At 71.1% G+C, this 180,418-nt stretch carries 159 protein-coding genes, 3 tRNA genes, 10 pseudogenes and 1 riboswitch; of the genes and pseudogenes, 107 read left to right on the plus strand and 65 right to left on the minus strand.

Translation table 11 applies throughout. The annotated features are described in order from the left end of the window. Positions 1 to 243: 243 nt before the first annotated feature. Positions 244 to 699 carry a hypothetical protein gene (locus ABZ396_RS25875; protein ID WP_358927052.1) on the minus strand — a complete coding sequence of 152 codons (456 nt, stop codon included), beginning with the start codon at positions 697 to 699 and terminating at the stop codon, positions 244 to 246. Positions 700 to 1,001: 302 nt separating this feature from the next. Between ABZ396_RS25875 and ABZ396_RS25880 the strand changes: the two are divergent. Further along, positions 1,002 to 1,259: pseudogene (locus tag ABZ396_RS25880) on the plus strand (hypothetical protein); the annotation flags it as partial. On the opposite strand, the pseudogene ABZ396_RS25885 reads toward ABZ396_RS25880, so the two are convergent. Further along, positions 1,216 to 1,332 (minus strand): annotated as a pseudogene (locus ABZ396_RS25885) (IS5/IS1182 family transposase); the annotation flags it as partial. The pseudogenes ABZ396_RS25880 and ABZ396_RS25885 sit on opposite strands and share 44 nt — an antisense overlap. 191 nt (positions 1,333 to 1,523) lie before the next feature. Here ABZ396_RS25885 and ABZ396_RS25890 point away from each other — a divergent pair. The 6 genes and pseudogenes from ABZ396_RS25890 to ABZ396_RS25915 all read left to right on the plus strand — a co-directional run. Then, positions 1,524 to 1,892 (plus strand): annotated as a pseudogene (locus ABZ396_RS25890) (MBL fold metallo-hydrolase); the annotation flags it as partial. 483 nt (positions 1,893 to 2,375) lie between these two features. After that, on the plus strand, positions 2,376 to 4,583 hold the full coding sequence (locus tag ABZ396_RS25895; RefSeq protein ID WP_359186031.1) for an ATP-binding protein: 2,208 nt from the start codon (positions 2,376 to 2,378) through the stop codon (positions 4,581 to 4,583). 68 nt (positions 4,584 to 4,651) lie between these two features. Then, complete coding sequence (locus tag ABZ396_RS25900; RefSeq protein ID WP_046728213.1) at positions 4,652 to 5,086, plus strand: roadblock/LC7 domain-containing protein; 435 nt, start codon at positions 4,652 to 4,654, stop codon at positions 5,084 to 5,086. Positions 5,087 to 5,088: 2 nt separating this feature from the next. Further along, positions 5,089 to 5,460, plus strand: a complete 372-nt coding sequence (locus ABZ396_RS25905; protein WP_358926480.1) for a DUF742 domain-containing protein — start codon at positions 5,089 to 5,091, stop codon at positions 5,458 to 5,460. Continuing rightward, on the plus strand, positions 5,438 to 6,037 hold the full coding sequence (locus tag ABZ396_RS25910) for an ATP/GTP-binding protein (protein WP_358926479.1): 600 nt from the start codon (positions 5,438 to 5,440) through the stop codon (positions 6,035 to 6,037). The genes ABZ396_RS25905 and ABZ396_RS25910 overlap by 23 nt, the downstream gene beginning before the upstream one ends. Positions 6,038 to 6,098: 61 nt before the next feature. Continuing rightward, complete coding sequence (locus ABZ396_RS25915) at positions 6,099 to 6,680, plus strand: GAF domain-containing protein (protein ID WP_358926478.1); 582 nt, start codon at positions 6,099 to 6,101, stop codon at positions 6,678 to 6,680. Positions 6,681 to 6,712: 32 nt separating this feature from the next. Here the strand turns inward: ABZ396_RS25915 and ABZ396_RS25920 are convergent. Beyond that, positions 6,713 to 6,850 (minus strand): annotated as a pseudogene (locus ABZ396_RS25920) (MFS transporter); the annotation flags it as partial. Here ABZ396_RS25920 and ABZ396_RS25925 point away from each other — a divergent pair. From ABZ396_RS25925 to ABZ396_RS25965, 9 genes are all read left to right on the plus strand, one after another. Further along, the gene (locus ABZ396_RS25925) at positions 6,794 to 7,129 is read left to right on the plus strand and encodes a hypothetical protein (RefSeq protein ID WP_358926482.1); all 336 of its coding nucleotides are present in this window, start codon (positions 6,794 to 6,796) and stop codon (positions 7,127 to 7,129) included. The pseudogene ABZ396_RS25920 and the gene ABZ396_RS25925 sit on opposite strands and share 57 nt — an antisense overlap. A 201-nt stretch (positions 7,130 to 7,330) precedes the next feature. Then, a complete protein-coding gene (tdh, locus tag ABZ396_RS25930; RefSeq protein ID WP_358926477.1) occupies positions 7,331 to 8,359 on the plus strand; it encodes an L-threonine 3-dehydrogenase in 1,029 nt (342 codons plus the stop codon). A 28-nt stretch (positions 8,360 to 8,387) separates the two neighbouring features. Next, on the plus strand, positions 8,388 to 9,581 hold the full coding sequence (locus ABZ396_RS25935) for a glycine C-acetyltransferase (RefSeq protein WP_358926476.1): 1,194 nt from the start codon (positions 8,388 to 8,390) through the stop codon (positions 9,579 to 9,581). 31 nt (positions 9,582 to 9,612) lie between these two features. After that, on the plus strand, positions 9,613 to 10,515 hold the full coding sequence (locus tag ABZ396_RS25940; RefSeq protein ID WP_358926475.1) for a LysR family transcriptional regulator: 903 nt from the start codon (positions 9,613 to 9,615) through the stop codon (positions 10,513 to 10,515). Positions 10,516 to 10,561: 46 nt separating this feature from the next. Next, positions 10,562 to 11,164 carry a helix-turn-helix domain-containing protein gene (locus tag ABZ396_RS25945; RefSeq protein WP_358926474.1) on the plus strand — a complete coding sequence of 201 codons (603 nt, stop codon included), beginning with the start codon at positions 10,562 to 10,564 and terminating at the stop codon, positions 11,162 to 11,164. Continuing rightward, positions 11,161 to 11,697: a GNAT family N-acetyltransferase gene (locus ABZ396_RS25950; protein WP_358926473.1), complete on the plus strand. Its 537-nt coding sequence runs from the start codon at positions 11,161 to 11,163 to the stop codon at positions 11,695 to 11,697. The genes ABZ396_RS25945 and ABZ396_RS25950 overlap by 4 nt, the downstream gene beginning before the upstream one ends. 30 nt (positions 11,698 to 11,727) lie before the next feature. Then, positions 11,728 to 12,087: an MmcQ/YjbR family DNA-binding protein gene (locus tag ABZ396_RS25955; RefSeq protein WP_358926472.1), complete on the plus strand. Its 360-nt coding sequence runs from the start codon at positions 11,728 to 11,730 to the stop codon at positions 12,085 to 12,087. A 144-nt stretch (positions 12,088 to 12,231) separates the two neighbouring features. Next, a tRNA-Pro gene (locus ABZ396_RS25960) sits at positions 12,232 to 12,305 on the plus strand. Positions 12,306 to 12,864: 559 nt separating this feature from the next. Continuing rightward, the gene (locus ABZ396_RS25965; RefSeq protein WP_358926471.1) at positions 12,865 to 14,640 is read left to right on the plus strand and encodes a tannase/feruloyl esterase family alpha/beta hydrolase; all 1,776 of its coding nucleotides are present in this window, start codon (positions 12,865 to 12,867) and stop codon (positions 14,638 to 14,640) included. A gap of 233 nt (positions 14,641 to 14,873) precedes the next feature. On the opposite strand, the gene ABZ396_RS25970 is transcribed toward ABZ396_RS25965, so the two are convergent. The 4 genes and pseudogenes from ABZ396_RS25970 to ABZ396_RS25985 form a co-directional block, all read right to left on the minus strand. Further along, positions 14,874 to 15,401 (minus strand): NUDIX hydrolase family protein, encoded by a 528-nt coding sequence (locus ABZ396_RS25970; RefSeq protein WP_358926481.1) that lies wholly within the window; start codon positions 15,399 to 15,401, stop codon positions 14,874 to 14,876. A 42-nt stretch (positions 15,402 to 15,443) separates the two neighbouring features. Continuing rightward, entirely contained in the window at positions 15,444 to 16,586 is a 1,143-nt protein-coding gene (locus tag ABZ396_RS25975; protein WP_358926470.1) for an amidohydrolase family protein, read from the minus strand. Further along, a complete protein-coding gene (locus tag ABZ396_RS25980) occupies positions 16,586 to 17,989 on the minus strand; it encodes a glutamine synthetase family protein (protein ID WP_358926469.1) in 1,404 nt (467 codons plus the stop codon). Before ABZ396_RS25980 ends, ABZ396_RS25975 begins: the two co-directional genes overlap by 1 nt. Positions 17,990 to 18,029: 40 nt before the next feature. Continuing rightward, positions 18,030 to 18,119 (minus strand): annotated as a pseudogene (locus tag ABZ396_RS25985) (SAM-dependent methyltransferase); the annotation flags it as partial. A gap of 199 nt (positions 18,120 to 18,318) precedes the next feature. Here ABZ396_RS25985 and ABZ396_RS25990 point away from each other — a divergent pair. After that, positions 18,319 to 19,173 carry a Cof-type HAD-IIB family hydrolase gene (locus ABZ396_RS25990; RefSeq protein ID WP_358926468.1) on the plus strand — a complete coding sequence of 285 codons (855 nt, stop codon included), beginning with the start codon at positions 18,319 to 18,321 and terminating at the stop codon, positions 19,171 to 19,173. Positions 19,174 to 19,179: 6 nt separating this feature from the next. Here the strand turns inward: ABZ396_RS25990 and ABZ396_RS25995 are convergent, their stop codons facing one another. Next, a complete protein-coding gene (locus ABZ396_RS25995; RefSeq protein ID WP_358926467.1) occupies positions 19,180 to 19,878 on the minus strand; it encodes a response regulator transcription factor in 699 nt (232 codons plus the stop codon). 212 nt (positions 19,879 to 20,090) lie between these two features. Next, positions 20,091 to 20,561: a DNA starvation/stationary phase protection protein gene (locus ABZ396_RS26000; RefSeq protein ID WP_358926466.1), complete on the minus strand. Its 471-nt coding sequence runs from the start codon at positions 20,559 to 20,561 to the stop codon at positions 20,091 to 20,093. A 243-nt stretch (positions 20,562 to 20,804) separates the two neighbouring features. Between ABZ396_RS26000 and ABZ396_RS26005 the strand changes: the two genes are divergently transcribed. The 5 genes from ABZ396_RS26005 to ABZ396_RS26025 all read left to right on the plus strand — a co-directional run bounded on the left by ABZ396_RS26005 (position 20,805) and on the right by ABZ396_RS26025 (position 23,184). Next, positions 20,805 to 21,578 (plus strand): sulfite exporter TauE/SafE family protein, encoded by a 774-nt coding sequence (locus tag ABZ396_RS26005; RefSeq protein WP_358926465.1) that lies wholly within the window; start codon positions 20,805 to 20,807, stop codon positions 21,576 to 21,578. Between the two features lie 115 nt (positions 21,579 to 21,693). After that, positions 21,694 to 21,858: a 50S ribosomal protein L33 gene (rpmG, locus tag ABZ396_RS26010; protein ID WP_358926464.1), complete on the plus strand. Its 165-nt coding sequence runs from the start codon at positions 21,694 to 21,696 to the stop codon at positions 21,856 to 21,858. Between the two features lie 70 nt (positions 21,859 to 21,928). Continuing rightward, positions 21,929 to 22,189 carry a type B 50S ribosomal protein L31 gene (locus ABZ396_RS26015; protein ID WP_358926463.1) on the plus strand — a complete coding sequence of 87 codons (261 nt, stop codon included), beginning with the start codon at positions 21,929 to 21,931 and terminating at the stop codon, positions 22,187 to 22,189. 35 nt (positions 22,190 to 22,224) lie between these two features. Then, positions 22,225 to 22,347, plus strand: a complete 123-nt coding sequence (gene ykgO / locus ABZ396_RS26020; RefSeq protein WP_358926462.1) for a type B 50S ribosomal protein L36 — start codon at positions 22,225 to 22,227, stop codon at positions 22,345 to 22,347. A gap of 90 nt (positions 22,348 to 22,437) precedes the next feature. Next, positions 22,438 to 23,184, plus strand: coding sequence for a cobalt-precorrin-6A reductase (locus ABZ396_RS26025; RefSeq protein WP_358926554.1), 747 nt, complete (start codon positions 22,438 to 22,440; stop codon positions 23,182 to 23,184). Between the two features lie 263 nt (positions 23,185 to 23,447). Here the strand turns inward: ABZ396_RS26025 and cobF are convergent, their stop codons facing one another. Together cobF and ABZ396_RS26035 are read right to left on the minus strand one after the other, a co-directional pair. Further along, positions 23,448 to 24,230: a precorrin-6A synthase (deacetylating) gene (cobF, locus tag ABZ396_RS26030; RefSeq protein ID WP_358926553.1), complete on the minus strand. Its 783-nt coding sequence runs from the start codon at positions 24,228 to 24,230 to the stop codon at positions 23,448 to 23,450. A gap of 45 nt (positions 24,231 to 24,275) precedes the next feature. Next, positions 24,276 to 24,785 carry a DUF309 domain-containing protein gene (locus tag ABZ396_RS26035; RefSeq protein ID WP_358926557.1) on the minus strand — a complete coding sequence of 170 codons (510 nt, stop codon included), beginning with the start codon at positions 24,783 to 24,785 and terminating at the stop codon, positions 24,276 to 24,278. Between the two features lie 112 nt (positions 24,786 to 24,897). On the opposite strand from ABZ396_RS26035, the gene ABZ396_RS26040 reads away from it, so the two are divergent. Beyond that, positions 24,898 to 24,971: transfer RNA gene (locus ABZ396_RS26040), tRNA-Pro, on the plus strand. A gap of 166 nt (positions 24,972 to 25,137) precedes the next feature. On the opposite strand, the gene ABZ396_RS26045 is transcribed toward ABZ396_RS26040, so the two are convergent. Next, on the minus strand, positions 25,138 to 25,725 hold the full coding sequence (locus tag ABZ396_RS26045; protein ID WP_358926552.1) for a TetR/AcrR family transcriptional regulator: 588 nt from the start codon (positions 25,723 to 25,725) through the stop codon (positions 25,138 to 25,140). A gap of 231 nt (positions 25,726 to 25,956) precedes the next feature. Here ABZ396_RS26045 and ABZ396_RS26050 point away from each other — a divergent pair, with 231 nt between their 5' ends. The 4 genes from ABZ396_RS26050 to ABZ396_RS26065 are packed head-to-tail and all read left to right on the plus strand — an operon-like array spanning position 25,957 to position 30,836. Further along, positions 25,957 to 26,520 (plus strand): 2Fe-2S iron-sulfur cluster-binding protein, encoded by a 564-nt coding sequence (locus ABZ396_RS26050; protein ID WP_358926551.1) that lies wholly within the window; start codon positions 25,957 to 25,959, stop codon positions 26,518 to 26,520. Next, positions 26,517 to 27,509 (plus strand): xanthine dehydrogenase family protein subunit M, encoded by a 993-nt coding sequence (locus ABZ396_RS26055; RefSeq protein WP_358926550.1) that lies wholly within the window; start codon positions 26,517 to 26,519, stop codon positions 27,507 to 27,509. The genes ABZ396_RS26050 and ABZ396_RS26055 overlap by 4 nt, the downstream gene beginning before the upstream one ends. Further along, positions 27,506 to 29,632, plus strand: a complete 2,127-nt coding sequence (locus tag ABZ396_RS26060; RefSeq protein WP_358926549.1) for a xanthine dehydrogenase family protein molybdopterin-binding subunit — start codon at positions 27,506 to 27,508, stop codon at positions 29,630 to 29,632. The genes ABZ396_RS26055 and ABZ396_RS26060 overlap by 4 nt, the downstream gene beginning before the upstream one ends. Then, a complete protein-coding gene (locus tag ABZ396_RS26065; RefSeq protein ID WP_358926556.1) occupies positions 29,625 to 30,836 on the plus strand; it encodes an XdhC/CoxI family protein in 1,212 nt (403 codons plus the stop codon). The genes ABZ396_RS26060 and ABZ396_RS26065 overlap by 8 nt, the downstream gene beginning before the upstream one ends. On the opposite strand, the gene ABZ396_RS26070 is transcribed toward ABZ396_RS26065, so the two are convergent. Further along, positions 30,770 to 31,234, minus strand: a complete 465-nt coding sequence (locus ABZ396_RS26070) for a hypothetical protein (protein ID WP_358926548.1) — start codon at positions 31,232 to 31,234, stop codon at positions 30,770 to 30,772. The genes ABZ396_RS26065 and ABZ396_RS26070 overlap by 67 nt on opposite strands. 34 nt (positions 31,235 to 31,268) lie before the next feature. Between ABZ396_RS26070 and ABZ396_RS26075 the strand changes: the two genes are divergently transcribed. Beyond that, the gene (locus ABZ396_RS26075; RefSeq protein WP_358926547.1) at positions 31,269 to 31,610 is read left to right on the plus strand and encodes an acetyl-CoA synthetase; all 342 of its coding nucleotides are present in this window, start codon (positions 31,269 to 31,271) and stop codon (positions 31,608 to 31,610) included. 43 nt (positions 31,611 to 31,653) lie between these two features. On the opposite strand, the gene ABZ396_RS26080 is transcribed toward ABZ396_RS26075, so the two are convergent. Then, positions 31,654 to 34,299 (minus strand): glycosyl hydrolase, encoded by a 2,646-nt coding sequence (locus ABZ396_RS26080; RefSeq protein ID WP_358926546.1) that lies wholly within the window; start codon positions 34,297 to 34,299, stop codon positions 31,654 to 31,656. Positions 34,300 to 34,756: 457 nt separating this feature from the next. Here ABZ396_RS26080 and ABZ396_RS26085 point away from each other — a divergent pair, with 457 nt between their 5' ends. The 13 genes and pseudogenes from ABZ396_RS26085 to ABZ396_RS26145 all read left to right on the plus strand — a co-directional run bounded on the left by ABZ396_RS26085 (position 34,757) and on the right by ABZ396_RS26145 (position 50,081). Continuing rightward, positions 34,757 to 36,871, plus strand: coding sequence for a glycoside hydrolase family 27 protein (locus ABZ396_RS26085; protein ID WP_358926555.1), 2,115 nt, complete (start codon positions 34,757 to 34,759; stop codon positions 36,869 to 36,871). A 14-nt stretch (positions 36,872 to 36,885) separates the two neighbouring features. Continuing rightward, a complete protein-coding gene (locus ABZ396_RS26090) occupies positions 36,886 to 38,175 on the plus strand; it encodes an extracellular solute-binding protein (RefSeq protein ID WP_358926545.1) in 1,290 nt (429 codons plus the stop codon). 1 nt (position 38,176) lies between these two features. Further along, on the plus strand, positions 38,177 to 39,115 hold the full coding sequence (locus ABZ396_RS26095; RefSeq protein ID WP_359186049.1) for a sugar ABC transporter permease: 939 nt from the start codon (positions 38,177 to 38,179) through the stop codon (positions 39,113 to 39,115). Beyond that, positions 39,115 to 39,963, plus strand: coding sequence for a carbohydrate ABC transporter permease (locus ABZ396_RS26100; RefSeq protein ID WP_358926543.1), 849 nt, complete (start codon positions 39,115 to 39,117; stop codon positions 39,961 to 39,963). The genes ABZ396_RS26095 and ABZ396_RS26100 overlap by 1 nt, the downstream gene beginning before the upstream one ends. Next, a complete protein-coding gene (locus ABZ396_RS26105; RefSeq protein ID WP_358926542.1) occupies positions 39,960 to 42,005 on the plus strand; it encodes an alpha-galactosidase in 2,046 nt (681 codons plus the stop codon). Before ABZ396_RS26100 ends, ABZ396_RS26105 begins: the two co-directional genes overlap by 4 nt. A 40-nt stretch (positions 42,006 to 42,045) precedes the next feature. Beyond that, positions 42,046 to 42,819: an SDR family oxidoreductase gene (locus ABZ396_RS26110; protein WP_358926541.1), complete on the plus strand. Its 774-nt coding sequence runs from the start codon at positions 42,046 to 42,048 to the stop codon at positions 42,817 to 42,819. 40 nt (positions 42,820 to 42,859) lie between these two features. After that, on the plus strand, positions 42,860 to 43,603 hold the full coding sequence (locus ABZ396_RS26115) for a FadR/GntR family transcriptional regulator (RefSeq protein ID WP_358926540.1): 744 nt from the start codon (positions 42,860 to 42,862) through the stop codon (positions 43,601 to 43,603). Continuing rightward, positions 43,600 to 44,745, plus strand: coding sequence for a galactonate dehydratase (gene dgoD / locus ABZ396_RS26120; protein ID WP_358926539.1), 1,146 nt, complete (start codon positions 43,600 to 43,602; stop codon positions 44,743 to 44,745). Before ABZ396_RS26115 ends, dgoD begins: the two co-directional genes overlap by 4 nt. Continuing rightward, positions 44,742 to 45,551 carry a hypothetical protein gene (locus ABZ396_RS26125; RefSeq protein ID WP_358926538.1) on the plus strand — a complete coding sequence of 270 codons (810 nt, stop codon included), beginning with the start codon at positions 44,742 to 44,744 and terminating at the stop codon, positions 45,549 to 45,551. The genes dgoD and ABZ396_RS26125 overlap by 4 nt, the downstream gene beginning before the upstream one ends. Positions 45,552 to 45,604: 53 nt before the next feature. Beyond that, complete coding sequence (locus tag ABZ396_RS26130; protein WP_359186056.1) at positions 45,605 to 46,240, plus strand: bifunctional 4-hydroxy-2-oxoglutarate aldolase/2-dehydro-3-deoxy-phosphogluconate aldolase; 636 nt, start codon at positions 45,605 to 45,607, stop codon at positions 46,238 to 46,240. Further along, positions 46,237 to 47,235 carry a sugar kinase gene (locus ABZ396_RS26135; protein ID WP_358924425.1) on the plus strand — a complete coding sequence of 333 codons (999 nt, stop codon included), beginning with the start codon at positions 46,237 to 46,239 and terminating at the stop codon, positions 47,233 to 47,235. Before ABZ396_RS26130 ends, ABZ396_RS26135 begins: the two co-directional genes overlap by 4 nt. Before the next feature lie 261 nt (positions 47,236 to 47,496). Further along, positions 47,497 to 49,314 (plus strand): ABC transporter ATP-binding protein, encoded by a 1,818-nt coding sequence (locus tag ABZ396_RS26140; RefSeq protein WP_358924423.1) that lies wholly within the window; start codon positions 47,497 to 47,499, stop codon positions 49,312 to 49,314. Positions 49,315 to 49,475: 161 nt separating this feature from the next. Next, positions 49,476 to 50,081, plus strand: a pseudogene (locus ABZ396_RS26145) (NUDIX domain-containing protein). 11 nt (positions 50,082 to 50,092) lie between these two features. On the opposite strand, the gene ABZ396_RS26150 reads toward ABZ396_RS26145, so the two are convergent. The 8 genes from ABZ396_RS26150 to ABZ396_RS26185 form a co-directional block, all read right to left on the minus strand. Continuing rightward, the gene (locus tag ABZ396_RS26150) at positions 50,093 to 52,105 is read right to left on the minus strand and encodes a beta-galactosidase (protein ID WP_358924422.1); all 2,013 of its coding nucleotides are present in this window, start codon (positions 52,103 to 52,105) and stop codon (positions 50,093 to 50,095) included. Further along, positions 52,102 to 53,424 (minus strand): glycoside hydrolase family 36 protein, encoded by a 1,323-nt coding sequence (locus ABZ396_RS26155; RefSeq protein WP_358924420.1) that lies wholly within the window; start codon positions 53,422 to 53,424, stop codon positions 52,102 to 52,104. The genes ABZ396_RS26150 and ABZ396_RS26155 overlap by 4 nt, the downstream gene beginning before the upstream one ends. A 26-nt stretch (positions 53,425 to 53,450) precedes the next feature. Next, positions 53,451 to 54,338, minus strand: a complete 888-nt coding sequence (locus ABZ396_RS26160) for a carbohydrate ABC transporter permease (RefSeq protein WP_358924419.1) — start codon at positions 54,336 to 54,338, stop codon at positions 53,451 to 53,453. Then, positions 54,335 to 55,315, minus strand: a complete 981-nt coding sequence (locus ABZ396_RS26165; protein WP_358924417.1) for a sugar ABC transporter permease — start codon at positions 55,313 to 55,315, stop codon at positions 54,335 to 54,337. The genes ABZ396_RS26160 and ABZ396_RS26165 overlap by 4 nt, the downstream gene beginning before the upstream one ends. Before the next feature lie 9 nt (positions 55,316 to 55,324). Beyond that, positions 55,325 to 56,638: an ABC transporter substrate-binding protein gene (locus ABZ396_RS26170; protein WP_358924415.1), complete on the minus strand. Its 1,314-nt coding sequence runs from the start codon at positions 56,636 to 56,638 to the stop codon at positions 55,325 to 55,327. A gap of 331 nt (positions 56,639 to 56,969) precedes the next feature. Next, positions 56,970 to 57,755 (minus strand): GntR family transcriptional regulator, encoded by a 786-nt coding sequence (locus ABZ396_RS26175; protein ID WP_358924413.1) that lies wholly within the window; start codon positions 57,753 to 57,755, stop codon positions 56,970 to 56,972. A gap of 29 nt (positions 57,756 to 57,784) precedes the next feature. Next, a complete protein-coding gene (iolD, locus tag ABZ396_RS26180; RefSeq protein WP_358924411.1) occupies positions 57,785 to 59,656 on the minus strand; it encodes a 3D-(3,5/4)-trihydroxycyclohexane-1,2-dione acylhydrolase (decyclizing) in 1,872 nt (623 codons plus the stop codon). Positions 59,657 to 59,663: 7 nt separating this feature from the next. Next, complete coding sequence (locus ABZ396_RS26185) at positions 59,664 to 59,831, minus strand: hypothetical protein (protein WP_358924409.1); 168 nt, start codon at positions 59,829 to 59,831, stop codon at positions 59,664 to 59,666. Between the two features lie 253 nt (positions 59,832 to 60,084). On the opposite strand from ABZ396_RS26185, the gene ABZ396_RS26190 reads away from it, so the two are divergent. The 6 genes from ABZ396_RS26190 (at position 60,085) to ABZ396_RS26215 (ending at position 64,812) form a co-directional block, all read left to right on the plus strand. Continuing rightward, positions 60,085 to 61,104 (plus strand): sugar ABC transporter substrate-binding protein, encoded by a 1,020-nt coding sequence (locus ABZ396_RS26190; protein ID WP_358924407.1) that lies wholly within the window; start codon positions 60,085 to 60,087, stop codon positions 61,102 to 61,104. Next, positions 61,104 to 62,180, plus strand: coding sequence for an ABC transporter permease (locus tag ABZ396_RS26195; RefSeq protein ID WP_358924429.1), 1,077 nt, complete (start codon positions 61,104 to 61,106; stop codon positions 62,178 to 62,180). The genes ABZ396_RS26190 and ABZ396_RS26195 overlap by 1 nt, the downstream gene beginning before the upstream one ends. Before the next feature lie 4 nt (positions 62,181 to 62,184). Next, a complete protein-coding gene (locus ABZ396_RS26200) occupies positions 62,185 to 63,096 on the plus strand; it encodes an ATP-binding cassette domain-containing protein (RefSeq protein WP_358924405.1) in 912 nt (303 codons plus the stop codon). A 3-nt stretch (positions 63,097 to 63,099) separates the two neighbouring features. Continuing rightward, positions 63,100 to 64,002 carry a sugar phosphate isomerase/epimerase gene (locus tag ABZ396_RS26205; protein WP_358924404.1) on the plus strand — a complete coding sequence of 301 codons (903 nt, stop codon included), beginning with the start codon at positions 63,100 to 63,102 and terminating at the stop codon, positions 64,000 to 64,002. Between the two features lie 161 nt (positions 64,003 to 64,163). Beyond that, entirely contained in the window at positions 64,164 to 64,352 is a 189-nt protein-coding gene (locus ABZ396_RS26210) for a hypothetical protein (protein ID WP_358924402.1), read from the plus strand. A gap of 226 nt (positions 64,353 to 64,578) precedes the next feature. Beyond that, on the plus strand, positions 64,579 to 64,812 hold the full coding sequence (locus ABZ396_RS26215) for a hypothetical protein (protein ID WP_358924400.1): 234 nt from the start codon (positions 64,579 to 64,581) through the stop codon (positions 64,810 to 64,812). Between the two features lie 70 nt (positions 64,813 to 64,882). Here ABZ396_RS26215 and ABZ396_RS26220 read toward each other — a convergent pair whose 3' ends face one another. The 3 genes from ABZ396_RS26220 to ABZ396_RS26230 form a co-directional block, all read right to left on the minus strand. Beyond that, positions 64,883 to 65,887 carry a Gfo/Idh/MocA family oxidoreductase gene (locus ABZ396_RS26220; protein ID WP_358924398.1) on the minus strand — a complete coding sequence of 335 codons (1,005 nt, stop codon included), beginning with the start codon at positions 65,885 to 65,887 and terminating at the stop codon, positions 64,883 to 64,885. Positions 65,888 to 66,017: 130 nt separating this feature from the next. Next, positions 66,018 to 66,794 carry an SDR family oxidoreductase gene (locus ABZ396_RS26225; RefSeq protein ID WP_358924396.1) on the minus strand — a complete coding sequence of 259 codons (777 nt, stop codon included), beginning with the start codon at positions 66,792 to 66,794 and terminating at the stop codon, positions 66,018 to 66,020. A gap of 15 nt (positions 66,795 to 66,809) precedes the next feature. Beyond that, positions 66,810 to 67,976, minus strand: coding sequence for a phytanoyl-CoA dioxygenase family protein (locus tag ABZ396_RS26230; RefSeq protein ID WP_358924395.1), 1,167 nt, complete (start codon positions 67,974 to 67,976; stop codon positions 66,810 to 66,812). A gap of 140 nt (positions 67,977 to 68,116) precedes the next feature. Here ABZ396_RS26230 and ABZ396_RS26235 point away from each other — a divergent pair, with 140 nt between their 5' ends. Beyond that, complete coding sequence (locus ABZ396_RS26235; RefSeq protein WP_358924393.1) at positions 68,117 to 69,148, plus strand: LacI family DNA-binding transcriptional regulator; 1,032 nt, start codon at positions 68,117 to 68,119, stop codon at positions 69,146 to 69,148. Positions 69,149 to 69,181: 33 nt separating this feature from the next. On the opposite strand, the gene ABZ396_RS26240 is transcribed toward ABZ396_RS26235, so the two are convergent. Then, positions 69,182 to 69,493, minus strand: a complete 312-nt coding sequence (locus ABZ396_RS26240; RefSeq protein WP_358924427.1) for a cupin domain-containing protein — start codon at positions 69,491 to 69,493, stop codon at positions 69,182 to 69,184. Between ABZ396_RS26240 and ABZ396_RS26245 the strand changes: the two genes are divergently transcribed. From ABZ396_RS26245 to ABZ396_RS26255, 3 genes are all read left to right on the plus strand, one after another. After that, entirely contained in the window at positions 69,438 to 69,947 is a 510-nt protein-coding gene (locus tag ABZ396_RS26245; RefSeq protein WP_358924392.1) for a hypothetical protein, read from the plus strand. The two genes, ABZ396_RS26240 and ABZ396_RS26245, sit on opposite strands and share 56 nt — an antisense overlap. A 71-nt stretch (positions 69,948 to 70,018) precedes the next feature. Continuing rightward, positions 70,019 to 70,876 (plus strand): intradiol ring-cleavage dioxygenase, encoded by an 858-nt coding sequence (locus ABZ396_RS26250; RefSeq protein ID WP_358924390.1) that lies wholly within the window; start codon positions 70,019 to 70,021, stop codon positions 70,874 to 70,876. After that, entirely contained in the window at positions 70,873 to 71,955 is a 1,083-nt protein-coding gene (locus ABZ396_RS26255) for a maleylacetate reductase (RefSeq protein WP_358924388.1), read from the plus strand. The genes ABZ396_RS26250 and ABZ396_RS26255 overlap by 4 nt, the downstream gene beginning before the upstream one ends. A 26-nt stretch (positions 71,956 to 71,981) precedes the next feature. Here the strand turns inward: ABZ396_RS26255 and ABZ396_RS26260 are convergent, their stop codons facing one another. Beyond that, positions 71,982 to 72,563: a helix-turn-helix domain-containing protein gene (locus ABZ396_RS26260; RefSeq protein WP_358924387.1), complete on the minus strand. Its 582-nt coding sequence runs from the start codon at positions 72,561 to 72,563 to the stop codon at positions 71,982 to 71,984. Positions 72,564 to 72,764: 201 nt separating this feature from the next. On the opposite strand from ABZ396_RS26260, the gene ABZ396_RS26265 reads away from it, so the two are divergent. Beyond that, positions 72,765 to 74,192 carry an MFS transporter gene (locus tag ABZ396_RS26265; protein ID WP_358924385.1) on the plus strand — a complete coding sequence of 476 codons (1,428 nt, stop codon included), beginning with the start codon at positions 72,765 to 72,767 and terminating at the stop codon, positions 74,190 to 74,192. 45 nt (positions 74,193 to 74,237) lie between these two features. Beyond that, positions 74,238 to 74,311, plus strand: a tRNA-Pro gene (locus tag ABZ396_RS26270). Here the strand turns inward: ABZ396_RS26270 and ABZ396_RS26275 are convergent. Then, positions 74,277 to 74,948: an FAD-dependent monooxygenase gene (locus tag ABZ396_RS26275; protein WP_358924384.1), complete on the minus strand. Its 672-nt coding sequence runs from the start codon at positions 74,946 to 74,948 to the stop codon at positions 74,277 to 74,279. The two genes, ABZ396_RS26270 and ABZ396_RS26275, sit on opposite strands and share 35 nt — an antisense overlap. A gap of 46 nt (positions 74,949 to 74,994) precedes the next feature. Beyond that, a pseudogene (locus tag ABZ396_RS26280) lies at positions 74,995 to 75,261 on the minus strand (cyclase family protein); the annotation flags it as partial. A gap of 196 nt (positions 75,262 to 75,457) precedes the next feature. On the opposite strand from ABZ396_RS26280, the gene ABZ396_RS26285 reads away from it, so the two are divergent. The 4 genes from ABZ396_RS26285 to ABZ396_RS26300 all read left to right on the plus strand — a co-directional run bounded on the left by ABZ396_RS26285 (position 75,458) and on the right by ABZ396_RS26300 (position 80,294). Then, positions 75,458 to 77,575, plus strand: a complete 2,118-nt coding sequence (locus ABZ396_RS26285; protein WP_358924382.1) for a SpoIIE family protein phosphatase — start codon at positions 75,458 to 75,460, stop codon at positions 77,573 to 77,575. A 235-nt stretch (positions 77,576 to 77,810) separates the two neighbouring features. Next, complete coding sequence (locus tag ABZ396_RS26290) at positions 77,811 to 78,545, plus strand: hypothetical protein (protein ID WP_358924380.1); 735 nt, start codon at positions 77,811 to 77,813, stop codon at positions 78,543 to 78,545. Between the two features lie 27 nt (positions 78,546 to 78,572). Beyond that, entirely contained in the window at positions 78,573 to 79,001 is a 429-nt protein-coding gene (locus ABZ396_RS26295) for an OsmC family protein (RefSeq protein WP_358924378.1), read from the plus strand. A 129-nt stretch (positions 79,002 to 79,130) separates the two neighbouring features. Beyond that, positions 79,131 to 80,294 carry a cytochrome P450 gene (locus ABZ396_RS26300; protein WP_358924376.1) on the plus strand — a complete coding sequence of 388 codons (1,164 nt, stop codon included), beginning with the start codon at positions 79,131 to 79,133 and terminating at the stop codon, positions 80,292 to 80,294. A gap of 37 nt (positions 80,295 to 80,331) precedes the next feature. On the opposite strand, the gene ABZ396_RS26305 is transcribed toward ABZ396_RS26300, so the two are convergent. From ABZ396_RS26305 to fae, 5 genes are read right to left on the minus strand one after another with little or no spacing between them, the layout of a single operon-like run. Beyond that, a complete protein-coding gene (locus tag ABZ396_RS26305) occupies positions 80,332 to 81,492 on the minus strand; it encodes an iron-containing alcohol dehydrogenase (protein WP_358924374.1) in 1,161 nt (386 codons plus the stop codon). Between the two features lie 44 nt (positions 81,493 to 81,536). Then, positions 81,537 to 82,463 (minus strand): NAD(P)-dependent oxidoreductase, encoded by a 927-nt coding sequence (locus ABZ396_RS26310; protein WP_358924372.1) that lies wholly within the window; start codon positions 82,461 to 82,463, stop codon positions 81,537 to 81,539. A 47-nt stretch (positions 82,464 to 82,510) separates the two neighbouring features. Further along, on the minus strand, positions 82,511 to 84,031 hold the full coding sequence (locus ABZ396_RS26315; protein ID WP_358924370.1) for an aldehyde dehydrogenase: 1,521 nt from the start codon (positions 84,029 to 84,031) through the stop codon (positions 82,511 to 82,513). Beyond that, the gene (locus ABZ396_RS26320) at positions 84,028 to 85,140 is read right to left on the minus strand and encodes a mandelate racemase/muconate lactonizing enzyme family protein (RefSeq protein WP_358924369.1); all 1,113 of its coding nucleotides are present in this window, start codon (positions 85,138 to 85,140) and stop codon (positions 84,028 to 84,030) included. The genes ABZ396_RS26315 and ABZ396_RS26320 overlap by 4 nt, the downstream gene beginning before the upstream one ends. Next, complete coding sequence (fae, locus tag ABZ396_RS26325; protein ID WP_358924367.1) at positions 85,137 to 85,700, minus strand: formaldehyde-activating enzyme; 564 nt, start codon at positions 85,698 to 85,700, stop codon at positions 85,137 to 85,139. The genes ABZ396_RS26320 and fae overlap by 4 nt, the downstream gene beginning before the upstream one ends. A gap of 205 nt (positions 85,701 to 85,905) precedes the next feature. On the opposite strand from fae, the gene ABZ396_RS26330 reads away from it, so the two are divergent. From ABZ396_RS26330 to ABZ396_RS26340, 3 genes are all read left to right on the plus strand, one after another. Next, the gene (locus ABZ396_RS26330) at positions 85,906 to 86,703 is read left to right on the plus strand and encodes an IclR family transcriptional regulator (protein WP_358924365.1); all 798 of its coding nucleotides are present in this window, start codon (positions 85,906 to 85,908) and stop codon (positions 86,701 to 86,703) included. Between the two features lie 147 nt (positions 86,704 to 86,850). Then, positions 86,851 to 88,326 (plus strand): NAD-dependent succinate-semialdehyde dehydrogenase, encoded by a 1,476-nt coding sequence (locus ABZ396_RS26335; protein ID WP_358924363.1) that lies wholly within the window; start codon positions 86,851 to 86,853, stop codon positions 88,324 to 88,326. Positions 88,327 to 88,382: 56 nt separating this feature from the next. Beyond that, positions 88,383 to 89,747 carry an MFS transporter gene (locus ABZ396_RS26340; protein WP_358924361.1) on the plus strand — a complete coding sequence of 455 codons (1,365 nt, stop codon included), beginning with the start codon at positions 88,383 to 88,385 and terminating at the stop codon, positions 89,745 to 89,747. 59 nt (positions 89,748 to 89,806) lie between these two features. On the opposite strand, the gene ABZ396_RS26345 is transcribed toward ABZ396_RS26340, so the two are convergent. The 3 genes from ABZ396_RS26345 to ABZ396_RS26355 form a co-directional block, all read right to left on the minus strand. Beyond that, positions 89,807 to 90,079, minus strand: a complete 273-nt coding sequence (locus tag ABZ396_RS26345; protein ID WP_358924359.1) for a hypothetical protein — start codon at positions 90,077 to 90,079, stop codon at positions 89,807 to 89,809. Between the two features lie 73 nt (positions 90,080 to 90,152). Beyond that, positions 90,153 to 90,962, minus strand: coding sequence for a hypothetical protein (locus ABZ396_RS26350; RefSeq protein WP_358924357.1), 810 nt, complete (start codon positions 90,960 to 90,962; stop codon positions 90,153 to 90,155). Positions 90,963 to 91,102: 140 nt separating this feature from the next. After that, entirely contained in the window at positions 91,103 to 91,360 is a 258-nt protein-coding gene (locus ABZ396_RS26355; RefSeq protein ID WP_358924355.1) for a hypothetical protein, read from the minus strand. 160 nt (positions 91,361 to 91,520) lie between these two features. On the opposite strand from ABZ396_RS26355, the gene ABZ396_RS26360 reads away from it, so the two are divergent. The 9 genes from ABZ396_RS26360 to ABZ396_RS26400 all read left to right on the plus strand — a co-directional run bounded on the left by ABZ396_RS26360 (position 91,521) and on the right by ABZ396_RS26400 (position 99,610). Next, on the plus strand, positions 91,521 to 91,652 hold the full coding sequence (locus ABZ396_RS26360; protein ID WP_358924354.1) for a putative leader peptide: 132 nt from the start codon (positions 91,521 to 91,523) through the stop codon (positions 91,650 to 91,652). 117 nt (positions 91,653 to 91,769) lie between these two features. After that, the gene (locus ABZ396_RS26365) at positions 91,770 to 92,633 is read left to right on the plus strand and encodes a glutathione S-transferase C-terminal domain-containing protein (RefSeq protein ID WP_358924352.1); all 864 of its coding nucleotides are present in this window, start codon (positions 91,770 to 91,772) and stop codon (positions 92,631 to 92,633) included. Positions 92,634 to 92,710: 77 nt separating this feature from the next. Then, positions 92,711 to 92,822: riboswitch (SAM riboswitch) on the plus strand. 402 nt (positions 92,823 to 93,224) lie between these two features. Then, positions 93,225 to 94,205: an amino acid ABC transporter permease gene (locus ABZ396_RS26370; protein WP_358924348.1), complete on the plus strand. Its 981-nt coding sequence runs from the start codon at positions 93,225 to 93,227 to the stop codon at positions 94,203 to 94,205. Next, the gene (locus ABZ396_RS26375) at positions 94,202 to 94,996 is read left to right on the plus strand and encodes an amino acid ABC transporter ATP-binding protein (RefSeq protein ID WP_358924347.1); all 795 of its coding nucleotides are present in this window, start codon (positions 94,202 to 94,204) and stop codon (positions 94,994 to 94,996) included. The genes ABZ396_RS26370 and ABZ396_RS26375 overlap by 4 nt, the downstream gene beginning before the upstream one ends. Before the next feature lie 46 nt (positions 94,997 to 95,042). Next, entirely contained in the window at positions 95,043 to 96,068 is a 1,026-nt protein-coding gene (locus tag ABZ396_RS26380; protein WP_358924345.1) for an ABC transporter substrate-binding protein, read from the plus strand. A 25-nt stretch (positions 96,069 to 96,093) separates the two neighbouring features. After that, complete coding sequence (locus ABZ396_RS26385) at positions 96,094 to 96,807, plus strand: GNAT family N-acetyltransferase (RefSeq protein WP_358924343.1); 714 nt, start codon at positions 96,094 to 96,096, stop codon at positions 96,805 to 96,807. A gap of 80 nt (positions 96,808 to 96,887) precedes the next feature. Beyond that, positions 96,888 to 96,953, plus strand: coding sequence for a putative leader peptide (locus ABZ396_RS26390; RefSeq protein WP_313663591.1), 66 nt, complete (start codon positions 96,888 to 96,890; stop codon positions 96,951 to 96,953). A 73-nt stretch (positions 96,954 to 97,026) separates the two neighbouring features. Further along, complete coding sequence (locus ABZ396_RS26395; RefSeq protein WP_358924339.1) at positions 97,027 to 98,217, plus strand: LLM class flavin-dependent oxidoreductase; 1,191 nt, start codon at positions 97,027 to 97,029, stop codon at positions 98,215 to 98,217. Positions 98,218 to 98,236: 19 nt separating this feature from the next. Then, positions 98,237 to 99,610, plus strand: coding sequence for an NtaA/DmoA family FMN-dependent monooxygenase (locus ABZ396_RS26400; protein ID WP_358924337.1), 1,374 nt, complete (start codon positions 98,237 to 98,239; stop codon positions 99,608 to 99,610). 114 nt (positions 99,611 to 99,724) lie between these two features. Here ABZ396_RS26400 and ABZ396_RS26405 read toward each other — a convergent pair whose 3' ends face one another. Further along, positions 99,725 to 100,804, minus strand: a complete 1,080-nt coding sequence (locus ABZ396_RS26405) for a M12 family metallopeptidase (RefSeq protein ID WP_358924335.1) — start codon at positions 100,802 to 100,804, stop codon at positions 99,725 to 99,727. Positions 100,805 to 100,898: 94 nt separating this feature from the next. On the opposite strand from ABZ396_RS26405, the gene ABZ396_RS26410 reads away from it, so the two are divergent. Beyond that, positions 100,899 to 102,626: a LuxR C-terminal-related transcriptional regulator gene (locus tag ABZ396_RS26410; RefSeq protein ID WP_359186092.1), complete on the plus strand. Its 1,728-nt coding sequence runs from the start codon at positions 100,899 to 100,901 to the stop codon at positions 102,624 to 102,626. 21 nt (positions 102,627 to 102,647) lie between these two features. Here ABZ396_RS26410 and ABZ396_RS26415 read toward each other — a convergent pair whose 3' ends face one another. Next, complete coding sequence (locus ABZ396_RS26415; RefSeq protein WP_359186095.1) at positions 102,648 to 105,251, minus strand: CHAT domain-containing tetratricopeptide repeat protein; 2,604 nt, start codon at positions 105,249 to 105,251, stop codon at positions 102,648 to 102,650. 110 nt (positions 105,252 to 105,361) lie between these two features. Between ABZ396_RS26415 and ABZ396_RS26420 the strand changes: the two genes are divergently transcribed. The 3 genes from ABZ396_RS26420 to ABZ396_RS26430 are packed head-to-tail and all read left to right on the plus strand — an operon-like array spanning position 105,362 to position 107,912. Then, on the plus strand, positions 105,362 to 106,801 hold the full coding sequence (locus tag ABZ396_RS26420) for a S8/S53 family peptidase (RefSeq protein ID WP_358922266.1): 1,440 nt from the start codon (positions 105,362 to 105,364) through the stop codon (positions 106,799 to 106,801). After that, entirely contained in the window at positions 106,798 to 107,436 is a 639-nt protein-coding gene (locus tag ABZ396_RS26425; protein ID WP_358922272.1) for a sigma-70 family RNA polymerase sigma factor, read from the plus strand. Before ABZ396_RS26420 ends, ABZ396_RS26425 begins: the two co-directional genes overlap by 4 nt. Next, positions 107,433 to 107,912 (plus strand): hypothetical protein, encoded by a 480-nt coding sequence (locus tag ABZ396_RS26430; RefSeq protein ID WP_358922264.1) that lies wholly within the window; start codon positions 107,433 to 107,435, stop codon positions 107,910 to 107,912. Before ABZ396_RS26425 ends, ABZ396_RS26430 begins: the two co-directional genes overlap by 4 nt. Before the next feature lie 213 nt (positions 107,913 to 108,125). Here ABZ396_RS26430 and ABZ396_RS26435 read toward each other — a convergent pair whose 3' ends face one another. Further along, on the minus strand, positions 108,126 to 108,917 hold the full coding sequence (locus tag ABZ396_RS26435; RefSeq protein ID WP_358922263.1) for an N-formylglutamate amidohydrolase: 792 nt from the start codon (positions 108,915 to 108,917) through the stop codon (positions 108,126 to 108,128). 81 nt (positions 108,918 to 108,998) lie between these two features. Here ABZ396_RS26435 and ABZ396_RS26440 point away from each other — a divergent pair, with 81 nt between their 5' ends. Next, positions 108,999 to 109,340 carry a DUF5713 family protein gene (locus ABZ396_RS26440; protein ID WP_358922261.1) on the plus strand — a complete coding sequence of 114 codons (342 nt, stop codon included), beginning with the start codon at positions 108,999 to 109,001 and terminating at the stop codon, positions 109,338 to 109,340. Between the two features lie 195 nt (positions 109,341 to 109,535). On the opposite strand, the gene ABZ396_RS26445 is transcribed toward ABZ396_RS26440, so the two are convergent. Together ABZ396_RS26445 and ABZ396_RS26450 are read right to left on the minus strand one after the other, a co-directional pair. Next, positions 109,536 to 111,752, minus strand: a complete 2,217-nt coding sequence (locus ABZ396_RS26445; protein ID WP_358922259.1) for an NADP-dependent isocitrate dehydrogenase — start codon at positions 111,750 to 111,752, stop codon at positions 109,536 to 109,538. A gap of 568 nt (positions 111,753 to 112,320) precedes the next feature. Then, positions 112,321 to 113,406 (minus strand): mechanosensitive ion channel family protein, encoded by a 1,086-nt coding sequence (locus tag ABZ396_RS26450; protein ID WP_358922257.1) that lies wholly within the window; start codon positions 113,404 to 113,406, stop codon positions 112,321 to 112,323. 196 nt (positions 113,407 to 113,602) lie between these two features. On the opposite strand from ABZ396_RS26450, the gene ABZ396_RS26455 reads away from it, so the two are divergent. From ABZ396_RS26455 to ABZ396_RS26465, 3 genes and pseudogenes are all read left to right on the plus strand, one after another. Continuing rightward, positions 113,603 to 115,120 carry an FGGY family carbohydrate kinase gene (locus tag ABZ396_RS26455; RefSeq protein ID WP_358922255.1) on the plus strand — a complete coding sequence of 506 codons (1,518 nt, stop codon included), beginning with the start codon at positions 113,603 to 113,605 and terminating at the stop codon, positions 115,118 to 115,120. After that, positions 115,117 to 116,502, plus strand: coding sequence for an NAD(P)/FAD-dependent oxidoreductase (locus ABZ396_RS26460; protein WP_358922253.1), 1,386 nt, complete (start codon positions 115,117 to 115,119; stop codon positions 116,500 to 116,502). The genes ABZ396_RS26455 and ABZ396_RS26460 overlap by 4 nt, the downstream gene beginning before the upstream one ends. Beyond that, positions 116,499 to 117,407: pseudogene (locus ABZ396_RS26465) on the plus strand (FAD-dependent oxidoreductase); the annotation flags it as partial. The gene ABZ396_RS26460 and the pseudogene ABZ396_RS26465, both read left to right, overlap by 4 nt. A 1-nt stretch (position 117,408) precedes the next feature. Here ABZ396_RS26465 and ABZ396_RS26470 read toward each other — a convergent pair. Continuing rightward, positions 117,409 to 118,173, minus strand: coding sequence for a crotonase/enoyl-CoA hydratase family protein (locus ABZ396_RS26470; protein ID WP_358922252.1), 765 nt, complete (start codon positions 118,171 to 118,173; stop codon positions 117,409 to 117,411). 31 nt (positions 118,174 to 118,204) lie between these two features. After that, complete coding sequence (locus ABZ396_RS26475) at positions 118,205 to 119,188, minus strand: lysylphosphatidylglycerol synthase transmembrane domain-containing protein (protein ID WP_358922250.1); 984 nt, start codon at positions 119,186 to 119,188, stop codon at positions 118,205 to 118,207. Between the two features lie 213 nt (positions 119,189 to 119,401). On the opposite strand from ABZ396_RS26475, the gene ABZ396_RS26480 reads away from it, so the two are divergent. The 6 genes from ABZ396_RS26480 to ABZ396_RS26505 all read left to right on the plus strand — a co-directional run bounded on the left by ABZ396_RS26480 (position 119,402) and on the right by ABZ396_RS26505 (position 128,796). Continuing rightward, positions 119,402 to 121,267: an ABC transporter ATP-binding protein gene (locus ABZ396_RS26480; RefSeq protein ID WP_358922270.1), complete on the plus strand. Its 1,866-nt coding sequence runs from the start codon at positions 119,402 to 119,404 to the stop codon at positions 121,265 to 121,267. Positions 121,268 to 121,460: 193 nt separating this feature from the next. Next, positions 121,461 to 122,822, plus strand: coding sequence for a lectin (locus tag ABZ396_RS26485; RefSeq protein WP_358922249.1), 1,362 nt, complete (start codon positions 121,461 to 121,463; stop codon positions 122,820 to 122,822). 20 nt (positions 122,823 to 122,842) lie between these two features. After that, the gene (locus tag ABZ396_RS26490) at positions 122,843 to 125,029 is read left to right on the plus strand and encodes an RICIN domain-containing protein (protein WP_358922247.1); all 2,187 of its coding nucleotides are present in this window, start codon (positions 122,843 to 122,845) and stop codon (positions 125,027 to 125,029) included. Positions 125,030 to 125,173: 144 nt separating this feature from the next. Continuing rightward, positions 125,174 to 125,704: a 2Fe-2S iron-sulfur cluster-binding protein gene (locus ABZ396_RS26495; RefSeq protein WP_358922245.1), complete on the plus strand. Its 531-nt coding sequence runs from the start codon at positions 125,174 to 125,176 to the stop codon at positions 125,702 to 125,704. Then, positions 125,701 to 126,696 (plus strand): xanthine dehydrogenase family protein subunit M, encoded by a 996-nt coding sequence (locus tag ABZ396_RS26500; protein WP_358922243.1) that lies wholly within the window; start codon positions 125,701 to 125,703, stop codon positions 126,694 to 126,696. The genes ABZ396_RS26495 and ABZ396_RS26500 overlap by 4 nt, the downstream gene beginning before the upstream one ends. A gap of 15 nt (positions 126,697 to 126,711) precedes the next feature. Beyond that, complete coding sequence (locus ABZ396_RS26505) at positions 126,712 to 128,796, plus strand: xanthine dehydrogenase family protein molybdopterin-binding subunit (RefSeq protein WP_358922241.1); 2,085 nt, start codon at positions 126,712 to 126,714, stop codon at positions 128,794 to 128,796. Here ABZ396_RS26505 and ABZ396_RS26510 read toward each other — a convergent pair. The 4 genes from ABZ396_RS26510 to ABZ396_RS26525 form a co-directional block, all read right to left on the minus strand. Beyond that, positions 128,774 to 130,531, minus strand: coding sequence for an MFS transporter (locus tag ABZ396_RS26510; RefSeq protein ID WP_358922239.1), 1,758 nt, complete (start codon positions 130,529 to 130,531; stop codon positions 128,774 to 128,776). The genes ABZ396_RS26505 and ABZ396_RS26510 overlap by 23 nt on opposite strands. Beyond that, entirely contained in the window at positions 130,528 to 130,995 is a 468-nt protein-coding gene (locus ABZ396_RS26515; RefSeq protein WP_358922237.1) for a MarR family transcriptional regulator, read from the minus strand. Before ABZ396_RS26515 ends, ABZ396_RS26510 begins: the two co-directional genes overlap by 4 nt. A 108-nt stretch (positions 130,996 to 131,103) precedes the next feature. Then, a complete protein-coding gene (locus ABZ396_RS26520; RefSeq protein WP_358922235.1) occupies positions 131,104 to 132,363 on the minus strand; it encodes a glycoside hydrolase family 3 N-terminal domain-containing protein in 1,260 nt (419 codons plus the stop codon). 154 nt (positions 132,364 to 132,517) lie between these two features. Then, a complete protein-coding gene (locus tag ABZ396_RS26525; protein ID WP_358922233.1) occupies positions 132,518 to 132,946 on the minus strand; it encodes an ATP-binding protein in 429 nt (142 codons plus the stop codon). A gap of 204 nt (positions 132,947 to 133,150) precedes the next feature. On the opposite strand from ABZ396_RS26525, the gene ABZ396_RS26530 reads away from it, so the two are divergent. From ABZ396_RS26530 to ABZ396_RS26540, 3 genes are all read left to right on the plus strand, one after another. Beyond that, positions 133,151 to 133,516 carry an STAS domain-containing protein gene (locus tag ABZ396_RS26530; RefSeq protein ID WP_358922231.1) on the plus strand — a complete coding sequence of 122 codons (366 nt, stop codon included), beginning with the start codon at positions 133,151 to 133,153 and terminating at the stop codon, positions 133,514 to 133,516. A gap of 287 nt (positions 133,517 to 133,803) precedes the next feature. After that, complete coding sequence (locus tag ABZ396_RS26535; protein WP_359186111.1) at positions 133,804 to 138,081, plus strand: HAMP domain-containing protein; 4,278 nt, start codon at positions 133,804 to 133,806, stop codon at positions 138,079 to 138,081. A 160-nt stretch (positions 138,082 to 138,241) separates the two neighbouring features. Continuing rightward, positions 138,242 to 140,686: a SpoIIE family protein phosphatase gene (locus ABZ396_RS26540; protein ID WP_358922225.1), complete on the plus strand. Its 2,445-nt coding sequence runs from the start codon at positions 138,242 to 138,244 to the stop codon at positions 140,684 to 140,686. Between the two features lie 24 nt (positions 140,687 to 140,710). Here ABZ396_RS26540 and ABZ396_RS26545 read toward each other — a convergent pair whose 3' ends face one another. Beyond that, positions 140,711 to 140,833 carry a hypothetical protein gene (locus ABZ396_RS26545; protein WP_358922223.1) on the minus strand — a complete coding sequence of 41 codons (123 nt, stop codon included), beginning with the start codon at positions 140,831 to 140,833 and terminating at the stop codon, positions 140,711 to 140,713. Between the two features lie 39 nt (positions 140,834 to 140,872). Between ABZ396_RS26545 and ABZ396_RS26550 the strand changes: the two genes are divergently transcribed. Both ABZ396_RS26550 and ABZ396_RS26555 read left to right on the plus strand, forming a co-directional pair. Beyond that, complete coding sequence (locus ABZ396_RS26550; RefSeq protein ID WP_358922221.1) at positions 140,873 to 141,229, plus strand: PRC-barrel domain-containing protein; 357 nt, start codon at positions 140,873 to 140,875, stop codon at positions 141,227 to 141,229. A 25-nt stretch (positions 141,230 to 141,254) separates the two neighbouring features. Continuing rightward, entirely contained in the window at positions 141,255 to 141,428 is a 174-nt protein-coding gene (locus ABZ396_RS26555; protein ID WP_358922219.1) for a hypothetical protein, read from the plus strand. 39 nt (positions 141,429 to 141,467) lie between these two features. Here the strand turns inward: ABZ396_RS26555 and ABZ396_RS26560 are convergent, their stop codons facing one another. Together ABZ396_RS26560 and ABZ396_RS26565 are read right to left on the minus strand one after the other, a co-directional pair. Further along, positions 141,468 to 141,827 carry an STAS domain-containing protein gene (locus ABZ396_RS26560; RefSeq protein WP_358922217.1) on the minus strand — a complete coding sequence of 120 codons (360 nt, stop codon included), beginning with the start codon at positions 141,825 to 141,827 and terminating at the stop codon, positions 141,468 to 141,470. 422 nt (positions 141,828 to 142,249) lie between these two features. After that, positions 142,250 to 142,684 (minus strand): MarR family transcriptional regulator, encoded by a 435-nt coding sequence (locus ABZ396_RS26565; RefSeq protein ID WP_358922215.1) that lies wholly within the window; start codon positions 142,682 to 142,684, stop codon positions 142,250 to 142,252. A gap of 203 nt (positions 142,685 to 142,887) precedes the next feature. Between ABZ396_RS26565 and ABZ396_RS26570 the strand changes: the two genes are divergently transcribed. Beyond that, the gene (locus ABZ396_RS26570) at positions 142,888 to 144,063 is read left to right on the plus strand and encodes a PP2C family protein-serine/threonine phosphatase (RefSeq protein ID WP_358922213.1); all 1,176 of its coding nucleotides are present in this window, start codon (positions 142,888 to 142,890) and stop codon (positions 144,061 to 144,063) included. Between the two features lie 215 nt (positions 144,064 to 144,278). Here ABZ396_RS26570 and ABZ396_RS26575 read toward each other — a convergent pair whose 3' ends face one another. Next, positions 144,279 to 144,782: a MarR family transcriptional regulator gene (locus ABZ396_RS26575; protein WP_358922211.1), complete on the minus strand. Its 504-nt coding sequence runs from the start codon at positions 144,780 to 144,782 to the stop codon at positions 144,279 to 144,281. 291 nt (positions 144,783 to 145,073) lie between these two features. Here ABZ396_RS26575 and ABZ396_RS26580 point away from each other — a divergent pair. Both ABZ396_RS26580 and ABZ396_RS26585 read left to right on the plus strand, forming a co-directional pair. Further along, a pseudogene (locus ABZ396_RS26580) lies at positions 145,074 to 145,337 on the plus strand (DEAD/DEAH box helicase); the annotation flags it as partial. Between the two features lie 103 nt (positions 145,338 to 145,440). Next, positions 145,441 to 147,081 carry a sugar porter family MFS transporter gene (locus ABZ396_RS26585; RefSeq protein ID WP_359186119.1) on the plus strand — a complete coding sequence of 547 codons (1,641 nt, stop codon included), beginning with the start codon at positions 145,441 to 145,443 and terminating at the stop codon, positions 147,079 to 147,081. Positions 147,082 to 147,211: 130 nt separating this feature from the next. Here ABZ396_RS26585 and ABZ396_RS26590 read toward each other — a convergent pair whose 3' ends face one another. Continuing rightward, complete coding sequence (locus ABZ396_RS26590) at positions 147,212 to 149,398, minus strand: FUSC family protein (RefSeq protein ID WP_358922207.1); 2,187 nt, start codon at positions 149,396 to 149,398, stop codon at positions 147,212 to 147,214. A gap of 376 nt (positions 149,399 to 149,774) precedes the next feature. Continuing rightward, positions 149,775 to 150,239: a hypothetical protein gene (locus tag ABZ396_RS26595; protein ID WP_358922205.1), complete on the minus strand. Its 465-nt coding sequence runs from the start codon at positions 150,237 to 150,239 to the stop codon at positions 149,775 to 149,777. Between the two features lie 286 nt (positions 150,240 to 150,525). On the opposite strand from ABZ396_RS26595, the gene ABZ396_RS26600 reads away from it, so the two are divergent. Both ABZ396_RS26600 and ABZ396_RS26605 read left to right on the plus strand, forming a co-directional pair. Further along, complete coding sequence (locus tag ABZ396_RS26600) at positions 150,526 to 151,842, plus strand: family 16 glycosylhydrolase (protein WP_358922203.1); 1,317 nt, start codon at positions 150,526 to 150,528, stop codon at positions 151,840 to 151,842. 83 nt (positions 151,843 to 151,925) lie between these two features. After that, positions 151,926 to 153,128 carry a glycoside hydrolase family 64 protein gene (locus ABZ396_RS26605; RefSeq protein WP_358922201.1) on the plus strand — a complete coding sequence of 401 codons (1,203 nt, stop codon included), beginning with the start codon at positions 151,926 to 151,928 and terminating at the stop codon, positions 153,126 to 153,128. 391 nt (positions 153,129 to 153,519) lie between these two features. On the opposite strand, the gene ABZ396_RS26610 is transcribed toward ABZ396_RS26605, so the two are convergent. Both ABZ396_RS26610 and ABZ396_RS26615 read right to left on the minus strand, forming a co-directional pair. Then, positions 153,520 to 154,434 (minus strand): RNA polymerase subunit sigma-70, encoded by a 915-nt coding sequence (locus ABZ396_RS26610; protein WP_358922199.1) that lies wholly within the window; start codon positions 154,432 to 154,434, stop codon positions 153,520 to 153,522. Between the two features lie 11 nt (positions 154,435 to 154,445). After that, entirely contained in the window at positions 154,446 to 155,000 is a 555-nt protein-coding gene (locus tag ABZ396_RS26615) for a dihydrofolate reductase family protein (RefSeq protein WP_358922198.1), read from the minus strand. 570 nt (positions 155,001 to 155,570) lie between these two features. Between ABZ396_RS26615 and ABZ396_RS26620 the strand changes: the two genes are divergently transcribed. The 9 genes from ABZ396_RS26620 (at position 155,571) to pqqE (ending at position 165,121) form a co-directional block, all read left to right on the plus strand. Next, positions 155,571 to 156,965, plus strand: a complete 1,395-nt coding sequence (locus ABZ396_RS26620; protein ID WP_358922196.1) for a LytTR family transcriptional regulator DNA-binding domain-containing protein — start codon at positions 155,571 to 155,573, stop codon at positions 156,963 to 156,965. Positions 156,966 to 157,004: 39 nt separating this feature from the next. Continuing rightward, on the plus strand, positions 157,005 to 159,242 hold the full coding sequence (gene katG, locus ABZ396_RS26625) for a catalase/peroxidase HPI (RefSeq protein ID WP_358922194.1): 2,238 nt from the start codon (positions 157,005 to 157,007) through the stop codon (positions 159,240 to 159,242). Between the two features lie 336 nt (positions 159,243 to 159,578). After that, complete coding sequence (locus tag ABZ396_RS26630) at positions 159,579 to 160,040, plus strand: MSMEG_3727 family PQQ-associated protein (RefSeq protein ID WP_358922192.1); 462 nt, start codon at positions 159,579 to 159,581, stop codon at positions 160,038 to 160,040. 22 nt (positions 160,041 to 160,062) lie between these two features. Beyond that, positions 160,063 to 161,772 (plus strand): PQQ-dependent dehydrogenase, methanol/ethanol family, encoded by a 1,710-nt coding sequence (locus ABZ396_RS26635; protein ID WP_358922190.1) that lies wholly within the window; start codon positions 160,063 to 160,065, stop codon positions 161,770 to 161,772. Between the two features lie 47 nt (positions 161,773 to 161,819). Then, entirely contained in the window at positions 161,820 to 161,951 is a 132-nt protein-coding gene (gene pqqA / locus ABZ396_RS26640) for a pyrroloquinoline quinone precursor peptide PqqA (RefSeq protein WP_358922189.1), read from the plus strand. Positions 161,952 to 162,060: 109 nt separating this feature from the next. Then, the gene (pqqB, locus tag ABZ396_RS26645) at positions 162,061 to 162,948 is read left to right on the plus strand and encodes a pyrroloquinoline quinone biosynthesis protein PqqB (protein WP_358922187.1); all 888 of its coding nucleotides are present in this window, start codon (positions 162,061 to 162,063) and stop codon (positions 162,946 to 162,948) included. Between the two features lie 4 nt (positions 162,949 to 162,952). After that, positions 162,953 to 163,651, plus strand: coding sequence for a pyrroloquinoline-quinone synthase PqqC (pqqC, locus tag ABZ396_RS26650; protein ID WP_358922185.1), 699 nt, complete (start codon positions 162,953 to 162,955; stop codon positions 163,649 to 163,651). A 5-nt stretch (positions 163,652 to 163,656) separates the two neighbouring features. Continuing rightward, positions 163,657 to 163,986 carry a pyrroloquinoline quinone biosynthesis peptide chaperone PqqD gene (gene pqqD, locus ABZ396_RS26655; protein ID WP_358922183.1) on the plus strand — a complete coding sequence of 110 codons (330 nt, stop codon included), beginning with the start codon at positions 163,657 to 163,659 and terminating at the stop codon, positions 163,984 to 163,986. Next, entirely contained in the window at positions 163,979 to 165,121 is a 1,143-nt protein-coding gene (gene pqqE, locus ABZ396_RS26660) for a pyrroloquinoline quinone biosynthesis protein PqqE (RefSeq protein ID WP_358922181.1), read from the plus strand. Before pqqD ends, pqqE begins: the two co-directional genes overlap by 8 nt. A gap of 55 nt (positions 165,122 to 165,176) precedes the next feature. Here the strand turns inward: pqqE and ABZ396_RS26665 are convergent, their stop codons facing one another. The 3 genes from ABZ396_RS26665 to ABZ396_RS26675 all read right to left on the minus strand — a co-directional run bounded on the left by ABZ396_RS26665 (position 165,177) and on the right by ABZ396_RS26675 (position 168,803). Beyond that, entirely contained in the window at positions 165,177 to 165,716 is a 540-nt protein-coding gene (locus ABZ396_RS26665) for a manganese efflux pump (protein WP_358922179.1), read from the minus strand. A gap of 470 nt (positions 165,717 to 166,186) precedes the next feature. Next, positions 166,187 to 167,611, minus strand: coding sequence for an NAD-dependent succinate-semialdehyde dehydrogenase (locus ABZ396_RS26670; protein ID WP_358922177.1), 1,425 nt, complete (start codon positions 167,609 to 167,611; stop codon positions 166,187 to 166,189). 301 nt (positions 167,612 to 167,912) lie between these two features. Then, entirely contained in the window at positions 167,913 to 168,803 is an 891-nt protein-coding gene (locus tag ABZ396_RS26675) for a LysR family transcriptional regulator (protein WP_358922176.1), read from the minus strand. Positions 168,804 to 168,982: 179 nt separating this feature from the next. Between ABZ396_RS26675 and ABZ396_RS26680 the strand changes: the two genes are divergently transcribed. The 5 genes from ABZ396_RS26680 (at position 168,983) to ABZ396_RS26700 (ending at position 173,274) form a co-directional block, all read left to right on the plus strand. Then, a complete protein-coding gene (locus tag ABZ396_RS26680; protein WP_358922174.1) occupies positions 168,983 to 170,257 on the plus strand; it encodes an MFS transporter in 1,275 nt (424 codons plus the stop codon). 102 nt (positions 170,258 to 170,359) lie between these two features. Beyond that, positions 170,360 to 171,205, plus strand: a complete 846-nt coding sequence (locus ABZ396_RS26685; RefSeq protein WP_358922172.1) for an aldo/keto reductase — start codon at positions 170,360 to 170,362, stop codon at positions 171,203 to 171,205. Positions 171,206 to 171,210: 5 nt separating this feature from the next. Further along, positions 171,211 to 171,366, plus strand: a complete 156-nt coding sequence (locus tag ABZ396_RS26690) for a hypothetical protein (protein ID WP_358922170.1) — start codon at positions 171,211 to 171,213, stop codon at positions 171,364 to 171,366. 177 nt (positions 171,367 to 171,543) lie between these two features. Beyond that, entirely contained in the window at positions 171,544 to 172,479 is a 936-nt protein-coding gene (locus ABZ396_RS26695; RefSeq protein WP_358922169.1) for an amidohydrolase family protein, read from the plus strand. 6 nt (positions 172,480 to 172,485) lie between these two features. Continuing rightward, entirely contained in the window at positions 172,486 to 173,274 is a 789-nt protein-coding gene (locus ABZ396_RS26700; protein ID WP_358922167.1) for an FkbM family methyltransferase, read from the plus strand. On the opposite strand, the gene ABZ396_RS26705 is transcribed toward ABZ396_RS26700, so the two are convergent. From ABZ396_RS26705 to ABZ396_RS26730, 6 genes and pseudogenes are all read right to left on the minus strand, one after another. After that, entirely contained in the window at positions 173,267 to 174,574 is a 1,308-nt protein-coding gene (locus tag ABZ396_RS26705; RefSeq protein ID WP_358922166.1) for an NtaA/DmoA family FMN-dependent monooxygenase, read from the minus strand. The genes ABZ396_RS26700 and ABZ396_RS26705 overlap by 8 nt on opposite strands. Further along, positions 174,564 to 175,808 (minus strand): hypothetical protein, encoded by a 1,245-nt coding sequence (locus tag ABZ396_RS26710; RefSeq protein WP_358922164.1) that lies wholly within the window; start codon positions 175,806 to 175,808, stop codon positions 174,564 to 174,566. The genes ABZ396_RS26705 and ABZ396_RS26710 overlap by 11 nt, the downstream gene beginning before the upstream one ends. Next, positions 175,805 to 177,022 (minus strand): hypothetical protein, encoded by a 1,218-nt coding sequence (locus tag ABZ396_RS26715; RefSeq protein ID WP_358922163.1) that lies wholly within the window; start codon positions 177,020 to 177,022, stop codon positions 175,805 to 175,807. Before ABZ396_RS26715 ends, ABZ396_RS26710 begins: the two co-directional genes overlap by 4 nt. After that, positions 177,019 to 178,608 (minus strand): AMP-binding protein, encoded by a 1,590-nt coding sequence (locus ABZ396_RS26720; RefSeq protein ID WP_358922161.1) that lies wholly within the window; start codon positions 178,606 to 178,608, stop codon positions 177,019 to 177,021. Before ABZ396_RS26720 ends, ABZ396_RS26715 begins: the two co-directional genes overlap by 4 nt. Positions 178,609 to 178,676: 68 nt before the next feature. Continuing rightward, positions 178,677 to 179,399: a hypothetical protein gene (locus ABZ396_RS26725; RefSeq protein WP_358922160.1), complete on the minus strand. Its 723-nt coding sequence runs from the start codon at positions 179,397 to 179,399 to the stop codon at positions 178,677 to 178,679. 561 nt (positions 179,400 to 179,960) lie between these two features. Beyond that, positions 179,961 to 180,323: pseudogene (locus ABZ396_RS26730) on the minus strand (transposase); the annotation flags it as partial. Positions 180,324 to 180,418 lie beyond the last annotated feature (95 nt).

A 180,418-nucleotide genomic window follows, 5' to 3' on the forward strand; every position in this document is an offset into this window, starting at 1 on the left:
AGCGGGGACAGGCCCGAAAAGACCGTCTGCACAAGCTCATTGACATCCCTCACACGAATGCCAACGACCTGTTACGACGCTCCGTCACCACCGAATGTGAGACAGGGCCGTTCGCTACACAGACCCCCACGTCGCACGAGACCCGACATTGGGGGTCAGGCTCGTACTGGCGGGGATTCGCCGGTGAGGCCGGCCGCACACGGTCGTCCGGCCAACCCCGGGTGAACGCGACGGACATGTGGGTCAGGGGCAGAAGGTCTCACCGTTGGCGTACCTGTGGCCGTCGTGTTCCACCCACCCGGAGAGGTAGGCGCAGCGTCCCTCCATGCCCCCAACGTAGATCGCTCCGGCGTACCTGTCGTAGAACCCATTGTCGTACCAGGAGGTCTGCCAATCTGTGCGTCGGATGCGGACCTCCATGTTGTGCCGTCCGTCTGCCACGTCGTAGGTCATCGCGCAGAGTTGGCCGCTGCCTGCGGAAGTCCAGTAGACGTCGATGTAGGCATGACCGTCTCCTAGCGGGACGGAGTCGTATCGGCTGCCCTGGCAGTAGGAGAACGGACCCGCGTAACCGGGGGGCGCGTCGTTGGGGTCGGTCGCCGACGCCACACCGTCCCCGCCCGTTACGATGCCGGCCGCCGCCACGACAACCGCGACCGCTGAGATGATCCGTCTCGCCCTAGTACCGAATCTGCTCATTGATCCCCCTTGGAGCGACAAATTCCCTGTACGGGTCAGGCTAACGTAGGCCGCATCCCCACCAAGTTGGTTTCACATCAACCGACGAAGTGAGGCAGGAGGCGAACACCTGCGCAGGCGCCACGGATGACGAACGCTGCCAACACCGCATCCAGTCCCCGCCCGATGCCTCCCTGGAGGCAGGAGGGGCCTCCCCCTCAGCCGAGCTGACGCATCACAGCTCCGAACCCACAAACCAGCCATGACCCATGAGACGCCCGATCCCCCAGACCCGAATCCCGACCTCAAGGCGGCCTGCTCTTGAGGGGCTGGCCTGGTCGGTGCTGTCGGTGGACTATCAGCGCATCCTTGAGGCCCTCAGGGACCGGCACCGGCTCCATCAAGGGCCGCTGACCTGCCGGGAGTTGGCCGTGATGTTCGGCCTGGACGCGGTGCCGGCGAAGGTGGAGGCGCTGCGGTCGAAGGCGAAACGCCTGGTCGCGCGGGACTGGCTGGCCGAACGGCAGCCGGGCCGGTTCACCGTCGCCCAAGGTGTGGCCGGGCAAGGCGGCGCGTCATAAGCAGGGTCATCGACCAGTAGACCATCGCCTCGGCGCTGGTGGTGCGGCGTTCGAAGTCGCGCACCAGACGGCGGGTGCCCATCAGGTGGGCGAAGAACCGCTCGACGATCCACTGCGGTCACCGCCGTCGCCCGGGAGCCGGGCCAGTCCGAGCTGTCGGGCCTGGGTGATGTGGGCGCAACTGCCCGGCCGGACAGGGTTGCAGAACAGCACGCGCCCTCGGCGTCCGTGAGGACCACGGACACGGCGTTCTGCTTGGTCTTGCCGGACATACACATCACGCCCGAGGAGGGCATGCGCGCACACCTCGACCTGCAGGGCGGTGGCCCGGACGGCGTGCTGGTGCCGATCCACTGGGGCACCTTCAACCTCGCTCCGCACGCCTGGGCCGAGCCGGGGGAGTGGACGAAGGACGCGGGGGACGAGGCGGATCAGGCGGTGGCGGTGCCGCGCCCCGGTGAGCCCTTCGAGCCGTCCGGGAAGCTGCCCGCCGACCCGTGGTGGCGCGAGGTGTCGGCCCCGATCGCCCGGCCGTGGCGCCCCGCCGTCCAGCCGCGCGGCGAGTCCGGGCAGCGAGACCTCGACCTGGCCGGCGAAGCGGTGACGCCGGACGCGGACGACCTTGTGAAGTGAGGCGCAGCACGACGCCCCCGGGTGAGAAGAGGCCTGGCGGCCGAGCAGAAAGTTGTCACTGTGGGTGATGTTTTGGGGGATGGTGGCCGGGGGTGGCGGGCCGTACGGCCGTCCTGGCGGGCCTGTCGAGGGTGTGCGGACCGAGGGCTGACACGGGGTGCGGTGTGTCGGTCACTCCGGGCTTCACCCTTTTCGTCTGACCGTTTTTGAGCAGGTCGGATCGGTCGGCGGCGGTTCGAGAGTGAGACGGCGAAGGGGTTATCGGTCTTTCGTACGACGGCTCATACCAGAGCGGGACCATCTCCGGGGGACTTTGTCAACTGCCCACCGCACATGATGCGTTGGCGACTACTGTGAGTGTCCGTCGGGCGGCGCGGGGCCGAATTCTTTTGCGGTCCCCTCGGCCGACAGCGCGATGGCGCATGCCCAACTCGGGCGGCACGCGCGAGCAATCAGGCCCGACGGACCAGTACGAGGACGCAGATGTCTCACCTCCGTGCACCGGCCTCCCGCGCCGACCGCCGTGAGGGCGGCCGGCACGGACGTCCGGTCGCCAGACCCGTTCCCGCGCTGCCCGAGACCCATATACGGCCTCAGCTCATGCGCCTCGCCGTGCTGCCGCCGGTCGCGGTGGCGCTCAGCGGCTGTGCGGCCGTCCTGTTCACCGTCCGCGCCACCGGGGCCCGGCCCAGCCTCACCCTGCTGGCCGTGCTCGCCGGGGCGGTCTCGGTGACGGTCACGGCCATCGTGATCGCCGCCGTGGCCGCGCGCCGGGCCGCCCGCTCGGTCAGCGACCGCGTCGGTATCCTGCGCCGCAACGCCGCCCGCGGCGAGGCGGATCTGCTGGCCCTCGTCGACGCGCTGCGCCGCGGCGAGACCCCGCCCCAGCGCAAGTCGCGCGGTGGGCCGCCCGAGGACGCCGACGAGTTCGAACTGCTCGCCGCCGACCTGTCCCGCGCGCACGACGGCGCCGTCACCGCCGTCGTGCAGGCGGCCCAGCTTTCCAGCCACGCCGGCAGCGAACAGAAGCTGGAGGTCTTCGTCAACCTGGCGCGGCGGCTTCAGTCCCTCGTGCACCGAGAGATCTCGATCCTCGACGAGCTGGAGAACGAGATCGAGGACCCGGACCTCCTCAAAGGCCTCTTCCACGTCGACCACCTGGCCACCCGCATCCGACGGCACGCCGAGAACCTCGCCGTGCTCGGCGGCGCCGTGTCCCGGCGGCAGTGGAGCAACCCCGTCTCCATGACCGAGGTGCTGCGCTCCGCCATCGCCGAGGTCGAGCAGTACTCCCGTGTCAAACTCGTCCCGCCGATCGACGGCGAACTGCGCGGGCACGCCGTCGCCGACGTCATCCACCTCCTCGCCGAACTGGTCGAGAACGCCACGGTGTTCTCCGCCCCGCAGACCCAGGTGCTGCTCCGCGCCAACCTCGTCACCTCCGGCCTCGCGGTCGAGGTCGAGGACCGCGGACTCGGCATGCCGGTCGGCGAACAGTCCAAGATGAACGCCCTGCTCGCCGACCCCGACCAGGTCAACGTCGCCAGCCTGCTGGCCGACGGCCGCATCGGCCTCTTCGTCGTCTCCCAGCTCGCCCGCCGCCACGGCATCAACGTCCGCCTTCAGACCAACATCTACGGAGGCGTCCAGGCTGTCCTCGTCGTCCCGCAGGTCCTGCTGGGTACGGCACCGGGCGCACCCGGGGCGGTACCGCAGCCGCGCGACGCGGGAGCCGGGGCCGCACGGCCGTCCGGCACCACCGGAACACCGGAGGGCAACCGCGGCGGCGCCGCGGGACCGAACGCGGGAGCCGGGGGGCGGGCGGCCGCCCCGGGCGGTGCGCCGGCGGACCGACGGGCCGCGCCGCAGCGGGGACCGGCCGCGGCCGCCGCCGGCGGGCGGCACCGGCACGCGCAGCACGGAGGCGCACCCGCGCCGCTGCCGGTACGGGGCACTCAGGAGACCCGGCCCAACCCCGCCGAGGCGCTGCCCGGCATCCGCCCCGAGGACCGGCCCGCTGTCGCCGATCACGCCGGCACCCCGCCCGTTCCGCGCGTCGGCGCCGTGCGCGGCACCATGGGCAAACCCCAACTGCCGCGCCGCCGGGCCCAGGAGCACATCGTCCCCCAACTCCGCGGCGGCCCGGCACCCCGCCAGGACAACGAGGCCCCGGCCTGCCACGACCCCGGCCTGATGGCCGCCTTCCAGCGGGGCATCGGCCTCGCCGAGACCCAGCAACATCTGGAGTCCGCTCAGGCGGAGCCGACAGCCGCCGAGCCTGTGGGCGGGCCACATGGAGAGACCCTCTATACCGGGCTGACCGGTATGGGGCTCGCCAACATGGGCGCCGACGACGGATCCGGCGTTACGAGGTCCGGCGAGGGGTCCGGGGACATGGCGAGCAGCACATCGCACGCCACACATGCGGACGCCACCCACATGGACGCCGAGCACATGGACGCCACCCACATGGAGGCCACACCCATGGACCCCGCCCATATCGAGGCGGCACACACGACCCCGGCACACACGACCCCGGCACACACGGCCCCGGCACACATGAGCCGGGCACACGGGGACCCGGCCGACCCTCGGCCCGCGTCCCGACCCCAGTCGCACTCCCCGGCCCTGCGCCCGGTGCACACTTCCGAATTCACCGCCCGGCCCGACGGGAGCGCACCGGCCGGATGACCAGCACCGTTTCCACCCCCACCCCCAGCGCTCCCGCAGACCTTCGTACCCCAAGGAGTCGATCCACCATGGCGAGCGATGCGCCGACCGCCCAGGTATCCGACCTCGACTGGCTGATGAGCGGCCTCGTCCAGCGCGTACCCCACACCACCAGCGCGGTGCTCCTGTCCTGCGACGGGCTGGTGAAGTCCGTCCACGGCCTCGACCCCGACAGCGCCGACCACATGGCGGCGCTCGCCTCCGGTCTGTACTCGCTCGGCCGCAGCGCGGGCGTCCGCTTCGGCGACGGCGGGGACGTCCGTCAGGTGGTCGTCGAACTCGACTCGACGCTGCTGTTCGTCACCACCGCCGGTTCCGGCACCTGCCTCGCCGTGCTGGCCGGCCGCGAGGCCGACGCCGCCGTCCTCGGCTACGAGATGGCGATGCTGGTCAAGAGCGTCCGGCCGTACCTCGTCACCGCGCCCCGGCAGCACGCCGTCGAACCCACGGCGATGAGGCCTTGAGGGTGGCGGCAGCCGGCGACGGGCCATGGCTGGACGATGCGGCCGGACGCCTGGTGCGCCCGTTCACGGTCAGCAACGGCCGCACCGAGCCCAGCATCGCCTTCGACCTGCTGTCGCAGGTGATGGCCACCGGGGCCACCCCCCTCGGCTACCTCGGCCCCGAGCATGCGCAGGCGCTCGACCTGTGCCGCGCACCCGTCTCGGTCGCCGAGATCGCCGCGCACCTCAAGCTGCCCGCCGTGGTCACCAAGGTGCTGCTCTCCGACCTCGTCGACTGCGGGGCGCTGACCGCACGGCCCCCCGTGTTCCACCACAACCCCACTGACCGGTCTCTTCTGGAGGCAGTGCTCGATGGACTACGACGACAGCTGTGACCCCTTCCCCACCGCGCTGAAAATCCTGGTGGCCGGTGGGTTCGGGGCCGGCAAGACCACCTTCGTGGGCGCGGTCAGCGAGATCGCGCCGCTGTCCACGGAGGAACTCCTCACCACGGTGAGCGCCGCGACCGACAACCTCGACGGTGTCGAGAACAAGGTCGAGACGACCGTGGCCATGGACTTCGGCCGCATCACCCTGGACCCCGAACATGTGCTCTATCTGTTCGGCACGCCCGGGCAGGAGCGGTTCTGGTTCATGTGGGACGAGCTGTCCGAGGGCGCGCTCGGCGCGGTCATCCTCGCCGACACCCGCCGTCTGGAGGACTGCTTCGCGGCTGTCGACTTCTTCGAGGAGCGCGGCCTCGGCTTCATCGTCGCCATCAACGAGTTCGACGGTTCCCACCGCTACGACCCCGAGGAGGTGCGCGCAGCCATCGACCTCGACCCCGAGGTCCCGGTCGTCCGCTGCGACGCCCGTATCTCCAGCTCCGGCGTCCAGACCCTGCTCACCCTCGTCCGTCATCTCATCGCCCACGCTCCGGTCTCCGCGCCGAGCCACGGCGCCCACATGTGAACCACACACACCCCTCACGGAGCCCATATATGACCCACGTCCACAGCGACGGATCCCGCCCATGAGGTACGACCCGTCGCGCCCGGCCGGTCGTCTGCTGCTCACGCCGGAGGACAAGGAGGCGCCCGTACGCACCCGGCGCCTCGGCCAACTGGGCCTCGGTGAACACCCCCACCCCGAGCTCGACGCCTATGCGGACCGGCTCGCCGAGGTCACCGGGACGCCGTACGCCATGGTCAACTTCATCGGCGAGAACCGGCAGTTCTTCGCCGGCCTGCACCTGCCGGCCGTGCCACCGCCGGTGGTGAAGCCCGACGGCAGTACGCCGGTGCTCGGCCGTGAGCTGGCCCGCGACCATGGTTTCTGCCCCCATGTGGTGGTCCGGCGCAAGGCGTTGGTCCTGGAGGACGTCGGCGACTACCCGCGGTTCGCGGGCAATCCGGTCGTCGACGAGTTCGGCATCCGTTCCTATCTGGGCGCCCCGCTCATCGACAGCACGGGGACGACACTCGGCACGGTGTGCGTGGTCGACGTGGAGCCGCGGGCCTGGGGCAGGGCCGGCCTGGAGGCCATCAAGTCGTCGGCGGCGGAGCTGGTGGCCCGCATCGAGCGACGCGAGGCGGACGGGCTCCCGCTGCTGTGACGACGGGAACGGTCGCCTGTGTGTTCCGCGCCCATGTGGTGCGGGAATCCGATGCGCAGCACGGCGGCGGCCGCGGCCGCGGCGAGGACCACCATGGCGGCCAGGAGCAGGGCCTGGTGGTAGCCGTGGCGCAGCAGCGGGGCGACGACCAGGGGGGCGATGACGTCGCCGCCCAGTTCACCGAGGATGCCGTCTTCCAGGGACTGCACCCCTACAGCGTCGGACGGCAGGGCGTCGCCGAGTACTACGACTCCCAGCCCCCCGGCCTGAAGGCCGCGTACCGCATCCTGGAGACCTGGCGGCCCGCCGAAGGCGTCGTCCTCGGCTACCTGGCAGTCGAGTTCTCGTTCACGGACCGGCCACCGCTGGACGTGAAGCTCTCGGTCCTCCTGACCCGCGAGGGGGACGACTGGTACATCAGCCACTACCAGGTCTCCCGCCTCGACTAGTGCCGCTGCCTGTTGCGGCACTGGAACCGCTGCCCGGGGCCGGTACGGGCGTGAAGGAGAGCTGTGGCGGCGGTTAAGAAATCCTCGATGGACCCGAGGCGCCCGGGTACGGCAGATTGCAGTGCGATTCCACCCCCCTCCCCGGCTGCGGGCCGCTTCGGCGTGCCCGCGGCCGGGACCTCACGCACAGGAGCCGTAGCGTTGAAGGCGCTGGTCAAGGAGAAAGCGGAGCCCGGGCTGTGGCTCGCGGACGTGCCGGAGCCCACGGTCGGACCCGGTGACGTACTGATCAAGGTGTTGCGGACCGGCATCTGCGGAACCGACCTGCACATCCGGGCCTGGGACGGCTGGGCCCGGCAGACGGTCACCACACCCCTGGTCGTCGGGCACGAGTTCGTCGGCGAGGTCGTCGGGACCGGCCGCGATGTCGTGGACGTCAAGTTCGGTGACCGCGTCAGCGGCGAGGGCCACCTCGTGTGTGGCAAATGCCGCAACTGCCTGGCCGGTCGGCGCCATCTGTGCCGGGCCACGGTCGGCCTCGGCGTCGGCCGCGACGGCGCGTTCGCCGAGTACGTCGTGCTGCCCGCCGGCAACGTCTGGGTACACCGCGTCCCCGTCGACCTGGACGTCGCCGCGATCTTCGACCCGTTCGGCAACGCCGTGCACACCGCGCTCTCCTTCCCGCTCGTCGGCGAGGACGTGCTGATCACCGGCGCCGGCCCCATCGGCCTGATGGCGGCCGCGGTGGCCCGGCACGCGGGGGCCCGCAACGTCGTGATCACCGACGTCAGCGAGGAGCGCCTCGACCTCGCCCGCAAGATCGGCGTGAACCTCGCCCTGAACGTGTCGCGGGCCCGGATCGCCGACGGGCAGCGGGAGTTGGGGCTGCGCGAAGGCTTCGACATCGGCCTGGAGATGTCCGGCCGGCCCGAGGCACTCCAGGACATGATCGCCAACATGACGCACGGCGGCCGTATCGCCATGCTCGGCCTGCCCGCCCAGGACTTCCCCGTCGACTGGGCCCGGATCGTCACGTCGATGATCACCATCAAGGGCATCTACGGCCGCGAGATGTTCGAGACGTGGTACGCGATGTCGGTCCTCCTGGAGGGCGGACTCGACCTCGCCCCCGTGATCACCGGCCGCTACGGCTACCGGGACTTCGAGGCGGCCTTCGCCGACGCCGCGAGCGGCAGTGGCGGCAAGGTCATCCTCGACTGGACCCTCTGACGACACTGACGACAATCAAGGATTGATGATGTTCGACTCCGTGCGCGACGACCTGCGCGCCACCCTCGACGAGATCCGCGCCGCCGGCCTGCACAAACCCGAGCGTGTCATCGGGACCCCGCAGTCCGCGACCGTCAACGTGACCGCGGGCGGCCGCCCCGGTGAGGTCCTCAACTTCTGCGCCAACAACTACCTCGGCCTCGCCGACCACCCCGAGGTGATCGCCGCCGCCCACGAGGCCCTGGACCGCTGGGGCTACGGCATGGCCTCCGTGCGCTTCATCTGCGGAACCCAGGAGGTCCACAAGGAGCTGGAGTCCCGGCTGTCCGCCTTCCTCGGGCAGGAGGACACGATCCTGTACTCCTCCTGCTTCGACGCCAACGGCGGTGTCTTCGAGACCCTCCTCGGGCCGGAGGACGCGGTGATCTCCGACGCCCTCAACCATGCCTCGATCATCGACGGCATCCGCCTCTCCAAGGCCCGCCGTCTCCGCTACGCCAACCGCGATCTCGTCGACCTGGAGCGCCAGTTGAAGGAGGCGCAGAACGCCCGGCGCAGGCTGGTGGTCACCGACGGCGTCTTCTCCATGGACGGCTATGTGGCGCCGCTGCGCGAGATCTGCGACCTCGCCGACCGTTACGACGCGATGGTCATGGTCGACGACTCGCACGCCGTCGGATTCGTCGGCCCGTCCGGCCGCGGCACCCCGGAGCTGCACGGCGTGATGGACCGCGTCGACATCATCACCGGCACCCTGGGCAAGGCGCTGGGCGGTGCCTCCGGCGGCTATGTGACGGCCCGCACCGAGATCGTCGCCCTGCTCCGCCAGCGCTCCCGCCCCTACCTCTTCTCGAACACCCTCGCCCCGGTGATCGCGGCGGCCTCGCTGAAGGTGCTCGACCTGCTGGAGTCGGCGGACGACCTCCGGGTCCACCTCGCCGAGAACACCGCCCTGTTCCGCCGCCGGATGACCGAGGAGGGCTTCGACATCCTCCCCGGCGACCACGCCATCGCCCCCGTGATGATCGGCGACGCGGCGCGGGCAGCCCGCATGGCCGAGCTGCTCCTGGAGCGGGGCGTGTACGTGATCGGCTTCTCGTACCCGGTGGTGCCGCAGGGCCAGGCCCGGATCCGGGTGCAGCTGTCCGCGGCCCACTCGACGGACGACGTCAACCGCGCGGTGGACGCCTTCGTCGCGGCCAGGGCCGAGCTGACGGCCTGAGCACCCCGGACATATTGCGATAATCGATCCCATGATCGAGGCGCGGCGGCTCCACATCCTCCGTGCGGTGGCCGACCACCGCACGGTGACGGCGGCTGCCGCCGCGCTGTATCTCACCCCCTCCGCTGTTTCGCAGCAGCTGGCCGCCCTTGAGCAGGAGACCGGCCACCGCCTGGTCGAGCGCAGTGCCAAGGGCGTACGGCTCACTCCGGCCGGCGAGATCCTGCTCACCCACACCAACGCGGTCCTCGCCCAACTGGAGCGCGCCGAGGCCGAACTGGCCGCGTACGGCTCCGGCGAGGCCGGCACGGTCACCGTCGCCGCCTTCGCCACCGGCATCGCACAGGTGGTCGCCCCCGCCGTGGCGCATCTCGCCCGCACCGCCCCCGGCATCCGTATCCGCGTCCAGGACGCCGAGGGTGACGCCAGCCTGCCGATGGTCCTGGACCGGCAGGTCGATGTCGCGGTCGCCGTCGAGTACCGAGGGGCCCCGCCCGCCGACGACCCCCGGCTCACCCATGTGGCCCTGTACGCCGAGCCCTTCGACGCGGTCGTCCCGCTCCACCACCGCCTGGCCGGGACCGGCGAGGTCCCCCTCGCCGAACTGGCCAAGGACGCCTGGATCGGCCCGTACCCCGGCAACCCCTGCCACGACGTGGTCGTCCTGGCCTGCGAGAACGCCGGCTTCCAGCCCCGCCTCGAACACTCCTCCGACGACTTCCGGGCCGTGGTGGCCCTGGCCTCGGCCGACGCGGGCGTGGCCCTCGTCCCCCGCTCGGCGCTGCGCGGCATGGACCTCACCGGCGTCGTCGTACGCCCCGTCGACGGCGACGCCCCGACCCGCCGGGTCTTCGCGGCCGTACGACGTGGAGCCGAGGGCCATCCGCTCATCCGCCCGGTGCTGGAGGCGCTGGGCGAGGCGGCACGGCCGTGAGCCCTCCTTAACACCGGCGTTTCGTATCAGGGATATCGTCCCGGATATGAAACGAGACGAGCCGGACGGGAAACGAGGCGAGGCGGTCGCCCCCGACCCCGTCGACGCCAGCCTCGGCAGCCGCCTCGCCGAACTGCGGGCCGAACACGGCTGGTCCCTGGGCGAGTTGGCGGAGCGCAGCGGAGTGAGCAAGTCCACCCTGTCCCGGGCCGAACGGGCCGAGACCAGTCCCACGGCCGCCCTCCTCAACCGGCTCTGCAACGTCTACGGACGGACCATGTCCCAGCTGCTCAGCGAGGTCGAGGCGGCGCCCGCGCCCGTGCTGCGGGCCGCCGAACAGCAGGTCTGGGAGGATCGCGCCTCCGGTTTCGTACGGCGGTCCGTGTCGCCGCCGCACCCCGGCCTGCGCGGCGAACTCGTCGAGGGCCGACTCACGGCGGGCGCGGACATCGCCTACGACCGCCCGCCGGTGCCCGGCCTGGAGCAGCACATCTGGGTGCTCGACGGGAGGCTCGCGGTGACCGTGCGGGAAGTCGAACTTCTCCTGGACGCCGGCGACTGTCTGCGGCTGCGGGTGTGGGGGCCGACGCGGTTCCGGTGCCCCGGGCCGGGGGAGACGCGTTACGTCCTGGCGGTGGTGCGGCCATGACGGCGCTGCGCCTCGGTGCGGAGCAATTGTCGGAACGCGTAGGGGAGTTGGCTGATCTACTGGCCGACACCGTGAACGGCGGAGCGTCCATCGGCTTCCTCGCGCCCTTCGAGCGGGAGCGGGCCGTCGCCTGGTGGCAGGGGCGGGTGGCGGCCGTGGCCGCCGGGCGGCTGGCCGTGTGGGCGGCGCTGGACCGCGCCGACCGGGTGGTCGGCACGGTCGGCCTGGCCTTTCCCTTCCCCGACAAACCGAACAGCCGGCACCGTGCCGAGCTGGTGAAGCTGATGGTCCACCGTGAGGCCCGCGGCCAGGGCATCGGGAGGCGGCTGCTGGCCGTCGCCGAAGAGTCGGCGATCACCGCCGGCATCACCCTGCTCCATCTCGACACCGAGACGGACAGCCCCGCCGAGCACCTCTACCGCTCGGCCGGCTGGACCCGCGCCGGAGTCATCCCCGACTACGCGGCCGACCCCGGCGGGGTGCTGCGGCCGACGACCCTCTACTACAAGCACGTCGGTGCTCTGACCAGCTGACTGTCAGTGGCAGGGGCTACGGTTCTGGGCATGCCGGAAGCCGAAGACGTACGCCGTGTCGCGCTGTCCCTGCCGGAGACGAGCGAGAAGATCGCCTGGAGCATGCCCACGTTCCGGGTCGCCGGCAAGATGTTCGCCACACTGCCCGAGAAGGAGACCTCCATCGCCGTGCGCTGCCCCAAGGGGGAGCGCGACGAACTGGTGCTCGCCGAGCCGGAGAAGTTCTGGATCGCCGATCACGAGGCTCAGTTCGCCTGGGTCCGGGCGCGGCTCGCCGCGCTGGAGGACGAGGCCGAGCTGCGCGACATCCTCGCCGACTCCTGGAGACAGGCGGCCCCACCCCGGCTCCTGGACTCCTACCCGGAGGTGGGGTTGCCGGGCACGGACTGAGACCCGCCGCACCGGACCGTACCGCCGCGGCCTCCAGGTCGAGCCGTCATCCCGCCCGGACAAAAGCGGTGCGCGACCACCGGTCCGAGTGCGGTATTGTTTCCTTGCGCGTTTCGCCTCGGGAAATCCCAGGTCAAACGGCACCGGGACGTGGCGCAGCTTGGTAGCGCACTTGACTGGGGGTCAAGGGGTCGCAGGTTCAAATCCTGTCGTCCCGACGGTGCGAAGGGTCATCGCAGGCGGAAGCCTGTGAGGGCCCTTTTTCGCGTGGGCATGCCCCCTCCCGGGCCGCCGGTCGGAGAGCCCGAGGGTGCCAGCGTCGTATCTGAGGGCCACCGCGGTGAGTTTCTGCCCGTCCCCGAAGACCTCGGTGATGGCGGTGGCCCACGACATGGCCGGTGTACGCGGCCAGCGGGGGCCCGCTCACCGAGGTGTCCGCGCGTGGGAGAGCACCCGGCGACGGCGGTCGCCGCGACGATTCCGGCAAGGACACTCCCGCGTTTCACTTGGTTCTTCTCCTTCGTCGACACTCGATCCGTCAGATCCCAGGATTGTCGACAATTTAGCCAACAGCAAAGATCGAGGGAGATTCACAGTCACCCGACAGCTTCACAGACAAAATCGTCAACAATCTCGTCGACAGGTATTGCGCCGAGTTTGCCGGAAGGCTACGTTCCTGCGCCGTACAGCCATTGCCGAGGTGGAGCGGCCCGCTGGTCCCCCACCGACGTCATGGCGCCGCACGCTTCCCGACGGCGATCGAACGGAGACCCGAGCATGCCCCAGCTGTTCAGATGGTGCAGGGGGAAGTCAGCGGCCCTTCTGGCCACCCTCGCCGCCACCGTGGCGCTCGTGACCGGTGCGAGCCTGGCGCTCGCCTACGGTGCGACCGGCAACGCGCAGGCCGCCGACCCGACCGTGGCCGACGCCGTGACGACCAGCAGCACGTCCTCCGGTATCGCGCCGGCCATGTCCTGTTCCGGCATCGCCCAGCTGGACCTGGCGAGCGCAGTCCCCGGTGTGCCCTTCGAGATCACCTCGGCCACCGAACTGGCCGCGAGCAGCAACACGCTCGGCAACTGGGCCGCCTGTGACGTCAAGGGCGTGATCGCCCCGCAGATCCACTTCGAGATCAAGCTGCCCCAGACCGGCTGGCAGGCCGACTACCTCCAGGTCGGCTGCGGCGGCCTGTGCGGCAACACGAACGTGACCAACGCGCCCGCCTCGACCGGCTGCGCCCCGCTGACCAGCGGCGCCTTCGCCGTCGCCTCCAGCGACGAGGGTCACTACCAGGGCGGCGGGCTCTTCTCCAGCGATCCGACGCTGCGCGCCGACTTCGGCTACATGTCCGACCACCTGCTGGTCCAGGCGTCCAAGGCCATCATCGAGAAGTACTACGGCCAAGCCGTCGCCCACTCCTACTTCGACGGCTGCTCGCAGGGCGGCCACCAGGCCCTCACCGAGGCCCAGCGCTACCCGACCGACTTCGACGGCATCATCGCCGGCGCCCCGGCCAACAACTTCACCGCGCTGAACACCTTCTCGCACGCCTGGACCGCCCAGTCCGTGTATCTCAACGGCGGCCCGGCCACGATCACCAACGCCGGCCTCGCGGACCTGCACAAGGCCGTGCTCAAGGGCTGCGGCGCCCCCGCGGACGGGATCATCGCGGACCCGCTGAGCTGCACCTGGGACCCGGGCACCATCCAGTGCAAGACCGGACAGACCTCGACGTCCGACGGCTACTGCCTGACCGCCGACCAGGTCACCACCCTGCGCCGGATCTACGCCGGACCCACCGACGAGCACGGCGAACTTCTCTACCCGGGCTACCAGTTGCGCGGCTCCGAGCTGAACTGGGCCGGGATCGTCACCCCGGCCACCGCCACCGGCGACTCCGGTGACATCAGCTTCGTCCGCGAGACCCTGCGCTACCAGATCTTCGACAGCCCGCAGCCGGTCCTGACGTACAAGGACATCAAGTTCACGGCCGCCTACTCCAAGAAGATCATGCAGCTGGGCGAGGGCATGTACGACGCCACCGACCCCGACCTCAGGGCGTTCAAGAAGTCCGGCGGCAAGCTGATCCTCTGGCACGGTCTGGGCGACCAGCACATCCCGGCGGTCGGAACGATGGCCTACTACAAGGCCGTTGAGAAGGTCATGGGCGGCGAGGCGGCCACCAAGAGCTTCACGCGGCTGTTCCTGCTCCCCGGGGTCGCTCACTGCGGCGGCGGCCAGGGTCCGGACACCTTCGACGCGCTGACCGCGATCACCGACTGGGTCACCAAGGGCGCCGCCCCCGACAGCCTGACGACCAAGTCGGTCGACAGCGGCGGGAACACCACCGCCTCCCGTCCGGTCTACCCCTTCCCGTACTACGCCAGGAACACCACGGGCGGCTCGGCCACCGACGCGAGCAGCTACACCCCCGTCAAGTCCACCGACGAGGCCGGCCTGAAGCTGGACTGGCTCGGTTCCTTCCGCTCCGGCTACGAGACGGTCGGCAACTGGGTCGGCGGCAAGTGGCTCGTCACCAAGGGCAAGTCGTGACACCGGTCCGCCCCGACCGGTGACACCGGCGGGGCGGACCGCCCGCGCGGATCACGTCATGGGCGCCGGGTCGCCGGGGTGGCGGGTCGGCGGCAGCGTGTTCGTCCTGAACCCGGCGACGGACGAACAGGCCCGCGCCCTCCTCGCCGTGCGGGCCATGGCCGGGTACGCGAGTGCACCGCCGGGCCGCCGAACAGCTCGGCTGAGCTCCGCCGGCGGCACCCCGGCCGTACTCAGGCCACGCACCCCACATGCGCGAGGGCCTGCTTCAGCAGCACCCCGTGACCGCCGGGCATCTCACTCTGCACGGCCTCGGACACCGCCTCCCGCGGGCTGAACCACACCAGGTCCAGGGCATCCTGCCGGGGCCGGCAGTCGCCTGTCACCGGCACGACGTAGGCCAGCGACACCGCGTGCTGACGCGGGTCGTGGTACGGCGTGACACCCAGCGTCGGGAAGTACTCGGCCACCGTGAACGGCTGCAGGGAGGCCGGCACCCGGGGCAGCGCCACCGGGCCGAGGTCCTTCTCCAGGTGGCGCAACAGGGCGTCGCGGACCCGCTCGTGGTGCAGGACACGGCCGGAGACGAGGGCCCGGCTGACCGTTCCGTCCGGGCCGATGCGCAGCAGCAGTCCGATACTTGTGACTTCGCCGCTGTCGTCCACCCGCACGGGCACGGCCTCCACATACAGGATCGGCATGTGGGCGCGAGCCATCTCCAGCTCGTCGGAGGACAGCCAACCGGGCGTGGTTTCGGTCATGTCAGACATTGCTTGATCATACTTTCCGGGTGCGGCGCGCGCTCAGTCGCGGCCGGGGTCCGATACGGGAAGTCCGTAGAGGCGACGGGCGTTGTCGCGTCCTGTCCAGGTGGCGATCCTCACTGCGTCGGCCGGGCTCAGTTCGTCGGCGTCCACCCGGTTCTGGAGCAGCCGGGTCAGCCCCTGCCGGAAGGACAGCGCGCCGAGATGGTGGAACTCGGCCACACCATAAGCGTCCGAGCTGTACAGCAGTTTGCGGAACGGGGTGATCTCCATCGCCTCCGCCAGGACCGCGCCCGCCCGGGCCGGGCCCACATAGTGCAGCGTGAGCCCGACGTCGAGGTGCACATGCTCGAACACCGTGGCCAGATAGGCGGCTTGGCGCTGGTACGGCCAGCAGTGCAGCAGGAGTACCGGGATGGTGCCGGCGGTCAGCCGCAGCCAGTCCGTGAGCAGGGCCGGGTCCGCCAGGTGCAGCCGCAGGTCAGAGTCCCCGAAACCGGCGTGGAGTTGGAGCGGCAGCCCGAGGGCGACGGCGGTCCACAGCAGGTGGCGCATCAGCACGGGGTCCGTGAGCTTGCCGCCCCGCGCGAACCACAGCGCGGCCGCCCGGGTCACCTCGGCGTACGTGGGCCGCGCCGGGTCCAGGTCGAAGCCGGTGCGGTAGGCGGCGACCGACTTGACCGCGATCACGCCCGGCCGGCGTACCGCCTCCTCGGCCGCCGCCCGGAAGGCGGCCGCGTACTCGCCGGCGTCGATGCCCCGCGTGGCCACCGCCTCCGCGATGCTCTCCAGCCGTACCACCTCGTAGGCGGCGGCGCCGGTCGTCTCCGCGAGGTCGCCGGGCGAGGTGACCGGGTGCGGGGCGTAGCCGGTGTCCACGCAGAACGCCTCCACGTGCGCGGCCGTGAGGAAGCGGCGGTTGACCTCCTGCCAGCCCAGTTCGGCGCGGCGCGCTGCATAGTCGGCGGCGGGTGCGTGCCGGTCCAGGTCGAGCAGGGGTGCGCAGTGCCGTCGTACGGCCACGCCGACCGGGCTGTCGAACGGCGACACGCCCGGCCAGACCGCACCTTCCGTCAGCAGCGACTCGAACTCCGTCTGGTCGAGGTCGGCGGTGACCGCGCCGTGGCAGTGGTGGTCGACGAGGGGGAGCGCGTCGAGGGCTTCCCGGATCGGTCCTGTCATCAGTACTTCCAGCGGTAGGCCGCAGCCACCCCGGCGTCGTCGAGCCCGGCCACCGCCGCGGTCTCGCCCTCGCGGACGGCGACCACCGCGTCCGCGAGGACCGGGCCGAGGGCCGTGCGCAGCACCTCGTCCTCGCGGAACGCGTCGACGGCCAGCGCCAGCGAGGTCGGCAGCCGCCGTACGCCCCGGGCCACCGCCTCGTCCGGGATCAGCCGGGCCGGGTCGTCGACGACCTCCTCGGGGAGTGCCGCGGCCGAGGCGAGCCCGGCGAGTCCCGCGACGATGACGCAGCCGAGGGCAAGGTACGGGTTGGCGGCCAGGTCGACCGGCTTGATCTCCAGATTGGCTTCCTGCCTCTGGTGGCCGGCCGTGCCGGTGATGACCCGGATGCCGGTCTCGCGGGTCTCCCGGCCCCAAGCGGTGAACACCCCCGCCCACTGGGAGGGTTTGAGCCGCAGATAGCTGGCCGGGCTCGGCGCGGTCACCGCCGTCAGCGCCGGCAGATGGGTCAGCAGCCCGGCCACGAAGGACTCGGCCTCACCCGTCATGCCGTACCGGCCGTCGCCCCCGGCGTGCAGATTGACCCCGTGGCGCCAGAGGGAGAGATGGAGGTGGCCGCCGTTGCCGACGCCCCGGTCGGTGACGGCCGGGGAGAAGGAGGCCCGCAGACCGTGCTTCTGGGAGACCGCACGGATGGTCTGCCGTACCAGCACGCTCTGGTCGGCCGCCGCCACCGGGTCCAGGGCGTCGGTGGACAGCTCGAACTGGCCGGGCGCGTACTCGGGGTGGAACTGGGCGACCGGCACCTCCTGCGCCTCGAAGGCCGCGAGCAGGTCGGCCGCGTAGTCGCTCAGCTCGATCTGCCGGGTGGCGCCGTACGCCGGACCCGAGGTCGCCGGGGCGAACTCGTCGGCCGGGGCGGCGGCCCGGCCGAGCGCCCACTCGATCTCCACGGCCGCCTTGAAGGTGACGCCGTGCCGGTCCTCGGCGTCGGCGACGGTCCGGCGCAGGAAGGTGCGGGTGCACCCCGGGTGCCGGTCGCCCTCCTGGGTGATCCGGTCGACGGGGGCCCAGGCCCAGCCCGGCTGCCCGGCCAGTACCACCAGCCGGTCCAGATCCGGGTAGAGGCGCAGATCGCCGTCGGGGGAGCCGAGGACGTCGGTGCGCACGATCGCGTCGTTCGCCAGGAAGGTGTCGAACACCGGGGACATGCCGACGCCCCACGCCACCGCCTGCTGGAGCCGCTGCCAGGGGACCGTCTTCACCCGGCAGATCCCGGCGGTGTCCACATAGGCCAGCACGATCGCGCGCACGCCCTGCGCGGACAGCTCGTGGGCGAGGGCATGTGCCCGGGCGAGATCACCGGGGTGCCCGCCGGGCACGGGGTCGACAAGGGGTGGCATACGACGTCCTCCTCGACGGGCTCGGGTGCGCACGTCCCGGTCAGCGTGTCACGGCGACCGCGCCGAACTGCGGCACCGTCGCCGGGGAGTCGGCCCCGGCGCGCCCCTGCGAGCACGGCACCAGGCCGGGGTGGCGACGCGGTCCTGGAACGACCACGACACCCCGCCGATCACCGCCCGGAGCCGTGCCAAGGTCGCACGCTGCCGTGTCCGCGCTCACCCGCCCGCGGCCGCACCGCCCGGCAAGGAAGCTCCATGGCCGTTTCCGGCTCCGCCGGCCGCATGAGGGACACTGGTGTGCGAATGCCGTTCCCGACCGAAAGCAGGACATGCCCGCCTCGCCCGCGTCCCTCCTCACCACGCCCGGCCTCCCCGCCGCCCCCGCCGACATCCGCCTCGTCGTCACCGACATGGACGGCACCCTCCTCGACGACGAGAAGCGCATCCCCGAGGGACTGTGGCCGATGCTGGCCGAACTGCGCCGCCGCGGTGTGCTGTTCAGCCCGGCGAGCGGCCGCCAGTACGCCACCCTGGCCCGGCAGTTCGCCGAGGTGGCCGACGGCATGGTGTTCATCGCGGAGAACGGCACGTACGTGGTGCGCGACGGCGTCGAGCTCAGCTCCGACGTTCTCGACCCGGCCGTCGCGGACGACCTCGCCCGGACCGTACGGCGGATGGTCGCGGACGGCGCCGACGTGGGCGCCGTGGTCTGCGGCAAGCGGTCCGCGTACGTAGAGCGCAAGGACGAGGCCTTCCTCGCCGAGGTCCGCCGCTACTACGTCGAGCACCGGATCGTCGACGACCTCACCGCCGTCGACGACGACGTGATCAAGGTCGCGCTCTTCGACTTCGGCACGGCCGAGCGCACCACGGCCCCGGGACTGGCCGCCTTCGCCGGGACCCACCAGGTCGTGGTCTCCGGCGAGCACTGGGTCGACGTGATGAACCGCACCGCCAACAAGGGCACCGCCCTGCGCGGCCTCCAGCGCGAGCTGGGCATCACCCCCGCCCAGACCATGGTCTTCGGCGACTACCTCAACGACCTGGAGATGCTCGACGCCGCCGAGTGGTCCTTCGCCATGGCCAACGCCCACCCGGACGTCATCCGCCGGGCCCGCCACCTGGCCCCGTCCAACAACGACAACGGGGTACTGCGCACCGTCGCCCGGATGCTGGGCCTCTGAGCGCGCTCAGGTGTGGCCGCTGCGCCAGGCCCAGGCGGCGATCTCGACCCGGTTCCGGGCCGACAGCTTGAGCAGGACGCTGGACAGACGCGCCCTGACCGTGGACAGGGAGACGTACAGCCCGGCGGCGATCTCCGCGTCGGTGCGGCCGGCCGCCACCAGCCGTACCACGTCCAGCTCCCGGTCGGTGAGCGGCTCGGCCGCTGACTCGGCGGGGGGCACGGGCACCCCGGCCGGCTCAGGGGCCGGCCCGGGCTGCTCGGTGAGGTGCTTGAGCAGACGGACCGTCACTGAGGGCGCGACCAGCGAGTCGCCGGCCGCGGCGGCGCGGACGGCCTCCGCGAGGAGGGTGGGTCCGGAGTCCTTGAGGAGGAACCCGCAGGCGCCGCCGCGCAGCGCACCGTAGATGTACTCGTCGAGGTCGAAGGTGGTGACCACGACCACCCGCAGCGGGTCGGGCACGTCCGGCCCGGCCAGCAGCCGGGTCGCCGCCAGACCGTCCAGCCTGGGCAACCGGATGGCCAGCAGACACACATCCGGGCGCAGCCGCCGGGCCAGCGCCACCGCCTCCTCGCCGTCGGCGGCCTCGGCGACGACCGTGATGTCCGGCTGGGCGTCCAGGAAGAACCTGAAACCGGTACGGACCATCGCCTGGCCGTCGGCGACGAGGACCCGGATGGATGGCGCGGACCTGGAGGCGGTCATAGCTCGATGATCTTTCCCTCGGCAGCCCGGGCGGGACCCTCGGCAGCCCGGGCCGGATCCGCCATGACCTTCGGAAGCAGCGGCCGGCTCCCGCCGATCCGCGACCAAAGTGGCCGACGCCCCGGGCTGGACGAGCGGCCGAGATCGGGTTGACCACCGTGCCGGGTGCCCTCGCCTGCGCCGCGCCACCGGGCCGTGGGCCTACCGGCAGGTCAGTTGTTCTCGGCCGCGAACATCCAGCGCTGCTTCTCCAGGTCGGCGGTGATGGAGATCAGCAGGTCCTGGGTGACCGGGTCGGGTTCGTCGGTCGCGGCGATCCGCTCGCGCAGCCGTCCGATCGCCGACTCAAGCGTCCGCACCATCAGCTCGACGACCTCGTCGTCCCGCAGCCAGCCGTCCTTGGCACTGGGCAGCGAGAAGGTCGCGGCGATCGTCTCCGGGCGGCCGTCCGGCGCGACGCCGAGCGCGGCGGCACGCTCCGCGACGGTGTCCGAGTAGGAACGTGCGGTGGCGACCACCTCGTCGAGCTGGAGATGGATCGAACGGAACCGGGGTCCCACGATGTTCCAGTGCGCCTGCTTCCCGATCAGGGACAGTCCGAGCAGATCCACCAGGGTTTCCTGCAGGGCGGTCCCGGTCACTCGGAGCGCTTCGTCGGGCAGCGTGCTCTTCACCACGGTCATGGCGCGCGTTTCCCTTCTTTTCTGTGCCGTCGTGGCTGCGGGTGCCCCTGCCGAACGCGTGCAAACGTGCCTGCTCAGGTATGGTTACCGCGGTTCGCCGGGCGTCCGAGGACGAGGCCGTCGAGGCCGGCGCGGGGGGCTGGGGGCGGCGGCCCCAGGAGGCGCGCCGAGACCGGTGCCGGGGCCAAACAGCGAGACGGTACTTACAACATCGGCTTGTCCGGACATAACATCGGTCCCCGCATGGACACCATCACGCTCTGGCACCTGTCCGGCTGGGAGTTCGCCGCCCTGGCCCTCGCCGCGCTGCTCGTCGGCTTCTCCAAGACGGCCGTCAGCGGGGCCAACACCGTCAGCCTCGCCGTCTTCGCCGCGATCCTCCCGGCCCGTGCCTCCACCGGCGTCCTGCTCCCGATCCTGATCGCGGGCGACGTACTGGCCGTCGCCACCTACCGCAGGCACGCCCACTGGCCCACGCTGTGGCGGCTGTTCCCCGCGGTCGCGGCCGGCGTGGTGGTCGGCACGCTGTTCCTGGTGTGGGCCGACGACAAGGTCGTACGAACCTCGATCGGCGCGATCCTCCTGCTGATGGCCGGTGTCACCCTGTGGCGGCGGCGCAGGGCCGACCGCCCCGACGCCCCGGACGCGGTCACCACCCCGGCGGGCCGGGTGAAGGCCCGTTCGTACGGCGTACTCGGCGGCTTCACCACGATGGTCGCCAACGCGGGCGGACCGGTGATGTCGATGTACCTGCTGTCGGCGGGTTTCCGGAAGCTCGGGTTCCTGGGCACCTCGGCGTTCTTCTTCCTGATCGTGAATCTCTCCAAGGTCCCCTTCAGCGCCGGCCTCGGTCTGATCGACGGCGACTCGCTGCTGCTCGACGCCGCGCTCGTGGCGTTCGTCGTGCCGGGCGCGTACCTCGGCAAGTGGGCGGTGGACCGGATCAATCAGCGGCTGTTCGAGCAGCTGGTCATCGCGGCGACGGTCGTCGGCGGTCTCCAGTTGCTCCTGCGCTGACCGGTTCGGCAACCCGGCGGGCTCCCGGGAATGCGAGCGGGGGAGCCGGTGTTACAGCCATCGTGATTGACATGCTCGGATCAGTGATCCCGGGTGTGGGCGAAGGGAGAACCTCATGGCACGCAGCACCGCGCGTCCCGTCGTCAGGCTGAAGTCGACGGTCGGGACCGGTGTCACCTATGTGACCCGCAAGAACCGCCGGAACAACCCCGACCGGCTGGTCCTGCGCAAGTACGACCCGGTGGCCGGCGCGCACGTCGATTTTCGCGAAGAGCGCTGAACCGCCGAGAACGACCGGGCCCGAACCCATCGCAAGCACCACCGGACCGAGGCCCCAGGAAGGGAACCCCATGAAGCCCCGCATCCACCCCGACTCCCGGCTCGTCGTCTTCCGCGACCGTGCCGCCGACGTCGCGTTCCTGACCCGCTCCACCGCCGACTCGTCCCGGACGATCGACTGGGAGGACGGCAACGCGTACCCGGTGATCGACGTCGAGATCTCGTCCGCGTCGCATCCCTTCCACACCGGCAGGTCGCGGGTCCTCGACAGCGCCGGCCGGGTGGAGCGTTTCGAGCGCCGCTACGGCCGTACCGCCGCCGCCCGCGGTTGACACGGCCCGGCGGCCGACACGAGGAGAACAGAACCATGAAGGTGCGCAAGTCCCTGCGCTCACTGAAGGCCAAGCCCGGCGCCCAGGTGGTCCGTCGACGCGGCATGGTCTACGTGATCAACAAGAAGGACCCCCGCTTCAAGGCCCGCCAGGGCTGACCGGGATCGCTTCCCACGACGGCCGCCCGGCCCCCGCCGGGCGGCCGTCCCGCGTCAGGGCCCCGCGTCAGGGCCCCGTACGCTCCCCCCATGTCCCCGCACGTCCTGATCCTCGGCGGCACCACCGAGGCCCGCGAACTTGCCGCCGCGCTCGCCGCGCGCCCCGGTGTCCGCGTCATGACCTCCCTGGCGGGGCGCGTCACCCGGCCCGGCGCGCTGGCCGGGGAGGTACGCGTCGGAGGCTTCGGAGGGGCGGAAGGCCTCGCCGGCCGGCTGCGCGAACAGCGCGTGGACGTCCTCGTCGACGCCACACACCCCTTCGCCGAGACGATCACCGCGAACGCGGCCCAGGCCGCGGCGCGCACCGGCGTACCGGTCCTGGTGCTGCGCCGCCCGGGCTGGCGGCGCCGCCCCGGGGACCGCTGGCACATGGTCGCGTCCCTGGCCGCCGCCGCGGACCTGCTGCCGCGCTTCGGCCCCCGGGTCCTCCTAACCACGGGACGCCTGGGCCTGTCCGCCTTCGCCCACCTGACGGACCGGCACTTCCTCGTCCGGTCGGTGGAACCTGCCGAGCCCCCCATGCCCCCGCACACCGAAGTGCTGCTGGCACGTGGACCGTTCACGGTGGCCGACGAGACCGCGTTGCTGCGCGAGAACCTGATCGACGTGCTGGTCACGAAGGACAGCGGGGGAGCGGCCACGGCCGCCAAGCTCACGGCCGCACGGGAACTGGGCCTGCCCGTGGTCGTCGTACGCCGTCCGCCGCTGCCGGCCGGGGTGACGGCGGTGCCCGATGTGGCGGGTGTACTGGAGCGGCTGGGGCTCGGCCCGGCGTGACCACCGGGGCCGGCAGCCGGTCGACGGCGCGCTGGGCGTCACCGTGGTCGGCGAGGTCCGCGTCCGGCCGTCGGGGGCGCCGAGCAATGACCGTGGCCGGCGAGGCCGGGCCCGGCCGTACGGGTGCTGAGCGCGATTGTGGTCGGCGAGGCCCGCACCGGGCCGTCGGGGCGCCGAGCGTCACCGCGGCGCCGAGGCCCGCACCCGGCCGTCGGGGGCGCCGCCGAGCGTGCCTGTGGCGGAATGGCTTACCCGGGTACCGCTCAGCCCTCCTTCGGAACCTCCGGGTGGCGGCGCAGCAGATACGTGTCCATGATCCAGCCCTTGCGCTCCCGTGCCTCGGCCCGCAGCCGCTCGATACGCGGACCGGCCTCGGCGATCGGACCGGAGACCAGGATCTCGTCGGGAGTACCGATGTAGGCACCCCAGTAGATGTCGATGTCCTGGTCCGCGTACTGCCGGAACGTCTGGTGCGCGTCCAGCATCACGACCACGTCGTCAACGCCGTCCGGAAGCCCCTCGGCGAGCCGCCGCCCGGTGGTGATCTGCACCGGCCGGGCCACCCGGTTCAGTCCCGTGCGGTGCCGGGCCACCAGCGCCGACACACTGCTGATCCCCGGCACCACGTCGTACTCGAACACCACCGCGCCGCGGGCCAGCACCTCCTCCAGGATCGCCAGCGTGCTGTCGTACAACGAGGGATCGCCCCACACCAGGAAGGCACCGGTGTGGTCCTCGCCGAGCTCCTCGCGGATCAGCCGCTCGTATATGTCCGCGCGGGCGCTGCGCCAGTCCCCGACGGCCGGCGAGTACGCCCCGCCGCCCGCGGTCCGGTCCCGCTCCGGGTCCCGTGCCTCGACCAACCGGTAGCCGCCGTCCGGTATGTGCGTGTCGAGCATGTCCCGGCGCAGTTCGGTCAGATCGCTCTTGACCTCGCCCTTGTCGAGGAGGAAGAACACGTCCGTGCTCTTCAGCGCCCGGACCGCCTGGAGGGTGAGCTGGTCTGGGTCGCCCGCGCCGATACCGATGACATGAATCTTTCGCACGTCCCCGAGTCTGCCGCATGCCACTGACAGCGGGGCACGCCGGTGCTACCGGGTGCCGCGCAGCCGGGGCGCCTCGCCGCTCGCCTCGACGCTCGCGGTGCCGCTCTCCACCCGCCCGGCCAGCTCCCGCGCCCACCGGGTGAGCCCGTCGAGCTCCATCCCGTGCGGCCGCCGTACCCCGCTGCCGGCCGCCCACTCCTCGACCGCGCCCGCGCCGCGCCGCAGCAGCCGCGCCCCGCCGGTCACGTTCCCCCGGGCCGCGTGCGTGAGCCCCACGGCCAGCTGGGCCAGCCCCCGCCACAGCGTCCGCTCCTCCACGGGCCCGGACTTCCAGGCGTCCTCGAACACCTCGTGCGCATGGAACGGTTTCCCCGCGTCCAGCAGCGCCTGCGCCTCGGTGACGGTCTCCTGCGGAGTACGCACGACCCCCTCGGCCTGCCGCTCGACGCCCGGCGCGCCGTACGGCAGCGGCCGCCCCAGCCCGTCCCGCGGCCGTGCGCTGCGCGCCCGCCCCTCGGCGTCCCGGTCCCGTGCCCCTGCTCCGGCGTTTCCCATACGGCCCATACGACCGATTGTCCCCCGGCCCCCCGCCCTCTTTCGGGCCGCCCAGGGACGTGGGGTAGAGTGCTGTTCGCGTGATCACACGGGTCACCGTGAGTGAGCGCACCGGGACGTGGCGCAGCTTGGTAGCGCACTTGACTGGGGGTCAAGGGGTCGCAGGTTCAAATCCTGTCGTCCCGACGGTGCGAAGGGTCTTCGCGGGCAGCTGCCTGCGGGGGCCCTTCTTCTGTGGGGCCTCCTCCCGGCTTCCGCTCCGAGGCCGGCGAGGATGCCGTTGCTTGACCTGCCCGGAACCACCCGGAGACCACTCGCCACAACCATCTGCTGTCGGCCGCAACCGACTTGTTCAGTCGGCCTTCGGTCCCGGCGCTCCCACCCGCAGTCCGTCCATGACCAGGTCGAAGAGGCGGGCGGCTCGTGCTTCCCAGTCGCCGTGCGGGTCGATTGTGAACAGGCCGTTGATGGCCAGGAAGAAGTCCGCCGCGGTGACACCGGGACGGATGGTGCCGGCCTTCTCGGCGGCGCGGAGCAGGAGTTCGGACGCGGAGGTCATCGGGGTGTGCTCGGGCTTCGCCGCCGCGCCCGGCGCGCTCGTGGCCTGGCGGATCGCGTCGGCCAGGCCGGCCTTGGTCATGGCGAACTGGGCGAGTCGGTCCATCCACTCGCGCAGGGCGCGGTCGGGTTCCCGGGTCTGGAGCAGATGGGCCGCCCAGTCGGCGACCTGCTGGATCTCGTGGCGGTAGATCTCCAGGACGAGCGCCTCGCGGTTGGGGAAGTTGCGGTAGAAGGTGCCCTGGCCGACGCACGCCTTCTTGGCGATCGCGCTCAGCGGGGCGTCGGCGCAGCGGGTCAGCTCGGCCAGCGCCACCTCCAGGATGCGTTCGCGGTTGCGCTGCGCGTCGGAGCGCAGCGGCGCGTCCTTCTTCTCCGGCACTCGTGCCCTCCTCGCGGGCTCGCGGAGGGGCCCAGCCTTGCTAAGCGGACAGCTGTCCGGTACGTTTCCTGGTAGTGGACAGTTGTCCGGTTGGACGCATCATAGCCCTGGCCGAGCTGATCCAGCTATGCACTGAGCTGCCTCTTTATCCCCGGTGCACCCGATTTCCAATACGCCTGCGTGCCGGACCGCCTTCTCGGCGAGTTCCGGATCTGCGAAAGAAGGCTGATCATGGCTCCAGCCAGTCCGTCGACGCACAGCGCCATCACCCTGAACATCAACGGCGAGAAGCACTCCCTGTCCGTCGACCATCGCACCACCCTCCTCGACGCCTTGCGTGAGCGGCTTGCCCTCACCGGTACCAAGAAAGGCTGCGACCAGGGACAATGCGGTGCCTGTACGGTCCTGGTCGACGGCCGCCGTGCCGTGGCCTGTCTGCAACTGGCGGTGGCCGTCGAAGGTCGTGAGGTCACCACCGTCGAAGGACTCGCCGACGGCGAGCGGCTGCACCCCGTGCAGCAGGCCTTCCTGGACCTCGACGGTTACCAGTGCGGTTACTGCACACCGGGCCAGATCTGTTCGGCCGTCGCGGTGATCGAGGAGCACGCGGCCGGCTGGCCGAGCGCCGTCACCGGCGACGTGCGGCCCGAGGCGGGACCGCCGCCGCTGAGCGCCGAGGAAATCCGCGAGCGGATGAGCGGCAACCTGTGCCGCTGCGGTGCGTATGTGTCGATCGTCCAGGCGGTCGCCCAGGCGGCCGCGGCCGACACCGAGACCGCGGAGGCGGTGGCATGAGGGAGTTCGGCTATCAGCGGGTGCTCGACGTCTCCGGCGCGGTCGGGTTGCTGGACGCCGATCCGGACGCGCGGTTCCTCGGCGGCGGCACCAACCTCGTCGACCTGATGAAAACCGGTGTGGAGCGGCCCGCCCGCCTTGTCGACATACGCGAACTGCCGCTGGACCGCATCGAGTCCACGGCCGACGGCAGCCTGCGGATCGGCGCCACCGTCACCAACAGCGACCTCGCCGCCCACCTCGAAGTGCGGCGCCGCTACCCGGCGTTGACGCAGGCGGTGCTGGCCGGCGCCTCCGGTCAGCTGCGCAACATGGCCACGGTCGGCGGCAATCTGCTCCAGCGCACCCGCTGCGGCTACTTCGCCGATGTGACCCAGCCGTGCAACAAGCGCAACCCCGGCAGCGGCTGCCCCGCCATCGCGGGCGAGCACCACAACGCCGCGATCCTCGGCGCCTCCGACCACTGCGTGGCCGTACACCCGTCCGACATGGGCGTAGCGCTCACCGCCTTCGACGCCGTCGTGTCGTACGAAACGGCCGACGGGCCCGGCGAGTTGCCGCTCGACGAGTTCTACCTGCCCGTCGGTGACACCCCGCACCGGGAGACCGCCCTGCCGCAGGGCGCGCTGATCACAGGCGTCACCCTGCCGCCCGCGCCGGTCGCCGCCACCTCGCGCTACCGCAAGGTGCGTGAGCGGGCCTCGTACGCGTTCGCGATCGGGTCCGTCGCCGCCGCGCTCGACGTCGAGGCAGGAGTCGTACGGGATGTGCGCCTCGCCCTCGGAGCGGTCGCGTCGCGGCCTTGGCGGGCACGCGAGGCCGAGCGGGTGCTCACGGGCGCACCGGCCGATGCTCGCACCTTCGCCGCCGCCGCGGACGCCGAACTGGCCGCGGCCCGGTCCCTGCCGCACAACGGATACAAGGTGACCCTCATGCGCAACCTCGTGGTGGCCGTGCTGACCGAACTCGCCCAGGAGGCCGCCCGATGACCACCGTCACCCCCCTGAAGGGCTCCGTCGGCGCGGCGCACACCCGGGTGGAGGGACGTGACAAGGTCACCGGCGCCGCCCGTTACGCGGGAGAGATCCCCTTCGCCGAACTCGCCCATGGCTGGCTGGTGTTGTCCACGGTCGCCCGCGGCCGCATCCGCGCCATGGAGACCGAAGCAGTCCTGGCCATGCCCGGTGTCCTCACCGTCCTGCACCACGGGAACGCCCCGCACCTCGACACCGACTACGACGGGCTCATGGGGAACAAGCCCGACCCGTCCATCGCGCTCTTCCAGCACGACCGGGTGCCGCACGCGGGCTGGCCCGTGGCACTGGTCGTCGCCGAGACCTCCGAGCAGGCCAGGGAGGCCGCGGAGGCGCTCGTGGTGCACTACGACCAGGAGCCGCACGACATCGCGTTCGCCGACGGACGCCCGGACGCGTACACGGCCGCGGACGTGCCCCACGCCGCGGCCGTCACCGCGAAGGGCGACCTGGAGGCCGAACTCGCCCGCTCCGCCGTCGTCGTGGACGCCGAGTACACCACGCCCGAGGAACACCACAACCCGATGGAGCCCCACGCGGCGACCGCCCACTGGGACGGCGGCCGCCTCGAAGTCGTCGACTCCAACCAGGGCGTCACCCGGGTGCAGGTCGAACTCGCCAACCTGTTCTCGCTCGACCCGGCATCCGTGCGCGTGCGTTCCGAGCACATCGGCGGCGGCTTCGGGTCCAAGGGCGTCCGCGCCCACCAGGTGGCCGCCGTCATGGCCGCGACCGCCCTCCAGCGCCCCGTCCGCGTTGTGCTGACCCGCCGTCAGATGTTCTCCCTGGTCGGCTACCGCAGCCCTACGGCACAGCGCGTCAGGCTCGGCGCCGACTCCGACGGACGGCTGCGCGCTCTGGAGCACCAGTCGCTGAACCTCTCCTCGACGCTGTACGAGTTCCTGGAGCCCAGCGCCATGCCGACCCGGGTGCTGTACGACGCCCCGGCCCACCACACGGCCCATCGGATCGTACGGCTCGACGTGCCGACCCCGACCTTCATGCGCGCGCCGGGCGAGGCACCGGGGTCGTTCGCGTTGGAGTCGGCGCTCGACGAACTGGCCGAGAAGTGCGGCGTCGACCCGATCGACCTGCGCGCCCGCAACGAGCCCGAGACGGGACCCGTGTCCGGGCTGCCCTTCGCAGGCCGCGATCTGATCGCCTGCTTCCGGGAAGGCGCCCGGCGGTTCGGCTGGGCGGACCGCGATCCGCGTCCCGGCCTGCGCCGCGAGGGCCGTTGGCTGCTCGGCACCGGAACGGCGGCGGCCACGTTCCACGCGGGAGCCGTTCCGTCCACGGCTGCGGTGACCGCGGAGGCCGACGGCGGCTTCACCGTCCGGATCTCCGCGGCGGACATCGGCACCGGCGCACGTACGGCCCTCACCCTGATCGCCGCCGACGCGCTGGAGGTGACGCCGGACCGCGTCCGTGTCCTGATCGGGGACAGCGACTTCGGGCCGGCGATGATCGCGGGCGGCTCGATGGGCACCAGCTCCTGGGCCTGGGCGGTCACCGCGGCGGCGGACGAACTGCGCGAGCGACTCGCCCTGGGCGGCGCCATCCCTCCGGAGGGCATCACCGTCCGCTCGAACACCGCGGCGGCCCTCGCCGCACTCCCGCAGAAGGAACGGCACTCCTACGGCGCCCACTTCGCCGAGGTCGCCGTCGACGTCATGACCGGCGAGGTGCGGGTCCGCCGGATGCTCGGCATTTTCGCGGCGGGCCGGATCGTCAACCCGCTGACCGCCCGCAACCAGTTCGTCGGCGGCATGATCTGGGGCATCTCCATGGCTCTGCACGAAGAGGCGGTGCGGGACGAGGCCTCGGGCGCCCACGTCGGCGCCGACCTCGCGGGCTACCACTTCGCGGCCAACGCCGACGTCCCGCTCATCGAGGCGGACTGGCTGGCCGAGGACCCGGACGAAGACGACCCCGTCGTCATCAAGGGCATCGGCGAGATCGGCATCGTGGGCGCCGCGGCGGCCATCGGCAACGCGGTCTGGCACGCGACCGGCGTACGCCATCGCAGCCTGCCCATCCGCCTCGACCGTGTCCTGCAGGCAGGCCGAGATGCTTGACCTCGCCGCCGAGCTGAGCAAGTGGGCCGAGGAGGGCCGCGAGTTCGCCGTCGCCACGGTGGTGTCCGTCGGCGGCAGCGCGCCGCGCCCTCCCGGCGCCGCCCTCGCGGTCGACAGCACGGGCACGGCGATCGGCTCGGTCTCCGGTGGCTGCGTGGAGGGGGCGGTGTACGACCTGTGCGTGCAGGCTCTCGAAAACGGCGAGGCGGTTGTTGAAAGCTTCGGCTACAGCGACGAGGACGCGTTCGCCGTGGGCCTGACGTGCGGCGGAGTGATCGAGGTCCTGGTCACTCCGGTGACACGGGACGCGGCCGGCCGGGACGTGTTCGTGTCGGCGTTGTCGGCCGCGGCGAAGGGAGAGCCGACGGCCCTGGCCAGGGTCATACGTGGACCGGCCGAACTTCTGGGCACGGCTGTGGCTGTGCCCGGTAAGGAGCGCGGGGCTGAGACATATGCGGCTCCGCCGCGTGGGCGCCACCAGACACATCCGGCCCGCAGGACCCCCACGGCCTTCCCCACGGAACGCGTCACCGCCGAGGCCCTCACCATCCTCACCACCGGAGGCACCCGCACCCTGGAGATCTCGGAAGACGGCTCCCACTGCCCCGGCGGCCTCACCCTGTTCATCGAGACCCGTGTCCCACCACCCCGCATGATCGTCTTCGGTGCGATCGACTTCGCCGCCGCACTCGTGCGCGCCGGAAAGCTCCTCGGCTATCACGTGACCGTGTGCGACGCCCGCCCCGTCTTCGCCACCCGGGCCCGTTTCCCCGAGGCGGACGAGGTCGTGGTCGACTGGCCGGACCGTTACCTCCGGAGTACGGAGACCGACGCGCGCACGGTCCTGTGCGTGCTGACCCACGACGCCAAGTTCGACGTACCCCTGCTGGAGGCGGCCCTACGGATGCCGGTCGCCTACGTGGGCGCGATGGGCTCCCGCCGTACGCACGACGACCGTGAGCAAAGGCTGCGGGAAGTCGGCCTGAGCGACGCGGAGTTGGCTCGGCTCCGGTCACCCATCGGCCTCGACCTCGGCGCCCGTACGCCCGAGGAGACGGCGTTGTCCATCGCGGCGGAGATCGTCGCGATCCGGCGGGGCGGGACGGGCGCGCCGCTGACCGGATCGAGGACGCCCATTCACCGGGCCACGGCGGAGTGGGCATCGGCACGGCGAGGTGTGCCGACCGCTGCGATCAAGGTGTAGCCGGACTCGGCCGGCCACACGGCGTGTTCGGGTGTGGCACCGGCGACCACCGCACCGGCTCGTCCACCGACGGGGTGGGGCACGGGTAGCCTCCCGTGCCCCGTACGGCCACGCAGTGCCGGCATGGCGAGGCATGCTGGTAGTCGTACGGGCGGTTCGGGCCGGGAGGCGTCGATGCGGTGGTGCGTCGGGTGGAGCGTGGTCGCCGGGGTGGCCGTGCTGGCCGCCTGCGGCTCGTCGGCGGGCGGCGGCGGGAGCCGCTCGACCGGGCCGTCGGCCGGTACGTCCGCGAGTGCGGGCGGGGGCTCGTCCGGGGTTCCGTCCGTGAGCGCGTCGGCACGTCCGTCCGAGAGCGACTCGGCGAGTACGACCGGCAGCGGATCGTCCGCGTCCCCCACTGGCTCCGCGTCCCCCACTGCCTCGGCTTCGCCGGTGGGCTGCGCCGCGGGCCGCACCGACGTCACCGTCGCCCCCGGTGGTGCGGTCGAGCAGCGGCTGTGCGTGCGGCCCGGGACGGTGCTCACCCTCGTCCTGCGACCCCGTGCTGACGACAAGCGGTGGACGGCGGTGCACAGTTCAGCGCCCGCCTTCGTGCTGCCGTCCGGATGGCACGTGGACGCGGACGGCACCGCCCGCGCCACCCTGCGGTGCGCGACAGTACGGCCAGGTGCGGCCGAGGTCAGTGTGACGGCGAAGGCTCCGGACGTGGGCGGTGCGGCCCGCCCGGTGTTCACTCTGCACGTGAGCGTGGTGCCGTATCCGGCGCAGGGGTGACCCCGAAGGACGGGGTCACCCCTGTATCACCCCTTTGGGAGGGTCAGTCGCAGTCGCGCACCTTGATGGTGTAGATGCCGCGGCCGTGGGTGGCCGCGTACAGCGTGCTGCCGTCGGGGCTCAGCTTCAGCTGGAGCACGGCGACGGCCGGGAGCGAGCCGACGCGCTGCCACGTGGTACGGCCCGGCGCCCGGTAGACGACGCCCAGATCGGTCGCGACGGCGAGGCCGCCGTTGGGCGTGACGACAGCGGAGTCGGTCGGCACGTCGGGGAGGTTCCCCGAGATGTCCTTCCAGGTGGTGCCGCCGTCCTTCGACTCGAAGACGTGGCCGACGCCGGCGCCGGGACCTTCGGTCCAGTGCCGGGAGAAGCCGTTGACCGCGAGGTAGACGTGGTCGGCGTTCTTCGGGTCGATGCCGAAGCCGCTGAGATAGCGGTTCGGCACGGTCCCGTCCACCGGCAGGGTGACGTCGTGCCAGCCGGTGCCGTCCGCGTTCCCGACGGAGATACCGCGGGCGAAGCCCTGGTTGTTGCAGGGGCCGCACCAGGCCGCGTAAACCTTGCCGCCCGAGGCCGCGACGGCGGTCGCCGTGCGGCCGGGGCCCAGGTCGTACACGCTCTTCCACTCGTCGCCACTGCGGATGGCGTAGCCGTGGGTCTGGACCCACACATGGCGGCCGCCCGCGACCCAGGTCGAGCTGCTCTTCAGGTCGGCCGCGAGCGGGGCGATGAAGCGGGCCTCGCCGGTGGCGTTGTCGGCCGGGGCCACGTTGTACGAGGTGATCTTGCTGGGGTCGGTGATCCAGGAGCCGTCGTTGACGGCGCAGTTCTGGGTCACCTGGATCGCCAGGTAGACGTACTCCTCGGCGATGTTGCAGCCGTTGGCCGGGTCCGTGAGCGTGTCGCCGCCGTCGCCGCCGAAGTTGGAGCCCATCACGGTGTCCTTGCCGCGCAGGATGGACTGGCCGTTGTCCTGGAGGCCGCCGGTGACGGAGACACCGCCGTAGGTGAGGTCCTTGCCGATGCCCACCGAGTAGTACTGGAGGGTGTCGATGGTGCCGTCGTTGAGGGACGTCCAGTCGGTGGCGTGGCCGGAGGAGTCCTGGGCGCCGCCGACCGGTCGCCTGTAGACGCCGCCGTCATTGCCGACGTACACGTAGCTCTTGCCGTGGTAGCTGCCGATCGCCACGCCGTGCTGGTCGGGGTGGGTGGTCTGGCTGCAGTCACCGCTCTGCTTGGCGGGGTCGATGCTCCAGCAGGGGAAGCCGAAGTTCCAGTACGGGCCGACGGCCGACCAGGTGCTGCCGCCGTCCTTCGTCTCGTGGACCTCTTCCAGGCCCGCGTACACGTGCTGCGGGTTGTTCGGGTCGACGGTGAGGAACTGGTTGTACCAGGCCTGCACGCCGGGCATGTAGCCGCTGGAGGTCAGCGCCGAGCCGTCGGCGGCCAGGCCCTTGTAGTCCGCGATCTGCGTCCAAGGCCCGGTGGGGGAACCGGACTTGGAGACGTAGACGCCCTCCAGGCCGCTGTCCGGGTTGGTGTTGAGCTGTTCCGGCGACTGGTCGATGGCGTAGTAGCGGGAGCCGTCGGCGGAGCGGGCGAAGGTGACGTTGCCGACGTTGGCCGCGTCGGCGGGCAGGTCGCCGAGGCCGCTGGTGATCCGGGTCCAGGTGCCGTCGGAGCCCTTGGAGAAGAAGCCGTTGTAGTCGTCACCGCTGCGCCAGCCGACCGCGAGCACGACCTTGCCCGGGTCCTTCGGGTCGATCGCGATGTCGTTGGCGATGTTCTTGTACGGCGCGCTGGGGTCGTTCGCCAGTGGGCCGCCCGGCAGGTAGTCCGGGTTGGGGGCGTACTCCAGCTTCCAGGCGCCTGTGAGGGTCTTCGTGGAGTGGCTCCACACGCCCTCGCTGGTCGCCGCCCACACCTTGCTGCCGCCGAAGCGCAGTGCGTGAATGGTGGTCGACTCCAGTTCGGCGCCGCCGACCCGGCTGCGGGCGGCGAAGGTGCCGTGGTGCGGGTCGGACAGGACGTAGACGCCGCTGCCGAGGTAGGCGTCCGCGTTGGTGGTCGCCTCGCCGGTGCCCAGCCACAGCCGTCCGGCCCCGTCGAGCGCGAGGGCACCGGTGGACTGCGAGGACAGCCGGTCGCTGATGGGCTGCCAGTGTCCGCCGCCGGTGCGCGAGCGCCACACGCCGCCGCCGGCACTGCCCGCGTACACGTACCCGGCGTCATCGGCGGCCATCGCGGCCATCCGGCCGGTGACGTTGCCCGAGCCGCCGCTGGAGTTGGAGTCGTAGTCGCGGTATCGCGGGTCGTCGGAGTTGTAGGGCAGGCCGGTGATGTGTTTCCAACTGCCGCCGGTGGAACGAAGCTTGGTGAGGTTGCTCCAGGCGGCACCGTACGCGCCCGGTGCCACGGCCCCCGGCGAGGTGCGGGCTTCCGCGTACTGGTCCGCGCCCTCCGCTATCTCGTCGGCCTCGTTGCCGCCGTCGCCGTTCTTTCCGGCCGCGTTGGGGCTGAGCGCCCCCACCGACTGCTGGCGTGCCTTCGCGACTTGCGCGAGTGCGCGGGCCCCGAAGGGGCTGCCGCTCCCTCCGGACGCGGCTCCCGCGGGTATCGCGACGAGAGCGGCGGACACTGTGATGGCGCAGATCGTGAACCATCGTCTCTTACGGGTTGGTGCTGACACCAAGACCTCCCACACGGGCAGTTCGTACAGCCGTCGCAGGAGACCCGATCACGGGCGCGGGCGAGGGGCCCGAGGCTTGGCCAAGTCTTTGTCAAGCACCTGCCACCTCAGGCGCCCCGCTCGTGTCTGTGCCCTTGCTGTGACGGGCACTTGCTGTGACGGCGGGCGTACGGCGAGAAACTGGCCTCGGGAGGGCTACGAGGCCGTGACCGGGGCACGTTGGGGCCCTCGACCTGCGCGGCCGGCCGAGGCTCCCGCCGGCCTGCGCGGCCGGCGGAGGCTCCTGCCGCCGGAGACGATCCCGGACGCCGAGGTGTTCTGATATTAAATTAGTAATTAATCTTGACGTGGTATCGGCCACGGGCCACAGTCTTCGCCGTGACGTCGTAGGCCTCTGCCGCGGAGCGGCCGGCGTCTCGTTCTCCTGCTTCCCACTCCCCGGGAGACGCACGTGACTTTGCACCCGCCCGTACACAGCACCCGGCACCGCCGGTTCACCCGGGCCGCCCTCGCGGCCGCGATCACGGCGGTCCTGGCCGTCACCGTGGCCCCCGACGCCGTCGCCGGGACAGCCGTCGACCAGGGCGCGCCCGACTACTACGACAGCGGCCTCGCGCCGACTCCCTACATGGGATGGAACACCTACTACGGCTTGGGCGCGCCCACCGAGAAGGAGGTGCGCTCCGTCGCCGACAGGCTGGTCAGCAGCGGTCTGCGCGACAGCGGATACGACATCGTGTGGCTGGACGGCGGCTGGCAGGCCGACACCCCCCGTGACACACAAGGGTGGTTGACGGCCAACCCGGACCGCTTCCCTTCCGGCATCCCGGCCCTCGTCACCTACCTGCACAAGCGCGGACTGCGGGCCGGCATCTACACCGACGCGGGCGCCTACGACGGCGGCAGGAGCTGCGGCCTGGGCAGCCGCGGCTACTACGACCAGGACGCACGGCAGTTCGCGAGCTGGAAGATCGACGCGATCAAGGTCGACTTCCTCTGCGGGATCGGCGCGAAGCTCGATCCGGGGCCCGCCTTCAAGGATTTCAGCGACGCGGTCGCCAAGTCCGGCCGCAGGATGCTGCTCAACCTCTGCAATCCGCTCACCGACGACTGGGGCCTGCAACACACCCCCGAGCAGGACGCCCACAACACCTACGTCCACGCCCCGACGATCGCCGACTCCTGGCGCACCGGCACCGACATCGCCTGGGGCACCCCGAGCCCCGGCCAGTGGCCCAACGTGCTGCGCAACATGGACGCCAACGCCTGGCACCCCGAGGCACAGGGCCCCGGCCACTACAACGACCCGGACTACCTCATCCCCATGCGCCGTATGGCCGAAGGGTCGTACGAGCTCACTCAGGAGGAGTCCACCAGCCAGTTCGTGATGTGGGCCGAGATGGGCTCGCCGCTGGTGCTCGGCTCAGACCCGCGTACGCTGTCCGACCCGATGATCACCACCCTGCGCAATCCGGAGATCATCGCCGTCGACCAGGACCCCCTCGCCGTCCAGGGCGTACGGGTGGCCACCGACTCGGTCGGTGACGTCTACAGCAAGGTACTGCGGGGGCACGGACAGCGCGCGGTCGTCCTGCTCAACCGGTCCGACCAACCTGCCCAGCGCACCGTGGAGTTCGCCGACACGGGCCTCGGTGGCCCGGTGCGCGTCCGTGACCTGCGCGCACGTGCCGATCGGGGCACGCACACCGGGTCGTACGCCGTCGAGGTCCCCGCGCACGGCACCGCGTTCCTGAGGCTCACCGGCGCCGACGCCCTGCCGGGCACCGACCTGGGTGTGACGGCCACGGCGAGCCCGACCGTGGTGAGCGGCGGCGCCACGTTCTTCCGGGGGCTGAACGGCTCTCTCGTCGAGAAGGCGGACGGGAGGGCGCGGGACCTCGGCGGCCCCGTACGGCGCGGGATCCTCGGCCAGCCCGCCGTACACGCCTCCGCCGACGGCCGAGTCGACGTCTTCGTACGCGGCGCCGACTCCCGGGCGTACCGGAGGGTCTACGCCGACGGCCGCTGGGGTCGCTGGCAGTCCCTGGGCGGGGAGTTGACCGACGCCCCGTCCGTCGCCTTCACCGACCCCGCGCACTGGACGCTGTTCGCACGCGGCACCGACGGCACGGTCGTACAGCGCGGGCCGGTGTCCGGCTGGTCCTCGCTCGGCGCGCCCGGTGACCGGCAGGTGTACGGCCGCCCGTCCGCCGTCGTCGATGCGCAGGGCCGCCTCCATGTCGCCGTACGCACCGCCGCGGACGACGTGTGGACGCGGACCCGGGACACCTCGGGGCAGTGGTCGGCGTGGACGTCCCTCGGCGGGACCGTCAGCGGCAGCCCGACCCTGGTCGCCGCCGGGGACACGGTGCTGCTGTACGCGCGTGCCGCCGACTACACGCTGTGGCAGCAGCGGTACGCCGACGGCGCCTGGCAGGGCTGGAGCAAACGGCAGGAGTTCCCGAGCGCGGCCTTCGACGGTGCGCTCGGCGCGGTCGCCGGCCCGGACGGAAGCGTCGACGCGGTGTTCCGCGGAGTCGACGGCCACGTGTACCGCACCCGACTCAAGTGACTGAGGAATCAACCATGGCCAACCAACAGCCCAGCCGACGCCGGTTCCTCGCCGGACTCGGGGCCGCCGGGACAGCGGCACTGCTCAGCGCCTGCGTCACCGACACATCCTCCAGCAAGGGCTCCTCCAAGGGTGCGGTCACCCTCCAGTCCAACCTGTCCGCCCCGCAGGCCAAGGCCGCGATGGAGGACCTGGTCGCGGCGTACGGGAAGAAGGGGTCCGGCGAGGCCGGTCTCAACACGGTCGCCGCCGAGACCTTCCGCACCCAGCTGCCGACCTACCTCACCTCGGCCAACCCGCCCGACGTGTACACCTGGTACCCCGGCTCGGTGGCGGACGCCTACGCGAAGAAGAACCTGCTGCTCGACCTCGACGAGGTGTGGAGCTCCTCGCCCGACCTCAAGCGCTACTCCAAGGCGCTGAACTCGCTGTGCACCGCGAGTTCCGGCAAGAAGGTCTTCGTGCCCAACACCTACTACTGGTGGGGCATGTTCTACCGGAAGTCCCAGTTCGCCAAGTGGGGCGTGAGCGAGCCCACCAGCTGGGACGGCTTCCTCGCCCTGTGCGACAAGCTCAAGAGCAAGGGCGTCGCCCCGATCGGACTCGGCGCGGGCGGCAACACCCCCTGGGTGGCCTCGGCCTGGTTCGACTACCTGGACATCCGGATCAACGGCGCCCAGTACCACCGTGAACTCCTCGCCGGGAAGCACCGGTTCGACGACCCCGAGGTGCGCAAGGTCTTCGACCGCTGGCAGGAGGTGCTGCCGTACTTCGACCCGAACGGCACCGCCCTCGCCTTCCAGGACGCGACGACCGCCCTGCTGAACGGCAAGACCGGCATGATGCTCATCGGAACCTTCTTCGCCGACTCGGCGCCCAAGAGCGCCCTGGACGACATCGACTTCTTCCGCTTCCCCGTCATCGACTCCAAGGTGCCGCTCGCCGAAGAGGCCCCGGTGGACGGCTACTTCGCCAGCGCCCGCACCGGCCGCCGGGACCAGGTCTTCGACCTGATGAAGTACCTCGCCACCGCCGAGGCCCAGGAGATCTACATCAAGGGCTCCTCCGGCACCGTCCTGCCCTGCAACCCGGACGCCAAGGACGCCGGGACCGCGTTGGTGAAGAAGGGGCGTGCGCACGTCGACGCGGCCGCCGAGATCACCCAGTTCTTCAACCGGGACTCCAGCGACGCCCTCCAGCCCACCGCGGACACCGCGCTCACCAAGTTCTTCGCCAAGCCCAAGTCGATCGGGAGCATCCTGACCGACTGGCAGCGGGACGCCGAGAAGATCTGGAACGCCTGAGATGGCCGTCCTGACCGCACCCGACCGGACATCCCCGGCCCGCCCGCCCGTAAAGGGCGGGCGGGCGGCCCGGGGACCCCGGCGCACCCCGCCCCTGGTCCTCGCCTTCGTCCTGGTCCCGCTCCTCGCCGAGGCCGTGTGGGTGTTCTGGCCCGCCCTGCAGGGCTTCTACCTCGCCCTCACCAAGTGGGACGGCGTCTCCCCGCCACGGTTCATCGGCCTGGGCAACTTCCGGGAGATGGCCCACGACGAGGTGTTCCGCAGCGCGGCCGGCCACACCGTGCTGTGGCTGGTCCTCTTCGGCGGCCTGTCCGCCGTGCTGGGCCTGGCCGCCGCGCTGCTGCTCCAGCAGGAGCGGCGCGCAGTCGGCTTCTACCGGGCCGCGCTGTTCCTGCCCGTGGTCTTCTCCCTGGTCGCCACCGCCCTCGTCTGGCAGGCGATCTACCAGCCCGACGGCGTCCTCAACCAGTTGTTGCAGGGCGTGGGCCTCGGCAGCCTCCGGCACGCCTGGCTCGCCGACCAGGACACCGCCCTGTACGCGGTGATCGTGCCCGCGCTGTGGCGGCAGATCGGCTACGTCATGGTCCTCTACCTCGCCGGCCTCAAGGGCATCGACCCGGCGCTCTACGAAGCCGCCAAGGTCGACGGCGCCGGCGCCCTGCAACGTTTCCGGCACGTGACACTGCCCCAACTGCGCAGTGTCAACGCGGTCGTGCTGTCGGTCATCGTCATCGACTCGCTGCGCTCCTTCGACGTCGTCTGGTCGCTCACCCGCGGCGGCCCCTACCACTCGTCCGAACTGCTGAGCACCTACATGTACTCGACCGCCTTCCAGTCGCTGCGACTCGGCTACGGCTCCGCCCTGGCCGTCGTCATCTTCGTCCTCGCCTTCGGGGTCATCGCCTCCTATCTCGTCCGCGCGTTCCGGGAGGCCGACTGATGTCCGCCGACTCGACGGCACTGCGCCGCAGGCGGGCCGCCACCGCCGGATTCCACCTGGGCGCCGGTGCGCTGTCCGTGCTGTGGCTGCTGCCGATCGCCCTGGTCCTGGTCACCAGCCTGCGCAGCTTCGACGACATCGCCGCCCATGGGCTGGGCAGTTGGCCGCACTCCTTCACCCTCGGCAACTTCGGGCAGGCCTGGACCGACGGCGGCCAGCAGCGCGCCCTGATCAACAGCCTGCTGGTGACGGTCCCCTGTGTCCTGGTGACCCTCGCCCTCGCCGCGATGGCCGCGTTCGCCCTCAGCCGCTACGAACTCCCCTTCCGGCGCTCCCTGTTGCTGCTCATGCTCGGCGGCAACCTGCTCCCGCCGCAGATCCTGCTCATCCCGGTGTCCAAGCTGAGCGAGCTGCTGGGCCTCTACGACACCCTTCCCGCGCTCATCGGCGTGCAGATCGGCTTCGGCGTCGGCTTCTACGTCTTCGTCCTGCACGGGTTCATGCGGTCGATCCCGGTCGAGATCCAGCAGGCGGCGGTCGTCGACGGCGCCGGGCCGTGGCAGATCTTCTGGCGGATCATCCTCCCGCTGACCCGCCCCGCCCTGGCCGCCCTCAGCGCCCTGTCCTTCACCTGGATCTTCAACGACCTGCTCTGGGCGATCACCGTCCTGCGCAGCGACACCAAGATGCCGATCACCGCCGCCCTCATCGGACTCCAGGGCCAGTACGTGTCGATGTGGAACGTGATCGCCGCCGGTTCGGTCATCGCCGCCGCGCCGACGGTCGCCGTGTTCCTGCGCTTCCAGCGGCACTTCGTGGCCGGACTCAACCTGGGAGCGGTCAAGTGACGTACAGGCGCTGGACCTTGCGCACGGAGAACGCCTCCTACACCGTCCGTCTCTCCCCGGACGGCCCGTGGGCCGAGCTCGACGCCTGGGGCCCGCTCGGCGTCGAGGACGGCCCGTCCGCCCTCGACTGGTCCCACCGCACCCACTTCATCACGCCCGCCGACGCGGCCCCGGCCGAGTACCTGCCGTACGGGCTGCGGCCGTTCACCGGATCCGAGCTGGTGGCCGGCGCGGGGCGGGGCGTGTGGTGGGAGTTCGACGGCGCGGAGGAGGCGCAGGGCGTGCTGCGGCTCGCCTTCACGGACGAGACGACCGGACTGCGGACGGTCCTCTGCTACGAGACCGTGCCGGGCACCGATGTGATCCTCCGCTGGGCCGAGTTCACCGCCACCGGGGAACTCCGCCTGGAGCGGCTCGACTCGGCCGCCGTGAACATCCCGGTGGCCGGCGCGGCCAGGCTGACGTACCTCTGCGGGCAGTGGTCGCAGGAGTTCCAGCTCACTCAACTCGACCTCAGCAGAGGCACCTTCAGCATCGGCAGCCTCCAGGGCGCCCCCGGACACGCGTACGCGCCCTGGCTGGCCGTGCAGAGTGAGGACGCGACGTACGGCATCGCCCTCGCATGGCCCGGCAACTGGCACATCACGGCCGAGGCCGAACCCGGCGGCGCCGTAAGGGTCCGCGCCGGACGGGTCCCGCACGAGGGCGCCGTCCACCTGGCCCCGGGGGAGACCCTCACGACCCCCCGTCTCGCCTGCGCGTTCAGCCCGGACGGACTCGACGGCCTGTCCCGGGTCTGGCACCGCTACGAGCGCCACCTCACCCCCGACCGGCTGCACCGCCCCCGCAAGGTGCTCTACAACTCCTGGGAGGCCACCGGCTTCCACGTCGACGCGGCCGGGCAGCTGGAGCTGGCGAAGGCCGCCGCGGACATCGGGGCCGAGCTGTTCGTCGTGGACGACGGCTGGTTCACCGGCCGTACCGACGACACCGGGGGACTGGGCGACTGGTATCCGGACCCGGAGGCGTTCCCGCAGGGCTTCGACCGGTTCGTGCGGGAGGTCCGCGCCCTCGGCCTGGACTTCGGGCTGTGGGTCGAGCCGGAGGCGGTCAGCCCCGGCAGCCGGCTCCACGCCGAACACCCCGAGTGGGTCTACCGCATCGACGGCCGCCCCTCCCGTCTGGTCCGCAACCAGCTGCTCCTCGACCTGGGCCGGGCCGACGTCCAGGAGTTCGTCATCGGCACCCTCGACCGGCTGCTCGGCGACTACGACATCGGCTATCTGAAGTGGGACATGAACCGCCCGCCCACCGAGCGCGGCCGCCCCGGTGCCGGCCCCGCCGACCTGGACGCCGAGCACGTCGCCGGATACCTGCGCGTCCTCGACCACCTGCGCGCCGCCCACCCGGACGTCACCGTCGAGGGCTGCGCCGGCGGCGGTGGGCGGATCGAGCACGCCACCCTCGCCCGCACCGACGTCGTCTGGCCCAGCGACAACACCGCGCCCCTGGACCGGCTGCGCATCCAGCACGGCTTTCTGCACGCGCACGCCCCGCACCTGATGAGCTCCTGGGTCACCGACGCCCCCGGAATCCTCGACCCGCGGCCGCGCAGCCTCGCCTTCCGCTTCGTCAACGCGATGTGCGGGGTCCTGGGGGTCGGCGCCGACCTGCGCGCCTGGACACCCGGGCAGCGGGCCGAGGCCGCCCGCTGGATCGCCCGCTACAAGGAGGTCCGGGACGTAGTCCACCACGGCGAGGCCCGGCTGCTCGGCACCCCGGACGACACCACCTGCGGCGTGCAGTACGACCGCGGTGACCGTACCGTCGTCGCCGCGCTCGGCACCGGCCGCCTCGACGGCGCACCGCTGCTGCCCGGCCGCCCCGACCGGCTCCGGCTGCGGGGCCTGGACCCGGCGGCGCGCTACCGGGACACGGCGATGGGAACGACGTACAGCGGAGCCCATCTGCTCCACTACGGCCTGCCGTTCACCTGGAGCGCCGACCACGATGCGGACCTGGTGGTGCTGACCCGCCGGTAGGACGCATATGTTTCCAGCAGCTCACCCTCTAAGGAGCCCGATGGACCAGTCCGTACGACGGTACGGTGCCCGCTTCACCGGCCGTACCGCCGTGGTGACCGGAGCCGCCTCCGGCATCGGAGCCGCCACCGCCGAACGCCTCGCCCGGGAGGAGGCCGCCGTCGTACTCGTCGACATCGCGGACGAACGCGGGCAGGCGGTGGTGGACGGGATCACCAAGGACGGCGGCCACGCCCGGTATGTGCACGCAGACGTCGCCGCCGAGGACGACTGGGCCCGCATCGTCACCGCCGCCCACGACTACGGCCCGGTCGACGTGCTCATCAGCAACGCCTACACCGTCGACGTCGCACCGGCGCACGAACTGTCGCCCGAGTCCTGGCAGCGGCAGCTCGCCGTCAACCTCACCGCGAGCTTCCTCGGCTTCAAGGCCGTCCTGCCCGACCTGCGCGCCCACCGAGGGGCCGTGGCGCTCACCTCGTCGGTGCACGCCCACGCGGGCATCCCCGGACACCCCGCCTACGCCGCGGCCAAGGGCGCACTGCTGTCCCTGTGCGGGCAGCTCGCCGTCGAGTACGGGCCCGAGGTGCGCGTCAACGCGGTGTTGCCCGGGCCGATCCTGACCGGCGCCTGGGACGGGGTGACGCCCGCGGAGCGGGAGCGCAGCATCGCCCAGACGGCCGTCCGCCGGTTCGGCACGCCCGAGGAGGTGGCCGCGGCGATCGCGTTCCTCTGCGCCGACGAAGCCTCCTACATCACCGGGTCCAGGCTGGTCGTGGACGGCGGCTGGAGTGTCGTGAAGGACTCCGTGTGAGGACCGCCGAACCACGTCGTGAACAGAAAGGCTGTACGACATGACGCCCTACGCCCGCCGCGGTGTGCACGGCCAGACCGTGGAGGCCCTGGCGCGCCGCATCCTGGGCGGCGAGATCCCGGAAGGGGCCACGCTCGACCTGGTGGCGCTGCAGAGCGAACTCGACGTCAGCCTCACCGCCCTGCGCGAGTCCCTCAAGGTGCTCGCCGCCAAGGGCATGGTCGACGCCCGCCAGAAACGCGGCACCTTCGTGCGGGCCCGCGCGGACTGGAACCTGCTCGACGCCGATGTGCTGCGCTGGCAGTTCGAGGGCGGCCGTACGGCCGGCGCCGACCGGTCGCTGCTGCACAACCTCGCCGAGGTCCGGGCGATCATCGAACCGGCCGCCGTCCGGCTCGCCGCCGAGCGCCGCACCGAGGCCGACCTCGTGGCTCTGGAGGACGCCCTGGACACCATGGGGCGGCACGACGCCGCCGACCCGGGCCACGCCGTGGACGCCGACCTCGCCTTCCACCGCGCCCTGCTGGCCGCCACCCACAACGAACTCCTCGAACGCATGGAGATGGTGATCGAGTCGGGGCTGGCCCACCGCGACCGCATCGTGCACAGCTCCCCGCACAGCGAGCCCCCCGTCCCCGCCCACCGCGCCGTCCTGGACGCCGTCCGCGACGGCGACCCGGAGGCGGCCGAGCGTGCCATGCGTGCCCTGCTCGACCAGGCGGGCCGCGACCTGGCCCGGCTCGACGGCACCGACGACGACCCGAAAGGCAGCGGCGGCCAGTGAAGATCGACCGAATAGAGACCTTCCTCGTCCCGCCACGCTGGCTGTTCTGCCGCGTCGAGACCGACGACGGGGTTGTGGGATGGGGGGAACCCGTCGTCGAGGGCCGCGCCGAGGTCGTGCGCGCGGCCATCGAGGTCCTCGCCGAGTACCTGGTGGGGCAGGACCCGCTGCGCATCCAGGACCACTGGCAGGTACTCACCAAGGGCGGCTTCTACCGGGGCGGTCCCGTCCTGTCCAGCGCCGTCGCCGGACTCGACCAGGCGCTGTGGGACATCGCGGGCAAGACCTACGGCGCGCCCGTCCACGCCCTGCTCGGCGGTCCGGTACGCGACCGGGTCCGGGTCTACGCCTGGGTCGGCGGCGACGAACCGGCCCAGCTCACCGAACAGGTCGCGGCCCAGGTGGAGGCGGGCTTCACCGCCGTGAAGATGAACGCGGCCGGGGCCACCTCGCCGATCACCACGGCGTCGGAGACTGCGGCAGTGGTAGCCCGGGTGACGGCCGCCCGGGACGCCCTCGGCCCCGACCGCGATGTCGCCGTCGACTTCCACGGCCGCTTCACCGCCGCGAGCGCCCGCCGCGTCCTGGCCGAACTCGCGCCCCTGCACCCGCTGTTCGTGGAGGAACCCGTCGTCCCCGAGCAGGGCCACCTGCTGCCAGGGCTGGTCACGGCGAGCCCGGTACCGCTGGCCACCGGTGAACGCCTGTACTCGCGGGCCGAGTTCCTGCCCGTCCTCGCCGCCGGCATCGCGGTGGCCCAGCCGGACCTCTCCCACGCGGGCGGCATCTCCGAGGTGCACCGCATCGCCTCGCTCGCGGAGACCTACGGCGCACAGCTCGCCCCGCACTGCCCGCTCGGGCCCATCGCGCTGGCCGCGAGCCTCCAAGTCGCCTTCGCCACACCGAACTTCCTCATCCAGGAGCAGAGCCGGGGAATCCACTACAACAAGGACGCCGACCTCCTCTCCTACCTCGTCGATCCCGAACCCTTCCGGTTCGTGGCCGGGCACGCGCAGCGCGGTGACGCCCCCGGGCTCGGCATCACCGTCGACGAGACGGCCGTACGCGCGGCCGACCGCGCGGGCCACAGCTGGCGCAACCCGGTGTGGCGGCATACCGACGGCTCCTTCGCGGAGTGGTGACGGACGTCGTGACCGACCTCGCACACGGCGGCCGCTGGACCTCGCTGCGACACGGCGGGCGCGAATGGCTGTGGCGGCGCGACAGCCCCGCACGCGACGGCGTGGCACCGGGCGACGCGTTCGTGGACGCGGGGGGACTGGAGGAGTGCGTCCCCACCGTGCGCGGCACCCCCGATCATGGGGACGCCTGGTCCCGGGCCTGGACCCGGGAGGGGGACGGCGAGAGCGTCCGCTGCGAACGCTTCGCCCTGACGCGCACGCTGAGCGGTACGGCCGACGGCGTCGAGGCCGACTACGTGCTGACGGCCGAGCCGGGCTTCCGCTTCCTCTGGGCCGCCCACGCGCTGCTGGACCTCTCGGAGGAGGCCGTGGTGAAGGCTCGGGACGGAGCGCCGACCCGGCTGTTCCCGGAGGCGGCGCCCCTGGTGAGCCGTCCCTGGCCGGACGGCGCCCGCTGGCTGGAAGGCGTCTGGCCCACGCCGCTGGGGCTGCGTCTCGACCGGTTCGGACCGGACGACGGGACGGCTGCCGGGGCCGTGGTGGCGGGCGGCCGGTGCTGTGTGCACGACGGCGGGGACCGGCTCGCCCTCGCCGTCGAGGCGGAGGGGCAGCCGCTGTCCGTCGCCCTGTGGCGCAACCTCGGCGGCTTCCCGGCCGGCCGGCCCTACCGCAGTACGGGCGTGGAGCCCATGCTCGGCCGTGTCTTCGACCTCGCCGACGCGGGCCCGGACGACGCGGCCCGCGTCGGCGCATCGGGCGAGGTCCGCTGGCGGCTCACCGTGACCGCCGCCTGCCACTGCCCCTGAGCCGGCGACCGACGCCGTCCTGAGACACCCGAACCGTAGAAGGAGCCCTTGCCGTGGATCTGCGAGCCGCCCTCACCTCCCGCCGTCTGCTCGCCATCGTGCGCGGTGCCGACCCGGACGCCGCCCTGCGCACCGTGCTGACCCTGGCCGAGGAGGGCATCGAACTGATCGAGGTGTCACTCAGCGGCACGGACGCGCTCACCGTCCTCGCCCGGGCCCGCAAGGAGCTGGGGCCCGACCGGCCGCTGGGCGCCGGCACGGTGCTGACCGCCGCCGACGCACGGGCCGCCCACCTGGCGGGTGCCACCTTCGCGGTCACCCCCGGCCTCGGCGCCGGCGTCGACACCGCGCTGCAGCTCGGCATGCCGGTCCTGGCGGGCGTGCTGACCCCGACCGACGTCATCGCCGCGCAGGCCCGAGGCGCGGCCGCGCTGAAGCTCTTTCCAGCCGCCGAGGCCGGGGGAGCGGCGTATCTGAAGGCGTTGCGCGGCCCGTTCCCCGACGCGGTGCTCGTCCCGGTGGGCGGTGTCGACGTCGCCGCCGCCCGGGCCTACCTGGCCGCCGGGGCGACCGCCGTCGGCGTCGGCTCACCCCTGGTCGGCGACGCGGCCGACGGCGGCGGCATCGCCGACCTGCGCGACCGGGCCCGGGAGTTCCTTGCCGCCGTAGAGGAGGACGGACGGGCATGACGGCTCCCTGGCGGCCGGCGCCGGGACGCGTCGTCTGCGTCGGCGAGACCATGGCGGCCCTGGCCCCCGACCCGCCCTGCCCGCTGGCGGAGGCCGAGCGGCTGCGTCTGTCCACAGCGGGCGCGGAGTCCAACGTGGCCATGTACCTCGCGGACCACGGCATCCCGGCCGTCTGGCTCTCGGCCGTCGGCGACGATCCGCTGGGACACCGGGTGCGCGCGGCGGTCGCCGCCGCCGGGGTCGACGTCACACATGTGCGCACCGACCCGCACCGGCCCACGGGCCTCCTCGTCAAGAACCCCGGCCCCACCGGAACCCGTGTCCACTACTACCGCACGGGTTCGGCGGCCTCGGCCCTGGGCCCCGGCCTGCTGGACGGCGAACCGCTGCGCTCCGCCGCCCTCCTGCACCTCACCGGCATCACCCCCGCCCTCTCCCCGTCGTGCCGCGACCTGGTGACCCGCGCCCTCGCCGCGCCCGGCACCGAACGGCCGTACGCCATCAGCTTCGACGTCAACCACCGCGCCGCCCTGTGGCCGGACGGCACCGCACCGGGGGCCCTGTGGGCCCTCGCCGACCGGGCCGACATCGTGCTCGTGGGCCTCGACGAGGCACAGCAGCTGTGGGGCGATGACCTGACCGTCACCGGCCTGCGCGACCTGTTGCCCGGTCCGCGGATCCTCGTCGTCAAGGACGGCGCCCGGGCCGCTACGGCCGTCACCGCGAACGGCGCCTGCACGGTACCCGCGCTGCGTACGACGGTGACGGAACCCGTCGGGGCGGGCGACGCGTTCGCGGCCGGCTTCCTGGCCGGGCTGCTGCGCGGCGAGACGACGGCTATGGCCCTGCGGCTCGGCCACATCACCGCGGTCTCCGCGCTCAAGGTGACGGGGGATCACGGCCCGTTGCCCGACGCGGCGGAGATCGAGCGGCTCCTCGGCCTCGCGGACGCGGACTGGGAGCGGTACGAGGACCGGGGTGCCGCGGGCGACTAGGCACCGGCCGTCGCGGCGAACCTGTCGGCGCTGTCGTCGCCCAGCGCAGCGGCGGCGCCCCTCCCGGACGTCGACAACCGGAGCATCCGGATACGGCCCCCGGTCGACCGTGTGTTCGCACAGTAGCCGCCGTCCGGAAAACACATGGACTCCGAGACCGCCGTCGCGTCACACTTCCCTTTCCTGACCTGCCGATTCCGGGCCACCGCGGACATGCGGCGGCCGACTCGGCATGCCGTGCGACGACTACACAGGGTCGAGATGACATCCTCAGTCGATTTACCGGCGACCGGACCGCGCAAGGGCGCGGTACTGCTCGCGCTTCGTTACTACGGACGGGAACTGGCCCGGCTCAAGTGGCTCACGCTGCCCGCGATGCTGCTGCCGGCACTCGGCAACATCGGAATCAACTACCTGGCACCGCTGGTCGTGGCCAAGCTGGTCGGCCGGATCGCCGACGGCCACGGTCTCGGCCTCGGTGCCACACTGCCGTACGTCCTCGGCTTCGCCGGTGTCCTGCTGCTGGCGGAGACGCTATGGAGGTTCGGTCTGCACGCCCTGAACCGCCTGGACGCCCTCGGTATCGAACAGCTGTACGTCGTCGGCATGGACGAACTGTTCGCGAAGGACGCCGCGTTCTTCCACGACAACTTCGCGGGCTCGCTCACCAAGCGGGTGCTGAGCTTCGCCACCCGCTTCGAGGAGTTCGGCGACACGCTCACCTTCAACATCGTGGGCAGCTTCGTGCCGCTGGCGTTCGGGTCGGTGGTGCTGTGGCGCTACCAGCCGCTGCTCGTCGTCGCGCTCCTGGCGATGATCGCGGTGACGGCGGTGTGCGTGCTGCCGCTGATCCGCCGCCGGCAGCGGCTGGTCGACCAGCGTGAGGAGGCGATCGCCCGGGTGTCGGGGCATGTCGCCGACAGCCTGATGAACATGGACACGGTCCGGGCGTTCGCCGCCGAGGGGCGGGAGGCCGCCGAACACCGGTCCCGGGTGGCCGAGTCCAGGCGGCGCACCCTGCGCTCCTGGGACTACGGCAACCTGCGCATCGACACGTTCGTCGCGCCGATGTCCGTCGCGACCAACGCGCTGGGTCTGCTGCTCGCGGTGGCGCTGGCCGGCGGCGGGCACAGTGTGGAGGCGGTCGTGGTCGCCTTCACCTACTACACCAACGCGACCCGGATCATGTTCGAGTTCAACCAGATCTACCGGCGCATCGAGAGCTCCATGACGGAGGCGGCCCAGTTCACCGAACTGCTCCTGGAACCGCCGACCGTGCTCGACCCGGTGACCCCGGAACCCCTCGCGCCCCGGGCCGCCGACGTCCGCTTCGAGAAGGTCTCCTTCACCCACTCGGGCGCCAAACCGCTGTTCGAAGGGCTTGAGCTGGACGTGCCCAGCGGTTCCAAGTTCGGGTTCGTCGGCCGGTCGGGTGGCGGCAAGACCACGCTCACCCGGCTGCTGCTGCGGATGACCGACATCGACGCCGGACGGATCACGATCGGCGGCCAGGACATCAGCCGGCTGCGCCAGTCCGACCTGCGCAGCCAGATCGCCTATGTGCCGCAGGACCCGGCGATGTTCCACCGCACCCTGCGGGACAACATCGCCTTCGCCCGGCCGGACGCCACCGACGCCGAGATCCGGCTCGCCGCCGAGGCGGCCCACGTCACGGAGTTCGCCGACGCGCTGCCGCACGGCTTCGCCACGATGGTCGGCGAGCGTGGCATCAAGCTCTCCGGCGGCCAGCGCCAGCGGGTCGCCCTCGCCCGGGCGATCCTGCGGGACGCCCCGATCCTGCTCCTGGACGAGGCGACCAGCGCGCTGGACTCCGAGAGCGAGATGCTCGTCCAGGAGGCGCTGTGGCGGCTCATGGAGGGTCGCACAGCCCTGGTGGTGGCGCACCGGCTGAGCACGGTCGCCTCCATGGACCGGCTCGTGGTCCTCGACCGCGGCCGGATCGTCGAGCAGGGCTCGCACCACGAACTGCTCGCCGCCGAAGGCGCCTACGCCAAGCTGTGGGAGCACCAGTCGGGCGGCTTCCTCGACGAGGGGCCGGCGCGGGCCGAAGTGCACTAGTGCCGCAACAGGCACTGGCGAGACGCCTGCCGGACACGGGCGGGTGGTAGACAGGTGATCATGAGTGACCTGAACGCCCCCCGTCCGCCCGGCCGGCGCCCGATGACCGCCGGGGCCGGACCCCCGACTGCCGGGGCCGCACCGGACTCGACCGCACGGGCCTGGACCTGACCGGCAACCCGCGCGTGAAGGTCCGCGAGGTCAAACTGCTGTCCAGCCACTGGTATGTCGAGCAGGCCACCACCTTCGACTACCAGCACGCCGACGGCACCTGACACAGCGAGGGAACGCGAGACCCACGACCGCGGCAACGGCGCCACCCTCCTCCTCTACGACGCCGCACGCGAAACCGTCCTGCTCACCGCCAGTTCCGGTTCCCTGTGTACGTCAACGGCCACTCCGACGGCATGCTGATCGAGACCCCGGCGGGCCTCCTGGACGCCGAGGACGAGCACCCGGAGCACGCGGTCCGCCGGGAGGCCGTCGAAGAGGCCGGCCACACGGTCGGCGACGTCCAGCACGTCTTCGACGTCTATATGAGCTCCGGCTCGGTGACCGAACGGATCTCCTTCTACGCGGCCGCCTACGGCCCCTCCACCCGCACCCACGAGGGCGGCGGCCTGGAGGAGGAGGGCGAGGACATCGAGATCCTCGAACTCCCCTTCCGCCGGGCCCTGCAGATGATCCGCACCGGCGAGATCGCCGACGCGAAGACCATCATGCTGCTCCAGTGGGCAGCGCTGGAGGGCCCGTTCGCGTCCAGTTGACGGTGACCGCGCTACGCGCGCCGCCGCGGCTCCCGTACGACCGCGATCTCGCCCGGCGCCACGACAACCGGCCCGTCGACCGCCTTCCCGGACAGCAACTCCACGGCTCCGGGGGTCACCGGAACCTCGGCCCCCTTCCCGGCATGGTCGATCACGAACACGTAGTCCGCATCATCACCCCGCCGCACCACCACCTCGACACCGGCCGGAGCAGTCCGTCCCGCCGCCACACCGGCCTCCGCCCGGATCCGCTCCAGCAGCCCCGCCAGCGTCTGCGCATCCGGCAGCGTCGCCACATACCAAGCCGTGCCCGAGCCGTACCCGTGCCGTGTCACCGCCGGCACCCCGGCCAACACCCCGTCGGCGTACGACGCGACGGCGCTCGCTCCCTCCAGCCGCACCCGCTCCGACCACAGCGCCCCGGAGCCGCCGTCGCTCAGCTGCACCCGCTGATCCGGCAGCAACGGGAACAGCTCGTCCGTGCGCACGCCCAGGGCCTCCCGGAACGCACCCGGGTAACCACCCAGCCGCACATGGCAGTTCTCGTCCACCGCGCCGCTTTGGAAGCCGACGGCGAGCGTGCCGCCGCCCTCCGCGAAGGCCGTCAGGTTCGCGGCGCCCGCGTCGTCCACGAGGTACAGGGTCGGGGCCAGTACCACCTTGTACGCCGACAGATCCGCGTCCGGCCGGACGAAGTCCACGGCCACACCCGCCCGCCACAGCGGCTCGTACCAGGACCGGACGACGTCCAGGTAGCGCAGCTCGCCGCTCGGCTGGGACGGCAGCTCCACCGCCCAGCGGGCGTCCCAGTCCCAGACGACGGCCACCTCGGCGGTGCCGGTGCTGCCCCGCACCTCGGCCAGCGCCCGCAGATCCGCACCCAGTCGCACCACGTCGCGCCAGATCTGGCTGTCGGTGCCCGCATGGGGCAGCATCGCCGAGTGCCACTGCTCGGCGCCGGCCTTCGCCGCCCGCCACTGGAAGTAGCAGATGCCGTCCGCGCCGTGCGCCACATGAGCGAGTGCGTTGCGGCGCAACTCCCCTGGATTCTTCGCCCGGTTGACGGGCTGCCAGTTCACCGCGCCCGTCGAGTGCTCCATCAGCAGCCACGGCCCGCCCGCCAGCGAACGCATCACGTCACCGCTCAGGGCGATGTCGATCTCCGACTCGGGATCGGCGGACATCAGATAGTGGTCGTTGGCCACCACGTCCAGCTCCGGTGCCCAGCGCCAGTAGTCGAGGGCGTCGAAGTTGTGCATCACCATGAAGTTGGTGGTGGCGGGGATCGAGGGGGCCGCCTCCCGGAGCACGTCACGCTCCGCCTTGTACAGCGACAGCAACTCGTCCGAACAGAAGCGCCGCCAGTCCAGCTGGTGCGTCGGGTTGGGTACGGCACCGGTCGCACGGGGCGGCAGGATCTCGTCCCAGTCGTAGTACCACTGGCTCCAGAAGGCGGTGCCCCAGGCGTGGTTGAGGGCGGCCAGGTCGTCGCCGTACCGGGCCCGCAGCCAGACGCGAAACGCGGCCGCACTGGTGTCGCAGTAGCAGGCCGCGTTGTGGCAGCCGTACTCGTTGTGGACGTGCCACATCTTCACGGCCGGGTGGCTCGCGTACCGCTCGGCGAGCGCGCCCGCGATCCTGAGCGCGGCCTCGCGGTAGGCGGGGCTGCTCGGGCAGAACGTCTGGCGGCTGCCGTACGACAGGGTGCGGCCGTCGTGGTCCTCCGGGAGCGCCTCCGGGTGGGCGCGGAAGAACCAGGCCGGCGGGGCGGCCGTGGGGGTGGCGAGGTCGGCGGCGATGCCGTTCGCGTGGAGGAGATCGAGGATCCTGTCCATGCGTGAGAAGTCGTAGACACCCTCGGACGGCTCCATCAGCGCCCACGAGAAGATGCCGACGCTGACCATGTTGACGCCCGCCTCGCGCATCAGACGGACGTCCTCGGCCCACACCTCCTCGGGCCACTGTTCGGGGTTGTAGTCGCCGCCGTAGGCGATGCCCGGGACGGAGAGGGTGCGGTCGGTCATCGGTTTACTCCGGTTGCTCCGGTGAGAAGGCGGCGGGTCGTCTCCACGCCCCACGGGTCGAGGGAGAGCAGCCGGTCGCTGGAGGCGACCAGACCGCCGACGCTCTCCACATGAGCCGCCCACCGCGCGCGGGTCTCCACGGCAGGGCGGGCCATCAGGCAGTCGGGGTCGTTGATCCAGAGCCGGCCGTGCTGCCACTGGCGGCCGACGCCAGTGAACTCGGCCGGGTCCTGGCCGGGTTGGCTGTAGTCACCGGCCGCGGGACGGCGGTGGGGGGCCGTGTCGGGGCTGACCCGCATCGCGTCGAACAGGCCGACGGAGGGGAGGACCGGCGCACCGCAGCCCAGCAGATAGGCGTCCGCGCCGATCGCCTCGCGGATCAGGGCGATGCCGAGCCGGTAAGCCGTCAGCGCGTCCGCGCCCGAGTGGCGTACGCCGTCCAGGGCGCCCGCGTAGAGGAAGTCGACCTTGAAGTAGTCGTAGCCCTCGGCGCGCAGTGTCGCGAAGACGTCGGTGAGGTAGGCCGCGGCGCCGGGGTGGGTGGTGTCCAGGACGTACAGGTCGTGACCCCAGTTGCGGCCCGCGTGCAGCGGGTTGCAGTCGGGGTCGCGGACCAGCCAGTCCGGGTACGTCTCTGCGAGGGCGCTCGCCGGGTCGACCAGGAAGGGCGCCGTCCAGATGCCCGCCCGGCGGCCCCGGGCGCGGATGGCGTCCGCGATGCCCCGCCGGGAGCGGAAGCGGCCGGAGAGGTTCAGCCAGTCGCCCAGGGCGCTCTGGTAGCCGTCGTCGATCTGCACCACGTCGATCGGCAGGTCGAGGGTGTCCATGGCGCGCAGGTTCTCGTGGATGTCGTCCTCGGTGACGGCCGTGAAGTACTCGTACCAGGAGCACCAGACGGTGGGCGCCGGGCGGGGCGTGGGCAGGGCCAGGGAGCCGGCCCAGTCGGCCAGCACGGACTGGATGTCCGCGCCGGTCCACTCCTTGACCGGGCCGTCGGCCTCGACCGACGCGACTCCGGTATCCACCGAAAGCCGGACCGACGGCACCTCGTGCAGCGGATCCGTCGCCGCCCAGAGCCGGACCGGGGAGCCGTCGCCCGGGTCGAGCGCCAGCAGGCCCTCGCCCTGGAAGGCCCCGGCGGGCACACCGCGGCCGGGGCGGTAACACACGGTCGCCCAGTTGTGGTTCGTGGGGCGGTGCGGGGCCGCGCCGAGGGCGTAGGAGCCGCTCGGCGACCAGGACTGCCAGCCCTCCTCGTGGACACGGGCGGTGCGCGTGTCCACGGGCAGGGAGGCGACCGGGGTGAACGGGTTGTGCACGGGGTTCTCTTTCAGAGGGGGCCGGATCAGCCCTTGGCGGAGCCCAGCGTCAGACCGCTGACGAACTGCTTCTGCAGCGCGAAGTACACGACCAGCGTCGGGATCGCGGTGAGCAGGGAACCGGCGGCGACCAGGTTCGGGTCGGTGAAGTACTGGCCGGAGAGGTTGTTCAGCGCCGAGGTGATCGGCATGTTCTCACCGGTCGAGATCAGCACCAGGGCCCAGAAGAAGTCGTTGTAGATCCAGATCGACAACAGGGTCGCCAGGGCCGCCATCGCCGGCCTGCACAGGGGCAGCGTGATCTGCCAGTACAGCCGCCACACCGACGCGCCGTCCACCAGCGCGGCCTCGGTGAGCTCGTGCGGCAGCGAGCGCATGTAGTTGCTGAGCACGAAGGCGCAGAACCCGGACTGGAACGCCACATGGATCAGCACCAGGCCGAGCGCCGAGTCGTACAGCTTGCCGCTCGCCGTGATCCCCGGCAGGTTCGTCAGCAGGTACATCCGGTACAGCGGGGTGATGATGACCTGCTGCGGCAGCAGGTTGCCCGCCGTGAACACCAGCAGCAGCGCCAGGTTGACCCGGAAGTCGAAGCGGCTGACGTAGAACGCGACCATCGACGACAGGAACAGCGTGAGCAGCACGGCCGGGACCGCGATGATCAACGTGTTCATGAAGTAGTGGGTCATGTCCGACTGCGTGAACGCGTTCTTGAAGTTGTCGAAGTTCAGCGTGTGCGGCCAGGACACATAACCGCGCTCGCTGGTCTCGCTGTACGGACGCAGCGCCGAGAAGATCGCCCACAGCAGCGGGGCCAGCCATGCCAGGGCCGTGCCCGCGAGGAAGACGTGCAGCAGGACGCGGGCCGGGCGGATCGGGTTGCGCTGCTTGGCCAGCGCGCTCACGGTGCTCATGCGCGCCGCTCCTTCCGGAAGGTCGCGATCAGATACGGGATGATCACGATCAGGGAGATGACCAGCAGGACCACCGCGATCGCCGAGCCGTAACCGATGCGGCTGGACTCGCCGATGATGTTGTTGGTCACCAGGATGGAGAGCAACTCGGTTCCCTGGGCGCCCTTGTTGAAGACGAAGACCAGGTCGAAGGCGCGCAGCGCCTCGATGATGGTGACGACCAGGACGACCGTGTTGGTCGGCCGCAGCGTCGGGAAGATGACGTTCTTGAACGTCTGCCACTCGTTGGCGCCGTCGAGGGCCGAGGCCTCGCGCAGCGACGGGTCGACGCTCTTCAGACCGGCCAGGTACAGGATCATCATGTAGCCGGCGTGCCGCCAGGACGCGGCGATCAGGACCGCCCACAGATTGAGCTTCGGGTCGCCGATCCAGTCGATGTAGTGGCCCGGCTTGTTGGCGCCGATGATGCTGTTGATCAGGCCCGTGTCCGGGTTGTAGATCAGCTGCCAGACGAACCCGATGCACGCCATGGAGATGACGACCGGCAGGAAGAACGCCGTCTGGTAGACGCGGGTGAACCGGATCCTCTTGTCCAACTGCACGGCCAGGAACAGGCCGAACGGGGTCGGGATCAGGATGAGTACGACGAACCAGATGACGTTGTGCTGGACCGCGGGCCAGAACTGCGGGTTGTCGGTGAAGAGTTGCTTGAAGTTGTCGAACCCGACCCACTTGATGGAGTCGAAGCCGATGCCGTCCCAGGTGGTGAAGGCCAGGAGGATCGAGGCGAGGGCGGTCACCCAGACGAGGACCACATGCAGGATTGTCGGCACGCCCGCCATGAAGGCGAGGGTGATCCGGTCACGGCGGGTCAGCAGGCGCTGATGGCCCTTCTGGACCCGCTTCTTTTCGGACGCGCGCCCAGGAGGCGGCACGGCGGCCGCCTCCTGGGACTTCGTGGTGGTGTCAGTCGTCATTCGGCCGGCTCACTCGGACGCGAAGATGGTCTTCTTCTGGCGCTCGATCGACGAGAGCAGACTGTCGACGCCCTTCGGGTTCTGCAGGAACTTCTGCAGGCCGGGCTGCATCACCGTGGAGGTGAAGTCCGGCCGGGAGTCGCGGTCCATGAACTGGGTGAGGGACTTGGCGTTGCTGATCATGTCGTACGCCTTCTTCTGCAGGGCGGTGTACGACGAAGTGTCCGCCTTGGAGGAAGCGGCGACCACGCTGGAGTCGGCCTTGAGGTAGATCTGCTCCGCCGCGGGCGTGCCGAGGTACTCCATCAGCTTGAAGGCGCCGGCCTTGTTCTTGGGGGACTTGCTGACCATGTAGCCGTCGGTGGGCGCCTCGACGGTGTCCTGGCCGTACGCGGAGTTGATCTCCGGGAAGGCGAAGAAATCGAGGTCGTCCAGGTCGGCCTGGTTGGTGAACTGCTGGGCCAGGAAGGAGCCCAGGAGGTACATGCCGGCCTTCTTGGAGACCAGGGTCTGCGCGGCGTCCTGCCAGGTGCGGCCCATGAAGCCGTCCTGGTGGTAGGGGAGGATCTCGGCCCAGTGGTCGAAGACGGCCTTGACCTTGGGGTCGGTCCACTCCGCCTTGCCCGCCATCAACTGGACGTGGAAGTCGTAGCCGTTGAGGCGGAAGTTGATCTGGTCGAAGGTGCCGAGCGCGGGCCAGGCGTCCTTGTCGGCGAAGGCGATCGGGACCAGGCCGTCCTTCTGCATCTGCTTGCACAGGGCCACGAAGTCGTCCCAGCTGGTGGGCACCTTGTAGCCGTGCTGCTGGAAGACGCTCTTGCGGTAGAAGATCGCCCAGGGGTAGGTGTCCAGCGGCACGAAGTAGTACTTGCCGTCCTCGCCCTTGCTGAGCTTCTTCATCGCGTCGGGGAAGTTGTCGCCGATCTTGTCCCAGACCTCGTCGATCGGGGTGGCGAGGCCCTTCTTCGCGAAGAACTGCATCCGGTACCCGGCGAACCAGTTGAACACGTCGTCCGGCGTGCCCTGCAGATAGGAGTTGATCTGCTCCTGGAAGGTGTTGTGGTCCTTCGTGTTGACATTGACCGTGATGCCCGACTGCTTCTTGAAGGTCGCGTACATCTCCGCGTAGGCCTTCTTCGGCACGGCGTCCGAGCCGTTGGAGCCGAGAGTGACGGTCTTCGGGTCGGAGGAGGACCCGCTGCCGCCGCAGGCGGACAGCAGGGGTATGCCGGCACCGGTGAGGAGGGCGGCCGAACCGGCGCCGCGCAGAACGGAACGGCGGCTCGGACCCGGCACGTGAAGACCGGACGGGGAGATGCGCATGGCGGCTCCTGAGTAACAGGGTTCGGCAAGGGGAAGAGTTGATCTTCGAAAGGTCCCGAAACCGATCAGAAACCAACTCGGCCGAACATCGTGGGCGCAATAACAGCCGGTTGTCCGCTCATGCGTCAATAGCCTGCGTCCCTCTCGCCCGTCTCTTGCCCGAAACGTAATCGACATGGTCGCCTGCCGGTTTGTTGAACACGGCGGTACGACAGAGCCCCCAGGGGGCAAACACAGTGGGGGCTCGTGTGCGGGCATGTTGGTTTCCCGTGGTGGGACCAGCGGTTAAACCCGCCGCGGCCGTACCGCCACGCGACGTTCCACGCCCGTCCTACGCCCGCACGAGCAACTGGAAGTCGAAGGCGTACCGGGACGCCCGGTAGACGTGGCTGCCGTACTCCACCGGCCGCCCGGTGTCGTCGTAGGCAGTGCGCCGCATGGTGAGCAGGGCGGCGCCCTCCTTCTCGTCCAGGCGGGCGGCCTCCTCGGCGGTGGCGCTGCGGGCGCCCACGGTCTGCCGGGCGCTGTGCAGGGTGATGCCCGCCGTGCGCATCATCCGGTACAGACCGGTCGACTCCAGGCGTTCCGTCTCGAGTTGGAGCAGGGTGGCGGGCAGGTAGTTGCAGAGGAACGCCACCGGCTGGCCGTGCGTGCAGCGCAGCCGCTCCAGCACGACCACCTCCGCGCCCTCCGCGATGCCGAGCGCGGCGGCCACCTCGGCGGTCGCCGGGATGTGTTCGTTGCGCAGCACCTGGGTGGTCGGGCCCTGCCCGGCCGACTCCAGGTCGTCGTAGAGGCTGCTCAGCTCCAGCGGTCGCTTGACCTGGCTGTGCACCACCTGGGTGCCCACGCCCCGGCGGCGCACCAACAGTCCCTTGTCGACGAGGGACTGGATGGCCTGGCGGACCGTGGGCCGGGACAGACCGAGCCGCACCGAGAGGTCGACCTCGTTGCCCAGGAGGTTCCCCGGGGCGAGGACGCCGTGCTCTATGGCCTCCTCCAGCTGCTGGGCGAGCTGGTAGTAGAGCGGTACCGGACTGCCGCGGTCCAGGGCGAAGTCCAGGGAGTCGAGTGCCGAGACGGTCGTGGCGCGGGCGGAACCACCGGTTCGGGCCACCGGGACACCTCCTTCCGGGGTTCGTGGGCTCACAGGTGCCGACGGCGCTCGGCGCGCTGCCGGTCGTAGTCCTCGCGGGCCCGTACGGCGGCCTGGCGGGCGGCGGTCTCGGCGACCGGTACGTCCCACCAGGCCTCGGCCGGGGGAGCGGTGGGCGCCGGGTCCGTCTCGACGTACACACACGTCGGCTGCTTGCTCGCCCGTGCGGTGGCGAGCGCCTCGCGCAGCTCGCGCACGGTCTTGGCGCGCAGCACCTCCATGCCGAGGCTGGCCGCGTTGGCGGCGAGGTCGACCGGCAGCGGGGCGCCGCCGAAGGTGCCGTCGGGGGAGCGGTAGCGGTAGGCGGTGCCGAACCGCTCGCCGCCGACCGACTCGGACAGGCCGCCGATGGAGGCGTAGCCGTGGTTCTGGATCAGCACCAGGTTGACGGGCAGGCCTTCCTGGACGGCGGTGACGATCTCGGTAGGCATCATCAGATAGGTGCCGTCGCCGACCAGAGACCAGACCACCGTGCCAGGGGCCGCCTGCTGGACGCCGATGCCGGCCGGGATCTCGTAGCCCATGCAGGAGTAGCCGTACTCCAGGTGGTACTGGCGCGGCGAGCGGGCCCGCCAGAGCTTGTGGAGGTCGCCCGGGAGCGAGCCCGCCGCGTTGATGACAACGTCGTCATCCCCGACGATCGCGTCCAGGGCGCCGAGCACCTGCGTCTGGGTCGGTACGGCGTCCTCGTCGTCGGCCCGGTAGGCGGCCTCGACGACCGCGTCCCAACGCTCCTTGCCCGCCCGGTACTCGGCCTCGTAGGCGCCGTCCACGCGGTGCCCGGACAGCGCCTCCGCGAGTGCCTCCAGAGCCACCAGCGCGTCGGCCACCACCGTCGTCGCGGACTGCTTGTGGGCGTCGAAGCCGGTGATGTTCAGGTTGAGGAAGCGCACGTCCGGGTTCTGGAAGAGGGTGCCGGAGGCCGTGGTGAAGTCCGTGTACCGGGTACCGACTCCGATGACCAGATCGGCGGTGCGGGCCAGGCCGTCGGCGACGGCGGTCCCGGTGTGGCCGACACCGCCCAGGTCGGCCGGGTGGTCGTGGCGCAGCGAGCCCTTGCCCGCCTGGGTCGAGGCGACGGGGATGCCCGTGGCCTCCACGAGGGCCCCCAGGGCGGCCTCGGCGCGGCTGTGGTGGACTCCGCCGCCCGCCACGATCAACGGCCGCCGAGCGGCCCGCACGGCGGCCACGGCGTCCGCCAGTTCCACCGGGTCGGGGGCCGGCCGGCGGACCCGCCAGACACGTTCGGCGAAGAACGCCTCGGGCCAGTCGTACGCCTCCGCCTGGACGTCCTGCGGCAGGGCGAGGGTGACCGCGCCGGTCTCGGCCGGGTCGGCGAGCACGCGCATGGCGTTCAGCGCGGAGGGGATCAGCGCCTCGGGGCGGGTGATCCGGTCGAAGTAGCGGGAGACCGGGCGCAGGGTGTCGTTGACGGAGACGTCGAACTCGACCGGGTGCTCCAGCTGTTGCAGCAGCGGGTCGGGGGCGTGGCTCGCGAAGTAGTCGCCTGGCAGCAGCAGCACCGGGAGGCGGTTGATGGTGGCGAGGGCGGCGCCGGTGACCAGGTTGGTGGCGCCCGGGCCGATGGACGTGGTCACCGCCTGCGCCGAGAGCCGGTCCAGCTGGCGGGCGTGTCCGACGGCCGCGTGCACCATCGCCTGCTCGTTGCGGCCCTGGTGGTACGGCATGACGTCGCCGTACTCCAGGAGCGCCTGGCCGATCCCGGCCACGTTGCCGTGGCCGAAGATGCCCCAGGTGCCGGCGATCAGCCGGTGCCGGACGCCGTCGCGCTCGGTGTACTGGGCGGACAGGAACCGCACCAGTGCCTGGGCGACGGTCAGGCGGGTGGTCGGCTGGCTCATCGGGACCTCATTCGGACGGGGTGGTGTACAGGGGCGGACGCGGGCCGGCCGGTGGACCGTACCCGCCGAAGGGTCCCCGCCGCTCCAGGGGTACGCCCGGCGGGAGCGGGTAGGAATCGCCTCCGGCACGGGCCGCGGTGACGACGCCGGAGGCCCGTGCTGCCGACTCGGTCATGACGAGGCTCCTCGGGACGGGCGGGATGCCTCTCAGGTGTAGATCGGGGCAGGCCGAACTGTCAATGGTTTGTACTTACATTCGGACCTGTGTGTGAAATGATGTCTTAACAAAGTATTGACAGCGGGCCTCGCAGGGACTTGTATCCCGTCCCAACGCACAGCACCGACGCGGACCGGCACTTTCCGGACCGGGTCACGGATCCTCAGGGATCCCCTTCTTTTCCCCCGTCGCACAGTGAGGTGCAGGAAAGATGGACCGCTCATCCCGTATCCGTCCGCGGAGACTGGCCCCCTTCGTGGCCGTAGCCGCGGCGGCCGCCCTGACCCTCGCCGGCTGCTCCAGCAGCTCCGGAGGAAAGAAGTCGGAGGAGGGCGGCGCGGCCGCCTCCGCCGGCAAGGCGAGCACCCCCCGTATGACGGTCGCGCTGGTCACCCACCAGTCGCCCGGCGACACCTTCTGGGACATCGTCCGCAAGGGTGCCGAGGCCGCCGCCGCCAAGGACAACGTCAAGCTCGTCTACTCCGCCGATCCGAACGCCGGCAACCAGGCCAACCTGGTGCAGAACGCGATCGACCAGAAGGTCGACGGGATCGCCCTCACCCTCGCCAAGCCGGACGCCCTCAAGGCCGTCATCGGCAAGGCGACCGCGGCGAACATCCCGGTCGTCGGGCTCAACTCCGGGGTGAGTGACTGGAAGAAGCTCGGCCTGCTGGAGTTCTTCGGCCAGGACGAGACGGTGGCGGGCGAGGCGCTCGGCAACCGGCTGAACACGGAAGGCGCCAAGAAGGTCGTCTGTGTCATACAGGAGCAGGGCAACGTCGGCCTCACCCAGCGGTGCGACGGCGTGAAGAAGACGTTCTCGGGGACGACGGAGACCCTGTACGTCGACGGCACGTCCCCGACCTCGGTCAAGTCGACGATCACCGCCAAGCTCAAGACGGACAGCTCCGTCGACCACGTGATCACGCTCGGCGCCCCCATCGCGCTGATCGCCGTGCAGTCGGTGTCGGACGCGGGCAGCAAGGCGCAGATCGCGACCTTCGACCTCAACAAGGACCTGACCGGCGCCATCAGCAAGGGAACCATCGAGTTCGCCGTGGACCAGCAGCCCTATCTGCAGGGCTACCTGGCGGTCGACTCGCTGTGGCTCTACAAGAACAACGGCAACTACATGGGCGGCGGTGAGCAGCCGGTGCTGACCGGCCCGGCCTTCGTCGACAAGTCCAACGTCGACAAGGTCGCCCAGTTCGCCGCGAAGGGCACTCGGTGATCGGCATGAGCCAGCAGGCACAGCCGGCGGTGGCGACACCGCCGGCCCCCGGCCCGAAGGAGAAGGACGGCCGTACCGCACAACGCCCCCTGGCGCTGCGGGTGCTGGCCCGTCCGGACGTGGGCGTGTTCCTCGGTGCCGTCGCGGTGTACGTCTTCTTCCTGATCGCGGCGCCGCCGGTGCGGGAAGCCAGCTCGATGGCGAACATCCTGTACCAGTCGTCCACCATCGGGATCATGGCGCTGCCGGTGGCCCTGCTGATGATCGGCGGCGAGTTCGACCTCTCGGCCGGTGTCGCGGTGGTCAGTTCGGCACTGACCGCGAGCATGCTCAGCTACCAGCTGACGCTCAACGTATGGGCGGGCGTGATCGCCGCCCTCGTCGTGTCGCTCGCCATCGGTGCCTTCAACGGCTGGATGGTGGTGCGCACCGGGCTGCCCAGCTTCCTGGTCACCCTGGGCACCTTCCTGATCCTCCAGGGCGTCAACCTCGCGGTCACGAAGCTGGTCACCGGCAACGTCGCCACCGACGACATCAGCAACATGGACGGCTTCGACCAGGTCAAGAGCATCTTCGCCTCGTCCTTCCGCATCGGCGGCGTCGACGTGAAGATCACCATCGTGTGGTGGCTGGTCTTCGCGGCCATCGCCACCTGGGTGCTGCTGCGCACCAAGTACGGCAACTGGATCTTCGCGGTGGGCGGCAACAAGGAGAGCGCCCGCGCCGTCGGTGTCCCGGTGACGTTCACCAAGATCTCGCTGTTCATGCTGGTCGGCTTCGGCGCCTGGTTCGTCGGTATGCACCAGCTGTTCTCCTTCAACACCGTGCAGTCCGGCGAGGGCGTCGGCCAGGAGCTGATCTACATCTCCGCCGCGGTCATCGGCGGCTGCCTCCTGACGGGTGGTGCGGGCTCGGCGATCGGCCCGGTCTTCGGCGCCTTCATGTTCGGCATGGTGCAGCAGGGCATCGTGTACGCGGGCTGGAACCCGGACTGGTTCAAGGCCTTCCTCGGCGTCATGCTGCTCGGCGCCGTCCTCATCAACCTGTGGGTCCAGCGCACCGCGACCAGGAGGTGACCCGATGACAGACAACGGAACCGGAATCCACGGAGCCATCCTCCCCGACGCGGCACCCACCGAGGGCGCCCCGATCGTCGAACTGCGCGGCGCGGGCAAGTCCTACGGCAACATCCGCGCCCTGCACGGAGTCGACCTCAAGGTCTTCCCCGACCAGGTCACCTGCGTCCTCGGCGACAACGGCGCCGGCAAGTCCACGCTCATCAAGATCGTCTCGGGGCTGCACCAGCACACCGAGGGCGACTTCCTCGTCGACGGCGAGGTGGTCCGCTTCAGCACCCCGCGCGAGGCCCTCGACAAGGGCATCGCCACCGTCTACCAGGACCTCGCCACCGTCCCCCTGATGCCGGTGTGGCGGAACTTCTTCCTCGGCTCCGAGATGACCAGGGGCCCCTGGCCCGTCCGCCGTCTCGACATCCAGAAGATGAAGGAGACCGCCGACCGCGAGCTGCGCAACATGGGCATCGTCCTGGACGACCTGGACCAGCCCATCGGCACCCTCTCCGGCGGCCAGCGCCAGTGCGTGGCCATCGCCCGCGCCGTCTACTTCGGCGCCCGGGTGCTGATCCTGGACGAGCCGACGGCGGCGCTCGGCGTCAAGCAGTCGGGCGTCGTGCTCAAGTACATCGCCGCCGCCCGTGAACGCGGACTCGGCGTCATCTTCATCACCCACAACCCCCACCACGCCTACATGGTCGGCGACCACTTCAGCGTCCTGCGCCTCGGCACCCTCGAGCTCTCCGCCCAACGCAGCGAGATCACCCTCGAAGAGCTCACCAACCACATGGCCGGCGGCGCCGAACTCGCCGCCCTCAAGCACGAACTGTCCCAGGTCCGCGGAGTCGACACCGAGGAACTCCCCGAAGGGGAGGACCTCAACGCCCCCGTGGCGACCGGTCCGGAAGGAAAGTCCTGACCCATGGCGAACGCCCTCGACCGCATCCGCGTCGGCTCGGCCCCCGACTCCTGGGGCGTCTGGTTCCCGGACGACCCCCAGCAGGTCCCCTGGGAACGCTTCCTCGACGAGGTCGCAGAGGCCGGCTACTCCTGGATCGAACTCGGCCCGTACGGCTACCTCCCCACCGACCCGGCCCGCCTCACCGACGAGATCGCCCGGCGTAACCTGACGGTCTCGGCCGGCACGGTCTTCACCGGCATGCACCGCGGCCCCGCCGTCTGGGAATCCACCTGGGAGCACGTCAGCCAGGTCGCCTCGCTCACCCAGGCGATGGGCGCGAAGCACCTGGTGGTCATCCCGTCCTTCTGGCGGGACGACAAGACCGCCGAGATCCTGGAGCCGCAGGAGCTGACCGGCGAGCAGTGGGCCCACCTCACCAAGGGCATGGAACGGCTCGGCCACGAGGTGAGGGAGACGTACGGTCTGGACATCGTCGTCCATCCGCACGCCGACACCCACATCGACACCGAGGAGCACGTGGAGCGCTTCCTCGACTCGACCGACTCGGACCTCGTCAACCTCTGCCTGGACACCGGCCACTACGCCTACTGCGGCGGCGACAGCGTCAAGCTGATCGAGACTTACGGCGAACGGATCGGCTACCTCCACCTCAAGCAGGTGGACCCGGCGATCCTGGCCGACGTCCAGGCCAAGGGCACCCCGTTCGGGCCGGCCGTGGCCCAGGGTGTGATGTGCGAACCGCCCGCCGGCGTGCCGGAGCTGGGTCCGGTGATGGAGGCGGCGCAGCGGCTGGGCGTCGATCTGTTCGCCATCGTCGAGCAGGACATGTACCCCTGCGAGCCGGACGAGCCGCTACCCATCGCCGTGCGCACCCGGAAGTTCCTGCGGTCCTGCGGCGCCTGAACCCGGGAACACGCTTCGGCACTCGCGCGTTCTTCCGTACGAGGGGACGAAAGCGAACTCCGCCGCCGCGGCGGGCCACCACGATGGCTCTTCGGCGGTGCCGGACCCACCGCCGTGGCGGAGCCCCGTCGCGGCGGAGAAGACTGGGAACAGGGGCGAGGATGACACACGAAGAGCACGCGGAGCCGGTCGTCGACGGCGCTGCCGCGGTGTTGCGGCAGCAGCGTTTCGGGGCGCTGCCGGAGCGGATCCGCCCGGAGGACATGGTCGAGACCAGGCCCGCGATCCAGCACGACCCGGACCGGGACGCCTACGACCCGGACGAGTTCGCGGTCCGCTACGGCCTCTGAGCCGCCGGACGCGGCTGCCGGCCCGGCAGCCGCGCCGCCTTCTCGGTGCTGCGCCGGTGGCGCCGGCCCAGCGCCGGGGTGATCTCCTGCGACGCGGGATCACGGAAACGGGCCGTGAGACGCACGGCGAAGTCCGGCAGCCGACGCGTCGACACCTGCCACCCGCGCTCGTCTGGGCCCTCCCGCAGGAACCGCGCCACGGCTCAAGTTCGGCGTCTCTGAGGTCGTGCACGCGGCGGCCGGCGGCGGCACCGACGACCCGATGTACGGGCCGTTCGTGCACGCCATCTCCACCCTGCTCGACCCCGGCGCGGCGGACGGCACGCTCAAGCGGACATCGACCTGGATGCCGTACTCCTGCCGCGCAGTGCCGTATGGCGGATCGGACCCGGCGCGGGGCGATGCGGAGGTACGGGCGGCGCGGATTCTGCGACTGGTCGTCGACGGACCGCGGGTCTGACGGGGGAATGGCGACGGGGCGGGCCGGGGACCGTTGCGTCCCGTGACCCGCCCCGCAGTCGCGCCCGGTGTCAGGCGCCGCGTACCTCCGCGATCGTCACCGGACGGTGCTCGTGCAGGGACAGCGTGCAGGCCTCCGCGATCCAGCCGGCCTCCAGGGCGTCCTCGACCGTGCAGGGGGAGGGCCGGGTGCCGGCCACGACCTCGGTGAACGCGGTGAGTTCGGCGCGGTAGGCCGCGGTGAAGCGGTCCATGAAGAAGTCGTGCGGGGTGCCCGCCGGGAAGGTCACGCCGGGCTCGACCGAACGCAGCGGGAGCCTGTCCTCCAGGCCGACCGCGATCGAGTCCGTGAAGCCGTGCAGCTCCATGCGGACGTCGTAACCCCGGGCGTTGTGGCGGGAGTTGGAGATCACGGCGATGGTGCCGTCGTCCAGGGTGAGGATCGCGCCGGTGGTGTCGGCGTCACCCGCCTCCTTGATGTAGTCGGCCCCCCGGTTGCCGCCGACCGCGTAGACCTCGGTGACCTCACGGCCGGTCACCCAGCGGATGATGTCGAAGTCGTGCACGGAACAGTCACGGAAGATGCCACCGGACGCGGCGACGTAGGCGGCGGGCGGCGGGGCCGGGTCCAGGGTGGTCGAGCGGACGGTGTGCAACTTGCCCAGCTCGCCGGCCTGGACGGCGGCCCGCGCGGCGACGAACCCGGCGTCGAAACGGCGGTTGTAGCCGATCTGGATCGGTACGTCCTTGCCCTGGACGGCCTGGAGGACCGCCACGCCGTCACTCATGTGCTTCGCGACGGGCTTCTCGCAGAAGACCGGGATGCCGGCTTCGACGGCGGCGAGGATCAGGGCCGGGTGGGCGTCGGTAGCGGCGGCGATCACCACGCCGTCGATTCCCGCGGCCAGCACGGCCTCCGGCGAGTCCGCGACCTCGCCGCCGAACTTCTCCGCGGCTGCCTTGGCGGCGTCCGCGAACGGATCGGCGAGAACGAGCGACTCGACCGCGTCGAGCCCCGAGAGGGTCTCGGCATGGAAGGCACCGATACGACCGAGACCTAGGATTCCCATACGCATGGGCGTGTTACTCCTTGAATTCGATGCGCCCCAACGGCGCGCGGGGCTGTGGCGATGTGCGGCTCCGCCGCGTGGGCTCGACCGGCCACGAAGGTGCCGCGGACGACCGGCGGCACAACGTGGCACATTCTTAGTCGAGTCCTCCCAGAACGTTCTGGTCCCAGTCGATCACCGACCCGGTCACCACCCCCGACCGCTCCGACAGCAGCAACACCACGAAGTCCGCGATCTCGTCAGGCTGGCCGAGCTTTCCCATCGGGAGCTTCGCGGCGGCCTCTTCCCGCCAGTCGTCCCCCGCCCCGTGGAACGCCCGCTGCGTCGCGTCCTCGCCCTCCGTCGCCGTCCAGCCGATGTTCAGGCCGTTGATCCGCACCCGGTCCCAGCGGTGCGCGTGCGCCGCGTTGCGGGTCAGGCCGATGAGGCCGGCCTTCGCGGCGACGTACGGGGCGAGGAACGGCTGCCCGCCGTGCGCGGACGACGTGATGATGTTGACCACCGTGCCGGGCGCCTTGCGCGCGACCATGTCGGCGACCGCCGCCTGCATCGCGAAGAACGGCCCCTTGAGGTTGATCGCGATGTGCTGGTCGAACAGCTCGGGTGTGGTGTCCAGCAGAGTGCCCCGGGAGGTGAGCCCCGCCGAGTTGACCAGGCAGTCGATCCGGCCGTACGCGTCGACCACCTCGGCCACCGAGGACCTGGCCTGCTCGGCGTCCGAGAGGTCGGCCCGCACATACATCGCCTTGCCGCCGACGGCGGACAGTTCGGCCACCAGGGCCTCGCCGGGCTCTGGGCGGCGGCCGGTGACGGCGACCGTGGCGCCCTCACGGACCGCGGCCCGGGCGATGGCCGCGCCGACGCCCTGGCTGCCGCCGTTGACGAGGACGATCCTGTCGTCGAGAAGTCCCATGGAATCCTTCGCCTTTCAGCTCTCACGCCGGGCCGAGGCGGCCCGCAGTTCGTCCTGCAGCACCCGCGGCGCCCATCCCTCGCGCAGCGCCCGCCGCACCAGGTCCGCCTGCGAGGGCGGGGCCATGCCGTCGACCGGCGGGTCGCTGTCGAGGTTGGTCGGGAACGGGTAGCCCTCGGCGCTCGCGGCGATGACGTGCTCCAGCCAGGCCTCCGCGGCCCCCTCCGCCCGGCGCCGGCGCAGCACCGGATAGACCGCGTTGGTCACCGCCTCCCGGTCCACCGTCTCCATGGCCCGCCCGAAGGCCGAGGACACCTGGAGCAGGTTGGCCATCCGCCGCACGTCGACCGTCCGGTTGGTGCCGGCCGCGTGGAACACCGCCGGGTTGAAGAACGCCGCATCGCCCTTCGCCAGGGGCAACTGCACGTGGTGGGCCTTGAAGTAGTCCTGGAACTCCGGCCGCCGCCAGGCCAGATAACCCGGCTCGTAGGTCTGGGAGTAGGGGAGGTACATCGTCGGCCCGGACTCCACGGGCATGTCGCAGTGCGCGACCGCGCCCTGGAGGGTGAGCACGGGGGAGAGGCGGTGCACGTGCGCCGGGTAGGCCTCGGCCTGCTCGTCGGAGAGGAAACCGAGGTGGTAGTCGCGGTGCGCGGTCTGTGCCACGCCGCCCGGGTTGACCACGTTGATCTGCGAGGTGACCTGGTAGCCGGGGCCCAGCCAGGCCCGGGAGACCAGGGCCACGATGTCGTTCGCGTAGTAGTCGGCGAACGCCTCCGGGTCGTACAGCGCCGCCTTCTCCAGCGCGTTCCAGACCCGTTCGTTGGCGCCCGGCTTCGCGAAGTGGTCACCCGCCCCGGAACCCGACTGGTTCTGCTCCGAGATCAGCGCGTCGAACATCGCCGTGGCCCGGTCGACGACCCCAGGGTCGGGGAACGCGCCCTTGAAGACGACGACGCCCGGGCCGTCGGTGAGGGCGCGCACGAGTTCGGTCCGCACCTCGTGGGGCGCGTCGGCGGTGCGCAGCCGCTCGCTGTCGTAGACGAGCACGTTGTGCTCGACGGCCGAGGCGTAGGGGTAGCCGGCCGGGTCGGTGGTCCGCTCGACCAGCGCGCGGAAGGTGTCGAGGTCGCAGTCGTGCTGGGAGAGCCAGGCACGGCCCTGTTCGGCGGCGAGGGACATCGGTGTCCTTCTTTCGGTCACGGCCACGGTCACGGCCGCGGTCAGGGCCATGGGAGCGGCGGGGCTCTGTCATTCTTGTCAGTACAAACCCCTCGAACAACCAGCAGCAGGCCATCAAAAACCCCTCAAGGAGCCAGGCCGTGGGCCACCCCTTCCCGATCCGTGAAATAGCACGTCAGGCAGGGCTCAGTGAGGCCACCGTGGACCGGGTGCTGAATGGCAGGGGCGGGGTGCGGGAGAGCACCGTGCGGGAGGTGCGGGAGGCGATCGCCGATCTGGACCGGCAGCGCACCCAGGTCCGGCTGGTGGGCCGTACCTTCATGGTCGACATCGTGATGCAGGCGCCCGAGCGGTTCACCACGGCCGTGCGCGGCGCGCTGGAGGCCGAGTTGCCCTCGCTGCACCCGGCGGTGGTGCGCTCCCGGTTCCACTTCCGGGAGACCGGGCCGGTGGCGGAGCTGGTGAAGACGCTCGACCGGATCGCCCGCCGGGGCTCGCAGGGCGTGATCCTCAAGGCGCCGGACGTCCCCGAGGTCACCGCCGCCGTGGGGCGTCTCAGGTCGGCGGAGATCCCGGTCGTCACCCTGGTCACCGACCTGCCCGCCAGCGGCCGGCTCGCCTACGTCGGCAGCGACAACCGCGCGGCCGGCGCCACCGCCGCGTATCTGATGGGCCAGTGGCTCGGCGACCGGCCCGGCAATGTCCTCACCAGCCTCAGCAGCGGTTTCTTCCGCAACGAGGAGGAGCGCGAGATGGGCTTCCGCAGCCTCATGCGGGCCACCCATCCCGAGCGAACCCTGGTGGAGATCGCCGAGGGGCAGGGGCTGGACGCCACCCAGTACGACCTGGTCCGCGCGGCACTGGAGCGCGACCCGGAGATCCGCGCCGTCTACTCGATCGGCGGCGGCAACAACGCGACCCTGCGCGCCTTCGCCGACCTGGACCGGGAGTGCGCCGTGTTCATCGCCCACGACCTCGACCACGACAACACCCGCCTGCTGCGCGAGCACCGCCTGTCCGCGGTCCTCCACCACGACCTGCGCCAGGACATGCGCGAGGCCTGCCACCTGGTGATGCGCGCCCAGGGCGCCCTGCCCCCGGCGGGCCCGAACCTGCCGTCGGCGATCCAGGTGGTCACGCCGTACAACATGCCGGCCTCGCCGGGGTGCTGAGCCGGGACCCTCTCGCAGACGGCCGGGCCCGTCTCACAGAGTGATCGCGTACGCCTTGCGCAGCGTCTCGTGCACCGTCCACGCCGTACGGTCGCCGTCGCCCTCGCGGAGCACGGCCATGTCCCCGGGGCCCACCGTGAACGTCGGCCCGCCCTCGACCTCGATCGTCGCCGAGCCGCCGACCACAACGAACAGCTCGTCCGCCTCGGTGTCGGTGACCACACCCGGGGTGATCTGCCGGATCCCGCGGATCTGCTTGCCGTCGGCGGACTCCCAGACCACCTTCCCGGTGACCTCGGGCGTGCCGGAGACGATCTGCGCCGGGTCGAGCGGGTCGGGTTCGATCCTGTTCGGCGGGGTCTACGGCGCCGTCCTGGCCTGCTCGCTGGTCGCCGCGCTCACCCAGTACGGCCACACCTCCGCCGCCAGCCGCCGCTACGACGCCCTCTGGCTCCTGGTCACCGCCTGCGCCTCCGCCCTGGCGCACGGCTACGCCCACTACATCGCCGAGCGCGCCCCGCACCAGCGCTGGGACGCGCTGCGCACCCTGGCCGACGAGTGGCCCCTGGTCGTGGCCGTCCTGCCGACGGTCTTCCTGCTCGCGGGCGCCGGTTGGGGCTGGTGGCCGCCCAAGGGCGTCGAGTATCCGGCGTTCATCCTGAACATCGTGATCCTGTTCGGTCTGGGACTCGTCACCGCCCGCTGGTCGGCGCGGAGTTGGCCCGCGGCCGTGCTCATCGGCATGCTGGACGCGTTGCTCGGGGTGTTCGTGGTGGTGGCCAACGCGCTCATCAAGTAGATCCGGTTCATTGAACAGTAAACTGGTTTACGATCACTGCAGGTCACTGTTCCTCTGGGCAAGGAGCCGGCATGACAACCGAAGACGCGGTCACCACGGAGGCCGTCGACAGCCTGCGGGACACGGACGACCCTCGGCTGCGCGAGCTGCTCGCCGCACTGATCCGCCATCTGCACGCCTTCGCGCGCGAGACCCGGCTGACCCAGCGCGAGTGGGAGACGGCGGTCGCGTTCCTCACCGCGACCGGCCAGACCTGCACGGACACCCGGCAGGAGTTCATCCTGCTCTCCGACGTGCTGGGCCTGTCGATGCTGGTCGAGACGATCAACGGGCACAGCGACCCCGGCAGCACCGAGTCGACCGTCCTCGGCCCCTTCCACATGACCGAGTCCCCGGTCCGGGAGCTGGGCGCGGACATCGACCTGGTGGGCACCGGGGAACCCTGCGTGGTCAGCGGTGTCGTCCGGTCCGCCGACGGCATCCCGCTGCCCGGTGCGGTCCTGGACGTCTGGCAGGCCGACCCGCAGGGCTTCTACGACGTGCAGCAGCCCGACGTCCAGCCGCCCGGCAACGGCCGAGGCCTGTTCACGGCCGACGGCGAGGGCCGCTTCTGGTTCCGGACCTGTGTGCCCAGCGCGTACCCGATCCCCACCGACGGCCCGGTGGGGGCCCTGCTGAAGGCCGCCGGACGGCACCCCTACCGTCCCGCCCACATCCACTTCATCGTCTCGGCCGAGGGACACGCACCGGTCACCACGCACATCTTCGTCGCCGGCGGTGAGTACCTGGACTCCGATGCGGTGTTCGCGGTCAAGGAAAGCCTGGTGCAGGACTTCACGCCGACCGACGACCCGGCCCTGGCGGCGGAGTTCGGCCTGCCGAACCCGTTCCGGCACGCCCGGTTCGACCTCGTACTGGAGCGCTCGTGAACCCCGGCCCCGGGAACCTGGACTTCGTCCACGAGACCCGGGCCGCCCGGGTGGTGTTCCGGCCCGGTGCCGCGCTCACCGCGACCGCCGAGGAGGCCCGGCATCTCGGTCTGCGGCGGCTGCTGGTGCTCAGCGGAGAGCGGGGCGCGCAGACCGCGCGGGCCGTCGCCGACTCGCTCGGGGCCGCCTGTGCCGGCCTGCACACCGGGGCCCGGATGCACGTCCCCGTGGAGGTCGCCGACCGGGGCGTCGAGGCGGCGCGGGCCGCGGGCGCCGACGGCTGCGTGGCCGTCGGCGGCGGCTCGGCCATCGGCCTCGGCAAGGCCATCGCCCTGCGCACCGGCCTCCCGCTGATCGCCGTGCCCTCGACCTACGCGGGCTCTGAGATGACCCCGGTCTGGGGCCTCACCGAGCACGGCGTCAAACGCACCGGCCGCGATCCCGTCGTCCTGCCACGCAGTGTCGTCTACGACCCCGAGCTCACCCTCTCCCTGCCCGTCCCGCTCTCGGTGACCAGCGGGATCAACGCCCTCGCCCACGCCGTGGAGGCGCTGTACGCGCCGGACGGCTCGCCGCTGGTGGCGCTGATGGCCGAGGAGGGCGTACGGGCGATGGCCGGGGCGCTGCCCGAGGTCGCCGCCGCCCCCGACTCCGTGCCGGCCCGCTCCCGCGCCCTGTACGGCGCCTGGCTGTCCGGGGCCTGTCTGGGCACCACCACCATGGGCCTGCACCACAAGCTGTGCCATGTCCTCGGCGGCACCTTCGGCCTCCCGCACGCCGAAACGCACACGGTCGTCCTGCCGTACGCCCTCGCCTTCAACGCGCCCGCCGTGCCGGAGGCGGCCGCCGCCGTGGCCCGGGCGCTGGGGGCGGAGGACGCCCCGGCCGCCCTGCGGGAGCTGGCGGGCCGGCTCGGCGCACCCCGTTCCCTCGCCGAACTCGGCCTGAAGGAAGCCGACTTGGCGGTGGCCGCCGGACAGGTCGCGGGGCAGCCCTACGCCAACCCGAGGCCGGTCACCGCCGACGACGCACTGGGCGTGCTGCGGGCGGCGTACGGGGGCCGGCCACCGCGAACGTGACGGCCTAGGACTGCGGGTCAATACACCTAGCGGCCCGTCCTTACCCCGTCCAGCGCGATGCCGAGAACACGGTCGCGCTGGGCGTCGTCCTCGAAGGACGTCGCCGTGATCCCGGAGACCAGCCGGAGCAGATCGCCGATCTCCATGTCGGCGCGGGCCACGCCCGCCTTCTGGGCCCGCTCCAGCAGCGGGCCGGCGGCCGTGAACATCGACTCGCGGCAGGTCTGGAAGATCTCCGACTCGCCGTCGAGGGCCTCACGCACCGCACGCTTGGTAGCCGCGTAGGCCACGAAGCGGTTCAGCCAGGACGCCAGCGCCTCCCACGGCTTCAGCTTCCCGGACAGTTCCACGGCGGCCTGGCACAGGGCGTTGACCTCGTCCGCGTAGACGCTCTCGAAGAGGTCGCGGCGGGTGGGGAAGTTCCGGTAGAGGGTGCCGATCCCGACCCCCGCGCGGCGGGCGACGTCCTCCAGGGAGACGTCCGCGCCCTTCTCGGCGAAGGCCTCGCGGGCGGCCGTGATGAGCGCGTCGTAGTTGCGGGCCGCGTCCTTCCGGTGCGGCCGCCGGGACGCGACGATCTCACTGACGGCGAACGGGCTGTCCGTCATTGCTGCCTCCCGTGGGACATGGGTGAACCGGAGGGGTTCCTCGACTTCGGTTGAAACGGAGGGTGGCCTCCATTAGAGTGGAGGAGTACCTCCACTTTAGCAGTGCGGAGCGGCATGGCCATGGCCGGACGCGGCCCAGTGCCCCCACCCCCGCACGCTCACAGACGTTTCCCGCCGTTCCGATGCCGGAGAGGCTCCTTCATGCCCCGAAAGTCCACCCGCCTCACCTTCGCGGTCCTCGCGACGGGTGCCGGCGTGTTCTCCATGCTCCAGTCGCTGGTCGCCCCGGCCCTGCCGACCGTCCAGCACGCCCTGCACACCTCGCAGTCCAACGCCACCTGGGTGATGACGGCCTATCTGCTGTCCGCCTCGGTCTTCACCCCGATACTCGGCCGCGTCGGCGACCTGGTCGGCAAGAAGCGCACCCTCGTCGCCGTCCTGCTGGCCGTCCTGGCCGGCTGTCTGCTCGCCGCCCTCGCGCCGAACATCGGCGTCCTGATCATCGCCCGGCTCGTCCAGGGCGTCGGCGGCGCCCTGTTCCCGCTCTCCTTCGGCATCATCCGGGACGAGTTCGCCCCGGCCGAGGTCACCGGCAGCATCAGCAACCTGTCCGCGGTGATCGCGGCCGGCGGCGGCGTCGGCATCGTGGCCGCCGGACCCATCGTCTCGGCGCTGGACTACCGCTGGCTGTTCTGGATCCCGGTCGCGGTGGTCGCCGTGACCGTCCTCATCGCCGCCCGCTATGTCCCCGAGTCGCCCAAGAGGGCTGAGGGCAGCGTCAGTTGGCTCGGTGCCGGGCTGCTCTCCACCTGGCTGGTGGCGCTGCTGCTGCCGCTGAGCCAGGCCGGGCAGTGGGGCTGGGGCTCGGCCAAGGTGCTCGGTCTGTTCGGCGCGGCCGTCGTGCTGTTCGCGGTGTGGCTGCTCGTCGAGGCCCGCTCCCGCACCCCGCTGGTCGACCTGCGCGTCATGCGGCTGCCGGTCGTGTGGACGACCAACGCCGCCGCGCTGCTGTTCGGCGCGGGCATGTACGCGCTCTGGTCCTTCCTGCCCGGCTTCGTCCAGACGCCGTCCGCCGCCGGATACGGCTTCGGCGCGAGCGTCACGGCCTCAGGGCTGCTGATGCTGCCGATGCTGATCGCGATGTTCCTCTCGGGCCTCCTCACCGGCCGGCTGGAGCCCGCGGTGGGCGCGAAGGCGCTCCTCGCCGCCGGTGCGGCCTTCGGCGCACTCGCCCTGGGGCTGCTCACCCTGTGGCACACCGCCCAGTGGCAGATCGCCGTCGTCTCCGGCCTGTTCGGCCTCGGCGTCGGCCTGGCCTTCGCCTCGATGGCCAACCTGGTCGTCGGCAGCGTGCCGCCCGAGCAGACCGGCGCCGCGACCGGTATGAACGCCAACATCCGCACCATCGGCGGCTCCATCGGCGCCGCGCTCACCAGCGTCCTGGTCACCGGCCGGCTCCAGCCCTCCGGACTGCCGTACGCCTCCGGCTACACCCACGCCTGGGCCCTGCTCACGCTGTTCTGCCTGACCGCCGCCGGGGCAGCGCTCCTCGTCCCGGTCCGTCGCGCACAACGCGTCACGGTGCCGGTCCCGGAGCGGGCGGCAGCAGCACCGGCACGCGTGCGGTAGTGTTGACCTGCGTGATCACGCGGTATCCACCGCGTGACTCCGCAGCGGGACGTGGCGCAGCTTGGTAGCGCACTTGACTGGGGGTCAAGGGGTCGCAGGTTCAAATCCTGTCGTCCCGACACTGCGAAGGGTCTTCGCAGGCGACAGCCTGCGGGGGCCCTTCTGCGTGGGAAGGTTTCCGGCTTTGGGGTGAGCATGCCGCTCATCGGCACCTTTACTCGAAGGCCGGCGAAGATGCGCTGCTGGACCGCACCACCTGGTAATGAGCGAGGCTTTCACGCGAGTTCGGCCATGCATGGCTATCTGCCTGCGTGCCCTGGGTATGTGGCCGACGATCGCGAACGCGGCGTTGCGGGCGAGTTGGCCGGGGCGGTTGCTGAGGACGGAGGCCCGCGTCATCAGGTTGGTGAAGGCGACCGTGGCGCGCGCGGGCGGTCGGCGCCGTTTCTCGTATCCGTCGAGGTCGGCGTGGGGCGCGCCCTTCACCGCTGCCGAGAGAGTGTGGGCGAGGTCGAGAGCGTCCTGGATTCCGAGGTTCATGCCCTGGCCGCCGGCCGGGCTGTGCACGTGGGCTGCGTCGCCCATGAGGAAGACGGGGCGTTTCCGGAAGGCGGAGGCGATGCGGTGGCGCAAGCGGCACTGTGAGGTCCAGGTGAGTTCCCTGACCCGTGCGTCAGTGGGCCCGCGCTGGTCGAGGATGTGCTGGACGAACTCTTCGGTGATCTTCTCCGGGGCCTTGTCGACGGTGGCGAGCACGCGGCGCCGGTTTTGGGGGAGCGGACGGGCTTCTCCACGTCACCGAGTCGGTCATGTGGTGCGGCGCGGGCCTGCGGTTGTCGGGGCCGGGCCGGGTGTTCCACGGCGGCGCCAGCGGGACGACCAACCCCGACCGCACTCCGGCCGTCGTCCGCCGCACCTGGTCCGCGGTCACCCGGTTCAAGGCACCGCGGTCGGCCGGGGCACAGCGCCCCCAGGTAGGGACCGCGTCGAACTCCCGCCGGGAGACGGCGGGCCCGTTGCCGGAGGCGGCTGATCCGGGATCGGGGGCATCGGCGGACTTCGACGTCATCTGTACTCACCCTGTACTCACCGGTCCCCGGCCGTGACGCGCAGGAGCGTGGCGCTTGTGATCAACTCCAGCTTGGCTCAGGGCTCGCGCAGCGGGCCCAGGTGTCTGCCGCCACGGTCTGGGGCGACCATGGATGAAGACAGAACTTCCGCCGATGTGGCACGAGCCAGGACACGAGCGGAAGGGGAGATGAGGGATGGGCACGACGGACTCCTCCCGAGCAGTCGCCGGCCGGTCGGTGGCCGGTCCCGCCGCGCCGCCCACCGGCCTGCTGGATCTGCTCAGCGTCGCCGCGGTGGTGCTCAACACCCAGGGCCAGGTGGTCTTCTGGAGCCCGAAGGCCGAGGAACTGTTCGGGCACAGCGCATCGGAGGCGCTCGGTCAGTACGCGGCTCGACTCATGGTCCACGAGGAGCACCGCGACGAAGTGATCAAGCTGTTCGCCAAGGTCATGGAATCCGGCCACGACTGGGCCGGGGCCTTTCCGGTCCGGCACAAGGACGGCAGCACCCGCCTGGTGGAGTTCCGCAACATGAGGCTGCTGGACGACCTCGGTGACGTCTACGCCCTGGGCCTTGCCGCCGACCAGGCCACGGTCGAGCGGGTCGAGCGAGATGCCGCCCTGGCCATGCGTCTGGTGTCCCAGTCCCCGGTCGGGCTGGCCATTCTGGACACGGACCTGCGGTACCTGGCCATGAATCCGGCCCTGGAACGCATCACGGGCCAGTCCGCCGCCGAGCGTCTCGGCCGGCCGGTCGGCGAGGTCCTGACCTACCTGAACACGGATCCCGAGACGCGTCTGCGCCGTGTCCTGGAGACGGGCGAGTCGGTCGTGGACCGGCACATCGTCTGCCGTCCGCCCGCCGACCCGGACCACGATCACGCCTGGTCCGTCTCGTACTACCGGCTGGAGGACTCCGGTGGCCGGGTGCTGGGCCTGGCCTATTCCGTCATCGACGTCACTGAGCGGTATCGGGCGGCCGCCGAGGCGGCACAGGCCCGGCAGCGGCTGGCATTGATCGCCCAGGCCTCCGCCTGCGTGGGTACCACCCTCGATCTGGAGACGACAGCCCGCGAGCTGGCCGACATCGTCGTACCGGCCCTGGCCGACGTGGCCGCCGTGGACGTACTGGACAGCGCGCTCGACGGCCGGACCGCGCCGCTCGAGGGGCCGGCACGCTTCCGCACCCTCGCCGTCAGCGCGGCCCACTCCACCGGGGCGGCCCGCGCGGCCGATCCGCCGGCGGGACTCGCCACCTACGACAGCGACCGCCTGATCACCCAGTGTGTGCGTAGCCGGCAGCCGGTTCTGTTGCCTCGCACCACGCGTCAGGACCTGGAGCGCATCGCCCGCCACGCACCGGCCGCCGCCCTTCTCGCGGCGGCCGGTGTGCACTCCTACCTGGTCGTACCGCTGATGGCCCGGGGTGAGGTCCTGGGCGCCCTGGACCTGACACGGACCCGGAACTCCGCGCCTTTCGACGACGACGACGTGTTCCTCGCCTGTGAGCTGGCCGCCCGGGCCGCGGTCTGTATCGACAACGCCCGCGGCTACCAGGCACAGCGCCATGCGGCCCTCACCCTCCAGCGCAGTCTGCTCCCCCAGCTCGCGACGCACCTGCCGGGCTTGGAGGTCGCCTGCCGCTACCAGCCCGCAGGCGCCACGAGCGAGATCGGCGGCGACTGGTACGACGCGATACCCCTGCGGGGGGACAAGACCGCCCTCGTCGTCGGGGACGTCATGGGCAGCGGTATCAACGCCGCCGCCACCATGGGCCAACTCCGCAGCGCCGCCCGGGCCTTCGCCGAACTCGATCTCGCCCCGGCCGAGGCCCTGTATCACCTCGATCATCTGACCGAAGGGGTCGAGCAGGCCATCACCACCTGCCTCTACTGCGTCAGCGACCCCCACCAGGGCCAGTGCCAGATGTGCCTCGCCGGCCACCTGCCCCCGGCCCTGCTGCGTGTCGGCCAGAAGGCACGGCTTCTCGACCTTCCCACCGGCGCACCGCTCGGCGTCGGCGGGGTGCCCTTCGAGGCCGCCACCATCGACTTCCGCCCCGGCGACGAGCTGGTCCTGTACACCGACGGCCTGGTCGAGACCCGAAGCGAGCCCATCGACGCCCGCCTGGACGCCCTGCTCGACGCCCTCACCGTGACACGTGGCAACGATCTGGAAGAGACCTGCGAACGCATCCTGGAGACTCTCCGGCCGCCCGGCGGTGAGGACGACGTCGCTCTGCTCGTCGCCCGGGCCCAGCCCCTGCTCCCCACGAGTCCGGGCCCGGGACAGACCCGCCGTCCGTCGCCGTGAGCGACGGTGGCCGGCCCCGAGCGGCACCCTCCCCGGACTCGGAGGGAACAGCTCGTGGGCCCGCCGGCGTCTCCGTCAGGCCCCGGCACTTCCGGAGGGCGTTCGCCACCGGCGTGCCCGGCTACCAGGCCACGGTTCCGGCGGCTGTCCAGCCGCCTCTGTTCCGCACCGCGGCGACGGGGACCTCTGATACCGTACGGCCGATCGGCAAGGGGTCTCGGGGACAATCGTCGCCATGAACGACCGCATGAGCGATGCCGAGAACCGGCTGGCCAGGATCGAGCGGCTGCTGGAGAGCGGCGAGCGCGAAGTGGTGCCCGCGTGGCGCAGAGCCACGCAGGGCGAGCCACGGTGGGCCGTGACCGCCGTGATCCTGGTGGCCGTCGCGATCCAGCTGATGCTGCCGCACCGGCTCGCCCTCCAGCCGTACTGGGCCTTGCCGGCCCTGGAACTGGTGCTGCTGGCCGGCCTGATCGCCGGCAACCCCCGGCGGGTCGAGCCCCGCACCCGGTGGCTGCGCCTGCTGGGCCTGGCCCTGATGTGCCTGATCAGCCTCGCCAACGGCTGGGCGGCGGTCCGGCTGGTGGCGGGCCTGGTGAACGGCACGGAGGGCAAGGACGCCGGACCGCTGCTGCTGACCGGTGGCGGCATCTGGCTGACGAACGTCATCGTGTTCGCCCTCTGGTACTGGGAGTTGGACCGCGGCGGACCGATGGCGCGCGTCCGCGGCCACCACCAGTTCGCGGACTTCCTCTTCGTGCAGATGCAGAGCCCCGAGACCGCGCCACGGGACTGGGAGCCGGCCTTCCTGGACTACCTGTACCTGTCCTTCACCAACTCCACCGCCTTCAGCCCGACCGACGTGATGCCGTTGTCGCGCTGGGCCAAGATGCTGATGATGCTGCAGTCCTCCGTCTCCCTGGTGACGGTGGTCCTGGTGGTGGCGCGGGCCGTGAACATCCTGCACTGACGGCCGGGCTGTCATAGGTTCGTCGGTATGAGCGAAGACTCCCTGCGCGTGGTGACGGTCGAGCGCACCGGCACCGGCCGCTTCACCGCGACGAACGCACGCGGCGGCACGATCAGCTTCGGTACCGGCGACGGCGCGGAATTCACCCCGGTGGAACTCCTGCTCGCCGCGATCGGGGGCTGCACCGCGGCCGACGTCGATGTCGCCACCAGCCGCCACGCGGAGCCCACCGCCTTCACCGTCACCGTCAGTGGCCACAAGGTCAACGACGAGGCCGGCAACCGGATGACGGACCTGGCGGTCGGCTTCTCCGTCACCTTCCCGGACGGTGCGCAGGGCGATCGCGCCCGCGCCATCCTGCCCCGGGCGGTCACCGTCTCCCACGACCGGCTGTGCACCGTCAGCCGCACGATCGAAGCCGGGACGCCGGTGGCCGTGTCGGTCGAGGACGTCTGACCTCAGCCGGCCGCCTGCCGGTACCGTCACTGACGGCTCGTCAGGTCCGGGCCGGCGGACCGGGCGGTTCGTGCCCCGTGCTTAGGTGGGGGACGTGAATCGTTTCTCTCTCCTCGGCCGGACCGCGCGATGAGCACCGCTGATTCGTTTCCGCTCGGTGCCTCGACCACGCTCGCCGAACTCGCCCGCGATCCGCACCCGCGCCTCGCGCTGCTGCGCGCCCACGAGCCGGTGTCCTGGCTGCCCGAGTTGAACGGCTGGCTGGTCACCCGCCGCGACCTCGCGCTCGACGTGATGCGGGACTCCGCAACCTTCACGGTCGACGACCCTCGCTTCTCCACCGCCCAGGTCGTCGGGCCCAGCATGCTGTCCCTGGACGGTGCCGCGCACAGCCGCCACCGCGAGCCCTTCGCCGCTCCCTTCCGGCCCCGCGCGGTGCACGACGGCTTCGCCCCGTTCATCGAGCGGGAGACCGACCGCCTCATCACCGCGCTGGAACCGTCGGGCGCGACCGAACTGCGCCGCGCCTTCGCCGGACCGCTCGCCGTCGCCGTCGTCACCGAGGCGCTCGGACTGGTCGGGGCGACCACGGAGACGGTGCTTTCCTGGTACGACGCCATCGTACGGTCCGTCTCGGACATCACCGAGGGACTGGAAGCGGGTCCGGCGGGCGCCGCCGCCTACGCAGAACTGCGAGCCGCTGTCGAGGCGACGGTCGCCGACCGGCACGCGACCTCGCTCCTCGTCTCCGCCGCCGGGCGGCTGGAGCCGACCGAAGTGGCGTCCAACGCGGCGGTCCTGATGTTCGGCGGTATCGAGACCACCGAGGCGATGATCACCAACGCGCTGCTCCACCTGCTCGGAGACACCGGCCAACTCGCCCTCGTCCGGGCCGATCCGAGTCTGCTGGACGGTGCGGTCGAGGAGTCGCTGCGCCTTGAGCCCGGCGCGGCGGTGGTGGACCGCTACGCCACCCGCGACATCGTCCTCGGGCCGGCCGCCATCCGCCGCGGCGACCTGGTCACCGTCTCCCTGACCGGCGCGAACCGTGACCCGGCCGTCTTCCCCGACCCGGACCGTTTCCACGTCCGCCGGGGCAACGCCCGCCTCCAACTCGCCTTCGCCCATGGACCGCACCACTGCCTCGCCGCCCACCTCGCCCGCCTGGAGACCCGCATCGCCCTCCAGCGCCTGCTCGAACGTCTCCCCGGGCTGCGCCTCGACCCGGAGCGGCCCGCCTCGCCGTACGGGTTGGTGTTCCGCAAGCCACTCCGCCTGCACGTGCTGTGGTGACGGTCCCGCCTGCCTTTCGCGGCCGCCGCGGTACCCCCTAGTACACAGCCTCCAGGATCCCGAGGATCTGCTCCTCGGTCGGCTGCCGGGGCGCGTTTTTGGTGACCGCGTCCGCGAGGGCGCCAGCGGCGATGGGGCGCAGCAGGTCCGGGCGGACGCCGAGGTCGCGCAGCGGCTGCTTGATGCCGAGCGCGCCGGAGATCTCACGGACGGCGTCGACCGCGGCGCGGGCCCAGTCGCCGTCGGCGGGTGGGGCGAGGCGCAGCGCGCGGGCCGTCTGCTCGTAGGCATCGCCGGCCGCCGGGGCGCTGAACTCCAGGACCTCCTCCAGGACGGCGGCGAGCGCGACGCCGTGCGGGGTACCGGTGTGGGCGGTCAGCGCGTGCCCGATGCCGTGTACGAGACCCAGCCCGGAGATGGTCAGCGCCTGACCCGCCAGGTGGGCGCCGAGCATCAGCTGGGCGCGGGCCTCCAGGTCGGAGCCGTCCCGGTGGGCGGCCGGCAGCCAGCGGCCGACCATGGCCACCGCCTGCGTCGCGTACGCCACCGAGACCGGGTTCGCGCCCCGCGAGGCCAGCGACTCGATGCCGTGCACCAGGGCGTCGATACCGGTGGCGGCCGTGATCCGGGCGGGCAGGCCGAGCGTCAGCTCCGGGTCGAGCAGCGCGATCCGCGGCTTGACCGAGGGGTGGCCGATGTACACCTTGCGGCGGGCGTCGGTGTCCTCGATGACACCGAAGCCGTTGGTCTCCGCGCCGGTGCCCGAGGTGGTCGGGATCGCGACCAGCGGCAGGCCGTCCAGCGCCTCCCACAGCGTGTCCGCGTCGGCCGCCGCCGCGTCCGCGTTGCCGACCAGGAGCGAGATGCCCTTGGCCGCGTCCAGGACCGAGCCCCCGCCGAGGGCGACGACCACGGCCGGGCCGAACTCCCGGGCCCGGGCCGCGCCCTCGTCGACATTGCCGGTGGACGGGTTGGCGCCGACCCCGTCGTACACCCCGTGCTCGACGCCCGCCGCGTCCAGCACCTTGAGCACCTGGCCGACGATCCCGGCGGCCCGCAGCCCGCGGTCGGTGACCACGAACGCGCGGCTCATGCCGAGTGAGGCGATCAGGTCGGGGAGGTGCGAGATACGGCCGGGGCCGAACTCGATACGGCAGGTGGGTTCGACGGTCAGCTGACTGGTGAAGGACTCGCCCATGGCGTACGGCTCCTGGAGAAAGGCGGGGGAAGGGGGGGATCGGCTCAGGCGGGGCTCAGCAGGGCCTCCTCCGGCTGCGGGAGACGGAACTCCCGTCCGGCCAAGGCCTCGTAGAGGCGTACCGGGCTCATCTCCCCGGCCAGGTCGCCGTGCTGTGCCTTGGAGCGGCGGTAGATCTGTTCCACGAGCGCGGACAGCTCCGTGGCGACGCCCAGGTCGCGGCCGAGGTCCACGGCCAGCCCGAGGTCCTTGCAGGCGAGGACCATGGCGAACGAGTCGTCGTAGTCGCCGTCGACCAGCACGGACAGCAGGTCCTTCTCCAGGAAGTGCGAGGCGGCCGGGCTGGCCAGCAGCGAGCTGCGCAGCACACCCAGGTCCACACCCGCCGTGGTGCCCATCGCCAGCACCTCGGACGTGGCCACGAGGTGGGTGAACCACAGCAGGTTGATCATCAGCTTGACCGTGTAGCCGGCGCCGAGCGGGCCCACGTGCAGCACCTTGTCGGGGTCGCCCATGGCCTCGAAGACGGGCAGGCACATCCGGAAGTCGTCCGCCTCGCCGCCGACGAATATCTGCAGCCGTCCGGTCTCGGCGCCGTGCGCCATGCCGCTGACCGGGGCGTCCAGCCGGCGCACCCCGCGCCGGTCCAGGACGTCGGCCGCGATCCGGTCCGCGACGGCCGGGGTGGAGGTCGACATATCGATCCACAGGGCGCCTTCGGGCAGCGCCTCGGCGGCCCCGCCGCGCAGCAGCACCTCTTCGACGATGCGCGGGTTGGGCAGCATGGTGATCAGCAGTTCGGCGTCGGCCACGCACTCCGCCGGGGTGTCGGCCCAGCGGGCGCCGAGCGCCAGATGTCCGACGGCGGCCTCGGGCCGGGCGTCGTGCACGGTGACCAGGTGTCCCGCGTGGATCAGGTGGCGGGCCATGTGGCGTCCCATGTTGCCCAGGCCGATGAAACCGATCCTCATCGATGTCCTCGCTGCAGTTCAGAGGGAAAGGGGAGGGGGCTCGCCGGTCAGGCGAGGTTGATCCAGGTGGTCTTCAGCGCCGTGTACGCGTCCAGCGCGTGCAGGGACTTGTCGCGTCCGGCGCCGGTGGCCTTGAAGCCGCCGAAGGGGGTGATGACATCACTGGCGTCGAAGGTGTTGATCCAGACCGTGCCGGCCCGCAGCCGCTTCGCGGTGCGGTGGGCGACGGTCACGTCCCGGGTCCAGACGGAGGCGACGAGCCCGAAGTCGCTCTCGTTCGCCAGCCGTACGCCCTCGTCGACGTCACCGTCGTACGACACGACAGCCAGCACCGGGCCGAAGATCTCCTCCTGGCCGACGACGGACGTGTTCGACACACCGTCGAGCACGGTCGGTTCGACGAAGGTGCCGCCGGTGTCGGTGAGCGTGCGCCCGCCGCCCAGCAGGACCCGGGCCCCGTCCTGCCTGCCGCGCTCGATGTAGCCCAGGATCTTGGCCAGTTGGCCTTCGTCCACGATGGGCCCCATGACCGTCGCGGGGTCGAGCGGGTCGCCGACGCGGAAGGTATCGGCGGTGATCTTCCCTACGGCGTCCAGGAGCCGGTCCTTGACCGAGGCGTGGACGACGACCCGGGAGCCCGCGTTGCAGGTCTGCCCCGCGTTGTAGAAGATCCCCCAGGCCACGGCGGACGCGGCGGCCTCGATGTCGGCGTCGGCCAGCACGAGTTGCGGAGACTTGCCGCCCGCCTCCACGGCGACCTGCTTGCCGTTGGACTCGCCCGCGTACACCTGGAAGAGCCGGGCCACCTCCGCCGAGCCGGTGAAGGCGATCTTGTCGACCTCGGGGTGACGGCCGAGGGCCTGCCCGGCGACCTCGCCCCGGCCCGGGATCACATTGAGCACACCGTCGGGCAGCCCCGCCTCGGTGGCCAGCGCCGCAAGCCGGAGGGCGGCGAGCGAGGTCTGCTCGGCGGGCTTGAGCACCACGCTGTTGCCGGTGGCGAGCGCCGGGCCGAGCTTCCAACTGGCGATCAGCAGCGCGTAGTTCCACGGCACGACCGCGCCGATGACACCCAGCGGCTCGCGGCTGATCAACGCCAGCGCGTCACCGGGGGTCGGGGCCACCTCGTCGTACGTCTTGTCGATCGTCTCGGCGTACCAGGTGATGGTCTCCGCCGTCTTGGCCACGTCGATCCGCACCGACTCGGTGATGGGCTTGCCCATCTCCAGGGTGTCGAGGAGGGCCAGTTCCCCGGCGTTCGCCAGGATCAGCTCGGCCCAGCGCAGCAGGATCCGCTTGCGCTCCCTCGGCGCGAGGTCGCGCCAGCGCCCGTCCTCGAAGGCGGCCCGTGCGGACCGTACCGCCCGGTCCACGTCCTCGGCCCCGGCCGCCTGCACCTCCGCCAGCACCGCGCCGTCGCGCGGCGAGACACTGGTGAAGCTGTCGCCGGAGGTGGCATCGGTGAAGGCGCCGTCGATGAACAGCCGTGTCTCGAAGCCGAGTTTGCCTGCCGCGGCCAGCCAGTCCTCGTACGAGCGCGCCAGCAACTCGTCGATCGTGTACGTCACTTGGTCCTCCAGCGGTCGATCGCGTCCTCGTCCAGCTCGACGCCGAGGCCGGGCAGGTCCGGGATCTCCAGATCGCCCTCGGCGTTGACCCGGACGGGCTCGGCGAGCATGAAGTCACGGCGCTCGGGGGTCCAGCCGGGCGGGTCGTAGGGGAACTCGAAGAACGGGCCGCCGCCGACACCCGCCGCGACATGGAGGTTGGCGAGTACGCCGATGCCGTTGGTCCAGCTGTGCGGGGTGAACTGACGGTGTTTCAGCTGGGCCAGCTCGGCCAGGGTGCGGGCGCGGTGCATGCCGATCGCGAGCACCACGTCCATCTGGTAGATGTCGAGGGCGTCCTCTTCGAGATAGCGCAGCAGTTCGGTGGGGGAGTGGTGCATCTCGCCGGCGGCGATCCGCACCCCCGGGTTCTCGGTGCGCAGCCGCTTGAAGCCGTTCAGGTCGGCGTACGGCAGCGGCTCCTCGACCCAGAACACGTCGAGCTCGGCGAGCCGGGCGACGGTCTTGCGGGTCTTGGCGAGGTCGGAGGCGTTTGCGGTGTCGCCGGCCATCCGCCAGGACTGGTTGAGGTCGACCATGATCTCGAAGCCGGCCCCGAGTTCCTCACGTACCGCGCGCACAGCCGCGATGCCCTCGTCGACCCGGTTGCGGTCGATGCGGATCTTCATGGCGCGGAAACCGGCCTCGCGCACCTTCAGGGCGGTCTCGACACGCTCCTCGGGGGACTTGAGCTCGCCAGAGGACGCGTACGCGGGCAGTTTCCGCGCCGCGTTGCCGAAGAGCTCCGACACCGGGCGGCCGTGCACCTTGCCGATGACGTCCCACAGCGCGGCCTCCAGGGGCCAGTAGCGGGCGCCGTGGAAGTTGGCGGTCTCGATCGCCCGGACGTGCCGGGTGATGTCGAGCGGGTCCTCGCCGACGAACAGGTGTTTGTACGTCTCGAAGCCGTCCATCAGGTCGCCGGAGCCGATGCCGGTGATCCCCTCGTCGGTGTGGACGCGGACGATCGTCGCGGCGAAGGCGCGGCGCGGCTCCGGGTCCCAGGCGGCACGGAACGGCGGGTCCAGCTCCAGCCGCAGCCGGTCCAGGGTGATGTCAGTGATCTTCATCGGGCGAGCACCTCGGCGGTCGGCGTGTAGAACGGGTTCGTGGGGCCCTGCTTGGCGGCCGCCAGTGCGTCGGAGACGGTCGGCGTGCCCGTCACGGCGGCCCGCACCGCGCCGTACGCGGCGGCGCGCTGGTTGCGGAAGGAGACGTCCAGGTCGTCGACCGCCGGGTTGACCCACACCGCGGCGATGATCAGCAGCTCGTCGGCCTCCTCTGCGGGGATCAGCCCCTCCTCGACCGCGTCCGCGACGCCCTGCGCGAGCCCGGCCTGGGCGGACCCCCACGTCGCGCGCTCGTGCAGCTCGCCCGCGGCGGCGGCCTTGGTCACGAACAGGGTCAACGGCTTCACCGGCACCGACGGCCGTACGACCGTGAGGAACGGGACGTGCCCGGCGCTCGGGGTGGCCAGCGCCGTCGCCCACGCGGTCTCGACCGGGCCGCCCTTGCGTCCGATCACGATGTTCGTGTGCGCGGCGTTGGCACCCTCGCCGACGAAGGACTCGCCGATGAGGGCGGCCGGGGCGAAGCCGGGCGGGCTGGCGGGGGAAACCGGCGTGGGCATCGGATCTCTCCTGGACCTGGGAAGCAAGACTCGACGGGCACAGAAGGACGAACCTCGTATTCGGTGCAGTTCATTCGGCCCGATGCGGCGAATCTAGGTCCGCCACCACCCCCTCGCAAGGCGGTCACAGGAATCGAAACGCCCGTTGCTCTGCTGACAACTTCCAGCCTGACCTGGGGTTCCTCAGCCTGTATGCGCGCATACGATGGCGACTGTGACCGACTCTTCCGCGGCCTCCCGCGGCCACGGCCTGCGCCGTGACATCGACCTGCTGGAGGCCCTCGCCTCCGACGAGGCCCAGAACGCCGGCGGCCTCGGCGTGGTCCGCCTCGCCCAGCTCGTGGGCAGGGAGAAGACCCAGATCTCCCGGGCCCTGAAGGCGCTGGCCGCCGAGGGCATCGTCGAGCGCGACCCCGACACCCTGGAGTACCGCCTCGGCTGGCGGCTGTTCTCCCTGGTCGCCCGCACCTCGGAGAGCCGTCTGGTGCGGGTGGCCGAGCCGGTCATGCGCGCTCTGTCGGCGGACCTGGAGGAGACCAGCCACCTGTGCGTGCTCAGCGACCGTGACGTCCTCACCCTGCTCTCGGTCTCCGGGCACTCCTTCCGCGTGCACGGCTGGGAGGGGCGCGGGGTGGCCGCCTGGCGGCTGTCCGCGGGGCGCGTGCTGCTCGCCGACGCGACCCCCGACGAGCTCTACGTCCGCTTCGGTACCAGCGGGCAGATGCCGGTGCAGGAGCTGTGGGCCCTGATCCAGGACGCGCGACGGCAGGGCTACGCGCGTGTCAGCGAGGAGTTCGAGGAGGGGCTGGTCGGTGTGTCGGCGCCGGTCAGGGACTTCCGGGGCCGGGTCGTCGCCGCCATCAACATCTCCGCCCCGAAGTCCCGCCTGGGCGACCGGCTCGACGATGCGGGGCGTACCACCGCGCGGGCGGCGGCGCGGGTGTCGTCGCTGCTGGGCTGGGAGCCCCGGCGCACCCCGTTGCAGCGGGCCCGGCTCACCTGACCGCCGTACTCCCGCCCAAGATCGGCGAGTTGCCCTCACAGCAACCCCCATTGCGATCCGCCGAGGTTGCCTTGTCCGCCCCATGACGCGCTCGTAAATTCACCGCGCATCGGACGAGCCCCGTCCGGAACGGAGAAAAGAGCAGTCATGAACCTCGCCGGCATCGACCTCCTGGCCAAGGCGCCGCTCGCGGAAGGCGATGTGTTCCTTGGCGGCCGCTGGCTCCCGGCCGCCGGCGGACGGACCTACCCCGTGTACGACCCGGCCACCGGCGACCTGGTCAGGGAGGTCTCCGCGGCGGGACCGGAGGACGCCCGCGCGGCGATCGAGGCCGCGGAGTCGGCCGCGGCCGGGTGGCGGGCGACACCGCCCCGGCGCCGTTCGGAGATCCTGCACACCACGTTCGCGCTGATGCGTGAGCACACCGACACCCTCGCCCGGCTCATCGTGCTGGAGAACGGCAAGGCCTACCGGGATGCGGTGGCCGAAGTCGGTTACGCCGCCGAGTTCTTCCGCTGGTTCGCCGAGGAGGCGGTCCGCATCGGCTCCTCCTTCGGGGACGCCCCGGCCGGCGGCTACCGGCACGTCGTACGCAAACACCCCGTCGGCGTCACGGCGTTCGTGACCCCCTGGAACTTCCCGGCCGCCATGGCCACCCGGAAGATCGCCCCGGCGCTCGCGGCCGGCTGCCCGGTGCTGCTCAAGCCCGCGCCGGAGACCCCCCTCACGGCCCTCGCGGTCGCCGCGCTGCTGACCGAGGCCGGCCTGCCCGAAGGCCTGCTGAACGTCCTGCCGACCGACCGCGCCCCCGAGGTGGTCTCGGCCTGGCTGGGCGACGAACGGGTCCGCAAGTTCTCCTTCACCGGCTCCACCGCCACCGGCAGGCTGCTCCTGGAGCAGGCCGCCGCGCACGTCGTCAACGTGACCATGGAACTGGGCGGCAACGCCCCCTTCGTGGTCTGCGCGGACGCCGACATCGACGCCGCCGTGCTCGGGGCGATGGACGCCAAGATGCGCGGCGGCGGCGAAGTCTGCATCGCCGCCAACCGGTTCTACGTCCACGCCGATGTCGCAGCGGAGTTCACCGAGAAGTTCGGCGCCGCCATGGCGGCCGTACGCACCGGGCCCGGCCTGGGCGACGGAGTCACCCTCGGTCCCATGATCAACCAGGCGGCCGTGGACAAGATCCGTGACCTGGTCGCGGACGCCGTGGCGCGCGGCGCGCGGATCGCCGCGCAGAGCGAAGTGCCCGACGGACCCGGTTACTTCCACCCCGCCACCGTCCTCGTCGACGTCCCCGACGACGCCCGCGTCCTGCACGAGGAGGTCTTCGGCCCCGTCGCGCCGCTGACCACCTTCACCGACGAGGACGAGATGCTGGCCCGCGCCAACGCCACCGTCCACGGCCTGGCCTCGTACGTCTACTCCCGTGACGTCGGCCGGGCGCTGCGTATCGCCGAACGTCTGGAGGCCGGCATGGTCGGCGTCAACCGCGGTCTGCTGTCCGACCCGGCCGCGCCCTTCGGCGGCGTCAAGCAGTCCGGCCTCGGCCGGGAGGGCGGCCGTGAGGGCATCGAGGCTTTTCTGGAGACGCAGTACATCGCCCTCGACTGGCCCCTCTGATCCCTCCGACCGCTGCCCGTCCCCGCCCGCTCACCCGCTCACCCCAAGGACCGCACATGGCAATGACGCCTGCGACCCAGCAACCGCCCGGCACCCCACGGGTCCCCGACCACACGCGCGAGCGCCGCCGTCTGCACACCAAGCTCAAGCTCGCCACCCAGATAGGCGAGGGCATCGACGGCTACATCATCGGCGGCATCGGCATGGCCATGACCGCCCTGACGGCCGATCTGCACCTCTCCACCCTCATGGAGGGCCTGGTCGGTGCCTCCCCGCTGATCGGCATCTTCGTCGGCGGCCCCCTCTTCGGCCGGCTCGCCGACCGCTTCGGACGCCGCCCGGTGTTCCTCGCCGACATGCTGATCTTCCTGGTCGGCTCGGTCCTCCAGTTCTTCGTCACCGACGGGCCGCAGCTCTTCCTCATCCGGCTGCTGATGGGCGTGGCGATCGGCGGCGAGTACGCCATCGGCGCCCCGCTGCTCTCCGAGTACGCCCCCAGGCAGGGCCGGGGCCGGCTGCTGGCCAGCCTGGAGATCAGCTGGTACGTCGGCTACGCGCTGGCCACGGTCGTCGGCGCCCTGTTCGCGAACGTCGACGGCGGCTGGCGCTGGTCCCTGTCCAGCAGCGCGGTCCTCGCGGTGGTGTGCGTGTCGCTGCGCGGCGGCATCCCGGAGTCGGCCCGCTGGCTGCTGAGCAAAGGGCGCCGGGAGGAGGCCGAGGCGCTGATCGAGCGGTACGGCATCGAGATCGACGTGGATGCCGAACTCGACGAGCGGAGCGCGACCGGACAGACCGGGTTCTGGGCCCTGTTCAGCAAGAAGCACATCCGCAGCACGGTGTTCGCGAGCGTCTTCTGGGCGGCGCTGGTGCTGCCGTACTTCGCCATCGGTACGTTCTGGACGCAGGTCTTCGACGCCCTCCACATGGGCGACAACGCGGTCGCGGCGCTGCTCGTCTACTCGTTCACCGCGGTCGCCGGTGTCACCGCCGGCTGTCTGGTCGTGGACCGCATCGGCCGCCGCAGGCTGCTGATCCCGCCGTTCTGGATCACCGCCGGCTGTCTGGCGCTGGTCGCGGTGTGGCCGCACTCGACGCCCGTCATCGTGGCCGGCTTCCTCTTCTTCATCTTCCTCAACGCGGCCTCCAGCGCGCTCACCGCGGTCTACCCGCTGGAGGTGTTCCCGACGTCCCTGCGCGCCACGGGCGTCGGCTTCGCCACCGCGATGAGCAGGGTCGGCGCGGCCGTCGGCACCTTCCTGCTGCCGATGGGCCTCGACCGCTTCGGCGTGGAGTTCGTGCTGCTCATCGGCGCGGGGGTGCTCGCGGTCGGCGGTCTGGTCTCCCAGTTCCTCGCCCCGGAGACCACGGACCTGGACCTCGCGACCGCGGCGCGCACGGCCCGCGGTCCGGTGAGCGGCTGAGCACTCCCGACGCCAGAAGGTCCCCGCGGGCGCTGACCCGCGGGGCGGCCTCAGCTGTCTCAGACCGTCGCCAGGTCGAACTGCTCCCAGGTCCCGATCGCCGTCCTGTTGGCGATCAGCGCGTCGGCGCCGCCGTTCTCGGCCGTCACGTGTTTGCCGTTGGCGGCGGCCAGCAGACTGACCGTGCCGTTGGAGTTCTTCACCAGCTGGAAGAGGGGGCCCTGCTGCTCACCGTGGAGGCGGACCCCGGGAACCTCGACCTCCTGGAGGGTGTCGTCGGCCGGCATCTGGTCCGCTTCGGCGCCCGCGACGAACTCCTCGTCGAGTGGCACCGCGACAACGGCCGGCCGGGCACCATCCAGCGCAACTCCGAGGACCCGGGCGCCCCACTGAGCGGTACCCGCTTCAGTCGAACTGGCTCGGCAGCGGTGCCGGGGTCTTGCCGGCCAGGACCTCCTTGAGGCGCTGGGCGCCGTGCCGCACGGCCAGCCAGGTGCTGTCGTGGTCGACGCCGGCAAGGCCGCCGTTGGTGACCGCCGCCCCGGAGGCGCCGATGCGCACGACCGCCACGTCCAGGGTGCAGGTGGCGGGCTGGCCCTCGGCGGTGCCCTTGACGGTCACCGTCAGGGCCTCGCGCGCGTCGCCTGCCTTCGGCACCTGCGCCGACACGACCTGCACGGTTCGCTTGCTGCCGTCCTTGCCGGTGGCCGTGAAATGGTTGCACTTCTGGGGCACGCTCTTCACCCAGGCCAGCGTGGCGTCCAGGCTGGCCGAGCCGTAGTCCCCGACCTGGTACAGCAGCCGGGAGTCGTCCGCGGTGAACCCGCGCAGCCCGGAGGCGCCGGTGGCGCGGCCGAGGAGGCTGGCGGAGTAGAGGCCGTCGAGGAGGCGCTGGCAGTCGGCGGCATGGGACTTGGCGGTGAGGAATTCGGCCACGTCGACCTTGCCGACCAGCATGGTGTTGCGCCAGGTCGCCGCGTCGGTGGCCGGCTCCCAGTTGTCCTCGATGTCGGCCGCCGTGATCAGCGCGGCCTGTGCGCCCGCCCCGGTGAGGGCGGGCGTCGCCGTCGGGGACGCGGGGGAGCGCTCGGCGGCCGGTGAGATGGACACGGCTTCGGGGTCGCCGCTCTCGTCCGTACAGGCCGCCGTGGCGAGCAGGGTCCCCGCCGCCAGGGCCGAGGCGAGAACACGCACGGGTCGGGACGGACGGATCATCGCGACTGCCTCCTCGGGAACGCGGTACGTCACTCCGCGGGCAGCGGTGCTGCGTCACCCCGCGGACAACGGCGGTACGTCCCCTTACGCCACCATCCGGCACGGTCGCCGACCACCCGCGCGCGCCATTCGGGTGAGCGTCATGATCCGGGAGCCGTGATCCGCACCCTCCGGCTGCCGCAGCGCGGGCACACCGCGTCGGCCAGCGGCGACCGCACGGCCCGGCCGGCCTCGTCGACGTACTCCTGGGTGCTCTGCAGGTCCGGGTCGGCGATCGGGTCGGTGAAGAACACCACCTGGAAGGTCGCCTCCCAGACCTCGCCGCACCGCCCGCAGACGAACGCGAAGGTCTCGGGTACGGCGCCGGGCAGGGGCCCGGGCCCCGGGGGCTCGCTCATCGCGTCCGGCTCCTGTCACTCGGCCTGCGACTCCAGCGGACAGCCCCTTCCGCCCGGCGGCAAGCCGGGGCCGGGTGTCCCAGGCGTGGACGCCCCCTTGACGTCAGGCGGAGGCCGATCGACACTCCAGTTGGGAATCCTAGTGAAAAGGTAGGGAAAGATGGGTCGCCTGCGCACGGTCACCGGCAGACAGCGCCGAGGGAGCCGTAAGCCCTGCCCCGTCCCGCTGCTCACCTCCCGCCGGCACATCGATCTGCTGCGCGTGTGCAGCGCCATCAGCCGCACGAGCTGAGCGCCCGCCGCCGGCCGCGTGCCGAGCGCCCGCCGTCGGCCGCATGTGCCGAGCGCCCACCCACCGACCAACGCTTCCGCCGCGCGTACGTCCGCGCGCCCGTACCCGGGGAGACGCATGTCCATCACTCCGCTCGCCGCCCTCCCGTCCGCCCGCACCGCTCCCGCCTTCCGGGGGCGCATCGGCCGGGACGCGCGCAGCGGCCACTACGCCGTGCCGCGCCGCTACCGGCTCCACCTCGCCACCGCCTGTCCCGACGGCCTCCGCATCGCCGTCGGCCACAGCCTCCTGGCCCTGGACGACTGTTGTCCGGTCACCTTCCTGCCCGCCGTCCCGGACTGTCCCGACGGCAGCCACGCCGCGCTGCGCCCGCTGTACGAGGCGAGCGCCCACCACTACTCGGGGCCGGCTCTCGCGCCCGTGCTCAGCGACGACTGGTCCGGCCGTATCGTCAGCACCCACAGCCGGGACATCCTGCGCGACCTGGACCGGCACTTCGGCGACGGTGTCGCCAGGCTGTACCCGTGCGGTGCCGAGACCGGGATCGAGGAGGTCGAGCGGCTGTGCGCGGAGGGCCTCGAACGGGCCGCGCAGCGCGCCGGCAGCGCGGGCGGTGACCCGGAGGCGCTGGAAACGCTGCTCGCCACCCTGGGCGAACTGGAGCGCCGGCTGACCGGGGTGGAGTTCCTGGTCGGCGACCGACTCACCGCGGCCGACGTCGAGTTGTGGGTCGCCCTGGTGCAGCTGGACACCGTGCACCGGACCCACCTGGACGCCTCCGCCGTGCACCGCATCGCCGGCCACCCGGTGCTGTGGGCCTATGCCCGACGGCTGGCCGCGCACCCGGCCTTCGGAGCCCACCTCGACCTCGACGGCATCGCCCGCCGCCACCACGGCCGTTGCCAGGGCCTGGAAGCCGCCGGCGCGGCCGTCCAGATCCTGGACTGGGCCGGCCATGCGGCGGACGCCTCCCGCAGGTGACAGCGGCCCGAACCGTTCCACCAACCGGACAGGCGTTGACATCCGTTCGGGCAACTGACTTACTTGCGGCACAGAACGGTCAAGAGCGTCAGCATCGAGCCCTGGCTTGCTGACCGGCAACCCTCGCATCGCGGTGGGGTGCCCCAGGTGACGACCCGACCGGATGACGACGTTCGGTAAGCGCGAGGCCCCCTCAGGGCCGCCACAACAGCGACAGGTGACGGACATGTACGCAGCTGCCAGGGCGGCCGAGGGCCGCACCCAGGGCTGCGTACAGCCGTATCCGAGCCCGCTCGTCGCCGACCGAGCCGTCGACCTGCTCCGTGTCAACAGCGCCCTGTGTAGCGCGTGTAGCGCACCGGGCTGTGCCTGCTGCCGGGTCTGACCAGGCCTTTTCGCCTCGCCCGCAGCGCGGCTCCCACAGCCTCGCATCCCAGCGTCCTCGACGGAACACCGGTCGCCCCGGTGTGACGACGTCCGCCCATCCCCGTGTCCCGCGCGCCCCCGCGCACCCGTGCCGTGCCCGAAGGCGGCGCGCTGCCGCGGCCCCGGCCGTGTGACCCGGGGTGTCCGACTCCGCCGGAGCCCGCCATGAGTGAACCCCCAGGCGCCCTGTCCCTAGCCGAGGCGCCGCCACCCACTGACAGCGCGTCAAAATCCCTTGAAAACCAGCGAGTTCAGCCACTGCGCCGCCCCGGCAGGTGGATCGCCACCGGCGTCGTCCTGGTGCTCGTCGCGCAGTTCGTACACGGACTGGCCACCAACCCCTTCTACCAGTGGGACCGCTTCCGCTACTGGTTCCTGCGCCCCACCATCCTCGACGGGCTTGTCATCACCCTCGAAGTCACCGTGCTCAGCGCCGTGCTTGGCCTGCTCGGCGGCATCGTGCTGGCCCTCGCCCGGCTCTCCGGCAGCCCTGTGCTGCGGGCGGTGAGCTGGACCTACACCTGGCTGTTCCGCTCGGTGCCGCTCATCGTCCTGCTGATCTTCCTCTACAACTTCTCCGCCCTGTACAAGACGCTGAGCCTGGGCGTGCCCTTCGGCCCGTCCTTCGTCACCTTCGACGAGTCGAAGCTGGCCACCGACACGGTGATCGCCGTGGTCGGACTCAGCCTCAACGAGGCGGCCTACGCGGCCGAGGTGGTGCGCGGCGGCATCCTCTCCGTCGACCAGGGCCAGCACGAGGCGGCCGCCGCGCTCGGCCTGCCCAGGGGCTACCAGTTCACCCGGATCGTCTTCCCGCAGGCCCTGCGCTCCATCGTCCCGAACTACGTCAACCAGCTCATCGGCCTGATCAAGAGCACGTCCCTGGTGTTCTACGTCTCGCTGCTCGACCTCTTCGGCTCGGTGCAGTCCATGGGCAGCACCTACCCCGGCGACATCGTGCCCCTGCTGCTCGTCGCCACCGTCTGGTACCTGATCCTGACCAGCGCCGTCTCCGTCGTCCAGTACTACGTCGAGCGGTACTTCGCCCGCGGCGCCACCCGCACGCTGCCGCCGACCCCCCTCCAGAGACTCCGCACCGGCCTGGCCGGCCTGCGGGAACGGGCACGCCGGGAGGCCGCCGTATGACCACCGCACCGGACATCGCCTCGGACACCGCCCCGGCCGCCCTGGAGATCCACGACCTCCACAAGTCATACGGCGCCCACCGCGTCCTCGACGGCATCGACCTGACGGTCCGCCCCGGCGAGGTCACCGTCGTCCTCGGCCCGTCCGGCTCCGGCAAGTCCACGCTGCTCCGGGTCGTCAACCACCTGGAGAAGCCCGAGTCCGGCCACGTCAGCGTCGGCGGAGAGTTGATCGGGGTCAAACGCCATGGCGACGGGCTCAAGGAGCTGAGCGAACGCGCCATCCTGGCCCAGCGCAGCCGGATCGGCTTCGTCTTCCAGAACTTCAACCTCTTCCCGCACCTGACGGTCCTCGACAATGTCGCGGCCGCCCCCGTCGCCACCGGAAAGCTGACCAGGCCCGAGGCGCAGCGGCTGGCCAAGGAACTCCTCGAACGCGTCGGCCTCGGCGAGCGCGTCGGCGCCTACCCACGGCAGCTGTCGGGCGGCCAGCAGCAGCGCGTCGCCATCGCCCGTGCCCTCGCGCTGCGCCCTGGCATCATCCTCTTCGACGAGCCGACCTCCGCGCTCGATCCCGAACTGGTCGGCGAAGTGCTCGCCGTCATCGAGGACCTGGCGTCCAGCGGCACCACCCTCGTGATCGTCACCCACGAGATCGGCTTCGCCCGTGAGGTCGCCGACCGGATCGTCTTCATCGACGCCGGAAAGATCGTCGAACAGGGACCGCCCGCCGAGATCCTCGACAATCCGCGGCACGAACGGACCCGGGACTTCCTGCGCAAGGTCCTGTGAACCACTCACCTTTGACTGAAATTCCACTGAAACTCGAAGGACAGCCATGCCCACGCTCCTCTCCCGACGCAGCCTGATCCGCGGCCTCACCACGGCGACCGCCGTCGCGACCCTCGCCACCGGGCTCGCCGCCTGCGGGGGCGACAGCGACGCCGCCACCACGACAGGCAGCGCCACGAACGGTGAGGTCGTCATCGGCCGGTCCGCCAACGGTGCCGCGAAGCAGACCACCCTCAAGGTGTCCGAGGTCAAGTCCATCAGCGCCGAACTGCCCGCCGCGATCCGCAAGAGCGGCAAACTGGAGATCGGCGTCGGCGCGCTGCCCGCGGGATCGCCGCCGCTGCAGTTCGTGGGCAGCGACCAGAAGACCCTCACCGGCATCGAGCCCGACTTCGGCCGGCTGGTGGCGGCGGTCCTCGGCCTCACCCCCGAGGTGAAGAACCTCACCTGGGAGAACCTGTTCGTCGGCATCGACAGCGGCAAGGTCGACGTGGCCTTCTCCAACGTCACCGACACCGAGGAGCGCAAGAAGAAGTACGAGTTCGCCTCCTACCGGCAGGACAACCTCGCCTTCGTGGTGCCGGAGAAGAACGCCTGGAACTTCGACGGCGACTACGAGAAACTCGCCGGCAAGACCGTCTCCGTCGGCGCCGGCACCAACCAGGAGAAGATCCTCCTGGAGTGGAAGGCCAAGCTCGCCAAGGAGGGAAAGCAGCTCACGGTCAAGTACTTCCAGGACAACAACAGCGTCTACCTGGCCCTGGCGAGCGGCAAGATCGACGCCTACTTCGGGCCCAACCCCAGCATCGCCTATCAGGTCACACAGACCGCGAACACGCCCCGGGCGGTCCGTAACGCCGGCACCTTCTCCGGCGCAGGCGAGACCCTTCAGGGCCTGATCGCGGCCACCGCGAAGAAGGACAGCGGCCTCGCCAAACCGCTCGCCGACGCGATCAACTTCCTGATCGAGAACGGGCAGTACGCCAAGTGGCTGACCGCCTACAACCTCTCCAACGAGGCCGTCGCCAAGTCCCAGGTCAACCCGGCCGGGTTGCCGCTGGACAACTCCTGATCGAGCGTCAGAAGAGATCGCCGTCATGACCGTCGCAGCACATCAGGACGTCCTCGACAACGCCGTCTGGTCCGCCCTCGCCGGCCCGCACGCCCACCTCGCCGAACGCGTCGGCCGGGCCGCCCGCTACCCCGACGACATCTACGCCTACGCCGCCCTGGCCGACCCCGCCGACCCGGACGCCTGGGCCGACCTGCACACGCTCGTCGGCCCCGGAACCACCGTACGGATCAAGCCCGCCGACGCGGCGCCGCCCGGCTGGGAGGTGGTCGGCGGCGGACCGGGCGTCCAGTTCGTCGACACCGCACTGCGGGCCGAGCCGGATCCGGAGGCGGTTCGGCTGGGCCCGGACGACGTACCCGCGATGCTGGGCCTGGTGGGCCGCACCGGGCCCGGCCCGTTCCGCGAGCGGACCGTCGAGATGGGCGCCTATCTCGGCATCCGGCACCGGAGCCGGCTGATCGCCATGGCGGGGGAGCGGCTGCGGCTGCCCGGCTGGACGGAGATCAGCGCCGTCTGCACCGACCCCGGGCACCGCGGCCGGGGCCTGGCCACCCGGCTGGTACGCGCGGTCGCCGCCGGCATCCGGGAGCGCGGTGACATCCCGTTCCTGCACGCGGCGCCCTGCAACGCGACCGCGATCCGGCTGTACGAGTCGATCGGCTTCACCGAGCGCCTGCGCACCCGCTCCCTGCTGGTACGCAGCCCGGGAACATCCCCGAAGGCCGGGGCGTTGTGACGGTTGACGAGGTGTGTGAGGCGCCGCCGCAGGGCGCCCTGAAGGGGGAGGTGACGGCAGTGACGCGGATATGCCACGCCGTGCATCTCCACTCCCGGCCCCACATCGACCTCCAGCGCGTGGCCGGCGCGCTCTGTTGCTCCTGACCCGTTTTCGCTGAAGCCGCACACGCTTCCCAGTGGCGTGCGCCCTCGTACGGATCTCCAGGAAGGCACCCTCGTGTCCTCAGCACCCCTTTCCCCCCTGCATCTCGCCGTCGCCCTCGACGGCACCGGCTGGCACCCCGCCTCCTGGCGGGAGCCGGTCGCCCGTCCCCGTGAGCTGCTCACCGCCGGATACTGGGCCGCTCTGGTCGCCGAGGCCGAGCGCGGTCTGCTCGACTTCGTCACCATCGAGGACGGCCTCGGCCCGCAGTCCTCCCGCCTCCTGGAGCCGGACGAGCGTACAGACCAGGTGCGCGGCCGTCTCGACGCCGTGCTCATCGCCTCCCGGATCGCGCCCCTCACCCACCACATAGGTCTGGTGCCGACGGCGGTGGCAACTCATACCGAGCCGTTCCACATCTCCAAGGCCATCGCCACCCTGGACTACGTCAGTACCGGCCGCGCCGGACTGCGGGTGCAGATCACCGCCCGGCCGAGCGAGGCCGCCCACTTCGGCCGCCGTACGATCCCGCCCGTCGATCACTTCGAGAACCCGGTCGTGACCGAACTCTTCGACGAGGCCGCCGACTACGTCGAGGTCGTGCGCCGCCTCTGGGACAGCTGGGAGGACGACGCCGAGATCCGCGACGCGGCCACCGGGCGCTTCATCGACCGCGACAAGCTGCACTACATCGACTTCGAGGGCCGCCACTTCAGTGTGAAGGGCCCCTCCATCACCCCGCGCCCGCCACAGGGCCAGCCGCCGGTCACCGCCCTCGCCCACGGCACCGTCCCCTACCGGCTGGTGGCCCGCCAGGCCGACGTCGGCTATGTCACCCCCCACGACAACGGCCAGGCCCGCGCGATCGTCGCCGAGATCCGCGCCGAGCAGGCGGCGGCCGGCCGGTCCGCCGAGCCGCTGCACGTCTTCGGTGACCTGGTGGTCTTCCTCGACGACACCGAGGACCGGGCGGTGGCACGCCGTGAGCGGCTGGACGAGCTCGCGGGCGAGCCGTACACCAGCGACGCCCGGATCTTCGCCGGTACGGCCGACCGGCTCGCCGATCTCCTCGAGGAGTTCGCGGGGGAGGGGCTGACCGGTTTCCGGCTGCGGCCCGCCGTCCTCGGCCACGACCTGCCGCGGATCACCGAGGGCCTGGTGCCCGAGCTGCAGCGCCGCGGCCGCTTCCGGACCGCCTACGAGGCCGGCACCCTGCGCGGACTGCTCGGGCTCGCCCGCCCCGCCAACCGCTACGCCGCCGCCTGAGCCGGAAGGACCGTACGACATGAGCAAGCCGCTGAAGCAGATCCATCTGGCCGCGCACTTCCCGGGCGTCAACAACACCACCGTGTGGAGCGACCCGGCGGCCGGCAGCCACATCGAGTTCAGCTCCTTCGTGCACTTCGCGAAGACCGCCGAGCGCGCCAAGTTCGACTTCCTGTTCCTCGCCGAGGGGCTGCGGCTGCGCGAACAGGGCGGAGAAATCTACGACCTGGACGTCGTCGGCCGCCCCGACACCTTCACGGTGCTGGCGGCGCTCGCCGCCGTCACCGACCGTCTCGGACTGACCGGCACCATCAATTCCACGTTCAACGAGCCCTACGAGGTGGCCCGCCAGTTCGCCAGCCTCGACCACCTCTCCGCAGGCCGGGCCGCCTGGAACGTGGTCACCTCCTGGGACGCCTTCACCGGCGAGAACTTCCGGCGCGGCGGCTTCCTGCCGCAGGACGAGCGCTACTCCCGCGCCAAGGAGTTCCTCGCCACCGCGCACGAGCTCCTCGACTCCTGGCACGGCGACGAGATACTCGCCGACCAGGCCACCGGCACCTTCCTGCGCGACGCCAGGGCCGGCTCCTTCGTCCACCAGGGCCCGCAGTTCGACATCCACGGGCAGTTCAACGTGCCGCGCTCCCCGCAGGGCCGCCCGGTGATCTTCCAGGCCGGCGACTCCGACGAGGGCCGCGAGTTCGCTGCCGCCGGTGCCGACGCGATCTTCAGCCGGTACGCCACCCTCGAAGGCGGCCAGGCCTTCTACACGGACGTGAAGTCCCGTCTCGCCAAGTACGGCCGCCGCCCAGACCAGCTGCTGATCCTGCCCGCCGCCAGCTTCGTCCTCGGCGACACCGACGAAGACGCGGCAGAGCTCGCCCGCGAGGTGCGCCGGCAGCAGGTCAGCGGGGCCACGGCCATCAAGCACCTGGAGTTCGTCTGGAACCGGGACCTGTCGTCGTACGACCCGGAGGGCCCGCTGCCCGAGATCGACCCGGACGTCAGTTCGGAGCACATCTCGCGTGGCCGGGCGCAGGTGCGGATGTACCGTGACCCGCTCGCCATCGCCCGGGAGTGGCGGGAGCTGGCCGCCGCCCACGACTGGTCGATCCGCGACCTGGTCATCGAGACCGGCAACCGGCAGAACTTCATCGGCACCCCGGCCACCGTCGCCCGCACCATCAACGAGTACGTCCAGGCGGACGCCGGCGACGGGTTCATCCTCGTCCCGCACATCACCCCGGGCGGCCTGGACGTCTTCGCCGACAAGGTCGTCCCGCTGCTCCAGGAACAGGGCGTCTTCCGCACCGACTACGAAGGCCCCACCCTGCGCGACCACCTCGGCCTCGCGCATCCGGACGAGAAGCGGAGCGAGCGCGTGGCGTCCTGACGGGCCACGGGTTGGGTCGAGGCACGTATCCCTCCCCCGAAGGTTACGTGCCCCGACCGCTTCCCCCGGTGCCGGACTGTCGTCCGACCTCCGCGTCGCGGCCGTGTGCCGGCGTCACCAGCACATGACCGCAGTCTCCCCCGACCCCCACGTGGAATGGAGACGTACGCGGACGTAGTAGCGGCGGCCCTTGACGAGCCGGACCCTGATCCCGGTGTTGTGCGGGGTGCCCCCGTCGTCGTGGCCGGCGAGATAGCGCGGTTCCCCGTCGCGCTCCTCGAAGATCACGACGACGGAGTCGCTCTCCCCGAAGGTGCCCACGCGGTACACGCGGGTCTCCGGTGGCTCCACGGCGAAGTCGGCCTGCTCGCCCGGCCCGAGGCCGAGCGGCGCCGAGCGGAACGGCAGCAGCGTGGCCGGGGCGTCGGCGGGCGGATACCAGCGGAGCACGAACTCCTTGTCGGCCGGCGACAGCGAGCCCTGCGGATACAGACCGTTGTGGTACTGCTCCGGCTCCAGGATCAGCCCCGGGCCGAAGGGGTACTGCATCACGGACTGCGGGTCCCACACCGAGCCGTTGGCCTCGGCCGGGTCCAGCTTGCGCAGGATGTTGAAGTCCGTCTTGTCCCGGCTCCAGTGGTTCGGCGGGCCGGCGAGATCGGTGTAGACCGCCTCGTCGTCCCAGTGGACACCGGCGAACGGGCTCTGGTGCTCGTGCCGCATCCCGAGCGCGTGCCCGATCTCGTGCAGGGCCGTCCAGCGCCCGACGGGCTCGGTCAGGTCCCAGCCGAGGTTCATGGTGCGCTCGTTGGCGCCCACCGACAGCGCGTCCCGGCCGACCGCCGACCAGGAGCCGTCGCCCAGCTGGAAGCCGATCCGCAGCTCGGCCTCGCACCGGTCTGAGACCTCGGCGAACGTCACCCCGATGCCGAGGTCCCGCCACTCCTGGAAGCACTCGCGCACCACGTCCCGCTGCTCCTTGCCGCCGGCCCACGGCACCCGGCGGGTCTCCCCGGTCCCCGGGACGGGGATCACCGAGGCGTCGCTGTCGGCGTCGAAGAAGTAGTAGTGCAGGGCAGTTCCGTTGACCCACATCCGCCGCCCGCCGATCAGCGCGCTCAACCGCTCGGCGGCCAGCCCCGGAGCGAACGCCGGGACCGGCTGCTGCGGAAGCGAGCAGTAGCGTCGGGTCATGCGCCCAGACTGCCGTTTCACCCGGCTGGGCGCCTGAGTCGGGAGCTACTCAAGTCCCCCTGTATCAGAGCTGAGTAATGCGACTCATACTCATGTGACGAGTTACGAACAGGGCGCGAGAACCCCCGTGCTGCCCTGGCCGTTCACCGGCCGGGAGGACGAACTGGAGCTCGTCAGGGGGTCGTTGGGCGCCGGCCGGCAGGGTGTCGTGGTGACCGGACCGGCCGGCGGCGGCAAGACCCGGCTGATCAAGGAGGCCGTGCGGGGCACCGACGGCGTCCACGTGACCGGTACCCCCGAGACCAGCAGCCTCTCGTTCGCGGCGTTCGCGCACCTGCTCCCCGGCCGGCTCTCGCTGCCCGGCGCGGTCCAGCACCTGTCCGGTGTACGGCTCCTCGTCGTCGACGACGCCCACCTCCTCGACGAGGCCTCGGCCGCCCTCGTCCACCAGCTCGCCGTGCACGGCCGCACCCGGCTCGTGGTGGCCGCCGCCGACCCGGCACCCCTGCCCGGCGCGGTCTCCCGGCTGTGGACCGGGGAACTCCTCACCCATCTCGCCCTGGAGCCGCTGCCGTACGACGAGACGGCCCAGCTGCTCGCCGGCGGCGGCCTGGAGCCGCTCACCGTGCGCCGGCTGCACCAGGTGTGCCGGGGTGATCTGCGGCTGCTGCGGGATCTGCTCGGCGCGCTGCGCGAGTCCGGTGCGCTGACCCCGGTTCCGGACACCGGCGAGTGGGCCTGGCGTGGCCCGCTGCCGCTCACCGCGACCGTACGGGAGCGGATCGCGCCCCTCCTGGACCGGCCGGGCCCCGGTGAGCGCGACACCCTCGAACGCCTCGCCTTCGCCGAGCCCCTGCCGCCGCACCTCGACGACGGCCTCGACCTCGGGATCCTCGAACGGCTGGAGACGGACGGTCTGATCCATGTCGACGACCGCGGCGCGGTCCGCCTCGCCCACCCGCTGCACGGACCCGCGCTGCGCGCCCGCACGGGCCGGCTGCGGGCCCGCCGGCTGGCCCGCACACCCGCCCAGTGCGAGCCCGCCCTGAAGGAAGAGGAAGAGCAACTCGCGACGTGCATCGACCAGTTGAACGTACGGGAGGTGGCGGCCCCGGTGGGGGAATGGCTGGCGGCGGCAGGCCTGCCCGTACCAGCCGGGTACGCGGCCGTGCGTGCCCGGTACTCGCGGCTTCGGGGGGAGCTGCGAGAGGCGGCGGCGTGGGCGAGGGAGGGACTGCGGGCGGCGCCGGGCGACGCCTCCTGCCGTACCGAACTCGCCCGCGCCGCCGCTGAGCGGGGGGAAGGCTCCGTAGTGCGCCAGGACGGGGGTCTCGCGCACTACGGAGCCGTACGGCTCGGAGAGCCCGAGGGGGTCGTGGGACGGCTGGACGGCGTGCTCGCACGGCACGCTGAGGCACTCGCCCGCGGTGACGGACCCGCCCTCGACCGGGCCGCCGAGGCGCTGACGGAGCGCGGTCTGCTGCTGTTCGCGGCGGAGGCCCACGCCCAGGCCGTCCGCGCGCACCGGGACCCGCGCGCCGCCCGGATGTCCCGTACCCGCGCCGTCGCCCTCGCCCGCCGCTGCCAGGGCGCCCGTACTCCGGCCTTGTCCGCCCTGGTCCTCGGTGAACTCACCGCCCGGCAGCGGCAGATCGTCACACTCGCCGCGGCCGGCCTCAGCAACCGCCAGATCGCCGAGCGGCTGACCCTGTCCGTCCGGACGGTGGGCAACCACCTCTACAGCGCCTACACCCGCCTCGGCGCGAGCGACCGGGCGGCACTGCCGTGGCTGGCGGAACAGCCGGACCAGCGGTCGGCCTAGGGCCTGTCCGGTCGCGGATGCTCAGGCCGCCCCGAAGGCCGCGAACGCCCACCCCGTCGCCTGGTGGACCGCGTCGCCCGGCAGGGCGGCCCTGGCGTCCCGCAGCGCCTCCGCCAGCGACAGGCCGGCGCCCAGGCCCTTGTGCAGGGCAAGCATCAGCGGCACCACGGCCGCGTCGTTGACGGGCGCGCTGCTCGCCACCACTCCGGCCGTGCCCAGCGGCAGCAACGCGGTGACCAGGCCCAGGAGTTCGTCGGCGCCGACCGAGGCGAGGCGGGCGGTGTCGCAGCTGGAGAGGATGATCCGGTAGGGGCTGCGGGCGAGGCGTTCGAAGTCGTGGACGATCAGCGGGCCGTCGGCCATACGCAGCGAGGAGAAGAGCGGACTGTCCGCGCGGAAGGTGCCGTGCGCCGCGATGTGCGCCAGCGCCGCCCCGTCCAACTCGTCGAGCACGCGGGGCACTTGGGCGTCGTCGTACTCAAGGACCCGCGCCGTCGCGTACCGGCCCGCCACCTCGGGCACCTCCGCGCCCCCGGTAGCCAGGCCCGGCCCGCGGACCAGCACATGGCGGCCGTCCGGCGGCGGCTCGGTCTCCCGGGCCCGCAGCCAGCTCCCCGCCGACGGCGACACGCTGAGCACCCGCTCCCGCAGGGAGGGCAGGAGGGCCCAGGGCACCCGGTGCAGCGCCCCCGGCGGCACGATCACCACCGGTCCCGAGCCGAGATGGTCCGCCGCCGCGCCAAGCAGCAGCTCCTCCAGCCGTCGCCCGGCGGCCTCGACCACCGCGAGCCGGCCCTCGGCCCCCGGATGCGCGAGCCGCCGCAGCCCCGCCTGGACGTGCTCGGCCTCGGCGACCGCCTCCGCCAGCAGGCCGCCCTCGAAGCGCCGTACGCGGCCCTGTCCGCACAGCAGGATGTGCACCCGCCCCTCCAGGACGGCGAGTTCGGCCAGGCGGGCGTCACCGAGCCGGTCAAGGAGCCGGCCCGGGTCGAAGCGGTCGCCCCCGCCGGGGGCGCTGCCGCGGATGTGGTGGGTGCGGGAGCGGATCTCCCGTTCCAGACGGCGCTGTTCGCGCTCCAGGGCGAGCACGGGGCGGCCCTGCCTGCGGGCGTCCTCCGCGCGGGAGGCGATCTCACGGAACGCGGTGAGCGAGGTCAGCAGGGCCGGGTCGGCGGGTGGCCGGGTCGGGGGAGTGGAGAGGACCGTGGCCCGCCAGCGTTCGCTCCACTCCAGCAGACGGCGCGGGCCGCCGTGCGCGAGGCTCGCCTGCTGGGCCAGCGCGGCCAGCTCCGCGCCCTGCGCGGTGGCCCGGGCCCGCAACTCCGAGGCGCCCAGCGTCATCCGGTGGTCGTCGAGGACGTCAAGGCCGCGCCGGCAGGCCTCCAGGACGCCCCGCCGTGAACCGGCCGCCCGGGCGCGCAGCGCCTGCGCCGCCCAGCCGGTCATCCGGGCCAGCGGCGGTCCGCCGTGTCGGCTGCGCGCGGCCACCGCGAGATGCCGTTCCGCGTCCGCCGTCCAGCCCAGCGCCAGGGCGATCCGCCCGGCGAGCAGCGAGGCCTCCGGCGCGGCCGGCGCCCCGAACGACGCCAGCTTCTCGGCGACCGCCGCCGTGTCCTGCACCAGCCGCCCCGAGGCGGCACCGCACGCCACCCGCGCTTCGATCAGCACCAGCCGCGCATGCGTCTCCCACCAGGTCCGCCGCTGCCCCGCGAACAGCCGTACGGCGACGGCCGCGCGGGCGATGGCGGTCTGCGCGTCCCCCGCCGAACGCGCGGCCCGGGCGGCGGCCAGCAGCAACTCGGCCTTCCGGGTGGACTGCCCGCCCAGCCGGTCCAGAGCCGCGATCGCCGCATCGGCCTCGGCCAGCGCCTCGGGGGCGAGACCGGCCGCCATCAGCACCTCGCAGCGCCGGATGTACAGCATGAACGTCGGCGTGCCCAGCTCGGCGTACCGCTCCTCGGCCTCCGCCAACAGCCGCAGCGCCGCCGGGATGTCGCCCGACCGGAACGCGGCCAGGCCCCGGCTCTCCACCGCGTCCGCCTTGTCGTGCTCCTGGCCCGTCGTCTCCCACAGCCGCTCTGCCGCCGTGAAGTCCGCGTCCGCCCGGTCCACCGCGCCAAGGGCCAGATGCACCGTGGCCCGCAGCGTCAACGCCCGGGCCGTCCAGATGACGTCATCGGCCTGCCGCAGCACCGGTATCGCCCGCCGTACGTCCTCCAGGGCCTCCCGGTGCCGGCCCAGCACCCACCAGACGTACGCCCGCCGGTACAGCACCTGGGCCCGGTTGTGACCGCTGCCCAGGGCGACCCCGCGCTCGAAGGCGGCCAGCCCCTGCCGGGTGCGCCCCGCGTGCACCAGGGCGACCCCCAGGGTGGCGAGGACGTCCGCCTCGCGCTCCGGGGAGTCCGCGCGTGCCGCGCAGTCCCGGGCGCGCCGCAGATGGTCGAGGGCGACGCCGAGATCGCCGAAGTCCCGCTGCCAGATGCCGATGACCTGGTGGGCGATGGACGCGTCCAGCGGGGGCGGATCGGACTGGAGGACCCGCTCCGCGCGCGCCAGGGCCTCGCCGGGGGCGGCGAACACCATCGGCAGCAGTTCCGTTACCGATTCGCTTCGCGCAGTCACCCCTCGGATGGTAGTGGCCTGGGCATACATGCCCCACTGGTTTGGCGCTGTATCAGACGGCGGGCGCGAGACTCTGACTGAAGAACGCCGTTTCCGGGGGAGGACAGGCCATGGCACCTCAGCGATTCCATGAGCAGTTCGATCAGATCCAGCGCTCCATGCCGGACGTTCCACTGGCGATGGGGCCGGACGACGCAGCCGAGTTCTTCTACGAGAAGGGGGTCGTCCTCGCCCGCGACGGCGAGGAGGCTCGGGTCGTCGAGGACACCGTGCGCGCCCACTTCACCGCGACCACCGACCTGGTCGCCGACCATGTGCGCCGGGCGGGTGCGGAGACCAACCGCACCGGGATCACCCGCATCCAGGTCGGTGACCCGAACCACGGCGACCGCACCGGGGACCGCGCCGTCGGCCACGCGCTGCGCGCCCTGCGGGAGGCGGAGGGCCGCACCGGCCGCCGGATGGTCAGCCGCAACCACGTCGTGTCCACCACGGTCAACGCCTGCAACCCCTCCGAGCCGCTGCCCGCGCTGCTCACCCAGACACCCAACCCGCAGTCGGTCGCGGGGAGTTACGACCCCGACACGGCCGTCGGCGTGCTGGTGATCGACACCGGTCTGGTGCACGACTACCGCTCCTACCCGCTCCTCGACCGCGTCCAGGGCGACCCGCAACTGGCGGAGACGGACGCCGACGGAATGCTCCAGCAGTACGTCGGCCACGGTACGTTCATCGCCGGCCTCGTCGCCGCCCTCGCGCCCAACACCGACATCACCGTCACCAACACCCTGAACGACGCGGGCGCCATCCTGGAGTCCGAGTTCGGTGCCAAGCTATTCGAGGCGGTCGACCGGCACGGCTGGCCGGATGTCATCAGCCTCTCCGCCGGCACCCCGAACGGCAGCGCCGACGGACTGCTCGGCGCGGAGAGCTTCATGCAGGCCCTGCGCGACCAGTCCGGCACCCTGCTCGTCGCCGCCGCCGGCAACAACGGCAGCGCCACCCCGTTCTGGCCCGCCGCCTACGCCGACCTGCCCGGCTACGAGAACACGGTTCTCTCGGTCGGCGCGCTGCGCAGCGACGGCGAGTACGGCGCCTGCTTCACCAACCACGGCGGCTGGGTCAAGGTCTACGCACCCGGCGAGCAACTCACCAGCTCCCTGGCCGGCTTCGACGCGCCCGTGCCGTACGTGTACCAGCACACCACCTACGAGGGCTGCCGGTTCGGCTTCACCTACGCCTGCACCTGCCAGTACCCGCGCCACACCGGCGTGTTGACCGACACCGGGACGACCGGCCCCGGCACACCGGACCAAGTGATGTTCGAAGGGTTCGCACAGTGGAGCGGAACGTCGTTCGCCACCCCCATCGCCGCCGGCCTCGTCGCCGACCGGATGACCGCGCACAAGGAGCCCGACCCGCGTGCCGCGCGCGCCCAGCTCCTGGAGAGCATCACGGACTACGCCGAGGTGCGCGGCGCCCATGTACCGGCGCTCCGCCCGGCGACCTGGCAGCCGGTCCCGGTCGTACGGCCGGCACCCGCGGCCTGAGGTCCGGAACACTCCCCTCCACGGCGTACGATGACTTGCCGTACACGAGGGGTGGCACCGTGGACCGAGCAGAGGTCGGCGCGCTGGTCCAGTCCGCCGTCGACGGCGACGCGGCGGCCTGGAAGGCGCTCGTGGAAGGGCTGAGCCCACTGGTGTGGTCCGTGGTGCGCGCGCACCGGCTCTCCGACGCCGACGGGCACGAGGTGTACCAGACCGTGTGGTTCCGGTTCGCCCAGCACCTGGGCCGCATCCGGGAGCCCGACAAGGCGGGCTCCTGGCTGGCCAGTACGGCACGCAACGAGTGCCTGAAAGTGATCCGCGGACTGACCCGGCTGCTGCCGACCGACGATCCACAGGTCCTCGACCGGGTCAGCGAGGACCGTACGCCCGAACAGTCCCTGATCGACGCGGAGGACCAGGCGGACGAGGCGGAGCGGATCCGTCTGCTGTGGCAGGAGTTCGAGGAACTCGGCGCCCGGTGCAGGCAGTTGCTGCGTGTCCTGATGGCCTCGCCGCCGCCCAGCTATGTCGAGGTGTCCGTGGCACTGGGCATCGCGGTGGGCAGCATCGGCCCGCTGCGCCAGCGCTGTCTGCGCCGGCTGCGGGCCCGGCTCGACGCGAGGGGAGCGGTATGAGCGACGACGAGTTCCCGGCCGAGGAGGGCCTCGACGGCATCGACTTCGACGCCGACCTCCTGGAGGAGGAGCTGCGCCAGGCGGCCGCCGTCCTCGACCCGCTCCCGGCCGGGCTGCTCCAACTGGCCATGGACGCCTATGTGCTGCACGACCTGGACGCCCGGGTTGCCGAGCTGACCTTCGACTCCCTGGTTGACGCCATCCCCGTCAGGGGAGCTGAGGACCCGCCCCGGATGCTGACCTTCCGGGCGGGTGAGGTCTCCGTGGACGTCGAGGTCACCGGCGACGGGCTGCTCGGCCAGGTGCTGCCCCCGCAGTCGGCGCGTATCGAGGTGCTCGGCGGTCCGGCGGCGGCGCGCACGCTCACGGCCGACGGCATGGGCCGCTTCGCCAGTGAGGCCCCGCCCGCCGGCCCGTTCGCGCTCCGGCTGCGCACCGGCGGGGACGTGATCGTCACGGAGTGGCTCAGGGCCTGAGCCCGTCTCCATATCGAGCGCGCGGGCCAGTCCCGTACGGGCGGCGCCGCCTCACGGACGGTCGGGGCCGGCTCCGTCGTCGTGGGCGGCGTCGGCTCCACCGTCGTGGGTGGGGTCGGCCCCGTGGTCGAGGGCGCGGATATCTCCGTGGTCATGCCTCCACGGTCGTACGGCCATCACCCCGTGTCCTGCGGGAATGCTCCGGCCGGAGGGTCAGCGGCCGACGGAGTCCACCAGCGCGGCGAGGGCGGCGGCGAGCCGGTCCGCTCCCGCTCCCGCCGGACCGCCGGGCTCGGTCATGTAGAGGTCCCGCCGGATCTCCACCATCAGCGCGCCGACCCGCTCGTCCGTCCCGTAGAACTCCAGCGGCACATAGGCCCCGCCGAACGGGCTGTCCAGCCCCGTCTCCCCGCACCCCGCGAAGGCCTCGCGCGCCGCCTTCGCCAGCTCGGCCGGCGTGTGGAAGCCGTCCGTGCCCAGGCACACCGGCGGCCGCGGCCCCGCCCCGTGCAGCTCATAGGGCAGCGCCCGGCTCGGATAGGAGTGCACGTCGATCACCACGGCCCGCCCGGTCGCGGCCAGCCGCCCGGCGACGGCCTCCGTCATCGCCCGGGCGTACGGCCGGAAGTACCGTTCGACCAACGGCTCGGGATCGAACGACCCGTCCCGCAGCACATGCCGATGCGTGGTCCGTGTGTACACGGCCCCCATCCCGACGGCGAGCATCTCCTCGCGCTCGTCCGGGAACCGTTCCGGATCCACCACCAGCCGCGACAGCCGGTTGACGAACCGCCAGGGGGTCACCTCGGCCAGCCCCGCCGCGGCCGCCGCGATCTCCGCCGTGTGCGCGTCCGTGATGTGGTCCAACTCCCGCTCCAGCGCGGCATCGTCGAGCACGATGCCCGCGCGCACACCGGCCGGAACCGCCCGGGCGGAGTGCGGCACATGCAGGATCACGGGCGACTCGGCGGCGCCGGGCAGGAGTTCGTACGACGGCTGGGACACGGGCGGCTCCCGGGGTGTTGTCAGTGGCAGGGTGCAGGATCAAGGTGTCACATCGACGACGGACGAGGGTGGGGCAGCCGCATGCCGATCAGCAATCCCCGGATCACCGGCCACGCGTTCCTGGCCGTGCTGTACAGGGACGGGTACTTCCCCGACCACGTCGTGGACCGGGGCAGGGCGATCCTCGTCCGGCTCTGCGAGCGCATCGAGGCGGACCGTCCCGCCGACCTGCCCGCGCTGTACACCCTGACCCACGCGGCGACCGAGGAGTTCAACGCCCTGGAAGCGGAGTTCGAGGCGGCCGGCAGCGAGATCGAGACCGTGGCCCGCGAGGAGATAGGCGGCGAATTCTTGGTCGTCGCGCGGGCCTACGGCTTCGAGGACGCGGACGTCGAGGAGCTGATCGCGACCCGGGAGTGGTGAGCCCTCGACCCGGCGCCACTGGGGCCGCCTCCAGGCGTCGCGCACCGGCGCCCGCCGCGTTGCCGTCCCGTCCGGCTCCTGGATGCCAGACGGACGGACATGGCTCCGCCCCGGCGGGCGTGGTGCCTGCCGGGGCGGAGACTTCGACCGGGGCCCTCAGGGACCCTCAGGGGTCCTCAGGGACGGAGCGTCGGCTCAGAGGGACGCGAGCGCAGCGTTCCAGGTGGCCGACGGGCGCATGACCGCGTCCGCCTTGGCCTTCTCGGGCTGGTAGTAGCCGCCGATGTCGGCCGGGGAGCCCTGGACGGCGAGCAGCTCGTCGACGATCTTCTGCTCGTTGGCGGTCAGCGTCTCGGCGAGCGGCGCGAACGCCTTGGCGAGCTCGGCGTCGTCGGTCTGCCCGGCCAGCTCCTGCGCCCAGTACAGGGACAGGTAGAAGTGGCTGCCGCGGTTGTCGATGCCGCCGACGCGACGGGTCGGGGACTTGTCCTCGTCGAGGAAGGTCGCCGTGGCCCGGTCGAGGGTGTCGGCCAGCACCTTGGCGCGCGTGTTGCCGGTGGCCGTGGCGTACTGCTCGAAGGAGGGGACGAGCGCGAAGAACTCACCGAGGGAGTCCCAGCGCAGGTAGTTCTCCTTGACCAGCTGCTGGACGTGCTTCGGCGCGGAGCCGCCGGCGCCCGTCTCGAACAGGCCGCCGCCCGCCATCAGCGGGACGACCGACAGCATCTTGGCGCTGGTGCCCAGCTCCAGGATCGGGAAGAGGTCGGTCAGGTAGTCACGCAGCACGTTGCCGGTGACGGAGATGGTGTTCTCGCCACGGCGGATGCGCTCGACGGACAGCTTCGTGGCCTCGACCGGCGCCAGGATCCTGATGTCCAGGCCCTCGGTGTCGTGCTCCGGCAGGTACTGCTTGACCTTGGCGATCAGCTGCGCGTCGTGCGCACGGCCCTCGTCCAGCCAGAAGACGGCCGGGTCGCCGGTGGCGCGGGCGCGGGTGACGGCCAGCTTCACCCAGTCCTTGATCGGCGCGTCCTTGGTCTGGCAGGCGCGGAAGATGTCACCGGCGGCGACCGGCTGCTCGATCACGACGTTGCCGGCGGCGTCGACCAGGCGGACCGTGCCGGCGGTGGCGATCTCGAAGGTCTTGTCGTGGGAGCCGTACTCCTCGGCCTTCTGCGCCATCAGGCCCACGTTCGGGACCGAGCCCATGGTGGACGGGTCGTAGGCGCCGTTGGCCCGGCAGTCCTCGATCACGGCCTGGTAGACACCGGCGTAGGAGGAGTCCGGGATGACCGCGAGGGTGTCGGCCTCCTGGCCGTCCGGGCCCCACATGTGGCCGGAGGTGCGGATCATGGCTGGCATCGAGGCGTCGATGATGACGTCCGACGGCACGTGCAGGTTGGTGATGCCCTTGTCGGAGTCGACCATCGCCAGGACCGGGCCCTCGGCGATCTCGGCGTCGAAGGAGGCCTTGATCTCGGCGCCCTCGGGCAGGTTCTCCAGGCCCTTGAGGATGCCGCCCAGACCGTCGTTCGGGCTGAGGCCGGCCGCCTTGAGGGTCTGGCCGTACTTCGCGAACGTCTTCGGGAAGAAGACGCGCACCACGTGACCGAAGATGATCGGGTCGGAGACCTTCATCATCGTGGCCTTCAGGTGGACGGAGAAGAGGACGCCCTCGTCCTTGGCGCGGGCGATCTGCGCGGCCAGGAAGTCGTTGAGCTGCGCGACGTGCAGCACGGAGGCGTCGACGACCTCGCCCTCCAGGACCGGTACGGAGTCCTTGAGCACGGTGGTGGTGCCGTCCTCGGCGACCAGCTCGATCTTCAGGGAGCCGGCCTCGGAGATCACCACGGACTTCTCGGTGGAGCGGAAGTCGTTCTCGCCCATCGTCGTCACATTGGTCTTGGAGTCGGAGCTCCAGGCACCCATGCGGTGCGGGTGGGTCTTCGCGTAGTTCTTCACCGAGGCGGGGGCACGGCGGTCCGAGTTGCCCTCACGCAGGACCGGGTTCACGGCGGAGCCCTTGATCTTGTCGTAGCGGGCGCGGATCTCGCGCTCCTCGTCGGTCTTCGGCTCGTCCGGGTAGTCCGGCAGCGCGTAGCCCTTGCCCTGGAGCTCGGCGACAGCGGCCTTCAGCTGCGGGATCGAGGCCGAGATGTTCGGCAGCTTGACGATGTTGGCCTCGGGCGTCTTGGCGAGGTCGCCCAGCTCGGCCAGCGCGTCCGGGATGCGCTGGTCCTCGTTCAGGTACTCCGGGAAGTGGGCGATGATACGCCCGGCCAGCGAGATGTCGCGGATGTCCACGGCGACACCGGCCTGTGAGGCATACGCCTGGATCACCGGCAGGAACGAGTGCGTCGCCAGGGCCGGGGCCTCGTCTGTGTAGGTGTAGATGATGGTCGAGTCAGTCACCGGGTGCTCCGCTCCACGTCTGCAACATTGCTCGACATCAAGATATCTCGTGAGCGACCCGGTCTCGACAGGGGTCCGCGACTTGGAAGATCCGATGGTCACTCGATTGGCAACCGGATCGGTCATAGCGGTGGTCATGACAAGCGAGCCGCCATCGACCGGCGGCCGGACCGGCCGCCCGCGCGAAAGCGGACCATGAGATACCGCACCAGGCGGACTACGAGATATCGCACCGGACTGACGGCCCCGCGGCCGCCCTGCTCGGCACGGCGACCGCACTGGCCAAGGGCACCCCGGCCCTCGCGCGCCCCTTCTCCGCGGGGGAGAGAAGCGGCGACGCGGGGGCCGGGGGGCAAGATGCCCGTCCCGGGCCCGGAGACCCTCGGCGACCCCGTCCACCCGGCCCTCGGTCCTGCGCGACTGGCTCCACGGCACGACGACCCCGCGTATGCGCGGCCATCCCGACTGGACGGTCACCCCGATGACGCCCGCCCCGGCGACCCCCCACAGCCTGCGCTGCGGCCACCACCACGACAACTCCGCCACGCTCTGACGCGACGGCGGGGGGCTAGTCGGTGTGCGGCAGGCCCGAGGGCATGTCGTCCGTGACGCGCTGCTGCGGAATCACCACGGCCCCCTGCTGGAGTGCCACCGTGCGGGTCGGGGCCGGGATGCGGATGCCCTCCTCGCGGTAGCGGCGGTGCAGGCGCTTGACGAACTCGTGTTTGATCCGGAACTGGTCGCTGAACTCGCCGACGCCCAGGATCACCGTGAAGCCGATCCGCGAGTCGCCGAAGGTGTGGAAGCGGATGGCGGGCTCGTGCTCGGGGACCGCGCCGGTGATCTCGGTCATGGTCTCGGCGATGACCTCGTGGGTGACCCGCTCCACGTGGTCCAGGTCGTAGCTCACGCCCACCTGCACCAGGATCGTCAGCTGCTGCTCGGGACGGGTGTAGTTGGTCATGTTCGTCTTCGCCAGCTGGCCGTTGGGGATGACCACCAGGTTGTTGGAGAGCTGACGGACGGTCGTCTGGCGCCAGTTGATGTCCACGACATAGCCCTCCTCGCCGCTGCTCAGCTGGATGTAGTCGCCCGGCTGGACGGTCTTGGAGGCGAGGATGTGGATGCCCGCGAAGAGGTTGGCCAGGGTGTCCTGGAGCGCGAGCGCGACCGCCAGACCGCCGACTCCCAGGGCGGTGAGCAGGGGCGCTATGGAGATGCCCAGCGTCTGGAGCACCACCAGGAAGCCGATCGCCAGGACCAGCACCCGGGTGATGTTCACGAAGATCGTGGCCGAACCGGCGACCCCGGAACGGGACTGGGTGACCGACTGCACCAGGCCGGCGATCACCCGTGCCGCCGAGACCGTCACCGCGAAGATGAGCAGCACCTGGAGACACTGGTTGGTGTGGTGCTGGACGGTCCTGGTCAGCGGCAGCACCGCTGCGGCGGCCGCCCCGCCGCCCGCGAGCGCCGCCCACGGGACCACCGTGCGCAGCGCGTCCACGACGACGTCGTCACCGCTCCAACGGGTCCGCTTCGCGTGCTTGGCCAGCCAGCGCAGCATGCCCCGTGACAGAAAGGCCAGCAACAGGCCCGCCGCCAGGGCGATTCCGGCCAGGACCAGGTCATCGACGGTGAGCGCTCGGTTCACCGGTTACCTCCCATTCGGTTGTGCAACCGCTCATCCTGCCGTATCCGCACAGCCGTAACCGCACAGAGGTTCCCACCGCGTGCCCGTCCGCCGGGACTGTGCTGAATCAGGCTTGAAATCCCACCGCGCCGTGCTTGGTTGACGAGGCCTGCCGCACAGCGGCAGGCTGTCGCGCAGTGATCGCCAGGGAGGCTCGATGACAGGTCCGGTGCTCGCCGTCGACCAGGGCACGTCCGGCACCAAGGCCCTGGTGATCTGCCCCGAACGGGGCGTCATCGGCACCGGCTTCGTCGCCATACGGCCCCGGCACCTGCCCGGCGGCCTGGTGGAGGTGGACCCCGAGGAGCTGTACGACTCGGTGCTCGTGGCCGGCCGCCGAGCGCTCGCCGAGGCCGGCGAACCGGTCACGGCGCTGGGCCTGGCCAACCAGGGCGAGACCGTCCTGGCCTGGGATCACGGCACCGGGCGCCCGCTGACCACCGCGATCGTCTGGCAGGACCGCCGGGCCGAGACCGTCTGCGCCGAACTCGCCGAACACACCGACGAGTTACGGGCACTCACCGGACTGCCCCTCGACCCCTACTTCGCCGCGCCCAAGATGGCCTGGATCCGCCGCCACCTCACCGCCGAAGGGGTCGTCACCACCACCGACGCCTGGCTGGTCCACCGGCTCACCGGCGCCTATGTCACCGACGCCGCCACCGCCGGCCGCACCCAACTCCTCGATCTGGAACGGGTGCGGTGGTCACCTCGTGCCCTCGACCTCTACGGGCTGTCCGCCGAACACCTCCCCAAGATCGTCGACAACTGTCAACTCGTCGGTACGACACAGGAGTTCGGGCGTGAGATCCCGCTCACCGGACTCGCCGTGGACCAGCAGGCCGCCCTTCTCGCCCAGCGGATCACCGGGCCGGGAGGCGCCAAGTGCACCTACGGCACCGGGGCGTTCCTGCTCGCCCACACCGGCGACACCCCCAGGCACAGCACCTCCGGCCTGGTCAGCTGTGTCGCCTGGCGCCTTGCCGGAGAGACGGGTTACTGCCTGGAGGGACAGGTGTACACGGCCGCCTCCGCCGTACGCTGGCTCACCGACCTCGGCGTGATCTCCGGCGCCGCCGACCTCGACCGGGTCGGCGGTACCGTCCTCGACACCGGCGGGGTCACCTTCGTTCCCGCGCTGGCCGGGCTCGCCGCTCCCTGGTGGCGCGGCGACCTGCGCGGCTCGCTCACCGGGCTCGGCCTCGACACCGGCCCAGGGCATCTGGTGCGGGCCCTGTGCGAGGGCCTCGCCGCCCAGGTGGTGGTGCTCGCCGAAGCCGCCGAGGCCGATCTCGGCGCCCCGCTGACCGCGCTGCGCGTCGACGGCGGACTCACCCGCTCGGCGCTGCTCATGCAGACCCAGGCCGACCTGCTGCAACGCCCGGTCGAGGTGTCCACGCTGCCCGACGCCACCGCCCTCGGGGTGGGCGCCCTGGCCTACCTCGGCACCGACCCCACCGACTTCCTGCCGGAGGGCAGACCGTCTGCCGTCTACGAGCCGCGCATCCCGGCGGGGGAGGCCGCCGATCGCCTGGGCGCCTTCCGCGCGGCCGTGGCCGGGTTGCTGGCGGGAGCGGAAGCGGGAGACGCGACGGGAGTCGGATCGGAACCCGGCGCCGGAGCGGAACCCGGCGCCGGAGCGGAACCCGGCGCCGGAGCGGGAGGGTCAGGGTGACGGTCACCGCCGAAGGTCCGCTGCCCTTTGTCCCGTACGACGTGACGGTCGTCGGCGCCGGAGTCGCCGGCAGCGCGATCGCCCGCGAACTGGCCCGTCACCCGCACCTGAAGGTCGCCCTGGCGGAGGCCCAGGACGATGTCGGTCAGGGCACCTCGAAGGCCAACACCGCCATCCTGCACACCGGTTTCGACGCCCACCCCGGCACCCTGGAGGCCCGCCTGGTCCGCGAGGGCTCCCGGCTCCTCGCCGCGTACGCCGCCGAGTCCGGCATCCCGGTCGAGCCGGTCGGCGCGCTGCTGGTGGCCTGGGACGAGGACCAGCTGTCCGCCCTGCCGGGCCTCGCACAGAAGGCCGTACGCAACGACCACCACGACACCCGCCCACTGAGCGCCGCTGAGCTGTACGCCCGCGAACCCCACCTCGGCCCCGGCGCGCTCGGCGCCCTGCACATACCCGGCGAGAGCATCATCTGCCCCTGGAGCACGACCCTCGCCTACGCCACCCAGGCCGTGCGCAACGGAGTCGACCTCCACCTCAACTCCCGCGTGGAGCGGGTGAGCCGACGCGACGGCGTCCACACCCTGACCACCTCACGCGGCCCCCTGCACACCCGCCACCTCGTCAACGCGGCCGGCCTGCACGCCGACACCCTCGACCGTCTCCTCGGCCACCGCGCCTTCACCGTCACCCCGCGCCGGGGCCAGCTGATCGTCTACGACAAGTTCGCCCGCGACCTGGTCCGGCACATCCTGCTGCCGGTCCCCACCGCCCTCGGCAAGGGCGTCCTGGTCGCCCCCACGGTCTACGGCAACGTCCTGCTGGGGCCCACCGCCGAGAACCTGGACGACAGGACCGCCACCCAGTCGACCGCCGAGGGGCTGGCGGCACTGCGCGAGAAGGGCCGCCGGATCCTGCCCGCGCTCGTCAACGAGGAGGTCACCGCCGTCTACGCCGGTCTGCGCGCGGCCACCGAGCACGACGACTACCGTATCTCCGCCCGCCCCGACCAGGCCTGTGTCACCGTCGGCGGGATCCGCTCCACGGGCCTCACCGCCTCGCTCGCCATCGCCGCCCAGGTCACCGCTCTGCTGCGGGACTCCGGCCTTGACCTGAAGGACCCCGTCGACCTGGAGCCGGTCCGGGTGCCGAACCTCGGCGAGGCCTTCTCCCGCCCCTACCAGCAGGGCGGTGACGTCATCGTCTGCCACTGCGAGCGTGTGACCCTCGGCGAGATCCGTGGCGCCCTCGCCGGCACGATCCCGCCACGCAGCCTCGCGGGCCTGCGCCGCCGCACCCGGGCCGGGTCGGGCCGCTGCCAGGGCTTCCACTGCGGGGCCGCCGTACGCGACCTGTTCGAGAGGGCCGGGCGCACCCGATGACCGTCGAACGCCAGGTCGATGTCCTGGTCATCGGTGCCGGTCCCGCCGGTCTGGCGGCCGCCGCCCGGCTCGCGGTCGCCGGAGTGGGCCGGGTGGTGGTGCTGGAGCGGGATCTGCAGGCCGGGGGAGTGGCACGGCACTGCGCCCACGGCGGATTCGGCACCTGGACAAGGCCGTCGACCGGACCCGCGTACGCCCGCCTGCTCGTCGAGGCGGCCACGCGCGCGGGAGCGGTGGTCCGCACCGGAGTCACCGCCCTGGACTGGGCCGGACCGCTCTCCCTGGCCACCGTGGGCGAGCGGGGCCCGGAGACGGTCACCGCGCGGGCCGTGGTCCTCGCCACCGGTGCCCGGGAACGCCCCCGCACGGCACGTCTGATCCCGGGCACCCGGCCCGCCGGGGTCTACACCGGAGGAGAACTGCGGCAGGCGGTGCACAGCTACCGGCAGTCGATCGGCGGGCGGGCGGTGGTGGTGGGGGCCGAGGAGGTGTCGTACGCGGCCACCGGGACGGTACGGGCAGCGGGCGCCGAGGTCGTCGCGATGCTCACCGACGGGCCGCGCGCCGCTTCCGTCCGTGCCCTGGACGCCCGTCTCCGCTCCCGCGTCCCGCTGCTCACCGGCACGACGGTCACCGAGCTCCTCGGCCGCGGACGGCTGTCCGGTGTCCGCATCCGGCGCCGCGACGGGCGTACGGGCGTCCTGTCCTGCGACACGGTCGTCTTCACCGGGGACTTCGTCGCCGAGGACGAACTCGCCCGCCGGGCCCGGATCACCGTCACCCACGGGCCGTACACCGGCCGTCCGGGTGTCTTCGCCGTCGGCGGTCTGGCGCACCCGGGCCAGGACGCCCGGACGGCGACCCGGGAGGGTGTCCAGGCCGGCAGTGCGGTGCTGGAGTGGCTGGTCAGCCGCCCGTGAACGACCCGTGCCGGCCCGCCCCCGCCGCGAAGCGCGCCGCTCCGTCCAGTCCTTCGGCCAGCACGCCCATGCCGTGGCGGACTTCACCGAGCATCGCCGCCGGTTCGGCCAGCCCCTCCTGGTCCAGTACCGACGCCCGGTCGCTGCGCAGGCACGCCTGCGGGAAACCGGCGATGGACGCGGCCAGTTCCTCCGCCGCCTCGCGGGAGCGGCCCGGCGGGACCAGGCGGTTGGCCAGGCCCATTCCGTAGGCCTCGGGGGCCGGGACCGGACGGCCGGTCAGGATCAGGTCCATGGCCCGGCTGGTGCCGATCAGCCGGGGCAGCCGTACTGTGCCGCCGTCGATCAGGGGCACGCCCCAGCGGCGGCAGAAGACGCCGAACACCGCGTCCTCCTCGGCGACCCGCAGGTCACACCACAGAGCCAGTTCCAGGCCCCCTGCCACGGCGTGCCCGGCGATCGCGGCGATCACCGGCTTGGACAGCCGCAGCCGGGTCGGGCCCATCGGACCGTCGCCGTCCTCCGCCACCCGGTTGCCCCGCTCGCCGCCCATCGCCTTCAGGTCCGCGCCCGCGCAGAAGGTGCCGCCCTCACCCCACAGCACCGCCACCCGGGCCGCGTCGTCCGCCTCGAACTCCTGGAAGGCCGCGACCAGTCCGGCCGCGGTAGGCCCGTCCACCGCGTTGCGCACCTCGGGCCGGGAAAGGACGACCGTGGTGACATGACCCTTGCGTTCCAGGCGGACCGGCATGCGTTTCCTTCCGTCGGAAGGCCATCCGGCGTCAGATGACCTTCAGTCGCACCAGCGCTCCCAGTGTCAGCGCTCCCGGCAGCAACGGCACCCACACGGTGATGATCCGGTACGCGAGGACGACGGCCGTGGCGACCGCCACCTGACCCCCGGCGGCCACCAGCGCCACGATCAGCGCCGCCTCCACGGAGCCCAGGCCGCCCGGCGTGGGGATCAGTGCGACGGCGACCGTGGCCGCCAGGTACGCCAGCGCCATGTGGGTGGCCGGCACCGGCAGGCCCAGCGCCCGTCCCACCGCCACCAGACCGGCCGCCTGGAGCGCAGGGAAGGCGAGCGAGCCGCCCCACAGCGCCAGCGCCCGGGACGGCCGCGTGTGCACCGAGCGGGCCTCGCTCAGGGCGGCGCGCACGAAGCGGAACACGGGCTCGCGCACCCGTCGTACGAGAAACAGCCCGGCCACCGCCAGGACCGCCAGCACGCCGGCGATGGCCAGAACCGGACCGACCGCCCCGCTGGGGAGCAGGCTGTCGAGATGCAGCGCGTCCGGGAAGGCGACGAAGAACACGGCCATCAGGCCCACCCGGGCCACCGACTCGGCGAGCAGATACAGGGCGAGCGCGGCCGACGAGGTGGCGAGCGGCACCCCGCACACGGTCATGAACCGCAGATTGACCGCCCCCGAGCCCAGACCCGTCGGCAGCAGATGGTTGGCCGAGCCGGCCGCCAGCTGCGTCGCCAGGAGCCGCCAGCGGGGCAACTGCTGGACCACGGCCCCCTGCCGGGTGAAGGCCGCGGCCACCCAGGTCAGACAGGTGGCGGCGCCCGCCGCCAGCAACCAGGGCCAGGAGGCGTCGCGGAGGTGGCCGAAGCCCTCGACGAGGACCGACCAGTGCTGCACCGCGATGACCGCGACGAGCAGGAGCGGAATCAGGGTGAGGATGGGCCGCCAAGGGGTACGACGGACGAGCCGGAGGAGACGGCCCTCACGGAAGCCCGGGTTTTTTTCCGCTGTCACACCGGGAGAGGCTTTCCGCGCCGACCCAACGGCGGGTGGCGGAAGAGCAGACGCCGGATGACGGACGGGAAGCGGGTGAGGGGGGAGGCTCAGCTGGGCTGGCGCGGAGCTGGGCGTGGCCTTCGGGCGGCTCATCGGGTCCTTCGTACGGGGGGACGGCGAGGGGGCATTGACCTCAACGAAGCTTGAGGTCGTACGTTCTCTCCCATGAGTATGGAGACCACCGCCTGGATGCAGCTGCACAGCGTGATGACCGCCCAGCAGGAGCGGCGCCCGTTCGATCGGGCCACGCTGCGCCGCATCGCCGTTTTCGCCCGCCCGCACCGTGGCGGCATAGTCCGTTTCGTCCTGCTCGGCGTGGTGACCGCCCTGCTCGCCGTCGCGACCCCCGTGCTCGCCGGCCATGTCGTCGACGCGATCGTGTCGGGACACGACACCGGCACGATCGTACGGCTGTCCCTGCTGATCGCGCTGGTCGCGGTCGCTGAGGCGGCGCTCGGGGTGCTCGGGCGGCGGCTCTCGGCGACGCTCGGGGAGGGACTCATCCTCGATCTGCGAACGGCTGTGTTCGATCATGTGCAGCGCATGCCCGTCGCGTTCTTCACACGCACTCGTACGGGAGCGCTGGTCAGTCGTCTCAACAACGATGTGATCGGTGCCCAGCGCGCCTTCGCCAACACCCTCTCCGGCGTGGTCAGCAACCTGGTCACGCTGGTGCTCACGCTCGCGGTCATGCTCACCCTGTCCTGGCAGATCACGCTGCTCTCGCTGGTGCTGCTGCCGCTGTTCGTGGTGCCCGCCCGCCGGATGGGCGGCCGGATGGCCCGCATGCAGCGCGAGGCCGCCGCGCTCAACGCGGCCATGGGCACCCGCATGACCGAGCGTTTCTCCGCGCCGGGCGCCACCCTGATCAAGCTCTTCGGCCGTCCCGAGGAGGAGTCGGCGGAGTTCACCGCCCGCGCCGCCCGGGTCCGGGACATCGGCGTGCGCACCGCCACCGCCCAGTCGGTGTTCATGACCGCGCTCACCCTGGTCTCCTCCCTGGCGCTCGCCCTCGTCTACGGTCTCGGCGGCTGGTTCGCGCTGCGCGGCACCCTGGAGCCGGGCGCCGTCGTCTCCCTCGCCCTGCTGCTCACCCGGCTCTACGCCCCGCTCACCGCGCTCGCCGGGGCCCGCGTCGAGGTGATGAGCGCGCTGGTCAGCTTCGAGCGGGTCTTCGAAGTCCTCGACCTGAAGCCCCTGATCGAGGAGAAACCTGACGCCCGCGAGATGCCCGAGGGCCCGGTCGCCGTGGAGTTCGACGACGTCCGCTTCGCCTACCCGGCCGCCGACCAGGTCTCCCTCGCGTCACTCGAAGAGGTCGCGACCCTGGACAGCCGCGGTGGCGCCGAGGTCCTGCACGGCATCTCCTTCCGCGCCGAACCCGGCCAGACCGTCGCCCTCGTCGGATCCTCCGGCGCCGGCAAGTCCACCATCGCCCAGCTGCTGCCGCGCCTGTACGACGTCGACGGGGGAGCGGTGCGCATCGGTGGCGTGGACGTCCGCGACCTGACCGCCGGCTCCCTGCGCGCCACCCTCGGCATGGTCACCCAGGACGGCCACCTCTTCCACGACACCGTCCGGGCCAACCTGCTGCTCGCCCGGCCGGCCGCCACCGACGAGGAGTTGTGGCACGCCCTCGGCCGCGCCCGCCTCGACGAGGTCGTACGGTCCCTGCCCGACGGCCTGGACACCGTGGTCGGCGAGCGCGGCTACCGGCTCTCCGGCGGCGAGCGCCAGCGCATGACCATCGCCCGGCTGCTGCTGGCCCGCCAGCGCGTGGTCATCCTCGACGAGGCCACCGCCCACCTGGACAACACCTCGGAGGCGGCCGTCCAGGAGGCTCTCGCCGAGGCGCTTGAGGGGCGTACGGCCGTGGTCATCGCGCACCGGCTGTCCACGATCCGGGCCGCCGACCAGATCCTGGTGGTCGAGGCCGGGCAGATCGTGGAGCGCGGCACCCACGAGGAACTCCTGCTGGCGGACGGGCGGTACGCCGAGCTGCACCGCACCCAGTTCGCGGCGGCGCCGACGCCCTGACGGCGGCGTTCACATCGGTGTCACGTTTCCTGTGATTCCGGAAAGGGAGCGCTCCCCCACTTGACGGCACTGGTCCGGACCTTTAGCTTCACGCCTTAAACAAAGCCTCACGATGTGCTCAACATCTGGTGACAACACGGGTGTTGGGCACAAATCGTGCGGCATCCCCCGCGTGAAAGGCCACCCCCCCGCAATGGCCAGACCTCTGCCCACGGCTGTCGCCCTAGCCGCCCTGTCGCTCTCCGCAGGCCTGCTCACCGCCTCCCCCGCGCAGGCCGCCACCGGCACCATCACCGGCCTCGCCGGCAAGTGCCTCGATGTCGCCGGCGCGAGCTCCGCCGACGGCACGGCCGTCCAGATCTACGACTGCAACGGCACCGCCGCCCAGCAGTGGACCGTCGGCAGCGACGGCACCATCCGCGCCCTCGGCAAGTGCCTCGACGTGACCGGCAATTCGACCGCCGACGGCGCCACGGCCCAGCTGTGGACCTGTACCGGCGGCGCCAACCAGAAGTGGACGGTCTCCTCCGCCCACGACATCGTCAACCCGCAGGCGAACAAGTGCCTGGACGTCACCGGCAACTCCTCGGCCAACGGCACCCGCGCCCAGATCTGGACCTGCACGGGCGGCGCCAACCAGAAGTGGACCGCCCCGGCGGCCGACGGCGGCACCACCCCGTCCTCGCCGATGGCCGTCGCGCCGTACCTGTACAACGGCTGGGGCGACCCGCCGAGCCCGACCACGATCACCAACGCGACCGGCGTGAAGTACTACACGCTCGCGTTCGTCCTCAGCAACGGTTACTGCAATCCGCAGTGGGACGGCAGCCGGGCGCTGACCGGCGGTGTCGACCAGCAGACGGTCAACACCGTGCGCGCCAACGGCGGTGACATCATCCCGTCCTTCGGCGGTTACAGCGGCAACAAGCTGGAGAGCTCCTGCTCCAGCGCGGGGGAACTGGCGGCGGCGTACCAGAAGGTCATCAACGCCTACGGCGGACTCAAGGCCATCGACATCGACCTGGAGGCCGACGCCTACAGCAACGGGACCGTGCAGCAGCGGACCGTGGACGCGCTGAAGACCGTGAAGGCCAACAACCCCGGTCTGAAGGTGTACATCACCATCGGCACCGGCCAGAGCGGCCCCGACACCAGCCTGATCAACCGGGCCGCGTCCTCCGGGCTGACCGTCGACGCCTGGGCCATCATGCCGTTCGACTTCGGCGGCGCCGGGCAGAACATGGGCAACCTCACCACCCAGGCCGCCGAGGGGCTCAAGAACGCGCTGAAGAACGCGTACGGCTACAGCGACGACCAGGCGTACCGGGACATGGGCATCTCGTCCATGAACGGCATCACCGACAACAGCGAGACCGTGACGGTGGCCGACTTCCGGACCATCCTCGCCTACGCCCAGCAGCACCACCTGGCCCGGCTCACCTTCTGGTCCGCCAACCGCGACCGGCCCTGCACCGGCGGCTCCGCCGACAGCTGCTCGGGCGTGAGCCAGTCGAACTGGGACTACACGCGCGTCTTCGCCGGATACACCGGCTGAATCCCCCGACAGGAGAACTCGTGCCCAGCCTTCCCCGGCGCCGCAGAGCAACGGCCGCCGCAGCGGTGGCCGTTGTCGCCGGCTCCCTGCTGACCGCGACCGGCGCCGCCGCGCCCGCGTCCGCCGCCACGCTGCCCACCGGCAACGTCACCCTGCTCAGCGCGGCGAGCGGCAAGTGCGTGGACGCCAAGGCGGCCGCCACCGCCGACGGCACCGTCGTCCAGCAGTACGCCTGCAACAACTCCACGGCCCAGCAGTGGAGTTTCACCACCACCAGCGGCGGCTACGTCCGGATCAACAACGCCAACAACACCAACGAGGTCCTGGACGTCGCCGGCGTCTCCACGGCCGACAGCGCGGCCGTGCAGCTGTGGACCTACGCCGGCGGCAACAACCAGCAGTGGCTGCCGGTGGACGACGGCGGCGGCGCCTACCACTTCGTCAACCGCAACAGCGGCAAGTGCCTGGACGACCCCGGTGCTTCCACCGCCGACAGCGTGCAGTTCGTGCAGTACACCTGCAACGGCACCGCCGCCCAGCGTTTCCAGGTCGTGCCCGTGGCTCAGACGAGCAACCCGGACCTGGGCTCCAACGTGGTGATCTTCGACCCGTCGATGTCGGCCTCGACCATCCAGAGCAAGCTGGACTCGATCTTCCAGCAGCAGCAGACCAACCAGTTCGGCTCCCAGCGCTACGCCGTGATGTTCAAGCCCGGCGCCTACAGCGCGGACGTCAACGTCGGCTTCTACACCCAGGTCCTTGGCCTCGGACTGACCCCGGACGCGGTGTCCGTCAACGGCGCGGTGCACGCCGAGGCCGACTGGTTCCAGGGCAACGCCACCCAGAACTTCTGGCGCGGCGCCGAGAACCTCTCCGTCAACCCGACCGGCGGCAGCGACCGCTGGGCGGTCTCGCAGGCGGCGGCCTACCGCCGGATGCATCTGCGCGGCAACCTCGCCCTGGACGACGGCGGCTGGTCCAGCGGCGGCCTGCTCGCCGACAGCCAGATCAACGGCCAGGTCAACTCCGGCAGCCAGCAGCAGTGGCTGACCCGCAACTCGCAGCTCGGCAGCTGGACCGGCTCCAACTGGAACATGGTCTTCGTCGGCAGCACCGGCGTGCCGTCCACCACCTTCCCCAGCCCGCCGGACACCACGGTCGCGCAGAGCCCGACCTCCCGTGAGAAGCCGTCCCTGTACGTCGACGGCTCCGGCAACTACCAGGTGTTCGTACCGTCCACCCGGTCCAACTCATCCGGCACCAGCTGGAGTTCCGGTTCCGCCGCCGGCAGCTCGCTCTCGCTGGACAGCTTCTACATCGTGAAGCCGGGCGCCACCGCGTCCCAGATCAACGCGGCCCTGACGGCGGGCAAGAACCTCCTGGTCACCCCGGGTGTTTACCACCTCGACCAGACCCTGCAGATCAACCGCGCCGACACCGTCGTCCTCGGCCTCGGCCTCGCCACCTTCGTCCCGGACAACGGCATCACCGCCATGAAGGTCGCCGACGTCGACGGCGTCAACATCGCGGGCCTGCTCTTCGACGCCGGCACCACCAACTCCAGCACCATGGTGGAGGTCGGTCCCAGCGGCTCCTCGGCCTCGCACGCGGCCGACCCGACCTCCCTGCACGACGTGTACTTCCGCGTCGGCGGCGCGGGCGTCGGCAAGGCCACCACCAGCCTGGTCGTCAACAGCGACAACGTCATCGGCGACCACATGTGGATCTGGCGCGCCGACCACGGCAGCGGAGTCGGCTGGACCAGCAACACCGCCGACACCGGCCTGGTCGTCAACGGCGACAACGTGACGATGTACGGCCTGTTCGTCGAGCACTTCCAGAGGTACCAGACCGTCTGGAACGGCAACGGCGGCCGGACGTACTTCTACCAGAACGAGATGCCGTACGACCCACCGAACCAGTCCTCCTGGATGAACGGCTCGACGCAGGGCTACGCGGCCTACAAGGTCGCCGACTCGGTCACCAGCCACCAGGCGTACGGCCTCGGCAGCTACTGCTACTTCAACGTCAACCCGAGCGTGGTCGCGGCGCACGCCATCGAGGCACCGAACAACACGAACGTGCGCTTCACCAGCATGGTGACGGTCTCCCTCGGCGGCACCGGCACCATCACCCACGTCGTCAACAACACCGGAGGCCCGTCGAACTCCTCGAGCAACGTGGCGAACCTCGCCTCGTATCCGTGACAGAGAGCCGGTGACCGAAGCGTGGGTGACCCGGCGGACACGCCCGGTCACCCACGGCCGCCCTGAGTGACGGCACGTGTGGGACGGCGTGACCTGGATACACGGAGCGGACGGCAGCACGCCCGTCCGGAAGTCAGGCACGACATGGGCAGTGACATCCAGCGCTCCGAAACCACCCTCCGGGTCAACGGAAAACCCCACACCCTGCTCCTCGACCACCGGCGCGTCCTCCTGGACGTGCTCCGCGAGGATCTCGACCTCACCGGCGCCAAGAAGGGCTGCGACCACGGCCAGTGCGGTGCCTGCACCGTGCTGGCCGACGGGCGCCGGGTGAACAGCTGTCTGCTGCTCGCCGTGGCCCTCGACGGCAGCGAGATCACCACCATCGAGGGCCTGTCCGGCGACGGCGAGAGCCCCCATCCGCTGCAACGGGCCTTCCTCGACCGTGACGCCTTCCAGTGCGGCTACTGCACCCCCGGCCAGATCTGCTCCGCGGTGGGCGCGCTCGCCGAGGCGGCTGCCGGACACCCGTCGCACGTCACCGACCCCGCCGTACCCTCCGGCCGGCCGGTCCCGCTGGACCGGCCCGAGATCCGCGAACGGCTCAGCGGCAACCTGTGCCGGTGCGGGGCCTATCCCCGCATCGTCGAGGCGGTCGAGGACGTGATCCCGTGAAGTCCTTCGACTACGTGCGTGCCCGCACCCCCGAGGAGGCCGTCGATGCCTTCACCGCCCGCCCCGGCGCCCACTACCTGGCCGGCGGCACCAACCTCGTCGACCTCATGAAACTCGGCGTCGAACGGCCCACCGCGCTGATCGACGTCAGCCGCCTCCCGCTGGACCGGGTCGAACAGCTGCCCGACGGCGCACTGCGCGTCGGCGCCACCGTCCGCAACAGCGACCTCGCGGCCCACCCCCTCGTCCGCGACCGCTACCCGGTGCTGTCCCAGTCGCTGCTCGCGGGCGCCTCCGGTCAACTGCGCAACACCGCCACGACCGGCGGCAACCTCCTCCAGCGCACCCGCTGCGGCTACTTCCAGGACCTCGGCAAGCCCTGCAACAAACGCGAACCCGGCAGCGGCTGCGGTGCCCTGAACGGCGTCCACCGCGACCACGCGGTCCTCGGCCACTCCGCGCACTGCGTCGCCACCCATCCCTCCGACATGGCCGTGGCCCTGGCCGCCCTGGACGCGCGTATCGAGCTGTACGGCCCCGAGGGCACACGCGTCGTGGACCTGACCGACTTCCACCGGCTGCCCGAGGACCACCCCGAACGGGACACCGGGATCCGCCCCGGCGAGCTGATCACCGGGGTGCTGCTGCCCGCCGCCACGGCCGGAGCGCCCTCGGCCTACCGCAAGGCCCGCGACCGGGCGTCGTACGCCTTCGCCCTCGCCTCCGTCGCCGTCGTCCTGCGGGTCGCCGGCGGAGTGGTCACCCAGGTGGGCCTGGCCTTCGGCGCGCTGGCCCACCGCCCCTGGCGGGCCCGGGTCGCGGAGGCGGCCCTGCTGGGCGAGGCGGCCACCCCGGCCGTCTTCGCGAGCGCCGTCGACCTGGAACTCGCCGCCGCCCGCCCCCTGCCGGACAACGCCTACAAGGTGCCTCTCGCCCGCAACCTCGCCCTTGACGTACTGGCCCGGCTCGCCCCGGCGCCCGCCCCGCTCTGACCCCCGGAGGTTTCCATGGCCCGCACCGCCCTCGGCGCCCCGGCCGAGCGCCGGGAAGGGCTCGCGAAGGTCACCGGCACCGCCCGCTACGCCGCCGAGCACCCCCTGCCCGGTCGCGTCCACGCCCGCGCCGTCCCCGCCTCCGTGGCCCGCGGCCGGATCACCGGCATCGACACCGGTCCGGCCCTCGCCGTCCCCGGCGTCCTCACCGTCCTCACCCACGAGAACGCCCCGCGCCTCGCCGAACCGGAGGACGCCACCCTCGCCCTGCTGCAGAACCCCGAAGTACCGCACCGCGGCTGGTGTGTCGCCCTGGTCGTCGCCGAGACCCCGGAGGCGGCGCGCGCCGGAGCCGCCGCCGTACGCGTCACCTACGACACCGCCGACCACGACGTGGTCCTCACCCCCAGCCACCCCGCCGCCTACGAGCCGGAGGAGGCCAACGGCGGCCAGCCCGCCCGCCGCCGGCACGGCGACCCGGAGTCCGCCTTCGCACAGGCCGCCGTCCGCCTGGACGTGACCTATCGCGTACCGCCCCTGCACAACCACCCGATGGAACCCCACGCCAGCACCGCGCACTGGGACCAGGGCCGGCTCGACGTCCACACCTCCAGCCAGGGCACGACCGGCGTCCGAAGCGTGCTCGCCGGGCTCTTCGCCCTGCCCGTCGACCGGATCACGGTGCGCGCCGAGCACGTCGGCGGCGGCTTCGGCTCCAAGGGCACCCCGCGTCCGGACGTGGTCCTCGCCGCCATGGCCGCCCGCCACACGGGGCAGCCGGTCACGGTGGTGTATCCGCGCCGCCACCTGCCCACGGTCGTCGGCCACCGGGCCCCCACCGTCAACCGGCTGCGGCTGGCCGCGACCTCGGACGGCAGGCTCACCGCCCTCCTGCACGAGGTGACCACCCACACCTCGCCGGTCAGGTCGTACGTGGAGATGGCGGGGACGACCTCCGGGGTCATGTACGCCACGCCGAACCTGTCCCTCGCCCACCGTGTTGTCCCGCTGGACGTGCCCAGCCCCTCCTGGATGCGCGCACCCGGAGAGGCACCCGGCATGTACGCCCTGGAATCGGCGATGGACGAACTGGCGGACGAACTCGGCATGGACCCCGTCGAGCTGAGGATCCGCAACGAACCCGACCGCGAACCCGCGGGCGGCCTGCCCTTCAGCAGCAGGCACCTCGTCGAGTGCCTGCGCGAGGGCGCCCGCCGCTTCGACTGGAACCGCGGGGTGCGGCGCGCCGAGGGCCCGCTGCTGGTCGGGACCGGCATGGCCGCCGCCACCTACCCGGTCCTCACCTCCCCTTCCATGGCCACCGCGCACGCCCGCCCGGACGGCACCTTCCTGATCCGGGTGAACGCCTCCGACATCGGCACCGGCGCCCGTACCGTGCTCGCCCAGATCGCGGCCGACGCGCTCGGCGTACCCCTCGACCGGGTCCTCACCGAGATCGGCGACAGCGACCTGCCCCAGGCGCCCGTGGCGGGCGGCTCCTGCGGTACCGCCTCCTGGGGCTGGGCCGTGCACGAGGCCTGCGCCCGGCTGCTGAACCGCCTCGCCGACCACACCGGCCCGCTGCCAGAGCGCGGGATCGGTGTCCGCGCGGACACCAGCGGACGCGCCGACGCCGAGAGCCCCTACGCGCGCCACGCGTTCGGCGCCCACTTCGCCGAAGTCGCCGTGGACACCGTCACGGGCGAGGTCCGGGTGCGCCGGCTCCTCGGCGTCTACGCGGCGGGCCGCATCCTCAACCCCCGTACCGCGCGCTCGCAGTTCGTCGGCGGCATGACGATGGGCCTGGGCATGGCCCTGACCGAGGGCAGCACGGTGGACCCGGCGTACGGCGACTTCGCGGAAGCCGACCTGGCCGCCTACCACATCCCCGTGCACGCCGACATCCCCGACATCGAGGCGCACTGGATCGACGAGGACGACCCGCACCTGAACCCCATGGGCAGCAAGGGCGTCGGCGAGATCGGCATCGTCGGCACCCCGGCCGCCATCGGCAACGCCGTCCACCACGCCACCGGCATCCGCTTCCGCACGCTGCCGCTGACCCCGGACCGGGTCCTCACCGCTTTGAACGCACAGTGACCTTCGTGACGGGGGCCGGACGTTCGCCAACGGCACGGTGGCTGCCGCGCAGCGCGGAGGCCACGGCGGAGACCAGGGCCATGCCCGCCGCCACACCGAACACGATCGCCAGACCGTCGTGGAACGGCCCGGAGACCAGCTGCGGGAAGAAGGTGTGGCCCGTCAGGACGGCACGCTGGGCCGCGGACACATGGTCGAGGACCCCCTCGGAGGCGAGCAGATGCTGAATCGGGTTGTCGCCGAGGAACGTCGCGAACAGAGTGCTCACCGGCGGCAGTGAGGCGGCGTGCGCGGCCGAGGAGGCCGGCACGCCGTGCGCCAGGAGCCCGCTCTTCAGCGTCTCCGGAAGTGAGGAGGCGAGACCGGAGACCATCAGCGAGAAGAACACCCCGATCGACAGGGCCGTACCGGAGTTCTGGAAGGTCGAGCGCATGCCCGAGGCGACGCCCCGGTACTCGGCCGGCACGCTGCCCATGATCGAGGACGTGTTCGGCGCCGAGAACATGCCCTGGCCAAGCCCGTTGAGCAGCAGCAGCGCCGCGAACAGGCCGTAGTCGAAGTTCACGGGCAGCGCGAGCAGACCGAGGAACGAACCCGTGACGACGACCAGGCCGGCGGTGGAGAAGAACCGGGCGCCGTACCGGTCCGACAGATAGCCGGAGACGGGGCCGGCGATGAGGAAGCCGAGGGTGAGCGGGAGCATGAAGATGCCCGCCCACAGCGGAGTGTCCTCGTAGTCGTAGCCGTGCAGGGGCAGCCAGATGCCCTGCAGCCAGATGATGAGCATGAACTGCAGCCCACCGCGCGCGATCGCGGTCAGCAGGGCGGCGAGGTTGCCCGCGGCGAACGCCCGCACCTTGAACAGGGCCAGGTCGAACATGGGCTCGGCGACGCGCCTCTCGATGACACAGAAGGCCAGCAGCAGGGCGACGCCGCCGATCAGGCCGCTCAGGACCCAGGGGTTGCCCCAGCCGGTGGCGCTGTCGCCGTAGGGCTGGATGCCGTAGGTGATGCCGGCCAGCAGGATGCCGGCGCCTCCGGCGAAGGTGATGTTGCCCAGCCAGTCGATCCGGCCGGGGCGGCCCGTCGAGGTCTCCCGCAGGCTCAGGTACGACCAGATCGTGCCCGTGATGCTGACCGGGACGCTCACCCAGAACACGGCACGCCAGTCGACGGCGGCGAGCAGACCGCCCGCGAGCAGACCGAGGAACTGCCCCGCCAGCGCGGTGATCTGGTTGATGCCCAGGGCCATGCCGCGCTGCCGAGCCGGGAAGGCGTCGGTGAGGATGGCGGCCGAGTTGGCGGTGAGCATGGACCCGCCGAAGGCCTGCACGATCCGCCAGATGATCAGCCACAGGGCGCCGGCCCCCGCGCGGAACGGATCGAGCGAGAGCGCGACCGACGCACATGCGAAGATCAGGAAGCCGAGGTTGTAGATCTTCACCCGCCCGAACATGTCGCCGAGCCGCCCGAGGACGACGACCAGCACGGCGGACACCAGCAGATAGCCGAGGATCATCCAGAGCAGATAGCCGATGTTCCCCGGCGCGAGCGGGTCGAGGCCGATCCCGCGGAAGATCGCCGGCAGCGAGATGATCACGATCGACGCGTCCATCGTGGCGATCAGCACGCCGAGCGTGGTGTTGGAGAGCGCGACCCACTTGTAGCCGGGCCCGGCGGGAGTGTCCTTGTGGCGGGCCGAGCGCGCGGAGCCCGGCCAGGTACGCGCGCTCACAGCCGCTCCGCCAGCCGGTCGAGCAGCGGCAGGGCCGCCGCGAGCCGCGCGCGTTCCTCGGGGGAGCACTCGTCGAGGACCGCCGCGAGCCGCTGGATCGATTCGGAGCGCCGCTCGGCGAGCATGGCCCGCCCGTACTCGGTGATGGCCACGATGCTCCGCCGCCCGTCCGCGGCGTCGGGCGTACGGCGGACGAGACCGCGCTGTTCGAGCTGGGCGAGGGTGCTCGCCATGGCCTGCGGCCGGACCCGCTCCGTCTCGGCGAGGGACGTGGGGGAGTCGGGCCCGTCGCCGGCGAGCCGGGCGAGCACGGACACCTCCGAGAGCGAGACGTCCCCCACCGCGTGGGCCTGCCGCAGCCGCCGCGTCACGCGGCCCACCGCGAGGCGGAGGTCGGACGCGAGCCGCGTGGCGTCGCTGAGATCGCGTATACCGCCGGGGTCGGCGTCCTTGTCTGTCTTCACATGTACTAACACTAGGTTTATCAGCCCGGACTGCTCAACCCGTCATAAGTAAATATGACGCGAGCGGTGTGACGGCAGTCCCGAAGACCGCCCGGGCATATCCGGGTCTCAGCCGCAGGTGAGCCGGCCTGCCGTGACCTTGGCCGTGAGAATCCGGTGTACGGAGGCGGTGACCTTGGCGCGGAAGGAGGCGTCCGTCGCCATCCGGGACTGCACCGCCTGTGCCATCGCCGGCACGGTGGACGGCTTGACCGTCAGGATCATGTCGCCGCCGGCGGAGAGGAAGTCCACCGCCCTCTGCCCCGGGCTGTAGGCCTGCACCGCGACCGCCTGGCCGAGGTCGTCGGAGATGACGACTCCCTTGAAGCCGAACCGGGTGCGCAGCAGCGAGTCGATGACGGTCGGGGAGAATGCGGCCAGATGCTTCGAGTCGATCTTGGTGTACTTCGCCGAAGAGATCATCACGAACGGCGAGCCGGCGGCGATCCCGCTGCGGAAGGGCGTGAGGCTCGCGCTGGAGGTGGTGGTCACCGAGTCGACCACGTTCGCGGTGGTGTCGGTGTTGCCGGTGACCTGGCCCAGGCCGGGGAAGTGCTTGAGGGTGGTCATGACCCCGGCCTTGCGGAAGCCCGCGGCGAAGGCGCCGGTGCCCGCGGTCACGGTGTCGGGGGTGTGGCCGTACTCGCGGTGGTAGCGGCCGATGGGAGCGTTGCGGGTGCCGAGGCTCGCGGGGACCACGTCGGCGACCGGGGCGAGGTTGAGATCGAGACCCGCCGCCTTGAGCTGTCGCGCCCAGGTCTCGGCGCGGGCGCGCAGTGTAGCCGTGCTCCACGTGCCCTGGGTCAGGGCGTTGGGCATGACCGAGAAGCCGGGGCCGTTGAGCACCTGGACCTGCCCGCCCTCCTGGTCGGTGGACACGAGCAGCCCGACCCGTCGCCCGGCGACCGTGTCCGCCTGCGCGCGAACCCCGTCGACGACCTTCTTCGTCGCCGCGGTGCCGGCGGAGCTTCGCCCGGTCAACATGACGGACCCGACATGGTAGGTGCGCAGTGTACGCAGGTCCGTGGTACCGGCGCCGGCAGCGGAGACCCCGCCCATGAACAGCTGCCCGACTCGCTGCGCCTGGGTCATTCCCGCATAGACCGTGTCGGCGCAGGTGGCGGCGGACACCGCCGCGACCTGCGCCGCGGCGAGCCGCCCGCCGGTGCCGGCGTCCGAGGAGGCGGGGGTGCCGGGCACGCGGTGGGCGTCCTCCCCCGCGGCCGGCACGGTGCACGCGCCGACGGCGAGCAAGGTGGTGACGAGCCCAACGGCGGTGCGCCGGGCAGTGGAGCCGCGGCTCGCGGGCCGGCGGACGGATGTCGCCATGGTGCGCTCCTGACTCGTGAGGGTGCAGGCCAAGGGCGACCGGCGGGCCGTCGCACGGCACGACACCCTGCGTGGCTCGAAGCCGCCCCGGCGCCACACGTTACGCCGAACGGTTGCCGTGCGCGCTGTGGCCCGTCCGGCGGCCGGCGACTCGCTACCCGAAGCTCAGCGGTCCGTCGAACAGCGCCAGCCGGGCGGTGATGCGCTTGCCCACGGGCTCCCGGCGTACCTCGAAGCCCTGCACCACCGCCAGCACGATCTCCAGGCCGTGCTGGCCCACCCGTCCGGCGTTGGTCGCCCGGGCCAGCGGAAGTGTCGGATCGGTGTCCCACACCTCGATCTCCAGCACGCCGCCGGCGACACCCAGGCGCAGCAGCACCGGCCCGGGCGCGTACTTCAGCGCGTTGGTGACCAGCTCACTGACCACCAGTTGCGCCAGCTGCAGGGTGCGTGCCGTCACCGGCAGCCCGTGCTCGGACTGTGCGCGCGTCAGGAAGTCCGATGTCTGGCTTCGTGCGTCGGCGATACATCCGTCCGCCCCGTCCAGGGCGATGGTGACATCGGCAGGTGCAGCATCCGCCATCCGGGAACACTCCTCGGGCGGGACAGACACCCTGCCGACGATCTGCGATACCCCGTTCATGGGCGCGCGTCTACCCGGCGATCCGCCGTGGTACTCCCATGCCGCGAAGATTCGATGCGCCTTCTCGTGCATCGCACGCCGCATCCCGGGGCACGTTGGCTGCAGAGAGGTGACGCAGCCCGGACCGAGGGTGCGCAGGAGCACGTGGCGGAGGAACAAGAAGCAATGGAGCGCGGTGAGCTGTCCATCGCCCGGACCGACGTCGACGGCATCACCGTGCTCGGCCTCCGCGGTGAGATCGACTACGAGAGTGTCGGCGCTCTGACCCGGGCCATGCCTCCGGCGGACCCCACAGCCGGTTCTCGGGTGGTCGTCGATCTGAGCGGGGTCACGTTCATGGATTCCAGCGGGATCAACGCCCTGATCGCCGCCCACCAGGTGACACGGGCCGCGCAGGGGTGGCTGCGTCTCGCGGGGGTCCAGGACGCCGTGCTGCGCACCGTGCAACTGGTGGGACTCGACACCCTCGCCACCTGCCACCCGACCGTGCAGGACGCCATCGCGGCCTGACGAGGCCCACGGAGGCGGTGACGTGAGCCGCCCGGTCGGGCTGCGTCAAACCCACCCGAGTACCCGGGACCGGCTTCGGTATTCCGCTCTGATCTCCCTGTTTTCGGTGCGCCGTGATGCTCGCGCAAGACTTTGGTTGTCGGCCGACAACTGAGTTAATCTGCGACCGATTTCCCATCGGGCGAGGCCGCCGAACGCACATTCGCCGCTGGTGGGCGGAGCTCTACGGCTCCGGCGAGGTTCCGGGTCCTCGGGGTGGGGGCCCTGGGGAGTGGAACGAGGGTGGCATGAGCAGCAGCATGTTGATGGACGCCCAGGTCCAGGGACCGGGCGAGCAGGAGTTGCGGCAGCTGCTGGCCGGGCTGACGGCTGTACGGGACGGTGATTTCGGCACCCGGCTGCCGTCCGACGGCCAGGGCCTGCTCGGCGACATCGCCACGGTCTTCAACGGCATGGTCGACCAGTTGTCCCTGTTCACGTCCGAAGTGACGCGGGTGGCACGCGAGGTGGGCACCGAGGGCACCTTGGGCGGCCAGGCGCAGGTCCCCGGGGTCTCCGGCACCTGGGCGGACCTGACCGACTCGGTCAACGCCATGGCGGGCAATCTGACCACGCAGGTCCGGGACATCGCCCAGGTGGCCACGGCGGTGGCGAGAGGCGATCTCTCCCAGAAGATCGACGTGCCCGCGCGCGGGGAGATCCTCCAGCTGAAGGAGACCGTCAACACGATGGTCGACCAGCTCTCCGCCTTCGCCGACGAGGTCACCCGCGTCGCCCGCGAAGTGGGCAGCGAGGGACGGCTGGGCGGCCAGGCGCAGGTGCCCGGGGTCGCCGGTGTCTGGCGTGACCTGACCGATTCGGTCAACTTCATGGCCGGAAACCTCACCTCGCAGGTCCGCAATATCGCCCAGGTGACGACCGCGGTGGCGCAGGGCGACCTCTCACAGAAGATCACCGTGGACGCGCGCGGGGAGATCCTGGAACTCAAGAACACCATCAACACGATGGTCGATCAGCTCTCCGCCTTCGCCGACGAGGTCACCCGCGTCGCCCGCGAGGTCGGCACCGAAGGCCGGCTCGGCGGACAGGCGGACGTCAAGGGAGTCGAGGGCACCTGGCGCGACCTGACGGACTCCGTGAACTTCATGGGGGGCAACCTCACCGCGCAGGTCCGCAATGTCGCCCAGGTGGCCACCGCGGTGGCGCAGGGCGACCTCTCACAGAAGATCACCGTGGACGCGCGCGGGGAGATCCTGGAACTCAAGAACACCATCAACACGATGGTCGATCAGCTCTCCGCCTTCGCCGACGAGGTCACCCGCGTCGCCCGCGAGGTCGGCACCGAGGGCAACCTCGGCGGCCAGGCCATCGTGCGGGGCGTGTCGGGGACCTGGAAGGACCTCACGGACAACGTCAACGTGATGGCGTCCAATCTGACCGGGCAGGTCCGGTCGATCGCCCAGGTCGCCACGGCTGTCGCGCGCGGCGATCTCTCGCAGAAGATCACCGTGGAGGCCAAGGGCGAGGTCGCCGCGCTGGCGGACGTCATCAACACCATGGTCGACACGCTGTCGGCGTTCGCCGACGAGGTCACCCGGGTGGCGCGCGAGGTGGGCACCGAGGGGCGCCTTGGCGGCCAGGCCCATGTGCCGAACGTGGCCGGGACCTGGAAGGACCTGACGGACAACGTCAACTCCATGGCCAACAACCTCACCGGGCAGGTGCGCAACATCGCCCTGGTGACGACCGCGGTGGCCAACGGCGACCTGTCGAAGAAGATCGACGTCGACGCCCGGGGCGAGATCCTGGAACTGAAGACCACCATCAACACGATGGTCGACCAGCTGTCGTCGTTCGCCGCCGAGGTCACCCGCGTCGCCCGCGAGGTCGGCAGCGAGGGCCGGCTCGGCGGTCAGGCCGAGGTGGAGGGTGTCGAGGGCACCTGGAAGCGGCTGACGGAGAACGTCAACGAGCTGGCCGGGAACCTCACCCGGCAGGTCCGCGCGATCGCCGAGGTCGCCAGCGCCGTCGCCGAGGGCGACCTGACCCGCTCGATCACCGTGGAGGCCTCAGGCGAGGTCGCCGAACTCAAGGACAACATCAACTCCATGGTGGAGTCCCTGCGCGAGACCACCCGGGCCAACCAGGAACAGGACTGGCTCAAGACCAACCTCGCCCGTATCTCCGGCCTGATGCAGGGCCACCGCGACCTGCCCGTGGTTGCCGAGCTGATCATGGACGAGCTCACTCCGCTGGTGTCGGCCCAGTACAGCGCCTTCTACCTGGCGGAGGACACCGAGCGCGGCCAGGAACTGCGCCTGGTGGGCTCGTACGGCTATCCGGACGACGCGGAGCGGCCCACCCGTATCCCGGTCGGGCGTTCGCTGGTCGGGCAGGCCGCACGCAACCGGCGTGCCATCACCGTGGAGGAACTGCCGGAAGGCTATGTCACCATCTCCTCCGGACTCGGGCAGGCCGTGCCCAGCGCCCTGGTCGTGCTGCCCATCGTGGTCGAGGAGCAGGTCCTCGGCGTCATCGAACTGGCCTCGCTGACCCGCTTCACCCAGATCCACCAGGACTTCCTCGCACAGCTGATGCCGACCATCGGCGTCAACCTCAACACCATCGTGGCCAACGCCCGCACCGACGAGCTGCTGGAGGAGTCCCAGCGTCTGACCTCCGAACTGCAGGCCAGGTCAGAGGAGCTGCAGGTACAGCAGGACGAACTGCAGCGCTCCAACGCCGAACTGGAGGAGAAAGCCTCCCTGCTGGCCTCACAGAACCGCGACATCGAGGCGAAGAACCTGCAGATCGAGCAGGCGAGGCAGGAACTGGAGACCCGGGCGCAGCAGCTGGCACTGGCCTCCAAGTACAAGTCGGAGTTCCTGGCAAACATGAGCCACGAGCTGCGCACCCCCCTCAACAGCCTGCTGATCCTGGCCCAGTTGCTGGCGCAGAACCCCTCGCGCAACCTCACCCCCAAGCAGGTCGAGTACGCGGGGATCATCCACTCGGCGGGCTCGGACCTGCTGCAGCTGATCAACGACATCCTCGACCTGTCCAAGGTGGAGGCGGGCAAGATGGACGTCGCTCCCGAACGGGTCCCGCTGCGTCAGCTCCTGGAGTACGTCGAGGCGACCTTCCGGCCGATGACGACCCAGAAGAGCCTCGAGTTCACGGTGGCCACCGCGCCCGGCACGCCCGCCGACCTGCTCACCGACGACTCCCGGCTGCGCCAGATCCTGCGCAACCTGCTGTCCAACGCGGTGAAGTTCACCGAGCAGGGCGGCGTCGAGCTGCGGATCGAACCGGCCGCCGACCGGGAGGTGCCGCCGGGTGTCCTCCGCGGTGGTCCGGTGGTGGCCTTCCGGGTCGTCGACACCGGCATCGGCATCCCCCATCAGCAGCTGGAGACGATTTTCGGCGCCTTCCAGCAGGCCGACGGGACCACCAGCCGCAAGTACGGCGGCACCGGTCTCGGCCTGTCCATCACCCGGGAGATCGCCCATCTGCTCGGCGGCGCCGTCACCGTCGACAGCACCCCCGGTCAGGGCAGCACGTTCACGCTGTACCTGCCGGTCGCGCGCGCCGACTTCGAGGAGCTGCTGGAAACCGGCGGCCGGCCGGTGGAACAGCCCCGGGACGTCACCACCTCGGAGGTGGCACCGGCGCCCCGGCTGCTGTCCGCTTCCGCGCCGGTCCCGGAGCACCGCAGGCGCCGGCTGCTGGTGATCGAGGAACGCCCGCGCGGTCTGCTCAGCCTGGTCGCCGAGCGGGCCGTGGCGGACATCGCGCACGACCCCGGCGATCCGCACGGGGCGATCGACCTCATCACCGCCGTCGGGGCACAGGAGGCGGCGAGCACGCTGGCGGCCGAACCCTGCCACTGCGTCGTCCTGGAACTGGGCATGCCCGGCAAGGAGGGCGCGGACTTCCTGGAAGCCATGCGCGGCGACTCCGCGCTGGCCAGCGTGCCCGTCCTGGTGCACACCGGGCATCGGGTGGATCTGGTGCAGGAGCAGGCGCTGCGTGCCCTCGCGGGTGGCCGCCCGCTGGACTTCCTGTCCAGCCTGGACGAGCTGCGCGAGCGCATCACCCTGCACCTGTCCGCCGAACAGCCCGGTGACGTGCTGTCGCTGGTGCGCACCGATGAGCCGCACCGCCCGGCCGCGCAGGCGGTGGACGACTCCTTCCTCGGCCGGACGGTCCTGGTGGTCGACGACGACGCACGCAACCTCTTCGCCCTCAGCGGAGTGCTGGAACTGCACGGCTTCCAGGTCCTGCACGCCGACAACGGCCGCAAGGGCATCGAGATGCTGCTCGCCCACCCGGACATCTGCCTGGTGCTGATGGACGTGATGATGCCGGAGATGGACGGCTACACCGCCACCGCGGAGATCCGCGCCATGCCCCAGTACGCGCAGCTGCCCATCATCGCCGTCACCGCGAAAGCCATGCCGGGCGACCAGGAGAAGAGCCTCGCCTCGGGAGCCAACGACTACATCACCAAGCCCGTCGACACGAACGACCTCATCGCCCGCGTCCGTCGCTGGCTGGCCGTGTGACAACGCGCCACAACCGCAGCGCCCACCAGCCGGCCGCGTAGCGCCCCAGGGCGTCTCCCAGCCGAGAAACAGGCCCACCGTGAGTGATCTCCGTCCATCGCCCCCGCCTCCCGAACCTCCCGAACCGCCCGGTTCCCACGACCTGGCGGGCGAACTGTGCATGCCGGAAGGCATCGGCCCGGCGGGCATCGAGCCGCTCGGTGCCGTCGACAGCACACGGGAAGCCGCCACCGGTGAACCGGACGAGCCCGGCGGGTCGTCCCCCCTCGGCAGGCTGGCGGCGACCGTGGGGCGGCTGCGCCGCGAGGTGCGGGCGGCGCATGCCGAGGCCGACGGGCGTGCCCTGATCGAGCTGGCCAAGGGCATTCTGGTCGAGCGGCTGGGCTGTGGCCCGGCGCAGGCGGCCCGGCAACTGGCCGAGCTCGCCGAGCAGGCAGGGGTGACACCGCTCGAGTTCGCGGTCGATGTCATCAACCAGGCCGCACGGGACCGGCTGTCGGAGGTGACCGCCGCCTTTCTCGCGGCCACCGCGGCCCGTACCGAGACCGCCGACCCGGCGGGCAGTCAGTCGTCGGCCGTACGGCTGCGAGCCGCCGAGAGCGGTGCGCTGGCCGCCCATGACACCCAGGCCGTGGCCGACTCCCTGCTGGAGCACGCTCTCGCCCCCCTGGGCGCGGAGGCGGTCGCCATCTGGGCACTGGGCGCCGACGGCTCGCTCACCCTGGCGGGCAACGCCGGATTCTCCTCCGCCGATGCCGGGCGCTGGCGGCATGTGCCCCCGGGGGTGGCGACGGTGGCCCGCCGCGGCCTCGCCGAGCGCTCGGGGCACTGGATCCGCAGCCTGGCCGAGACCGGGCTGCCCTCCATCGGCCAGCACCACTATCCCGAGGGCGGCCGGGCCGCCGTACCGGCCGGCACCGGCGGGCGCATCCACGGTGTGCTGGAGATCGTCTGGCCCGCGCCGCTGGACATGCCTCCTCCGCAGATCGTCCGGCAGGTCGAGGCTCTGGCCGAGCTGTGCGCGCACACCCTGGAGACCGGCGCCCCGCACCAGCCCGACGGTGGCATCGGCGCGCCCCTCCTGCCCGCCGTCACCGAGCTGATGGACCTGGCCGACGGACTCAACGACCCCGCCCTGGTGCTCATGCCGCATCTGGACGCCCACGGCGACCTCGTCGACTTCCGCATCCACCACGTCAACGGCCGTTTCCTGGACCCCGGCGGCAGGCCTCGGAGCGTCATCAACGGAGCCCTGCTGCTGGAGACCTATCCGATGGCCGCCGGCCACAGCGAGCTCTTCGAGCGGATCGAGCGCGTCTACGCCACCGGTGAGCCCTACCGCGCCCACCGCATGCGGCTCACCGCCCTGGTCGACGACGTCCCGCTGGCGGCGGTCGCCGACATCAACATCAGCCGGCACGCAGGCTGCGTCCTGCTCATCTGGCGCATCGAGGACGAGACGGCCCGCTTGGCCAGCCTGCTCCAGCACGCCCAGCGCCTGGGCCGTATCGGCGGCTTCGAGGAGAACCTCCTCACCGGCGAGATCACCTGGAACGGCCAGCTGTACCACCTCTACGGCAAGCCCGCCTCCGGCGCCCCGGTGCCGCTGGAGGACCTGGCCGCCCATGCCCACCCCGACGACGCCGTCACCATCGGCCGCTTCCTGCGCACCCTGCTGCACCACCGCCGGCCCGCGTCCACGGCCTTTCGGCTACTGCGTCCCGACGGGGTCACCCGCCATATCCGGGTGGTGGCCGAACCGGTCCTGGACTCCGGCGGGCAGCCTTACGTCGTACGCGGCGCCTACCAGGACATCTCCGCGCATCACTGGACCGAGGTCGCTCTCGCCGCGACCCGCGACCAGCTCGCCCACACCGAGCAGCAGGCCAGCGAGCGCAACCGTCTCACCCTCCAGCTCCAGCACGCCATCATGCCGCCCGCGCAGGCCCCGCTGGAGGTCCCCGGGCTGGACCTGGCCGTGCGCTACCGGCCCGCGGAGACCCAGCATCTGGTCGGCGGCGACTGGTACGACGCGGTCGCGCTGCCGTCCCGGCTGGTGCTGGTGTGCGTGGGCGATGTCGCCGGACACGGCATCGAGGCGGCCACCAGCATGGTCGTCCTGCGCAATGCGCTGCGCGGGCTCGCCGTGACCGGCGCCGGACCGGGTCAGCTGCTGTCCTGGCTGAACATGGTGACCCACCATCTGACCGGCTCCGTCACCGCCACCGCGGTCTGCGGTCTGTACGACCCCGACCGGCACATCCTGCGCTGGGCGCGGGCCGGTCATCTGCCGCCCGTACTGGTCCGCGGCGGTGAGGCGGAGCCGCTGCCCCTGGTCCAGGGGCTGCTGCTGGGCGCCGTGCCGGAGGCCGCGTACCAGGAACACGAGGTGCAACTCGCCGTCGACGACACACTGCTGATGTACACGGACGGCCTGATCGAACGCCGTGACCGGTCCGTGGAGGAGTCCCTGGCGCAGATGCTGACGACCGCGCGCACGGTTCCGCCGACCCTGGAGCAGCAGTTGGACCGACTGCTGACCCACAGCAGATCCGACACCGACGACGACACCTGCATCGTGGGCCTCCGCGTGGCGCCCTCCTGATGCCCCGATGACGCGTCGGGGGCGTCAGCACCCCTGGTCGTAGCGGGCCGCCCCGCGGATCTGGCCCTCGTCGATCACCATGCCGGCGATCGTGCAGATGCGCTGGTCATGGCCGCTACGGCGGCCCGGGTCGGTCGAGGGCGTCAACGGTGCGATCAGGGGTACCCGCTCCAGCGGAGGTGTCTGATGTTCGAAGCAGGCGATATCCGTGAGTGGCGCGGTCACGATGTGGTCGACGCCACCGGGCACAAGGTCGGACTCCTGGAGTCGGTCTACGTCGACACCGCGACCGACCAGCCCTTCTACGCCACCGTGACGGTCGGTCTGCCCACCCGTCGGCGCCTGGTGTTCGTTCCGCTCGCGAACTCGACCGTCGGTCCGGGGTATCTGAAGGTCGCCTACGACAAGGACACGGTCAAGAAGGCCCCTGCGATCGACACGGACGGCGAGCTACCGGCCGCGGAGGAGCCTGCGGTCTTCGCGCACTACGGACTCGACTACACCCCGGGCGCCGGCGGCGAGCGCCGCCTGGCCCGCCGCTGACTCATCGAAGCCGACAGGAGAGCCGATGAGCCTGTTCCTGCTCCTGATCATCGTGGCCCTCGTCCTGGGCATCATCGGATTCACCGTTCACGGACTGTTCTACCTGCTGATCATCGGTGGGGTCGTACTGCTCGCCGACCTCGTCTACGGCGCGGTCCTACTGCGCCACGGTGGACGGCGTCACCGCGTGGCCCGCTGACCGTCACGTGGGCGACACTCGCCCACCGCCTGTCGCGTCTCATGAGGCGGCCGAGCCCTCGTCACTGGTGCCGGCCTCGGTGATGGTGAACAGTCCGATGGTGCCGGTGATCGTCAGGAGGCGGCTGACGGCCGACTGCAGGGGGCCGATCAGCACCAGGTCGCGCCCAGTGGCCTGGTGGCGGAGACGGGCCTCGATGAGGGCGTTGAGGAGCATGCTGTCGGCGAAGGTGACCTGGGTGAGGTCGACCGCTGTCACGGGCATCGCCGCATCGTCGGCCGCCTCCCAGGCCTGTTCGAAGCCCTCCAGCGCGGCGTAGTCGACTTCGCCGCGCACGGTGATCACGAAGATCTGCTCGCGGCGGTCGATACGCACTCTCAGTTCGGGAGCCGCGGGCATCGCACCACCCTCGTGTCACGGGCTTCCGGCGGCTCGACCACGTCGCGGAGCCGACAGGTGAGGCAACGGATCATCGGGCATCGTGCGCGACACGGACGGGGGACATGTTTCCGCGCGCTCCGCACGTGGCTCGGCGCCTGTTTGCGGTCACCTTCTGGCCGTTCCAGCTCACTTCCGACTCTCCGGATTCACGAGACATATCGCACAGTTACCGCGGATCACGTCATACAGGGGTAGTCGGACCGAGTAAGACTGATTCGAAGAACTGTTGTCGTTTGACAATAATAGCCGTGAGGCAAGAGAGTAGCCGAGTCGGACGTACACGGGGAAGGACCTGGAATGTTCCGGTGGACAGGGACCGTCCCTGGCGCCGGTCGCCACCGTCACGGAGCGGTGGTGGCACCGTAGCCGTGAAGGGTTGTTCAGGCGGTCCGGCTGCCGGAGCCGGGCGCCTCGTCGGGTATCTGCGTCGCCGCGGTGGCGCAGAACGCCTCAAGCCCCTCCAGTAGGGCAACGCGCTTGGCGGTGGGCATGTCCGCCAGCACCTTCTGCAGCTCACTCTCCCGGCGGGCACGCAGATCGGCCAGGAAGGAGCGGCCCCGGCCGCTGAGATGCAGCCGTACCTCGCGTCGATCCTCGGCGCCCACCATGCGCTCGATGAACCCTGCGGCCTGGAGCCGGTCGCACAGTCGGCTCGTGGACGGGGGAGTGGAGGCGAGGGACTCGGCGAGAGTGCGCAGATTGATGCCGTCGTGGTGCTCGAGGATGTGCAGCACCCGCAACTGGGAGGCAGAGGTGGGCGCGGTCGAGGCACGGCCCCAGACAACTTCCAGCAGCTCAACGGCCTTGGTGGTCACATGTGCAACCTCATCGGGCTCTGGGCGGCGGCGGAAGGCAGTCACGATCACACTTTCGCAGGCACTTGGGGCGTCTTTCAGCCTACTAGCAGCCCCCGTCCCCACGGATCCCCCTCGGAACGACCGACGCGGCTCTTCGCGAAGCCCCGCCCCCTCAGCCGGGCCCGCACGTTGCCGGGAGAAAGAATGGTGCATTCCTCATCGTGAACAGATTCCAGACCGCTGAGCGCGCGCTGCGCACGGCGGCCCCCCACGAGTTGCCCGACGCCGTCCGCGCCGTGCTGACCGAGCTATACGACGCGGAGGCAGTCGAGCTCTTCATGGCCGACTATGGCCTGACAGCACTGCAGCCGGTGTCGGTGCGGCCGCACAACCTGGTGCCGGTGCCGGTGCACGGCAGTCCGGCCGGCCGGGCCTTCGGTTCGCAGGAGCCCTACTGCGAAGAGGTCCAGGACCACCGGATGCGCGTCCACCTGCCGGTCAGCGTGCGCGGCGACCGGCTGGGCGTGCTGTCCGTGACGCTGCCCGACGGCGACGCGTCACGCGGATGTGTGTCCGAACTGGCCGAGATCGCCGATGTGCTGGCCCACGAGGTGCTCGTGGCCGAGCGCGACACGGACCTGTATCTCCAGGCCCGGCGCAAGGACCGGCTCACCCTGGCGGCCGAGATGCAGTGGCAGTTGCTGCCCGGCCGCTCCTGCACCCGGCCCGAGTACGACCTCGGGGGCCAGCTGGAGCCCGCCTACGCCGTCTTCGGCGACAACTTCGACTGGTCCGCCACCGCCGACCGTCTGATGCTGTACGTCACCAACGGCATGGGTGAGGGCATAGAGGCCGCTCTGCTGACCAGCCTCGCCATCAACGCCCTGCGCAACGCGCGCCGCGCCGGAATCTCCATCGCCGACCAGGCGGCCCTGGCCGACCAGGCCGTATACGCCCACTACCGAGGCCACCGCTATCTGTCGGTCCTCATGTTCGACTTCGACCTGGACACCGGGCGGGTGAGTGTCGTCGACGCGGGCTCCCCACAGCTCCTGCGGCTGCGCGGCGGCACCGTCGAACGCGTCCCCTTCGAGGCACAGCTGCCCCTGGGCATGTTCGAGGAGACCGACTACGTGGCGCAGGAATTCGAGGTCGAGCCCGGAGACCGGCTCGTCTTCGTCAGCGACGGCGTCCACGCGGTGCACTCCCCGAGGGGCGAGGCATACGGGGATCGGGCACTCGCCCGGGCCATCCACTCCACCCGGCTGTTGCCCGCCGCGGAGGTACCCCGCGCCATCCTGCGCGAACTGGCAGGCCACCGGGGTGAAGCCGTCATGGCCGAGGACGACGCCTTGGCCGTCTGCCTGGACTGGCGCGGGCGTACCCAACCGTCGTGATCAGGTACGCAGGTTCTCGTCCCCTCCGCTGCCGCACGCACGTCCAGTGGGGCCGGTCGGCAGCGGAGGGCCTGCAATCCAGCGGGAATCCGGCTGCGCGCGGCTCTGCCCTTCGACGGTCGACGGCCGTCGCGGCAGCACAGAACTCACGGCCGATGCCACCGTTTCAATGCCCCGGCCGGCACGGCGGCCGGGGCTGACACGCCGTGCCCTGGTCATGGGCCGCCGTTGGGCTGCCCCTTCGCCCTGCGGTTCTGAGTGGCCAGAAACCCCTGGAGTCCTTGCCTGAGAGCCTCCCGCTCAGCCGGCTTCATGGCCCCGAGCACGACGGCCAGGGCGTGCGCCCTGCGCGAGGCCACCTCGTCCAGAATGCGGTGGCCTTGCCGGGTCAGGAGCAGCCGCACCTCGCGCCGCTTGCGCGGATGCAGCACGCGCTCCAGCAGACCGGCCGCTTCCAGCCGGTCGCACAGCCGGCTCGCGGTGGGCAGCCCGATCTCCATGCCCACCGCCAAGGCGGTGAGGTTGAGGCCCGGCTCCTCCTCCAGTATCCGCAGAGCACGCAGTTGGTGCGGCGACAGGCGCAGGCTCGCCCTCTGCGCGGCTTCCGACCACAGGTGGGCCAGGCAGTCCACGGCGTCGGCCAGCACCGAGGCGAGGGAGGCGGGACCATCGCGCGGTCCGCCCGATCGGTCGTCCCCGGAGCCATTGAGACCAGTCACGAAGGCATCGCTTTCAGAATCCCGCCGCCATTGCAGGTACCACCTATGCAAACGCCGTACCCGAAGAGTCGCCGGGCAAGCACCCCCAACCGGGAGAGTCGGGTCGTCGCGCTCGCGCGGTGAGGGTACTGGGTCGGTATCCCGGCGCGAGGTTATGCCTTGTGTTAGTCTCATGCGTTTGCGTGGTCGTCGCGGTGGGTGATTCTGCCTCTTCGGTTCCGCTAGTGCGTGGGCTGTGCTGTTCAATCCTGCCGGGCCTTCCTCGGTACGTTCCCCTGCGGAAGGCTGTTCATGAAGCATCCCGATGACTCCGGCATCGCTCACGGCGGTCTCGCCCAGCCCGGGGCCACGACCCCGGCGCTGCCCCCGGCCGTATCCTTCGCCGGTCTGAAACTGCCGGTGTAGGTGCTGCGGACACTGAGCGGACTCGGGGTGCGCGAACCCTTTCCGATCCAGGCCGCCACACTGCCCGATGCCCTGCAGGGGCGCGACGTCCTTGGACGCGGGCGCACCGGATCGGGCAAGGCGCTCGCTTTCGGCCTGCCGCTGCTGACTGCGAGCCAGCGGTCGTTCAGGCGTAAGAGCGGCGGCTGAGTCGGTCGGTCCCGCGGTCCGGCCGCTTAACTCGCACTCTGCGCGCTGTCCGCTCGCGCGCCCGGTGCCGTCGCCCGCACCGTGGCATGTCCGTGTGCGCGTTGCGGACGAGGCGTGGCCGGCGGTCTCGCCTGCGGGGATGGCCCAGCCGCAGCACGCCGGACGGCGTGTTGATCGCGTCGCGGCCGGGAGCGGGGCAGCCACAGACGGGCTGGGCCGTTCACTTGGGCCCCCGGCTTCTCCGGTGCAACGATGGAAGAGGGGCGTTCGCCGCTCCGGAGGAACTATGTCCTCAGCTCTTGCCACAGCGAAGGCGCCGCCGGTCAAGGAGCTGAACGGGCGGATGCTGATGGCGGCCGTGGTATCCGCGATCAGCGGCATGCTGTACGGCTACGACACGGGCATCATCTCCGGTGCGCTGCTGCAGATCTCGGGGGAATTCCACATCGGGAACGGCATGAAGCAGGTCATCGCGGCCGGCATCCTGCTGGGCGCCGTGATCGGCGCGCTCGCCTGCAGCGTGCTGTCCGAGCGCATCGGCCGGCACCGCACGATCCTGGTGATCTGCACGGTGTTCGTTCTGGGCAGTGTGACGTGCTCGCTCGCCCCTACGGCGCTCACCCTGGCCCTGTGCCGGGTGCTGCTCGGCTTCGCCGTCGGCGGCGCGACGCAGACCGTGCCCATGTACGTGGCCGAGCTTTCCCCCAAGAGGATCCGTGGACGCCTTGTGCTCTGTTTCCAGCTCGCCATCGGCGTCGGCATCGTCATCGCCACGCTCGTGGGCGCGAGCGAGTCGGTTTCGTGGCGGACGGCGATCGGCGCGGCCGCCGTACCGGCACTGGTGATGCTGGTCCTGCAGCTGCGCCTGCCCGAGAGCCCGCGGTGGCTGATCGTCACACATGGCCGTGTGGACGAAGCGGGGAAGGTGCTCGAGCAGATGCGGCCCGAGGGATACGACGTCTTCTCCGAACTCGAGGAGATCGTGGCCCTGGCGGGACGCCTGCACCGGATCAGCCGTCACCATCGCGGGTGGGCGGGGCTGCGGCAGCCATGGGTACGCCCGGCCTTGGTGGTCGGCTGCGGCATCGCCGTCTTCACCCAGCTGTCCGGCATCGAAATGATCATCTACTACGCCCCGACCATCCTGACCGACAACGGCTTCTCCAAGACGGTCGCGCTGTGGGTCAGCGTGGCACTGGGCGTGACCTACCTGGTGATGATGGTGGTCGGCCTGGCGATCGTGGACAAGGTCGGGCGTCGTCGGCTGACCCTGGTGATGGTGCCCGGCGCGGCGCTCAGCCTGTTCGTGTTGGGTGCCTTCTTCGTCACCGGCCATGCCGGCCGCGCTTACGTGCCGGCCATCGTCGCCTGCCTGCTGGTCTTCATGTTCTTCAACGCCGGCGGGCTCCAGCTGATGGGCTGGCTGACCGGTTCCGAGATCTACCCCCTGGCGGTGCGTGCCGCTGCGACGGCCGTGCAGTCGGCCACGTTGTGGGGCACGAACCTGCTGATCACGCTGACCTTGCTGACGATGATCAGCATCTTCGGTGTGGGCCAGGTGTTCTGGATCTACGGGATGTTCAACGTCGCGGCATGGCTGTTCGTGTGGTGGCGGATGCCGGAGCTCTCCGGGCACAGCCTTGAGGACATCGAGAGGCATCTGAAGAGTGGGAAGTTCCGCCCTCGTGACTTCGCCCGCGTCTGACGCGAGCCACGCGGCGAAGCGCGGCTCCGAACCAGGTGGGGAACTGATCGCTCCGGACGGTGTGACGGCGCTCTGCACGGCGGGGAGACCGCTTCCCGCTCCAGGAGGATCGGCGCTCCCCGTCGCGTCGTCACCGACCTCGGTGCGCGGGTCCTGGTTCGTTACCTCCCGCCACCTCACCTTCCGCCACCTCGGCGGCCCGCACCCGTTGCTCCTCGCGGGCGGACCCGAGGTCCCGTTCCAGGGGTGTGCGGCTCACGGCCGTCGTGAGGTCCTCCAAGGCCCGCACCTGCAGTTCCGTCCCATGCTGCAGCACCGGGGCACGGTCTCCGGCGGCGTCCTGCCACGCGTTCAGCGCCTCCGTGACGCGCCCCCAGCCGGGATTCTTGTGCTCGCGCACGTCGGCTGCCGCATGAGCGGTGTCCGCCTCCAGGGCCTCGGCGAAGCGCTCGGCCTCGGGGACGAAACGGCTGTCGGCCCGCGGGATGTGGCTCTCCATGAGCATCGCCGCCCGGCCGAACTCCTTGAGCGCCTCCTGCGCCTCCTCAGCCTCGCGCGACGTCAGGCCCCTGGGGCGGATCGGTTCCTGCCTTGCCCGGTCGTAGGCCTCCTGCCAGGCGGCACGTGCCTCCCTGCTCGCCAGCAATGCCCTGCGCATGTCGGCGCGATGCTCCCGGGTCGGTTCGGCGTAGCTGCGGAGCACCGCGGCCGCGTAGCGGCCGTTGGCGGTGAGCCAATCCGCGAGCCGGTCCGGCAGCCGGGGCGTCTCCCATGCGGGGAACGCCATGTACGCCAGCATCGCCAGGGCCCCGCCGAGCAGGGTGAGCACCACCCGCTCCGGGACCGTCTGCTCCCACGCCTGGCCGCCCATGCCGAGCAGAAAGACGACGTACGCCGCAGTGAAGCACTGGGAGTAGGCGTAGCCGGTACGGTCCAGCGTGTACGACAGGCCCGCCGAGACCACTGCCAGCGCGCCGGACACAAGGGCGTCCGGGACCAGGGTCCGCACCATCCCGGTGGCGAGCGCGACCCCCGCGAGGGTCCCGGCGAGACGGGCAACCGCACGCGCATACGTCCGGTGGAAGTCCGGCCGCATCACCATCACCGAGGCGATGGGCGCCCAGTAGCCGTGGCCCAGCGGTAGCCGGGCGGCGATCAGATAGCCCAGCGTGGCCACCGCCGCCAGGCGGACGGCGTGCCGGAACACGGGCGAGTCCTGGCGAAGCTCACGTCGGACCGCCCCGACGACGACCGGGAACAGCCGGAACATTGTCGGGCGCACCAGGAACTGGGCGCCCGCGGGGCCGGGCGGCGTGAGCGTCTTCCTACGCGCGCCGCTCCCGGCGATCTCCAACACCTCGCCGAGCAGTTCCACGAGCCGCTCGGCGGACTGCAGCGCGGGCCCCTCCAGCACTTCGTGCTCCTCGTCGACGCGCAGCACGTCCGCGGTGTGGGGTGGCACCTCGGCGGGATCGCCGCGGCGGATCGAACGGGCGGCCGCGTCGAGCACGTCGGCGGCGGCGTTCAGCAACTCCCGCGCGCGGTCTCGCCCGGGGCCCTCCGCCGGGGCGCCGACGTCCGGATCGGCGAGCGCAGCGACGACCGGCCGGATGCGCTCGGCGAGGCCCCGGGGGCCGTGGAGGACGGGGGGACGGGTGCGGGCCTGTGATGGCGTCACGGCGGCCGCGTCCCGGGCCGTCATCAACGGCTCCGGGTCGAACGGGGCGGTGGGGTCGTGCCGCAGCCGACGGGCGTAGTCCGCCACGGCGGCCAGGGCGTCGGCGAGCGCGTCACGATGCGCCCCCCAACGGCGGATCGGGAACAGCAGGATCAGCAGCGCCTGCACCACGCCTCCGAGCGCGATGACCCCGGCGTGCTCCAGGGCTCGCCCGACGCTCGTGGGCAGGGTGACGGTCACCAGCATGCTGCCGACCGTCGTCGCCGCGACGATGCCGGCGGTCGACCCGACGGCCCACGCCATCCCTGCGGCAAAGGCCCAGACGGCCAGCAGCGGGAGGAACGTCACGAGTCGCCCCGCCGCCAGGTAGCCCACGAATGTACTGAGCGCCAGACCCGCGCCCGCACCGAGCGCGATCACCTTGCGCGGACGCCAGGTGCGCTGGAAGGTGGCCCCACCTGCGGAGTAGGCACCGAGGGCGGCAGACGCGGCGTACGCGGGGGAGACCAGCCACAGCGCCAACCCGATGACGATCGCCACCCCGGCGGCCGTGCGCAGCGCGAGCAGGGGCTCCAGCCGCGTCTCCTCGATCCTGAGCCCGGATCGCACAACCTCCCCGAAGGCCCGCAGCCACGTCACGGGTGTGAGCCTAGGCGGAACGTCCTGCCGGGTCGCGCCGGCCGCGCCGCCGCCTCCTCCTGGCGGCGCCGCGCTTGTTGGTAAGCCCGGGTATCAGCCGTTGCGGAATGGCTTTGGGTGCGGATCCTCTGAAGTGACGGTGGGGATCAGGCGGTGAGGCTGTAGTTCCGCTGGTCGGGGCCTGGGTAAAGGCGTTGGTGTTCGCGGGCCGCGTGAAAGTTCCAGTAGTCCTCGAAGTCGCCGTTCGTGATCAGTGCGCGGAGTTGGTGGGAGCGCTGCTGGCTCCCGATGGAGCTCTCAGTGCATGGGTCGAGTGCAATCACGTCGACGCCCCGGGCCTGGAGACCCGAAGCGGGCCGGCCAGGGCCCGGCGGCGTCACTCCTGGGGCCCGCTGAGGATGCGGGAGACCAGGCGAGCCAGATCGCGGAGCAGACTGGCGGATGTCCCCGGCTTGGTCACCCGGAAGCGGAACTCCGACTTCCCCTCGGTGCGCTTGATCTCGATGTCTATCTTCGTCTGAAGCCAGGACACCAGGGCGCCCAACAGTACTGCGGAGACGACGGCATGCTCCACGCTCATCTGCTCGTCCGCGGGCGGATCGGCCAGGACGGCCGCAGTGAGCTGCGCTGTCTCGGCGTCATGAGACAGCTCGGCAAGGAGTCGACGTGCGGCGGCATGGTCGTGCACGCCCTCCAGCGCCGCGGCCACGGCCTCGGGCGATCGGCCAGCCGCACGGAGCAGGGCCTCGATCAAAGTTTGGGCCTCGGAGGCATCCAGGGGTGTCTGGATCGGGTCGGAACCGCCGAGGTCCTCGGCGATCTCCTGGAGGGAGAGCTGCACCGAACGGTCGGCCGGCCCGCAGAGCCCTTCGCTTAAGTGAGACTTAAACGCTTCTTAAGCGACCTTGAGTCTCGGCTGGCTTCCCAAGTAGCCGCAGTTCAGCCGGTGTTGGGGGTGTCACGGACAAGTTGGCCGAGGTGACGGTCGTGCGTACCATCGGGGTCCATCCGCGGCTCACCGCAGTCGAGAGAGCGCTCTCAAGCGGAACGCTCCGCCTCCTCGTGTGCGGTCCGCCGTACGGGTAGGAACCACCTGAATCCCCCACAGACAAGGTGTCATCCCAGCCATGGCAGCTCATCGCGCTCGGCGTTGGACGCTCGGCGGACTGGTCTCACTGGTCGCCGCCGCACTCGTCACCGCCGTCCTCATCACAACGACCGGTTCCTCGGCGAACCAGGCCAGCGCCGGAACCGCCACGGTGACCTGGTCCGACGACTTCGACGGCAGTGCCGGAAGCGCACCCGACCCCGGCAAGTGGACGCTCGAGACCGGTGGTTCGGGCAACGGCAACCATGAGTTGCAGTACTACACGCCGGGCAACCAGAACGCCGCCCTCGACGGCAACGGCCACCTGGTGATCACGGCGCGCAAGAACACCGACTCCGGCTTGCAGTGCTGGAACGGGACGTGCCAGTACACGTCAGCCCGGCTCAACACGTCCCGCAGCTTCAGCCAGGCGTACGGCCACTTCGAGTCCCGCATCAAGATCCCGCGCGGCCAGGGGATCTGGCCGGCCTTCTGGATGCTCGGCAACGACCTCGGAAGCGCGGGCTGGCCCGACAGCGGGGAGATCGACGTCATGGAGAACGTCGGTCACGAGCCCGGCGCGGTCCACGGCACCATCCACGGCCCCGGCTATTCCGGTTCCGGTGGCCTCGGCGCCGCCTACACCCTGCCCGACGGCAAGGCGTTCGCCGACGACTTCCACGTCTTCGCCGTCGACTGGAGCCCGACGGCGATCACCTGGTCGGTGGACGGGCACGCCTACGAGACCCGCACGCCGGCCGACCTCGGTGGCAAGAAGTGGGTCTACGACCACCCGTTCTTCCTCATCCTGAACCTCGCCGTCGGCGGCGACTGGCCCGGCAGCCCCGACTCGACCACCTCCCTCCCGCAGACGATGACCGTCGACTACGTCCACGTCTCGACCTCCGGCACGGGCGGCTCCACCGGCTCCACCGGCTCCACCGGTTCGACCGGCTCCACCGGTTCGACCGGCAAGAGCGGTGCCATCAAGGGAATCGGCGGGATGTGTGTCGACGTCGCCGGCGCTTCCGCCGCGGACGGCACGCCGGTCCAACTGCACGACTGCACCGGCGCCGACGCCCAGAAGTGGACGCTGGGCAGTGACGGCACCGTCCGCGCGCTGGGCAAGTGCCTCGACGTACGCGGCGGTTCCGCCGAGGACGGCACCCCCGTTCAGCTCTACAGCTGCGACGGCAGCAAAGCCCAGCAGTGGACCTACACCTCCGCCCACGACCTGACCAACACCGGGGCGAACAAGTGCCTCGACGCCAAGGGCAGTTCGGCAGCCGACGGCACCCGGCTGCAGATCTCGGCCTGCGTCGGCACCGCCAACCAGAAGTGGACAGCCGTGGGCTGACCCCGCACGGCGGAGCGGCACACCCCACCCCACCCCCCACTCGCGTCCGCGAGGCACACGTACCAAGGAAAGGCACCCCCCACATGGCACCTCGTCATCAGCGCAGTCTCACCCGCCGCAAACTGTTCGTCGCCCTGGGCGGAGCGGCCGTGGCCGCCCCCGCCGTCGCGGCCCTGGGGCCCTACGCCCTCGCCGGTACGACGGACAACGGCACGAAGGCCGCCACGGCGGGAGCTCTCCCGCTGACGATCGTCAACAACAGCGGCTCGTTCGGCAACGCCTCGGTGCACGTCTACATCGTCGGAAACCAGGACGGGAAGCAGGTCCGGGTCACCCCTGACGGCACCCTGGCCCCGATAGCCCTGTCCGACAACGGCGCGGACGGCTTCACCGACTACGCCCTCTCCCTGCCCGCGAGCGGGCAGGCCACCCTCACGCTGCCCTACATGTCGGGCCGCATCTACGTGTCGCTCGGCGAGAAGCTGAAGTTCAAGGCCGTCGCGGACGGAAACGGCAACGCGGCGCTCCAGTACCCCGCCGGCTGGGTGACCTCCGACCCCAACTACCGAGTGCTGCACGACTGCGCCGAGTTCACCCACAACGCCTCCGGCATGTTCTGCAACACGACCATGGTCGACATGTTCAGTGTGCCGATGAGCATCCGGCTGACCGGAGCCAAGGACCAGACCACGGGCACCCTGCGCGACGGCGGCAGGGCCGCGGTGTTCAGCGCGGTCAAGCAGGTCGCCGAGTTCGCCCCCCTGGTCGTCGACGACCTCCGCGTCATCGCTCCCGGACACGGCCTGGACGCGGGCCTGTTCGCCCATGACTACTTCGCCCCGTACATCGACCAAGTGTGGAGCACCTACACCGGCAAGGACCTCACGGTCACCACCAACGCGGGCACCTTCACCGGCCGGGTGCGCGCCGACAAGTTCACGTTCGACGGTCCGGCCCCGGTCGCCTTCAGCAAGCCGTCGACCCGCGACGTCCTCTTCTGCGACGGCAACCTCGCCGCACCCAACGACGGCACCACCGGTCCCGTCGCCGCCGTCCTGGGCGCCGGCTTCAACCGCTCCACGCTGCTCGGCAACTCCGCCCAGCCGGTCACCGACGCATCGGCCTTCTACCGGACCGACCTCACCAACCACTACGCGAAGGCCGTACACGCGGCCACCCAGGACGGCAAGGCCTACGGCTTCGCCTTCGACGACGTCGCCGACTTCGCCTCCTACATCCAAGACACCACACCTACCGGGATCCGGCTGACCCTGACGCCGTTCTAGCGCGTGTCCTCGCGAACCGGATCGTGCCGTTGATGCCGGCCGATCCGGTTCGCGATCGGCGGTGGGCCGCCCATCGACGGGACCTGGACGGCGTCGCCCGACTCACTGCCGTCCGGCCGACAGCACGCAGCCGGCGCGCACGGAAGATGGCCGGGCGGTGATCGCGCGCTCTCCGTTGGGCTGCGAAGCAGCGCCAAAACGCCGGCCCGGGTGAACAGCTTCCTACCTGCTGCGGCCTTGCAACGCCGGCAGCAACACCGCCGCCGACCACATCGAAGCCACCAAGCCGGCCTTGGCCCAGCTGCCGAAACAGCTCCGGCGGGGGCGGCAGATCCAGCCGTAGATCGTGATCTTTCGGGGTGGTGGTGCAACCCCGAGCGGTTCTTCGCGCTCACAAGGACATGGGAAAGCCGAACCGCTTGACGAGCCCCGGATCCCCGAACGCGTTGATTCTCGCGATGCCCGCCGAGGTGACGGTGAGCAGGAGGATGCCGTAGGCCTGACCGCCGCAGTAGCCGACCGCCGCCGGCCGGCCGTTCGCGCTGGTCGGCAGCAACCGCCACGTGCCCGGCGAGCCCAGGACCTGCCGCACGAGATAGGGCACGCAGGCGGCGCGGCCGGAGAACCAGGTGCGCCAAGGCGTCGCCTCGACGCTGGCATCGACACGCAGCAGCTGTTCGAGCGCCGCGCCATCGGCCTCCTCGACTGCGGCGATGTAGTGCGCGAGGACGGCGCTCAGTTCGCCGGGCTCGACCGCTTCCTCGACGTCAGGTGGCGCCTGTTCCAGTCGCGCACGCGCGCGCTGCAGCATGCTCTTGACCGCTGCCGTGCTGGTGCCCATCACCTGCGCGACGTCCGACGCCGGCCACGCCAGGACGTCACGCAAGATGAACACCGCCCGCTGGCGGCCCGGCAACTGCTGGAGCGTGGCGATCAGCGCGATCCTCAGGCTGTCGCGCGCTGTCACGATCGCTGCCGGGTCGAGCATCGAGTCGGCGATGGGCTGAACCCACTGCACTTCCGTAGCCATCGGCGGGCTCATGGGGTCGTCGGCGGGTCCGCCGAGGCCCGACGGCAGGAAACGCCTACTGCGGTGCGACAACGCGGAAAGGCATACGTTGGTGGCGATCCGGTGGAGCCAGGTGCGCACCGACGACCTGCCCTGGAACGCCTCATACGAACGCCAGGCACGCAGGTATGTCTCCTGGACCACGTCCTCGGCGTCGTCCACCGATCCAAGCATGCGATAGCAGTGCGCCAGCAGTTCGCGCCGGTAGGGTTCCGTGTCGGTTGCGAAGTCTCCCATTGCGATCGACGCTACGGGGCGTAGGTGAGCGTGACGACTCCCGTCGCACTCGGCGTTGCGGCCACGAACCGCAGCGAGCCCGGCAGCGCACTGTCGAAGAGCCGCTTTCCCTCGCCGACGACAAGGGGGTGGACCCCGAGGTTCAGCTCGTCGATCAGGTTGTGATGGAGCAGAGTTCGCATCAGCGTGGAGCTGCCGTACATGACGATGTTGCCGCCGGGCTCCTGCTTGAGCTTCGCGACCGTCTGCGCCGCTTCACCGGTGAGGGCGACGGCGTTCCAGGGCAACGGGCCGCGCAGCGTCCTTGTCACGACGATCTTGGAAATGTCGTTCATCGCCTCGGCATACGGCCCGGTGTTGCGCGACCAGGCCTTCTCGATGATCTCAAAGGTCGCCCGTCCCAGCAGAAAGGTGTCGCTCGCCAAGAGGGCGTTGGTGGCCCGCCGGCGCGAGGCGTCGTCGAAATAGTCCAGTGCCCAGCCGCCGCGTTCGATCTCGCTGAATCCGCCCGGATCCTGGACCACGCCGTCAAGCGTGACGAATGCTCCCGCGATGAGCTTGCGCATGATGATCTCCGTCCTCGGGGTCGGACGTCCCGGCCCTCGCATATGAAGACTCGGGTCAGCTCCGAGAGGAATCGGTCGGTGTATCGGGACCGGTCACAATTGAGTCCGACGCGTGCCGGTGTTCAGTGACGAACGCCCTTGACCTGCAGAAAGCTGGCCGGCAGCCAGCGAAGTGAGCCACGACGCCCAGGCGACGGAGGATGCCGGCTTGGCGCAAACTCATGTCCGCAGAAAACTTGAGCGTCCGGCTGGCCGTAGGCGCTGCTCCAAGCACCGATCTACCGGGTGGACCGACGGCTGTGAGCCGCGCACCTGGCCCGCCGGTGCGCTGTCCAAGGCTGGGAAGCGACTTCTCGCACACGCGGCCCGGAGAGGGACGTGCGCGGCCCGGCTACGGAACCTACGGTGGGAAGTGCAGGTCTGTGACCCAGCCTGGAGTGAGTGACAAAGCAGGAAGACGCGCGACGCAGTGGCCCGTCCGCTGTAGGCCCCGCCGCGCTCAGCGGCGACCGGCGCGGACCGCGCGCACGCCGTCGGGCGTCGGGGATGGACCAAGGGCGGTTCTGAACCATGAGGGATGTACATCGGTTTGAGCCCATCTCGGCGAACCCGGGCAGCGGCACCGTGCTCGCGGCGTGGGAACGGTTCGTGCAGGGCGAGGATCACATCCCCGATGTCCGGCCCCTCGTGGCGATCTCCTGGCACCGCTGCCGGGAGCAATACAGGGTCGATCCTCACCTCACAGAGGCTCCCGTAGCTGTCGCGGAGCCCGACCATACGCCCGAGCACGATGTCGTCTTCGCTGAGCTGGGTTTTCGTGCCGCCTCCGTGGCACATGAAGTGGGCAACCTCGGCGGCGTCGTTACCGTCACCGATGCCACTGGCCGGATCTTGACCGAGTGGGGTGATCAAGCCACGCTCGCCAGAGCCGGCGACTCGAATCTGGCGCCTTGGTTCTGCTGGTCCGAGTGCGCGGTCGGCACGAACGGCATGGGCACGGCACTCGAGGCGCACGGCCCGGTACCGATCAGGGGCGCGGAGCACTGGTGCCAGGCATTCCACGACTGGGCCGGCGCGGGCATCGCGGTGCGTGACGTGGTGACCAGGGAACCGATCGCGGTCCTGAACATCTGCTGCTGGCGCAGCCAGCTTCCCGCGTCCGCGGAAAGCTGGCTGGCGAACGCGGTCACCATGACCCAGCACCCGCTGAAGAGGCGCGCCCGGGACAGCGGCGCCGAGTTGGTCGCTGCCTACACCCAGGCCAGGGCACGCTCCAGGGCGGCGCTCGCCGCGGTGGACACCGCGGGCAAGGTGGTGATCGCCGACGACATGGCAAGCGTGCTCCTGGGCGTCCCAGCATGCACGCCGGCGGTCGATCCCACACTGCGATGGAACCCCGGGCTGCCGGAATTGATCGCAGCCGTCCGGTATGCCACCAGCCAGGCGGCTCACAACCCTGACTGGGTCGGCTCGACGCAGATCTTTGCCCATCTCGCCGACGAGCCGACGTCGATCAGTATCCGACCCGTCTTCTCGTCCGGACACTTGATCGGGGACCTGGTCTCGTTCGGTGCTTCCGACGGGGCGCAGTTGCTCCAGGCGGAGGGGCCCGCGCACCCTTGGGTGCAGCCGCGCCGACTGGTCGCGATGCGCGGCAACCGGATGGTGCTGCTGCGGCTGCCGGAAGTCTCCTTCGCCGAATCGCAGGGAAACGACGTGTGGCTCTCCACCGATCAGGGGCGATTGCGATCCGCCTCTCTGAGCCTGGACAAGCTCGACAGTGAGCTGGCGGATGTCGGCTTCCTGCGGGTGCACCGCCGGTATGTGGTCAACCTCAGCCGCATCCGGGAGATCGAGCGCGGGCTCAAGGGCGAGCTGATTCTGGTCATGGACGACCGGACGAACCAGATGGTGCCGGTCTCCCGGCGGAACGCGTCGGCCGTGCGTCGCGCGCTGGACATCTGAGTAGCCCGGCACGCCCTCTCTTCCCGGAAGGAAATTCCCGTGTCTGACAGTCCGGACGCCGTGGTCGGCGAGACGAACCCCGGGAGCGCGGGCGGCCTCGGCCTCTCCGTCTCGGCCGGGCATCCCAGTCACCCGATCGCGGGCGCGAGCAACCGCGACTGGTGGCCGAACCGGCTCAACCTGACGATCCTGCGGAAAAACCCCGCCATGTCCGACCCCATGGGCGAGGACTTCGACTACGCCGCGGAGTTCCGGACGCTCGACCTCGACGGCCTGGCGCGGGACGTCGACGAGGTGCTGACGACGTCGCAGGAGTGGTGGCCGGCCGACTTCGGCCACTACGGGCCGCTCATGATCCGGATGGTGTGGCATTGCGCCGGGACGTACCGCATCGGCGACGGCCGCGGTGGCGCGGGCGCCGGCATGCAGCGTTTCGCGCCGCTGAACAGCTGGCCGGACAATCGCAACCTCGACAAGGCGCGCCGGCTGCTCTGGCCGGTGAAGAAGAAGTACGGCCGCAAGATCTCCTGGGCCGACCTGATGATCTTCGCGGGCAACCGCGCCCTGGAGACGATGGGCTTCACGACCTTCGGCTTCGCCGGCGGCCGGGCGGACGTCTGGGAGCCCGACGAGGTCTACTGGGGTCGCGAGCGCGCCTGGCTCGGCGACGAACGCCACGGCGGCGTCCGGGAGTTGGAGAACCCTCTGGCCGCCGTCCAGATGGGCCTCATCTACGTCAACCCGGAGGGACCGAACACCGTCCCGGACCCGCTCACCGCGGCCCGGGACATCCGCGAGACGTTCCGGCGCATGGGGATGAACGACGAGGAGACCGTCGCGCTGATCGCGGGCGGCCACACGTTCGGCAAGACCCACGGCGCGGCGGACCCGGACGCCTATCTCGGCCCCGAACCCGAGGCCGCCCCCCTCGAGGAGCAGGGCCTGGGCTGGAAGAGCAGCTACGGCACCGGAAAGGGCGCGGACACCATCTCCAGCGGGCTCGCGGGTACGTGGACACCCACCCCGACGAGATGGGACAACAGCTTCTTCGAGACCCTGTTCGGCTACGAGTGGGACCTGGAGCTGAGCCCCGCCGGTCTGTGGCAGTGGACCCCGAGAGACGGCGGCGGGGCCGGCACCGTGCCGGACGCCCACGACCCATCGACGACTCACGCCCCGACGATTCTGACGACGGACCTCGCGCTGCGGTTGGACCCGGTCTACGAGCCGATCTCGCGGCGCTTCCTGAAGAACCCGGACCAGCTCGCGGATGCGTTCGCCCGGGTCTGGTTCAAGCTGACGCACCTCGACATGGGCCCGATCCAGCGCTACCTCGGACCGCTGGTCCCCCGGGAGACGCTGCTTTGGCAGGACCCGGTCCCCGCCGTGGACCACGAGCTCGTCGGAGCGGCGGACATCGGCGCGCTCAAGACCCAGATCCTCGCCTCCGGGCTGTCGGTCTCCCAGCTCGTCTCGACCGCGTGGGCGTCGGCCTCGACGTTCCGCGTCAGCGACAAGCGCGGCGGGGCGAACGGCGCGCGCATCCGCCTCGAGCCGCAGCGGGGCTGGGAGGTCAACGACCCCGACACGCTGGCACAAGTGCTGCGCACCCTGGAGGGGATTCAGGAGTCCTTCAACAGCTCCCAGACCGGGGACAAGAAGATCTCGCTGGCCGACCTCATCGTGCTCGGCGGAGCCGCCGCCGTCGAGCAGGCCGCCAAGACCGCCGGCTACGACGTCCAGGTCCCCTTCACTCCTGGACGCACGGACGCCACCCAGGAGTGGACCGATGCGGAGTCCTTCGCCCCGCTGGAGCCGACCGCGGACGGGTTCCGCAACTACCGCGGCAAGGACAACCGGCTGCGGCCGGAGCACCTGCTGGTCGACCGCGCGAACCTGCTGAACCTGAGCGCGCCCGAGATGACCGTCCTGGTGGGTGGGCTGCGTGTGCTGGGCGCCAACTACCGGCAGACGCCGCTGGGCGTCTTCACCTCGGCGCCCGGGTCGCTGACCAACGACTTCTTCGTGAATCTGCTCGACACGGGCACGGAATGGAAGCCGACGTCCGCGACCGCGGAAACCTTCGAGGGTCGCGACCGCGCCACCGGCGGGGTCAAGTGGACCGGTAGCCGTGTCGACCTCGTCTTCGGCTCGAACTCCGAGCTGCGTGCCGTCGCGGAGGTCTACGCCAGCGACGACGCACGGGAGAAGTTCGTGCAGGACTTCGTCGCCGCGTGGGACAAGGTCATGAACCTCGATCGGTACGACCTCGCTTGATCGACGCGTCGCAGTGCGGCCCGGCTGCTCTTAACGGTGGCACATCGGGTACGAACGGCAGATGGTCGCGGACGAACGGCATGAGCCGGGCCGAACCAGGACTCACCTTGTCGGTGTGATTCGTCCGGCGTAGCGTGTTTCTCGACTACCGATTTCGCATCCTTTCCGGTGTTATTCATTCGGCGTAGCGCGCTCCTTGAGTACCGATTACAGCCGGGCATCGGGTGACGCCAAAAGGGAAATTTCGCGGTGTGTGCAACCGGCTGCGTCGTGCCGCTGTCAGTGCGGACGATACGAAGTGGACACAGGCATTCGAATGAGGGGAGAGAAGCCCCAATGACGACCGCGCAGGAGCGAGCCGACCTGCTGGACAAGATCGGGTTGGCCGCACAGAACAAGGCAGCGCTGGGTCAGGTGCTGTGCACCGGAAACATTGGGCAGGCCACCGAGAAATCGGATGGCCACATGGAGGCCACAATTCGCATCCACCCGGATGAGCTGAGCTGGGATCCCTCCATTCTGGTCATGCCCCACGGAGGCGATATCGAGCTAGAACTCGTCAATGACGACCAGAACACTCACTGCGCGCTCCTGCCGAGCAATGGCGACCGGAAGTTCATCTGGTTGGTGAACCATTCGCACGGACACGCGCACCTCAACCTCGACGGGCCGGGCTACTACTGGTATGCCTCGCCCACGGGCAACGACGAGGGACGGGGACTGACCGGGGCCATCGTCGTCCTGGGTGACGCTCCGCCAGAGGCTCGCCTCGACCGTCCCGCACAGCCGCGGCCGTAGGAAGAAGTAGGAGGTGGAGGAAATGACTGTGGACTACGCCGACTACGTCGACGCGGGTGAGGCTGTCGATCAGGGAGTCCTGAGCGGCAAGGTCGCGGGCGGGGAGGTCGCGCCGCCGGTAGTGGCCGGCGTCAACTACGAGCGCATACTCAATGCCCGCGAGGAACCCCAGAACTGGCTCACCTACTACGGCGCCTACAACGGGCAGCGGTACAGCCCGCTGGACCAGATCAACACGGAGAACGTCAAGCGCATCGGCCCCGCGTGGGTCTTCCAGGCCGGCACGACGGGCCTGATCGCGGGCGCGTCGACCTACTCGTTCGAGGCCGCCCCGATCGTCGTCGACGGGGTCATGTTCCTCTCCGGCTGGGACGGCTGGGTCTGGGCCCTCGACGCGAAGACGGGTGTGGAGATCTGGCGGTACAAGCATGCGGTTCCCTTCGACGTGTCCTTGTGCTGCGGGAACGTGAACCGTGGGGTCGCCGTGGCTCAGGGGAAGGTCTTCTTCGTCACGGCGAACGCGCGTGTGCTCGCACTCGACGCCACCACCGGCAAGCGGGTCTGGGACAAGACCTACGGAGACGTCCGGGCCGGGGAGAGCGCCACGCTCGCCCCGCTGGTCGTGAAGAACCTGCTCATCGTCGGGAGTTCCGGCGGCGAGTTCGGTGTACGCGGCCACCTCGACGCGTTCGATCTCGAAACCGGCGAGCACCAGTGGCGCTGCTACACGGTGCCGAAGCCCGGGGAGCCCGGCTCGGAGACCTGGCCCGCCGAGGGCGAGGCCTGGGCACGCGGCGGGGCGAACTGCTGGGTCACCGGCACCTTCGACCCGGAGACGAACCTGCTGTACGTCGGCACCGGCAACCCCGCGCCCGACTTCGACGGAGGCGTCCGCGAGGGCGACAACCTCTTCACCGACTGCGTCATCGCCGTGGACGTGGACAGTGGTCAGATCCGCTGGCACTACCAGTGCACTCCGCACGACGTGTGGGACTACGACAGCATCGCCGAGTGCATCCTGTTCGAGCAGGACGGACGCAAACTGCTCGGGCACTTCGACAAGAACGGCTACTTCTTCGTCCTTGATCGCACGAACGGCGAGAGGGTCCAGATCACCCCCTTCGTGGACCGCATCACGTGGGGGGCGATCACGAGGGACGGCCAGGTGACGGCCAAGGTGTACCCGGACAAGGAGGGAGAACCGGTCCACTTCTACCCGGGTCCCGCCGGCGCCAAGGAATGGACCCACGCGGCCTACAGCCCCAAGACCGGGCTCTTCTACGTCCCGGTTCAGGACACCGGCGCGACGGCCACCCGGCGGCGTCGGGAGTTCAAGGAGAGCATTCCGTACTGGGGCGCGGGCGTTCAGGTGGACATCGAGGACATGGCGGGGTCCATCAGTGCCTTCGATGCGGGCGGCGAGGAGAAGTGGCGCTGGCGCAACGAACTCCCGATGTGCGCCTCGGCGCTGGCCACGGGCGGTGACCTGGTGTTCGCCGGTGAACCCTCCGGGGAGTTCAACGCGCTCGACGCTCGCACCGGGGAACTGCTGTGGCAGTTCCAGTGCGGAAGCGGCCACCACAGCAACCCGACGACGTACATGGTCGACGGCAGGCAGTACGTCGCCGTGCCGGTCGGTTGGGGCGCATGGGCCGAGGGATTCCTCCCCGGCATGCTCGGCGCGGGGCATGGTAGCGCCCTGCTCGTCTTCGCCCTCCCGGAATGGGCGTAGCGCGTGACCGGAGCCTGCCGCAATCCGGGCAGAGAGGAGGTGAATCCATGGAATCTCAGCTCGCTGTGTGGGAGACGCCCGAGACGGAATCTCAGCTCGCTGTGTGGGAGACACCCGAGTTCGATGAGATCGCAGTCGCGGCCGAGGTGACCATGTACCTCGATCGGTTGGAGGAGTAGCGGATCTGGGGCGGCGCCGGACCTGGTCCGGCGCCGCCCGACGGCTCGGGACGGCCGCAGACGGCCGCGCGAGCGACGTAGTCAGATCCTGGATGAACGGAGTGCCGGCGTGTTGCTGCGAGTACTGGGCTCGGCGGCGGGGGGTGGCTCCCCGCAGTGGAACTGCGGCTGCCCGGTGTGCTCCGCGGTCCGCTCCCGGGCCGGCTTCGCACGCACCCAGTCGTCAGTCGCGGTCAGCGCCGACCGCCGCCGGTGGTTCCTCATCAACGCCTCGCCCGACGTCCGCACCCAGATCGAGGCCTTCCCCGGCCTGCACCCGCACGACGACCGGACGACGCCGCTGGAGGCGGTGCTGCTCACCGACGCCGAGCTGGACCACACGCTGGGCCTGCTTCTGTTGCGCGAGGCCCGCGTCCTGCGGCTGTACGCCACACCGGCGGTGCGTAAGACCCTGTGTGTCGGCTCGGGGATTCTGCGCACGCTCGAGCGCTACTGCCCGGTCGAGTGGCGGGCAGTGATCCCGGGCGCCGACCTCGCCCTCGCGGACGGGCTGTCCTGCCGGGCGTTCGACGTGCCCACCACCAAGCGCGCTCGGTTCGGAGCCGGGATGGACCATGGCCGCGTCGTGGGCTACCGGCTGACCGATGAACGCAGCGGGGGGACGCTGGTGTACCTGCCCGGAGTGCAATCGCTGACGCCGGCGCTGCGCGTGGAGATCGAGGACTGCGAATGCCTGTTGATCGACGGGACCTGCTGGCGCGACGACGAACTCGTACGGCTCGGCCTGGCCGGCAAGACCTCCCGGGAGATGGGCCACCTGCCCATCGACGGCCCGGACGGCAGCCTGGCGCAGCTCCCGTCGCTGGGCGTCGAGCGGACGATCTTCGTGCACATGAACAACACCAACCCGATCCTCCTGGAAGACGCGCCCGAGCGGCGTACCTTGGAGGAAAGCGGCATCGAAGTGGCCATGGACGGCCTCGAGGTCCAGGTGTAGAGCCGTGACGACAACAACCACGAGAACCGGTGCCGACGGCTTCGTCGAGACGTTGCGGGCCCACTCGCGGCGGTACCACGATCAGCACCCGTTCCACGTCCGGATGAATGCCGGCCGGCTGAGCCGCCGGCAGATCCGAGGCTGGGTGGCCAACCGGTTCTACTACCAGGAGAACATCCCCCGCAAGGACGCCGCGATCCTCTCCAACTGCCCCGACCTCGGCGTCCGCCGCCGCTGGATCCGACGGATCGTCGACCACGACGGCACCGCCGTCGGCGAGGGCGGCATCGAGGCGTGGCTGCGCCTCGGCGAGGCCGCCGGGCTGACCCGCGAGGAGGTCCGGGACCACCGGCACCTGGTACCCGGGGTGCGGTTCGCCGTCGACGCCTACGTGAACTTCGCCGTGACCCGCCCGTGGGTGGAGGCGGTGGCGTCCTCGCTCACCGAGCTGTTCGCGCCCGACCTGATGGCGGCGCGGCTGGCCGCGTTCGAGCGGTGGTACCCGTGGATCGACCCCGAGGGCCTTGCCTACTTCCGCGCCCGCCTGGAGCAAGCCCCCCGAGACTGCGAGCATGCCCTCGAGGTGGTCACCGCGCACTGCCTCTCCGCCGAGTCCCAGGCGCGCGCCGTCGACGCGCTGTCGTTCAAGTGCGACGTCCTGTGGAGCCTGATGGACGCCATCGACCAGGCCTACCCGGAGTGACCACCATGGACCCGACCCACACCGGAACGACCCGGACCAGTACCAGGATCCGACCCGGCGTCGGGGTGTCCGGCTCGGACCGGCCCCGGTTGGCGCGCCACGTCCGGCTGACCTTCTGCCGGACCAGACAGCGTCAGATTTTGCTGCACCCCGAGACGGTGGTGGTTCTGAACGGCAGCGGCGCGGCCATCCTCGAGTTGTGCGACGGGCGGCACACCGTGGCCGAGATCGTGACCGAGCTGGGCGCGCGCTACCGAAACGTCCCCGAGGACGAGGTGCGACAGTTCCTGACCCGGCTCCTCTCCCGGCGCTGGATGGAGCTCACCGATGGATAGCCCGTTCGGGTTGCTCGCCGAGCTCACCTACCGCTGCCCGCTTGCCTGCCCGTACTGCTCCAACCCGCTGAACATGGCCGGCTACCAGGACGAGCTCACCACCGACGAGTGGCGGCGGGTGCTGGCCGAGGCCGGCGACCTGGGGGTTCTGCAGTGCCACCTGTCCGGCGGGGAACCGCTGCTGCGGCGCGACCTGGGGGAGATCGTGGCGGACGCCCACGACCTGGGCCTCTACACCAACCTGGTGACCAGCGCCCTCGGGCTCTCGCGTCCGAGGGCCGAGGAGCTGCGGGCCGCCGGCCTGGACCACGTACAGATCAGCATCCAGGCCGACGAGCCGACCGTGTCCGACCGGATCGCCGGGACGCCGTCCTTCCAACGCAAGATCGAAGCGATGGGCGTGGTCAAGGAACTGGGATGGCCGCTCACCATGAACGTGGTGCTGCACCGGCACAACATCGACCGCGTCGCCGAAGTGCTGGGGCTGGCCGAGGAGGTGGGCGCCGACCGGGTGGAGCTGGCCAACACCCAGTACTACGGCTGGGCCTGGCGCAACCGTGACGCTCTGCTGCCGAGCCGGGCCCAGCTCGAGGCGGCCGAGGTCGTGGTGCGGGCCGCCCGCGAGCGGTTGCGGGACCGCATGGACGTCATCTACGTCATCCCCGACTACTACAGCCGCTACCCGAAGCCCTGCATGGGCGGCTGGGCCTCCCGGCAGCTGACCGTGACACCGAACGGCGACGTCCTGCCCTGCCCCGCCGCCCAGTCCCTGCCGTTGCCGCGGGCCAGCGTACGGGAGGACCCGCTGGAGCGGATCTGGGCCGAGGCCCCGGTGATGACCGCGTTCCGTGGGACCGACTGGATGCCGGAACCCTGCCGGAGCTGCCCCCGGCGAGAGGTGGACTTCGGCGGGTGCCGCTGTCAGGCGTTCCTGCTCACCGGCGACGCCGCCCGCACCGACCCGGTCTGCTACCTGTCGCCCGACCACGGCCTGGTCGCCCGGGCGGTCGAGGCCGCCAACGCCGATTCACGGGCCGACGATCCTCCGCTGATCCCCCGCCCGCACCGGCCCGGTCTGCCACCTGCCGCCCGACCACGACCTGGTGGCCCGGGCGGTCGAGGCCGCCAACGCTGACTCGCACGTCAGCGATCTTCCGCTGCTCCACCGGCCTGCAGGCCGGTGGAGCGGGTCAGTGGCCGAACCACAACGGCAGCGCCGCAGCGGCGATGATCAAGGTGACCCCGCTCAGCAGGTCCGAGCGGATCCGGATGAGGCGTGCCGCGGCCCGCCCGAGCTGCAGCCCGACCAGCGACAACATCGCCGTCATGACGCCGAACGCGGCGGCCGAGAACCACGGCGAGAGCCCAAGAACCCCCAGGCTCGCCCCGGCGAACAAGTTGTCCAGGCTCAGCGTCAACGGGATGCCGAACAATGCCCACGGGTGGTCCAACTCGTCCGGCTCGGGGTTCCGGAGGGACGAGATGACGAGGTAGAGACCGTACCCGCCGAGCGCGGCCGCGCCCACTACATCGGCGACGGCTCCGACGGACTCCCCGATCTGGTGACCGATCAACAGCCCGACCAGGGGCATAATCGCGTCCCACAGCCCGAAGGTCAGCGCGACCTGCACCGCGCGCTTCAAACCGAATGGGACCGTACCGAGCGCGATCGATACTCGGAAATTGTCGAGACTGAGTACGAAACCCAGGACCAGTATTTCCCAGATCATGGCGACGCCGCTGCCTGATGACGGCCGACGTCGGCGGAAACGGATCTGCCTCGGCTAGCATCCACCATAATTCTACAGAGTATCTCAGATGGTTCGCGTAATAAACCTGGCAAGCCGATTTCCGGAGGATTCTCGACACCACTCGCCCGACGGTGGCCAGTGCTTACAAAAGGCTCACTGATTGAACCTGCGCGCCTCATTTTGAACATCTTGTAGGTGGCGCTATCCGGGCCCACGCTGACGCTCGCAGGCGCCGCGGCGATACAGCCAAGCGGTGGAGTCACCGAGATGACACGGACCTCTGCTCCGCCCGCCCTGCTCGTTCGTGGCGGTTATCGAGGATTCGTTACATGACGCGGGCGGCCGTGCGCCCTCGGTGCTGTTCGAGATCGAGCTGTCCCTTCGTCGGCAAGGAGCGCTTCAGCCTCTGACGGTCGGTATCCGCCGCGCGCGGTCGACCGGCGCGGAGGTCAGCCCAGCACCTCTTCGATCGGGGCGTCGGCGTCCACGTAGCGCACGAGCTTGCGGTTCGCGAATTCCACGATGCCCACGTCGCCGAGTTCACGCCCGTAGCCGGAACGCTTGATGCCGCCGAAGGGCAGCTCCGGTCGGGACGCGGTCGGGTGGTTGATCCACACCATGCCCGCGTCCAGCCGGTCCGCGACCCCGCGAGCACGTTCCGGGTCGGCGGCGAAGACCGCGCCTCCCAGGCCATAGGGGGAGGTGTTGGCCAACGCGACGGCCTCGTCCTCGTCGGCGACCCGGTAGACCGTGGCGACGGGGCCGAAGAGCTCTTCCCGGTAGGCCCGCATGTCCGGTGTGACGTCGGTGAGGACGGTCGGCTCGACGAATGCGCCCGGCAGGTCGGGCCGCCCGCCGCCCAGCACCACCGTCGCTCCCTTGTCCACCGCGTCACGGACCTGCTCCATCAGGAGTTCGGCCGCAGTCTCGGAGGACATCGGGCCGAGCGTGGTGGCGGGGTCGGCCGGATCTCCCGGTTGCACCTCGCTCATCCGGTCACGAAACCCGGTGAGGAAGGCATCGTAGACATCGGCGAGGGCGATGAAGCGCTTGGCCGCCACGCAGCACTGCCCGGTATTGCCCATCCTGCCGAGGAACGCCGCGTACACGGTGCGCTCGAGATTGTGACCGTCCAGCACGATGAAGGGATCACTGCCACCCAGCTCGAGGACGGACTTCTTGACATTGCGGCCGGCGATCTCGCCCACGCTCACGCCCGCCCGCTCGCTTCCGGTCAGTGACGCTCCCTGCACACGAGAGTCATCGATGATCTTACCGACGTCCCTGCCCCGCACGAAGAGATTGGTGTAGACCCCGGTCGGCACACCCGCGTCCGTGAACAGCTGCTCGAGTGCCAGTGCGGACTGGGGGCAACTGCTCGCGTGCTTGAGCAGGATCGTGTTGCCGAGGACGAGGTTCGGACCCGCGAATCGGACCACCTGGTACAGCGGGAAGTTCCAGGGCATCACACCGAGGAGGACGCCGAGGGGCTCGTTCACCAGCACGGCCGTGCCCTTGGGCACCGGCAGCGGTCGCTCTTCGAGCAGCTCGGGGCCGTGCTCGCCGTAGTAGGTGAGGATGTCGGAGGCGAGGTCGACCTCTGCCCGGCTCGAGTTGATCAGCTTGCCGACCTCCAGGGTCAGCAGCCGCGCCAGTTCTTCCTTGCGCTCCCTCATGAGCCGGCCGGCCCGATGGACGACGGCCCCACGGTCGGCCGTCGACCGGGCGCGCCAGTCCGGAAAGCTACGGTGCGCCGCGTCGATCGCGCGCCCCACGTCCTCCGCGCTCAGCGCCGGGAACTCCCGGACCCTTTCACCGGTGAACGGATTGACCGTGGCGATGGGGCTTCCCTGGGCAGTGACATTGGCGTCCATGGCGCCTCCCTGGGGTCGGGCACCTCGGGTTTCCACGTCCGGACCTGCTCACACCTGCTGACGTCTCTGCCGTGGCTCGGCCTTCTCGGGGACCCTTGACGAGCGGCGATGGCGGTGATCGGCGGGGCCTTCGGCACCAGCCTCGAAGGGCACGAGAAGGTGTCCGACGCCGTCTATGGAGGACGGCAGCGCGAGCGTCAGCGGATGCTGCGGGCAGATGTCCGAGCGGCCGGAGCAAGACGGACGCGGCGGGCCGGACACCACCGACGGGTCAGCGGGCCCCCGGCACGCGGCGCGGGCGTCACAGGGCGATGACGTGGAGGTCGACCAGGTCCAGCAGCGCCCGCAGGGCCGAGCTGGGCCGCCGGGTCGAGGACGTGCCGAGATGCATGCTCCAGCGGAGCACGGTGCCGTGGACGTCGAGAACGTGCAGGCCGGGGGTGCGGGCAACGGCGAACGCGGGGAGGAAGGCGATGCCCAGACCGTGCCGGACCAGTGCCGCCCCCATGTCGATGTCGGGCACTTCCAGTGCCACCCGGCGTACCACGCCCGCCGCCGCGAACGCCCGGTCGACCACCTCGCGGTTGCCGTAGCCCGGCGGGAAGTCCACGAAGGGCTCCCCCGCGAGGTCCGCAAGTGCCACCTCCCCCCGCTGCGCGAGCGGATGGGCGGCGCTCACCACCAGGACGAGCGGCACGGTGGCCAGCTCCCGTGCGTCGATCCCGGCGGGCTTGTGCTCGGGCAGCGACAGGAAGGCCACGTCCAGGTCCCCGCTGAGCAGCGCGTGCGCCAGTCCCGCCGAGCCGGTCGTCGCCAGGCGCAGCCGGACGTCGATCGCCGGATGCCGCGCGTGGAGCTGCCCGAGGAGCGCAGGCAGGTCCACCACCTCGACCGAGGCCATGGCTCCCACGTTCACCGTGCCGCGCAGCGTGTCCTGTGCGGCACGCACGGCGTCCTGGGCCACCTGGGCGGCGTGCAGGGTGGCCCGCGCCTCCGGCAGCAGCGCCGCGCCTGCCCCGGTCAGCCGGACCTGCTGCGACGTGCGCTCGAACAGCGCGCAGCCGAGCTCGCGCTCCAGCGAGCGGATCGCGGCGGACACCCCGGACTGCACCACGTGCAGCCGATGGGCGGCACGCGTGAAACTCAGCTCCTCGGCGACGGCGATGAAGTGCTCCAGCTGACGTAGCTCCACCCGAGAAGTATCACTCGAATTGCTCGAGCCCAGCAAAAACATTCGTTGGCACTGATCCGCACTGGTGAGGAGGATGGGAAGCACCATCCACTTCCGTCCGAGGAGGGGTACCCCTGCCTGCCGTTCCGACGCCGCTGAGCCATCCCGTAGCCGAAGCTCCATGCGACCCGACCCACCGGATGCCAGCACCCGCTCCCGCCGTTACGCCACCCCGCGCCCCCGCCCGGCGCCGTGCCTCGCACGCCACCGGCTTCTGGTTCGTGGCGGTGGCCTTCACCGTGCTGATGGCCTTCGGCACCGCGCCGACCCCGCTGTGGCCGCTGTACGAGGTCAGGGACCAATTCGGCGCGACCACCGTCACGGTGGCGTACGCCTCGATGGTCGTGGGCGCAGCGGCCGCCTTCCTCGGACTGGGACACCTGTCGGACCGGCTCGGCCGGCGGCGCGTCATCGTCCCGGCGCTGCTGGTCGGCATCGTCGCGTCGGTCGTGCTCATCGTGTGGCAGGACCTGCCGGGGCTGATCGCGGGCAGGGTCCTGAACGGTGTCGGACTGGGGCTGATGGCCTCGACCGCGACGACGTACCTGCACGACCTCTACCACGAGGCCCGTCCGGAACGGTCGGGTTCGGTGCTGCCCGGCATCGTGGCGACCGCCGCGAACCTCGGCGGCCTGGCGTCCGGGCCCCTGGTCGCCGGAGCCGCCGCCGAGTGGCTTCCCTCGCCCCTGATCACCACCCAGGCGATCTTCACGCTCGCCATGGCAGTGTGCCTGGCGCTGGTGCTGTGCAGCCCGGAGACCGTGGACCTGGAGCTGCCCGCGGCCGAACCGCCCAGCAGGTTCGTCCTGCGCCCCGGCGGCCGGCGGACGTTCGGCGCGGCCGGCGCGCTGGGCGCCTTCGCCTTCGCGATCCTCGGCCTGATCTCCTCCCTCGGGGCGACCGTGCTCCACGGCACCCTGCACACCGACTCGCACCTAGTGGTCGGCCTGGCGGCCTTCCTCATGTTCGGTTCCGCGGCGGCCGCCCAGCTGGTGCTGGGACGCCTCCCACTGCCCCGGGTCCTGACCGTGGGGGCAGTGGTCTTCCCGGTCGGCCTGGTCCTGTGCGCCGTCGCCCTGTACCACCCGGCGCTCTGGCTCTACCTGGTCGCCGTGTCCCTGTCGGGAGCCGGCTCCGGGCTGCTGTTCAAGGGAGGCGTCGAACGTGCCGGTTCAGTGGCCGAGCCCGCCTCACGCGCGGGCGTCCTCGCCGTGTTCTTCGTCGTCGCGTACCTCGGAATGGGCCTGCCCTCCGTCCTGTTCAGCATCGCCCTGCGGCACTTCGCCGTGCAGACCGCGATGATCGGCTTCGCGGCGGTCCTCTCCTGCGGCGCCGTTGTGTCGGTCGCCGTCGCGCTGCGCGACCGCGCACCCGACCCCGGCGCGCTCCCGGCGCAGTCCGCTCGCCCCTCCTGACGTCCCTGCGGCGCATGCGACACCGGTTGTCTGGGAGGCACGGACCCGGGCACTCGGTGCGGGTGCGCGTGACACGGATCCGCGGCAGACGGGAGGCACGAGATGTCTGCGGAATCGGCCAGAACGATCGCGCTCCCCTCCGGTGAGGAGATCGCGGCACTCGGACAGGGCACCTGGTACCTGGGCGAGGACCCGGCCCGGCGGGAACAGGAGATCGCCGCGCTGCGGCTGGGCGTGGACCTGGGCATGACCGTCATCGACACGGCGGAGATGTACGGCGACGGCGCAGCCGAGGAACTCGTCGGGGAGGCCCTCCGGGGACGCCGGGAGGAGGTGTTCCTCGTCAGCAAGGTGCTGCCCGGCCACGCCGACCGGAAAGGCACCGTCGCCGCCTGCGAGGGCAGCCTGCGGCGGCTCCGAGCGGAACGGCTGGACCTCTACCTGCTGCACTGGCGGGGACGGTGGCCACTCCAGGAGACCCTTGCGGGATTCACCGACCTGATGGAGGCGGAGAAGATTCGTTACTGGGGCGTGAGCAATCTGGACGTCGCCGACATGGTCGAGCTGACCACCCTCCCCGGCGGCGACGCCCTGGCAGTCGACCAGGTGCTGTACAACCTCTCCCGGCGCGGCATCGAGTGGCATCTGCTTCCCTGGTGCCGCGCGGCCGGGGTGACGGTCATGGCCTACTCCCCGATCGAGCAGGGGCGGCTGCTGAAGGTCGAGGCTCTGGGTGCCGTGGCCCGGGCCCTCGGAGCCACGCCGGCCCAGGTGGCACTCGCCTGGGTGCTGGAACAGGGGGTGGCCGCGATCCCGCGTTCCGGATCACCCGACCACGTTCGGGAGAACCGCGGCGCGGCGGACCTCCACCTTCCCACCGAGGCGCTCGAAGCCCTCGACGAGGCGTTCCCGCCGCCCAGCGGGCCCACACCCCTGGAGATGCTCTGAAGGAGTTGACAGGATGGCTCGCCCCCCGCTCGTCCTCGGCATGGGGGTCGCTGGGCACCCCGTCCACCAGCCTCACCGCCCTGAGTGCGGCGGTCGAGGGGGCGGCCGAGGCGGGCGACGAGACCGAGGTGATCGACCGGGACGAAGCCGCGCAGGAGTGAGGGCCGTCGCCGTGGGGGATGAGTCCGCTGGGCCTGAGCGGGTTCGTTGGAAGGGGGGCTGCCGTGGTGAGGCCGACCGAATCGGACACTGAGCGCTATACCGCGTGGGCGCGGTGCGAACTGAGTTCTGGGGAGAGGGAGTTACGTGAGGTCCTCCTTCGGAGGCTCCCGCCGTGGGTGGTCGATGTGCACGCGCATCTGGCCGGTCCGGGCACGTTCCGGGGGTTCTCCGATGTCGGCTGGAGCCAGCGGCGTTCGTCCTTCCCCCGGTGGGATCTCCAGGATGACGCGGGGGTTCTGGAACACCTCTACGGCGATCGAGAGGTGACGCGGATCTGGATGCCGCAACCGCAGCACGGCTTCGACCACCGGGCGGCGAACGACTACGTTCGCGGCCACGCGGACAGCCATCGTCTTCCGGCGCTGTGTGTCCTGCCGGACGACCTGGACTACTCGCTCGGGCAGCTCCGGTCGGGTGTGTATCGGGCCGTGAAGTCATATCCCCACTACCGGGAGCCTCCGTATCAGAGGATCTTGGAATTCTTTCCCCATGAGGTGCTCACGCTCTGCGAGCACTTGCGTCTTCCCCTTATTCTCCATGTGCCCCGTCCGCTGTCCCACTGCGTCGAGGAAGTCGTAGACATCATGCGGGCGCATCCTTCTCTGCGGGTGATCCTCGCCCATGCCGGAAGAAACACCCACGCGGACCGCCCGTATGTCGCCGCTCTACGGAGTCTGAGCCGTTGGCCGAATGCCGTCGTCGACACCGCCATGGTCACATCGGTGCCGGTGCTCTCCGCGGCCCTGCGAATTCTCGGGATCAACCGTGTGCTGTTCGGTTCGGATGAACCGTTCAATCTGCTGAGGTACCGAATGGTCCGGACGAAACAGCATGGCGACATCGCCGTACCCGCGCACCGCTATCACTGGGAGAAGCCCTGGGTCCGGCAGCGCTACGGATATCTCGCCGCCGGTGCGCCTGCCGTGCACTTTCAGTCGCTTGCAGCGGTGTTCGCCGCCATCGATCGACAGCATCACCGGGCGAGTTCGATCGACACCTCGGTTCAGAAGGTGTTCTGCGCCAATGCACTCGACCTGCTCGAACGGGAGTGACCACCTGTGAACCGGCTGCCAGGACCGGCTGATCACGTCGTCATCAACGGCAAGCGCATGTACATCGACGCACAGGACGCGAGAGGAGCGGCGATCGCTCGGGCGGGCGGCGTACTGCATCCGGTCGCGGGTGCGTTGTGGCGGGCCGTCGTGGCCGACGACAGGTGGGACGCGGTCGTCGACGTGGGGGCCAACTACGGGGAGATGCTGCTCGCGGCCGAGTTGCCGCCCGGCGCGAAGGTCGTGGCCGTGGAGCCCAACGAACGGTTGGTTCCGTACCTTCGCCGCACGCTCGCCGAATCCCTGCCCGGCACCCGCCTCCAGCAGGTGGCCGTGAGCGACCTGAGCGGCGAGGCGGTCTTCCACGACGACCTGACCTGGTGGGGCAACTCGACGCTGTGCCAGGAGTGGGTGGCGGACCGGCCCCACGCGTGGACGACGACGACCGTCAAAACGGTACGCCTGGATGAGGTGTTGGACCTGCTCGGTGTGCTGCCGGGGATGCGGGTGGCCATGAAGCTCGACATCGAGGGGCTGGAGCCGCGGGTGCTGCGCGACGGGCTCGCGCGCCTGCGCACCCTGCGGCACGCCAAGGTCATGGTCGAGGCCGTCCGTCTGACCGCCGAGGAGTACGACTGGCTGCTCGATCACTTCCACGTCTGGTATTTCGACGTGGACCAGGCGGCTCTGGTCCGCGTCCACGACGGTGCCTCGGGTGCCGCACTGCGGCGGCGGCTCGGCAGTCCGGGCGTTTACGCCAGGGACGTCGTCGTTGCGCCGGCCGTCCTCAGCTGACCGCCGGCAGCTCCAGACGCTCCCGCAGCATGCCCTGGGACTGGTGCCAGATCCCGCGCCGGGCCAGCTCGGGCATGACGAACTCGACGAAGTCGTGGAGGCCGCCGGGCAGCGCGGGTGGCAGCAGGTTGAAGCCGTCGCACGCGCCCGAGCGGAACCAGGTCTCCATGGTGTCCGCTACGGCCTCGGGCGGCCCCACGACGACCCGGTGGGTCCGGGCCCCGGCGACACGCCTGACCAGGCCGCGCACCGTGCAGGGTCCTTCCTCGACCATCGCGAGGATCTCGTCCGCCCGCGTCATCGCGCTGGGGCCGTGCCGTTCCCGGAGTGTGGCGTGGTCGATGACCTCATCCAGGCCGAAGCCGGACAGGTCGACACCGGTGACGGCCCTGATCTGACTGATGCCGTGTTCGGGAATCACCAGCTCATCGAGTTCCTGCTGCTTGCTGCGGGCCTCGGCCGCGGTCGAGGCGACGTGGACGCTGAGGCCGGGAAGGGAGAGCAGGGCGTCGGGGTGGCGGCCCGCGGCGCCGGCCGCGGCGCGAAGTCCGGCACGGAAGCGCGTCGCGCGATCCCTGTCCCGCTGCACGGAGAAGACCACGTCCGCGTGTCGTGCCGCGAAGGCGCGTCCCGGTTCCGAGGCCCCAGCCTGGACGATGAGGGGGTGGCCCTGCGGGGTCCTAGCGGACTGGAAGGGCCCGGCGACGTGGAACTCCTCGCCGTCGTGGTCGATGGGCCGAATGAGCGACCGGTCCGCGTAGACGCCGGCGGCGCGGTCGCACCGTATGGCGTGCGGGGCCCATGAGTCCCACAGTCCCTTGACCACCTGGATGAACTCCTCGGCGCGCGCGTAGCGCGTCAGGCGGTCGGGGTGCGCGCCCGCGCCGAAGTTGGCTGCCGCGCCCGCGAACGACGTGGTGACGACGTTCCAGCCGGCGCGTCCCCGCGACAGGTGATCGAGCGAGGAGACCAGGCGGGCCACGTTGTACGGCTCGGCGTACGTGGTGGACGCGGTGCCGATCAGTCCTAGGGTGGTCGTGGCGGACGCCAACGCCGCGAGCAGCGTGAAGGGTTCGAGGACGCTGCCGCCGGTGTTGTGCTCGACGCGGGTGCGCAGGGCGGGCGCGTCGGCGAAGAAGACGGCGTCGATCCCGGCCAGTTCGGCGGTCCGCGCCAGGCCGATGTAGTAGTCGACGTCGTACATCCGCTCTGCGGGGCTGTGCGGCAGGCGCCAGGACGCTTCGTGGTGCCCGGTCGGGACCACGAAGAGGAACAGGGCGAGTCGACGCCTACTCTGCACGGTGGCTTCCCTCCCTGTCGCCCAGCCTGACCGTCAGGCGCATGGTCCGGGTCGTGTCGACCAGATCGATCGTCGTGGTCTCGCCTGGCCGCGGCGGACGGTCGGGCGGGCGCGCGGGCTCCGGGGGCCCGTCGTCCGACGGCGCCACTCCGGGGCGGTCCGTCAGACGCCACGACAGCCGGGTCGCGGGGACACCCCAGGTGCGGGCCAGGCGCTCGACCAGCAGTCCCACGCGATTGTGCCGGTTCATCCGCGGATTGCACTCCACGCAGCAGACCCGCGAGCCCGACGGCAGTTCCAGGCCGCTCCCGGTCCAGCCGGTGCCGATGATCAGATCCACCGCAGCCACGCCGACGTAACCGTCCTCGGCCATGACCGCGAACAGCGGTTTGACATAGGACCTGACCGCGTCCAGATCGGCGGCGGACAGCCGGACGCTGCTGCTGGAGCCGACGAACGTGGCCCGCGACCAGTCGACGACCTGCTCGCACGCGGCGAGGAACACGCAGCCGACTTCGGGGACGATGAGGTACGAGACCGAGACGCTCACCCGCCACGGCAGCCAGGTCTCGACGACCACGTCCACCGGACCATCCGGCAAGGTCCCGTCTGGCCCGTCGGCGCAGCGGTCGAGCAGAGCGGGACGGAACTCCTCGCCGCCCCGGAGGACGACGTTGCCGGTGCCCCCGGTGCCCGGGAACTTCACGACGCGTGGCTGAGCGCAGGTGCCTATGCGCTCGGCGAATGAGGCGAGGCCGACGGCGGAGTCGACCGTGTAGGCCGAGCCCGGTGGCAGGGCCGCCGAGCCCAGCAACTCCGCGCAGCGCTGCCGAAAGGTGGTCTTCGCGCCCCAACGCAGCCACAGGTCACGCGAGTTGGCGCGCAGTCGCGGCCCCAGGGCGCCCCGGAGACGTTCGAGATCCTCAGCGGCCTCCTGCGCGGGGTCCACGCGGAAGCCTTCGTGGAGGACCAGGCGTCTTCCGAACGAGGCGGCCCCCTCGATGTCGCCGAGGGACTTGCGGAAGACGCTCGCCGGTTCCGGCGCGCAACCGTCGCTCCAGCGCCGCAGGCGCGCCGCCGCTCGCGCACTGCGGGGAAGGGGGGAGAGCACGGCGTGGGTGACGAACGCCGCCGCTCCCAGTTCGCTCTCCTCACGGTGCGCCGCGGCGATGACCGCGACCTCGTCGAGCAGCCAGCCGTAGCCGTCCCCCGCGTGCCCGTTCGCCCCTCTCATCGGGCCTCTGGTCCCGCGGCCGGGGCGACGGGCCACTCCGACTCGTAGCGTGCGATCTGCCGACGCACCTCGGCGGTCGTGCGTCCTTCGAAGACGTAGGTGGCGAGGCCGACCCCCGCGTAGCCGGCGACGGCGGGTTCGGCCGTGTGACGTACGTCCGACCAGACGTGCCCGGAAAGCCCCCCGCTGTCGGTGGTCGCGGCGCCCGGCTGCCCGGGCTGGGGGGCGTAGAAGACGGTCCAGCCGCCCGCCCGGGACCGGAGTCGGAGCCGGCTGGGCGCCGCCTCGGCGGGCAGTCCGAGATCCAGCGCAGTCTTTGTGAAGCGCAGATCCCTGCCCCGCAGCAGGTCGAATACCCCGGACACGCCGGCGCCGCCGGGTCGGCCGGCCATCTCGCAGAAGACGAACGCTCCGTCCACGAGGAACGCCTCGCAGTGGAAGACGTCCTGCGACACGCCCCAGGCCGCCAGAACACGCCGGATGAACGTCGCGGCCCGTCCCGACAGGACCGGGTCGTCGACTGTGTGGGACGACAGCGGAACGGTCCCGCCCGCGCGGTGGGTCGGCCGCTCGTAGCGCGAGAGAGTGAAGGCGAGCTCGCCGCCCGACACGAACCCGTCGATGTGATGGAGGTCTCCGTCGATGAACTCCTCGACGACGAAGTCCTCCAGGTGCCGGGAGATGCCGTCCAGCGCGGCCGTCGCGGCGTCGGTGCCCCGGAGCTCCCGCGCTCCCCGGGACCCCGAGAGGTTCCGGGGTTTCAGGAACAGCCGTGCGGCGTCCGGGCGAGACGTCAGCGCGCTCGCGGCGTCGACCGCGAGCACCCCCCACGCGGTTGGGATGCCCGCCCGTGCCGCCGTCTCTTTCATCAGCCACTTGTCGCGCAGCCGGGCCGTGTAACCCGGTTGCGGGCCGGGGATGCCCAGGACGGCGCGCACGGAGGCGACATCCTCGACGAACAGTTCGGAGCAGGTGCTCAAGCCGATGAGATCGGGCGCGTACTTCTCGGCCACGCGCCGGATCGAGCTGTGGTCGAGCGACTCGACGAGGTGCACGCGGGTGTCGGACGGGAGCCCCTCGTAGTGGGCGCCCCGGCGATCCGACACCACGACCGTTGCGATGCCGTGGCGGGAGAGGAACGACGATCCGTCGTCCTGCCGCCACGACTTGGCACGGGATCTGTCGACGATCAACGCGTACGCGCGCGGACTCACCTCAACCGCCTCGAAGCGACCGCGGACCATCCTGAGGCGGTCCGCGCGTACCGGTACACCCGGCGGCCGCCGCCTTCCTCGCTCCCCAGGCGGAAGGGCAGACGGTCCGCCGGTTCACCGCGCGCGCCCCTGGCGAGTAGAACTAGCCACTCCGTGTCCGCCGCCGTCTCTGGGAGGTGCCGCGCGGGGTCCGCACAGCCCGCCGCGTACTCGATGGTGGTCACGGACGGCGTCCAGTGGACCTGGCACCCGCATCCGAGGCAGACGAGGGGACGGCCGGCCGGCCCGTCCGGGGAGTCGACCCGCCGGCCGAGAAGCGCCTCCGGCACGAGTCCCCGGCGCGTGACTACGTCCGGTACTGCGATCGCGCGCTCGACGGCGTCCAGGATCTCCGCCGCCTTGCCGGACATTCTCGATCGCTGCACCTTGCCCGAGCCGCTCAGCATGAGTTCGTCGGCGCACACGAGGAACACCGGCAATCCCGGTCTCCCCATGACGGTGGGAAGCAGGCCGGTGGGCAGCGGACGCGAGGTGAAGACCGCGACGCCGGGGCGGTCCGGTATCCGGACGGCCGCGTAGTCCCCCGCGCCGACGGCCAGGTCGAGCCGGTCCTCGATCAGTCCCGGTGGGCGGGGCACGCCCGGCACGTCGATCGCCTCGCTCACCCTGCCGAGGAGGACCACCATGCCGTCCCGCACCTCGGCGAAGTCACCGGTACGCAGCCAGCCTCCGGCGACGGTCCCCGAGAACTCGTCCTGTAGGTAGCCGTCCATCAGGTCGGGGGTGCGAACGAGCAGTTCTCCGCTGTCGATCACATAGCGGGTGGCCTCCACGGGGTGTCCAACCGGCGGGCGTTGCGCCAGGTACAGCGACGCGAAGCGTGGGCGGTCCTGGACGAACGGCATCATGAAGCTGAAGTTCACGGCCTCCGACATCCCGTACCCCTGGCGCAGCCGCGGCCCGTAGAGCTCGTAGAACTCGGTGGCCAGATTTCTTCCGCACGGGCCGGCCGCGGTGATCAGGTACTCCAGCGCCTTCGGCCAGGGCGGTGCTTCGTCGACCAGCCGCCGCAGGACCCGGGGATTTGTGGAGGCGGTGCGGGCGCCGGCGGCTTCGAGGCGGGAAAAGTAGGCGGACGGACTTCCGCTGAAGTCGAGGGTGAGGGCTTCGCCGGTGAGATGTGTCCCCAGGAGGGACATGACGAGCGCGTTGACGTGAAAGAGCTCCAGGCAGGTGCCGTGGGGGCGCCCTGAGCCGAAGCCGTGGATGCGGGCCGTCTTGAGGGCGTTGCCCACCACGGCGGTCCGCGGCAGCACGACTCCCTTGGGCCGCGCGGTGGTGCCCGAGGTGAACACGGTGACCGATCCGTCCGTCACCGGCCTCGGGTGCGAGGTGACGGCGGCCCTGAACCCGGCCGTGATTCCGCCCGCGCCGTCCTCCCGTATCAGCAGCGACGGGTCGTACCGGTCGACGATGTCCAGCAGATCGGCTTCGCCGACCTCAGGTTTGATCAGGGCGAGAGCCGCGCCTGACGCCCAGCCGCTTCTGACGGCCTCGGCCAGAACGTCACCCGATGGGATCGACATGAGGCAACGGTCGCCCGGTGTCAGTGACTGGAGGGCGGTCCGGACGGCCGGGGAGATCTCCTGGACGGTCACTCGTGACCGTCCAGGAAGCACTTCTCCCCGGCGCTCCGCTGCTCCGCGAGGAAGATCGTTTGGGCCATCATCCGATAGCCCGACATGGCTTCACGGAGAGTCTCGATGGACTCCTCGGGGTGCACCGAGTCGATGACGGCGTGTGGGCCGTCCGCGTTGAACTGGTGGGACACGCCTCTCGGTATCTGCATGTCGACCCAGGAATTCTCCGGGACGACGACGTTGTACCGGGTCCGCGGCGGTTCGTCGTCGGTTCCGGGGCAGTCGTCCGCGAAGGTGTGCAGATCTCCCCCGGTCCACCCGATCGACGGGCTGACGGCCATGGGCGAGAAGCTCGACACGCGGATGGCCGTCCGGGGGCCAGTCATCATCCTCACGAATCGTAGGCCCGTGTGGATGTGCATCCGTGAGCAGAGGTCGCGGCTGCGGACATCGTAGAAGTCCATCAGGTACCGGTCGGCGAAGTAGCCCTCGAACGGCGGCTCGAGCAGGTAGACGTGCCCCTCCTCGAAGAGCTGCGCTCGCTGGAGTTCGCCGGGGGGTGTGGGGCGCGCGGCCTCCAGGGCGTGCCCTCGCTGAACCAGGGACGCCAGCGTGCTGACCACCGCGAGCGCCACGTGGGGCTCGAACCGGGCCACCGGCGTGACCCGATTGGGCTGCGTGTCCTGGTGGTCCCCGTCCGGGCGCACCTCGTTCTCGTCGTCCGGGTTCTTCTTCATCACAGAGCCGTTCGACCCGTCAGGCTGGTGCATACGTCTCCCCCACCGTCGTCCAGATGCCGAGCTGAGCCGGAGTTCCCCCGAGAGCGGTTTCCGCATCGCGGTGTCCGCGCCCTCTCCCGCTGTCGAACAGCGTCAGCCACGCGGCAGGTGCCTGTTCGTCCCCCTGAAGTCGCGCTGTCGAAGCGTCGGGAGATCCCTGCGGCCTGCCGCCCCGCTGCCTTCGCGCCGCGGTCTCTTCTGCTTTCCCGAGGCGGTGCCGCTTGAATCATGTCCGCGGAGAAGGGCCGTGGAGGGGGCGGTGCGAGACACCGCCGCCTGGTGCATCTGGCCCTCGGCGGTGAGGAACAGACGGTGCCGCGGTGCCAGGCGGTCTTGCTGAGGAGGTTCTTCGTATGCGGCTGGTGACTCGCTGGCCGGCCGAAGCGGCGGCCTGTGAGTTGTGTGGATCGGCGACGGCCCGTGAATTCCCGGATCTTGATCCTCTGGCAACGAGTTTTCGGTCCTGCACTCTGCTGTGGCACCCGCTGACGGGCCAGTGCCGGGACGCCGCTTCCGAAGTCAGCCTCGGAGCACGACTGGGACGACGTCCGTACCCGCCACCTTGTTGCTGGCTCTGCCCTTGCGCAGGGCCGGGCCGCGCGACTGCAGGCTCGGCTGGTCGGTCAGGGTGAACATGGGCATCCAGGCCAGCAGATCGAGCGCGATCTGGACGATCTCCAGCCAGACCTTGTTCTGCGCGGTGTCGTGCAGGGGCAGGTTCCGCAGGCCGGTCGCCCGGGCGGCCCGGATCCGGTCCTCCGCGCGGGCCCGCAGCCGGTGACGGAGCTCGAGTTCGGCGATCGGACGGTCGGCGGTGTTGGTTGCGAAGCAGGTGATCCGCATGCCGTCCGCGTCGGTGATTCTCAACTGGGCCCCGGGATGGTTGAGTCGGCCCGCAGCGCGGTGCCGGTGTTGCCACCGGTCCGTTTCTGCGGGCCGCTCGCCGAACCCGGCGTGCGCGTTTCCACGCACCGGGC

Origin of the sequence: Streptomyces sp. NPDC005866 (assembly GCF_040629895.1) — a bacterium.
Lineage (GTDB): Bacteria > Actinomycetota > Actinomycetes > Streptomycetales > Streptomycetaceae > Streptomyces.

Excerpts from the sequence above, each read along its gene's own strand:
- ABZ396_RS25875 (WP_358927052.1), bottom strand. The coding sequence starts at position 699 with ATGAGCAGATTCGGTACTAGGGCGAGACGGATCATCTCAGCGGTCGCG.
- ABZ396_RS25895 (WP_359186031.1), top strand. The coding sequence starts at position 2,376 with ATGTCTCACCTCCGTGCACCGGCCTCCCGCGCCGACCGCCGTGAGGGC.
- ABZ396_RS25900 (WP_046728213.1), top strand. The coding sequence starts at position 4,652 with ATGGCGAGCGATGCGCCGACCGCCCAGGTATCCGACCTCGACTGGCTG.
- ABZ396_RS25910 (WP_358926479.1), top strand. The coding sequence starts at position 5,438 with ATGGACTACGACGACAGCTGTGACCCCTTCCCCACCGCGCTGAAAATC.
- ABZ396_RS25915 (WP_358926478.1), top strand. The coding sequence starts at position 6,099 with ATGAGGTACGACCCGTCGCGCCCGGCCGGTCGTCTGCTGCTCACGCCG.
- ABZ396_RS25935 (WP_358926476.1), top strand. The coding sequence starts at position 8,388 with ATGTTCGACTCCGTGCGCGACGACCTGCGCGCCACCCTCGACGAGATC.
- ABZ396_RS25940 (WP_358926475.1), top strand. The coding sequence starts at position 9,613 with ATGATCGAGGCGCGGCGGCTCCACATCCTCCGTGCGGTGGCCGACCAC.
- ABZ396_RS25945 (WP_358926474.1), top strand. The coding sequence starts at position 10,562 with ATGAAACGAGACGAGCCGGACGGGAAACGAGGCGAGGCGGTCGCCCCC.
- ABZ396_RS25950 (WP_358926473.1), top strand. The coding sequence starts at position 11,161 with ATGACGGCGCTGCGCCTCGGTGCGGAGCAATTGTCGGAACGCGTAGGG.
- ABZ396_RS25955 (WP_358926472.1), top strand. The coding sequence starts at position 11,728 with ATGCCGGAAGCCGAAGACGTACGCCGTGTCGCGCTGTCCCTGCCGGAG.
- ABZ396_RS25965 (WP_358926471.1), top strand. The coding sequence starts at position 12,865 with ATGCCCCAGCTGTTCAGATGGTGCAGGGGGAAGTCAGCGGCCCTTCTG.
- ABZ396_RS25970 (WP_358926481.1), bottom strand. The coding sequence starts at position 15,401 with ATGACCGAAACCACGCCCGGTTGGCTGTCCTCCGACGAGCTGGAGATG.
- ABZ396_RS25975 (WP_358926470.1), bottom strand. The coding sequence starts at position 16,586 with ATGACAGGACCGATCCGGGAAGCCCTCGACGCGCTCCCCCTCGTCGAC.
- ABZ396_RS25980 (WP_358926469.1), bottom strand. The coding sequence starts at position 17,989 with ATGCCACCCCTTGTCGACCCCGTGCCCGGCGGGCACCCCGGTGATCTC.
- ABZ396_RS25990 (WP_358926468.1), top strand. The coding sequence starts at position 18,319 with ATGCCCGCCTCGCCCGCGTCCCTCCTCACCACGCCCGGCCTCCCCGCC.
- ABZ396_RS25995 (WP_358926467.1), bottom strand. The coding sequence starts at position 19,878 with ATGACCGCCTCCAGGTCCGCGCCATCCATCCGGGTCCTCGTCGCCGAC.
- ABZ396_RS26000 (WP_358926466.1), bottom strand. The coding sequence starts at position 20,561 with ATGACCGTGGTGAAGAGCACGCTGCCCGACGAAGCGCTCCGAGTGACC.
- ABZ396_RS26005 (WP_358926465.1), top strand. The coding sequence starts at position 20,805 with ATGGACACCATCACGCTCTGGCACCTGTCCGGCTGGGAGTTCGCCGCC.
- rpmG (WP_358926464.1), top strand. The coding sequence starts at position 21,694 with ATGGCACGCAGCACCGCGCGTCCCGTCGTCAGGCTGAAGTCGACGGTC.
- ABZ396_RS26015 (WP_358926463.1), top strand. The coding sequence starts at position 21,929 with ATGAAGCCCCGCATCCACCCCGACTCCCGGCTCGTCGTCTTCCGCGAC.
- ykgO (WP_358926462.1), top strand. The coding sequence starts at position 22,225 with ATGAAGGTGCGCAAGTCCCTGCGCTCACTGAAGGCCAAGCCCGGCGCC.
- ABZ396_RS26025 (WP_358926554.1), top strand. The coding sequence starts at position 22,438 with ATGTCCCCGCACGTCCTGATCCTCGGCGGCACCACCGAGGCCCGCGAA.
- ABZ396_RS26035 (WP_358926557.1), bottom strand. The coding sequence starts at position 24,785 with ATGGGAAACGCCGGAGCAGGGGCACGGGACCGGGACGCCGAGGGGCGG.
- ABZ396_RS26050 (WP_358926551.1), top strand. The coding sequence starts at position 25,957 with ATGGCTCCAGCCAGTCCGTCGACGCACAGCGCCATCACCCTGAACATC.
- ABZ396_RS26055 (WP_358926550.1), top strand. The coding sequence starts at position 26,517 with ATGAGGGAGTTCGGCTATCAGCGGGTGCTCGACGTCTCCGGCGCGGTC.
- ABZ396_RS26060 (WP_358926549.1), top strand. The coding sequence starts at position 27,506 with ATGACCACCGTCACCCCCCTGAAGGGCTCCGTCGGCGCGGCGCACACC.
- ABZ396_RS26065 (WP_358926556.1), top strand. The coding sequence starts at position 29,625 with ATGCTTGACCTCGCCGCCGAGCTGAGCAAGTGGGCCGAGGAGGGCCGC.
- ABZ396_RS26090 (WP_358926545.1), top strand. The coding sequence starts at position 36,886 with ATGGCCAACCAACAGCCCAGCCGACGCCGGTTCCTCGCCGGACTCGGG.
- ABZ396_RS26095 (WP_359186049.1), top strand. The coding sequence starts at position 38,177 with ATGGCCGTCCTGACCGCACCCGACCGGACATCCCCGGCCCGCCCGCCC.
- ABZ396_RS26100 (WP_358926543.1), top strand. The coding sequence starts at position 39,115 with ATGTCCGCCGACTCGACGGCACTGCGCCGCAGGCGGGCCGCCACCGCC.
- ABZ396_RS26110 (WP_358926541.1), top strand. The coding sequence starts at position 42,046 with ATGGACCAGTCCGTACGACGGTACGGTGCCCGCTTCACCGGCCGTACC.
- ABZ396_RS26115 (WP_358926540.1), top strand. The coding sequence starts at position 42,860 with ATGACGCCCTACGCCCGCCGCGGTGTGCACGGCCAGACCGTGGAGGCC.
- ABZ396_RS26135 (WP_358924425.1), top strand. The coding sequence starts at position 46,237 with ATGACGGCTCCCTGGCGGCCGGCGCCGGGACGCGTCGTCTGCGTCGGC.
- ABZ396_RS26140 (WP_358924423.1), top strand. The coding sequence starts at position 47,497 with ATGACATCCTCAGTCGATTTACCGGCGACCGGACCGCGCAAGGGCGCG.
- ABZ396_RS26150 (WP_358924422.1), bottom strand. The coding sequence starts at position 52,105 with ATGACCGACCGCACCCTCTCCGTCCCGGGCATCGCCTACGGCGGCGAC.
- ABZ396_RS26160 (WP_358924419.1), bottom strand. The coding sequence starts at position 54,338 with ATGAGCACCGTGAGCGCGCTGGCCAAGCAGCGCAACCCGATCCGCCCG.
- ABZ396_RS26165 (WP_358924417.1), bottom strand. The coding sequence starts at position 55,315 with ATGACGACTGACACCACCACGAAGTCCCAGGAGGCGGCCGCCGTGCCG.
- ABZ396_RS26170 (WP_358924415.1), bottom strand. The coding sequence starts at position 56,638 with ATGCGCATCTCCCCGTCCGGTCTTCACGTGCCGGGTCCGAGCCGCCGT.
- iolD (WP_358924411.1), bottom strand. The coding sequence starts at position 59,656 with ATGAGCCAGCCGACCACCCGCCTGACCGTCGCCCAGGCACTGGTGCGG.
- ABZ396_RS26185 (WP_358924409.1), bottom strand. The coding sequence starts at position 59,831 with ATGACCGAGTCGGCAGCACGGGCCTCCGGCGTCGTCACCGCGGCCCGT.
- ABZ396_RS26190 (WP_358924407.1), top strand. The coding sequence starts at position 60,085 with ATGGACCGCTCATCCCGTATCCGTCCGCGGAGACTGGCCCCCTTCGTG.
- ABZ396_RS26200 (WP_358924405.1), top strand. The coding sequence starts at position 62,185 with ATGACAGACAACGGAACCGGAATCCACGGAGCCATCCTCCCCGACGCG.
- ABZ396_RS26205 (WP_358924404.1), top strand. The coding sequence starts at position 63,100 with ATGGCGAACGCCCTCGACCGCATCCGCGTCGGCTCGGCCCCCGACTCC.
- ABZ396_RS26210 (WP_358924402.1), top strand. The coding sequence starts at position 64,164 with ATGACACACGAAGAGCACGCGGAGCCGGTCGTCGACGGCGCTGCCGCG.
- ABZ396_RS26220 (WP_358924398.1), bottom strand. The coding sequence starts at position 65,887 with ATGCGTATGGGAATCCTAGGTCTCGGTCGTATCGGTGCCTTCCATGCC.
- ABZ396_RS26225 (WP_358924396.1), bottom strand. The coding sequence starts at position 66,794 with ATGGGACTTCTCGACGACAGGATCGTCCTCGTCAACGGCGGCAGCCAG.
- ABZ396_RS26230 (WP_358924395.1), bottom strand. The coding sequence starts at position 67,976 with ATGTCCCTCGCCGCCGAACAGGGCCGTGCCTGGCTCTCCCAGCACGAC.
- ABZ396_RS26250 (WP_358924390.1), top strand. The coding sequence starts at position 70,019 with ATGACAACCGAAGACGCGGTCACCACGGAGGCCGTCGACAGCCTGCGG.
- ABZ396_RS26260 (WP_358924387.1), bottom strand. The coding sequence starts at position 72,563 with ATGACGGACAGCCCGTTCGCCGTCAGTGAGATCGTCGCGTCCCGGCGG.
- ABZ396_RS26265 (WP_358924385.1), top strand. The coding sequence starts at position 72,765 with ATGCCCCGAAAGTCCACCCGCCTCACCTTCGCGGTCCTCGCGACGGGT.
- ABZ396_RS26285 (WP_358924382.1), top strand. The coding sequence starts at position 75,458 with ATGGGCACGACGGACTCCTCCCGAGCAGTCGCCGGCCGGTCGGTGGCC.
- ABZ396_RS26290 (WP_358924380.1), top strand. The coding sequence starts at position 77,811 with ATGAACGACCGCATGAGCGATGCCGAGAACCGGCTGGCCAGGATCGAG.
- ABZ396_RS26295 (WP_358924378.1), top strand. The coding sequence starts at position 78,573 with ATGAGCGAAGACTCCCTGCGCGTGGTGACGGTCGAGCGCACCGGCACC.
- ABZ396_RS26300 (WP_358924376.1), top strand. The coding sequence starts at position 79,131 with ATGAGCACCGCTGATTCGTTTCCGCTCGGTGCCTCGACCACGCTCGCC.
- ABZ396_RS26305 (WP_358924374.1), bottom strand. The coding sequence starts at position 81,492 with ATGGGCGAGTCCTTCACCAGTCAGCTGACCGTCGAACCCACCTGCCGT.
- ABZ396_RS26310 (WP_358924372.1), bottom strand. The coding sequence starts at position 82,463 with ATGAGGATCGGTTTCATCGGCCTGGGCAACATGGGACGCCACATGGCC.
- ABZ396_RS26320 (WP_358924369.1), bottom strand. The coding sequence starts at position 85,140 with ATGAAGATCACTGACATCACCCTGGACCGGCTGCGGCTGGAGCTGGAC.
- fae (WP_358924367.1), bottom strand. The coding sequence starts at position 85,700 with ATGCCCACGCCGGTTTCCCCCGCCAGCCCGCCCGGCTTCGCCCCGGCC.
- ABZ396_RS26330 (WP_358924365.1), top strand. The coding sequence starts at position 85,906 with ATGGCGACTGTGACCGACTCTTCCGCGGCCTCCCGCGGCCACGGCCTG.
- ABZ396_RS26335 (WP_358924363.1), top strand. The coding sequence starts at position 86,851 with ATGAACCTCGCCGGCATCGACCTCCTGGCCAAGGCGCCGCTCGCGGAA.
- ABZ396_RS26340 (WP_358924361.1), top strand. The coding sequence starts at position 88,383 with ATGGCAATGACGCCTGCGACCCAGCAACCGCCCGGCACCCCACGGGTC.
- ABZ396_RS26350 (WP_358924357.1), bottom strand. The coding sequence starts at position 90,962 with ATGATCCGTCCGTCCCGACCCGTGCGTGTTCTCGCCTCGGCCCTGGCG.
- ABZ396_RS26355 (WP_358924355.1), bottom strand. The coding sequence starts at position 91,360 with ATGAGCGAGCCCCCGGGGCCCGGGCCCCTGCCCGGCGCCGTACCCGAG.
- ABZ396_RS26360 (WP_358924354.1), top strand. The coding sequence starts at position 91,521 with ATGGGTCGCCTGCGCACGGTCACCGGCAGACAGCGCCGAGGGAGCCGT.
- ABZ396_RS26365 (WP_358924352.1), top strand. The coding sequence starts at position 91,770 with ATGTCCATCACTCCGCTCGCCGCCCTCCCGTCCGCCCGCACCGCTCCC.
- ABZ396_RS26370 (WP_358924348.1), top strand. The coding sequence starts at position 93,225 with ATGAGTGAACCCCCAGGCGCCCTGTCCCTAGCCGAGGCGCCGCCACCC.
- ABZ396_RS26375 (WP_358924347.1), top strand. The coding sequence starts at position 94,202 with ATGACCACCGCACCGGACATCGCCTCGGACACCGCCCCGGCCGCCCTG.
- ABZ396_RS26380 (WP_358924345.1), top strand. The coding sequence starts at position 95,043 with ATGCCCACGCTCCTCTCCCGACGCAGCCTGATCCGCGGCCTCACCACG.
- ABZ396_RS26385 (WP_358924343.1), top strand. The coding sequence starts at position 96,094 with ATGACCGTCGCAGCACATCAGGACGTCCTCGACAACGCCGTCTGGTCC.
- ABZ396_RS26400 (WP_358924337.1), top strand. The coding sequence starts at position 98,237 with ATGAGCAAGCCGCTGAAGCAGATCCATCTGGCCGCGCACTTCCCGGGC.
- ABZ396_RS26405 (WP_358924335.1), bottom strand. The coding sequence starts at position 100,804 with ATGACCCGACGCTACTGCTCGCTTCCGCAGCAGCCGGTCCCGGCGTTC.
- ABZ396_RS26420 (WP_358922266.1), top strand. The coding sequence starts at position 105,362 with ATGGCACCTCAGCGATTCCATGAGCAGTTCGATCAGATCCAGCGCTCC.
- ABZ396_RS26430 (WP_358922264.1), top strand. The coding sequence starts at position 107,433 with ATGAGCGACGACGAGTTCCCGGCCGAGGAGGGCCTCGACGGCATCGAC.
- ABZ396_RS26440 (WP_358922261.1), top strand. The coding sequence starts at position 108,999 with ATGCCGATCAGCAATCCCCGGATCACCGGCCACGCGTTCCTGGCCGTG.
- ABZ396_RS26455 (WP_358922255.1), top strand. The coding sequence starts at position 113,603 with ATGACAGGTCCGGTGCTCGCCGTCGACCAGGGCACGTCCGGCACCAAG.
- ABZ396_RS26470 (WP_358922252.1), bottom strand. The coding sequence starts at position 118,173 with ATGCCGGTCCGCCTGGAACGCAAGGGTCATGTCACCACGGTCGTCCTT.
- ABZ396_RS26480 (WP_358922270.1), top strand. The coding sequence starts at position 119,402 with ATGGAGACCACCGCCTGGATGCAGCTGCACAGCGTGATGACCGCCCAG.
- ABZ396_RS26485 (WP_358922249.1), top strand. The coding sequence starts at position 121,461 with ATGGCCAGACCTCTGCCCACGGCTGTCGCCCTAGCCGCCCTGTCGCTC.
- ABZ396_RS26495 (WP_358922245.1), top strand. The coding sequence starts at position 125,174 with ATGGGCAGTGACATCCAGCGCTCCGAAACCACCCTCCGGGTCAACGGA.
- ABZ396_RS26505 (WP_358922241.1), top strand. The coding sequence starts at position 126,712 with ATGGCCCGCACCGCCCTCGGCGCCCCGGCCGAGCGCCGGGAAGGGCTC.
- ABZ396_RS26520 (WP_358922235.1), bottom strand. The coding sequence starts at position 132,363 with ATGGCGACATCCGTCCGCCGGCCCGCGAGCCGCGGCTCCACTGCCCGG.
- ABZ396_RS26525 (WP_358922233.1), bottom strand. The coding sequence starts at position 132,946 with ATGGCGGATGCTGCACCTGCCGATGTCACCATCGCCCTGGACGGGGCG.
- ABZ396_RS26535 (WP_359186111.1), top strand. The coding sequence starts at position 133,804 with ATGAGCAGCAGCATGTTGATGGACGCCCAGGTCCAGGGACCGGGCGAG.
- ABZ396_RS26540 (WP_358922225.1), top strand. The coding sequence starts at position 138,242 with ATGCCGGAAGGCATCGGCCCGGCGGGCATCGAGCCGCTCGGTGCCGTC.
- ABZ396_RS26550 (WP_358922221.1), top strand. The coding sequence starts at position 140,873 with ATGTTCGAAGCAGGCGATATCCGTGAGTGGCGCGGTCACGATGTGGTC.
- ABZ396_RS26555 (WP_358922219.1), top strand. The coding sequence starts at position 141,255 with ATGAGCCTGTTCCTGCTCCTGATCATCGTGGCCCTCGTCCTGGGCATC.
- ABZ396_RS26560 (WP_358922217.1), bottom strand. The coding sequence starts at position 141,827 with ATGCCCGCGGCTCCCGAACTGAGAGTGCGTATCGACCGCCGCGAGCAG.
- ABZ396_RS26600 (WP_358922203.1), top strand. The coding sequence starts at position 150,526 with ATGGCAGCTCATCGCGCTCGGCGTTGGACGCTCGGCGGACTGGTCTCA.
- ABZ396_RS26605 (WP_358922201.1), top strand. The coding sequence starts at position 151,926 with ATGGCACCTCGTCATCAGCGCAGTCTCACCCGCCGCAAACTGTTCGTC.
- ABZ396_RS26610 (WP_358922199.1), bottom strand. The coding sequence starts at position 154,434 with ATGGGAGACTTCGCAACCGACACGGAACCCTACCGGCGCGAACTGCTG.
- ABZ396_RS26615 (WP_358922198.1), bottom strand. The coding sequence starts at position 155,000 with ATGCGCAAGCTCATCGCGGGAGCATTCGTCACGCTTGACGGCGTGGTC.
- ABZ396_RS26620 (WP_358922196.1), top strand. The coding sequence starts at position 155,571 with ATGAGGGATGTACATCGGTTTGAGCCCATCTCGGCGAACCCGGGCAGC.
- ABZ396_RS26630 (WP_358922192.1), top strand. The coding sequence starts at position 159,579 with ATGACGACCGCGCAGGAGCGAGCCGACCTGCTGGACAAGATCGGGTTG.
- ABZ396_RS26635 (WP_358922190.1), top strand. The coding sequence starts at position 160,063 with ATGACTGTGGACTACGCCGACTACGTCGACGCGGGTGAGGCTGTCGAT.
- pqqA (WP_358922189.1), top strand. The coding sequence starts at position 161,820 with ATGGAATCTCAGCTCGCTGTGTGGGAGACGCCCGAGACGGAATCTCAG.
- pqqD (WP_358922183.1), top strand. The coding sequence starts at position 163,657 with ATGGACCCGACCCACACCGGAACGACCCGGACCAGTACCAGGATCCGA.
- pqqE (WP_358922181.1), top strand. The coding sequence starts at position 163,979 with ATGGATAGCCCGTTCGGGTTGCTCGCCGAGCTCACCTACCGCTGCCCG.
- ABZ396_RS26665 (WP_358922179.1), bottom strand. The coding sequence starts at position 165,716 with ATGATCTGGGAAATACTGGTCCTGGGTTTCGTACTCAGTCTCGACAAT.
- ABZ396_RS26670 (WP_358922177.1), bottom strand. The coding sequence starts at position 167,611 with ATGGACGCCAATGTCACTGCCCAGGGAAGCCCCATCGCCACGGTCAAT.
- ABZ396_RS26680 (WP_358922174.1), top strand. The coding sequence starts at position 168,983 with ATGCCAGCACCCGCTCCCGCCGTTACGCCACCCCGCGCCCCCGCCCGG.
- ABZ396_RS26685 (WP_358922172.1), top strand. The coding sequence starts at position 170,360 with ATGTCTGCGGAATCGGCCAGAACGATCGCGCTCCCCTCCGGTGAGGAG.
- ABZ396_RS26710 (WP_358922164.1), bottom strand. The coding sequence starts at position 175,808 with ATGAGAGGGGCGAACGGGCACGCGGGGGACGGCTACGGCTGGCTGCTC.
- ABZ396_RS26720 (WP_358922161.1), bottom strand. The coding sequence starts at position 178,608 with ATGTCGATCCCATCGGGTGACGTTCTGGCCGAGGCCGTCAGAAGCGGC.
- ABZ396_RS26725 (WP_358922160.1), bottom strand. The coding sequence starts at position 179,399 with ATGAAGAAGAACCCGGACGACGAGAACGAGGTGCGCCCGGACGGGGAC.